Origin of the sequence: Lysinibacillus sp. NPDC093197 (genome assembly GCF_044754025.1) — a bacterium.
Lineage (GTDB): Bacteria > Bacillota > Bacilli > Bacillales_A > Planococcaceae > Lysinibacillus.
Genome location: NZ_JBIVOH010000005.1, coordinates 65,779 through 296,464 on the forward strand (window position 1 = coordinate 65,779; position 230,686 = coordinate 296,464).

Annotated in this window: 215 protein-coding genes and 1 other annotated feature (1 of these 216 cut by a window edge); of the genes, 14 read left to right on the top strand and 201 right to left on the bottom strand. The window is 38.0% G+C overall.

Annotated features, from left to right (window positions below; all coding sequences use genetic code 11):
- Nucleotides 1–585 precede the first annotated feature (585 nt).
- The 33 genes from ACIP9G_RS14360 to ACIP9G_RS14520 form a co-directional block, all read right to left on the bottom strand.
- Nucleotides 586–852: a stage V sporulation protein S gene (locus ACIP9G_RS14360; RefSeq protein ID WP_010858535.1), complete on the bottom strand. Its 267-nt coding sequence runs from the start codon at nt 850–852 to the stop codon at nt 586–588.
- A gap of 277 nt (nt 853–1,129) precedes the next feature.
- Nucleotides 1,130–1,927 carry a TIGR00282 family metallophosphoesterase gene (locus tag ACIP9G_RS14365; protein WP_340825743.1) on the bottom strand — a complete coding sequence of 266 codons (798 nt, stop codon included), beginning with the start codon at nt 1,925–1,927 and terminating at the stop codon, nt 1,130–1,132.
- A gap of 160 nt (nt 1,928–2,087) precedes the next feature.
- Complete coding sequence (locus ACIP9G_RS14370; RefSeq protein ID WP_401020292.1) at nt 2,088–3,209, bottom strand: acyltransferase family protein; 1,122 nt, start codon at nt 3,207–3,209, stop codon at nt 2,088–2,090.
- 89 nt (nt 3,210–3,298) lie between these two features.
- Nucleotides 3,299–4,807 carry a lipopolysaccharide biosynthesis protein gene (locus tag ACIP9G_RS14375; RefSeq protein ID WP_401020295.1) on the bottom strand — a complete coding sequence of 503 codons (1,509 nt, stop codon included), beginning with the start codon at nt 4,805–4,807 and terminating at the stop codon, nt 3,299–3,301.
- Complete coding sequence (locus ACIP9G_RS14380) at nt 4,804–5,841, bottom strand: glycosyltransferase family 2 protein (RefSeq protein ID WP_401020298.1); 1,038 nt, start codon at nt 5,839–5,841, stop codon at nt 4,804–4,806. Before ACIP9G_RS14380 ends, ACIP9G_RS14375 begins: the two co-directional genes overlap by 4 nt.
- A 4-nt stretch (nt 5,842–5,845) precedes the next feature.
- Complete coding sequence (locus ACIP9G_RS14385) at nt 5,846–7,192, bottom strand: hypothetical protein (RefSeq protein ID WP_401020299.1); 1,347 nt, start codon at nt 7,190–7,192, stop codon at nt 5,846–5,848.
- Nucleotides 7,189–8,370 (bottom strand): glycosyltransferase, encoded by a 1,182-nt coding sequence (locus ACIP9G_RS14390; protein ID WP_401020301.1) that lies wholly within the window; start codon nt 8,368–8,370, stop codon nt 7,189–7,191. The genes ACIP9G_RS14385 and ACIP9G_RS14390 overlap by 4 nt, the downstream gene beginning before the upstream one ends.
- Before the next feature lie 61 nt (nt 8,371–8,431).
- Nucleotides 8,432–9,550 carry a glycosyltransferase family 4 protein gene (locus tag ACIP9G_RS14395; protein WP_401020303.1) on the bottom strand — a complete coding sequence of 373 codons (1,119 nt, stop codon included), beginning with the start codon at nt 9,548–9,550 and terminating at the stop codon, nt 8,432–8,434.
- A gap of 92 nt (nt 9,551–9,642) precedes the next feature.
- The gene (locus tag ACIP9G_RS14400; protein WP_401020553.1) at nt 9,643–10,398 is read right to left on the bottom strand and encodes a tyrosine-protein phosphatase; all 756 of its coding nucleotides are present in this window, start codon (nt 10,396–10,398) and stop codon (nt 9,643–9,645) included.
- 40 nt (nt 10,399–10,438) lie between these two features.
- Nucleotides 10,439–11,101 carry a CpsD/CapB family tyrosine-protein kinase gene (locus tag ACIP9G_RS14405; protein ID WP_340826521.1) on the bottom strand — a complete coding sequence of 221 codons (663 nt, stop codon included), beginning with the start codon at nt 11,099–11,101 and terminating at the stop codon, nt 10,439–10,441.
- Nucleotides 11,102–11,174: 73 nt separating this feature from the next.
- Entirely contained in the window at nt 11,175–11,870 is a 696-nt protein-coding gene (locus ACIP9G_RS14410) for a YveK family protein (protein WP_401009419.1), read from the bottom strand.
- A gap of 386 nt (nt 11,871–12,256) precedes the next feature.
- Nucleotides 12,257–13,816 carry a ribonuclease Y gene (rny, locus tag ACIP9G_RS14415; RefSeq protein WP_340825755.1) on the bottom strand — a complete coding sequence of 520 codons (1,560 nt, stop codon included), beginning with the start codon at nt 13,814–13,816 and terminating at the stop codon, nt 12,257–12,259.
- Between the two features lie 735 nt (nt 13,817–14,551).
- Nucleotides 14,552–15,619: a recombinase RecA gene (gene recA, locus ACIP9G_RS14420; RefSeq protein WP_340825757.1), complete on the bottom strand. Its 1,068-nt coding sequence runs from the start codon at nt 15,617–15,619 to the stop codon at nt 14,552–14,554.
- A 251-nt stretch (nt 15,620–15,870) separates the two neighbouring features.
- Nucleotides 15,871–17,130 (bottom strand): competence/damage-inducible protein A, encoded by a 1,260-nt coding sequence (locus tag ACIP9G_RS14425; protein ID WP_401020306.1) that lies wholly within the window; start codon nt 17,128–17,130, stop codon nt 15,871–15,873.
- A gap of 17 nt (nt 17,131–17,147) precedes the next feature.
- Nucleotides 17,148–17,726, bottom strand: a complete 579-nt coding sequence (pgsA, locus tag ACIP9G_RS14430; RefSeq protein ID WP_401020308.1) for a CDP-diacylglycerol--glycerol-3-phosphate 3-phosphatidyltransferase — start codon at nt 17,724–17,726, stop codon at nt 17,148–17,150.
- A gap of 48 nt (nt 17,727–17,774) precedes the next feature.
- On the bottom strand, nt 17,775–18,698 hold the full coding sequence (locus ACIP9G_RS14435; RefSeq protein WP_340825761.1) for a helix-turn-helix domain-containing protein: 924 nt from the start codon (nt 18,696–18,698) through the stop codon (nt 17,775–17,777).
- A gap of 16 nt (nt 18,699–18,714) precedes the next feature.
- Entirely contained in the window at nt 18,715–19,503 is a 789-nt protein-coding gene (locus tag ACIP9G_RS14440; RefSeq protein ID WP_173477694.1) for a DUF3388 domain-containing protein, read from the bottom strand.
- Nucleotides 19,504–19,729: 226 nt separating this feature from the next.
- Complete coding sequence (locus ACIP9G_RS14445; RefSeq protein ID WP_173477695.1) at nt 19,730–19,987, bottom strand: DUF3243 domain-containing protein; 258 nt, start codon at nt 19,985–19,987, stop codon at nt 19,730–19,732.
- Nucleotides 19,988–20,032: 45 nt separating this feature from the next.
- Nucleotides 20,033–20,761, bottom strand: a complete 729-nt coding sequence (ymfI, locus tag ACIP9G_RS14450) for an elongation factor P 5-aminopentanone reductase (protein ID WP_401020312.1) — start codon at nt 20,759–20,761, stop codon at nt 20,033–20,035.
- A complete protein-coding gene (gene yfmH, locus ACIP9G_RS14455) occupies nt 20,761–22,059 on the bottom strand; it encodes an EF-P 5-aminopentanol modification-associated protein YfmH (RefSeq protein ID WP_401020314.1) in 1,299 nt (432 codons plus the stop codon). The genes ymfI and yfmH overlap by 1 nt, the downstream gene beginning before the upstream one ends.
- Entirely contained in the window at nt 22,056–23,327 is a 1,272-nt protein-coding gene (gene yfmF, locus ACIP9G_RS14460) for an EF-P 5-aminopentanol modification-associated protein YfmF (protein WP_340825765.1), read from the bottom strand. Before yfmF ends, yfmH begins: the two co-directional genes overlap by 4 nt.
- 233 nt (nt 23,328–23,560) lie before the next feature.
- Nucleotides 23,561–24,520 carry an ABC transporter permease gene (locus ACIP9G_RS14465; RefSeq protein WP_340825767.1) on the bottom strand — a complete coding sequence of 320 codons (960 nt, stop codon included), beginning with the start codon at nt 24,518–24,520 and terminating at the stop codon, nt 23,561–23,563.
- A 1-nt stretch (nt 24,521) separates the two neighbouring features.
- The gene (locus ACIP9G_RS14470; RefSeq protein WP_340825769.1) at nt 24,522–25,568 is read right to left on the bottom strand and encodes an ABC transporter permease; all 1,047 of its coding nucleotides are present in this window, start codon (nt 25,566–25,568) and stop codon (nt 24,522–24,524) included.
- Nucleotides 25,568–27,115 carry an ABC transporter ATP-binding protein gene (locus ACIP9G_RS14475; protein WP_340825771.1) on the bottom strand — a complete coding sequence of 516 codons (1,548 nt, stop codon included), beginning with the start codon at nt 27,113–27,115 and terminating at the stop codon, nt 25,568–25,570. The genes ACIP9G_RS14470 and ACIP9G_RS14475 overlap by 1 nt, the downstream gene beginning before the upstream one ends.
- A gap of 410 nt (nt 27,116–27,525) precedes the next feature.
- A complete protein-coding gene (locus ACIP9G_RS14480; RefSeq protein WP_401020319.1) occupies nt 27,526–28,605 on the bottom strand; it encodes a BMP family lipoprotein in 1,080 nt (359 codons plus the stop codon).
- 53 nt (nt 28,606–28,658) lie between these two features.
- A complete protein-coding gene (locus tag ACIP9G_RS14485) occupies nt 28,659–29,387 on the bottom strand; it encodes a GntR family transcriptional regulator (RefSeq protein WP_139860220.1) in 729 nt (242 codons plus the stop codon).
- Between the two features lie 198 nt (nt 29,388–29,585).
- Nucleotides 29,586–31,880 (bottom strand): FtsK/SpoIIIE family DNA translocase, encoded by a 2,295-nt coding sequence (locus ACIP9G_RS14490; RefSeq protein ID WP_401020321.1) that lies wholly within the window; start codon nt 31,878–31,880, stop codon nt 29,586–29,588.
- 318 nt (nt 31,881–32,198) lie between these two features.
- Nucleotides 32,199–33,866, bottom strand: coding sequence for a ribonuclease J (locus tag ACIP9G_RS14495; RefSeq protein ID WP_340825774.1), 1,668 nt, complete (start codon nt 33,864–33,866; stop codon nt 32,199–32,201).
- A gap of 370 nt (nt 33,867–34,236) precedes the next feature.
- On the bottom strand, nt 34,237–35,136 hold the full coding sequence (gene dapA, locus ACIP9G_RS14500) for a 4-hydroxy-tetrahydrodipicolinate synthase (RefSeq protein WP_340825775.1): 900 nt from the start codon (nt 35,134–35,136) through the stop codon (nt 34,237–34,239).
- A gap of 13 nt (nt 35,137–35,149) precedes the next feature.
- Nucleotides 35,150–36,187 carry an aspartate-semialdehyde dehydrogenase gene (locus ACIP9G_RS14505; protein WP_401020324.1) on the bottom strand — a complete coding sequence of 346 codons (1,038 nt, stop codon included), beginning with the start codon at nt 36,185–36,187 and terminating at the stop codon, nt 35,150–35,152.
- 82 nt (nt 36,188–36,269) lie between these two features.
- Nucleotides 36,270–36,860 (bottom strand): dipicolinate synthase subunit B, encoded by a 591-nt coding sequence (locus ACIP9G_RS14510; protein ID WP_340825777.1) that lies wholly within the window; start codon nt 36,858–36,860, stop codon nt 36,270–36,272.
- On the bottom strand, nt 36,854–37,633 hold the full coding sequence (locus ACIP9G_RS14515) for a dipicolinate synthase (RefSeq protein WP_401009434.1): 780 nt from the start codon (nt 37,631–37,633) through the stop codon (nt 36,854–36,856). The genes ACIP9G_RS14510 and ACIP9G_RS14515 overlap by 7 nt, the downstream gene beginning before the upstream one ends.
- 9 nt (nt 37,634–37,642) lie before the next feature.
- Nucleotides 37,643–37,906, bottom strand: coding sequence for a YlmC/YmxH family sporulation protein (locus ACIP9G_RS14520; RefSeq protein ID WP_173477709.1), 264 nt, complete (start codon nt 37,904–37,906; stop codon nt 37,643–37,645).
- 150 nt (nt 37,907–38,056) lie between these two features.
- On the opposite strand from ACIP9G_RS14520, the gene ACIP9G_RS14525 reads away from it, so the two are divergent.
- From ACIP9G_RS14525 to ACIP9G_RS14540, 4 genes are read left to right on the top strand one after another with little or no spacing between them, the layout of a single operon-like run.
- Nucleotides 38,057–38,434, top strand: coding sequence for a GntR family transcriptional regulator (locus ACIP9G_RS14525; RefSeq protein WP_401020326.1), 378 nt, complete (start codon nt 38,057–38,059; stop codon nt 38,432–38,434).
- Entirely contained in the window at nt 38,435–39,283 is an 849-nt protein-coding gene (locus ACIP9G_RS14530) for an ABC transporter ATP-binding protein (protein ID WP_401020328.1), read from the top strand. It abuts the gene before it with no gap.
- A complete protein-coding gene (locus ACIP9G_RS14535) occupies nt 39,280–39,906 on the top strand; it encodes an ABC-2 transporter permease (RefSeq protein WP_401020331.1) in 627 nt (208 codons plus the stop codon). Before ACIP9G_RS14530 ends, ACIP9G_RS14535 begins: the two co-directional genes overlap by 4 nt.
- Before the next feature lie 19 nt (nt 39,907–39,925).
- Nucleotides 39,926–40,540: an ABC-2 transporter permease gene (locus ACIP9G_RS14540; RefSeq protein WP_401020333.1), complete on the top strand. Its 615-nt coding sequence runs from the start codon at nt 39,926–39,928 to the stop codon at nt 40,538–40,540.
- Nucleotides 40,541–40,721: 181 nt separating this feature from the next.
- On the opposite strand, the gene ACIP9G_RS14545 is transcribed toward ACIP9G_RS14540, so the two are convergent.
- The 99 genes from ACIP9G_RS14545 to ACIP9G_RS15035 form a co-directional block, all read right to left on the bottom strand.
- Nucleotides 40,722–41,216, bottom strand: a complete 495-nt coding sequence (locus tag ACIP9G_RS14545) for a HugZ family pyridoxamine 5'-phosphate oxidase (RefSeq protein ID WP_340825784.1) — start codon at nt 41,214–41,216, stop codon at nt 40,722–40,724.
- 11 nt (nt 41,217–41,227) lie between these two features.
- The gene (locus ACIP9G_RS14550; protein WP_401020336.1) at nt 41,228–42,010 is read right to left on the bottom strand and encodes an ABC transporter ATP-binding protein; all 783 of its coding nucleotides are present in this window, start codon (nt 42,008–42,010) and stop codon (nt 41,228–41,230) included.
- Complete coding sequence (locus ACIP9G_RS14555) at nt 42,011–43,003, bottom strand: FecCD family ABC transporter permease (protein ID WP_340825787.1); 993 nt, start codon at nt 43,001–43,003, stop codon at nt 42,011–42,013.
- A 15-nt stretch (nt 43,004–43,018) separates the two neighbouring features.
- Nucleotides 43,019–44,011 carry an ABC transporter substrate-binding protein gene (locus ACIP9G_RS14560; RefSeq protein WP_401020339.1) on the bottom strand — a complete coding sequence of 331 codons (993 nt, stop codon included), beginning with the start codon at nt 44,009–44,011 and terminating at the stop codon, nt 43,019–43,021.
- Nucleotides 44,012–44,680: 669 nt separating this feature from the next.
- Nucleotides 44,681–45,904, bottom strand: a complete 1,224-nt coding sequence (locus tag ACIP9G_RS14565) for a M16 family metallopeptidase (protein WP_401020341.1) — start codon at nt 45,902–45,904, stop codon at nt 44,681–44,683.
- Nucleotides 45,905–45,975: 71 nt separating this feature from the next.
- Nucleotides 45,976–48,090 (bottom strand): polyribonucleotide nucleotidyltransferase, encoded by a 2,115-nt coding sequence (gene pnp / locus ACIP9G_RS14570; protein ID WP_340825791.1) that lies wholly within the window; start codon nt 48,088–48,090, stop codon nt 45,976–45,978.
- Nucleotides 48,091–48,475: 385 nt separating this feature from the next.
- On the bottom strand, nt 48,476–48,745 hold the full coding sequence (rpsO, locus tag ACIP9G_RS14575) for a 30S ribosomal protein S15 (protein WP_008178982.1): 270 nt from the start codon (nt 48,743–48,745) through the stop codon (nt 48,476–48,478).
- Nucleotides 48,746–49,012: 267 nt separating this feature from the next.
- A complete protein-coding gene (ribF, locus tag ACIP9G_RS14580) occupies nt 49,013–49,963 on the bottom strand; it encodes a riboflavin biosynthesis protein RibF (RefSeq protein ID WP_340825793.1) in 951 nt (316 codons plus the stop codon).
- Nucleotides 49,964–49,976: 13 nt separating this feature from the next.
- Nucleotides 49,977–50,888, bottom strand: coding sequence for a tRNA pseudouridine(55) synthase TruB (truB, locus tag ACIP9G_RS14585; RefSeq protein ID WP_401020345.1), 912 nt, complete (start codon nt 50,886–50,888; stop codon nt 49,977–49,979).
- Between the two features lie 79 nt (nt 50,889–50,967).
- The gene (rbfA, locus tag ACIP9G_RS14590) at nt 50,968–51,309 is read right to left on the bottom strand and encodes a 30S ribosome-binding factor RbfA (RefSeq protein ID WP_024361990.1); all 342 of its coding nucleotides are present in this window, start codon (nt 51,307–51,309) and stop codon (nt 50,968–50,970) included.
- A 113-nt stretch (nt 51,310–51,422) separates the two neighbouring features.
- Entirely contained in the window at nt 51,423–51,701 is a 279-nt protein-coding gene (locus tag ACIP9G_RS14595) for a DUF503 domain-containing protein (RefSeq protein ID WP_340825798.1), read from the bottom strand.
- Nucleotides 51,701–53,992 (bottom strand): translation initiation factor IF-2, encoded by a 2,292-nt coding sequence (gene infB, locus ACIP9G_RS14600; protein WP_401020348.1) that lies wholly within the window; start codon nt 53,990–53,992, stop codon nt 51,701–51,703. The genes ACIP9G_RS14595 and infB overlap by 1 nt, the downstream gene beginning before the upstream one ends.
- Nucleotides 53,993–54,006: 14 nt before the next feature.
- Nucleotides 54,007–54,315, bottom strand: coding sequence for a YlxQ family RNA-binding protein (locus ACIP9G_RS14605; RefSeq protein WP_173477724.1), 309 nt, complete (start codon nt 54,313–54,315; stop codon nt 54,007–54,009).
- A complete protein-coding gene (gene rnpM, locus ACIP9G_RS14610; RefSeq protein ID WP_340825801.1) occupies nt 54,312–54,590 on the bottom strand; it encodes an RNase P modulator RnpM in 279 nt (92 codons plus the stop codon). The genes ACIP9G_RS14605 and rnpM overlap by 4 nt, the downstream gene beginning before the upstream one ends.
- Before the next feature lie 207 nt (nt 54,591–54,797).
- The gene (gene nusA, locus ACIP9G_RS14615; RefSeq protein WP_340825803.1) at nt 54,798–55,931 is read right to left on the bottom strand and encodes a transcription termination factor NusA; all 1,134 of its coding nucleotides are present in this window, start codon (nt 55,929–55,931) and stop codon (nt 54,798–54,800) included.
- 24 nt (nt 55,932–55,955) lie between these two features.
- The gene (rimP, locus tag ACIP9G_RS14620; protein ID WP_340825805.1) at nt 55,956–56,432 is read right to left on the bottom strand and encodes a ribosome maturation factor RimP; all 477 of its coding nucleotides are present in this window, start codon (nt 56,430–56,432) and stop codon (nt 55,956–55,958) included.
- A 241-nt stretch (nt 56,433–56,673) separates the two neighbouring features.
- Complete coding sequence (locus ACIP9G_RS14625; protein ID WP_340825807.1) at nt 56,674–61,005, bottom strand: PolC-type DNA polymerase III; 4,332 nt, start codon at nt 61,003–61,005, stop codon at nt 56,674–56,676.
- Nucleotides 61,006–61,280: 275 nt separating this feature from the next.
- On the bottom strand, nt 61,281–62,987 hold the full coding sequence (locus ACIP9G_RS14630) for a proline--tRNA ligase (RefSeq protein WP_401020352.1): 1,707 nt from the start codon (nt 62,985–62,987) through the stop codon (nt 61,281–61,283).
- A gap of 198 nt (nt 62,988–63,185) precedes the next feature.
- Complete coding sequence (gene rseP / locus ACIP9G_RS14635) at nt 63,186–64,448, bottom strand: RIP metalloprotease RseP (RefSeq protein WP_340825811.1); 1,263 nt, start codon at nt 64,446–64,448, stop codon at nt 63,186–63,188.
- Nucleotides 64,449–64,496: 48 nt separating this feature from the next.
- On the bottom strand, nt 64,497–65,642 hold the full coding sequence (gene dxr / locus ACIP9G_RS14640) for a 1-deoxy-D-xylulose-5-phosphate reductoisomerase (protein WP_401020355.1): 1,146 nt from the start codon (nt 65,640–65,642) through the stop codon (nt 64,497–64,499).
- Between the two features lie 145 nt (nt 65,643–65,787).
- Nucleotides 65,788–66,588, bottom strand: coding sequence for a phosphatidate cytidylyltransferase (locus ACIP9G_RS14645; RefSeq protein WP_401020357.1), 801 nt, complete (start codon nt 66,586–66,588; stop codon nt 65,788–65,790).
- Nucleotides 66,585–67,379: an undecaprenyl pyrophosphate synthase gene (locus tag ACIP9G_RS14650; protein ID WP_340825816.1), complete on the bottom strand. Its 795-nt coding sequence runs from the start codon at nt 67,377–67,379 to the stop codon at nt 66,585–66,587. Before ACIP9G_RS14650 ends, ACIP9G_RS14645 begins: the two co-directional genes overlap by 4 nt.
- A gap of 357 nt (nt 67,380–67,736) precedes the next feature.
- Entirely contained in the window at nt 67,737–68,294 is a 558-nt protein-coding gene (gene frr / locus ACIP9G_RS14655) for a ribosome recycling factor (RefSeq protein WP_340825817.1), read from the bottom strand.
- Nucleotides 68,294–69,019 (bottom strand): UMP kinase, encoded by a 726-nt coding sequence (gene pyrH / locus ACIP9G_RS14660; protein ID WP_340825818.1) that lies wholly within the window; start codon nt 69,017–69,019, stop codon nt 68,294–68,296. Before pyrH ends, frr begins: the two co-directional genes overlap by 1 nt.
- A gap of 237 nt (nt 69,020–69,256) precedes the next feature.
- Nucleotides 69,257–70,144: a translation elongation factor Ts gene (tsf, locus tag ACIP9G_RS14665; protein WP_340825819.1), complete on the bottom strand. Its 888-nt coding sequence runs from the start codon at nt 70,142–70,144 to the stop codon at nt 69,257–69,259.
- A gap of 100 nt (nt 70,145–70,244) precedes the next feature.
- A complete protein-coding gene (rpsB, locus tag ACIP9G_RS14670; RefSeq protein ID WP_024362006.1) occupies nt 70,245–70,964 on the bottom strand; it encodes a 30S ribosomal protein S2 in 720 nt (239 codons plus the stop codon).
- A gap of 157 nt (nt 70,965–71,121) precedes the next feature.
- Nucleotides 71,122–71,697 carry a DUF6115 domain-containing protein gene (locus ACIP9G_RS14675; protein ID WP_340825820.1) on the bottom strand — a complete coding sequence of 192 codons (576 nt, stop codon included), beginning with the start codon at nt 71,695–71,697 and terminating at the stop codon, nt 71,122–71,124.
- Between the two features lie 9 nt (nt 71,698–71,706).
- Nucleotides 71,707–72,015: an RNA polymerase subunit sigma gene (locus ACIP9G_RS14680; RefSeq protein WP_340825821.1), complete on the bottom strand. Its 309-nt coding sequence runs from the start codon at nt 72,013–72,015 to the stop codon at nt 71,707–71,709.
- Between the two features lie 35 nt (nt 72,016–72,050).
- Nucleotides 72,051–72,821, bottom strand: coding sequence for a FliA/WhiG family RNA polymerase sigma factor (locus ACIP9G_RS14685; RefSeq protein WP_340825823.1), 771 nt, complete (start codon nt 72,819–72,821; stop codon nt 72,051–72,053).
- Between the two features lie 359 nt (nt 72,822–73,180).
- Nucleotides 73,181–73,552, bottom strand: a complete 372-nt coding sequence (locus ACIP9G_RS14690) for a hypothetical protein (RefSeq protein ID WP_340825824.1) — start codon at nt 73,550–73,552, stop codon at nt 73,181–73,183.
- Nucleotides 73,552–74,058: a chemotaxis protein CheD gene (locus ACIP9G_RS14695; RefSeq protein WP_340825826.1), complete on the bottom strand. Its 507-nt coding sequence runs from the start codon at nt 74,056–74,058 to the stop codon at nt 73,552–73,554. Before ACIP9G_RS14695 ends, ACIP9G_RS14690 begins: the two co-directional genes overlap by 1 nt.
- A gap of 3 nt (nt 74,059–74,061) precedes the next feature.
- The gene (locus ACIP9G_RS14700; protein WP_340825827.1) at nt 74,062–74,694 is read right to left on the bottom strand and encodes a chemotaxis protein CheC; all 633 of its coding nucleotides are present in this window, start codon (nt 74,692–74,694) and stop codon (nt 74,062–74,064) included.
- Nucleotides 74,695–74,704: 10 nt separating this feature from the next.
- Nucleotides 74,705–75,151 carry a chemotaxis protein CheW gene (locus tag ACIP9G_RS14705; RefSeq protein WP_340825828.1) on the bottom strand — a complete coding sequence of 149 codons (447 nt, stop codon included), beginning with the start codon at nt 75,149–75,151 and terminating at the stop codon, nt 74,705–74,707.
- Nucleotides 75,152–75,178: 27 nt separating this feature from the next.
- On the bottom strand, nt 75,179–77,239 hold the full coding sequence (locus ACIP9G_RS14710; RefSeq protein ID WP_401020361.1) for a chemotaxis protein CheW: 2,061 nt from the start codon (nt 77,237–77,239) through the stop codon (nt 75,179–75,181).
- Nucleotides 77,240–77,255: 16 nt separating this feature from the next.
- On the bottom strand, nt 77,256–78,410 hold the full coding sequence (locus ACIP9G_RS14715; protein ID WP_401020363.1) for a protein-glutamate methylesterase/protein-glutamine glutaminase: 1,155 nt from the start codon (nt 78,408–78,410) through the stop codon (nt 77,256–77,258).
- The gene (locus tag ACIP9G_RS14720) at nt 78,411–79,286 is read right to left on the bottom strand and encodes a MinD/ParA family protein (RefSeq protein ID WP_340825832.1); all 876 of its coding nucleotides are present in this window, start codon (nt 79,284–79,286) and stop codon (nt 78,411–78,413) included.
- Nucleotides 79,283–80,479: a flagellar biosynthesis GTPase FlhF gene (gene flhF / locus ACIP9G_RS14725; protein WP_401020365.1), complete on the bottom strand. Its 1,197-nt coding sequence runs from the start codon at nt 80,477–80,479 to the stop codon at nt 79,283–79,285. Before flhF ends, ACIP9G_RS14720 begins: the two co-directional genes overlap by 4 nt.
- A complete protein-coding gene (gene flhA, locus ACIP9G_RS14730) occupies nt 80,476–82,509 on the bottom strand; it encodes a flagellar biosynthesis protein FlhA (RefSeq protein WP_340825834.1) in 2,034 nt (677 codons plus the stop codon). The genes flhF and flhA overlap by 4 nt, the downstream gene beginning before the upstream one ends.
- Before the next feature lie 24 nt (nt 82,510–82,533).
- Nucleotides 82,534–83,622: a flagellar biosynthesis protein FlhB gene (flhB, locus tag ACIP9G_RS14735; protein ID WP_340825835.1), complete on the bottom strand. Its 1,089-nt coding sequence runs from the start codon at nt 83,620–83,622 to the stop codon at nt 82,534–82,536.
- Nucleotide 83,623: 1 nt separating this feature from the next.
- Complete coding sequence (fliR, locus tag ACIP9G_RS14740; RefSeq protein WP_401009467.1) at nt 83,624–84,400, bottom strand: flagellar biosynthetic protein FliR; 777 nt, start codon at nt 84,398–84,400, stop codon at nt 83,624–83,626.
- 4 nt (nt 84,401–84,404) lie between these two features.
- The gene (fliQ, locus tag ACIP9G_RS14745) at nt 84,405–84,674 is read right to left on the bottom strand and encodes a flagellar biosynthesis protein FliQ (protein WP_173477750.1); all 270 of its coding nucleotides are present in this window, start codon (nt 84,672–84,674) and stop codon (nt 84,405–84,407) included.
- Nucleotides 84,675–84,687: 13 nt separating this feature from the next.
- Nucleotides 84,688–85,353 (bottom strand): flagellar type III secretion system pore protein FliP, encoded by a 666-nt coding sequence (gene fliP / locus ACIP9G_RS14750; protein WP_340825838.1) that lies wholly within the window; start codon nt 85,351–85,353, stop codon nt 84,688–84,690.
- Entirely contained in the window at nt 85,350–86,021 is a 672-nt protein-coding gene (locus tag ACIP9G_RS14755; RefSeq protein WP_401020370.1) for a flagellar biosynthetic protein FliO, read from the bottom strand. The genes fliP and ACIP9G_RS14755 overlap by 4 nt, the downstream gene beginning before the upstream one ends.
- Nucleotides 86,022–86,031: 10 nt before the next feature.
- Nucleotides 86,032–86,394 carry a response regulator gene (locus ACIP9G_RS14760; RefSeq protein ID WP_340825841.1) on the bottom strand — a complete coding sequence of 121 codons (363 nt, stop codon included), beginning with the start codon at nt 86,392–86,394 and terminating at the stop codon, nt 86,032–86,034.
- 21 nt (nt 86,395–86,415) lie between these two features.
- Nucleotides 86,416–87,648 carry a flagellar motor switch phosphatase FliY gene (gene fliY / locus ACIP9G_RS14765; RefSeq protein WP_401020372.1) on the bottom strand — a complete coding sequence of 411 codons (1,233 nt, stop codon included), beginning with the start codon at nt 87,646–87,648 and terminating at the stop codon, nt 86,416–86,418.
- On the bottom strand, nt 87,641–88,636 hold the full coding sequence (fliM, locus tag ACIP9G_RS14770; RefSeq protein ID WP_340825843.1) for a flagellar motor switch protein FliM: 996 nt from the start codon (nt 88,634–88,636) through the stop codon (nt 87,641–87,643). Before fliM ends, fliY begins: the two co-directional genes overlap by 8 nt.
- A gap of 33 nt (nt 88,637–88,669) precedes the next feature.
- Entirely contained in the window at nt 88,670–89,098 is a 429-nt protein-coding gene (fliL, locus tag ACIP9G_RS14775; RefSeq protein WP_340825845.1) for a flagellar basal body-associated protein FliL, read from the bottom strand.
- Entirely contained in the window at nt 89,088–89,309 is a 222-nt protein-coding gene (locus ACIP9G_RS14780; protein WP_173477756.1) for a flagellar FlbD family protein, read from the bottom strand. Before ACIP9G_RS14780 ends, fliL begins: the two co-directional genes overlap by 11 nt.
- A gap of 194 nt (nt 89,310–89,503) precedes the next feature.
- A complete protein-coding gene (gene flgG, locus ACIP9G_RS14785) occupies nt 89,504–90,451 on the bottom strand; it encodes a flagellar basal body rod protein FlgG (protein WP_401020375.1) in 948 nt (315 codons plus the stop codon).
- Nucleotides 90,452–90,537: 86 nt separating this feature from the next.
- Nucleotides 90,538–90,909: a TIGR02530 family flagellar biosynthesis protein gene (locus ACIP9G_RS14790; protein WP_340825848.1), complete on the bottom strand. Its 372-nt coding sequence runs from the start codon at nt 90,907–90,909 to the stop codon at nt 90,538–90,540.
- 15 nt (nt 90,910–90,924) lie between these two features.
- Nucleotides 90,925–91,590: a flagellar hook assembly protein FlgD gene (flgD, locus tag ACIP9G_RS14795; protein ID WP_340825849.1), complete on the bottom strand. Its 666-nt coding sequence runs from the start codon at nt 91,588–91,590 to the stop codon at nt 90,925–90,927.
- A 2-nt stretch (nt 91,591–91,592) separates the two neighbouring features.
- A complete protein-coding gene (locus ACIP9G_RS14800; RefSeq protein ID WP_401020377.1) occupies nt 91,593–92,885 on the bottom strand; it encodes a flagellar hook-length control protein FliK in 1,293 nt (430 codons plus the stop codon).
- A gap of 28 nt (nt 92,886–92,913) precedes the next feature.
- Nucleotides 92,914–93,522 (bottom strand): MotE family protein, encoded by a 609-nt coding sequence (locus ACIP9G_RS14805; RefSeq protein WP_340826523.1) that lies wholly within the window; start codon nt 93,520–93,522, stop codon nt 92,914–92,916.
- Nucleotides 93,523–93,526: 4 nt separating this feature from the next.
- On the bottom strand, nt 93,527–93,976 hold the full coding sequence (fliJ, locus tag ACIP9G_RS14810) for a flagellar export protein FliJ (protein ID WP_340825852.1): 450 nt from the start codon (nt 93,974–93,976) through the stop codon (nt 93,527–93,529).
- A gap of 1 nt (nt 93,977) precedes the next feature.
- A complete protein-coding gene (gene fliI, locus ACIP9G_RS14815) occupies nt 93,978–95,303 on the bottom strand; it encodes a flagellar protein export ATPase FliI (protein WP_340825853.1) in 1,326 nt (441 codons plus the stop codon).
- Between the two features lie 5 nt (nt 95,304–95,308).
- Nucleotides 95,309–96,094, bottom strand: coding sequence for a flagellar assembly protein FliH (gene fliH / locus ACIP9G_RS14820; RefSeq protein WP_401020381.1), 786 nt, complete (start codon nt 96,092–96,094; stop codon nt 95,309–95,311).
- A complete protein-coding gene (fliG, locus tag ACIP9G_RS14825; RefSeq protein ID WP_173477764.1) occupies nt 96,087–97,100 on the bottom strand; it encodes a flagellar motor switch protein FliG in 1,014 nt (337 codons plus the stop codon). Before fliG ends, fliH begins: the two co-directional genes overlap by 8 nt.
- A gap of 15 nt (nt 97,101–97,115) precedes the next feature.
- On the bottom strand, nt 97,116–98,708 hold the full coding sequence (gene fliF, locus ACIP9G_RS14830; RefSeq protein ID WP_340825855.1) for a flagellar basal-body MS-ring/collar protein FliF: 1,593 nt from the start codon (nt 98,706–98,708) through the stop codon (nt 97,116–97,118).
- Nucleotides 98,709–98,856: 148 nt separating this feature from the next.
- Nucleotides 98,857–99,162, bottom strand: coding sequence for a flagellar hook-basal body complex protein FliE (gene fliE, locus ACIP9G_RS14835; protein WP_340825856.1), 306 nt, complete (start codon nt 99,160–99,162; stop codon nt 98,857–98,859).
- Between the two features lie 24 nt (nt 99,163–99,186).
- Nucleotides 99,187–99,648, bottom strand: a complete 462-nt coding sequence (flgC, locus tag ACIP9G_RS14840) for a flagellar basal body rod protein FlgC (protein ID WP_340825857.1) — start codon at nt 99,646–99,648, stop codon at nt 99,187–99,189.
- A 3-nt stretch (nt 99,649–99,651) separates the two neighbouring features.
- Nucleotides 99,652–100,044 carry a flagellar basal body rod protein FlgB gene (flgB, locus tag ACIP9G_RS14845; RefSeq protein WP_401020385.1) on the bottom strand — a complete coding sequence of 131 codons (393 nt, stop codon included), beginning with the start codon at nt 100,042–100,044 and terminating at the stop codon, nt 99,652–99,654.
- 840 nt (nt 100,045–100,884) lie between these two features.
- Entirely contained in the window at nt 100,885–101,664 is a 780-nt protein-coding gene (gene codY / locus ACIP9G_RS14850; protein WP_024362040.1) for a GTP-sensing pleiotropic transcriptional regulator CodY, read from the bottom strand.
- Between the two features lie 86 nt (nt 101,665–101,750).
- Nucleotides 101,751–103,151 carry an ATP-dependent protease ATPase subunit HslU gene (gene hslU, locus ACIP9G_RS14855; RefSeq protein WP_340825859.1) on the bottom strand — a complete coding sequence of 467 codons (1,401 nt, stop codon included), beginning with the start codon at nt 103,149–103,151 and terminating at the stop codon, nt 101,751–101,753.
- Nucleotides 103,151–103,696, bottom strand: a complete 546-nt coding sequence (hslV, locus tag ACIP9G_RS14860) for an ATP-dependent protease subunit HslV (RefSeq protein ID WP_024362042.1) — start codon at nt 103,694–103,696, stop codon at nt 103,151–103,153. The genes hslU and hslV overlap by 1 nt, the downstream gene beginning before the upstream one ends.
- Before the next feature lie 22 nt (nt 103,697–103,718).
- Nucleotides 103,719–104,618 (bottom strand): tyrosine recombinase XerC, encoded by a 900-nt coding sequence (gene xerC, locus ACIP9G_RS14865; protein WP_340825860.1) that lies wholly within the window; start codon nt 104,616–104,618, stop codon nt 103,719–103,721.
- A gap of 285 nt (nt 104,619–104,903) precedes the next feature.
- On the bottom strand, nt 104,904–106,217 hold the full coding sequence (gene trmFO, locus ACIP9G_RS14870) for an FADH(2)-oxidizing methylenetetrahydrofolate--tRNA-(uracil(54)-C(5))-methyltransferase TrmFO (protein ID WP_337981913.1): 1,314 nt from the start codon (nt 106,215–106,217) through the stop codon (nt 104,904–104,906).
- Between the two features lie 18 nt (nt 106,218–106,235).
- Entirely contained in the window at nt 106,236–108,314 is a 2,079-nt protein-coding gene (gene topA / locus ACIP9G_RS14875) for a type I DNA topoisomerase (RefSeq protein ID WP_340825862.1), read from the bottom strand.
- 91 nt (nt 108,315–108,405) lie between these two features.
- Nucleotides 108,406–109,302 carry a DNA-processing protein DprA gene (dprA, locus tag ACIP9G_RS14880; protein WP_401020389.1) on the bottom strand — a complete coding sequence of 299 codons (897 nt, stop codon included), beginning with the start codon at nt 109,300–109,302 and terminating at the stop codon, nt 108,406–108,408.
- A 253-nt stretch (nt 109,303–109,555) separates the two neighbouring features.
- On the bottom strand, nt 109,556–110,458 hold the full coding sequence (gene sucD / locus ACIP9G_RS14885; protein WP_173477774.1) for a succinate--CoA ligase subunit alpha: 903 nt from the start codon (nt 110,456–110,458) through the stop codon (nt 109,556–109,558).
- 17 nt (nt 110,459–110,475) lie between these two features.
- A complete protein-coding gene (gene sucC / locus ACIP9G_RS14890; RefSeq protein ID WP_401009485.1) occupies nt 110,476–111,636 on the bottom strand; it encodes an ADP-forming succinate--CoA ligase subunit beta in 1,161 nt (386 codons plus the stop codon).
- Nucleotides 111,637–111,791: 155 nt separating this feature from the next.
- Nucleotides 111,792–112,100 carry an EscU/YscU/HrcU family type III secretion system export apparatus switch protein gene (locus tag ACIP9G_RS14895; RefSeq protein ID WP_340825865.1) on the bottom strand — a complete coding sequence of 103 codons (309 nt, stop codon included), beginning with the start codon at nt 112,098–112,100 and terminating at the stop codon, nt 111,792–111,794.
- Nucleotides 112,097–113,992, bottom strand: coding sequence for a hypothetical protein (locus tag ACIP9G_RS14900; protein WP_401020391.1), 1,896 nt, complete (start codon nt 113,990–113,992; stop codon nt 112,097–112,099). Before ACIP9G_RS14900 ends, ACIP9G_RS14895 begins: the two co-directional genes overlap by 4 nt.
- A 15-nt stretch (nt 113,993–114,007) precedes the next feature.
- Entirely contained in the window at nt 114,008–114,763 is a 756-nt protein-coding gene (locus tag ACIP9G_RS14905; RefSeq protein WP_401020393.1) for a ribonuclease HII, read from the bottom strand.
- Nucleotides 114,764–114,878: 115 nt separating this feature from the next.
- Nucleotides 114,879–115,754 (bottom strand): ribosome biogenesis GTPase YlqF, encoded by an 876-nt coding sequence (gene ylqF / locus ACIP9G_RS14910; protein ID WP_401020395.1) that lies wholly within the window; start codon nt 115,752–115,754, stop codon nt 114,879–114,881.
- Between the two features lie 139 nt (nt 115,755–115,893).
- Entirely contained in the window at nt 115,894–116,460 is a 567-nt protein-coding gene (gene lepB / locus ACIP9G_RS14915) for a signal peptidase I (protein WP_173477780.1), read from the bottom strand.
- Nucleotides 116,461–116,572: 112 nt separating this feature from the next.
- Nucleotides 116,573–116,917, bottom strand: a complete 345-nt coding sequence (rplS, locus tag ACIP9G_RS14920; protein ID WP_139860434.1) for a 50S ribosomal protein L19 — start codon at nt 116,915–116,917, stop codon at nt 116,573–116,575.
- 126 nt (nt 116,918–117,043) lie between these two features.
- Entirely contained in the window at nt 117,044–117,772 is a 729-nt protein-coding gene (gene trmD / locus ACIP9G_RS14925) for a tRNA (guanosine(37)-N1)-methyltransferase TrmD (RefSeq protein WP_340826527.1), read from the bottom strand.
- Nucleotides 117,772–118,287, bottom strand: coding sequence for a ribosome maturation factor RimM (gene rimM / locus ACIP9G_RS14930; RefSeq protein ID WP_401020397.1), 516 nt, complete (start codon nt 118,285–118,287; stop codon nt 117,772–117,774). The genes trmD and rimM overlap by 1 nt, the downstream gene beginning before the upstream one ends.
- A 229-nt stretch (nt 118,288–118,516) precedes the next feature.
- A complete protein-coding gene (locus tag ACIP9G_RS14935) occupies nt 118,517–118,750 on the bottom strand; it encodes a KH domain-containing protein (RefSeq protein WP_004269410.1) in 234 nt (77 codons plus the stop codon).
- A gap of 15 nt (nt 118,751–118,765) precedes the next feature.
- The gene (gene rpsP, locus ACIP9G_RS14940; RefSeq protein WP_024362057.1) at nt 118,766–119,038 is read right to left on the bottom strand and encodes a 30S ribosomal protein S16; all 273 of its coding nucleotides are present in this window, start codon (nt 119,036–119,038) and stop codon (nt 118,766–118,768) included.
- Nucleotides 119,039–119,132: 94 nt separating this feature from the next.
- A complete protein-coding gene (gene ffh / locus ACIP9G_RS14945) occupies nt 119,133–120,491 on the bottom strand; it encodes a signal recognition particle protein (RefSeq protein WP_340825871.1) in 1,359 nt (452 codons plus the stop codon).
- A 12-nt stretch (nt 120,492–120,503) separates the two neighbouring features.
- A complete protein-coding gene (locus ACIP9G_RS14950; protein ID WP_340825872.1) occupies nt 120,504–120,839 on the bottom strand; it encodes a putative DNA-binding protein in 336 nt (111 codons plus the stop codon).
- A 199-nt stretch (nt 120,840–121,038) separates the two neighbouring features.
- Nucleotides 121,039–122,298: a signal recognition particle-docking protein FtsY gene (gene ftsY / locus ACIP9G_RS14955; protein WP_401020401.1), complete on the bottom strand. Its 1,260-nt coding sequence runs from the start codon at nt 122,296–122,298 to the stop codon at nt 121,039–121,041.
- Nucleotides 122,295–125,876 carry a chromosome segregation protein SMC gene (smc, locus tag ACIP9G_RS14960; protein WP_401020403.1) on the bottom strand — a complete coding sequence of 1,194 codons (3,582 nt, stop codon included), beginning with the start codon at nt 125,874–125,876 and terminating at the stop codon, nt 122,295–122,297. Before smc ends, ftsY begins: the two co-directional genes overlap by 4 nt.
- Nucleotides 125,877–125,879: 3 nt before the next feature.
- A complete protein-coding gene (gene rnc, locus ACIP9G_RS14965; protein WP_401009494.1) occupies nt 125,880–126,644 on the bottom strand; it encodes a ribonuclease III in 765 nt (254 codons plus the stop codon).
- A 299-nt stretch (nt 126,645–126,943) separates the two neighbouring features.
- The gene (acpP, locus tag ACIP9G_RS14970; RefSeq protein ID WP_340825875.1) at nt 126,944–127,180 is read right to left on the bottom strand and encodes an acyl carrier protein; all 237 of its coding nucleotides are present in this window, start codon (nt 127,178–127,180) and stop codon (nt 126,944–126,946) included.
- Between the two features lie 60 nt (nt 127,181–127,240).
- Nucleotides 127,241–127,987 carry a 3-oxoacyl-[acyl-carrier-protein] reductase gene (gene fabG / locus ACIP9G_RS14975; protein WP_401020407.1) on the bottom strand — a complete coding sequence of 249 codons (747 nt, stop codon included), beginning with the start codon at nt 127,985–127,987 and terminating at the stop codon, nt 127,241–127,243.
- Nucleotides 127,980–128,933 carry an ACP S-malonyltransferase gene (fabD, locus tag ACIP9G_RS14980; RefSeq protein ID WP_401020409.1) on the bottom strand — a complete coding sequence of 318 codons (954 nt, stop codon included), beginning with the start codon at nt 128,931–128,933 and terminating at the stop codon, nt 127,980–127,982. Before fabD ends, fabG begins: the two co-directional genes overlap by 8 nt.
- Nucleotides 128,934–128,952: 19 nt before the next feature.
- Nucleotides 128,953–129,945, bottom strand: a complete 993-nt coding sequence (gene plsX, locus ACIP9G_RS14985) for a phosphate acyltransferase PlsX (RefSeq protein WP_401020411.1) — start codon at nt 129,943–129,945, stop codon at nt 128,953–128,955.
- Between the two features lie 2 nt (nt 129,946–129,947).
- On the bottom strand, nt 129,948–130,520 hold the full coding sequence (gene fapR / locus ACIP9G_RS14990; RefSeq protein ID WP_340825879.1) for a transcription factor FapR: 573 nt from the start codon (nt 130,518–130,520) through the stop codon (nt 129,948–129,950).
- 132 nt (nt 130,521–130,652) lie between these two features.
- Nucleotides 130,653–132,698 carry an ATP-dependent DNA helicase RecG gene (gene recG, locus ACIP9G_RS14995; RefSeq protein ID WP_401020414.1) on the bottom strand — a complete coding sequence of 682 codons (2,046 nt, stop codon included), beginning with the start codon at nt 132,696–132,698 and terminating at the stop codon, nt 130,653–130,655.
- Nucleotides 132,699–133,176: 478 nt separating this feature from the next.
- On the bottom strand, nt 133,177–134,097 hold the full coding sequence (sdaAA, locus tag ACIP9G_RS15000; protein ID WP_340825882.1) for an L-serine ammonia-lyase, iron-sulfur-dependent, subunit alpha: 921 nt from the start codon (nt 134,095–134,097) through the stop codon (nt 133,177–133,179).
- Between the two features lie 11 nt (nt 134,098–134,108).
- On the bottom strand, nt 134,109–134,771 hold the full coding sequence (gene sdaAB / locus ACIP9G_RS15005; RefSeq protein ID WP_340825884.1) for an L-serine ammonia-lyase, iron-sulfur-dependent subunit beta: 663 nt from the start codon (nt 134,769–134,771) through the stop codon (nt 134,109–134,111).
- A 350-nt stretch (nt 134,772–135,121) separates the two neighbouring features.
- The gene (locus ACIP9G_RS15010; RefSeq protein WP_401020418.1) at nt 135,122–136,771 is read right to left on the bottom strand and encodes a DAK2 domain-containing protein; all 1,650 of its coding nucleotides are present in this window, start codon (nt 136,769–136,771) and stop codon (nt 135,122–135,124) included.
- Between the two features lie 18 nt (nt 136,772–136,789).
- Complete coding sequence (locus ACIP9G_RS15015; protein WP_024362072.1) at nt 136,790–137,152, bottom strand: Asp23/Gls24 family envelope stress response protein; 363 nt, start codon at nt 137,150–137,152, stop codon at nt 136,790–136,792.
- A gap of 514 nt (nt 137,153–137,666) precedes the next feature.
- Nucleotides 137,667–139,271: a M20/M25/M40 family metallo-hydrolase gene (locus ACIP9G_RS15020; protein WP_401020419.1), complete on the bottom strand. Its 1,605-nt coding sequence runs from the start codon at nt 139,269–139,271 to the stop codon at nt 137,667–137,669.
- A 53-nt stretch (nt 139,272–139,324) separates the two neighbouring features.
- Nucleotides 139,325–140,701 (bottom strand): amino acid permease, encoded by a 1,377-nt coding sequence (locus tag ACIP9G_RS15025; RefSeq protein WP_340826529.1) that lies wholly within the window; start codon nt 140,699–140,701, stop codon nt 139,325–139,327.
- A 158-nt stretch (nt 140,702–140,859) separates the two neighbouring features.
- Complete coding sequence (locus tag ACIP9G_RS15030) at nt 140,860–141,621, bottom strand: dimethylarginine dimethylaminohydrolase family protein (protein ID WP_401020421.1); 762 nt, start codon at nt 141,619–141,621, stop codon at nt 140,860–140,862.
- An 18-nt stretch (nt 141,622–141,639) separates the two neighbouring features.
- The gene (locus ACIP9G_RS15035) at nt 141,640–142,512 is read right to left on the bottom strand and encodes a dimethylarginine dimethylaminohydrolase family protein (protein WP_401020422.1); all 873 of its coding nucleotides are present in this window, start codon (nt 142,510–142,512) and stop codon (nt 141,640–141,642) included.
- Between the two features lie 204 nt (nt 142,513–142,716).
- On the opposite strand from ACIP9G_RS15035, the gene ACIP9G_RS15040 reads away from it, so the two are divergent.
- Nucleotides 142,717–143,457: an IclR family transcriptional regulator gene (locus ACIP9G_RS15040; RefSeq protein ID WP_340825891.1), complete on the top strand. Its 741-nt coding sequence runs from the start codon at nt 142,717–142,719 to the stop codon at nt 143,455–143,457.
- 206 nt (nt 143,458–143,663) lie between these two features.
- A complete protein-coding gene (rpmB, locus tag ACIP9G_RS15045) occupies nt 143,664–143,852 on the top strand; it encodes a 50S ribosomal protein L28 (RefSeq protein WP_340825892.1) in 189 nt (62 codons plus the stop codon).
- Nucleotides 143,853–143,967: 115 nt separating this feature from the next.
- Here rpmB and spoVM read toward each other — a convergent pair whose 3' ends face one another.
- The 15 genes from spoVM to ACIP9G_RS15120 all read right to left on the bottom strand — a co-directional run bounded on the left by spoVM (nt 143,968) and on the right by ACIP9G_RS15120 (nt 158,386).
- Nucleotides 143,968–144,072, bottom strand: coding sequence for a stage V sporulation protein SpoVM (gene spoVM, locus ACIP9G_RS15050; protein ID WP_401020558.1), 105 nt, complete (start codon nt 144,070–144,072; stop codon nt 143,968–143,970).
- Between the two features lie 18 nt (nt 144,073–144,090).
- Nucleotides 144,091–144,744: a thiamine diphosphokinase gene (locus ACIP9G_RS15055; RefSeq protein WP_340825893.1), complete on the bottom strand. Its 654-nt coding sequence runs from the start codon at nt 144,742–144,744 to the stop codon at nt 144,091–144,093.
- Nucleotides 144,741–145,409 carry a ribulose-phosphate 3-epimerase gene (rpe, locus tag ACIP9G_RS15060; RefSeq protein WP_401020425.1) on the bottom strand — a complete coding sequence of 223 codons (669 nt, stop codon included), beginning with the start codon at nt 145,407–145,409 and terminating at the stop codon, nt 144,741–144,743. Before rpe ends, ACIP9G_RS15055 begins: the two co-directional genes overlap by 4 nt.
- Nucleotides 145,410–145,411: 2 nt before the next feature.
- Nucleotides 145,412–146,296, bottom strand: a complete 885-nt coding sequence (gene rsgA / locus ACIP9G_RS15065) for a ribosome small subunit-dependent GTPase A (protein ID WP_340825896.1) — start codon at nt 146,294–146,296, stop codon at nt 145,412–145,414.
- Nucleotides 146,297–146,307: 11 nt separating this feature from the next.
- Nucleotides 146,308–148,284, bottom strand: coding sequence for a Stk1 family PASTA domain-containing Ser/Thr kinase (pknB, locus tag ACIP9G_RS15070; protein WP_340825897.1), 1,977 nt, complete (start codon nt 148,282–148,284; stop codon nt 146,308–146,310).
- Nucleotides 148,285–148,286: 2 nt separating this feature from the next.
- A complete protein-coding gene (locus tag ACIP9G_RS15075; protein WP_340825900.1) occupies nt 148,287–149,036 on the bottom strand; it encodes a Stp1/IreP family PP2C-type Ser/Thr phosphatase in 750 nt (249 codons plus the stop codon).
- Nucleotides 149,037–149,042: 6 nt separating this feature from the next.
- A complete protein-coding gene (gene rlmN / locus ACIP9G_RS15080) occupies nt 149,043–150,185 on the bottom strand; it encodes a dual-specificity RNA methyltransferase RlmN (RefSeq protein ID WP_340825901.1) in 1,143 nt (380 codons plus the stop codon).
- Nucleotides 150,185–151,546, bottom strand: coding sequence for a 16S rRNA (cytosine(967)-C(5))-methyltransferase RsmB (rsmB, locus tag ACIP9G_RS15085; protein ID WP_401020428.1), 1,362 nt, complete (start codon nt 151,544–151,546; stop codon nt 150,185–150,187). The genes rlmN and rsmB overlap by 1 nt, the downstream gene beginning before the upstream one ends.
- Nucleotides 151,543–152,484, bottom strand: a complete 942-nt coding sequence (gene fmt / locus ACIP9G_RS15090; protein ID WP_340825904.1) for a methionyl-tRNA formyltransferase — start codon at nt 152,482–152,484, stop codon at nt 151,543–151,545. The genes rsmB and fmt overlap by 4 nt, the downstream gene beginning before the upstream one ends.
- 1 nt (nt 152,485) lies before the next feature.
- The gene (gene def, locus ACIP9G_RS15095; RefSeq protein ID WP_340825905.1) at nt 152,486–152,980 is read right to left on the bottom strand and encodes a peptide deformylase; all 495 of its coding nucleotides are present in this window, start codon (nt 152,978–152,980) and stop codon (nt 152,486–152,488) included.
- A gap of 88 nt (nt 152,981–153,068) precedes the next feature.
- A complete protein-coding gene (priA, locus tag ACIP9G_RS15100; protein WP_401020431.1) occupies nt 153,069–155,480 on the bottom strand; it encodes a primosomal protein N' in 2,412 nt (803 codons plus the stop codon).
- A complete protein-coding gene (coaBC, locus tag ACIP9G_RS15105; protein WP_401020433.1) occupies nt 155,477–156,487 on the bottom strand; it encodes a bifunctional phosphopantothenoylcysteine decarboxylase/phosphopantothenate--cysteine ligase CoaBC in 1,011 nt (336 codons plus the stop codon). The genes priA and coaBC overlap by 4 nt, the downstream gene beginning before the upstream one ends.
- 130 nt (nt 156,488–156,617) lie before the next feature.
- Nucleotides 156,618–156,845, bottom strand: a complete 228-nt coding sequence (gene rpoZ / locus ACIP9G_RS15110) for a DNA-directed RNA polymerase subunit omega (protein ID WP_173477811.1) — start codon at nt 156,843–156,845, stop codon at nt 156,618–156,620.
- Nucleotides 156,846–156,849: 4 nt separating this feature from the next.
- Nucleotides 156,850–157,467 carry a guanylate kinase gene (gene gmk, locus ACIP9G_RS15115; protein ID WP_340825911.1) on the bottom strand — a complete coding sequence of 206 codons (618 nt, stop codon included), beginning with the start codon at nt 157,465–157,467 and terminating at the stop codon, nt 156,850–156,852.
- A 43-nt stretch (nt 157,468–157,510) separates the two neighbouring features.
- Nucleotides 157,511–158,386, bottom strand: a complete 876-nt coding sequence (locus ACIP9G_RS15120) for a YicC/YloC family endoribonuclease (protein WP_340825913.1) — start codon at nt 158,384–158,386, stop codon at nt 157,511–157,513.
- A gap of 317 nt (nt 158,387–158,703) precedes the next feature.
- On the opposite strand from ACIP9G_RS15120, the gene ACIP9G_RS15125 reads away from it, so the two are divergent.
- From ACIP9G_RS15125 to ACIP9G_RS15155, 7 genes are all read left to right on the top strand, one after another.
- The gene (locus ACIP9G_RS15125) at nt 158,704–160,398 is read left to right on the top strand and encodes an Rqc2 family fibronectin-binding protein (RefSeq protein ID WP_340825914.1); all 1,695 of its coding nucleotides are present in this window, start codon (nt 158,704–158,706) and stop codon (nt 160,396–160,398) included.
- Between the two features lie 251 nt (nt 160,399–160,649).
- On the top strand, nt 160,650–162,335 hold the full coding sequence (locus ACIP9G_RS15130; protein ID WP_340825917.1) for a methyl-accepting chemotaxis protein: 1,686 nt from the start codon (nt 160,650–160,652) through the stop codon (nt 162,333–162,335).
- Between the two features lie 841 nt (nt 162,336–163,176).
- Nucleotides 163,177–164,832, top strand: a complete 1,656-nt coding sequence (locus ACIP9G_RS15135; protein WP_401020438.1) for a peptide ABC transporter substrate-binding protein — start codon at nt 163,177–163,179, stop codon at nt 164,830–164,832.
- Between the two features lie 139 nt (nt 164,833–164,971).
- Nucleotides 164,972–165,901 carry an ABC transporter permease gene (locus ACIP9G_RS15140; protein WP_337981927.1) on the top strand — a complete coding sequence of 310 codons (930 nt, stop codon included), beginning with the start codon at nt 164,972–164,974 and terminating at the stop codon, nt 165,899–165,901.
- Nucleotides 165,901–166,821 carry an ABC transporter permease gene (locus ACIP9G_RS15145; RefSeq protein ID WP_340825922.1) on the top strand — a complete coding sequence of 307 codons (921 nt, stop codon included), beginning with the start codon at nt 165,901–165,903 and terminating at the stop codon, nt 166,819–166,821. The genes ACIP9G_RS15140 and ACIP9G_RS15145 overlap by 1 nt, the downstream gene beginning before the upstream one ends.
- A 13-nt stretch (nt 166,822–166,834) precedes the next feature.
- A complete protein-coding gene (locus tag ACIP9G_RS15150; protein WP_401020441.1) occupies nt 166,835–167,890 on the top strand; it encodes an ABC transporter ATP-binding protein in 1,056 nt (351 codons plus the stop codon).
- Nucleotides 167,883–168,809 carry an ABC transporter ATP-binding protein gene (locus tag ACIP9G_RS15155; RefSeq protein ID WP_340825926.1) on the top strand — a complete coding sequence of 309 codons (927 nt, stop codon included), beginning with the start codon at nt 167,883–167,885 and terminating at the stop codon, nt 168,807–168,809. The genes ACIP9G_RS15150 and ACIP9G_RS15155 overlap by 8 nt, the downstream gene beginning before the upstream one ends.
- Nucleotides 168,810–168,919: 110 nt before the next feature.
- Here the strand turns inward: ACIP9G_RS15155 and ACIP9G_RS15160 are convergent, their stop codons facing one another.
- The 25 genes from ACIP9G_RS15160 to ACIP9G_RS15280 all read right to left on the bottom strand — a co-directional run bounded on the left by ACIP9G_RS15160 (nt 168,920) and on the right by ACIP9G_RS15280 (nt 199,863).
- Nucleotides 168,920–170,725, bottom strand: coding sequence for an oligopeptide ABC transporter substrate-binding protein (locus tag ACIP9G_RS15160; RefSeq protein WP_401020444.1), 1,806 nt, complete (start codon nt 170,723–170,725; stop codon nt 168,920–168,922).
- A gap of 70 nt (nt 170,726–170,795) precedes the next feature.
- Entirely contained in the window at nt 170,796–172,604 is a 1,809-nt protein-coding gene (locus tag ACIP9G_RS15165; RefSeq protein ID WP_401020447.1) for an oligopeptide ABC transporter substrate-binding protein, read from the bottom strand.
- 17 nt (nt 172,605–172,621) lie between these two features.
- Nucleotides 172,622–173,524 carry an ABC transporter permease gene (locus tag ACIP9G_RS15170; protein ID WP_401020449.1) on the bottom strand — a complete coding sequence of 301 codons (903 nt, stop codon included), beginning with the start codon at nt 173,522–173,524 and terminating at the stop codon, nt 172,622–172,624.
- 35 nt (nt 173,525–173,559) lie between these two features.
- Nucleotides 173,560–174,522 carry an oligopeptide ABC transporter permease gene (gene opp4B / locus ACIP9G_RS15175; protein ID WP_401020451.1) on the bottom strand — a complete coding sequence of 321 codons (963 nt, stop codon included), beginning with the start codon at nt 174,520–174,522 and terminating at the stop codon, nt 173,560–173,562.
- A 1-nt stretch (nt 174,523) separates the two neighbouring features.
- Nucleotides 174,524–175,471: an ATP-binding cassette domain-containing protein gene (locus tag ACIP9G_RS15180; protein ID WP_340825938.1), complete on the bottom strand. Its 948-nt coding sequence runs from the start codon at nt 175,469–175,471 to the stop codon at nt 174,524–174,526.
- On the bottom strand, nt 175,452–176,474 hold the full coding sequence (locus tag ACIP9G_RS15185; protein ID WP_401020454.1) for an ABC transporter ATP-binding protein: 1,023 nt from the start codon (nt 176,472–176,474) through the stop codon (nt 175,452–175,454). Before ACIP9G_RS15185 ends, ACIP9G_RS15180 begins: the two co-directional genes overlap by 20 nt.
- 1,062 nt (nt 176,475–177,536) lie before the next feature.
- Nucleotides 177,537–178,445 carry an oligopeptide ABC transporter permease gene (gene opp4C / locus ACIP9G_RS15190; RefSeq protein WP_401020457.1) on the bottom strand — a complete coding sequence of 303 codons (909 nt, stop codon included), beginning with the start codon at nt 178,443–178,445 and terminating at the stop codon, nt 177,537–177,539.
- Between the two features lie 13 nt (nt 178,446–178,458).
- A complete protein-coding gene (gene opp4B, locus ACIP9G_RS15195; RefSeq protein WP_401009531.1) occupies nt 178,459–179,424 on the bottom strand; it encodes an oligopeptide ABC transporter permease in 966 nt (321 codons plus the stop codon).
- A 93-nt stretch (nt 179,425–179,517) separates the two neighbouring features.
- Nucleotides 179,518–181,251 carry an oligopeptide ABC transporter substrate-binding protein gene (opp4A, locus tag ACIP9G_RS15200; RefSeq protein ID WP_340825948.1) on the bottom strand — a complete coding sequence of 578 codons (1,734 nt, stop codon included), beginning with the start codon at nt 181,249–181,251 and terminating at the stop codon, nt 179,518–179,520.
- Nucleotides 181,252–181,313: 62 nt separating this feature from the next.
- Entirely contained in the window at nt 181,314–182,303 is a 990-nt protein-coding gene (locus ACIP9G_RS15205; protein ID WP_401020461.1) for an ABC transporter ATP-binding protein, read from the bottom strand.
- Between the two features lie 9 nt (nt 182,304–182,312).
- Nucleotides 182,313–183,311 (bottom strand): ABC transporter ATP-binding protein, encoded by a 999-nt coding sequence (locus ACIP9G_RS15210; RefSeq protein ID WP_340825952.1) that lies wholly within the window; start codon nt 183,309–183,311, stop codon nt 182,313–182,315.
- A gap of 718 nt (nt 183,312–184,029) precedes the next feature.
- Nucleotides 184,030–184,659 (bottom strand): orotate phosphoribosyltransferase, encoded by a 630-nt coding sequence (pyrE, locus tag ACIP9G_RS15215; RefSeq protein WP_401020464.1) that lies wholly within the window; start codon nt 184,657–184,659, stop codon nt 184,030–184,032.
- Complete coding sequence (gene pyrF / locus ACIP9G_RS15220) at nt 184,656–185,366, bottom strand: orotidine-5'-phosphate decarboxylase (RefSeq protein WP_340825954.1); 711 nt, start codon at nt 185,364–185,366, stop codon at nt 184,656–184,658. Before pyrF ends, pyrE begins: the two co-directional genes overlap by 4 nt.
- Nucleotides 185,366–186,277 carry a dihydroorotate dehydrogenase gene (locus ACIP9G_RS15225; protein WP_340825956.1) on the bottom strand — a complete coding sequence of 304 codons (912 nt, stop codon included), beginning with the start codon at nt 186,275–186,277 and terminating at the stop codon, nt 185,366–185,368. Before ACIP9G_RS15225 ends, pyrF begins: the two co-directional genes overlap by 1 nt.
- The gene (locus ACIP9G_RS15230) at nt 186,274–187,047 is read right to left on the bottom strand and encodes a dihydroorotate dehydrogenase electron transfer subunit (protein ID WP_340825958.1); all 774 of its coding nucleotides are present in this window, start codon (nt 187,045–187,047) and stop codon (nt 186,274–186,276) included. Before ACIP9G_RS15230 ends, ACIP9G_RS15225 begins: the two co-directional genes overlap by 4 nt.
- 1 nt (nt 187,048) lies before the next feature.
- A complete protein-coding gene (gene carB, locus ACIP9G_RS15235) occupies nt 187,049–190,246 on the bottom strand; it encodes a carbamoyl-phosphate synthase large subunit (RefSeq protein ID WP_401020467.1) in 3,198 nt (1,065 codons plus the stop codon).
- A complete protein-coding gene (gene carA / locus ACIP9G_RS15240; protein ID WP_340825961.1) occupies nt 190,239–191,339 on the bottom strand; it encodes a glutamine-hydrolyzing carbamoyl-phosphate synthase small subunit in 1,101 nt (366 codons plus the stop codon). The genes carB and carA overlap by 8 nt, the downstream gene beginning before the upstream one ends.
- The gene (locus ACIP9G_RS15245; RefSeq protein WP_401020471.1) at nt 191,339–192,616 is read right to left on the bottom strand and encodes a dihydroorotase; all 1,278 of its coding nucleotides are present in this window, start codon (nt 192,614–192,616) and stop codon (nt 191,339–191,341) included. Before ACIP9G_RS15245 ends, carA begins: the two co-directional genes overlap by 1 nt.
- A gap of 1 nt (nt 192,617) precedes the next feature.
- Nucleotides 192,618–193,496: an aspartate carbamoyltransferase catalytic subunit gene (locus ACIP9G_RS15250; RefSeq protein WP_340825963.1), complete on the bottom strand. Its 879-nt coding sequence runs from the start codon at nt 193,494–193,496 to the stop codon at nt 192,618–192,620.
- A gap of 206 nt (nt 193,497–193,702) precedes the next feature.
- Nucleotides 193,703–195,013: a solute carrier family 23 protein gene (locus ACIP9G_RS15255; protein ID WP_340825965.1), complete on the bottom strand. Its 1,311-nt coding sequence runs from the start codon at nt 195,011–195,013 to the stop codon at nt 193,703–193,705.
- A 20-nt stretch (nt 195,014–195,033) separates the two neighbouring features.
- Nucleotides 195,034–195,576, bottom strand: a complete 543-nt coding sequence (gene pyrR / locus ACIP9G_RS15260; protein ID WP_340825966.1) for a bifunctional pyr operon transcriptional regulator/uracil phosphoribosyltransferase PyrR — start codon at nt 195,574–195,576, stop codon at nt 195,034–195,036.
- Nucleotides 195,577–195,916: 340 nt separating this feature from the next.
- Nucleotides 195,917–196,828, bottom strand: coding sequence for an RluA family pseudouridine synthase (locus ACIP9G_RS15265; RefSeq protein WP_340825967.1), 912 nt, complete (start codon nt 196,826–196,828; stop codon nt 195,917–195,919).
- Complete coding sequence (lspA, locus tag ACIP9G_RS15270; protein ID WP_340825968.1) at nt 196,825–197,304, bottom strand: signal peptidase II; 480 nt, start codon at nt 197,302–197,304, stop codon at nt 196,825–196,827. The genes ACIP9G_RS15265 and lspA overlap by 4 nt, the downstream gene beginning before the upstream one ends.
- A 638-nt stretch (nt 197,305–197,942) precedes the next feature.
- Complete coding sequence (locus ACIP9G_RS15275; protein WP_340825969.1) at nt 197,943–199,511, bottom strand: sodium/solute symporter; 1,569 nt, start codon at nt 199,509–199,511, stop codon at nt 197,943–197,945.
- 22 nt (nt 199,512–199,533) lie between these two features.
- Nucleotides 199,534–199,863: a DUF485 domain-containing protein gene (locus ACIP9G_RS15280; protein ID WP_401020475.1), complete on the bottom strand. Its 330-nt coding sequence runs from the start codon at nt 199,861–199,863 to the stop codon at nt 199,534–199,536.
- Nucleotides 199,864–200,108: 245 nt separating this feature from the next.
- On the opposite strand from ACIP9G_RS15280, the gene ACIP9G_RS15285 reads away from it, so the two are divergent.
- Entirely contained in the window at nt 200,109–201,287 is a 1,179-nt protein-coding gene (locus ACIP9G_RS15285; protein WP_401020477.1) for an AraC family transcriptional regulator, read from the top strand.
- A gap of 179 nt (nt 201,288–201,466) precedes the next feature.
- Here ACIP9G_RS15285 and ileS read toward each other — a convergent pair whose 3' ends face one another.
- The 29 genes from ileS to ACIP9G_RS15430 form a co-directional block, all read right to left on the bottom strand.
- Nucleotides 201,467–204,235: an isoleucine--tRNA ligase gene (gene ileS, locus ACIP9G_RS15290; RefSeq protein WP_340825974.1), complete on the bottom strand. Its 2,769-nt coding sequence runs from the start codon at nt 204,233–204,235 to the stop codon at nt 201,467–201,469.
- Nucleotides 204,236–204,436: 201 nt separating this feature from the next.
- Nucleotides 204,437–204,659: a binding site (T-box leader), on the bottom strand.
- A 105-nt stretch (nt 204,660–204,764) separates the two neighbouring features.
- Nucleotides 204,765–205,289, bottom strand: a complete 525-nt coding sequence (locus ACIP9G_RS15295) for a DivIVA domain-containing protein (protein ID WP_340825975.1) — start codon at nt 205,287–205,289, stop codon at nt 204,765–204,767.
- A gap of 95 nt (nt 205,290–205,384) precedes the next feature.
- Nucleotides 205,385–206,173, bottom strand: a complete 789-nt coding sequence (locus ACIP9G_RS15300) for a YlmH family RNA-binding protein (protein ID WP_401020481.1) — start codon at nt 206,171–206,173, stop codon at nt 205,385–205,387.
- Between the two features lie 104 nt (nt 206,174–206,277).
- Nucleotides 206,278–206,556, bottom strand: a complete 279-nt coding sequence (locus ACIP9G_RS15305) for a YggT family protein (RefSeq protein WP_340825977.1) — start codon at nt 206,554–206,556, stop codon at nt 206,278–206,280.
- A 20-nt stretch (nt 206,557–206,576) separates the two neighbouring features.
- Complete coding sequence (locus tag ACIP9G_RS15310) at nt 206,577–207,071, bottom strand: cell division protein SepF (protein WP_340825978.1); 495 nt, start codon at nt 207,069–207,071, stop codon at nt 206,577–206,579.
- Nucleotides 207,055–207,759 carry a YggS family pyridoxal phosphate-dependent enzyme gene (locus ACIP9G_RS15315; RefSeq protein WP_401020484.1) on the bottom strand — a complete coding sequence of 235 codons (705 nt, stop codon included), beginning with the start codon at nt 207,757–207,759 and terminating at the stop codon, nt 207,055–207,057. The genes ACIP9G_RS15310 and ACIP9G_RS15315 overlap by 17 nt, the downstream gene beginning before the upstream one ends.
- A 173-nt stretch (nt 207,760–207,932) precedes the next feature.
- Nucleotides 207,933–208,169: a YlmC/YmxH family sporulation protein gene (locus ACIP9G_RS15320; RefSeq protein WP_173477847.1), complete on the bottom strand. Its 237-nt coding sequence runs from the start codon at nt 208,167–208,169 to the stop codon at nt 207,933–207,935.
- Nucleotides 208,170–208,342: 173 nt separating this feature from the next.
- Entirely contained in the window at nt 208,343–209,116 is a 774-nt protein-coding gene (gene sigG / locus ACIP9G_RS15325) for an RNA polymerase sporulation sigma factor SigG (RefSeq protein WP_024362132.1), read from the bottom strand.
- 114 nt (nt 209,117–209,230) lie between these two features.
- On the bottom strand, nt 209,231–209,938 hold the full coding sequence (gene sigE / locus ACIP9G_RS15330; protein WP_024362133.1) for an RNA polymerase sporulation sigma factor SigE: 708 nt from the start codon (nt 209,936–209,938) through the stop codon (nt 209,231–209,233).
- A gap of 13 nt (nt 209,939–209,951) precedes the next feature.
- The gene (locus tag ACIP9G_RS15335) at nt 209,952–210,785 is read right to left on the bottom strand and encodes a sigma-E processing peptidase SpoIIGA (RefSeq protein WP_401020486.1); all 834 of its coding nucleotides are present in this window, start codon (nt 210,783–210,785) and stop codon (nt 209,952–209,954) included.
- A gap of 200 nt (nt 210,786–210,985) precedes the next feature.
- Complete coding sequence (gene ftsZ / locus ACIP9G_RS15340) at nt 210,986–212,155, bottom strand: cell division protein FtsZ (RefSeq protein ID WP_340825983.1); 1,170 nt, start codon at nt 212,153–212,155, stop codon at nt 210,986–210,988.
- A gap of 53 nt (nt 212,156–212,208) precedes the next feature.
- On the bottom strand, nt 212,209–213,492 hold the full coding sequence (ftsA, locus tag ACIP9G_RS15345; RefSeq protein ID WP_173477851.1) for a cell division protein FtsA: 1,284 nt from the start codon (nt 213,490–213,492) through the stop codon (nt 212,209–212,211).
- Nucleotides 213,493–213,587: 95 nt separating this feature from the next.
- Entirely contained in the window at nt 213,588–213,959 is a 372-nt protein-coding gene (locus tag ACIP9G_RS15350) for a small basic family protein (RefSeq protein WP_173477852.1), read from the bottom strand.
- 3 nt (nt 213,960–213,962) lie between these two features.
- Entirely contained in the window at nt 213,963–214,682 is a 720-nt protein-coding gene (locus tag ACIP9G_RS15355) for a DUF881 domain-containing protein (RefSeq protein WP_340825984.1), read from the bottom strand.
- A 150-nt stretch (nt 214,683–214,832) separates the two neighbouring features.
- Nucleotides 214,833–215,561: a DUF881 domain-containing protein gene (locus ACIP9G_RS15360; RefSeq protein ID WP_340825985.1), complete on the bottom strand. Its 729-nt coding sequence runs from the start codon at nt 215,559–215,561 to the stop codon at nt 214,833–214,835.
- On the bottom strand, nt 215,539–216,393 hold the full coding sequence (locus ACIP9G_RS15365; RefSeq protein WP_401020491.1) for a cell division protein FtsQ/DivIB: 855 nt from the start codon (nt 216,391–216,393) through the stop codon (nt 215,539–215,541). The genes ACIP9G_RS15360 and ACIP9G_RS15365 overlap by 23 nt, the downstream gene beginning before the upstream one ends.
- A 22-nt stretch (nt 216,394–216,415) precedes the next feature.
- A complete protein-coding gene (ftsW, locus tag ACIP9G_RS15370; RefSeq protein WP_340825988.1) occupies nt 216,416–217,495 on the bottom strand; it encodes a putative lipid II flippase FtsW in 1,080 nt (359 codons plus the stop codon).
- Between the two features lie 40 nt (nt 217,496–217,535).
- A complete protein-coding gene (gene murD / locus ACIP9G_RS15375) occupies nt 217,536–218,885 on the bottom strand; it encodes a UDP-N-acetylmuramoyl-L-alanine--D-glutamate ligase (RefSeq protein ID WP_401020495.1) in 1,350 nt (449 codons plus the stop codon).
- Nucleotides 218,882–219,856: a phospho-N-acetylmuramoyl-pentapeptide-transferase gene (gene mraY, locus ACIP9G_RS15380; protein WP_340825991.1), complete on the bottom strand. Its 975-nt coding sequence runs from the start codon at nt 219,854–219,856 to the stop codon at nt 218,882–218,884. The genes murD and mraY overlap by 4 nt, the downstream gene beginning before the upstream one ends.
- A gap of 125 nt (nt 219,857–219,981) precedes the next feature.
- Entirely contained in the window at nt 219,982–221,898 is a 1,917-nt protein-coding gene (locus ACIP9G_RS15385) for a stage V sporulation protein D (RefSeq protein WP_340825992.1), read from the bottom strand.
- 58 nt (nt 221,899–221,956) lie between these two features.
- The gene (locus ACIP9G_RS15390) at nt 221,957–224,167 is read right to left on the bottom strand and encodes a penicillin-binding protein (RefSeq protein ID WP_401020497.1); all 2,211 of its coding nucleotides are present in this window, start codon (nt 224,165–224,167) and stop codon (nt 221,957–221,959) included.
- Nucleotides 224,164–224,532, bottom strand: a complete 369-nt coding sequence (gene ftsL, locus ACIP9G_RS15395) for a cell division protein FtsL (RefSeq protein ID WP_340825994.1) — start codon at nt 224,530–224,532, stop codon at nt 224,164–224,166. The genes ACIP9G_RS15390 and ftsL overlap by 4 nt, the downstream gene beginning before the upstream one ends.
- Nucleotides 224,533–225,483 (bottom strand): 16S rRNA (cytosine(1402)-N(4))-methyltransferase RsmH, encoded by a 951-nt coding sequence (rsmH, locus tag ACIP9G_RS15400; RefSeq protein ID WP_340825997.1) that lies wholly within the window; start codon nt 225,481–225,483, stop codon nt 224,533–224,535.
- 60 nt (nt 225,484–225,543) lie between these two features.
- Entirely contained in the window at nt 225,544–225,975 is a 432-nt protein-coding gene (gene mraZ / locus ACIP9G_RS15405; protein ID WP_139860193.1) for a division/cell wall cluster transcriptional repressor MraZ, read from the bottom strand.
- A gap of 253 nt (nt 225,976–226,228) precedes the next feature.
- The gene (bshC, locus tag ACIP9G_RS15410; RefSeq protein ID WP_340825998.1) at nt 226,229–227,845 is read right to left on the bottom strand and encodes a bacillithiol biosynthesis cysteine-adding enzyme BshC; all 1,617 of its coding nucleotides are present in this window, start codon (nt 227,843–227,845) and stop codon (nt 226,229–226,231) included.
- Nucleotides 227,846–227,944: 99 nt separating this feature from the next.
- A complete protein-coding gene (locus tag ACIP9G_RS15415) occupies nt 227,945–228,340 on the bottom strand; it encodes a DUF3397 domain-containing protein (RefSeq protein WP_340826000.1) in 396 nt (131 codons plus the stop codon).
- The gene (locus tag ACIP9G_RS15420) at nt 228,337–229,239 is read right to left on the bottom strand and encodes a ketopantoate reductase family protein (RefSeq protein WP_401020502.1); all 903 of its coding nucleotides are present in this window, start codon (nt 229,237–229,239) and stop codon (nt 228,337–228,339) included. The genes ACIP9G_RS15415 and ACIP9G_RS15420 overlap by 4 nt, the downstream gene beginning before the upstream one ends.
- Before the next feature lie 389 nt (nt 229,240–229,628).
- Nucleotides 229,629–230,006: a transcriptional regulator gene (locus tag ACIP9G_RS15425; RefSeq protein WP_340826002.1), complete on the bottom strand. Its 378-nt coding sequence runs from the start codon at nt 230,004–230,006 to the stop codon at nt 229,629–229,631.
- Between the two features lie 110 nt (nt 230,007–230,116).
- Nucleotides 230,117–230,686, bottom strand: the 3' portion of a protein-coding gene (locus ACIP9G_RS15430; RefSeq protein WP_337981945.1) for an enoyl-CoA hydratase/isomerase family protein. 198 nt of this gene lie beyond the right edge of the window; the window shows 570 of its 768 coding nt (coding positions 199–768); the start codon falls outside the window, past its right edge; it ends in the stop codon at nt 230,117–230,119.

Sequence of the window (230,686 nt, forward strand, 5' to 3'; positions counted from 1 at the left end):
GCACGATGTAAGCCGCAACCGTCGCTATCGCGTCGTTTGTTCCGTCTTACATTGCGTGCGTTCCCGCAGGAGTCTGCGTGGATTTTTACTTAGTTAACATTACTGGCTTTGACATGAAAATTCAAAATTGTTTCGGTGCCTGACACTCCACTTAAACACCTTGCATAATAACGGCTTCTTATAGCGTAAAAATCCTCTCCGCTTTCCGCGGGCACGATGTAAGCCGCAACCGTCGCTATCGCGTCGTTTGTTCCGTCTTACATTGCGTGCGTTCCCGCAGGAGTCTGCGTGGATTTTTACTTAGTTAACACTACTGGCTTTCACATGAAATTTCAGAATTGTTTCGGTGACTGGCACTCATCTAGAAAATTCAGAATTGTTTTGGTGCCTGACACTAGATAGGACACTAAGATAGGCACAAAGAAGCCCTATCACATTGACTTCTAGAGGAACGAGCACTAGACGCTCGTCCATAAAAGAAGTTTTGTGATAGGGCTTGTACATCTTTATAGTGGAATGAATTTCTCCACTGTTTAACTAATAATCGGTGGGGTCACCCCCCCACCGATTAAAGTTCTACTTTAATTATCGAACACGTTTTTCTACTAGCAGCTTTAAGGCTGTACGTTCTTCACCAGCAATTAAAATATCGGCAAACGCCGGTGCGCAAATTAAATCTGTGCCACTTGGCGCTACAAATCCGCGTGCGATGGCCACTGCTTTCACGGCTTGGTTAAGTGCACCTGCCCCAACTGCCTGCATTTCTGCTTGCCCTTTTTCTCTGATTACCGCGACTAATGCACCTGCAACTGAATTTGGATTAGAGCGTGATGATACTTTTAATGAATCCACAATTATTCCTCCCCGTTTCGCGAATAGTGTTTACGCTCAATAACTCATGTCCCCCTTTTTGGACCTCAAGTTATTGTCCGTAGGTCATTTTATGCTCAGTAAAATGAAAATAGACTATTTTCATTTCTGATATATTGTAAACTGATTAATTCCTTGATGTTTTTATTGGTATATATTCATTTTTAATACTAATAAACCTACTATTTACAACGGTTTATCCACCAAAGCAGCAGGTAAAAAAAAACTACTGTGCATGATTTATGCACAGTAGTTTTCATTAAGCTTGAAACGGATAGTCCTCATTAATATATATTCTTTCACAATTAACAGCTTTCCCTGTCTTATCATCAATATCAACATAAAAGCCACTTAACACATCGCGTCCCTTTTTTGGTACTTCAAATCGTGACGGCATATTAGTTTGGAATTTGTAAATAACACTTTCCTTTGTCATCCCTAAAATTTCATCATACGGTCCTGTCATGCCGACGTCCGTAATATAAGCAGTACCATTAGGATAAATACGGGCATCAGCTGTTTGCACATGCGTATGTGTTCCTACAACTGCCGATGCCTTGCCATCCAAGTGCCAACCAAGCGCAATTTTTTCACTTGTCGCTTCGGCATGGAAATCCACGAATACTAGTGGCGACGTTTTACGCGCTTCTTCGATTAAATTCTCTGCCATTGCAAACGGATCTTCATGCGGTGGCAAAAATACACGACCGTGTAAATTGATAACAGATAACGTAACACCCTTTTTCGAAATTTGCACCATACCCTTACCTGGTGCATCAGTCGAAAAGTTCGCTGGTCGAATTAAATAATCAGCATCATCAATAAAATCAAAAATATCTTTATTATCCCAAGTGTGGTTACCCATTGTAATAACATCTACACCCATTTGTAATAAATCATTATAAATATTACGTGTAATCCCACGACCCGCTGCAGCATTTTCACCATTTGCAATAACTACATCTGGACTATATTTCTTTTTTAATCGTGGTAAATATTTTTCAACCGCATCTCGGCCAATTGAACCGACGATATCTCCAATAAATAGTACTTTCATTTTACAAAACCACTCTTTCTATCAATAACACTCATTAGAGTTTACCATTTTTTCTTCGTCAATCGCAAAAATAAAAGGAAAAATTCGCGTCAGATTTATGTTACTTACTTGCATCTAAATTTTATATTTAATCGTTTTCACCAAAAGAGCAATCATATTATTAACGATGATTGATTAATTGCTTTGTCTTGCTCGCTCTAATTTTGTTACTAGTTGCTTTTTCCTTAGCATGCACTTGACCTACTAAATAAGGTCCGAACTTCCATTTGTTCAGTAAATATGTAACGCAAATGGAGCATACCGTACTGATGAAAAACGTGCTGACGATAACTGTAGAAGCGCTTAATACATCTATATATTTCGTAAAAAAACTTTTTAGCATAATATTAAAAAGTGGGTGTAGCAAATAAATGCCAAAAGAGTAACGACTAATGAAAATAATTAATTTAGGCATGTTTCTTATTTTGCTGGCGATAAAAAACAATAAAAAAGCTACACTCAATGTGTAAAAAATAACATCAATTCTTTTTGAGTGAACTTCAGTAATCAATCCAGACCATTGACTAGCGAGTAAAATACCTAGCATGAGTAAACAAATACTTGGTAATACATAGCGAAAGCGATGGAGCAACGAAATAAACTGCTCATAATTTTTACCACAATAATAGGCCACTACGAAATAGGCAATCCAAGCAGGAAATGGCATCTTATTTAATACTGTCCACTCCACTTCTATATAAGGAAGAAAATATAAATACTTAAATGGGTCAAAAAAATTGAATAAGGCTAGGTAAGCAAAATTAATGATACATGCTGTGATGATGACTTGGTAGGCTGGATATTTTGAAACGATAAATTTCACAAATAATGGATGCAAAAAGTAAAACTGAAAAATGATGATAATGAAATAGCCGTGAAAATCACCTTCGAAAAAATTTAATAAAACCTTTTTTTCAAAATCAATACTATTTATGTTAATGGAATGAAGGGCTGCATCTACAATCCCTATAAAAATAAAAGGTAGAAAAATATAAGAAAAACGTTTTTTATAAAATGTTTTTGGCAATTCATCTGAATAGGAGTAGGCAATCACAAATTCCGAAATAAAAATAAAGACAGGTGTCCCGAACATTAATGCTAATTGAAGAGATGTCAGTACAAAAAACACAGTATTTTCTTCTATATCGTATATGTCTAACACTAAAGTGACACTATGAATTAAAACAATTCCCAAACAGGCTACAAACCTTAGTAAAAATATTTCCTTAACAACTGGCTTCATCTTCCCACCTGCCATTTCTAAGCAATTAAACTTATTTTTAATTAGTAATCTAGGTTATCTAACTTACTTAAAAACGTAGGGAAAGCTTTTTAGTCGTTGGAAATGACACGCTTTAAGTGCAGCAAAATGTCTCGCATCGTTGTAGGTTGGAAAATAAAATTCCCAACAAAAACAACAGTCATTGTCCATACAGAAATACATATAGCTGCAACAAACCAAGTCATGACACTTACAATATGTAATTCGATAAAAAATAGAAATGGTAATGCTGCGATGAATGCCAAAATACTATTTAGTAAAATTTTTTTAACGGTAACGTAGACTGAAGTGTTTAATATCACTTTAGACGTATAAAGTATTAAATCACATGTACGATATGCATAAGAACAAAGTGCTCCAATCAAAATGCCTTCAACACCTAAAAATTGTACTAAAACAAAGGAGACACAAAAGTTTATGACCGCTTCAATAATGGCACGAATTTTTGTCTCTTTAAAATGCCCAGCCGAATTGACTAATGTATTCGCAGGAATTCGAATAGCATTGGCAATGCCTACAACTACAAAGAGTGCCGCTAACCACGGTCTTATATAGTTTGCATCCTCAATACCCGCTGTATAAATAGTTATAAAAGGCAAAATTAAAATGGCTGTACATGTATAGCCAAAAGCTACGACTGCGAAAAAAATGTATTCGAAATGATGAAAATGTTTTTGAAGTGTATCTCGATCTTCTTTTACAAGTATGTCTCCAAAGGCTGCTAACATCGCACCAGAAAAAGCTGAAATAAACAATGTAACAGCATTAAATACCATATTGTACACCGTAAATACACTAACTTCTGCAAGACCAAGAAAAATAGTAATTAAAATAAACGGCGTATTAAATACAACTAATGAGGCAATTTGATGGATTAAAGCGTCCCACTTTTTTTTAATTGCTGATGTATTTGGCTTTACTTTACTATTGAAATACGGATATTTTTTTTGGACATATACTTTTAAAAAAAGAATATCTAGTAATAACAGCATGCTAGAACTACCAACAACAACAACGATTGAAAAACCAAGTGTTAATAAAAATAAGGATAAAATGGTACTAGCGATCAATAAACATGTTTGTATTCGAAAAAGAATGTAGCTTTTTTGATCTGCAGTTAGGAGCACTAAATATTTTCCAATTAAAAAATACTCCCATACACCACTAATTCCTAAAATAAGCACCATATAAAAAGCTGTAAGTGGACTCACTTCTTTTGCTACTATTAGCGGATAGAAGATAGCTAATAGGGCTACTAATACAACAAATATAGTACCCGAACGTCTGTAAAAATAATGTGTTGCTGAAAGAATGCCATTTATTTGTTCTTTATCATTTATGGCCAACGGTTTATACAGTGCTGCAATGGATGCACTGCCAACTCCCGCTTCTACAATTTTTAAATAACTTAAAAATTGCTTAATCGACGTAACTAGTCCATTTGTAGCGGAGCCATAAGTCGTCATAAATAAACGAGGCAAAATAAAATTAATGACCGCCGAAACAATTTGCAACATAACATTGGAAAATAAATTTAATATAATTTTCTTTGTTCTCATGAGCCACTTCTACTTCGTTTCATCTCAATCAATGCATATAATAATAAAATTTGTTGTTTCTTCAATAACCAAATGTACATTTTTGTTTTATACGGTAAATCATTTGTACAAATAGCCTGTAACACCTCATTGACATCTTTCTGTTTCATCATTTTTTTGATAAAGGCCCTTTTCTCACGCAAGCTCTTATCATTTTGTCGATTAAATTCATTATTAACCCCTGCAATAATTAAATAGATAAAATAATACTGAAGTTGATTTGTAAAATTAGGTGCTGTTTTTTCATTACTACGTGTAAAATATTTTAAATGCCCATATAAAATGAGGATTTTCTCAAAAAATGTTTGATCATAGCTAGCTGTCATAGAAGAGGAACTTTGACGATAATGATATAAATATTGTTTGTCTAATATATAAATACTGTCCGCATCAAGTAAGCTAGGATATGTACAGGCCACATCTTCCCCCATGCGGATTGTATCATCAACATTCAATTGAAATTTTTTGATAAGCGTTTTTTTGAAGATTTTATTGGACACAGAAGGAAATAATCCGAACTTATAATATTCACCTGCATATAGCATAATCGGATAAACGTCTTGTTCCATCCTTTCTTTCTTGTACAATCCAGGTGCAACCATTTGTGTTCGTCTTACTTCTTGGTTTGGATAATTTTCTACGATATCGCAAATGACAATGTCAACATCGTGTACCTTTGCTGCACCACATAATGATTGGTACATGTCTGCTTCAATCCAATCATCACTATCTACATAGCCAATATACTTGCCATGAGCAGCAAGTATACCTGCTTTTCGCGCACTGACAAGCCCACCATTTTCTTTGTGAATAACAACAATTCTTGGATCGTGCTCGGCATAGTCATCACATATTTTGGAACTATTATCCGTTGATCCATCATTCACCAATATTAGCTCAAAATCCTCAAATTTTTGATTCAAGATGCTATCTATACATTCTTTTAAATAGTGCCCAACATTATAGATTGGCACAATAATGCTTAAAAATGGCATAGCCTCACCTCCCATCCATACTTATCTCCTGATTTTTCCGAAGCGTTAACGCAAACATAATTAACATAATATGAAAAGGGAAATAATCCATTACGAAAGAATCAAGTACAGCATTAGCAATTAACATAATATAGAGAGGTATAGCGTTGACCGCTAATATTTGAAAGTTTGTTTTTCCGCTGTTACCAATATTTTGACGAAGAACTTTATTTAAGCTAACAATATATAGTAGTGCAAGAACGATGCCCACTAACCCAAGATAATAAGGAGTTGATAAGTACATCGTATGGGCCATTTTTGCATTGGAGAAACTCGTACCAAAACCAGCCCCAATAACGAATATTTTCGTACTTTGTAAAATTTCCGCTGCAAACATATTCCAGCTACTTAATCGCCCAGTTGTAATAGCATCTGTTGATGTTCCTGCTCCAAAAAATCGAATCCAATAAATTTCGAATAACTTCTCGTAAAAAAAAAATAGTAGAACACCACAAATCGCTAGCATAAACGAAGCGAACTGGAATGCTGTTTTTACATTGTTTTTAACGAACATGATGAATGTCAATAAAATGAATGCTATAAAAGTGATGATAAACATTTTGGAATAAGTAAATATTCCGAATATCGCTAATACAATGATGAACACAATCGGCTTAATTTCCATTTTTCTATCGTAATAAAAAAGAACTAATAAACAAGCAATCGCTATAAGAATTTGCAAACTAAAATAATTCGGATCTAAATCTAAACCCGTAAACCTTGTATTAATGGCACTTGTCGTCTTAACTGTATTGACAATTGTCATTGACTCAATGAAGCTGTCAATCGATTGAACAGAAAAACTTATCCAGCGAACGATTGCAGCAATTAGTAAGCCTATTGCATACACATACGTATATCTTCTAAAATAAGTATTTGAATCGATGAACAGAACAGCAAAAAAGATCACACTATAATTTAATACAAAGCCCAACACTTCGATAACATTACCGCTATTAAACACCGTTGCCAGGACAGCAAAACATACAAAAAGAACATAGGTGATGACAAGCTGTGTTGAAATCCCTTTGTTTTGCATAAACAGTGTCATGACACTTAAAACAATATAAACAAAACTAAGTACAACAAACAGTGAATAGCTCGTTAAATCGAACTTAATAACATACACCCATGAAATAAAAAACAGTAAATAATCAATTCGATGTTGTTGTTTATCCAACAACATTGCCGTAATTACTAAACTAATAAAGATAAAAAGAAATAGATTACTACCTGTATACATTTTTAACACGACAAATATACTGGAAATAACACAGATCCAAATACTGAAATTTTTATTTTTTAATTTCATTTTCGATCAAACTCCAATACTAATTGCTCTTGTGCTTTTCGATTTGTATAGCGATTTTCTTCAATATATTTTTTCATCTTCTGGAGACGATCGCCATTGTTGATTACATTGGCAATGACGGCATACAGATCTTCTACATGTCCATTTGTTATCAAACCGTTGCAACCATCGTGTATTTGCTCACCTGCTGCTGCAAAATTTGTGGTAATAACTGGTGTTGCTAATATTAATGCCTCCCCTACTACCATCGGATACCCTTCATACGCTGAAGTTAATATTAAAACATCGCTCTGTTTAATAAACGGATACGGATTATGACATTCACCGACAAATTCAACTACATCTTCTACACCTAATTCAAGCGCTAATTGTTTATTAAAAAGTAAATCAGGCCCATCACCTATAATTCGCCAATGAAAATGATTGTTAGAAGATTCCTTTAAAAGCTTACATATGTGTGGAATGAGATCGAACCTTTTAGTAGCATTATCCATTCGCCCAACAGATAATAAATCCAATGTTCCTTTTTCAAATGGTGGATATTGCATTGCTAGTTCTTTTATTTCTGCTATTGGGAAAAAATTATAGACTACTTGTATTTTATGTTGATATTGGGGGAGAAAATTAACCAAGTTTTGCTTACATGCTTCAGAAACACATATTAATCTATCGAAATTCTGATAGGTTTTAACACATATTTCGTAATTAAAGTTCGCCCTTAATGGATCTGTATGTATCCACGCAAACTTTTTATCCGCTCTTACAAATTTATCTACAAACAAATTCGTGCCTTGGTTAAAGTAACTATTTGGTGCATCATTAAAATAAGAAATAGCAATATGATATTGTTTTTGATGGCGATGCATTTTAAAAAGTAATGTATAAAAATTGTTTGAACCAATCACGCGTACGATCAACATACATAGTATTCGTAAGAGGATATGCCACAAGTTCTTTCTCTGTTTCACTATATAAAACGGGGTAGCAATTAGCTGTAATAGTAAACCTCCAATATTGACCTGCACATTAGAGGGGATGTCCTTTATGAGTTCGCCTTTACCGAATGTAAACACATCTATTTCATATTGCTTATCGACACACACTTCTTTCAATGTATTAATTAAAGCTTTTTGTATACCGCCCATCTGAAAATTTTGCGCAACAAATAATATCTTCATCTCTTCCCAAGACCCCCTAGAAACCCAATATTACTGTAAAATTTTCAAATAGCTTCTACTGCTATAAATTGCTGTATAATGTAATAATGCGTTTCTCCATCTCATTCCAGCTATACTGTTCCTCATATAACAGCTTCATTTTACGTGAAATTTCTGGCCATTCTTTTTTACGCTCTATTAGCTTTTCAATACCTTTTTGTAGACTTTCTTGATTAAAATCAATTAGCTCACCTAGGTCATTTTCTGCCACTACTTCAGACATGCCTGTGTTTTTTACCATAATTAATGGCTTGCCAAGCATCAGTGCCTCATAAAATTTATTTGGGGCTGCGTAATAATGGTTGGAAACTTCAGGATCATAAATGGCGGTCATAATATCACAACTTTTTTCTAATGCTAATGTTTTTTCATATGGGATTTTTCCGTAAAAAAGTATGTTGTCATATTGCAGTGCCATTTGTGCCAATTCGTCTGCATACTCGCCAAATCCACCAATATGCAATTCGTAGTGTGGATTATTTTTTACGATTTCAACTAGTTCCTTAATGAGCCTTTCATTTGCCAGTATGCCGACATAGACAATTTTTACTTTATCGTGATTCAAATTTAAATCATATTTTAAATCCACATGCAGTGGAGTATTATAAATAACCTCAATTTTTTTCGGTGATGCTTTAGCTATTTGCCCTCTTCGCTTTTCTGTACAAATAATGACAGCATCCACACTATTTAATAGTGCTCTATCAATTTTTTCAACTATTTTCCCTATTATTGCAGGTCCATGGAAAGGGGCAGTAACGGAATCAAACATATCATAAATGACTTTTTTACGGAGTATTTTCGCACATACTGTACCTACAAATGCTGTATCAAAATCACAAGCATGAATAATATCATACGTATTTTTATTTTGAAGTAGCCATTGGAATAGCTTTAGCTGAAAGCGCAATAGTGGAAAGAAATTTTTTTTAAATCCTCCACCAAATGTAGCAGGGATGCCAAACCTTGTAATTTTAATTGTATGAGCTCGCTTCAAAAATTCTACTTTTGCGTTATATTTACTATCTCTATCCCATGCTAAAATTTGAACATGCCAGTCATTTTTTCTAAGGCTGTCCACTTCTTTTTCAACTCTCGGATCTGGAGAAATTGGATTACTTCTCATAAAAACGACTCTCATCCCAAACTGTCCCCTTATATGTTTAATATCTACTATCGTGCCAGCATCTTTACGTACTACTTGCTCTCTTTAGCTTTTATAAGCAGCTCCATTCAAAATAACTTCCACCGTCTTTTTGTGAAGTTATTTTCTGGCTCATATACGATAAAAGGCTGATTATTGATGATTCGTATATTATTTTCTAAAAAGGCATCCACCGCATCCAATTCTTTTTGCTTTTCCAAAAATCTCAGACCTTTTTCAAATAAGAATGGGCGTGTTTTTAAATTATGCACATCCGAACCATATGTATGGACAAGGTTCGATCGAACTAATTTCAAAGAAAGCTGTTGAATGGACTTGCCAAACAAACCAGCTAAACTTCCTGCAGTCATTTGTGCAAGTGCACCGTCACGTATGAGGTTTTCTAAGCGACTTGGATTTTCTGCTATCGCTTTATTTCGTTCTGGATGAGCAATGATTGGCGTTATACCTGCTGTCAACAAGTTGTAAATGATTGTTCGTGTATATGTGGGAATGAAACCCGATGGAAGCTCAAGTAACAAATAATTTGAATGTGCTAATGTGAGAAGCTGATCTTTCTTATAAAGCTCCAAAATATTCCCTGCCAATCTCACCTCATGTCCTGGATAAAGTGTTAGTGGCATGTTACGTCTGTCAATTTCCTGTTGTAATTGTGCAATTTGTTCATGTACTACATGAACATGGACATTATGTTTAGGGTGTAGCGCATGTGAAGTAGAAATAATTGCTGTAATACCTTCCATAATAGCCTGTTCAAATAATCTGAATGTCTCTTCTACTGTTTCGGGACCGTCATCGACATTTACTAAAATATGACTGTGCATATCTATCACTACGTTTCACTTCCCTATCTACGCCCAATCACTATCGGTAATATTGATCATAATATTCGCCGAGAGGTAATTTGTAATTGTTTAAAACTACGCCTAAAATATTCGCCTTTGATGCTTCAAGACTTAATTTCGCTTTAAGTACACTTGCATTTTCCACTACACCACTATTCACAATTAGTAGTGTTCCTTGGCATTTATTAGATAAAACTTGTGCATCGGTTACAGATAACAGTGGTGGTGCATCAAAAATAATGATGTCAAAGTCTCCTATTAGTTGCGTCATAATACTATCCATTGTTTTTGAAGAAAGTAACTCAGCGGGATTAGGTGGAATTGGTCCACTCGTCATAACAAAAAGATTAGGAATATCTGTACTATTTAAAACTTCTGACATTTCATATTGTCTTGTCAGTAAATTTGAAAGACCTCTTATATTTTGTAATCGAAACGTATAATGCATTGTGGGCTTCCGTAAATCAGCATCTACAATTAATATTTTTTTCCCTTCTTGTGCAAATACAACGCCTAAATTGGCTACATTTGTTGATTTCCCTTCACCTGGCGTCGCTGAAGTTACTAAAATTGTTTTGATGTCTTGATCTGGCATTGCGAATGTAATGTTTGTTCGTATTGTACGAAATTGCTCAGAAACGATGGAATTACTATTGCCGACTGTCACAAGCTTCCTGCCCATTTTTCCTAGTTTTTTTTTATTGGCTCTTTTTTGAAGAAACACAGTTACTCCCTCCTTATGTAACGGGATTCAATCATATGTTTTTATAGCTCGCACTAGTTATTTTACTTATTATCCCAATAATTGGTAACCCAATGGTTTCTTCAATATCTTGCTCTGTCTTAACTGTTGTATCCAAGCACTCTATCAATAACGCAATGCCAGCGCTTATAATAAATCCAATCATTGCAGCCGCCACAATATATAAATTTTTGTTTGGTGCTACAGGCTCAGGTTTGTCATCCAATTTCGCTACGGACAAAATATTAATATTGTCGATTGTCATTAACACTTGAATTTCCTCTTGAAATACACCTGCTACAGTATTGGCAATATCGACTGCCATTTCGGGCTTTTTATCGCGGACAGCAATATTGACAACTTGAGAATTACTGGCGTTGGATACAGTAATCTGTTCCTTTAATTTTTCAGGTGTACTATTTAAATTAAGTTGGCTAATCACTTTTGATAAAATAGCGGGACTTTGAATAATAACATTGTACGTATTAATTAAGCGTAGATTTGTTTCTACTTGCTGTACCCCTAACAGAGCTTGATCGGTATTTTTTTGATTTACTAAAAGCTGGGTCTGCGCCTCATACGTTGGCTTTATGATAAAGTAACTAAGAAACGCAGTGACTAATGCTAAGAAAAGCGCAAAACTGATAATATAGAGCAATTGCTTTCGCACTATTTTCAATACATCTTGTAATGTGATAGTTTCTTGCAACGACCTTCACCCCTTGACATAACATATGCTAGCTAATCTATATCCACTAGTTACATTAAAAAGTTTTATTCAAAAAGTTTTATGGCCTATTATATTATTGATATCTCCCTTTTATTCATGGTCGATAAAGAGACATAGATGTTACATAAGCTTATATCTTCTATTATTAATATGAGGCTTTTCAAAAACAAAAAGCGAATCCAATTTTCAGGAAACGCTTCTTACTAAAACCGATATATTCATTTCACATCTAACAATTTGCATAAGGTTATAATCATCTAATCTAAGTGTTTTTCATTCAAATACGTGCTAAATACAATCTTGTATTCCTAACCAAATAAAAAGAGGCTCCTCTTGATCAAAATCAAGAGGAGCCTCTTATTTTATTATTTTGCATACTCCACTGCACGAGTTTCGCGAATAACGGTTACTTTAATATGACCTGGATAATCTAGTTCTTCTTCAATACGCTTACGAATATCACGTGCAAGACGATGAGATGCTAAATCGTCAATTTTTTCTGGTTGAACAATAATTCGGATTTCACGACCTGCTTGGATAGCATATGATTTTTCAACACCATCATAGCTTTCAGAAATCTCTTCTAATTTTTCTAGTCTGCGAATATAGTTTTCCAGTGTCTCACTACGAGCACCTGGACGTGCTGCTGATAATGCGTCTGCTGCAGCTACTAATACTGCAATAACAGATGTCGCTTCTGTATCACCATGGTGAGAAGCAATACTATTAATAACAACAGGATGTTCTTTATATTTCGTAGCTAATTCCACGCCAATTTCAACATGGCTTCCTTCAACTTCATGGTCGATTGCTTTACCTATATCATGCAATAGGCCTGCACGACGAGCTAACGCTACATCTTCACCAAGCTCAGCAGCTAGTAAACCTGCCAAATGTGCAACCTCCACTGAATGTTTTAGGACGTTTTGCCCGTAGCTTGTACGGTATTTCATGCGGCCCAAAATCTTCATTAAGTCTGGATGTAGATTGTGAATGCCGATTTCAAATGTCGTTTGTTCCCCTGTTTCACGAATTTGTTCATCCACCTCTCGACGAGATTTCTCAACCATTTCTTCGATGCGAGCAGGGTGAATACGACCATCCTGTACCAGCTTTTCAAGTGCAAGTCGAGCCGTTTCACGACGAATTGGATCAAACCCAGATAAAATTACTGCTTCTGGAGTATCATCAATAATTAAATCGATTCCTGTTAAAGTTTCGAGTGTACGGATATTACGACCCTCTCTACCAATAATACGACCTTTCATTTCATCATTTGGCAAGTTCACAACAGAGACTGTTGTTTCTGCAACGTGGTCTGCAGCAAAGCGTTGCAGTGCCAATGATAAAATTTCACGTGCCTTTTTATCAGATTCCTCTTTCACACGCATTTCAGATTCCTTCGTCATTACAGCAATATCAGTCGCTAGCTCTTTCTCTACTTCACTTAAGATAATAGTCTTAGCTTCATCTCTTGTTAATGCAGAAATGCGCTCTAGTTCTGTTTTTTGCGCTGCAACAAGCTCGTCCACTTTGCTTTCCATCTGTTCAATATGCTGTTGTCTTTCAGCTAGAGCTTGTTCCTTACGCTCTAAGCTGGCTTCTCTCTTATTCAGAGCATCATCCTTGCGATCAAGATTCTCTTCTCTTTGCAATAAACGGTTCTCTTGTTTTTGAAGTTCTAAACGACGGTCACGAATGTCATTTTCTGCTTCAGTACGAAATTTGTGAGTTTCATCTTTGGCTTCAAGTAGTGCTTCTTTCTTTAATGCCTCCGCCTCTCGTTTTCCTTCTTCAACGATTGTTTCAGCGACATGTTTAGCACCAGTGATTTTTGAGTCATTCACTTTTTTCATGTAGATATAGCTAACAGCGGCACCAACGATGAGTCCAAGCAAAGCGGAGATGATAGTAATTCCATCCATATGAACACCTCCTCTTGCTATTTGGGTAATACAGTTTCAGTCGGCGCATACAAAAAATGTACTGCCTATTTTAAAGTCATAATTCAGAAATTATACATATTTAATTGTATAGCTAGCCTCAGGCTCTGTCAAGGATAGACGGGCATCTGTTCGCCTATCAGTAACAAAAAAAGTAAGTCATATCCATTAGATGGATATATTAACTGTTACTTTTGAGCTAGATAAAATGCCTTCTTCGATGAATAATCTTTTTATCAGGATGATGGTTACAATACAATTATTACCACAATTACCGTCATCTTAATACAATTATTTTAACTTTCTTTGACAAATGAACATATCGTCTCTTTGTCAGCTGTCCAATCAAAAATTTTATACCCTATTGCACTCATAACTATATCTATAATTTACGTTAGCTATCTATCAATTCCAGTATCGCTACATTCTATTAAACTAACAAAAAAATCGTTCTTACTTCTTATGAGTAAGAACGATTTAGAGTGAAGCGAATTGCTATGTTGATTGATTTCCTTTGTAGGCGCACGCTTTCTGCACAGCACTTCTGTAAGCCTCAACCCTCACTAGCGTAGATTGTTCGTCTTACGTACTATGCGTTACAGCAGAAGTCGCCGACGTGTGCTCTAACCAACTTATTAAAATGTAACTAGAGTGAACTTCTTGATGCATTTTGTCGCATCTTAAGCATTCTCATTCCTTTAGAAGTGAGAACAATATTTATTTTTTTTCATCTTCAAGAAGAAGCATTAGCTCTTCATCCATTTCCTCGTCATCATGTGCAGCAATTGTATACTGTGTTGCGGCAATTCCGTAAGAAGAACGAATTTTATTTGCAATTTCTTCTAAAACAGCAGGATTTTCTTTTAAATATTGTTTTGCATTTTCACGTCCTTGGCCTAGACGCTCATCACCATAAGCGTACCAAGATCCACTTTTTTGAACGATGTCTAATTCTACACCTAAATCGACTGTTTCGCCCTCTTTTGAGATCCCTTCACCGTACATAATATCAACCTCAGCTGTACGGAATGGTGGTGCCACTTTGTTTTTAACAATTTTAATTTTCGTACGGTTACCCATAATATCATTACCTTGTTTGATTGCTTCTGCACGACGAACTTCTAAACGTACTGAGCTGTAGAATTTAAGCGCACGACCACCAGGTGTCGTTTCTGGATTACCGAACATAACACCAATTTTTTCACGAATTTGGTTAATGAAAATAGCGATAGTTTTTGATTTATTGATAGCGCCTGAAAGCTTACGTAATGCTTGAGACATTAAACGAGCTTGTAAACCAACGTGAGAGTCACCCATATCGCCTTCAATTTCAGCTTTCGGTACTAGCGCTGCAACAGAGTCAATAACGATAATATCAATAGCGCCACTACGCACTAACGCTTCTGCAATTTCAAGCGCTTGCTCACCAGTATCTGGTTGTGATAATAAAAGTTCATCGATATTTACGCCTAATTTTTGAGCATAAATCGGATCTAACGCATGCTCAGCGTCAATAAATGCTGCTTGTCCACCCTTTGCTTGTACTTCCGCAATGGCATGTAGTGCAACTGTTGTTTTACCTGATGATTCTGGACCATATACTTCAATAATACGTCCACGTGGGTATCCACCTATGCCTAATGCGGCATCAAGTGCTAGTGAACCACTAGAAGATGTAGCAATTTCTAAATCTGTTTTTTCGCCTAGCTTCATGATAGAGCCTTTACCGAAATTCTTCTCAATTTGTTTTAACGCCTGTTCTAAGGCTGCTTTACGATCACTCATTATTTTTCCTCCTTCAAAACTGTTCACTGTTATTGTCTATCTCTACTATACTTGTTTTTTTGAGAACACGCAAGAAAAAAGCGAACATTTATTCGATTTTAATCCAAAATAAAAATTTGGATAAGTTTTTCCTATCCAAATTCCCATTTTCAACTATTAGCAATTACACTCCAGTCGTAATTGCGCCCAATTTTTTTCGAGCCTATGCATTGCTTTAGCTAGGGTTCTACCTTACTAAACCAATTAGCAAATTAAAATCGTTTCATATATCCTCGTTCTTCTAATTGTTGCATTAAATAATGAAATGTAAATTTAACCGCACGTAAACGATTTGTATTGCGCATACCTGATAAATGCAGTAAATATGTTATTGGCTCTTCGTCGCCTATAGCAATTCCAATCCATACCGTTCCAACTGGCTGATGGTCATGTGCAGTAGGACCAGCCGCTCCCGTTAACCCAATACCAATATTCGTACCAAATTTTTCACGCACTGCACTAGCCATTGCTGCAGCACATTCACTGCTGACGATACCATAAGTATCTAATAATTGTTGGTCAATACCTAGCTGCTTTACCTTGGCATCTTCTGTATAGGTCACTACGCCTCCTATAAGAATATTGCCTACGCCTGGAATCTCTGCTAGCTCTGATTGAAATAAACCTGCTGTTAAGCTTTCTGCTGCAGAAATCGTTAATTTATTATCTTGCAATATTTCTACCGTTTTCGAGGCAAGTGAATCATCATTTATGCCATATTGGAAGTCTCCTACAATAGCACGAATCTCCGCCACTTTATCAGCAATAAGCTGTTGGGCTTCCTGCTCTGATTGCGCCTTTGCTGTTACACGTAAAGTTACTTCTCCATCAGCAGCTAGTGGTGCAACTGTCGGATTTGTTTGTGTATCTAAAATATCTTGTACACGCACTTCTAACTCAGCTTCTCCAATGCCATAAAAGCGCATTACATGAGACACTATGACTCCGCCATCATTTAGCATTGTACCAAGCTTTGGCTTCGCTTCAAATTGGAACATCGGCTCCAGTTCTTTTGGAGGTCCAGGAAGTAAAATGTAGGTACGCTTATCCTTTGTCAAAATCATCCCTGGTGCCATACCATGATGATTAGCTAGCACCTCGCTACCTGCTAATACAAGCGCCTGCTTGCGGTTATTTTCCGTCATTGAGATGCCTCGTTTAGCAAAAAATTGCTCAATGTATGACAATGCAACTTGATCGATTACAAGATCTAGCCCAAGATGACGAGCAATTGTTTCCTTCGTTAAATCATCCTTTGTAGGGCCTAAACCACCTGAAAAAATGATAAGATCAGCGCGCGATTCCGCTATGCTTATTGCTTCCTCTAACCGTTTTGAATTATCGCCAACAACGGTATGATAAAACACATTAATTCCTAACTCAGAAAGCTGATTAGAAATAAACTTTGCATTTGTGTTTGAAATCTGTCCAAGTAATAACTCTGAGCCAACTGCAAGGATTTCAGCATTCATGATTCACAAGACCTTTCTTATTTAGACTCAAGTAATACACGTCGATTTAGATAGAAATAATCCCATCCAGACCATAGTGTAAAGAACAATGCTATATATAGCATTATTGTATCAAATGGGATACCGAAAATCACAAAAATTGTATTGTGTAAAAGAGCAGCTGCAATAGCTACAATTTGTGCCCATGTTTTAATCTTACCAAGCTGATTCGCCGCTACGACTTCTCCACCACCTGCAAGAATTAAACGTAAACCAGTTACCGCAAATTCACGGCTAATAATAACAATAATCACCCAAGCCGGTGCCATACCAAGCTCTACCATTAAAATAAACGCTGCAGAGACAAGTAATTTATCCGCTAAAGGATCTAAAAATTTACCAAACGTCGTTACAAGATCATACTTTCTCGCATAGTAACCATCTACCCAATCCGTCGTTGATGCAATAATAAAAATAAGAGCTCCTACAAAATGATGGACTGGCATTTCTGCACTAAATAAGTTCATTGTTCCCCAGCCGAAATCAAACATCATAACAATTACAAAGAACGGAATAAGTAAGATACGTGAAATGGTAATTTTATTTGGAATGTTCATTTTTCTAACACCTTTCATGATGAAAGAAAGTAGTCATCATTAGGATGACTACTGTTCTTTATTGAAATTGACGACAATATTTTGCGTTACGATTTGCTGTGCGTACGTTAAAAGTTCGTCATTAATATAAACCTTAGCTTGAGTTGAATTGCCTAAACGAATACGAGCATAGTTTTGCGCTGTTGCATCAAACTCAACAACTTCACCTGCGTTATAAACACGCGTATCTGCTAGTAATTCCTGTTGCTGTTGGTCGCGAATACCAATAAATGTAGGACCTGATACTTCAATGCGTATTTTAAATGTTTCAGCACCTGTTAACGTGTAAGAAGTTGTAGCGCCATCTGCTTCGATTGTGCCTGCTGAAATCGCTTGCTTAACATCTTCTTCAGTTTTACTTTCATCTGGTGTTTCATCTTTTGTTTCATCTGTCGAATCTTTATCTTTATTAGCTTGAGCCTTTTTATCTTCTTCCGCTTTGTCTTTTTCACTATCAATTGGTTTTGGTTTTTTATCGTACTCCACCACTGGCGTCGTATCATCATATTCATTTGTTCCAGTTTTACTTTTTGATTGTAAAAGAACCCAAATTGCAACAATAATAACGATAATAAATAAAGCAACAATGACTTTTGGCATAGCCTCCATCATTTTATTTGAAGGGCTTTTTGAAACTTTTCTTCTAGTTGAAGTTTGAGTCATCGATTGGCTAACTTGGTCGTTCTTTGTGCCTGGCAATTCGTTTTTATACGTTTCTAAAATTTCCTCTGGATTTAACCCAACAGCCTCAGCATATTGTTTAATGAATGCTCGTACATAAAACGAACCTGGCATAATTGAATAATTGCCTTCTTCAATCCCTACTAAATAACGTTTTTGAATTTTCGTTATTTCTTGTAAATCGTCTAAGCTGTAGCCTTTAGACAGTCTCGCCTCTTTCAGTCGAGTACCTAATTCTGCCACTAATAACACCTACTTTAATATCAAATTAAAAATTAAATCCTCCAAATGAATCGGATTCGGACATCATATGATTTTTTTCCATTATTTCATAAGTAATTTCTTCATCAGGGTGATGACGTAGTTCAATGATATAATCAAAATCCTCAATCTTATATTCAGAATGCTGAACAAACATATCAGGATGCTCTACTACTTTAATAGAAGGCATATTCATCATTTCACGTACTAATTGCAAATGTCGCTCGTCCTCGGAACGCCTTGTAACAATACCGTCCAATATAAAAATATTATTGTCACTGAATTCATCGCCGGCGAGCTTATTACGAATAGTTTGCTTAATCATTGTAGACGATAAGAAAATCCATTTTTTATTGGCACAAACACTTGCCGCAACAATAGATTCTGTTTTACCAACCCGAGGCATCCCACGTATTCCAATGAGCTTATGACCTTCTTTTTTAAAGAGTTCTGCCATAAAGTCCACTAAAATACCTAGTTCATCTCGTACAAAGCGGAAGGTATTTTTTTCGTCTGCATCTCGTGGAATATAATGACCATGCCTGATAGCTAAACGATCACGGAGTTTAGGTTGTCGAAATTTAGTAACGTGGATATGTTCCATTGTCGAAACAATTGTACGAAAACGCTCAATTGCTTCATCATTGTCTGTATGCACTAACATACCACGTCGATCTTCATCGACACCATTAATTGATATAATATTGACTCGAAGCATCCCTAAAAGTGAAGCAATATCTCCTAATAATCCAGGGCGATTCACCTGAATTTCATATTCAAAGTACCAATCGCTCAAACACACTCGTTCCCTTCCTATTAGTTAACGTAAAAAATCTTTTATAAGTTCCATCATAGCTGATTTTTTATGTAATGGAAAGTTAGAATACATGGAATTATAGCGTTATTTTTAATTTCTTACTAATTTTTTTTGGTAGTATTGGAAATAGACTTACATACGTTCCCTTTTCCGCAATATTATCGATTTTTAATAGAAAAAAGAGGAGATTAGCTCTCCTCTTTTTTTATTGCACATGTTTATTTTGCACAAGTTTTACGACACAATTCGCCAATGCATGTTTTTCATCATCAGAGGCAACGCCCCATAAATCCGACAGCACTCGCTCTTGTTCATTTTTAGGATCGACATTAGTCGCTAAATACTCACCAATTTGGACAGCAGCCTGTTGAATCATTTTCTTTGGCATACCGCTTGATTCAGCTTGCATTACGTTTTGTCCTAAAAAAGATGTCCATTTTTGCCAGTTTTCTAAAATGGTCATATGTTTCCTCCTCCTTTACACATGTAGTATGTGCAAAAAGAAATATTATATGTACCAGCCACCATTTAATCGAATTATTTGTCCTGTCACATAGTCTGCTTTGCCGGATAAGTAGAAACGAACCATTTCCGCTACATCCGTTGTTTGACCGACCGCTCCTAAAGGAATATCGTCCAAAATATATTGCAATTCCTCTTCACTTAAATGGCTATTCATCGAAGTATTAATAAAGCCTGGCGCAATAGCATTCACACGAATGCGAGACAATGCAGCTTCTTTGGCGTAGGACTTCACAAAAGCATGCTGCGCGCCTTTCACCGTTGCATAAAGTGCCTCACCTGCGGAACCTGCCTCGCCCCAAATAGAGCCGATAAAAAGCACATAGCTCACATCATGGGTACGGAGTTTTGAGGATAATAAAGCCGTTAAATGCATTGGATTTTGCACATGAACACGCCATAATGCATCCATATCTTCTACCGTAGTGTCTTCTAGCAATGAATAATGCGCTTGACCATTAGCAAAAACAATTGCCTGTACACTAAATATTTGGGAAGCTAACGCTTGCGCCGCTGTTATTTTTGTAAAATCACCTTGTACAAGCATAAATTCCTGAGCAGGAAAACGACTTACAAGCGTTTCACATAATGTTTGAGCCATTTGCTCATTGTTTGAATAATGCACATAGAGAGACCAGCCGTCCTCTGCCAAACTGTGGCAAATAGCACGACCGATCTCACCTGATGCACCTAATATAAGGGCAAACTTTTTCACTAGGCGCCCTTCTCTGTTGGTAAAACTTTAAACACAGTTTGTTGAGACTCTCCTTGAATAGAAGCAAACGCTTGCGTTAAATCTTCAATTGTTAATTCTTCTAAGACAGGCACTACATCAAACAAATTCATATCATTAAACGAGTAACGCGTAAATTGGTTTGCAATAAATTCAATTGAATTTAATGCACGTAAGAAAAAGCCTATTTTTTTACGCTTAATGCGCTCTAAATCTTCACTTGCAAATTGCGCGTTTTTTTCGTATTTTTCCAATTCAGCTTTAATCGCTTTTTCCAATGCATCTGGTTCTGTTGAATCTGAACCAATTAACGCAAAGCCAAACCCATTTTCTAAAGTAAAGTCAAATGCGTACGATTCATCAATCAAACCTTCATCATACACACGTTCATAAAAATTAGAAGTGCGACCAAAAATAAGTTCTAAAGCAATTTGTACTGATAGCTCATGTTTTAACATTTCCCGACCAGACAAATCCGTTTCTCGAGCTTTTAAACCTATATAGACCTTAGGCTTTTGAACATCCATGTGTAATGTACGGTCTTTAATGGCAACATCTGTTGGCTCTTCATCAAAGAAGCGTTGTATTGGTGTAGGCTCTGGAAACTCTTTTTTACCTTGGTTTTCGCGAATGAACGCCATCATTTCTTCTGGCTCGACAGCACCTATAGCAAATAACAACATATTAGACGGATGATAAAACGTATTGTAGCACGTGTATAAATGGTCAGCCGTAATGCCGTCAATTGATTCGATTGTTCCCGCAATATCAATTTTCACAGGGTGATTATGATACATATTTTCAATCGTACCAAAGTATAGACGCCAATCTGGTTGGTCATCATACATTGTAATTTCCTGGCCAATAATGCCCTTTTCCTTGTTAACAGTAGCTTCTGTAAAGTAAGGTTCTTGGACAAAATTTAATAATGTTTCTGTGCTTTTATATATATTATCTGTTGATGAAAATAAATATGCAGTTCGAGTGAAGGAAGTAAATGCATTGGCTGAAGCACCATATTCACTAAATTTCTGGAATACATCTCCATCTTCTTTTTCAAACATTTTATGCTCTAAAAAGTGTGCGATTCCATCTGGCACTGTAATACTTTCCGATTCACCAAGCGGTACAAATGTACGATCTACTGAGCCGTACTTCGTTGTGAACGTGACAAAAGTTTTTGAAAAGCCTTTTTTCGGCAAGATATATACATCTAAGCCGTTTTCTAATTTTTCATAGTAAAGTGTTTCATCTAATTGTTTGAATTCAATTGTTTTCATTGTGCAGCTTGCTCCTTTCCTGATAAGAAATAGACCGCTTCTAACTGCACTTGCTTCGCCATTTCAATTACATCTTCTTTCGTTACAGCTCGCCATTTATTTGCCCATGCTTCTACAGAGAACTCCTCAGGCAAATCTTTATATTGGTCAAAAATTTCGATTTGACCACGCGCTGAATCAAGGGATTCTTTTAACTGATTTGTTAACATCGCCTTTGTTTGTTCTAATTCTAAATCAGTGATTTCCCCTGCTTGCATAACAGCAAGTTGCTCTTTAATGAGATTGAGAGCCTTTTCTTCATTTTTCGCCTCAATACCTGACACAACGAATAATAAGCCATAGTGCGATGCATAGGAGCTAGAAGCATAGTAAGCCAGGCTTTCTTTTTCTCGCACATTCATAAATAACTTGGCATGTGGATAACCACCAAAAATACCGTTAAAAATCTGCATTTTTGCAAAATCAGCATCACCAAATCGAACAGGAGTACTAAAACCTATATGCAGCTTACCTTGCTTCATTTCTTGCTGTTCACGGACATAATCATTTTGTGGGTGTTTTTGTGGCGATACAGTTGGAATTTCCTCAGGAATACGGTCCTTAAATGGTAGAGCCTCTTTTAATTTTGCAACAAGCTCATCTTCATTAATATCACCCGCAACATAAATATCAATTTTGTCCGTCGTTAGCATTGATTCGTACGCTGCCAACAGAGATGACGGTGTGATATTTTTAATGTCTTCTACTGTACCATTTGCCGAAATAGAGGCAGGTTCATTTGGACGTAATATTTCTTGCAGACGCATTTGTGCAAAACGAGATTTATCGTCAAAAATGGATTCAATACGTTGGATGACCATTTTCTTTTCACGTTCTACAATTGATTCTTTAAATACACCATTTTCTAAATTCGGCTCAAAAATTGCCGCATGCATTACACCTAACACTTCATTTAAGACACTGGTATTAGCCAAATATTGATCGTTTACGGTTTCCATATTCATCAATACCGTATGTTCGTTACCACGCTTCGATGTATCAAAATACAATACTGTCCCGTATAGGTCATCTAAAAAACTACGAAATGCGGCAGTTGTTGTATATTTTGCATTGCTGTGTTGCAATACATTTGTTAACACCGTACGTTCAGACGCACATTTGGCCGTTAATGCTCTTCTCCATTTAATCGAGAAATTTACTGTTTTAAATTGGGTCGTTTGTCGGATATGCAAATTGACACCTTTTGCAAAAGGTATTGTTTTAAACATATGAAACCCTCCTATCTTTCTTAATATAACAATGTACTACAAATACTATACATGTCTATTGTCTATAATTGCAAAAAGAATCCAAAGTATGTATACGGAAAGTGAAAATAAGCTTGTAAATTATTATTTGTATAAGGCAAAAGACTGGGCTTGATTGCCCAGTCTTTTGTTTACTCGCTTCATTTCTTTCGACTCGGTCTAGTAGTTCAACGAATAAACATGCTGTCTTAGACTTATCGTTTGCCTTTAATATATGGTTGACCACTTGCTTTTGGTGCATTTGCTTTACCAATAAATCCTGCTAACGCAAAAATCGTTAACACGTAAGGTAATATTTGTAAATACACTGCTGGGATTTCTTGCACATATGGAATTTGGTTCCCTGCAATACTTAATGTTTGCGCTAAACCAAAGAACAATGCTGCTCCAAGTGCACCGATTGGATGCCATTTCCCAAAGATCATTGCTGCAAGTGACATGAAACCTTGACCAGCAATCGTTGCGTGTGAAAAGTCATGTGTAATTGTTTGCGCATAAACCGCACCACCAAGACCACCAAGTGCTCCTGAAATAACTACGGCTATATAACGCATTTTATTAACTTTTACACCCATTGTATCTGCAGCCATTGGATGTTCCCCTACTGCACGTAAGCGTAATCCAAATGGTGTTTTATAAATAATAAACCAAGCACCTATTGCCACTGCAAAGGCTAAAATCGATGTGCTATATACATCATGGAATAATAAACGTCCAAAGAACGGAATATCCTGTAAGTATGGAATAGCAAAACGACGAATTGGTTGGTCAATCATATCTGTTTGACCTTTATCATAAATCAATTTTACTAAGAATACAGTGACCGCTAAACCAAGTAAGTTAATAGCTACCCCTGATACCGTTTGATCGGCACGGAATGTGATAGATGCTACCGCGTGTAGTAAGGAGAAAATCCCCCCTATAATAACAGCTGCAAGCATTGCCACCCAGACTGTTGCGGATCCCAATTGTGTTGCAAACTCTAAATTGACAAAAATACCAACAAATGCGCCGACAATCATTAAACCTTCTAGCCCGATGTTAACAACACCTGAACGCTCAGAGAATACACCACCGATTGCAGTGAAAATTAATGGTGTCGCATATAGGATTGCAGAAGGGATGATGAAATATAACATTTCTAAAAAGGTCATGTTATTGTCCCTCCTTTTTCTTACTTAACTTTTGTAAACCTACTCGAATAACGTAACCTGATGCTACAAAGAAGATAATTAAGGCAATAATGATAGACACGATTTCCTCAGGAATCCCTGCAGCATTTGGCATGTTAAGAGCACCGTATTTTAACGAGCCGAATAACGAAGCCCCGAATACTACGCCAAGTGGTGTATTGGCACCAAGTAAAGCAACGGCAATACCGTCAAAACCAATACCTGTGAAGCCAGCTTTAATCGATGCGTTTTGGAATGTACCAAGCGCCTCCATCGCACCACCAAGACCTGCAAACATACCTGAAATCGTCATTGCTAAAATGACATTTTTATTGACACTCATACCAGCATATTCTGCTGCATTATGATTAAAGCCAACTGCTTTTAGCTCATAACCACGTGTTGTTTTTTCTAAAATGAACCACATTACAACTACCATAAGAAGTGCAATTAGGATCCCATAGTGAAGACTTGAATTGTCTGTAAGCTCTCTTAAAAACGGAGAACGTAATGAAGCCGATTCAAGAACACGTTCTGTTTTAAAGCTACCATCTGACAATTTTTTAATAACAGCGTTCGCAATATAAAGTGCTGTATAGTTTAACATAATTGTCGCAATTACTTCATGGACTTTAAATTTCGCTTTTAAGAAACCTGCAATAAAGGCCCAAAATGCACCAGCTACTGCTGCTGCTAGCAATGCTAACGGTAAGTGAATGATTTTTGGTAGTTCAAAAGCATAACCTACCCATGCTGCTGCAAGCCAACCTAAAATTAACTGACCTTCAACACCGATGTTAAATAAACCTGTACGGAAGGCAAATGCTACCGCTAGACCCGCCAAAATATATGGTGTGATTTGACGAATTGTGTTCCCTATTGAATATGAATCTCCAAAAATACCTGTCCAAAGAGCACTATAACCTTGTATTGGATCATAGCCACTGACTACCATTACGATAGCACCTACAATTAAACCGATAATAATAGAGATGATAGGAACGAGTATATTAATGACACGATTTGACATTAGTCGTTCCCCTCCTTCGCTATATTTGTGCTATTTTTTTTACTTTGCCCCGCCATTAATAGACCAAGCTCTTGCTCTGTTGTTTCTTTTGGATTTAACTCATCCACTATCTGACCATCATAAATAACAGCGATACGGTCTGAAACATTCATTACTTCATCTAGTTCAAAAGAAATTAATAATACGGCTTTTCCTTTATCACGTTGCTCTATAAGTCGAGAGTGAATAAATTCAATTGCCCCTACGTCAAGTCCACGTGTCGGTAGTGCCGCAATTAATAAGTCCGGATTTCGGTCAATTTCACGACCAATAATCGCCTTTTGCTGGTTACCACCTGATAAAGCGCGGGCAGGCGTCATTTCGCCATTACCTGTACGTACATCGTATTCTTTAATAATTTGCTTCGCTTTTTCTGATACTTTTTTATAATCCATTACAATGCCTTTTGCAATTGGCGGTTGGTAATATGTTTGGAGTGCAATATTATGACCGATTGGGAAGTCGAGTACTAAACCATGCTTATGACGATCTTGCGGGATATGTCCAACACCCTCCTCAGTAATTTTACGAGGTTTCATGTTCGTAACATCTTTACCGTTAAACTTCACTATTCCGCCTTTTACTTTACGCAAGCCTGTAATTGCCTCGATTAACTCAGATTGTCCATTGCCATCGATACCAGCGATACCAACAATTTCACCCTTACGTACAGTGAGGTTAAGGCCTTTTACTTTATTGATATTACGATAGTCAGTTACGACTAAATTCTCAATTGAAAGTACTTCATCAGTTGGATTTCCATCAATTTTTTCTGTTTTAAACTCTACTTGACGACCAACCATTAATTCAGCTAAATGATTAGGGTTTGTCTCAGTCGTAACAACCGTCCCAATCCCTTCACCTTTACGAATAATTGTTACTCGGTCGGAAACATCCATAATTTCTTTCAGCTTATGCGTAATTAATATAATTGATTTACCTTCAGCGATTAATCGACGCATAATTTGAATCAGTTCAGTGATTTCTTGTGGCGTTAAAGAAGCAGTCGGTTCATCGAAAATTAGTATTTCTGCACCGCGATAAAGTGTTTTTAAAATCTCGACACGTTGCTGCATACCAACTGTAATGTCTTCGATTTTTGCATTAGGATCTACATCTAGACCATATTTCTCAGAAAGCGCTTGCACCTTTTTCGCTGCGTCTTTAATATTGACTACGCCCATCTTAGTAGGTTCAGAACCTAATATAATGTTTTCTGTCACTGTAAAGTTTTCCACCAACATAAAATGTTGATGCACCATGCCAATCCCCAAATCATTGGCAACGTTTGGGTTTGTAATTTTAACAGCTTTCCCACGAACACGAATTTCTCCACCCTCTGGCTGATACAGACCAAAAAGGACGTTCATTAAAGTCGATTTACCAGCACCATTTTCTCCTAGTAGTGCATGGATTTCGCCTTTTTTTAGTTGGAGGGTGATGTTGTTATTCGCTACGAAATCACCAAATTCTTTGCGGATTCCAAGCATTTCAATCACGTATTCCAATATTGTCACTCCCTTATTAGGCAATTTTCTCTAAAATAATTGTACTCTAGTGTATTTCTACCTGCCTCTATTGCAATACAGCCCAGCATAAGGTTTAACTTTATTCAAAAGCGTTGCAATTTCTTTAAATAAAAAAACACCTGTATTGAACCTCACCTAAAGGTAAGGCATTTTCTAACAGAAAAATAAATTAATACAGGAAAGGTCATCGTTAGAAACCTTTCTTCTATTAACTTGGTACCATCATTATCTTAAGTTACGATAATATAATAATCTTATTTCAATATGGAAAAATAATATAAAAATAAAATATATCCAAACAGAGTATTACAAATAGTCAAAATATAACGATAGATTGAAAAATCATCATAAGGGCAGTTGTAAAGCCCTTATGATGATTAAGAGATGAATTATTTTTCCACTTTTTCTGGAACTACGATTTCACCGCTAGAAATTTTTTCTTTATATTCGTCAATAACAGCTTGTACGTCTGCTGGAATTGCACCACGAGAGTCAGCAAGTTTAACGCCGTCTTCAGCTAGACCGTAGACAACTGTTGTACCACCTGGGAATTCACCATTTTTTGCTTTGTTTGAAATATCTACTACTGCTTCGTTAACACCTTTTAACATAGAAGTTAAAGTAATGTTTGTTTTATCATCAACTTTACCTTCATCGTATTGGTCAGCATCTACACCGATTACCCATACGTTTGCATCAGGATCTTTTGCTTTACGTTCTTTAGCTTCAGAGAATACACCGTTACCAGTTGCACCAGCAGCGTGGAAGATAATATCTACGCCTGAAGAGTACATGCTGTTTGCAGCGATTTTACCAAGATCCGCTTTGTCAAATGCACCTGTATAGTTGCGTTGAATTTCGATATCAGGGTTAACAGCTTTAGCACCTTCAACGAAACCAGCTTCAAAACGATTGATAACTGGAATATCTACGCCACCTACAAATCCGATTTTACCTGATTTAGACATTTTAGCAGCAGCTACACCCGCTAAGAATGCACCTTCTTGCTCTTTGAAAAGAACATTTACAACGTTATCAGATTTTACTTCAGCATCGATTAATGCAAAGTGGTTATCTGGATTGTCAGTTGCAATCGCTTCAACAGCATCAGCCATCATGAAACCAATACCGAATACTAAGTTAAAGTCACGACGGATTAAGCTGTTTAAGTTTGTTTCATAGTCAGCGTCAGATGCCGATTGTAAATAGTCGAAACCACCAGTACCTTTTGATAGGTTGTGTTCTTTACCATAAGCTTGAACACCTTCCCATGCAGATTGGTTAAATGATTTGTCGTCAACGCCACCTACGTCAGTAACCATCGCTACTGAGAAAGTTTCCTCAGTGTTTTTGTCTCCTGATGCATTGTCTTTTGCAGGTTTTTCTTCGTCCTTCGCACCACATGCACCTAGAATTGCACTTGCAGCTAAAACTGAAGATAATACTAAACCAAATTTACGTTTTTTCATTTTGTTAACCCCCCGAGGTATTGTAATTAGCAGGAAAATAATTTAGAAATGTTCTACACCCGTTTACGTACTACATGGAAGCTGAATTTATCAGCTCGGAAATAATTTTTTGAATACAGCACTACTTGATCATTATCATCATAATGGAGCTGTTTCAATACTAAAAGAGCAGTTTCACGACCACAATTTAGTATCGGTGATGCTTGTTCATGATACCCTACTGGATCAATATAAGTTACAGCATAGGCAACATGAATTTTACCCGATTGTTCAAGTGCAGAGAAAAGTGAAACTTCTTTTTTGTCAACAAAGTCAGTAGGCAGGAAGCTTGCTGGTAATTTATCTATACAATAAACTACTGGCTCACCGTCCGCTGTTCTGACGCGTTCAATCGTGAGTATTTTATCTTCGCCATCACATTGGAAGCGTTTTAAATCTTCATCAGAAGGGATATTCTCCGTTGCCTTTAAAAAACGAGACCCTGGTTCCATACCTGCTGTTTCGATCATAGAAGAAATACTGGATAAATGCTCGATGCCTGAAGTAAACAACGGCTTAGGATTAACAAAAGTGCCAACCCCATGTCGACGCACAATCACATTTTCCTCTTCCAACAGTCGAAGCGCTTCCCTAAGTGTTGCTCGACTTACCCCTAGTGATTTCGATAATTCAAACTCTGAAGGAAGTTTTTCATTTTCTTTAAAAACGCCCGTCTCAATGTCAGACTTTAAACGATCAATTACTTGAAGATAGAGATGACGATGATCTGCTTTTATAGTCACATAAATCACCACCAAAATCAGAGATCAGACATCTGATGTACAACATTCCTACTAATCGTTCATAAATATAACATTTTTGCAGAATGAAATAAACTATTTTAAGCAAAATCAATTATAGAAATCATTTTTTCCTTCTTTTTGTCGCAAACATTTGGACATAAATACTGAAAAAAATGATTGTTTTTCCTTTTTAAGGAATCAATTATCATACTGATGAATAAGCACTTGTCGAGGCTTACTGCCCTCTGGAGGCCCTACAATACCGCGTTGTTCCATCTGATCGATTATGCGAGCAGCACGAGAATAGCCAATACGGAAACGACGTTGTAACATGGACACCGAAGCTGTCTGCATATTAACAACTAATTGGACTGCCTCGTCAAATAATTCATCCGTTTCTTCTAAAACTGTCTCTTCTTCACTCGGAATCATCTCTTCTTGGTACTGTGCTTTTTGTTGTTCTATAACAAAATTCACAACCGCTTCAACTTCCTGATCAGATAAAAAAGCACCTTGCACTCGTTTAGGTTTAGAAGCACCAGCAGGTAAAAATAACATATCGCCACGGCCAAGCAAACGCTCTGCCCCGCCCATATCTAAAATCGTTCTCGAATCAATAGCTGATGATACTGCAAATGCAATTCGTGAAGGGATATTTGCCTTAATAACACCCGTTAAAACGTCTACACTTGGTCTTTGAGTCGCTAATATTAAATGGATACCCGCCGCACGAGCCATCTGCGCCAAACGCGTAATGGAATCCTCGACGTCATTGGAGGCTACCATCATTAAATCTGCTAACTCATCGACAATCACTACAATATACGGCAACTTCGGATGCTTTTCCTCTGTTTGCTCATTTACTTTTTGTACATGACCATTGTAGCCTTCAATATTTCGAGTGCCCGTATGTGAAAATAAATCATAGCGTCGTTCCATTTCCGATACTACCTTTTTAAGTGCTTGTGACGCTTTTCGAGCATCGGTTACAACTGGTGCTAAAAGATGAGGAATTCCATTATAGACATTCAATTCCACCATTTTCGGGTCAATCATCATGAGCTTAACTTCATGTGGCTTTGTTCGCATTAGTATGGATACCACAATGCCATTTATACACACACTTTTCCCGCTGCCTGTTGAACCCGCTACAAGTAAGTGCGGCATTTTATTAAGCTCTGCTAACACGGCTTGTCCAGTAATATCACGGCCTAGTGCTACTTGTAACAACGAATCTGGCTTCGCTCCATCTTTTGATTCTAGCACTTCTCGCAATGTCACGATTGCTACCTCGCTATTAGGAACTTCAATACCAATTGCCGATTTACCAGGAATCGGTGCCTCCATACGAATATCCTTCGCTGCAAGTGCTAAAGCTAGGTCATCCTGAAGGTTAACAATTTTACTTACTTTTACGCCGATATCTGGCAGTATTTCATATTTCGTAACAGCAGGCCCTAAATGGACTTGCGTCACTTTAGCCTTTACCCCGAAACTTTGCAAAGTTTGCTCTAACTTTTTCGCATTTGCCTGAATTACGGAATATTCACCACTTTGGTCGTGCTGTGGAGGCATTTGCAAAAGATTGAATGAGGGAAGTTGATAATCTGCATTTTCTACAGCATCTGCACTTCCAATGTGGACGTCATCAATAAGCTCTCCTTCTTCAATTTCTACGTGCTCAGCGATTGGCAGTGGTTCTTCACGTTCATGTGATACATTTTGTGTAAAGGCTGAGATAATTGGCTCATGAGAAACTTCCTCTTCCTCATGTACTTCATGGGCGTGATCAACAGCTGCAACTTCGTCCGCAGTACTTTCTGCTCTTGAACGACGACTTTTTGCTTTCTTTGGCGCATTTTTTTTCTTTTCTCGCTGTTTTTTTTGCCATTTCCCAAAAAGCACAGGCATTTTTTCAGCTAAATACGGAACGAGTGCCTTGCCCGTCACTAAAATTAAACCGATAAAGAAAATAACCCAAGCAACCACTTTCGCACCTGTCGCTTCAAATAATACGTGAAGGCCACTAAATAACAAAGCACCTACCATCCCACCGCCAAGTGCATCACTGCGATGAACCACACCTTCCGAATTAATTAAGATTCGCCACGACTCTCTAAGAACCGATTCAGATAATAAGCCACCTGATTTTGATAATTGCTCAAATAAAATCCCATGACTAAAAATAGTCAAGCTCATCACAATTAAAAGCATTCCTAAAATAAGTCGGTCTTTCATGCTTACTTTTTTCTGCCCAATCATTAATAGCAATGCAACAAATATCAGCATAAATGGCACTGCAAAATGTAAATTTCCTAAAAGAAACATGGCAATTGTTTGTAAAATACGTCCAATCATGCCATATTCAAAAATCATAATGACCGCAATTGCGATTAAGATGAGCCCTAAAATTTCGTACATGAGTGGATGCATTTCTTTTTTGTCAGATGTTGGTTTTGCTTTTGTTGTTTTTCTTCTTTTACTACTTGCCATCTTTTTCACCTTCTTTTGCAATCCATTCTATATATGTAGCGAATAATATCATGTAGAACCCGATTATTTCAAAAAAAGGATTTTCCACCGTTTTTTATCGGCTAGAAAATCCTTTCTTCTTTCGCTACTTTCCCTTACCTTGCTCTAAAATACAACTCTCGCTTATAGGGCAAGTCCATTTTTCAAAGGTTGCTTGCTTAAGCAATGTCGCATTTTTTTATAAGACATTCAGCAAACCTTTTGAAAATTCAATCGGCAACGCTACGCGCTACGTAAATGTCACTAGTAGCAACGTGCGTAAAATAGTCGTTTAAAATTTTAATATTCCATAATGATTGGGATAATCATTGGGCGGCGCTTCGTTTTTTGGAATAAATAAGTATTCAATGTATCTCGAATCTCTTGTTTAATGTTTGTCCATTCAAATGTATCTTTTCCAACGTATTTTTCAATGACGGTTTTCGCAATTTCAGATGCTTCCACCATCAGTTGCTCTGATTCACGTACATAGACAAAACCACGCGATAAGATTTCGGGACCTGATGCGATTTTCTTTTGTGCTCGGTTTAATGTGACAACAACAATGAATATACCATCCTGAGATAGTAATTTACGATCACGTAAAACAATGTTTCCAACATCGCCTACACCAATACCGTCAATTAATACATTGCCGGCTTGTACTCGACCGCTCATACGCATTTTACCGTTTTTATATTCTACTATATCACCTTTATCGGCGATGAAAATTTGTGATTTTTGCATACCCAACTGTTGAGCTAGTTTAGAGTGAGCAATAAGCATACGATATTCACCTTGAACAGGGATAAAGTATTTCGGCTGCATTAAATTCAGCATTAGCTTTAAATCCTCTTGGCTGCCGTGCCCTGAAACATGGACATTTTTGCTCGATGTCAAAATTTCAGCTCCTGCTTTTGCAATGGAGTTCATTGTGTTAGCCATTTGTACTTCCATACCTGGAGACGGAGTAAACGTAATGAGTACTGTATCATTTTGTTTAATCTTAATATCTCGGTGATGTTTACGAACGATTTTTTCCAGCGCGTCTAGCGGTTCGCCTCTATTACCTGTTGCGATAATAATAATTTCTTCTTCTTGATATTTTTGCATATCAGAGATAGGAATAATAGTATCTTCTTCAACCGTTAAATAACCTAACTGTACACCTAGATCAACAGCTTTTTCTAGAGGTTTCCCTACAATCGCCACTTTACGGAATGATTTTTGAGCTTGTGTTAATACTTGTTGAATACGAATGAAGTTAGATGCGTATACAGCTACTAAAATACGACCTGGTGCTGAATGGAAAGTTTTTGATAGTTGTTCCTCAATCACAATTTCAGATGTCGTATAACCTGGTCGCTCTGCTTCACAAGACTCAGAAAGTAAAATAAATACGCCTTCTTCACCTAATTGCGCCATTTTTGCTAAATCTGGCTTGAACTTACCTGTCGCAGACTGATCGAATTTAAACTCCCCTGTATGAACAATCGCCCCTTCAGAAGTATGGAACACAACTCCTAATGAATCGGGAATACTATGTGTTGTATGGAAGAATGTCACATACGTAGAGTTGAAATTCATACGGCTCCGATTTGTTACTTCAAAGAATTTCACCTGATGTGGTGCAGGTAATTCTTTTAAATGTTCTTTTGCGAGCGCAATAGTTAATTTTGATCCGTACACTGGTGCCTTCACTTTTTGTAAAATATAAGCGATTGAACCAATAGCATCCTCGTGACCATGTGTTAAGAAAATCCCCTTAACACGCTCTTTGTTTTCTTCTAAATACGTAATATCAGGAATTACGATGTCAATGCCCAGCATCTCGTCTTCTGGGAACATTAAACCGCTATCTACTACAAATAGCTCTTCGTCAATTTCTACTACGCACATTGCTTTTCCGATTTCGCCCACGCCACCTAGTGGAATGATGCGAATTAGTTCATTTTTCTTTTTTGTCAATTTGTTTCCTCCTAAAAAATATCCCGAACAGCAACCACTTATTTTCATTATACGGTTTGCAAAGCTTTTGCACAAATTAAAAATATAGGTAATGCGATTATTTTAACCCCTATGGCGTAAAAATCCACTCCGCTTTCCGCGGGCACAGTGTAAGCCGCTACCCTCGCGTGCGCGCGGTTTGTTGCGACTTACGTTGTGGGCTAGTCCCGCCGGAGTCTTCGTGGATTTTTACTTAGCTTATCATTAAATTGTTTGAGTGCCTGACACCTCAGCAAATCGCAGAGAAATTGTTTGAGTGCCTGGCACCACAATGTTAAAAAAACTATAGACAAACTCGTATTGCTGAGTTTGTCTATAGTATCATCTATCACTATCTAAAGCTTTTCGCTTTTTCTTGGTATGTTTCCCATACTAAATCAAAGTTTGCTTTCTCTTCATCCGTCATTTCTACCATTGGTAGACGAACATTTAATGTATCAAATCCTAATTTAGTCATTGCGTATTTTACTGGTGAAGGATTCGGTTGGGCAAACAATGCACGTACTAATGGTAATAATGCTCTGTGAATTTTCGCAGCTTGCTTGTGATTTCCTTCTTCAAACATTCGGATCATTAACTGCATATCATTTCCAACGACATGCGACGCAACTGAAATTACTCCCGCGCCCCCTATTGCAAGCAACGGTAATGTTAAGCCGTCATCTCCACTATATACAAAGAAATTATCAACAGCTTCAACGTTTTCAATAATATCGCCCATTTGATCTAAATTCCCGCTCGCCTCTTTAATCCAAGAGATATTAGGAATTTTACTTAAATCAACAGACGTCTCATATGCCACGTTCACACCTGTACGTCCAGGTACATTATAAAGCATTACAGGCAGCCTAGTTTCTTTTGCAATAGTTTCAAAGTGCGCGTAAATACCTCGTTGGTTTGGCTTATTATAATAAGGTGCTACTAACATAATACCATCTGCACCATTTTCTTCAGCCTTATGCGTCATGGCGATAGAATAAGCCGTTTCGTTATCCCCTGTACCCGCAATAACTGGTACACGGCCTGCCACTTTCTCTACTGTAAATCTTACTACTTCAATTTTTTCTTCTGTGGTCATAGTTGGGTTTTCAGAGGTTGTGCCACATGCAACAATGCAATCAGTGCCATTATCTATTAAGTAATTAATAATACGTTCTAATTCCGGATAATTAATCGTACCATCTTCCTTAAACGGCGTTATCATTGCCGTTCCAATTCGACCTAAATTCATCCTTACACCCCTCTTATAGTAAGTTATCCTCAAGCATTGCTTCTGCAATTTGGATAGAGTTCAATGCAGCGCCTTTTAATAAATTATCTGATACGATCCAGAGATGGAATCCCTTTTTATTGTCTAAGTCTTGACGGATACGTCCTACAAAAGTAGCATCTTCCCCTTCTGCGTAAATTGGCATTGGGTAAGTTTGTGTTGCGATATCATCTTGTAATACAATTCCAGGTGCATGACGTAATACTTCGAAAATCCCCTCAACTGTCGTATCTTTTTCTACTTCTATATAAACAGATTCAGAATGTCCTGAAACGACAGGTACACGTACGCAAGTAGCAGCTACTTTTAGCTCTGGTGCATGCATAATTTTCTTCGTTTCATTAATCATTTTCATTTCTTCGTATGTAAAGCCATTGTCTGTAAATTTATCGATTTGTGGAATGACATTACGAGCAATTGGGAAATGACGTTTGTCGCCACCACTTGGTAAAATATTCGCTTCTACATCTTTACCTGCATCCCAGTTTGCGCTTTGTGCTTTTAATTCTTCAATTGCTGAAATACCTGCACCAGAAACTGCTTGGTATGTTGATACTAATACCTTCGTTAAGCCAAATGTTGCACGGATTGGTTCAAGTGCTGCAACCATTTGAATTGTAGAGCAGTTTGGATTTGCGATAATCCCTTTATGTTTAGCAAGATCGCCGCGATTCACTTCAGGTACAACTAACGGTACCTCTGGATCCATACGGAAATGGCTCGTATTGTCAATAACTACCGCCCCGCGTTTTGCCGCTTCAGGCGCAAGCACTGCCGATACAGAACCACCCGCAGAGAATAAAGCGACATTGACGCCTTCAAAAGCTTCTGGTGTCGCTTCTTCAATTGTATATGTCTTACCATTAAATTCGATTGGTTTTCCTGCAGAACGTGCAGAAGCTAAAAATTTAATATGTCCGATTGGAAATTTTCGTTTAATTAGTTGCTCCATCATTTTTGAACCTACTGCTCCTGTTGCCCCTACAACTGCAACTGTTAACTGCTTAGTCATCTGTCATCTCTCCTTGAATACAAGTTCCATAATGTGTGCTATTGTATCATAAAAATACTGAAAATTGTGTGCAATTAATGATTTATTTGAAATATTGTATCAACAGTGGTTGTAATTGCGTTTTCTGCGTAATTGCTGCATCAACCGTCTCGACCATTTGATTAAAATCAGCAATTAATGAATTCGGTTTTCCGTGGGGTGAATCTTGACCGAATGGAATAAAGTAGATGTTTTTTGAATTGAGCAGTTTCATAATATTCATGCCGTTTAGGCCAAGTGCATCATTTGTGGAAATGCCTAGCACGACAGGTGAACCGTTTCGCAATGTTGCCTTTGCCGCCATCAGCACAGGGCTATCTGTCGCTGCATTGGCAAATTTACTAATACTATTACCGGTCATTGGAGCTATAACCATTGCATCCAATGGATTGGAAGGTCCAAATGGTTCTGCTTCTTTTATAGAAGAAATCACTTTTTGTCCTGTCAATTCCTCTATTTTTGCAATCCATTCTTCTCCTGTACCGAAACGTGTAGCAGCGTGTAATACAGAGTGGGTAATAATCGGGATAACTGTAGCCCCTGCATTAATAAAGTTTTGAATTTTGGGTACAACATCCTCATACGTGCAATGTGAAGCCGTAATGCCTAAACCAATTCGTTTACCCGTCAGCAATTTTCTTCCTCCTCTATTGCCTTGCACAAAATTTCTGCCGCATCATGTGCAAAGTATTTCCCAGGTAATGATGGCAATAGTACATATGTCTGTAACTGGTCAGCATCAATATCTAAACAGCCTGGCTCTGAAGCTAAATCATATAGCACAGCAGGCACATGGTCCTGAAACGATTCTGTAATCCATTTGGCAGGAATCGTATTGATGAAAATCCCATCATGTATCGACCATTTTCGATCATCTAAATCAGACGCTTTATAGCCATATGCTTTCGCTTCACTCACTTGTACCACTGAACGCGCAACAATATGCACGTTAGCACCCATCTTTACGAGTAAAGAAGCGAGCATTTTGGCGATGCGTCCAAAGCCTGCGATTGTAAAGTTTTGTCCGTAAATACATTTCTGCTCGAGTCCGTAGAACGTGGCGATAAATCCCTCCGCTGTCAACCTCGCATTTTGCCAAATAAAAGACTCTTGCTGTAAATAGCAATTAGTTTCATTTTTTTCTAGCAACTGCTTCCAATGCATTGTCAATCGCCCAGTATAAAACTTAACTTGTGATATGCCATATAATTGTTCTACTTCTATCTTCAATGGAAGTATAGGTAGAATAATTTTATTGGGCTGGAACTCTAAAACAAGTTTATTTAACTCCTCATTCCAAACTGAAGTTCTTTTATAGAATACTGTACGTGAAGGGCTTCGCAGCATCGTTGCTAATTCTTTTAACCTTGAGTCCTCGCCGATCACCAGCCATTTTTCGTTTTCCAAAAGCTCACCTCACTGTAAAAATTCGGACTGTACCGTCGTTGTTTTGTTAAATAAAATACGATCTTCCCCAATTAATATAATTTCATGCCATGGAATCATTTCACTAACTTTCACTTTCTTCTTTTGGAATGGTAATTTTTCTTTAATAATCTCAAATCCATGTATCTTACCTGTCTGCACATCTAATAGGCATTCTGTGTGTGCCAGTATGCCAAAATGTACACCACCTTCAACCTGAATTAACTCTTTATCCACCATTTCAGATAATAGCATGCCTCATCTCCCTCCTTGAGCCGTTAACCCAATATATGCCGAGTTTTTGCAAATCGTGCCCCATATTGAAAGTACTTCAATGTTGCAACTTTAGGCTGAACTGTGTATAGTGTGTATATACAGTTTATTAAACATGAGAGGTGAAAATTTGTGCATATCCATTTAAGCAATGCGAGTGATAAACCAATTTACGAGCAAATTACTGTACAGCTAAAAGAGGCAATTTTAGCAAATAAATTACAGGCTGGCGATGCACTCCCCTCTATTCGTGCACTCGCAAAGGATCTCAAAATTAGCGTAATGACAACAAAACGAGCTTATGCAGATTTAGAGCGAGATGGCTTTATTGAAACCGTAGCTGGCAAGGGTAGCTTTGTCACTGAACGCAACCAAGACTTTCTCCGTGAGGAATTATTGCGTCAAGTAGAGGAGCATCTGCAAAAAGCCGTAAGGACAGCCAAAACTGCAGGTCTTTCAAAAGAGGAATTAGGAGACTTACTTTCGTTAATTGTAGAGGAGGACAACTAAATGAATTCCATAGAAATTCATGATTTACACAAAATCTTTGAAGGCTTTTCATTAAAAGATATTAGTTTTTCAGTACCACAAGGAACTGTTATGGGCTTTGTTGGTGAGAACGGTGCAGGCAAATCAACTACTATTAAATGCATGCTCAATTTATTGAAAAAAGAATATGGCGAAATATTGCTATTCGGCAAAGATATTGTCGAACATGAGCTTGCGATAAAAAACGACATCGGTGTCGTTTTCGACGAGCTGCATGTACCCGAAACGCTTAATGCGACGCAGCTCGACAAATTTATGAAAAAGGTATTTAAAACATGGGATTCTACCTATTATTTTGAGCGATTGGCACAATTTAAAGTACCTGAGCGAAAAAAGGTAAAAGAATTATCTCGAGGAATGAGGATGAAGCTATCAATTGCATTAGCGTTATCGCATCATCCAAAATTATTGATTTTAGATGAACCGACAAGTGGACTAGATCCAATTATACGTGATGAAATTCTCGACTTGTTTTTAGATTTTATGCAGGATGAGACACATAGCATTTTATTTTCATCACATATAACGAGTGATTTAGAAAAGATAGCTGACTATATTACATTTATTCATAATGGTGAAATTTTATTTAGTGAAAGCAAGGATGTCTTACTGTATGACTACGGTATTTTCAAAGGGAATAAAGAGGAAGTAAGCGATTTACCAGAGCAAGCCATTATCCGCAAACGTAATGGCGCTTTCGGGCTTGAGGTACTTGTTCTAAAGAATGAAATAAGTGAAGCATTTATCGTTGAAAGGCCTACGATTGAGGATATCATGCTATTTTACGTGAAAGGTAGTGTTCAATTATGACTGCTCTTCTAGTAAAAGATTTAATGACCATTCAACGGCAATTAAAGACAAAAGTGCTTTTTCTTTTTCCCATTCTTTTTATATCCATTGAGTTTGGGCAAGGATATTTTATTTTTCCCTTTATTTTATTTATCCTAATTATTCAAGCAGTCACTGCTCTTACTTATGATGAACTATGTGATTTTGATAAATATGCCAATACTTTACCCATTTCAAAGAGCGAAATTGTCCTTAGCAAATACATGCTCAGCCTTTTTCTAATGTTTATCGCATTGATTATTGCGTTACCTATTGTTTTTATAATTAATCACTTCACCAACAATTGGGAAACAGCTAATTATTTCCTTACATTTAACCTTATTATTGCGGTAGCATTATGTATGCTTGCTTTAATATTACCAATCTATATAAAATTCGGCTCTATAAAAGGGAGATTCGTTCTTATTTTCCTATGCTTTATTCCAGGCTTGATTATCGGTTTGTTAGATGAGTACTTTGCGAATATTTTGCTAGTTATTTCTAAACTACAACATTTGAGCTATCTCGCACCTTTTATCGGACTTTTTATTTTATGGTTATCTTCTCTTATTTCAACAGCAATCTATAAACGTAAGGAATTTTAGGAGGGAGGTTGCATGCACTATGAAAGCTTTATTATGGCATAGATTGTCCATGCAAAAATGGTATATACTTTTGTTGCTTATAATTAGTTTGTCCATTACTTTCATGAACTTACATTTTTTCAGTGCCTCTTCTATCGTCATATTTGCGTTAATTTTTTCTGCGACGATAGTCGAAAGCATGTATACGCAAGATCATAAAGCGAAGTGGGAACTGTTTGTTAATAGTCTTCCTTTAACGAAAAAGATGCAGTTACAAGCGGATTATCTTTATTGTTACGGCTTAATTGCACTACTGTTTATCACATCTGCCCCTATTTATTTTTCACCGTTTTACGAACATAGCAATAGCTTCGAGCATTTCGCTATTTATTTCGCAAATATTAGCTGTGCTATTTTGCTTGTTTGTACGCAATTTTATACACATCATATAGAGGAGACTAAAGGGATGCGTTCCTTTAGAATGATCGTTTATGTATTACTTATTTTTTCCGTTAATTTTCCAATCCACTATTATTTATCAATGGTAGCTGTCAATTTGTCAGTCATTTTAATACCAACAGTAATTAGCGTAATCATCAGTATTTTCGTTTTTCGAAAATGCCATGTGCTGTATAGAGCTAAAGAGATCTATTAATGCTAACAACAATCCGACTGACCAATAATATTCATAAATAGGACAAGCCCCACCGTGAAATAAACCACGGTGGGGCTTGCTTTGTAAAGGTGAAGGCTAATTTCCGTAGCGGGTTGCTCGCTTTCCGCGGGGCGTTGCTTAAGCGCCCAGTCGGAGCGAAAATCAAACGCTCACGTTTATTCTATTTTTTATCAATTACTACATGTTTTAAAGTGTCAGTAGTTACATCAATATCAAACGCTTTACCGAAACCGACAACGTAACGACCTTCTAAAGGTGTTAGCTCAAATAGTGAAAAATCAAGTGTGCGCAATAATTGCATCATTTTCGCATTATGCACTTCATCGAATAATGCAAACACTTCCTCATAGCCTTCATTACCTAATAAAGTTGGTGTACATTGCCAACGTGCACGCTCTGTCGCAAACGGGTTAGCTGTTACTGCCTCGTCTGCTACACATATTAAATCTACAAATTGAGACTGCTCCATTAGTTTAAAATGCTCAGCAATCCGACTAATATAAACATAAAATTTCCCGTTTAGTCGCACAAATGGTGTAGTACTGCTGAACGGCTTACCTTCTGCATCTACAAGACTAAGAACACAACTTTTTTTACCTTGTATAAACGCTTCATAATCCTGTTTAATTTGGTCCATGTTAATTTCTTTTTGCATCCTAATTCCTCCTATGCCTTCACAGTACTTTTTAATTGAATTCGTGGAGCGGAATCCCATGATACATATTGAATTTCCGCTTCCATCCGATAAATTTGCTGAATCATTTCTTCTGTCATCACATCTTCAGGCGTACCAATTTGTGCTCGGTATCCATCCTTTACAACGACAATTTGGTCGCTATAACTAGATGCTTGATTTAGATCATGGAGTACCATAACAACGGTCATCCCCATTTCACGATTAAGCTCTCGTACTAATTCCAGTACTTCATGTTGATGGGCAATATCTAAATAAGTCGTAGGCTCATCCAATAATAAAATTTGTGGTCGTTGTGTCAATGCCATCGCAATCCATGCGCGTTGCGATTCTCCACCAGATAACGCCGCAATTGGTTGATCTCGATAATGCATTAACTGCGTTCTCTCTAATGCCCAATCAATGATTTCTTCATCTTCTGCATTTAAACGTTCAAACCATTTTTTATGTGGATAGCGACCATAAGCGACTAAATTTCGAACTGAAATATCTGCTGGTGCTTGATTTCGCTGACTAAGTATACACATTTTCTGTGCAATTTCTTTAGACGAAAGTCGACGTATATTTTCGCCATCGAAGGTAATTGTCCCACCACTGTAAGGCTGCATACGTGCAATGGCCTTTAGTATAGTAGACTTTCCAGAGCCATTCGGCCCGATAATGGATAGTACCTCTCCTTTGTTGACATCAAATGAAAAATTATGGACAACTTCTTTTTGCTCATAACGGACAGATAGCTGTTCAATTTTTAACAATTAAAACGCCTTCTTTCGCATTAAATATAAGAAATAGGGTCCACCAATAACAGCCATAATAATCCCTGCTGGAATATCTAGTGGCGCAAATAATGTCCGACCACCTGTATCTGCTATAAGTAATACTATAGCGCCCATCGCCATACTCATCGGAAGCATGTACTTATAGTCTGAGCCTACAAGCATGCGCGCCATATGTGGAACGATTAAGCCGACAAAACCAATCATACCAATTGCCGCTACTGAGATAGCCGCTAAAAATACAGCTAAAATTGATAACATAATACGAATACGTGTTACATTTTCGCCGAGGTTCACTGCAACTTGGTCTCCTAAGCGGATAATATTCGCCTTTCGGATAGCAAAGATTGATACAATCCAACCGATAATCGCGTACGGATAAATCATATGTAGCGAAGCATTTCCCTTCGCAGCAAGGCTACCATTTAACCATTGCACGGCAGACGGCAGACGATCACTATACATGATGGATAGGAAACCAATGATGCCCCCACCTAATGCATTGACAGCAACACCTGACAAAATAATGGTAATTGGTGAAATACCTGAACGGCGCCAAGCTAATGCGTAAACAATTGTTGCCGCAAGCAAGCCCCCAACAAATGCTGCTATCGGAATGTAGCTTGTGAATTCCGGATTCGCTAACATAATAATTAACACAAAGGCAGCAGCACCACTTGTTACACCTGTCAATCCTGGGTCAGCTAATGGATTTCCCATCACCGCCTGCAATAGCGCACCTGAAATTGCAATATTTGCGCCAATAATCAATGCTAGTAACACACGTGGCAGTCGAATATCCCAAATTATCGTTGTATACACACCTTCATTTGTCCGGCCATTTAATATCGTTGATAGTATTTCTGGAATTGTAATATGGACACTTCCAAGTCCAATGGCAACAATCGCTGCTATTAATGTCAGCACAAAGGTAACGATTACGATTATGCGACTTCTCGTTGTACTAATCATAGTTAAACCTCATTCTTACTTGTAGAAATAATCTGCAATTGTTGTAAGTGCTGTTTCTACATTGGCAATGGAAGTCACACCAAATGTACTATAATCAAGCATATAGATTTTGTCATTTTTATAAGCTGACAATTGCGTCCATGCACTGTTTTTCTCAATTTCTTGCTTAAATTTATCTTCATTCGCTCCATGATCACCTGAAGCTAATACGAAAATCATATCAGGATCAGCTACTACAATATCTTCTAAGTTCATTGGTGAATATGTTGATTCTGCTTTTAACACGGATTGTGCAATATTATCTGCACCTAAACGTTCAACTAAACTACCTAAATATGATTTTTCGTTCATAACCATGAATGAATCAGATGTACCAATCACTAGCATTACAGATGGAAGTTCCTTGCCTTTCCCCTGTGTTTCTAGTTCATTTTCTTTCGCTACAATACTTTGTAGCACTTCATTCATTTTATCTTCTTTTCCAAAGTATGTACCAAGTACTTTGAAACTTAATTTTAAATCATCATATGACTCTGTTGGTAAATATGCTGTTGGAATATTCATCCCTGTTAGTGCTTGATCCAACGAGCTTTGAAGAGCTGATGCCCCAATAATTAAACCTGTTTGTAAACTTGAAATGACTTCTAAATCCGGTGCCATCGGTGAGCCAATTTTCGTAATTGCCTCAAAATCTTTAGGAAGTGGATTTGTCGATGTTGGAACTCCCACTGGTGTAATTCCTAATAGGTTAAGCATCTCTGTTAACGGGACAGATGTAGTGACGATTTTGTCAGGCACCTCTGTCGGGAAACTTGCTAAAGCTTTTTGAAATGCTTCTTCATCTACGCCGTCTTCTAATGCTTCTGATGCATCTTCTTTTTCATCTGTTGCTACTTCTTGTTGTTCTGGTTTATCTGCTTCATTTTCTACACCTTTTTCTTCTTGCTTTGCACATCCTGCTAATGCACATACTATTACTAAAAGACTAACCCAAACCCACTTTTTCATATTTTCTATCTCCCTACTAACTGATAATGATATTCAATGTCATTCATAATATCAGAGTTCATTGATAATAGCAACGTCTAATTGATAATATCTTTTCCAATTGAAAAATATGCATAGCTTATATTGCTTCTTCAAGTTGTAGCATGTGAACCAATAACTAAATAAAAAAGCGAGGCATTTAACGATTGAATCGTTGAATACCTCGCTCGAAACTGGAAACAAAGAATTAAATAAAGGTGATTCGCTCCGAGTAGACGCTTTTCCGCAGAAAGTCTGTCTAGCAAAAAAATTGTTTGGGTGCCTAATTGTTTGGGTGCCTGGCACTCAGCATACTATCGTTTCCTAAATCAGGGAAATCCACTTCGCTTTCCGCTGGCACCGTGTAAGCCCCAACCCTCGCTGTCCCACGGTCTGTTGTGTCTTTTATTGCGTTCGTTCTGAGCAGAAGTCTACGTGGATTTTTTCTTAATAAATCATACAAATTGTTTGAGTGCCTGGCACTAGCAGTAGGAGATACGATACTCCTGCAAAACAGCCCGAGCGGAAATCGACTGCAGTAGTGTAAATCTATAACTTTGTCTACACACTAAAGCGAGGCATCCAACAATCGAACCGTTGGATGCCTCGCAATAAAATATGAAATTTTTGTGACCTCGTTTTAGGCTCTTTTTATGCTTCAGGTCCGATAATTGAAATCGCAGGCTCTGCTTTTAATATTTTAGCAATGAGTCGGTCAACTGATTCCATTGTTACAGCATCAATTGACGCTAATACTTCATCTACTGAACGATGTCTTCGATGAACTAATTCACTTGTACCATTACGATTCATACGTGCACCCGTACTTTCAAGACCAAGTACAAAGCTTCCTTTTAGCTGTTCCTTAGCATTATCTAGCTCTTCCTCCGTTACGCCTCCCGCTACAATATCAAGTAATGTAGCATCGATCGTATGTTGCAATTGCGAAAGTTGCTGGCGACTTGCACTGCCGTAAATCGTAAATGCTCCAACATCTGCATAGCATGATTGATAGGAGAAAATTGAATATGCTAAGCCGCGCTCTTCTCGTACCTCTTGGAATAGACGGGAGCTCATGTTTCCACCAATAATATTATTTAAAGCAATAAAGCTATACATATCTGGATCTTTGACACCGATTGCCGGATAAGAAAGTGCTAAATGCGCCTGTTCCGTATCACGCGTTTTCGTAATTTCTCCTGGATGGAACTGTGGGTTTGTCAGGACAGGTACAACAGCAAGTGGTGAAGCCTCGTAATGTCCGAACAAATTTTCAATCGTTGTTAATAGTGAGGAAGAAATATTTCCTGCCACAGAAATTACAATTGATTCTGGTCCATAATGTTTTGCCATATATTGTCGAATCACATCTGCAGTAAATGTTTTTAATGTAGCAGCAGTCCCTAAAATTGGGCGTCCTAGTGCATCATTTGGATACATTACTTCCCAAAGCTTTTCATGAACATCGTCATCATGAGCATCTTCACTCATTAATATTTCCTCTAGTACTACTTGACGTTCCTTTTCTAATTCTTCTTCCGAAAATGTCGAATTAAAGAACATATCTGCAAGGATTGTTATGGCAAGCTCTGCATGATGATCTAAAACTTTCGCATAATAGCATGTGTTTTCCTTTGAAGTAAAAGCATTTAGTTCTCCGCCAATTCGGTCGAACTCCTCTGCTATTTGGCGAGCAGTTCGCGTTTTTGTCCCTTTAAAAAGCATATGTTCGATAAAGTGCGTAATCCCATTCTCCTCTGGAAGTTCATAGCGAGAACCAGCATTGACAAAAATGCCAAGAGCAACGGATCTTACATGATCAATTTGCTCAGACACAATACGCACACCGTTTTGACATGTATGTACTTGTACCAAATAATTTCCTCCTTTTACAACCGTTTTATTTGAAAAAGGCTGCGCATCATACGCAGCCTTTTTTTATAAAATTATTTATCTTGTTCTGCGCGTTCTTTTTCCTCTTGAATAACTACTTTACGAGATAAGTTTACACGACCTTGCTTGTCGATTTCAATAACTTTCACAAGTAATTGATCGCCTAGTTTTAACACATCTTCTACTTGCTTTGTACGTTCTTCTTGAATTTCAGAGATGTGTAATAAGCCATCTTTGCCTGGGAAGATCTCACAGAAAGCACCGAATTTTTCGATACGTTTTACAGTTGATAAGTAGTATTCGCCAACTTTTGCTTCACGTACGATATCTTCAATAATTTGTTTTGCACGTGCGTTCATTTCTTCATCTGCTGAAGAGATGTAAATTGTACCGTCTTGCTCTGTATCAATTTTTACGCCTGTTTCTTCAATAATTTTGTTGATTTGTTTACCACCTGGTCCAATTACATCGCGGATTTTATCTGGATTGATACGCACGATAACAATTTTCGGTGCATAAGTAGATAATTTCTCACGTGGCTGTGCAAGTGTTGCAAGCATTGATTCTAAAATATGCATACGGCCAATTTTAGCTTGTGTTAATGCTTCTTCTAAAATATTGCGTGATAAACCGTCAATTTTAATATCCATTTGAAGCGCTGTTACACCTTTAGCTGTACCAGCTACTTTAAAGTCCATATCACCAAGATGATCTTCCATACCTTGGATATCCGTTAAAATTGAGTAATGCTCACCTTTTTTAATAAGTCCCATCGCAATACCAGCAACAGGTGCTTTTAACGGAACACCAGCATCCATCATAGCTAAAGTAGAAGCACAGATTGAAGCTTGTGATGTTGAGCCGTTTGATTCAAGTACTTCTGATACACAACGGATTGTGTATGGGAATACAGATTCATCAGGAATTACTGCTTCGAGTGCACGCTCACCTAAAGCACCGTGACCGATTTCACGACGACCTGGACCACGAATTGGACCAGTTTCCCCTACAGAGAATTGAGGGAAATTGTAGTGATGCATAAAGCGTTTTGATTCTTCTACACCTAAGCCGTCGATAATTTGTACATCGCCAAGTGCACCTAAAGTACAAATTGAAAGTGCTTGAGTTTGTCCACGTGTAAATAATGCCGAACCATGCGTACGTTGTAATAGCCCTGTTTCTGAAGAAAGTGGGCGAATTTCATCAAGTTTACGACCATCTGGACGGATTTTATCTTCTGTAATTTGGCGACGAACTTCGTCTTTCACCATTTTATCTAAAATTGTATGAACTTGTTTCATTGTTGTGTCATCAGCTTCTTGTTCTTCATAAGAAGCGACAATACGGTCTTTCACAGCTTTAATAGCTTCATCACGTGCATGTTTTTCAGCAGTTTGAATCGCATCATGCATTTCCGTTTCACATGCTGCTTTAATATCAGCTTGAATAGCTTCATCAATTTCAAACAATGTTACAGGTAATTTCTCTTTCCCTACTTCAGCAATAATTTGCTCTTGGAAAGCAATTATTTTTTTAATTTCTTCATGACCGAACATAATTGCTTCTAGCATTATCTCTTCAGGTACTTCTAAAGCACCTGCTTCAACCATGTTAATAGCATCTTTGTTACCAGCGACAGATAAATGTACTGTTGAGATATTTGATTGCTCCACTGTTGGGTTCACGATGAATTCACCGTCAATATAACCAACCTGTACACCAGCAATAGGACCGTCGAATGGAATATCAGAAATTGCTAATGCTAATGATGAACCTACCATTGCTGCCATTTCAGACGTGCAATCAGGATCATTAGACATAACCATTGAAATTACTTGTACTTCATTACGGAAACCATCTGGGAACATTGGACGAATTGGACGGTCAATTAAGCGGCTTGCTAAAATCGCTTTTTCAGATGGACGCCCTTCACGTTTAATAAAGCCTCCAGGAATTTTACCCGCTGCATATAAACGTTCTTCGTAGTTTACTGTTAATGGGAAGAAATCTAGTGGTTTTGGTGATTTTGACATTGTTGCTGTTGCAAGTACAGAAGTATCACCATAGCGTACTAATGCTGCTCCATTTGCTTGTTTAGCTAACTGTCCTACTTCAATTACAAGTGGACGGCCAGCCCATTCGTAGGAATAGACTTTCTTTTCGTTCATTCAATGAACCCCTCTCTATTATAAAAACACTTACTCGTCTGTATGTACTAATAGTAAGTGTACCAAAAATGCTTGTTCTATGCTAAATATTTCATGAAATAATCATACATTTAAATTCAGTTATTGCCAATTTATTTAGGATTTATTTCTTAATTTGGTATTAATGGCGTTTTTACTTGCTTTTGTGCTTATATTTTGATTTTATTTGGCTATTTTTTGCTATTCATGTTTATAGTAGCCTACGTATAAAGATTATTTTGTTAAATTGCACTTAGTCATTCGCTTTCCATTTGCAAGTATCAATCTTGGTAAATACTTAAGAATAGCTAGAAAGTTTTATAAACATAAAGAAAAAGCGGGAATAATCCCGCTTTTCGATTGTCAATTAGCGACGTAAGCCTAAACGATTGATTAGTTCACGGTAACGTTGAACGTCAGTTTCACGAAGATATTTAAGTAAGTGACGACGACGACCTACCATTTTTAGAAGACCACGCTCAGAGTGGAAATCTTTTTTGTGTGTACGTAAGTGAGTGTTTAAAGCGTTGATTTCAGCTGTTAAAACTGCAACTTGTACTTCTGGAGAACCAGTGTCACTTTCGTGAGTACGGTACTCAGCGATAATTTCGTTTTTACGTTCTTTTGTAATAGCCATTTGTATTGACCTCCTAAATAATTGTTTAATCCCCATTAGCACAGTAAACGTTGGAGTCATCGGTATACCGAGCTAAGGTTAAGCACTTTATGCACTTATGAATGTTACCATAAAATAATGGGTCAAGCAAGTAATAACGTTGTTGTGGCAAACGTCCAAGCATTACAGACCTCAAGCAAATAGTGCTGAGTAAGCGAAACAGTACTGTAAGAGGGAGTAATTCTATCCTATTTAATACCATTTACCCTGCATGCATTTTGACAACGTCTACTCGATTACGTTAAAAAAGTGAATAGCCTCTTGCTTATCTTTTTCTATTTGTGTTTTTAACGCTTCGATTCCGTCGAATTTACGCTCGCTTCGAATACGTTTATACCAAGCAACATGCACTTCCTCGCCATAGATGTTTTTCTCGAAGTTTAAAATATGAACCTCGATAGACAGTTGCTTGTCATTGGGATCTTTAAATGTTGGTTTATAGCCTACATTACATACGCCATCATACCAATTATTTTGCACAAGTAGACGAACAGCATACACACCACTTGCTGGGATGTATGTGCCCTCTAATGCTTGAACATTGGCAGTAGGGAAGCCTATCGTACGTCCGCGCTTATCGCCATGCACAACAATACCTTTTATGTCAAAAGGTCGCCCTAGAAGCATTCTTGCTGCCTCCATATCCCCCTCCTGCAATAACTTACGAATACGCGTTGAGCTAATTTTCTCAAGCGCATCGGTTTTCTTATCGACAACTGTTACACCATATTCCCCATTACTTAATGCACGCATATCTTCCATTGTGCCTTTACCAAATGCACCAAACGAAAAATCAAAGCCTGCTGTGACGTGTTGAATGTTTAATCCTCGAATAAATGTATCAATAAAAGCAGCAGGTGACAGCTTTGCAAAGTCCGATGTAAAATGTACAACAAATACAGTATCTACACCTTGTTCTTCAAACAGCTGCAATTTCTGCTGTAATAATGTAATATAAAATACTTTTTCATTTCGTCCGCCTAGCACTAAAGATGGATGCGGATCAAATGTCATTACGGCAGTTGAAATTTGTCGCTTGTCCGCCTCTTGCTTAGCAGCAGCAATAACCGCCTGATGTCCAATATGTACACCATCAAAAAAGCCAATTGCCAATGAGTAAGGCTGTATGCTTTCTCGTTGCTGTAATTGGTGTGGGTATTTTAAATGAATGACCTCCATACAAAAAATCCTCCTACTCTATCGTCGGAAACATTTTATGTGGTTTCATGTACCCTTCCTTAGTCGGATGGGCTTGATAAACCGCAAATGCTTTTCCTTTGATTCCAAACACAATTTTATCATGCACCTTTAATAATGCATCTGCTGGAAGCACTTGTCCATTGAAAATTTCTTTTTCATTAGCGGCAGTTATTTCAATATATGGATAGTCTGATAATGCATATTCTACAGGAAGTATGCATGTATTGATTTGTTCATTTTCCATTAATTCTGCAACTTGTGCCAGTGTAAAGCAATTATCTTGCGTAAATGTACCTGATGCAGTTCGCACAAGCTCATGCATATGTGCAGGATATCCAAGTGCTTCGCCTATTTGTACAGCAAGTGTACGAATATACGTACCTTTGCTACATGAGATCCTTACAGGGAATGTAATTTCATGCCCTTCGTAAGTTTCCTTCTCATCAAGTAACTCTAATGCATAAATTGTAACCTGTCTTGTTGGTCTTTCAACAGTCTCACCTTTACGAGCATATTCATATAAACGTTTGCCATTTACTTTTACAGCTGAAAACATCGGTGGCGTTTGATTAATGATACCAGTTAAGGAAGCTAATACATCGAGCAGCTCCGCACGTGTAAACGACTTATTTGTGTTATCTTCTGCTACTGTTTCTCCTTCGGCATCTTCAGTTGTCGTTGTTCGCCCAATTGAAATCACTGCCTCATAAGTCTTACCTGCATCTGTTAAATATTCTGCAATGCGGGTTGCCTGTCCGATACAAATTGGAAGAACACCTTCCACTCCTGGATCTAATGTGCCCGTATGGCCTACTTTTTTTGTACGCAATATTTTTCGTAATTTAAAGACGCAATCATGACTTGTCATGCCACGTTCTTTCCACAGCGGTAAAATACCATTCATAAAAATCCCCCTTAAACAAAATTGCATAAAAAAAGTCTGCCTGCATGAAGATGCATGTGGCAGACTTTTACTGTTGTGCTTATTCTTTGTGTAAACCACGTAGCAATGAATCAATACGGTTCCCATATTCAATCGATGAATCGAATTCAAAGATTAACTCTGGTGTTCGACGTAAACGGATACGAGAACCGATTTCTGAACGGATAAAGCCAGCTGCTTTTACTAAAGCTTTTAGCGTTTCTTCACGTTCCCGTTCATTGCCTAAAGATGTAATATAAATTGTTGCTTGTTGTAAATCACCTGTTACATCTACACCAGTAACAGTAACGAAGCCAACACGCGGATCTTTAATTTTACGGCCAATAATATCACCAAGCTCTTTTTTCATTTGCTCAGCAACACGGTTTGAGCGTAGAGACATAATTAGTCACCTCAATTTCGATGTTCAAATATTTACGCTACAGGCGAATGATGATGGCGCATGTTCATACGCCACATCAGCCTTCCTGCAACTATCGCAAATATCCTTACTACTTATAAATAGTCTCGCCACACATTAAGCTGTTCCCAAGACGGATTTGACTCTAAATAATGTAGAGCATGATTGATTTCACGCTCTGCTGCTTCTTTCGAGGAAGAAACAGCAACAAGCGCTAATTTCGTACGTTGCCATACATCTTGATGGTCAATTTCTGCAATGGATACATTAAACTTCTGTTTTGTGCGAGTAATCATACGCTGTAAAACAGCGCGCTTTTCCTTTAACGAATGGGCAGTTTGAACGATAAATTCTACCTCAACGTATACAATCATTATGCACGTTTAATTTCTTCCATAATGTAGGCTTCAATGATGTCGCCTTCTTTAATGTCATTGAAGTTTGTAATCGTTATACCACATTCGTATCCTCTTGCAACTTCTTTTACTTCGTCTTTGAAACGTTTTAATGTATCTAATTCGCCTTCGAAAATCACGACGTTGTCACGGATGACACGTACGCCTGAATCGCGTGTTACTTTACCTTCTGTAACGTAAGAACCAGCAATCGTACCTACTTTTGATACTTTAATTGTTTGACGAACTTCCGCTTGACCAATAATTTTTTCTTCAAATTCTGGATCTAGCATACCTTTCATCGCTTGCTCGATTTCTTCGATTACTTTATAAATAACACGGTGTAGACGAATATCTACGCCTTCTTCTTCCGCTGCACGTTTTGCATTAATATCAGGTCGTACGTTGAAACCGATAACGATTGCATTCGATGCTGCTGCAAGAGAAATATCTGATTCTGTAATTGCGCCAGCGCCTGTGTGGATAATTTTCACATTTACGCCTTCGACATCAATCTTCATTAGTGAAGCAGCCATAGCTTCTACAGTACCTTGAACGTCAGCTTTAACGATTAAGTTTAACTCTTTCATTTCGCCTTGGCTCATTTGTTCGAATAAGTTATCAAGCGTTACACGTTGTTTTTCAGAACGTTGTGCTTGAATAGCTGTCATTGCACGAGTTTCCCCAACTTGACGAGCTGTTTTTTCGTCTTCGAATACAACGAAGCGGTCACCAGCTTGTGGCACATCGTTTAATCCTGTAATTTCTACTGGCGTTGATGGGCCTGCTTCTTTCACACGACGACCTTTATCGTTGACCATAGCACGTACACGGCCATAAGCGTGACCAACTACGATAGGATCTCCGACCTTTAATGTACCGTCTTGTACTAATAGTGTTGCAACAGAACCACGACCTTTATCAAGTTGTGCTTCAATTACAGTACCAAGTGCTAAACGATCTGAATTTGCTTTTAACTCTCCAACTTCGGCAACAAGTAAGACCATTTCTAACAATGTGTCAATACCTTCACCTTTTAATGCTGAAATAGGAACGAAAATCGTTTCGCCACCCCAAGCTTCAGGTACAAGACCATGCTCAGTTAATTCTTGCATCACACGATCAGGGTTTGCTGATGGTTTATCCATTTTGTTAACAGCAACAATAATTGGCACTTCTGCAGCTTTGGCATGGTTAATCGCTTCAACTGTTTGAGGCATTACACCATCGTCTGCCGCTACTACTAAAATTGTTAAGTCTGTTACTTTCGCACCACGCGCACGCATTGTTGTGAATGCCGCGTGTCCAGGTGTATCAAGGAACGTAATTTTTTTGTCGCCTTCAGTTACTTGGTATGCACCAATATGTTGTGTAATACCACCAGCTTCTCCAGCAGTTACTTTAGTATGACGAATTGAGTCTAGTAACGTTGTTTTACCATGGTCAACGTGACCCATAATTGTTACTACAGGAGGTCGTTCTGATAATTCAGCTTCATTAACTTCCTCTGTTTCGAAGTGCGTTTCTAAATCCGTAATATCCACACGGATTTCTTCTTCAACTTCTACACCGTAGTCTGCACAAATTAACTCGATTGCATCCTTATCTAATTCTTGGTTAATTGTAGCCATAACACCAAGCATAAATAATTTTTTAATGATTTCAGATGGCTCACGGTATAATTTTTTAGCTAATTCAGCTACAGAAAGTGATTCAACAAATGTAATTTTTTCTGGTAATTCTTTTTGTTTCATTGGTATTGTTGGTTGATGCGTTTTTGGATGACGGCGTTTACCGCCGTGAATTCCTGGTTTTGGACGTTGGTTGTATCCACCGCCGCCTCTACGATTATTATTATTATTATTGTTATTATTATTATTTTGTGTCATATTTCGATTTTGATTACCTTTAGTATTCTTAGATTTTTCGTTAGACGAATTTGAGTTTTGTTGCGTTTGTTGATTGTAATTATTCGCTTTCGGCTTAGAAGTAGCAGACTGCTGCTTTTGTCCATCTTGCTTTTTCACCGATTGCTGTGGTTTTTGTTGTCCATTCGCTTGAGATCGTTGTGTTACATTTTGAGTAGGCTGTTTTGCGTCTCTTTTATCTGTTGGTGCTTTAAATGATTGGTTTAACTTTACCACTGTGTCGTTCTCCAACATTGACATATGGTTTGTTACACTCACATTTAGTTTACTTAGCGCTTCAATAACCTCTTTACTCGATTTATTCACTTGTTTGGCATATTCATGAACTCTGATTTTGGTCATCTGCTCACCCCCGATTATTTTTCGTTGAGTAGACTAGACAATTTACTTGCAAAACCTTTATCGGTAATAGCTAAAGCCACTCGGGCTTCCTTACCTGTAGCATGTCCTAGATCATAACGATCGCCAATTACATGATACTCAACGTTGTAATAAGTGCATTTATCTTGAATTTTTTTATTAGAGTTTTTAGAAGCATCGTTTGCTAACAATACAAGCTTAGCATTACCATTGCGGACTTCCTTTACTACTAACTCTTCACCTGAAATAACTTTTCGGGCTCTAGCCGCTATACCAAGCAAATTAAACACTGCTTGATTGGTCATAAAATAGCCTCCCGACGAATGAGCAATAGTAGCTCTTCATAAATCTCTTCAGGAATTTTCGCTTCAAGTTGGTGCCCTAATACATTTTTCTTACGCGCGATGTCAACCGCCTGTTCAGACTTTGAAACATAGGCGCCCCGTCCAGGTTTTTTCCCTGAAACATCAACGCTTACCTCGCCCTCTTTTGAGCGAACAACACGAATCATTTCTTTTTTTGGTAGCATTTCTCCAGTAGCTACACATTTTCGAAGTGGTACTTTTTTATTAATCGCCATAAGAATCACCTTTCCTCTCTGAAGCTTCGTAAGAGGTGGACTAGCCATAACCAATACGGCAAGGTGGAATTTTGTGATTTGAACATTGTGGAGTACAATCACGCCTCTCAAAATCCAGGACCTTTGCCACAGTTTCTGGCTTTATTCAGTCGGCCTGGGAACGCCCACTGAATAAAGCCAGGTGACCAGTCACACGGGCTTTCTTACTTATTCTTCGTCGTCTTGATATAAGTCAACTGCAGCTGCTTCGAAGTCGCTATCTTCAGCAGGTACGAACGTGCTTGTTGCAGATGGATAAATACCTAACTCACGTGCATCTGTTTCACTTTTAATATCAATTTTCCAGCCAGTTAATTTCGCAGCTAAACGCGCATTTTGACCACGTTTACCGATTGCTAAAGATAATTGGTAATCTGGAACTACAACCGTTGTTGATTTTTCTTCTTCATTTACTTGCACATCTAATACTTTTGATGGGCTTAGTGCATTTGCTACGAATACAACAGGGTCTTCTGACCATTCAACGATATCAATTTTCTCACCGTTTAATTCATTAACAATTGTTTGTACACGAGCCCCTTTTGCACCTACACATGAGCCAACAGGATCAACTTCTTCATTATGTGCATGAACAGAAATTTTAGAACGGTCCCCTGCTTCACGAGCAATTGATTTGATTTCTACAATGCCCTCATAAATTTCTGGCACTTCCATTTCAAACAAACGACGTAATAAGCCTGGGTGTGTGCGTGATACGATTACTTGTGGACCACGTGTCGTACGTTCAACTTTAGTAATATAGACTTTAATACGATCATGTGGATTGTATGTTTCGCCTTGGATTTGTTCGTTTTGTGGTAATGCTGCTTCTACTTTCCCAAGACCTACGTAAATGTTACGTGCATCCAAACGCTCAACAACACCAGTTACAATATCATCTTCTCGATCTACGTATTGTTCATAAATTAAACCGCGTTCTGCTTCACGTACACGTTGTGTAACGACTTGCTTCGCTGTTTGTGCAGCAATACGGCCAAAATTACGAGGTGTTACTTCTTGCTCAACAATATCTTCTAATTGATAAGCAGGATTGATAGCCTTTGCATCTTCTATTGCAATTTGTAAACGATCATCGTCAACTTCTTCAACAACATCTTTACGTGAAAACACACGAATTGAGCCTTTGTCTAAATTTAAGTCTACTCGAACATTCTGAGCTTGGTTAAAGTTGCGCTTGTAAGCTGTTACTAATGCAGCCTCAATCGCTTCGATTAACACATCTCTTGAAATTCCTTTTTGTTCTTCCAGCGCCGTTAGCGCATCTAACAAATCACTACTCATTTTATTTTCACTCCTAAATATGCATTATGCTGAAAAATCGATGGCAAGACGTGCCAAGGCGATTTTTTCTTGTTCAATTGTTACTGTAATTTTCCGTGTTTTAACGGGTACTTCCATCACTAATGTATGTTCATCATAAGATGTTAAGTAGCCTTGGAATTCCTTCATGTCCTTAATAGGCTCATAAGTCTTCACATAGATAAACTTGCCAACGGCTTTTTTAAAATCAGTATCTTTTTTTAATGGACGTTCTGCACCTGGTGAAGATACCTCTAAATAATAATTTTGTGTAATAGGATCTTTTTCATCCAACAGTAAACATAGTCGTTCACTAACTTGAGCACATTGGCCAATGTCAATCCCACCCTCGGGTGTATCTACATAAACACGTAAAAACCAGTTACGTCCTTCTTTCACAAACTCAACATCCACCAACTCAAGATTTAACTCTTCGACAATCGGTGTAGCAAGTTCTTCAATTAAAGATGGTACTTTGCTCATTGTTTCCTCCTGCGTTTTTCAATTTCAGGCGTAATAAAACAGAAATTCCACCAGTGATGTTGGTGAAATTTGACGGTCTTACCTGCTGTTAGTCTAAAAAATTTGCTTTGCTTCGGTATAACAACAGAAAAGAGCGGGAATGCCCCACTCTTTTGCTGGAAAACTATCAACAAATTATTACCATAAGAATAGCACAATTTACGCTACAATGCAAACGACCTTATTTTAGGTCTAGCGCTTACTAGAAAAGCGATAACTGATTGGCATCAGGCATGCCTTCCAAACAACCTAATTGATCCATGTACTCAATTAATGTTTTCGACACACGACCTCGTTGCTGTAAATCTTCTTTCGATAAAAATTCACCATTCTCACGTGCAGCTACGATTGTTTTAGCAACGTTCGTTCCGAGTCCTGGAATGGCATCAAAAGGTGGGATTAAGGAATTGCCATCAATAATAAACTCGCTAGCTTGTGAACGATATAAATCAACCTTTTGGAAGCTCATACCACGTTCACACATTTCAAGTGCAAGTTCCATTACAGTTAGTAAGTTTTTCTCTTTTGTAGAAGCATCTAGTCCCTTAATATTGATTTCATCTATTTTTGCACGAATCATTTGAGAACCTTGCGTCATCGAAATTAAATCAAAATCATCTGCTCTTACTGTGAAGTAGGCAGCGTAATATAAGATTGGAAAATGCACTTTAAACCAAGCAATACGTACTGCCATTAAAACGTAGGCAGCAGCATGGGCTTTAGGGAACATATATTTTATCTTTTTACATGATTCGATATACCAACCAGGTACTTTATTTGCTAGCATTTCTGCTTCAAATTCTTCTGATAAGCCTTTCCCTTTACGAACAGACTCCATAATTTTAAAGGCTAAAGACGGTTCAAGTCCTTGGTATATTAAATACACCATAATGTCATCACGACAGCCGATTACTTCTTTTAATACGCATGTACCATTTTGAATAAGTTCCTGCGCATTACCTAGCCATACATCCGTTCCATGTGAAAGTCCTGAAATTTGGACAAGCTCTGAGAATGTAGATGGTTTTGTATCTTCTAGCATTTGACGGACAAATCGTGTACCAAATTCCGGAATACCTAATGTTCCCGTCTTACAACCAATTTGCTTTTCTGTCACGCCTAGAGATTCAGGTGAACTAAAAATTTTCATAACGAACGGATCATCTGTTGGAATTGTTTTCGGATCGATTCCAGATAAATCCTGTAACATCCGAATTACGGTCGGATCATCGTGTCCAAGTATATCGAGCTTCAAAATATTGTCATGAATAGAGTGGAAATCAAAGTGTGTTGTTTTCCATTCGGAATCCTGTGCATCCGCTGGGAACTGCACTGGTGAGAAATCATAAATGTCCATATAATCCGGTACAACAATAATCCCACCTGGATGTTGACCTGTTGTCCGTTTAACGCCTGTACAGCCCTGTACTAAACGGTCTACTTCAGCGCCTCGGAAATGAAGATTGTTGTCGCTCGCATAACCTTTAACGTAGCCATATGCTGTTTTTTCCGCAACAGTACCTATTGTTCCAGCACGGAATACATATTCTTCACCAAACAGTACTTTAGTATAGTTGTGGGCCTGCGGTTGATATTCACCAGAGAAGTTCAAATCGATATCAGGTACTTTATCCCCTTTAAAGCCAAGGAACGTTTCAAACGGAATATCTTGCCCATCTTTTTTATATGGTGTGCCACACTCAGTACAATCTTTGTTTGGTAAGTCGTAACCTGAGCTAACCGAACCGTCATTGAAAAACTCGGAATGCTTACAATTTGGACAAATATAATGAGGTGGTAATGGGTTTACCTCCGTAATCTCCATAAAGGTTGCAACTAATGAAGAACCTACCGAACCACGAGAACCTACTAAGTAACCGTCAGCAAGTGATTTTTTTACGAGCTTCGCGGAAATTAAGTAAATAACGCCAAATCCATGGCCTAAAATCGACTTTAATTCTTTTTCAATACGCGCTTTTACGATTTCAGGTAATTCTTCACCATATATACGATGTGCCATTTCATACGTTAAATTTGTTACTTCATCATCGGAGCCTTCAATTTTTGGCGTATATAAATCATCTTTAATTGGCTTCACATCGCCAATCATATCAGCGACTTTTTGCGTATTTGTGACAACTATTTCTTTCGCAAGATCAGGACCTAAAAAGTCAAAGTCCTTCAGCATCTCATCAGTCGTTCTAAAATGTACTTCTGGAAGCTTAGATTTATTTAAAATATTGGCGCCTCCTTGGGAACCAATCAATATTTGTCTAAACATTCCATCGTTTGGATCTAAATAATGAACATTGCCAGTAGCGACTACAGGCTTATTCATCTTTTTCCCGAGCTTTACAAGCTTGCGTATAATATCTTCAATTGTCCATTCATCACGGACGACATTACGTTCAATTAAAGGTGCATAAACAGCCTTTGGTTGCACTTCGATATAATCGTAAAATCTTGCAACCTGTTCCGCTTCTTCTGGGGATTTATTCATCATTGTTTCAAACACTTCACCGTTACTACAGCCTGAACCAATTAATAGCCCCTCTCTATACTGTTCCAGTGTAGAGCGTGTTACACGAGGCACACGGTAGAACGTTTTTGTGTGAGAATGAGACACAATTTTAAATAAATTTTTCAAACCATCATTATTGACTGCTAGAATCGTACAATGCATCGGTCGCGCTTTTTTATATGCATCTCCACCACCAACATGCTTATTGAAATCATCGTGATATTTAATGCCTAGTTCATCGGCTTCTTTTAACAGATGCAACAATAAATAGCCTGTTGCTTCTGTATCATAAATCGCACGGTGATGCTGCGTTAATTCAATACCGAATTTTTTACAAAGAGTATTTAAACGATGATTTTTCATTGTTGGATGGAGCAACCGGGCAAGTTCTAGTGTATCGATAACTGGATGAATTGTTTCTTCAAGTCCGTATTTTTTATAGCCAGTATATAAGAAGCCCATATCGAAAGATGCATTGTGTGCCACTACGATAGCTTCCCCTATAAAGGCATGGAACTCATGGATAACTTGTTCCACTTCAGGCGCATTGCGAACCATATCATCAGTAATGCCAGTCAGTTCGATAGTCGTAGCTGACAGTGCATGATGTGGGTTTGCAAAACTTTCGTATTTATCGATGACATGTCCACCTTTAATTTTCACTGCTGCGAGCTCAATAATTGTATCGTAGGCAGTAGAAAGACCTGTTGTTTCGACGTCAAAGACAACATATGTTGCTTCGTCTAATGCACGATGCTCGGAAGCATAAGCGATAGGTACACCGTCATCCACTAAATTTGCTTCTAAACCGTAAATAACTTTAATACCATGTTTTTTCCCTGCTCCGTATGCATCCGGGAAAGATTGCACAACAGCATGGTCTGTAATCGCAATGGCTGGATGGCCCCATTTAGCAGCCTGTGCCACTAATCTATCTACTGGCGTTACCGCATCCATTTGACTCATCGGTGTATGCAAATGCAACTCTACTCGTTTTTCACCCTCTGGTGCCTTGTCCTGACGTGTTTCTTTTTTAATTTCATTGATATCATTTGCCATCACAATTAAATCACGAATAAAGGTATCGGTTTGAACTGAGCCACGTACTTTTACCCACATACCTTTTTTCAAATGTTGCATCAGTTCTGCATCGTCATTATCACGCGAGAACATTTTAACAACGATTGAATCTGTATAGTCGGTAATTTTAATTTGTAGAAGTGAGCGTCCACTTTTTAACTCTCTAATTTCTGTATCAAAAACAAAGCCTTCAATAATGACGCGTCGTTCTTCTTCCACTATGCGCTTAATTTCCATAATTTCATCGTCTTTAATTTGCATGCCAAGCTGGAATGGACGATCGCCAAGCGCTGCCAATGCTGGGTTGTCCTTTTTATCCTGCTCACGTTTTTGGAAGTCTTGCATCGCTTGCTGTGCCATCGCTGCTTCCTCTAAACGTTTTTGCTCGATAAAGGCTTGTTGCGCCTCACGCATCTCATCTGTTTCCTCTTGGAGCATAAAATCAAACGCAATTTGCGGGAAACCAAATTGACTGTAACTCATTGCAAGCTTATCTGCATATTTTGTTTTTAGCATCATTAGTTCCATGTTCTGCACGCAGGACACCGTAATTTTTTGCCCATTCCACATCGGGATTTGCGATACAAGGCAGTTTTTTAACGGTGGCGCCATATCATCGATTTGCTCAATAATCGTTAACCAATACGATTGTATAAGTTCTTCCGTTACATCTTTTTCAACTGTTTCAAAGGTTGTTTCAATTTGCGCAATAGCAGCGAATTTTTCAGCTAGATGTGTACGAAATAGTTGATATAACGGAAATGGAAGTATGCCACGTAATTTAATATTAAAATGCCAGAGTCTATTCTTTTTATGCACTGTTAGACGTGATAACTCGCCTTCTTCAAAAAAAGACATGTATACATCATCTGTTAACTCTAGTTGTTGCAAGAGCATTCGAAATCTCTGTCTTGCTTCTTGTTGCTGTTCCAATCGGTCGACACCTACTTTCATTTAAAGAGAAGGAGGCAGTCTTAATAGCCTCTTGTTCTATTTTTATCTAGCGAATACTATTCAAATTTGAAGCAAAAAAATTCGCTCCCTTTCCACGGGCAAATCCGCAAACCTCACATTGTTTTTGCACTGTGAGATCTGCTTGGCTTCCCGTAGGAGTGTCGCGAATTCGTTTGCTTAATCCTCATTCTTCATTAAAAGATGCTTTTAGTATGAGCATCTAAATCTATTGAGCTTAATCTTCCCAAAGGATATTAATTTTTACGGAAAAATTCGTTTAAGCGATCAATGACCTCTTCTTTTTTCCACTCAAAAGTTTCGCCAGTTTGACGGAATTTCACTTCGACAACGCCTTCAGTTGCCTTTTTACCAACTGTTACACGAACAGGTAAGCCAATTAAGTCTGCATCTGCAAACTTCACGCCTGCACGTTCAGCACGATCATCTAAAAGTACATCATAGCGATATGATTTTAATAAGCCATATAATTCATTTGCTAACGAAACTTGTGTTTCATCTTTCGTATTAACAGGCACTACATGAATATCATAAGGAGCTAATTGTGTAGGCCAAGTGAAACCATTTTCATCTTGGAAATGTTCAGCTACAGCAGCTAATATACGTGATACGCCAATACCATAGCAACCCATAATAAACGGCTGTGCCTTACCTTGCTCATCTAAAAATGTACCATTCATTTTTTCAGAATACGTTGTACCTAATTTGAAAATATGGCCAACTTCGATACCTTCCGCAAATTTAATGATACCTTGTCCATCAGGAGATGGATCTCCCTCTTGGATGAAGCGGATATCTAAATATTCATTAATGGCGAAATCTCGCTCTGGGTTCACATTAACTAAGTGGAAGCCGTCCTCATTTGCGCCAGCTACACCGTTACGAATTGATTTAATGGCATGGTCAGCAACCACTTTCACGTCTACTGGTAATTTTACAGGTCCGATTGAACCAACACCACAGCCTAATAACTGACGAATCGCCGCTTCATCAGCAAGTTCTACAGAACCAGCATTTAGCGCATTTTTTAATTTAATATCATTTATTTCGTGATCACCACGAGCAAGTACAACAACTAATTCATCATCTATATTAAATACTAATGACTTGATGACATTAGATGGCGCGACTTGTAAAAATGCAGATACTTCTTCAATTGTTTTTTGATCTGGCGTTGCTACTTTTTCAAGATCTTTTAATTCTTCGTTGGCTGGTTGATACTCTACAGTCACTTCTGCCATCTCGATATTTGCAGCATAATCTGAAGTATCAGAGTATGCGATTGTATCTTCGCCAATTTCAGAAAGCACCATAAATTCATGCGTCCCTTTACCACCGATTGAGCCCGCATCTGCAATAACTGCACGATAGTTTAAGCCTAAACGTGAGAAAATATTAGAGTAAGCACGATACATATCTTCATATGTTTCATCTAAGCTTTCACGTGAAGCGTGGAAAGAATAAGCATCCTTCATAATAAACTCTCTTCCTCGTAATAAGCCGAAACGAGGACGTTTTTCATCACGGAATTTTGTTTGAATTTGATAGAGTGTTAATGGCAACTTTTTATATGATTTAATTTCATCACGCACTAATGTAGTAATTACTTCTTCATGGGTTGGTCCTAAGGCAAAGTCACGATTATGACGATCTTTCAATCGCATAAGTTCTGGACCGTATTTTTCCCAACGGCCTGATTCCTGCCACAGCTCAGCAGATTGCAATGAAGGCATTAATAATTCGATTGAGTTGATAGCTTCCATCTCTTCACGAATAATATTTTCAATTTTTGTTAACACACGTTTTGCAAGCGGTAAATACGAATATACCCCACTTGTATTTTGACGAATAAACCCTGCACGTAATAATTGCTTATGTGATTTTACATCTGCATCAGCAGGTACTTCACGTAGCGTTGGGATAAATGTTTTACTTTGCTTCATTCAGTGTTCCACCTTTTTAATAAATAAATTTATACTCTAATTAGCATAAACAAATTTAGCTTTGAACGCAATGTTTCAAAATAATTGCGCTCAAAGCTATTTTACAATTTAATTTCACTTAGGCATAACCTTATCTAAAGTTTACTTTGTATAAGTTTCAGACGTTGGAAATACGAAAGTATACTGTCGTTAAACTTGTTAGAAGAAGAATCGTTGTATATCATTCCACGTAACAACGACCATTAATATCATAAGCAATACGATACCTACGAAGTGAACCATACCTTCTTTTTGACGATCAATCGGTTTACCTCTTACAGCTTCAAAGCCAAAGAACAATAATCGTCCACCATCTAACGCTGGAAGTGGCAATAGGTTCATAATACCAAGGTTGATACTTAGCATAGCAGCAAAATTCATTAATGCGAAAATTCCCCATGCTGCAACTTCCTCAGTTGTTTTATAAATACCTACAGGTCCTGATAGTGCATCAATTGTAAACTTCCCTGTAATAAGCATTCCTAATAATTCAAAGATACGAACCGTCATATTATATGTTTCCTGTGCTCCGTAAACTACAGCCTTTATAGGATTAAAAACACGAGGACTTTCATACTTGACACCTATTTGCCCTAATGTTTCGCCATTACTTTCAACGGCCTTTACTGTCATGTTAAGGTTTTCTACTTGTCCACCACGCTCAACAGTTACATTAATATTTTGATCAGGGCGATTTTGTACTATGGCAGCTAAATCTTGCCACTTTTCAACAGCTTGTCCATCGATAGATGTAACCTTATCCCCTGCAAGCATACCTGCCTGTGCTGCTGGATCGTTTGCAACTACTTCAGTAATAATAGGCTCATATGTTGGTACACCATTTAACAAGCCGATTAACATATAGATGAAAAAGGCTAAAATAAAGTTAAATAATGGTCCTGCAAAAATTGTCATTGCACGTTGACCAACCGTTTTTGCGTTAAATTGACGATCGTATGGCGCAATAACGGTTTCTTTGCCGTTTTCTACAACAACACAATCTCTTGCAACACTATAACGAACTAATTTTTCTTCTTCATCATAGCCTTCAATAAATAAGTCTCGTTCTAAGTCAGCACGTTCCACTTCTAAAAATAATAAATCTGGTAATTGCTTATTATTTTGATTAAAAATGATTTTTTTTACGATATTATCTTCATTGACAATAATCCCTACACGGTAACCTGGCTGTAATTCAACACCATCCATGTCCTCCCCTGCCATACGGACATATCCACCGATTGGCAATAAACGGACTGTATAAATTGTTTCACCATGCATCTTACCATAGATTTTCGGACCCATACCGATTGCGAATTCACGAACCATAATTCCTGCACGTTTCGCAAAAAGGAAGTGACCAAGTTCATGGAAGAACACGAGCAAGCCAAATATTAAAATAAATGCAACGGCTGTTTGCATAATACCCCACCTCTTTAAAAGCGAATAGTTAACGATAGCTTCCTGTCGTTATTTTACCATGTCTAACACTATTTTTCTTGTTTCTCTGTCCACATGTAAAATTGTTTGTAAATCTGGTACTAAAATATTATTGTGTCCCTGCATTACACGTTCAATTGTTTCATCAATTTCAAGGAAAGTTATTTTCCCTTGTAAAAATGCTGCGACTGCTGCTTCATTTGCTGCATTCATTGCAGTTAAAATTGTACCGCCTGTACGTCCTGCCTCAAATGCTAATCGCAATGCTGGATAGCGATCAAAATCCATTTCTTTAAAATGTAGCTGACCTATTTGCGCTAAATTAAGTCGTTGACCATTATGAAGCGGTATACGGTCTGGATAGCTTAAAGCGTACTGGATAGGGACACGCATATCTGGAGTACCAAGCTGAGCAATAACACTAGTATCATGATACTCAACTAGAGAGTGAATAATACTTTCTCTGTGTAAAAGAACATCAATTTTATCATAAGGCATATCAAATAAGACATGTGCTTCTATGACTTCAAGCCCTTTATTCATCATCGTAGCGGAATCTATCGTAATTTTTGCGCCCATCGACCAGTTTGGATGATTGAGTGCATCTGCAACCGTAACATGTTTTAACTCTTCACGTGTTTTGTCGCGGAAACTACCACCAGAAGCTGTAATAATTAAACGCTCAATATTTTTTGGGTTTTCACCATTCATTGATTGGAATATAGCAGAATGCTCACTATCAACCGGTAATATTGGAGCATTGTATTTTTTCGCTTCAGCCATCACTAAGTGCCCAGCTGTTACTAGCGTTTCCTTATTGGCAATAGCAATTGTTTTGCCCATGCGAATTGCAGCTAGGGTGGATTCAAGACCAACGCTACCGAGCACTGCATTTACAAGTACCGTCGAATCAGGATGTGTAGCAACCTCTACAAGCCCCTTAGCACCAAATGTAAAGTGTACTTGCGGGTAGTCTTTTGCAAGCATACGTGCATCTTCCTCAAGCTGAACAGATACAAGTTCAGGCTGTAAGGTTTCAATCATTTCACGTGTTTTTTCTATGTTTTTTCCTGAAGAAAACGCTACAAGATGAAATGCATCACGTTGTTCTTTTAAAATATCATAGGTTTGCCAACCGATAGAACCAGTTGCACCCAATAAACTAATTTTTTTCACGACAAAACGTCCCCTTTTTCTATCTAAGTGAATCAATGGCATCATTCACATATTCATCAATCACATTGAAATCATTTTCATGAAAATAACTCAACCAAATAAACATTTCGCATTCAACTACTAAAAGATAATTTTTTTTGCTTATTTAGCTACCGAAGAGATGTAAAAAATGGAGTAAAGGCACTACGAATAATAAACTATCAAAGCGGTCTAAAATCCCGCCATGACCTGGTAAAATATTGCCCGAATCTTTCACGTCAAAATGGCGCTTTATCGCTGACTCCACTAAATCACCCATCTGTCCAATGATGGAAGCGAAAATCGTAATAAAGATTAGTGAAACATAACCATTCGCAAATGGATAAATTGCTTGCATAGCAATAGCAAAAATGACTGCAATGACAATCCCACCAATAAAGCCTTCAATCGTTTTCTTCGGTGAAATTTCTGGCCATAGCTTATTTTTACCTAATTTTCTACCTACAAAATATGCGCCAGAATCTGTTGTCCACACAACAAGTAAACAATATACAACAAACTCAAGACCGTAACTTCTAGTTTCAATTAAATAATGGAAGCCTAATCCTACATAAAACGCACCAAGCAAAATAAAGCCGATTTCGTCAAATGTGATTTTATTTTTCACTAGAACAACATATATAAGCAAGAGCATTACGAGTCCATAAATAACCATTAATACAGATGAGTAGCCAATTGCATGCACTACCTCATTTGCCCAGTTTTTTGGTATTACGAGCATAATAAGAGTTAATAAGCCTACCAACCCTGGTACTGAAAAAATTGAAATACTTTTCATCTTTAGTATTTCATAAAAGCCTACAACAGCCATTGCAAGCACAAGTAGTGTAAATGGCACTTTTCCGTAAATGACAAATGGAATAAACAGTGCCGCTGCAATGATTGCTGTAATAATTCGCTGTTTCAAGATGTTTCTTCTCCCTTCAACCCACCGTAACGGCGATTACGTTTTTGATAGTTTTCCACCGCTTCCAGAAAGTTTTCCTCGTTAAAATCTGGCCACAATGTATCTGTAAACCAAAATTCCGTATAGGCGAGTTGCCATAACATAAAGTTACTTAATCGTACTTCACCACTTGTACGAATGAGTAAGTCAGGCTCTGGTAGATGAGCTGTCATTAAATGCGATGTCATACATTCCTCATTTAAGTCTTGTATTGTTAATTGACCGTCCTGCACTTTTTGAAGCATCGCTTTCATGGCGCTAACCATTTCTGAACGACTGCCATAATTCAAAGCAAAATTTAAAATTAACCCTGTATTATGCTTCGTCTCCTCCATTGCATCATACAATGCTTTTTGTGTATGTGCTGGCAAGAGCGTCGGATCCCCAATCATTTCAACACGCACATTGCGCTCCATCATTTCCGGTAAAAAAGAACCCAAAAATTCAACAGGTAAACGCATCAGAAAATCGACTTCTGGTTTTGGTCGTTTCCAATTTTCAGTAGAGAACGCATACACTGTTAATACTTTTATTCCAAGATCAGATGCAAATCTAGTTACCTTCCGTACCGTCTTCATACCTTCATGGTGCCCAGCAACACGTGGCATGGCACGTTTTTTAGCCCAACGTCCATTTCCGTCCATAATAATCGCTACATGGGCAGGAATCGGCTCGCTTTTCGAAAGGGCAACACGTTCCTCCAATGATAGTATATCCATATTTACTTGTTTACCTAATAGCTTCTTAAACATGCTAACTCCCCCACTACAACTAATCGGACGTATACTAACCTATCATAACAAACAAAAGTGCCTTTTGTCTTTTTTTTCCCTCTAATTGACTATGTATGAACTACCTTATTTTAGAACAACATATATCTCAAAGAAATCTTGTCTTTCTACATTCAGCAGCTGCTAGTAAGTCTAAACAAAACCGTAACTAGTTTACTAGTTTTACTTCAGTAAACCTTACTGCTCATACATTACATGTGAGAATTGTAGCATCGATAAGAATGAATACTTTTCAATAAAAGAGAAAAGACGTCCTGTTATGTATAGGACGCCTTCATCTCATCAAAAAGTTCCATCTTAGAAATGTAAAGCGCCTGCTTACACTTCTAGAATTTCTTTTTCTTTGTCTTTCGCTACTTGATCTACTTTCACGATGAACTCATCTGTTAATTTTTGGATATCATCACCGTATCCACGTAAATCGTCTTCTGTGATTTCGCCAGCTTTTTCAAGTTTTTTAAGATCATCATTAGCATCGCGACGAACGTTACGTACTGCGATTTTTGCATCTTCAGCTTCTTTTTTCACTTGTTTTACAAGATCTTTACGACGTTCTTCAGTTAATGCAGGAATCATTAAACGAATAACAGAACCATCATTAGTTGGTGTAATACCAATATCCGATTTCATAATTGCTTTTTCGATTTCACCTAAAATTGTTTTATCGTAAGGTGTAATAACTAGCAAACGAGCTTCAGGTACAGCAACACCCGCAAGTTGGTTAATCGGTGTTGGTGCTCCATAATACTCTACAGAAATACGATCTAGTAGAGATGCGTTTGCACGACCTGCTCGGATTGATGCTAATTCACGTGAAAAAGCAGCAATTGATTTATTCATTTTTTCTTTAGCTTGTTCTAAGACTTGTTTAGTCATTATGCATTCCTCCTAACAACTGTTCCAATTTTCTCGCCTAGTACGGCACGTTTAATATTACCCTGCTCCGTAATCGAGAAGACAATTAACGGAATATCGTTATCCATACATAGTGTCGAAGCTGTTGAATCCATTACTTGTAACCCTTGCTGAATAACGTCTAAGTATGTGAGTGTATCATATTTGATGGCAGTAGTATCGACTTTAGGATCTGCAGAATAGACACCATCTACATTATTTTTCGCCATTAAAATAGCATCTGCGTCAATTTCAGCTGCTCTTAATGCAGCTGTTGTATCTGTAGAGAAGAACGGGTTACCTGTACCTGCAGCAAAAATAACTACACGTTTTTTCTCTAAATGACGAACTGCTTTACGACGAATATATGGCTCTGCTACTTGTGTCATCACAATAGAAGATTGCACGCGTGTTTCGATACCTAATTTTTCAAGAGCATCTTGTAATGCTAATGAGTTCATAACCGTTGCTAGCATCCCCATATAGTCAGCTGCCGCACGATCCATTCCCATTTCACTACCAATTTTCCCACGCCATATATTACCGCCACCTACAACAACAGCAACTTCTACATCAAGATCTACTACTTCTTTCACTTCTTCTGCAACAGACTTGATAATTTTTGGTGATAATCCGAAGCCAGCCTCTCCTGCTAACGCTTCACCACTTAGTTTAATAACTACTCGTTTATATTGTGGCACACTCATTGTAAACCTCCGTCAGACATTTATTTAAAACATTTCTATTCCTTTTCCATTATAGTATATCTAACAATAATTGCTAGTTGTGAAAAATGGTAATAGAAAATTCTATCGTTTTTTCCGCTCTTTTCGGAAAAATAGGGAACACGTTATGTTGTGTTCCCCATTTTTGTCTAGAAAATCTAGTTATTATTTGATTAGGATCAAATGTAAGCCAATCCATCAAGTGAACTAGTCTACGAATTAGTTACCTTTAACTTGGTTCATTACTTCTTCTGCGAAGTTATCTTCACGTTTTTCGATACCTTCACCAACAGCATAACGTACGAAGCCAGTTACAGTACCACCAGTTGTAGCAACGAAGTCACGAACTTTTTGGTCTGAGTTTTTAACGAATGATTGGTCAAGTAAGCAAACGTCTTCGAAGTATTTACCAAGACGACCTTCAACCATTTTTGCAACGATGTTTTCTGGTTTACCTTCGTTAAGTGCTTGTTCTGTTAACACTTTACGTTCACGGTCAACTTCTTCTGCAGAAACTTCATCACGAGAAACGTAAGTTGGGTTAATAGCTGCGATATGCATAGCAATATCTTTTGCAGCTGAAGCATCTGTAGAACCTTCTAAAGATACTAATACACCAATACGTCCACCCATGTGTAGGTAAGAACCAAATGAATCTGCATCAGTTTTAGTTTTCACTTCGAAACGACGAAGAGTAATTTTTTCACCGATAGTTGCAACTGCTGTTGAAATTTGGTCAGAAATTTTTACACCTTCTGCATTTTCAAGCTCTAATGCTACTTCTACTGATGCTGGTTTAGCAGTAAGTAATTGCTCAGCTAAAGAAGAAACTAACACTTGGAATTTATCGTTTTTCGCAACGAAGTCAGTTTCAGCGTTTACTTCAAGAATAATTGCTTCGTTACCTTTTTCTAGAATATAAGTAGTACCTTCTGCAGCGATACGGTCAGCTTTTTTAGCAGCTGAAGAAAGACCTTTTTCACGTAGGAAATCGATTGCAGCTTCTAGGTCACCGTCAGTTTGTACTAACGCTTTTTTACAGTCCATCATACCAGCGCCAGTTTTTTCGCGTAATTCTTTTACTAATTGTGCAGTAATGTTTGCCATTTAGTGTTGCCTCCTCAAATTGGTTAAACTATTTTAGTGATAGGTTCTAAAAAAGGTGATAAGGGTTCTGAGCCACTTATCACCTTTTTGTAAACGTGAATTACTCAGCAGCAGCTTCTGTAGCTGGAGCTTCTTCTTCACCTTGTTTTGACTCGATTAAAGCGTCAGCCATTTTAGCAGTTAAAAGTTTAACAGCGCGAATAGCATCGTCATTAGCAGGGATAACATAGTCGATTTCATCTGGGTCACAGTTTGTATCAACAATACCTACTAGAGGGATGTTTAATTTACGAGCTTCTGCAACAGCGATACGTTCTTTGCGTGGGTCAACCACGAACATAACGTCTGGAAGATCGTGCATATCACGGATACCGCCTAAGAATTTAACTAGACGTTCGTGTTCTTTTTTAAGTTGGATTACTTCTTTTTTAGGAAGAACTTCGAAAGTTCCTTCTTCTTCCATTTTTTCGATAGCTTTCATACGTGCAACACGTTTTTGGATTGTACCGAAGTTAGTAAGAGTACCACCTAACCAACGTTGGTTGATGTAGTAGTTGCCTGAACGTTCAGCTTCGTCTTTGATCGCTTCTTGTGCTTGTTTTTTCGTACCAACGAAAAGAACTTTACCACCGTCTTGACCAACTTGACGCATGAAGTCATAAGCTTCCTCTAATTTTTTAACCGTTTTTTGTAAGTCGATGATGTAGATCCCGTTACGTTCAACGAAGATAAATTTCTTCATTTTTGGGTTCCAACGACGAGTTTGGTGACCGAAATGTACACCAGCTTCAAGTAATTGTTTCATAGAAATTACTGACATGTGAATTTCCTCCTAGAATGTTTGGTTTTTTTCCTCCGCATTTATCGTTTGCAACAAGCTACCCTAATCTTAGAGCACCACTTACTGCATCAAAATGCGTGTGTAGTAATAACACCATTTGCAACTATATCACAGCTTCATAGCCTTCGCAACTGTTTTAGCTATGAAATTTCAATAAAAGCTCGATTTCTGTCTTCCCTTTTTGAAGTTGTTTCGCAATTTCTTCCGCTGTTTTTCCTTGCTTCGCCATTTGAACAATTTGTTGTTCCACTGTTAACGGTTTTTGTTCTTCCTTTTGTATCGCAATTGGCTTCGAGACAGTAGCTTGCACTGGAGACGCTACTACTTGTTGTTGACGTGAATAAGCATTTGCTACCATATTTTTCGGCATTAAAATACGCGGCTCGCTATCTCGGCTCACATCCTTTTGATCACTTTCAGCCTGTGACAAAGGCTGTCCCTGATCTTTTTGCACGTTAAATTGCTTTGGTTGTTGTCCTATACCAGTTGTCTTTTCAGGCTTTGGTACGACTTGTAACGCTTGAATGAGACGATTATTTTCATCCTTCATTTCAGCTAAATACAGACTGATAGAGTCATCCATTTCCCGCATTAAACGTTCCTGCTTTTTTTCTAAATCTTTGAATTTCGCTAATTTCGTATTTAATATAATAATGAAATAAAATGATAGTAGCTGTAATACAAAGAGAACGGCTATTAGTATGGTTGTCATAGTAAACTCCTATCCACTAAAGTCTACGAAATTACCTTTGAAAGGATGCTGAGCCTGTTTTTCTGGTTTTTCGTTAGGCTGTTTTTTCTTTTTAAGCGTGCCTTTTATATATTCGCCACCCGCTTCTTCCTCTTCACTAATCTCAGTCATACCTTCCGAAGTATTCACAGCTTTTTGCTTGCGCTCTATTTCCTTTTTCAGCGCTTCATTTGCGTGTGCTTGTTGAGCTAAAGTTTGTTGTTGTGCCTGATCTGCCATTTTACCTGCTTCAAACGTTTTTGGAAGAGCTATTTGTAATTCGACACCTTTTAAACTCATAATATTTCCTCCCTCAACAATACTTTCTAGAATACTTACGCATTAATAATTTCACTAGACAATAGCTTACGTAACTTAAATAATGCCTTTGAGTGAATTTGCGAAATACGCGATGTTGACAATTCGAGCATTTCTCCAATTTCAGTTAAGGTCAATTCCTCTGTATAAAATAAACTCAGTACGAGCTGCTCTTTTTCGTTTAGCTTTTGTATATTTACTGCTAAATCATCAAGTAATTCTGATTTTATTACGACCTGCTCAGGGGTCTTTGTCGTATCGTCACGGATTACAAACGACTTTCCCTCAGCCTCCTCTTGATCTTGTTGCTCATTTATGGATAGTACATTAGAGAAGAAGTGCTCCTGTACAGTTTGGTAAATATCCTCTACAGGTAACTCCATCTGTTCTGCAAGCTCCTCAGGTGTCACATGACGCATAAACTGTTGTTCTAATTGTTCAATTTTGGCATCCAACTTTTTTGCCTTTTCTCGCGCAGAGCGTGGTAACCAATCTTCTTTACGCAAGCCATCAATGATTGCGCCCCTTACTCTAAAAGAAGCATATGTATCAAATTTTAAGTCTCGATTTATATCAAATTTATTTAACGCATCAAATAGACCTAACATGCCTAAGCTTGTTAAATCGTCACGAGATACACTCTTAGGTACACCTGCACCGATTCGTTGTACATGATAAGTCACAAGAGATGTATATTTTTTTATTAGTAAATCACCCGCATCTGGATCACGTTCATTAATCCATCGATTCCACAGCTTTTGTTCATCGTTTAGAATTGGTTGTGTCATAAAATCCACCTCTCTTTTAAAAGCTCTTTTGCACCTGTTAGCCTGGACTGTTGTTGCCTCTTGAATGCTCCAAGGCGTATTTGTACCAGTCGCTGTAATTAACGCTTTTTAAAAAAACTGCATGTATATAAAAGAATCATACTTATCACATCTTGAGTATCCTGCTTACAATGACTGACAAACTTAGATACAAACCTATACCATTCTTTCCTTTTATTATAACAAGATTCGACTATAATTTCATATGATTCTCTAACACTATTCTATTACTAACAGCTTTTACATTTTGGGCATAAGAAAACTGCCTCCCAATCATTAGTCGATAGCTAACATTAGAGGCAGTTCAAAGTGTTATGGCTTTATGCATTTACTTGTTGTTCATCTTCACGATTCATCATCGTTCGGACTACTTGTGCAATATCTTCCGTGCTTTCATCTTGAAACTCAACCGTCGAGCTCGTAGAAGACGTTTCTTCACTTTCCTCGCCAATGTGAGTAGAACTGTTTTCTTCAAGACCGCTATCAGCAAGTGATTGATCAGCATTTGGCGTAAATAGCACATACGCAATTATAAACCTAACAATATACATAACAAAAAATACGATAATTGCTACTACAAATGAACCGATAATGATACGTAATGGCGTTAATGGCTGTTGCAGCGTCATAAAGAAATAAATAGAAAAGGCAATTAAAGCCCCCCACAGGTTATAAAAAATAGAACCAAACATTATATTTCACTCACTCCTTGGTTTACCGTTCGAATATGTAATATCGACGTAGCAGGATTAAATTCAATAGTTCGACCGCTATTACCGCCTGTATTTTCGGCAATTAAAGGAATTCCATGACGCTTTAATTCAAACTTTACAGCCTCTACATTCCGAGGGCCGATGCGCATTGAATCTTTATCTGATGTAAATTGAAACATCTGCGCACCCCCAGCAATTTTAGCCTTTAGTTTAAATTTTTGAACACCCTCTAGTTTTAATAAATCTATCATAGCTGAAATGCCTGTATCCGCAAATTTCGCTACATTTATTGACTCTGATCTACCAAGACTAGAGTCAGGTAGCATCACATGAATTAAACCAGCTATTTTCTTTGACTCATCGTATAAAATAACGCCGACACAAGAACCAAGCCCTGAAGTTCTAATCGTGTTTGGCAATTTCGCTACATCCATTTGAGCAATTCCAACTTTTATAACTTGACCATTCGTGTTAGTGTTTAGCATAGGCTATGAAACTCCTAATGCTTTAAAAATAGCATCAAAAGAATCAGGATCAGGTAGTAAGAAGAAATGTCCCCTTACTGTTTCATGATCCTCCACACCGTCTTCAAAAATGGATGTATTTATTACGATAACATTATCACTAACATGTGATAATTCAATTAAGCCAATACTGATAATAGCCCCAAACATATCTACACTTAAACCTGGCACAGTGGGATAAATTTTTAAATTTGTAAAGTCTGATAACGCTGATAAATAAGAACCAGATAAAATATTCCCCATTTCCTGCATAGCAGATAAACCTAATTCAGAAACAGGTGGTTTTTTAAAGTCGAATGATTCATCCTGTATTAGACGACGGATAAAGCGATTAGCTTGTTCGATAGGAAGAATGAAGAACATGCTCCCTTCAGCATCACCTTCGATGCGTAAAAAAATCCCAACAACGACGTTTTCAGAGCCACCAGCCAGTTCCATCATGTCATTAAATGACACCATTTCAACTTTCGGTACACGCATATCGATTTTTTTACCAAGCAAATTGGAAAGTGCCGTCGCAGCATGTGCGGCACCAATATTTCCAATTTCCTTTAATACGTCTAAATGTAGTGATGTAATCTTTTGATTAAATGTCATAATCGTATCCCTACTTTAGTGGATTTAATACTTTCTCTAAATGCAATAAAATTAATAATCGTTTATCGATTTTCGCGACGCCAGAAATAAACTCTTCTTCAAGAGACCCTACTACTTCTGGTTGTGGTTCAATTGAGCTTGCTGGAATATCCAACACATCATTAGCTGAATCTACAACAAAGCCCACTTCCATGTCTTCTAATGAAATAATAATAATACGAGTAGTTTCTTCATGTTCAGAAATTGGCAACTCAAAACGTTCCCGTAAATCAATAATCGGTGTTACGACTCCTCGTAAATTAATAACGCCTTTTACATATTTCTCTGTTTTAGGTACCCGTGTAATATGCATGAGTTTCTCGATACCTTGAACATGTGATACAGGAATGGCATATTCCTTATCTGCTAATTGGAAAACAATCACTTTTATATTTTCTTGTTCAACTGCATTTGTCATGGTTAACACCTCTCTTATTCATTCACCTTATTTAATAAGTGCATTGCAATCGACAATTAAGGCTACTTTACCGTTACCTAAAATTGTTGCACCTGAAATTGCAAAGATATTCGTTAAGTAGTTTCCTAATGATTTCAGAACAATTTCTTGTTGGCCAATGAATGAATCTACAACTAAACCAGCAAGTTTCTCGCCTTTACGAACAATTACTACTGAATGGAATTCATCATCTTGTAGCTCTTTACGAGGAACCTCAAAAATTTCCTCTAAGAATACAAGTGGAACCACTTTTCCACGGAAGTCGATTACCTTCTGGTTATGAGCATTCATAATATCTGATGAACGGATAATCGAAGTTTCAATAATTGATGAAAGTGGTATCGCATAAATTTCTTTTTCTATTTCCACAAGCATTACAGAAATAATCGATAATGTTAGCGGCAATTGAATAGAGAAAATAGAGCCTACATCTTGTGTAGATTCAATCGAAATGTTTCCACCTAAAGATTCAATCGTTGTTTTTACAACGTCCAATCCTACACCACGACCAGATACGTCAGAAATAACATCTGCTGTTGAGAAACCAGAGGCTAAAATTAGCTCATTGATTTGATTATCTGTCATTGCAAGTGATTGTTCATGCGTAACGATTCCTTTTGAAATCGCTTTTGACAGCACTTTATCACGATTAATGCCAGCACCGTCATCTTCAATTTCGATAAAGACATAGTTACCGCTATGATAAGCACGTAATACTACTGTGCCTTCTTCTGGTTTCCCTTTCGCACGGCGTGCAGTAGGGTTTTCAATACCGTGATCGACAGAGTTACGGATTAAGTGAACAAGTGGATCTCCGATTTCATCGATTACTGTGCGATCAAGCTCTGTTTCCGCACCAATAATTTCAAGGTTAATTTTCTTATTAAGGTCACGTGATAGCTGACGAATCATTTTAGGGAAGCGATTGAATACCGTTTCAACAGGTACCATGCGCATAGTTAAAATGATTGTTTGTAAATCACCCATTATTCGACTCATTCGTTCTACTGTTTCGTTTAGCTCACCGTGATTGACTTCTGTCGAGATTGATTGTAGGCGTCCACGATCAATTACGAGTTCTTCAAATAAATTCATTAAAATATCCAGACGTTCGATATTTACACGGATTGTTTTGTTTCCTACAGGCGCATGACTTTTATCAGCTTTTGCAGGCGCTGTAGATTTTGCTGGTGCAGGTTTAGTCGTTGTTGTTTCTACCGCTTCAACTGCCGCAATTGCAGTAGCTGCAGCTTCCTGGCTTGCCTCGTATTGTTGTTTTTCACTAAATTGTTTTTGGTTAATTGAAGCAACTTTTACTTCCTCAACCTCAGAAACCTTCATTAACTTCTTCTGCATATCTTCTGCTGATTCTTTCGTTACGAATGCTACGTAAAATTGCTGATCGAATTGTTCATCTTCAAGCTTCTCAACAGATGGTGTTGATTTAATAACATCTCCATCTTTTTCAAGAATCTCAAACACCATGAATACACGCGCTGCTTTTAATAGACAATCTTCACGAAGACTTACTGAAATTTCAAATGCATTAAAGCCTTGTTCAGCAGATTGTGTAATAACCGTTTGCTCAAAGCTGTCGTATTCTAACACACTAGATACTTGTGGTTTTTCTTCAGCTGCTACAGTTGCTACAACTTCACGAGCTGCTTCCTCACCAGATTCAATACGCTTTAATTGCGCTACTGTAGAGGACACATCGCGTTTACCATCTCCACCATTCGCAATATCCATCACCATTTCTTCTAAATGATCAACAGATTCAAATACGATATCTAAAATTTCTGGTGAAACATGAATTTTTTCATTTCGAATTGCATCTAGCACATTTTCCATCTTATGTGTTAAATCCGCTAAGTCTTCGAAGCCCATAGTCGCTGACATACCTTTTAATGTATGCGCTGAACGGAAAATTTCTCCAACGATTGCCAAATCATCAGGGTTTTTTTCTAGTTCTAATAAATGCTCACTACATGCTTGTAAATGCTCTTTACTTTCTTCGATAAACATCTCTAAATATTGATTGACTTCCATTAAGAGGACACCCCTTTTAAGGCAAATATTTCATAATTGTTTGTGCAATATCATCTACATCAGCGACTTCATCGACAAGCTGCGTTTCCACCGCAGCTTTCGGCATACCATACACTATGCAAGTTTCAGCTGACTCTGCAATAGCAATCACATTACCGGTATTTTTTAATGCTTTTAGCCCGTTTGAACCATCATAGCCCATACCCGTCATAATGACTGCTACCTTATCAAAATCTTTAAATTGACTTACATCTTCAAACATCACATCTACAGATGGGCGATGGCCAGAACGTGGTGGTTCTTGATTATCTAGAACGATGCCATATGAGATTCCTACTTTTCTTAACCTTAAATGGTATCCTCCAGGTGCAATATATGCCACGCCATTTTGTAAAATATCGCCTTGCTCTGCTTCCTTCACTGTTATCTCGCTCAATTGATCGAGGCGAGAAGCTAATGACTTTGTAAACCCAGCCGGCATATGTTGGACAATTAGAATCGGCGCTTGAATTGATTTTGGAATTTTTGTAATAACTTCTTGTAGCGCACGTGGTCCACCTGTAGATGTACCAATTAACACTATTTTTTTGCTTACTTTACTCCATTCACTATGTGGCTTCGCAACATTTGCTACAGTCGAAGGCACATTGAATGATGGTGACACTTTTCGTTCATTCGTTAATTCTTTTCTTATAGTAGACGGTGATACATTTGGTTCTTGTTGTCTTTTGCTACTCGAATGTTTTTTTAGTTTAGTAATAGGTACCAACGAGGCTTGTTCCACTTTATGGACAAGTTCAGATTGGATTTTATGTAAATCAAGTGAAATTGTTCCGCTAGGTTTCGCAACAAAATCAACTGCTCCATACTCGATTGCAGTTAGTGCATTTTCAGCACCTCTTTGGGTTGTACTTGAAAGCATGACGACAGGCACTGGACAAATTGTCATAATTTCATTTAATGCATCGAGTCCATTCATTTCAGGCATTTCAATATCCATTGTCACGACTGTTGGTTTTAATGTTTGGATTTTCTTTATCGCATCTTTTCCGTTTCGTGCTGTTCCAACTACTTCAACCTTCGAGCTACCAACAAAAAAGTCACTAATTAGCTTTCTCATAAAAGCAGAATCATCGACAACTAAAAGCTTGCTTTTATGTAAAAAGTCCAATTAATCACGCCCTTTCGAAAAAATATTTCTAAGTTTAGATAAGAATTTACTTGCTGACTGTTCATGTGCATGCACTTCCTCCATACGTTGTTCCATAAAACGAGCCACTATCAGTTGAAGTGTCTTAGAAATAAGTGCTTCTGGATATGCGATTGAAAAAGGCACTTGCTCGCGCACAGCTTTACGCACAACCGGATCCTCAGGTAATGAGCCCAATACTGTAACCTCTTTGTCTAGAAAACGTTTCATCGTAAGCCTTAAACGTTCAATCGTCTCGACACCTTCTTCTTTAGAAAAAGCACGATTACAAAGTATATAGAATTGCTTATCCATATCTCGTACGTGAATATATTTCATCATCGAATAGGCGTCTGTAATAGAGGTTGGCTCCGCTGTGGTAATTACAATAATTTCATCAATGGATGTTAGTAATTCTAATGACCAATTAGTCGCACCCGCGCCCATATCAAATAAAATATAGTCGAAGTTTTTTTGGAGTTGTTCAAAAGCATGAATTAACCTTTCAAACATCGCTTCTGACCACTCGAGCACGCTCGACATGCCAGAGCCTCCTGAAATACATTGTAAACCATGTGGACCTTCAAAAATTACCTCATCTAGTAATTTTTTTCCTTCTAAGTAATCTTTCAAACTATAAGAAACATTTTTTCCAATTAAAATATTAATATTTCCCATACCAATATCCATATCTACAATTGCTACTTTTTTGTCCTTACTCGCTAAATTAATTGCAAAGTTCATTGAAAAGTTACTTTTACCAACTCCACCCTTACCGCTCACTACAGCAATGGTTTTGCCTAATTCACCTTGCCGCTTAAGCATTTTCAAGCGTAATGTTTCTGCTTGATCCCTCATTTTTCTTCACCTTGGAAAAACAAATTAAGCACTGCTTCTAAATCAGCTTCTTCAATATCTTCTGGTACTTCTTGACCATTCGTATAGTAAGCAAGTCCTTTATTATATTTAATCATTAAATTAATCATTGTGCCAATAGAATTTGTTTCATCGATCTTCGTAAAAATGAATTTTTCAATTGGTACGCCTTTAAATTGGTCAATAATATTAGTCATATCCTTTTCTTTTGCCGTCATAGCAAGCACTAGGAAGGATTCAGCCTGATCATCAAACTTAATAAGACGCTGTAAATCATCTACATATTTTACTTCTTTATAATTTCGTCCAGCTGTATCGATAAAGACTAAATCTAAATGGGACAATCGTTGCACAGCTTGTTCAAAATCTGTCGTGTTATAGGCAATTTCGACAGGTGCTTGCAAAAGTCCAGCATACGTTTTTAACTGCTCAATGGCAGCTATTCTGTAAGTATCTGTTGTAATAAAGCCTATTTTTTTCTTTTTCTCTAAAACCGCTCTTGCTGCCATTTTAGCAATTGTCGTTGTCTTGCCGACACCAGTTGGACCAAGAACATTAATAAATTTACGTTCATACGATAGGCCACCCATCGGCAATCCCTCTAGTTGTTTCCGCAACAAGTTTTTTGTAATTAACTTGCATTGTGAAAAATTAATATCTGAAGCTTCTTTAAAATGCGTAAAAAGCTCATCACCAATCGTTGTGATGAGCTCCTCATTTAGCTCTTGCTGTCTTAAGTATTCAATGAAGGGTAAGAGTTCATCCGGATATTGAGCTTGGCTAGCCTTCTTGTGCATAGATTGCATTATCGATTTTAAATCTGCAATTTCCTTTCGCAGTTCTTCAGACATACCTGTCCCATCTTGGGAAGATGGTTCATACTTAGGCTGAGCATGCTGAATTTTAGCTTGCACAGCATTTGTAATCTCTTGTAAACTAGCATTTTCTTTTTTAACGGGTATTGAAGGCACATTAACAGGTGCGGGAGCCGTATAACTCGGCTCCATTGAGTCAATCCCTGCAACAACCTCAAAATTTTTCTTTTTTACAAGCCCAAAAAGTTTCTTTGTTACTACTACTTTTGAATTCAAAATGACAGCGTCCTCGCCTAAATCAGCACGTACTAGCTTCATTGCCTCTGGTATGGAAGATGCATAATATTTTTTCATTTTCACTCAACGTTCACCACCCCAACACTTTGAATTTCAATAGAAGCATCTAGTTCATTATAAGATAGTACTGGAATCTGCGGGAAATAACGTTCTGTCAGCTGACGTAAATACATACGAACTGCTGGAGAGCATAAAATAATAGCAGATTGTTCCATAAAGGACACGCGCTCTACCTCAGATGCAATGGTCTCTAAAACCGTTTGAGAATCTTGTGGATCCATCGCTAAATAATTACCGTGATCCGTTTGCTGAATGCTATCAGCAATCATTTTCTCTACTTTACCCGATACAGTAATGACTTTCAATGACGAGCTGCCACCTACATATTGTGATGTAATTTGACGAGCTAATGATTGACGCACATACTCTGTTAATATATCGGTATCACTTGTTAATTTTGCATAGTCAGCCAATGTTTCGAAAATAATTGGTAAATTACGTACCGAAACATTTTCTCGAAGAAGCTTGCCCAAAACTTTTTGGATTTCGCCTGTAGACAATGGAGCAGGAGTCAACTCTTCGACTAATATTGGATGTGTTTCTCGTAAATGATCGATTAATTGTTTCGTTTCTTGACGTCCTAAAAGCTCATGCGCATTCGCTCGAATAATTTCGGTTAAATGAGTTGATACAACACTCGGTGGATCAACAACCGTATAGCCAGACATTTCAGCGTCCTCTTTTACTTGCTCAGTAATCCATTTTGCAGGTAGACCAAATGATGGTTCAACGGTATCAATACCCTCTATTGAATCATCATCTCCAGGGCTCATTGCTAAATAATGATCGAGTAAAAGCTCTCCCCGAGCCATTTCATTACCTTTAATTTTAATTCGGTATTCATTTGGCTGTAATTGAATATTATCGCGAATACGAACAACCGGAATGACAATCCCTAGTTCCAATGCTAGCTGACGACGAATCATGATGACACGATCCAATAAGTCTCCACCTTGAGCAGCGTCCACTAAAGGAATTAAGCCGTAGCCAAATTCAAATTCAATTGGGTCCACATTTAATAAATTCACAACATTTTCAGGGCTCTTCATGCCGTCTGTTGCCACTTCTTCCTCAATTTCAAGTAACTCTTCCTCATCCTCTGGCTTTTTACGATCCATCATGTATGCACCGACAATTAGTGAAACACCGATCGGTAACGTTACCCAGTTAGGAATTGGCGTGAATAAACCTAGTAAAACAATAGTACCCCCAGCAACATATAGAAGCTTTGCTTGCGCGAATAATTGTCCTGTAATATCTTCTCCTAAACTTCCTTTAGAAGATGCGCGCGTTACAACAATCCCTGTTGCTGTTGAAATAAGAAGTGCAGGGATTTGCGATACAATACCATCACCAACTGTTAGCTTTGAGAAATGGGTTGCTGCTTCGGCAAACGGTAAGCCCATTTGTACAACACCAATAATAATACCAAATAATAAGTTGATGATAACCATCACCATTGAGGCGATTGCATCCCCTTTAACGAATTTCGTAGCACCATCCATCGCTCCATAGAAATCCGCTTCACCCGCAACTTTATCACGTCGTTCACGTGCTTCTCGTTCAGAAATAACACCTGCATTTAAATCCGCATCAATACTCATTTGTTTACCTGGCATCGCATCAAGAGTGAATCGAGCAGCTACCTCTGCAACACGTTCCGCCCCTTTTGTAATAACGATAAACTGAATTAATACAAGAATTAAAAACACGACTAAACCTACGAGAATATTCCCGCCAACTACGAAATCCCCGAAAGTTTCAACAACTGAACCAGCGTCTCCATTTGCTAATATTGCACGCGTTGTGGAAACACTCAATCCAAGTCGAAACAGGGTCAACAGTAAAATAACGGAAGGGAATATAGAGAAATCCAATGCTTCCTTCATACTCATTGCTGTTAAAAGTACTATTAATCCTAACGTAATATTAATGACGATTAAGAAACTTAGCATCCACGGAGGAAGAGGGATGATGAGCATCGCAACGATTAAAATAACCGCACCTAAAACCCCTATATCGCGAACCTTCATTTGTGTCCCTCCTACAAAAAAGCTTTAAATTTTCCGCTTAATACGATATACATAAGCGAGTACTTCTGCTATTGCTTTGAAAAACTCTTCTGGTACTTGATCGCCTATTTCTACCTGATCATACATAGCGCGTGCTAATGGTCTATTTTCTACCATGATGACATCATGTTCTTTAGCGATCAGTTTAATTTTTTGAGCCACAAAGTCAGTTCCCTTTGCCACTATACGTGGGGCTTCCATACTATCCTCATCATACTTCAGAGCGATCGCATAGTGAGTTGGGTTGGTGATAACCACATCTGCGTTCGGAACCTCTGACATCATTCGACGCATCGCCATTTCGCGCTGACGTTGTTTGATTTTTGATTTAATGAGCGGATCACCCTCACTATTTTTATATTCATCTTTTATGTCTTGCTTAGACATTTTAAGATTTTTTTCATACTCATGTTTTTGATACATCCAGTCCAATAAGGATACACATAGTAACACAAGAGAAGCCGCGATACCCATAATGCCAACTAGTTTGCCAACAGTAATAAGGGTCACCCACGGACTTTTAAAAGATAGAGCTAATACTTCATGTAAATTTGACCATACGATAATTGTTGTTACCCCACCGATAAAGGTGATTTTTAATACTGATTTTAAAAGCTCTACAATGGCTTTTACTGAAAAAATTTTCTTTAATCCTTTAATAGGATCCATCTTTTTTAAATCGAATTTCATCGGCTCTAATGTGAATAAAAAGCCAAATTGTAGAAAATTGCCCGCTAATGCTCCTACTAAAGCAATCGCCATTATCGGTACGATAACATAAGCCATTTCTACTAATGTTTCGATAAATAGATGCATTACACTATCTATCGTAAGTGTTTCTACACGTATGTTATGGATAAATGTTTGCCTAAAAAAAGATAAAAGCTCATCTCGCAATGATCCCGCAAAGAAAAAAAGAAAGATAAACACCATGAGCATAACAATCGCACTCGATATGTCCTGACTCTTTACGACCTGCCCTTTTTTTCTTGCATCTTGTCTTTTTTTAGGTGTCGCTTTTTCCGTTTTTTCACCTGCAAAAAACTGTAAATCTAAGTCCAGTAGTAGCAACATGTTATCCACCACCTAAAATTGCCATTAAATCGCGCATACCGTAAATCATAATTGTAATCAACTTTTGTATGACTTGTACCATAACCGCCATCATCGTGAATAGCACTAAAAAACTGACACCAATTTTAATGGGAAAACCGACAACAAAGATATTTAATTGCGGGACAGTTTTTGCCGTGATTCCTAGCGCTAAATCCACTAAAAACAACGTTGCTACAACAGGTGCTGCCATTTGAAAAGCGATGGCGAAGACTGCAGTAAATGTTGTCATAACAAACTGGATATAGTCATCTTTCGCGAAATCTGGAAATCCCTGATCTATAGGTAAAAACTGATAACTATAGTAAATTCCATCTAGAATCATATGATGGCCATCTATTGCTAATAAAAATAGTAACGCCAATGTATTAAAAAATTGACCAATTAGTGGGCTTTGTGCACCAGTTTGTGGATCAATAATATTGGCGATGGCAAATCCCATTTGGAAATCTATAAAGCTTCCGGCAATTTGTATCGCCGACATGATGATATAGCCTACTAGACCTAGTAACAATCCAATAAGGGCTTCTTTCATCACTAAAAGTATGTAATCACCATTAAAAAGAAATGGCTCTACGTCGATTGTATAATACATCATCCAAGCTAAAACGAATGCGAGGGCAATACGTACTTGCTGCGGAATCGTTTTATATGAAAAGAAAGGTACTGTAACAAAAAAAGCCGTTACACGCACAAGCACTAATAAGAATACCGTTATTTGGGGGACTAGTTCATTCATGCACTCACCCTATATAACGCGTTAAATTCTCAAAAATATCTCTCGCATAGCTTGTTACTTGAGATAACATCCATGGACCAAAGAAAACGATGCCCACTAATACTGCGACGATTTTTGGAACGAATGCTAATGTTTGCTCTTGAATTGATGTTGTTGCTTGAAATATACTTACCGCTAAACCTGAGATTAAAGCAATTAATAATAGCGGTCCGCTTGTTAGAAGGATAATCATAATGGCACGCTCTGCAATTGAAATAACCATTTCACCTGTCATACTGTATCATCCCCTAAAAACTTTGTAGTAATGATTTCATTACGAGGTACCAGCCATCGACGAGTACAAATAATAAAATCTTAAACGGTAATGAAATCATAACCGGTGGTAACATCATCATCCCCATCGACATTAATGTACTTGCTACAATCATATCGATTACTAGGAATGGGATAAAAATCATAAAACCAATTTGGAATGCTGTTTTAATTTCGCTTAATGCGAAGGCAGGTACAAGCATAGTCAGAGGTATATCCTCTACCGATGCTGGTTTTTCTGCTTGATTGTATTGTAAAAACAAATCTAAATCTTTTTGCCTCGTTTGTTTACTCATAAATTCTTTAAAAGGCACACTAGCTTTCTCATATGCTTCTTCCAGCCCTATTTCTTCAGCAAATAATGGCTGTAATGCTTCTTTATTGACCTCTTGAAAAGTAGGAGCCATGATAAAAAATGTTAAAAACAAGGCAAGACCAACAATAACCTGATTTGGTGGCATTTGTTGTGTCGCTAAAGCTGTACGTACAAACGAGAGCACAATGACAATTCGCGCAAAGGAAGTCATCAAAATTAAAATACTCGGTGCAAGTGACAGTACAGTTAATAATAATAGGAGCTTAACAGAGGTTGAGACATTTGTCGGATCGCTGTTGGAAAAATAATTGACTATATCATTCATTTATCATCATTCTCCTTTTGCTTCCATCTCTCTATTTCTTCACTACGCTCCTGTTTAATTTCAGAAATCTTCTTTTCAAAAAGTTCACCAAACGAATCTTGCTTTTGAAGTGTTGATGAATTTTGTTTATTTTTTCTCTTAAGCTTTGAAAATACTTCTGCTATATAAGGTGATGTTGCCGCATATTCCTGTTTTTCGTTATATAGTGAAAGCAGTGCTTCAACTTCCTGCGGATCGGTAATCTCACGTAAAAGTTGGACATCATCACCGACACCAACTAAATAAAGTGATTTTCCTATTTGCAAAAGTTGAACAGACTTTTGTGCACCTAACGATAAACCGCCTAAATTTTGTACCATTTGATTTCGTTGAAAAGTTAAATTTCTTTTATTTAGAAACTTCATCAACCCATAAAATAAAGCTACAACAAAAATAAGCGCCAAAACCATTTTTATGTATTCCCATGCAGAAACATCTCCAGCTGCTGAAACAACCGTATCTTCCTTCGCAGCTGGATCTGTATTATCCTTACATTCCTCTGGTTTTTTCATACAATACTCAATACTATTTGTATCAGAGTCAGCATAAACAGAAACTGTTGGTGGGTACACAAATAGGAAGGTTAATAGAAATGCGAAAATCATCGTTACACGAAATGATTTTAACATTTGCATGAAATCATCCTAGTGCTTTTTGAATCGCTTCAATTACACGATCTGCTTGGAAAGGCTTAACAATAAAGTCTTTCGCACCAGCTTGAATTGCATCGATTACCATCGCTTGTTGTCCCATTGCTGAACACATGATTACAGTTGCACTCGGATGTGTACTTTTAATAGCTTTAAGAGCTGCAATACCATCCATTTCAGGCATTGTAATATCCATTGTTACTAAATCTGGCTTTAATTCGTTGTATTTTTCAACAGCCTGTAGACCATCGGCAGCTTCCCCTACAACTTCAAATCCGTTTTTCGACAAAATATCCTTGATCATCATGCGCATAAATGCAGCATCGTCTACAATCAAAATTCTTTTAGACATGGTTAACTCCTCCAATTGAAACTATCTTAAATTATTTAAACGCTCTGCTTGACTTAAAACATCTGTAATGCGTACGCCGAAGTTTTCATCAATAACAACAACTTCGCCCTTTGCAATTAAACGACTATTTACTAGAATATCAACTGGTTCCCCTGCTAATTTATCTAATTCAATAATCGATCCACTAGCTAGTTCTAAAATCTCTTTAACAGAACGTTTCGTACGTCCTAACTCTACAGTAACTTGCAATGGAATATCAAGTAGCATATTTAAATTTCTAGCCTCAGATTGAGAGATTACATTTGGATCAAAGCTAGCAAACTGTGCCTGTTGAACATTTACAGGTTGTACTGGTCTTTGTTGCGTATGAATTTGTTGCTGCTCTTGATACATTGGTTGCTGCTCTTGATACATCGGCTGTTGCACTGGCGTTGCTGGTTGTTGATATACAGGTTGCTGTGCTGGTGGCGCTGTATGTTGAACAGGTGGTGGTGCGATAGGCGCTTCTGGAGCAATTGTGGCTGCAACTGGCTCTTCAATCGCCTCTGTTTCTCCTAATAATGACTTTACAATGTTTTGACTAAACTTAAGCGGTAATAATTGCATTAAGTTTGAATCAATTAAATTACCAATTCGAAGTCGGAATGAAACTTTTACAAGTAAATCATCTTCAGGAATATTATCTCGACCTTCATTTTGTGAAATATTCATTAAGTCGATTGTCGGTGGCGAAATATCCACTTTTTTGTTGAATACCGTCGACATCGATGTAGCAGCTGAACCCATCATTTGATTCATTGCTTCTTGCACTGCGCTTAGCTGAATTTCACCTAAGTCAGGTTTAGGATTTAAGCCGTCCCCACCTAACATTAAATCTGCAATAATCGCAGCATCTGATTGTTTAATAACAAGTAAGTTCATACCTGTTAAACCGATTGTATATTCAACTTGTACCGCTACATACGGATGAGGAAATTCCTCTTCTAATTTATTGCGGTTAATCATGGAAATACTAGGTGTAGTAATATCTACTTTTTGACCTAATAACGCTGAAAGAGCAGTAGCTGAACTACCAAAAGATATATTTCCTACTTCACCTAGTGCATCTTGAGCAAACGAATCAAGGTAATCCTCTACTCGTATTTCATTTGTTTCTTCTTTTGTAGAAGCTTCGCTGTCGTTTATTCTATCCTCCAACGTTTCGCCCCTTAATAACGCTTCAATTTCTTCTTGGGAGAGCATTTCATCACTCATCTTCGTCTCCTCCTTTCAAAGGGTCGATAATCTGGATTGCTAATTTTTTACCCTGTTTTCCGGGTTGTACTGTGAATTTAGGCAATGTACCTACTTTCAGCAGTAAAGGATCATCAATTTTTTGTTCTAATTGAATAACATCACCGATTTGCATCATCAGGAAGTCTTCAATTGTGATATCCGTAACACCTAACTCTACAGAAAGAGGTAATCTAGCTTGTTTAACACGTGTTTCAAGCATTTTTGTTTGCTCAGGTGACATCTCTTTTGTATTTGTTTGCATCCAATAACGTACAGATAGATTCGGTACGATTGGCTCCAATACAACATGCGGGATACAAATATTAATCATACCGCTTGTCTCACCAATAATTGTATTCAAAGAAATGACGACTACCGTTTCATTTGGTGAAATCATTTGTAAAAATTGAGGATTTACCTCAAGTTCTACTAGAATCGGGTCGATTTCAGCAACATTTTCCCATGCTTCGCGTAAATTGTCGAATGAACGTTCGAAGAGATTTGTCATAATTTTAGTTTCAATTTCAGTTAAGTTATCAACATTACTATGACTCGCTCCACTACCCCCCATTAAACGATCCAACATCGAATAGGCAATGTTTGGGTTTATTTCCATCAATATATTACCATCAAGCGGTGGCACTTCAAACACATTAATGAGCGTCATATTCGGAATTGATCGAACAAACTCTTCAAAGGGTATTTGGTCTACTGATGCTACTGTAATTTGCACGTAGCTTCTTAACTGTGCAGAAAAGAAGGTAGTTAGTAATCGTGCAAAATTCTCATGTATTCGGGTCAAACTTCGGATTTGATCTTTAGAGAAGCGCAACGCTCGCTTAAAGTCATAAACTTTAACCTTTCGTACCTCGTCCTCTTTTTTCATGTCATCCGCTGACATTTCTCCGGTCGAGATTGCGGAAAGTAGCGCATCTATCTCCGATTGGGATAACACATCTCCTGCCATTTGCCCACCTCCATTTCAAGCAGTTTCTAATTTTTATTGAAAGATGTAGGAGGTAATATATACTTGTTGAATTTCTCCCTCTTGCATCAATTCATTTAACTGTGTTTTTAATGCCTTTTCAAACATTATTTTTCCTGCCTTGCCATCCAAATCTTTTTGCTCCATTTCTGAAAGCTCTTGAATAATTAAATTATTCGTTTGGAAATCACGCTTCTTTAACTCTTCAGCAGCGTCCTTGCTAGAAGTTTGGATTTTTAGCGTCATGCGCACTACCCTTTTATCAGCAAGATTTGTCATAATTTCAGGAACATCAACAGATGCTTCTACAATATCGTCTATTGATGGTTCAAGAGATGCTGCAGGCTTATTGAATTGAGTAAATAATACAAACGCAATAACTCCAATAAGTATAATCGCCACTAGTACGATGATGATCATCGTTAATACTTTATTATTCTTCATCTTCTTCACCTCGTAGATGCGGGTTTGATAGTACTTGTATATTGTTATAAAAGGCTGTTACCTTTTGTCGCACCTCATCTTCACTCTGTAACACAATAATTTTTGTTCCAGTTGTTAAAGTAATAGTCGTATCTGGAAAAGATTCGACAGTTTCTATGTATAAAGCATTCAGTGTAAATGCTTTGCCATTTAGTCTTGTTAGTTCAATCATTGAAATAGGGCCGGTCTAGCATGAGAGCCGGCCCGACCCTCCCTCATATTGAAAATTATGTTTTAGAGCTCAAACGCATCTACAACTAACCCTTTACGGATTCGCTAAAATTACACTAGCATACATTTAGTAGTTTAATATCTTAACGCGTAACCTTATAGATTCTTGCGTTCAAGACTAGAAATAACTAATTACTATCGTTTTAAGTTTACTAATTCTTGTAGAACTTCATCTGATGTAGTGATAATACGTGTATTTGCTTGGAATCCACGCTGTGCTACAATCATCTCTGTAAATTCTTCTGAAAGATCGACATTGGACATTTCAAGCGCCCCTGCCGTAATTGAACCCATACCAGCTACTGTTGCTACTTGGCCATAAGGTTGACCTGAGTTGGCTGTTACTTGGAAATAGTTACTTCCTACTTTCTCAAGGCCACCAGCATTTGGGAACTTAACCATAACAATTTGACCCGCGTATTGTAAATATCCATTTGCATCTACATATTGAACTGTTCCGTCTTGACCGATACTTACAGATTTAGCTGTTGTCGGGATTTTGATTGGGTTGTTATCTTCAAAAGTAAATGTATCATTTTCCCCTAATAAATCCTCAGTTTCACCGTTCAGCGGGCTTGCTTCTTTATCTGCCTCGGCATTACTTTCAGTAGAGTCAGTTTCATACAATGTATCATTTGCATGACCAACTAAATATTTCCCTTCAGCATTGACTAAATAACCTTCGTTATCCATGTAGAAATTACCTGCACGTGTATAAACAACATTTGTATAGCCTTCTGCAACGCCATCAGTATTTGAAACGGAGTCAGCTACCATAAAGAAGCCTTCACCTTGAATAGCTAAATCCAATGGTCGATCTGTCGTTTGGCGTGAGCCAGAACCGTGAACTGTATCAATTGCCGCAAGTGTTGAACCAAGACCTACTTGTAAAGGGTTTGTACCACCACGAGTAGTAGTTGCAGCTGAAGCACCTGCGCTTGTTTGAGATAGGATGTCTTTGAAAATAACGCGTCCTTTTTTAAATCCATACGTGTTAACATTGGCAATATTATTCCCGATAACATCTAGCTTTGTTTGGAAGTTTTTAAGACCTGAAATACCTGAATACATAGAACGTAACATAAGTTGTCGTTCTCCCTTCATTTTTTGAATTGCGTGCCTCTATCAGTCAGCACACATAGGCTTCCTTACATTAAGAAGGTCCAGCCTTAAAGCACGATTGTGCCATCAATATTAGTAAACAGTTGTTGCTTTGCTTCCGTGCGATCCATTGCTGTAATGACAGTAGCATTTTTAGCACTGACAATTAGAGCCGCTTGATCCATCAAGACTAATGGTTGTTTGACACCTTTTGAATGTGCCTCAAATACCTTGTCAGATACAACCCGCCATTCCTGTTCAGTAATCGCAATATTACGCTCTTTAATGCGTTCATTTGCATGCTTACTTACTTTTAGCTCCTGTTGATTCGTTGCCTCTTGTAAATGAGCACTAAACGATTGCTGGGTATTGATAGGTGTAGTTTGCGTTTGACGAATAGTTGGATGCAATGGGACACGATGAATTGAAAATTTATCCATCTTTCTCCACCACCTTTATTCGCTTATTACTGTAAATTCTTTCCCTGCTAGTTTTTTACCATTATCTAATTCGTAATAAATAATACCATCTTTGTTTGATACAGAGACGATACGCCCTTGTACATCTTGCTCTCCGTCATTGTAAGTGACATTTTTGCCAATTAGCTTACTCGCTTGTACAAGTGGTGATTCAGTTGATGTATTGCTCTCACCTGTACTTGTATCTTTATTACCTAAAATCGCTGAAATGTTTCCAGGATAGATTTCCTTGCCATCATCTAAAATAAATACTGCTTCTCCATCAACAAATTTTAATGATTGGATAACGCCCGTACCTTCATTTATAACTGGCTTATTATCTTTATCTACTTCTTCTGTAAGTTCATGCCATTTTACTTCTTTTCCAACAAATGATGTATAGTTCATAAGCTGCGTTTGTTGTTGCGACATCAGTAATGACTCCATTGCCTTTGTCATATTTTGCATTTGCTCCAAAGATGAGAACTGCGCCATTTGTGCAATGAAATCACGGTCATCCATAGGGTTTGTTGGATCCTGATGCTGTAATTGTGTAATCAATAGTTTTAAAAATGCATCTTTACCAAGTTCACTATTACCAGTTTGTTTTGTTGGTGCAGTATAGTTGGAATAGTAAAGGTCATTTGTAATTTTATCTGCCACGTTTACACCTCCTCGTTTTCTAAATAATCATTAAAGGACATACCATCTTCGCTGTCCTCTTTTTGCTGCTCTTGTTCTTCTTGCTGCTGTTGCCTAAAGAAGTTATTAAAGAAATTTTGATCACGTTGTTGTCTATCAGCATCCTGCAACGATTGCGCAATATCGAGTCGATCAACTTGGATGTTTTGCTGGACAAAGGCTTGCTTTAATTGGTGCGCTTGACTGTCAAGAAGCTCACGCCCATGTGCAGTTGAAGCTAGTAATCGAGCTGTTAAAACACCGTCATTTTGTACAAGTTCGATTCGAATGGTACCTAGATTTTCAGGATACAATTTTAACGTTAAACGCGTAATCCCTTGTGCATTCGAAATTTGAGCCTTATTGATGATTGCCTGCATTTCTTTCAGTAAAGCTTCCGACTGCGCTGGTTTAGCTGCTGGTAAAGTAACTTGGAATGTATCAGCTTTGGTTTGTACTGTATTAGCCGTCACCATTTCATTAGCACTTGTATCAGATTGTTTTGTCACTTGCACTTGTTGAATAACTTGCTGGAAACCTTGCAACGGTAATGTAACGGTTGTTTTTGTTGTAACTTGCTGCGCAGTTTGAATAGTTTCAACTTGTGTTTGTAACGCTGTTAAAAAATTATTAACGTTTGACAGTACATTTTCTTGAGACATCGTCAAATCCGATTTTTGACCAACTAACTGTGCTAATTTTAATACTTGTAGTAGCTTCGTAGCATCTTCTGAAGGTACTTGCCCTTCACCTTGCAACGCAGATACAATTTGCGTCTGTAACAATGGAGCTTGAGCGTCTACTAAAGCTAAAAGCTCCCATACATCGCTCGCTTGCTGATCTTCATTTAGTAATTGTTGAACCAATTTTTCTATTTGCTCTTTATCAACATTCAATGCAGCCATTAAATTTTCTAAATTTAACATTTCATCCATAGCTACTGCTTTGCCATCTTCCCCAACTTGAAGCATTAACAAGCCTTCATCATGTGGAATTTCTAGTAAATCTAGTAATTCTTCGATAGATTGACTATTTAACACCTTATCTAGCTCCGCTAACTTATCGTCACCTTGAGTATTATTACTTTGAGATGTTTTATTTTGTTGATTTGTTGAAGCAACAGCTTGTCCAAATACAGAACCAAATTTAGATATTTTATCTTTATCTGCTCCAGCATTTGTTTTCATCTCAGAACTGTTTGTTGACACAGCTTTCGAAGTAGCAGTACTTGGCTTCGTAGTATTTGGAGCACTCATGTTCATCAATGCAATATTCATGTTTTCACCTCCTTTACAAAAATGTTTTTTATTGTTTAGCCATCATTTCTGTATACTTTGCAGCATCTTGCGGATCCATTTTTTCTAGAATCGCTGCTAACTTATCCGGTTTCAAGCTCGATAAAATACGAAGTGCCTGTGCATCACTCATTTTTATAAGAACAGGTGCTGCCGCTTTAGGAGACATCTTATCAAAAGTAGACAAAATATCATTAAAGTCACGTTTCACATCATCTTGCTCTCTTTTTAATTTTTCAATTTCAAAGAGTAATCGCTCTTGCTCCGTCAGTAACTTTTCTTTTTCATTTGTAGTTGTATCTAATTTACTTTGCAATTGTGCAATTTCTGCTTCTTTTTCTTGTATTTCTGCCTGTAAGCCTACTACCTTGGAATCATCAATAACAAGGGCATCTTTTGCTTGTTGTTCTTCCGATTCAACAAAAGGTAGGTTACTTACTGCCTTTTTTCCTAAATCAAAGACGTTCGTATCCATTAACGTTGCCACAACGAGTAACACCGCTACCACGAACATAACAGGTATTAATATCCAGATGAAAAACTTTTGGAAACCTCCTGATTTACGTGTTGGCTGTTGTACTTCTAATTCAGTTTTAATACGGCTATCTCTTTTTGCCATGAAATCACCTGATTTCTTTCTTGAAATACGTAAGTGAAGATATTTCATCTAAAAATATGCTCTCAATGCGATCTTGTTCTTGTTGAAAAGACTTAAAATCTTTTTCGCGCATTTTTTCAAATTTACGTACTTCCAAGTTTTTTTCTAATAGTTTTTCTTCGTGCCAATTCATTTTTGAACGCGCCTGCACAACTTTTTGTTGCACATCCGCAATTGTCTTTTCAAGGCTATCAATAAAACGAGCATAGTGATGAATTTCCTCTATTGATGACCCTACAACTAAACGTTTCTGCTGAAATTCTATTAAATCCTCTTTCTTTTTCAGCAAGTCATAGAGCTTTGTTGCAACCTCTTCAAAAGAACGAACAGATTCCTTGTAGGCAATTTCAGTCTCGTTTTTTTCTTGCTCTCGAATGGTTAATACTTTTTCAAAACGATACATATAACTGACCATCCTACCTGCCACCACCGTTCGATAATGTAATTAACTCATTCTTACTTTCCTCAAGTGTCACCTTATCTAAATACCCTTGCTTTAAATAAGCTGTAATGAGTGGTTCATAATAAATTGCTTCATCAATTTCTTTTGAAGTCCCACGTTTATATGCACCGATATTTATTAAATCCTCTGATTTGTCATATGTATAATAGAGTTCCCGTAAACGCTCTGCTGCCTTTTTATGCTCCGGCTCTGCCACATGATTCATCAAACGACTGACACTTTTTAGCACATTAATAGCTGGATATTGACCTTTATTTGCAAGGTTTCGATCAAGTACAATATGACCATCTAAAATACCACGAACAGTATCAGCAATTGGCTCGTTCATATCGTCGCCATCTACTAATACCGTATAAAAGGCTGTAATAGAGCCTTTTTCATTTGTTCCAGTCCGTTCTAATAACTTTGGTAAAATCGCAAATACAGAAGGTGTATAACCCTTCTGAGCAGGTGGTTCTCCGGTCGCAAGTCCGATCTCACGTTGAGCCATTGCAACCCGCGTTACGGAGTCCATCATTAACATCACATTTAAGCCACGATTTCTAAAGTATTCTGCAATCGCTGTCGCTGTAAATGCTCCTTTAATACGCATAAGTGCGGGTTGGTCTGAGGTGGCTGCGACCACTATGGAACGGCTTAAACCTTCAGGTCCTAGATCTCGTTCAATAAATTCACGCACCTCACGACCACGCTCACCAACCAATGCAATAACATTTAAGTCAGCTTGCGTATTACGCGCAATCATACCTAAAAGTGTACTTTTACCGACACCAGAGCCAGCGAAAATACCTACACGTTGTCCATTACCGACAGTTAGCATACCATCAATCGCTTTTACACCCACCTCAAGTCGTTCATTTATTGGTGGACGAGTAAGTGGATTAGGCGGATCTTGCTCAGTAGGTACTGACATTAAACCCTTCGGTAACAATGTACCATCTATCGGATTTCCCATTGAATCTAGTACTTTACCAATTAGCTCTGGTCCAACTTTAATTTCAAGAGGTGCTCCTGTTCCTTCTACTAAGCAACCAATTGATATTTCACGGAGCGAGGTGAAGGGCATTAAAACTACTATTTCATCTTTAAACCCAACGACCTCTGCTAAAATGATTTGATGTCCGTTTTTCGACGTTTCAACATGAATTTTACATACATCACCGATGGAACTATCAGGACCTTGCGACTCAATCATTAAGCCGACAACTCTCGTTACTCTACCAAACTTCTTAAAAGTCGGTATATTAGGAATTTGTTCGATTAATTGAGCCGTTTTCATCTAGATCATTCCTTACTTTCTAATATTTCATGTAGCTTTAATCTTAATTCATTTAATTGCTCGTCAATACTAACAACAATTCGACCGTGATTTGTTTCTATATAACAATCTGTTTCTTTTTCGAAATCTTCATCTACAAAAATCATAAATGGTACATCTGTTGGGAACATTTCTGCCAATTCATCGCGATTCGATGTAATTAAACCATAGTATGTAGGAGAAACGTAGATTTTTATTTCCTTCATCTCTCTCGCTTCTTTAAGCCCTCTTTGAACGATTGATAGAAACAGTTCATCGTTTTGCTCTAACGAAGTCCCAATAATACGTTGCGCAGCAGTTAAACCTAGTTCCAAAATAATTGCTTCTTGGTCATCGATATATTTTTTTGCATTTTCCCCTGCTTGAGCGATGATTTCATTCGCTGTTTGAAGGGATTGTGCCATTGCTTCAGTGGCTCTATTTGTACCATCCTCATAACCTTGACCATACCCTTCATCATACGCTTCTTGTACGCGATTTGGGCGTTCTTCTTCCCAGCTTTGTTTCATATGCTCAATTTCTTGGAAGTGCATTTGCTTCTCTTGTTCAAAAGCTTCTCGTTCTACTTGAATTTTAGCTCTAGCCTCTTCAAGTAATCGATCACGTTCTGCAAATACATCTTCCATTGTCATATGATAATGGGATGTTTCATCTGTATCCATTTCGGGTAATTCAAACATATCACGAATTTGTATCTTCTTTACATTATCGCCATTGGACTGTGTATATACAGAACGGATGATTCTAGACAATGACGTCATCTCCTCCACCACGTGCAATAATAATCTCACCAGCATCCTCTAAGCGGCGAATAACAGCGACAATTCGTGATTGAGCTTCTTCTACGTCACGCAAGCGAACAGGTCCCATAATTTCCATTTCTTCTTTGAAAGTATCGGCCATACGTTGCGACATATTTCGGAAGATAATATCTTTTACTTCTTCGCTTGAAACTTTCATTGAAAGAAGTAAATCTTCGTTTTCACAATCACGAATAACACGCTGAATTGAACGATTGTCGAGCGTCACGATATCTTCGAATACAAACATGCGTTTCTTGATTTCTTCTGCAAGCTCTGGATCTTGAATTTCGAGTGCATCGAGAATCGTCTTCTCTGTTTGTCTGTCAACACCATTTAATACTTCAACGACTGCATCAATACCACCAGTTTCTGTGTAATCTTGCGTAACAGTGGATGATAGTTTTCGTTCCAATACAGATTCAATTTCACTAATTACTTCTGGTGAAGTTGATTCCATCATTGCAATACGTTTAGCAATATCTGCTTGTACTTCTTGCGGTAATGAAGATAAAATAACACCCGCTTGCCCTGCTTCTAAATAAGATAGAATAAGAGCAATTGTTTGTGGATGTTCATTTTGAATAAAGTTAAATATTTGAGCAGGATCTGCTCGACGTGCAAAGTCGAACGGTCGCACTTGTAAAGAGGAAGTCAAACGATTAATAATCGTTTGTGCTTGCTCCATACCTAATGCTTTTTCTAATACCGTCTTCGCGTAACCAATACCACCTTGTGTAATATAATCTTGCGCAAGGGCTATATTGTGAAATTCTTCAATAATTTCTTCTTTGACATTTGCTTCTACTTTTTTAACACTTGATATTTCTAACGTTAAACGTTCGATTTCTTCCTCAGTTAAATGTTTATAGACAGAAGCTGAAACCTCAGGCCCTAGTGAAATTAACAAGAGTGCGGCCTTTTGTTTTCCGGTTAATTCCTTATCTTTCTTGGACACAGCAGAACCTCCTAGTTAGTCTTCCGCAATCCAACTACGCAGTAACTTTGCAAAATCATCAGGCTTATCTTTCGCCATTTTTTCAAGTTGCTTACGACGCATTGTAGCTTCCGTTTCAATTTCTTCATTAATATCATCAATTATCAATTCTTCTTGTTCTTCTAGGATACTAAGCTCTTCTTCTTCTTTCGCACGTTTACGTGAACGGATGATGAAGAATGCCAGTAATAGAATAACAGCCAGTAAAATGCCTCCAACTACCCAAACCCACCATGGAATAACAGGTGTCTCAGGAGCAGTATCTGCCACTTTACCATTTAAAGGTTGGACTGAAACAGCCACTTTTTCATCTATTTGATCTTGTGTAAGTTCAGCAGCTACATCTTTTGAGATTGTTGTACGAACAATAGTACTTAAAATTTTCTCAATGTCTTGTCGAACACCATCTGGTAGAGATGCTGCGTCAGCAGCTGTTGGTGGCTCAACAATTACTTGGATACCGATATCTTGAATTTTATAAGGTGCCTCTTGAATATCTTTACGAATACGGTTGACGTCATTATTGATTGTTTCTTCCGTACGTTCGTAATCTCCATCTCCCGATGTACCTTCATTGTAAGTAGTGAAATTATCTGTTGTTGTTTCAGCTTCAGGTGTACCTGTTGCTGGGTTGCCAGTACCAGAATACTGCTCTGTAATACGTTGGGCGCTAATCGCAATCCCTTCCATATTCTCTTCATCAACTGGTGTCACTAAATTTTCTTCACGATTTTCCTTTTTAAAGTCAATATCTGTCGTAACAGAAACGATGACTTTATCTTGTCCCATTAAAGTACCTAGCATATTTTGCACTTGACGTTGCAAGTCACGTTCTACCAATTTCTTCATTTGCAATTGGCCTTCAGCTGTTGTTGTAGAAGTACCATCTGTCGATGTAGCATTCAAATCAAAGTACTCTGAATATTGGTTAGAGATAACAATATTATCCGTATTTAAGTTTGGGATACTTTTTGCTACTAAGTTGTACATAGTGGCAATTTGTTGCTCTGTAAATTTATAGCCAGGATCTGTGTTCAATACAATGGATGCAGTTGCATCTTCTTTTACATCTTTTATGAAGACTCCTTCTTCAGGAAGAGTAATCATAACTTTTGCATCTTTCACGCCTTCTAGATTTTTTATTAGTTTAGCAATTTCTGTTTCAGTCGCAGCTTTTTTCAATAAATTAAATTCGTTGTCTGTCATACCGAAACCAGAGCTATTAGCAAATGAGTAATCGATCGTTCCAGTTTGAGGATAACCATCGGATGCTAGTTGCACCAATAATGAATCGACTTGTTCTTCGGGTACTAATATGGACGTTCCACCTGGAGCAATCTCATATTTTACGCCTTGAGAATCCAAAGCTTCTTTTACTTGGCCGATTTCTCTTGTCGATAAATCTTTATAAAGCGGAACATATGTAGTTTTTGTTGCAAAAAATGTAATGATAGCTGCAAGTAATATTACACCTACTAAAGAACTAATCATTACTATTTTTTGTGTTTTACTCCGACTTGTCCAAAATTGGCTGGTGTCGTTTTTTATTTTCGTCAATCGTTCATTCATTATGAATCCTCCGGTTATAGTGAATAACCTAGCAATCAATAATTCGCGATAATAGTGGAATCCCATGAAAACTAATACTCTAAAAACTTTGTTTCCACGGGAAGCCTAACGAAATGAATTGGTGGCTTACTTCACCAATTCATTCTAATTAGACACTCATTCGCATTATTTCTTGGTAAGCTTCAATCACCTTATTGCGAACTTCAATTGTTGCGTTTAATGTAATGCTCGCCTTTTGAGATGCAATCATTACTTCGTGCAACTCCACATCTCCACCAGTAATTAGCTTTTGTGTAAGATTATCAGAAGTAATTTGCTGATCATTCACTTTCGCTATTGCCTCTTTTAACGAATTCGCAAAGCTTTGCTGGGCTTCGTAAGGTGTTGTATTTAATTTGTTTGTTTGATTTACAACCTGGGTAGGTGTCATTAGTGAAACGGACGAAATTGCCATTATGTATCCATCCTTTCTTTTTTATTATTTACCGATTTCTAACGCTTTTGTTAGCATAGACTTATTTGCATTTAAAACAGTTATGTTTGCCTCATATGAACGAGTAGCAGACATTAAATCTACCATTTCTTTTAATGGGTCAACATTCGGCATGCTGACATAGCCATCTGCATCTGCATCTGGATGTGTCGGATCATACACTAATTTGAAAGGTGTTTCAGTATCTTCTTTAATTTGCGAAACTTTCACACCATTCCCAACACCGCTTTTTGCATTTTTACCAATTGCCACATTTAAAAAATTCGAAAATCGTCCTTCTTGCGCAGAAAAAGTAACAGATTTCCGTCGGTATGGCTCCCACTCCCCGTTTACTTGTTTAGCGCGAGTAGTGTCTACGTTTGCCATATTCGAAGAAATAACATCCATTCGTAAACGCTGTGCCGTTAAGGCAGAGGCAGTAGTATTCATTCCATGAAAAATAGACATTTATTACTTACCTCCTTTAATAACAGTATTAAGCGTATTTAACTTTCCATTTACACGGTCAATCAAAGCATTGTAGTAGATTTGATTTTCCGCTAATTTCGTTTGTTCCGCATCCATATCTACAGCATTACCGTTATTTCGATATCGTAAGTTAGTAACATTATTGACACCTGGTGTCGATTGTTTAATTTCGAAATCATAATGTCTACTATCTGTTCGATATGCCGATATAGAAATTTGCTTCTCATTCTCCAACATATCTTTAAAACTTACATTTTTCGCCTTATAATTTGGTGTATCGACATTCGCAATATTATTTGCGATTGTTTTATGATTCAAAGTTGCATAGGAAAGTCCGTTTTCCAGGCTACTAATAGTTCCTCCAAATAAGTTCAAAACCATTCACCTCATTTAATTTCAATCTATGTACTTCTTAATTTATCCAATAATACAATTGTAATTAAGATGATACGTAGTGTCTATTGTCTTTTGTCATTTTTTAATAGTATATACGCCCTATTTTTTAAGTTTGTTAACCAGGACAAATATGCCCCATCCCTACTGGCACTAGGCCTCAAAGCGTGTCGACTTTTTTCTAGTTATTTTACACTATTTCGACAGTGTTTACTGTATTAGTATCAAATATATCCCTTTTTATTACTACAGAGGGTTGGATTTAAATGACAAAAAGGGATTTTTCGGTAAAAAAAAGTTCCTTTTTACTATTTTAGACGTGACAATATAAAATACTCCTTCTAATTCCGTTGAGAACGTCTATACTTTTCGACAAAAAGGGCTAAAGGTCAGGATATGTCCATATATGGCAGTGATTTTCACTCCAAGTGGACGCTTTTAGGCAGGTTTAGTTTCAATCTTCTCACAACAAATGCCTTTTACCGTTAGCGTTTGCTCATCATGTTAGAGTAATGCGTATTAAACGAGTCTAATAAATGCTTGTCTCGCATCGTTAGCCACCCTTTTTAAAGTTAAAAGACTACAAGAAATAGGAAGTACTTTTTAAAGATTAATTATGTATCATTTTTGTTACAAAGCAAGCCCTACCACCTAGTATTTTGCAGAAACAATACACCGGATATTCACAAAAATGACACATGTACCATTTATGAACAACCGACGCTCGCTCACACAAAGCAGAGTGGTAGGGCTTGCTTTATTAACTATTTGTATAGCTTACGCAAACAGAAAAAGCTCCCTCAACTGGGGAGCTTTTGTTCATTATTTCATTTTAATTTCAGCTAGTGCGTTTAGGAATTTATCGTTTAATACTTTAATGTAAGTTCCTTTCATCCCTAGTGAACGTGATTCAATTACACCTGCAGATTCAAGTTTACGTAATGCATTTACAATCACTGAACGTGTAATTCCTACGCGGTCTGCAATTTTCGAAGCAACTAATAAGCCTTCGTTACCATCTAGCTCTTCAAAGATATGTTCAATCGCTTCTAATTCACTATATGAAAGTGAGTTAATTGCCATTTGTACTACAGCTTTGCTACGTGCTTCTTCTTCAATTTCTTCAGATTTCTCACGTAAAATTTCCATACCAACTACTGTAGCACCATATTCAGCTAAAATTAAATCATCATCTTCAAATTGAGCTGATAAACGAGCTAAAATTAATGTACCTAAACGTTCACCACCACCAACGATTGGTACGATAGTTGTTAGAGCGCTTTGGAATAAATCTTTATTTTCAACTGGGAACGCAGTATGTTCATTGTTAATATCTAAATTTGAAGATGTTTCAGAAATTGTAAACAAGCTATGTGTATATTCTTCTGGGAATTGACGCTCTTCGAACATTTTTTTCATACGTTCGTTTTCAATTTGTTGGTGAATTGAAATACCTAAAAGCTTCCCTTTACGGCTTACAATATATACGTTGCTATCAATAATGTCCCCTAAAGTGTCAGCCATCTCTTTAAAGTTTACTGGTTTACCCGCAGATGCCTGGAGCATTGAGTTAATTTTTCTTGTTTTTTCTAATAAATTCATTATATGTTCCTCCTATAAATTATCCATACCGTATTTAGTTAATATTCTAAAGTTTTTTGCAATTGAATGGTACTAACAAGCCTCGCCTACAATATAAACTGTGACAAATCTTTGTTTTTTACAATACCAGCCAATTTTTGGTCAACATAAGCAGCTGTAATTTCAATTTGAGCTGGAGCAATTTCAGACGCTTCAAACGATAATTCTTCTAGCAAACGCTCTAAAATTGTGTGTAATCGACGTGCCCCGATATTATCTGTTTCTTGATTGACCTCTGTTGCGATTTCTGCAATTCGTTCAATTGCATCTTCTGCAAAATTGATTGCTACACCTTCTGTTTCTAATAACGCTTTATATTGCAAAATAAGCGATTGATCTGGTTCTTTTAAAATACGAACAAAATCTTGCTTCGTTAATTTTTCAAGTTCTACACGAATTGGGAATCGTCCTTGTAATTCTGGAATCAAATCTGACGGTTTAGACATGTGGAAAGCTCCTGCAGCAACAAAAAGCATATAGTCTGTTTTAACCGCACCATATTTCGTAGTGACAGTTGAACCTTCAACAATTGGTAAAATATCGCGCTGGACACCCTCACGTGAAACACTAGCAGAAGAGTTCGTATCTTTGCTTGCGATTTTATCAATTTCATCAATGAAAATAATCCCAGATTGTTCTGCTCTAGTAATAGCCTCTTGCGACACCTCATCTGCGTCAATAAGCTTATTTGCTTCCTCAATTATTAAAATACGACGCGCATCTTTTACTTGCACACGGCGCTTTTTCTGTTTTTTAGGCATTAAGCTTGATAACATATCTTGCATACCGCTATTGGCAGACATATCCATCCCTGTACCTTGTAATGCGTCAAAAATCGAAGGATTTTGTTCAGTAACTTCAACAGTAACCCATTCATTTTCTAATTTGCCATTGCGTAAATCAATAGCGATTTGCGCACGTTTTGAGCGTACTTCCGTTTCATCAGAAGATGTATCATCATGCGTTTGTTGTTCTTTGCCACCAAATAACATTTCAAACGGATTTTGCATAGCTTGTTTTTTACGTAAAGAAGGGACAAGTAATTTTACAATGGCTTCATTTGCTAACTCTTCCGCTTGCTCCTTCACAGACTCCATCATTTCTTCCTTCACGAGACGATGGGAAGCCTCCACAACATCGCGGACCATTGACTCAACATCACGTCCAACATAGCCCACTTCTGTAAATTTCGTTGCTTCAACCTTTACGAACGGCGCATTCGTTAGTTTTGCAATTCTCCTTGCAATTTCAGTTTTCCCAACTCCCGTTGGTCCAATCATTAAAATATTTTTAGGAATAACTTCAGCCTTCATATCATCCGCTAGTAGAGAACGACGATAGCGATTTCGTAGCGCAATAGCTACCGCTCTTTTCGCCTCATTTTGCCCTACGATATAACGATCCAAATGCTCAGTAATTTGTCTTGGGGTTAAGTTTTGTGGTGTCATTAGTTAAGTGCCTCCACGATAATATTATGGTTTGTAAATACACAAATTTCAGCGGCAGTTTCTAATGCTGCCTCAGCAATCTCACGGGCAGTCATTGTCTCACCTGCATATTTTTTTAGAGCACGACCTGCTGATAATGCATAATTCCCACCAGAACCAATCGCTAATATACCGTCATCAGGTTCTATAACTTCTCCCGTACCAGACACAAGGAGTAGTGTACTTTTATCCATCACAAGTAACATCGCCTCTAATTGACGTAGCATTTTATCACCACGCCATTGTTTTGCTACTTCTACAGCAGCTCGCTGTAAATTCCCATTATATTCGTTTAATTTCGCTTCGAACATTTCAAAAAGTGTAAAAGCATCGGCTACAGAGCCTGCAAAGCCAGCTAGCACCTGCCCATTAAACAGACGTCTGACCTTCCTAGCAGTACCTTTCATAACAACCGCATTCCCAAGTGTCACTTGACCATCGCCAGCCATAGCGCACCCGCCATTATGATGTACCGCAAATATCGTAGTCGCATGGATTTGTCCCATTTGCCTTCCTCCTTAGCCTCTATTATGCCCTTGGATGGGCATTCATATATGTTTGACGAAGATGCTCATTTGTTACATGCGTATAAACCTGTGTTGAAGTTAAATGCGCGTGGCCCAGTAACTCCTGTACAGTCCGTAAATCTGCGCCATGATTCAGTAAGTGTGTAGCAAAAGTATGGCGAAGCATATGTGGGTATATTTTCGTATGGAGTGAGGTCTTATCAATCATTTCATTTAAAATATGACGTACCCCACGTGGCGTAAGTTCCCCTCCGCGCATATTGACAAATAGTTGCTGATGATTTGTTTGTTTCATCAAACGTGGACGAGCCTGCTCTATGTAGTGCTGTATAGCCACACTCGCAAATTGACCAAATGGTATAATGCGTTCTTTTCTTCCTTTACCCATTACTCGAACAATAGAATAACGGAAATCGATATCCGCTACCATAATGGATGTAAGCTCACTCACCCGAATGCCCGTTGCATATAATAACTCTAAAATAGCCATATTACGCAACGATTTCAAATCATCTCCTACATTCGCATCAAAAAGCTTCATCAATTCTTCTTCATAGAAAAAACTTGGTAAACGTGATTCTTTTTTTGGATGATATAGAGATCGAAAAGCACTATCATCCATGCCGTGCTGTTTATTTAGAAAGCGAAAAAAGGAGCGGATTGATGAAATTTTTCTTGATACAGAAGTTCTTGCTTTCTTTTCATCATACAACTTCGTTACATATAGTCGTGCATGTATATACTCAACACTGGCTAAATCATTAACGCCTTCTGCCTGTAAAAACGCTAAAAAATCTAGTAGGTCTGATTCATATTCTCGCACAGTATGAACAGAGAAGTTTTTTTCTACCTGGATGTAAAGCATAAACTGTTCAAGTGCTTCTTGGGACGAAACTAACATGAAAGATTCACCACCAATGAATTATTCGTAACCTTCTCTCATTACTATTACCAACAAATTCAAATGGTAAAACAAACGTTGCCATTTAAATAAATTTGTCGTTAAAGTAATCCTTAAAAAACATACATATTGACACTATACCTATCTTCGTAATATAGCAAGTGAAAATGGTTATATTATGAGAAAATCATTATACAAAATAATAAAATACGTGTAATTAAGCATTTTGTCTACACAAAAGAAAAAGCCTCTAAGAGTATATCAACTTTTAGAGGCTTTTGGCAATTAAATTGTTTGTGAATTCACAAAATTTCGAATTGTGCTCATTGCGCGATTCGCATGCATTTCCGCACGCTCGGGTTTTGAACGACGTCCAGGTGGTAATTCAGGGAATATACCAAAGTTAACGTTCATCGGTTGGAAATTTTTTGATTGTGCTTCTGTTATATAACGCGCCATACTACCTAATGCAGTTTCGAATGGGAAAATAATTGGCTCTTGTCCTAATGCCAAACGTGCCGCATTAATTCCCGCAATTAACCCACTACCTGCAGATTCAACATAACCTTCTACACCTGTCATTTGACCAGCAAAGAAAACATTTTTTTGTTCACGTAACTGATATGTTTTCTCTAGCACTTTCGGTGAATTAATGAAAGTATTTCGATGCATTACACCATATCGTACGATTTCAACATTTTCTAGGCCCGGTATTAGTTGCAGCACTTCTTTTTGTGGACCCCACTTTAAATGTGTTTGGAAACCGACAATATTATAAAGTGTACCAGCAGCGTCATCTTGGCGCAGTTGTACAACAGCATAAGGTCGTTTACCTGTTTTCGGATCTTCAAGTCCTACTGGCTTCATCGGTCCAAACAACATCGTTTTTTCACCGCGCGCTGCCATTACTTCAATCGGCATACAGCCTTCGAAATAAATTTCTTTTTCAAATTCTTTTAATGGGACAACTTCTGCCTCGATTAACGCTTGGCGGAAACGATCAAATTCTTCCTTTGTCATAGGACAGTTTAGATAAGCCGCTTCACCTTTGTCATAACGAGATTTTAAATAAACTTTATCCATATCAATGCTATCTTTTTCAATAATTGGTGCTGCTGCATCATAGAAATACAGATAGTCTAGACCCGTTAAACCTTGAATTTTTTCAGCTAATGCTTTTGAAGTTAGTGGACCAGTTGCAATAACCGTAATACCTTCTGGAATTTCAGTTACTTCTTCATGAATGACTTCCACTAACGGATGATTTTTCACCGCTTCTGTTACATAGCCTGCAAACTCATGGCGATCTACTGCAAGTGCTCCACCTGCTGGTACGGAGCATGCATCGGCAGCTTTTAGAATAACAGAATCTAATAAACGCATTTCTTCTTTAATAACACCAACAGCATTTGTTAGCGTATTTGCACGTAGCGAGTTTGAGCAAACAAGCTCTGCAAATTTATCAGTATGGTGGGCAGGTGTTTGCTTTACTGGACGCATTTCATAAAGTTTAACTTTTACACCACGCTTAGCAATTTGCCAAGCCGCCTCACTACCTGCAAGGCCTGCTCCAATTACATTTACAACTTGTTCAGTCATTTTCTTACCATCTTCCTATCATTGAGTTGGTGTCTCTTCATAGTCACATTTCGTACACTGAATTTGCACACCTTTTTTTAATTTTTTCTCTACTAATAATGCACTACATTTCGGACACGGTCTACTAATTGGCTTGTCCCATGAAACAAATTCGCACTCTGGATATTGATTACATCCATAAAATAAGCGCTTTGTTTTACTTTTGCGTTCCACAATTTCGCCAGTTTCGCAAGAAGGACATTTAACCCCAATTGGCTTCATAATAGCTTTTGTGTTACGGCAATCTGGGAAGTTCGAGCAAGCCATAAATTTCCCATAGCGACCAAGCTTAAATACCATTGGTGAACCACACTTCTCGCAATCCTCACCAGCTGGTTCATCTTTAATGACTACTTTCTCCATTTCAGCATCTGCATGCTTTACATGAACCTCGAAGTCTTTATAAAAATCATCGATAACTTCAACCCACTTACGAATACCTTCTTCAACTTCATCGAGATCTTGTTCCATTTTTGCTGTAAATTCGATATTTATTATATCAGGGAAAAATTCCAGCATTTGTTGGTGAACGATTTCACCAAGCTCTGTCGGCATAAATCTCTTTGTATCTAGCACAACATAGCCACGGCGTTGAATTGTATCAAGGGTCGGTGCATATGTCGATGGTCGCCCTATTCCTAGCTCTTCCATTGTTTTCACAAGACGAGCCTCTGAGTAACGTGGTGGTGGTTGTGTAAAATGTTGCTTCGGCTCGATTTCAAGTGATTTCACCTGATCGCCAATTTCCATTTCAGGTAGAAGTTTCGTCGTTTCTTCTGTTTGATCATCCGTACCTTCTATATATAGTTTCATAAATCCAGCAAATTTGACTTGTGAGCCATTTGCTCGGAATAAAACATCACCATGTTGAAGGTCTACAGCAACTGTATCTAATACAGCAGGCGCCATTTGGCTTGCAATAAAGCGCTCCCAAATTAAACGGTATAAGCGTAGTTGATCGCGACTAAGTACTGTTTTTAACTCATCTGGTGTTCTCATCGTACTTGTCGGACGAATTGCTTCATGGGCATCTTGTGCATTCGACGCCTTTTTAACCTGCTTCGTTTCTGTCGAGATATATTCTTTTCCGTACTTTGTTTCAATATAAGAAACCGCTTCAGTCTTTGCAGTTTCAGATATACGTGTTGAATCTGTACGCATATATGTGATTAAACCGACTGTACCTTCTTTTTTACCAATATCAATACCTTCATACAATTGCTGTGCAAGCATCATCGTTTTCTTCGCACGGAAATTTAGCTTCCGCGCTGCCTCTTGTTGTAAAGAAGATGTAGTAAAAGCAGGTGCAGCATTTCGTTTACGTTCTTTTTTTGTCACATTTACGACTTCAAATGCAGTACCTTTTACATTTTTTAAAATGGACTTTACTTGCTCTTCATTTGTTAATTTTATTTTATCTTTGCCGTTACCATAGTACAGTGCATCAAATGTCTTTTTACCTTTTTCAAAGGAACCTTCAATCGTCCAATACTCTTCCGGCTGGAAGTTTTTAATTTCGTTTTCACGATCAATGATCATACGTAGTGCTACAGATTGCACACGACCTGCTGATAAACCTTTTTTAACTTTTTTCCAAAGAATTGGGCTTATATTATAGCCTACAAGTCGATCTAGCATACGACGTGTTTGCTGTGCATCCACTAAGTCCATATTTATAGCACGAGGATTTTTAAAGGAATCTAAAATTGCATCCTTTGTAATTTCATTGAAAACAACTCGACAGTCTGAGTGAATATCAATATTTAATGCAGTCGCAAGGTGCCAAGCAATCGCTTCTCCCTCGCGGTCTGGATCGGCCGCTAGATAGACTTTCTTCACTTTTTTTGCCGCAGACTTAAGTTCCTGTAAAACAGGTCCTTTACCGCGAATTGTAATATATTTAGGTTCGTAATTATTTTCAGTATCAACGCCCATCTGGCTACGTGGTAAGTCACGCACATGCCCAACCGATGCTTTTACTTTGTATTTTTTTCCTAAATAACGTTCAATTGTTTTTGCTTTTGCTGGTGATTCTACAATCACTAAATAATCCGCCATCTATGTCTCCCCCTTAGCGAGGTCTATTGCTAATTTTTTAAGTTACCTGTTGCAAAATGTATAACAGATTTTAAGATAATGCAACTTTTTTTCAATTTTTGCTAGAAAAGAGCGAAAGTGTTTCAACGATTTGGTGACCATCGCATACGGGAATAGCTCCTTCTAATAGTAATTTATTCGTCCCTTTTGACTGCTCTACATTAATCGGCCCAGGTACAACAAATACATCTTTTCCTTGCTCTAATGCACATTCTGTAGTAATTAATGTCCCGCTCTTTAGTGCCGCTTCCGTTACAACTAAAGCTTGAGACAAACCACTTATTAATCGGTTACGCATAGGAAATTGCCATTTTGCCGGTTTAATATAGGGTGGGTACTCTGTAATAAGTAAATGGTTCTCAGCCATTTTACAAGCGAGCGCTCGGTTTTCTTTTGGGTATAGAAAATTAAAGCCATGTCCAAGCACTGCAATTGTGTGGCCCCCAAACTTAATAGTTGCCTCATGAGCCATTGTATCTGCACCTCGCGCAAGCCCACTCACGACCGTGTATCCGTGTTCAATGAGCGGTGGGAAGATTAAGTCTATTGCAACTCTAGTATATGCTGTAGCCTTTCTAGAGCCTATTATAGCTATCCGTTTATCTCTTTCCAGCAGGTCGCGCTGACCTTTCACATACAATACAGTAGGTGGGCTAGGTATTTCAAATAATTGCGCCGGGAAATATGGGTGATTAAAAGGTATGGGGAAAATATTTGCTTGTGCGTAAACCTCTTGAATTGGCAAGTTCATAACGCGCTGGAAATTTTGAGAAATTTGCATAGCTTTTTGCCTCGTTATTTGCAATGTGCTTGCAATCTCATTAGGGTGTGCTTCTTCAAAACAACTTAATACATCCACCGGGGACAATAACTGTTGAAGTTTTTGGAGTGGTAATGGATATACATAATGCATAGCTAGCAGTCTCTGAGTATCTACTGAGAAAATCATTTAAAAACCTCCTTTATAATAGAAGAAATTAAATGACCGCAATTTTCATTTCATCACAAAAAAGTAGAAGACGATGTGTGATACACTCATATACACACTAGAGAGTACGTCCTGTCTTGCCGCTTCACCTACTCGACTTTTATTATCGAGTTTCTAGTGTTGAACATTCCAAAAGGGAAGGAATAGACAAACACTATCATTTAAACAGAGAAAAAGAGAAAAGATGTAGCCACAATGTGCTACATCTTCCATTTTAATGGGTTTTACATTTTTCGTATAGCCCTTTTTCTTTAATTACTTTAATTAATGTTTCACCGATAACAGATGGTGTTTCAGCTACTTCAATACCTGCTTCGTTCATAGCCTTAATTTTTTCAGCAGCTGTTCCTTTACCACCAGAAATAATGGCACCTGCGTGTCCCATACGTTTTCCTGGAGGTGCAGTTTGTCCACCGATAAAGCCAACGACTGGTTTTGTCATATTTGCTTTAATCCATTCTGCTGCTTCTTCTTCAGCAGTACCGCCAATTTCCCCAATCATTACAACTGCATATGTGTCAGGGTCATTGTTGAATGCTTCAAGTGCGTCGATAAAGTTAGTCCCATTTACAGGGTCTCCTCCGATACCTACAGCTGTTGTTTGACCGATACCGGCTTGTGTCAATTGGTGAACTGCTTCATACGTTAATGTTCCAGAACGAGAAACAACTCCAACGTGACCTTTCGTATGAATATAACCAGGCATAATACCAATCTTACATTCATCTGCTGTAATAACACCTGGACAGTTTGGTCCAACTAGACGTGTTTTTTTGCCTTCCATAAAGCGTTTAACCTTTACCATATCAAGGACAGGAATATGCTCTGTAATACAAATTGTTAATTCTAGTTCAGCATCAACAGCTTCTAATATTGCATCTGCTGCAAAAGGTGCAGGTACATAAATAACTGATGTCGTCGCACCTGTTGCTGCAACTGCTTCAGCTACAGTATTGAATACAGGTACGCCTTCAATTTCAAGTCCTCCCTTTCCAGGTGTTACGCCTGCTACGATTTTTGTACCATAATCAAGCATTTGCTTTGTATGAAATAGCGCTGTTTCGCCTGTAATCCCTTGTACAATTACCTTTGTATCTTTATTAATAAATACAGCCATTGTTCTCCCTGCCTTCCTTAGCCTACTAGTTCCACAATTTTTTGTGCGCCGTCAGCCATTGAATCTGCTGCTACGATGTTTAAACCAGATGCATTTAAAATTTCTTTACCAAGCTCGACGTTCGTACCTTCTAAGCGTACTACTAACGGTACAGATAAACCGATTTCTTTGGCTGCAGTTACTACACCATCAGCGATAATGTTACATTTCATAATTCCACCGAAAATATTAACGAATATACCTTTTACATGTGGATCTGAAAGAATAATTTTGAATGCTTCTGTTACTTTTTCAGCTGTTGCGCCGCCCCCAACATCAAGGAAGTTAGCGGGACTGCCGCCGTAGTAACTAATTGTATCCATAGTTGCCATCGCTAGACCTGCACCATTTACCATACAGCCAATGTTGCCATCTAGAGAAATATAGCTAAGGTCATATTTTGACGCTTCGATTTCTTTTGGATCTTCTTCATCGAAGTCGCGTAATTCGACAATATCTTTATGGCGATACAATGCATTTGCGTCAAAATTGAATTTAGCATCTAGTGCTACTACGTCCCCTTGTCCAGTAACAACAAGTGGATTAATTTCTACGATAGAAGCATCTTTGTCGATAAATGCTTGATATAAACCTAACATTAATTTAACAGCTTTCCCTACTAGGTTTGCTGGAATATTCATATTAAACGCCATACGACGTGCTTGGAAGCTTGTAAGTCCGATTACTGGATCAACAACTTCTTTGAAGATTTTTTCAGGATTTGTTTCTGCAACTTCCTCAATATCCATGCCGCCCTCTTCTGATCCCATTACAGTTACACGAGATGTAGCGCGGTCTAATACTAAACTTAAATAATATTCTTTTTGAATATCAGAGCCCTCTTCAATATACAAGCGCTTTACTTCTTTTCCTTCTGGACCTGTTTGATGAGTTACTAAAATTTTTCCTAATAACTCTTTTGCGTACGTACGCACCTCATCAAGGTTTTTTGCGATTTTGACACCACCAGCTTTACCGCGTCCACCTGCATGAATTTGCGCCTTGACTACAGTAACATTTGAGCCAAGTTCCTTCGCTACCTTCACTGCTTCATCAGGGGAAAAAGCAACTTTTCCGTTAGGTACTGCAACACCATATTTTCTCAGAATTTCTTTCCCTTGATATTCATGGATATTCATAATACATCCTCCCATCAAACATTTGCATAAAATTGTTTTACTAACATAATCTATTCTAACGAAACATTCTGATAAAGTCTACACTTTGTCTTTTGTTCAAAAATTCTCTAAAATTATGTCGTTTTCTTCTACTTTGTGTACTAAAACAGAGAATTCTAAAAATCAGAATACTTTATTTTTTCTATATTTTTGCTATGTTCTTGGTCTAAATGATATATAAATGCAAATACTTCTGCTACAGCTTGATATAATTCTTCAGGTATTGACTCATTTAAATCTAATTGTCCAAGTAATTGGACAAGGTTCGGATCCTCATAAATAGGCACGTTATGCTCATTTGCCCGTGCCAATATGTTTTCTGCCACCTTCCCTTTACCTTTTGCGACGACAGAGGGGCTATCAAATTGTCCTAGCTTATAAGTAAGGGCAATTGCTTCTTTACGAGTCTTTTTTTCTTCACTCATATACGGAAATCCACCCCACTATTTTCCTCCTGCTGTTGTACTACAGGGGGTGTTTTTTCTAGTTGGGCTTTTTCAAATTGTTTAATAAAGACTCCCGAAAGCTGATAATTTTTTTTTGCTAGACCTATTTTTAATGCTTCCTTTAGTGAATCTGCAGGCGGAATAATATTGGATTGCTCATTAAATACAGTAACTGTTACGACACGATTTTGAACTTGCATATCAATAACAGTTTCCTTCATTGATTCCATCTGTAAATAAAATAATATGCGCGCATAGTTAGCATCAATTTTTCCATCATCCTTCATACGCCCGTTCCACTGTAGTGTCGCGTCCATTTTCTTACCGAAAAATTCGAGTGGTACTTGCATTACAAGCTGGTGTTGATGACCATTTTCTCCTGACACGAGTTGCATACCATTCATACGTGTCATTAACATTTCTGCCGCTTCCTTTAACTGCGGTGTAATCTGCGCTTCTTGAAGCAACGTATGGAGCTGAGGCTTTAGTTGATGGGCAATCGTTTGTAAATCAGATGATTTACTACTAAGGGCTGCCTCATAGCTAATACCTAGACTTTTTAATACTGTTTTAAGCGCATGTTCCATTGCCTTACTATCCATTGAATTTCTTACATGTGCATCAGCTTCTGTCAGCATTCGCTGAATCCCTGGATGTGGTGCTTCAATACTAGTCTTCACAAGATTACGCATTAGCGCTTCATTTTGTGCAGGCAAAGTTGGTTGTTGCTTAAACAACGATAATAAATGTTCTTTTACAGAAAGCCCATTAGCATCTTGCGTAAATAATCGCTCAGGTGTATTTTGAGCAAAAGCTTTGATTAGTTGCTCCTGCATTTGCTTTGCAAAAATCTCTAATGTTTGTTTATTAGTTGGTAATTGGTTAAATCTATCAATCATTTGGTTCAGTTGTAGTTTTTGCTCATTCGTCAATAAACTTTGACTTGCTGTCCAAGACTTTAGCTGGTCAATAAGCTGAGCTTTATTTTCTGGTTTTGTTGCTAAAATAGTTTGGATTACTTGGCCCGCCTGCTGCAGTTGACCTTGTTGCACAGACTTTGCATCATTTAAAGACGTCCAATTTTGTAAAGTTGCCTGTTGCGGCAAAATGCCTGCTTCCTTTAATAAATTTAAAGCTTGTAAACGCTCGCTCACAGAAGCAGCATTATTCGTTAAAAGTTGAATAGATTTCGCGAGCACTAATGCCCCCGTTTCTGCTTCGAATGGCTTTGCAATCGCTGTCACTTGCTGCATTAAATTTTGCTTCATATTTTCTTGCAGTACGGTATCCTTTGCTAATAGCTGTGTAAAGGTATCCATAATAGCCGTCATACCTGATGTTTTTTGCCCACTAACAAGCGCTTGGAATACATCTTGAAGCATCGGCATTTTCAGTTCGACCATTTTTTGTAGGGCTTGCAAGGCATCCATCTTTGTCACACCTTCGGGTAATGCCTTCATCCACATCTCCGCCTGAAGAAGCTGCTCCTTAGAAATCGGTATTTGTGCCTTTATAAAATGCGCTAACACCTGCTGCATTTCCGTCGATTTTGGCAAGTTCATCGAATCTAGTAGCTGATTTATTTGCTGGCTCGAGGAAACCCCTTGTCCCATTGGCCCTGTAACAACCTTTAACTCTGTTTGCGGACTTGTACCAGTTACTTGAAAGAAATGTGCATCCCCTGCTTTAAGCGGTACTTCAAGTTTAGCAATGAGTTTTTGATTACCAACCTGAATTTCTGCCGTTTGATCTGGATATAGTTGTTTAATCGTGCCATGAAATACTTGTCCTTGCTTTAATGCAAGCGGTTGATTGGCTTGCATTAGAGCAGTTGGTTGTGTTTGTATCGGATTAAACGATGTAGCTGTCATCTAAATACTCCTTTCTTACATGGATTTTATAGGTTCAAATGACTTTCGATGATGTATTGTTGGTCCGAATGTTTCAAGTGCCTCTAAATGTTGTTTCGTACCGTAGCCAGCATGTTGTGCAAAGCCATACATAGGGAACTCTTTATCCAATTGTTCCATATAATCATCCCTAGCAGTTTTTGCTAAAATAGAAGCCGCTGCAATCGCTAAGCTTTTAGCATCTCCTTTAATAATAGATTCCTGAGGAATAGCGATTGGTAGTGTCATTGCATCAACTAATACGAAATTAGGCTTAATAGACAATGATTCTACACTTGTTTTCATCGATTGCTTTGTCGCTTCGTAGATGTTCAATTCATCAATATTTTTTGCTGATTGAAAATGAATAAAATAACTAATAGCATGCTCTTTCACCAATGATGCAAAAGCGTTACGTTTTTCCTTTGTTAATTGCTTCGAATCATTTAATCCAACAAGAGCTTCACAGTTTTTTGGCAAAATAACAGCCGCCGTTACAACTGGTCCAGCTAATGGCCCACGTCCAGCTTCATCCACACCTGCAATCAATGCTTCTTTCCCACCATAGAGATGATCGAAGTCAATTTTTGCTTGATGTTCGTCAATTAGTTGTTGTTTTCTATCTTGGCGTTTTTTCCAACTAAGCCATGCTTTCTGCACACCTGCACGTTCATCGACTGCAACTGCTGTCATCCATTCTTGCCAATCCTCAGCCATTTTTAATGCTGCTGTAATCTCTTTAATCGTTTTCATCATTTTACTCCCTTTTTCTCACTCTATATCATTTATCGGCAACAACTACTATTCCTAAAAGAAAAACTGCCATGCTCACGTTTTATTGCGTGAGCATGGCAGTTTTTTTTGCACATTATTGCTGTGTAGCTTCTTTTTCAAGCTGTTCATCAACAAAGTCAAATGTTAGCTTTCCTAAAAGTAATCCACGAATATCACGAACGATAAGCTGTGCCACTTGATCATAATCGATTTCTCCACCTGCGCCAAAAACACGACGAAGCTTGCCAATATGGTCAAATGTTTCTACTAAATCCTCATGCATAAGTTGGAAACCATATCTTTCCTCCATGCGTGTTGGATAATGCGTCGATAAAAATCGCAACCCGTAAACAGCTAGATCTTCCATATTTGTAATGGTATCTTTAATAGCGCCTGTTAATGCCAGCTTATAGCCGACTTCTTGATCTTCAAACTTTGGCCATAAAATCCCTGGTGTATCAAGCAATTCAAGTTCCTTACCGACCTTGATCCACTGTTGAGCCTTTGTCACACCTGGCATATTGCCTGTTTTCGCAATATTTTTCTTTGCTAATCGATTAATAAGTGTTGATTTCCCAACGTTCGGAATACCAACTATCATTGCACGGATTGCTCTTGGCTTCATTCCACGAGACTTCATTCGATCAAATTTTTCTTTTAAAATTTCCTGAGCTGCCTTCGTAACGAGTTGCAACCCTTTTCCTTCAAGAGAATTGATCGCCACCGCTTTATGACCATGCTTCGCAAAATACTCTACCCATTTGCGTGTTTCATGTTCATCTGCCATATCTGATTTATTTAAAATGAGAAGACGTGGCTTTTGATTAATAACCTCATCGATCATTGGATTTCTAGAAGATAGCGGCAAACGTGCATCAATTAATTCAAAAATAATATCTACTAGCTTTAATTTTTCCGTTACTTCACGGCGGGCCTTCGCCATATGCCCTGGAAACCATTGTATAGTCATTTCTATACCTCCTAAATAAGAAAAGCGCATTCGCCCAATTAACACGTACTAAACGTGCAGTGCAAATGCTTTAAAATCGAATAAGAAAACTTATGCTCTTAGACGTTAAGAAAGGGAGGGTTCGCCTCCCTTTCAAACATTACTTCACAATTTTAATATCGCTATACGGCCAGAAAATAAGGCTCGTATTACCTATGATTTCTTTTTGATCGACAATTCCAATATGACGGCTATCCTTACTATAACGACGATTATCCCCCATGACAAAAACATAGCCCTCTGGAATTACATCATTCAGTGATACATCAATGTCATTTAACGTAAAATCTTCCGTTAATGTACCCTCTGTAATTTTAGCTTTGTAGGCATCTAAATAAGGCTCGTCTATCGGTTCACCGTTAATGTATAGCTGATCGTCTTTATATTCTAACGTTTCACCTGGTAACCCAATTACACGTTTAATGTAGTTTTTTTGTTCTGGTGCATGGAACACAACAATATCAAAGCGCTTTGGTTCGCCAATTTTATAACCGATTTTATTCACAATCATTCGGTCGCCATCTTCAAGGGTTGGCATCATGGACTCACCATCAACTGCAATTGGTGTAAATAAAAAATAACGAATAACTGCTGCAATCGCAAATGCAATTAAAAGCGCCTTTGTCCATTCCCATAATTCATTCTTTTCTTTCACTTGTTTTTCCATTATGAATTGCCCCCTTGTCTATCCTCATCCTCATTTTAGATGATTATTATTTAAGATGACAAGCAAAAAGAAAAGGAGCTTGCAATACAAGCCCCTCACTTTTAAGTCATAATTATCGAATTTCTTTAATACGAGCAGCTTTACCACGTAGGTTACGTAGGTAGTAAAGTTTAGCACGACGTACTTTACCACGACGTACAACTTCTAAGTTAGCGATTTTTGGTGTGTGTACAGGGAATGTACGCTCAACACCTACACCGTAAGAAATTTTACGAACTGTGAAAGTTTCGCTAATACCGCCACCACGACGTTTGATAACTACACCTTCGTATACTTGGACACGTTCACGTGTACCCTCTACTACTTTCACGTGTACCTTAACAGTATCACCAGGACGGAAAGCAGGTAGATCAGTACGAAGCTGAGCTTTAGTAATTTCTGTAATAATGTTTGACATTGTTTTCTCTCCTTAGACAGATGCTCTTGCACGCAATCTATGCCACAGCGGAACACCGTAATTCAGCACTTCACATAGAAGTACAGAATAGATGTTATCACATATACTGCATGCAAGCAAGTATCTTTATAGTTCTTTTTTAAGTTTTTCTAAATACAATTTTTGCTTGTCTGTTAATGGATAATGCTCGAGTAGATCTGGGCGACGCTCGAATGTTCTTTTTAACGATTGTTCTTCGCGCCATTGCTCGATTTTCGCATGATTGCCCGATAATAATACTTCAGGTACTTGCATGCCTCGAAATTCAGCAGGTCGCGTATAATGCGGGTGTTCTAGCAGACCCGTTGAAAAGGAATCTTGAATATGGGAATCCTCTTGTCCTAAAACACCAGGTAAAAGCCGTACTACACTATCAATAACCGTCATTGCGCCTAACTCTCCACCCGTTAACACAAAATCTCCAATTGAAATTTCGTCGGTTACTAGGTGTTGACGAATGCGTTCATCATAGCCTTCATAGTGTCCACATAAAAACACTAATTCGCTTTCTTGCGCTAGCTCCTCAGCTTTTTTTTGGGTGAATCGTTCACCTTGCGGACACATTAAAATGATGCGTGGCTTTCTACCTGCTGTAATTGCCTCTACAGCGCTAAACATCGGTTCCGGCTTCAATACCATCCCTGCACCGCCACCATAAGGATAATCATCTACTTGATTATGCTTGTTGCCTGAAAATGCACGAATATCGGAAACTTCTAGCTTTACAGCACCTTTTTCCTGCGCTTTTTTTAGTATCGATGCTCCAAACACGCCAGAGAACATATCAGGAAACAGGCTTAACACATGAATATTTATCATAGCAAGCCTTCCATCACATGAATGACAATTTTCTTTTCTTCCACATCAATATTTTTTACGATGTCTTCAATATATGGAATGTAGTGTTCTTTTTTTGCACCTTTCACTACCCATACATCATTGGCACCTGTTTGCAGAATATCTTTCACTTCACCAATTGTTTCGCCTTCTTCAGATACAACTGTACAGCCAATAATGTCATGGAAGAAAAATTCATTTTCTTGTAATAAATCATCGGTCATTTGATCTTTCGTGATTTTCAGCATTCCTTCTTTGAACGGTTCGACAAAGTTGATATTATCCATGCCTTCAAATGTTAATAAAATAAAGTTTTTATGGCGGCGTACCGATTGAATTGTTACCCACGTTGGCTTTTTATCGTCTTTTTTAAACGCTGCAATCTTATTTCCCACCGCAAAGCGTTCTCCTTCAAAATCTGTAGTCGATAATATACGTACTTCACCACGGATACCGTGCGTGTTGACAATACGACCTACATTAAACCATTCCATCCATTTCACCTCTATAACGTTATATATCCGTACTATATAAAAAAAGGAAGGAACCAGCAAGCTCCCCCCTCTTCTATCCAGATTTTACGCTACACATTTACTGTCCCGTCGAATTCTAGCAACGTATGTAAGCATACTTGTTAGAATTCTTCAGTGCAAAATGGTGACATGTTGCATAGTTGCTACATTGTTACCTTCTCGCGTGTAAACGAACGTGAAAATCTTTTTATCAATCCAATATATCGACGTAAGTCTTTTTTTGATGGTGACTACCTGCCGCTGAATAAACAATTGTACGAATCGCTTTCGCCACTCGCCCTTGTTTGCCTATGACTTTCCCTCGATCCTCTGGATGAACAAAAAGTTTATAAACAATTCGATTTGCATTTTCGTCCGTCTCAATACGAACTTCTTCTGGATAATCGACTAACGGTAAAACGATTGCTTCAATCAGCTGCTTCAAAGACGTCTCCCCCGATTATTTACTGAATTTTTGGTTATGGAATTTTTCCATGATACCTTGTTCTGAGAACAAGTTACGTACTGTATCTGATGGTTTTGCACCGTCAGCTAACCATTTAAGAGCTTTCTCTTCATCAATGTTTACAGTAGCTGGTTGAGTTAGTGGGTTGTAAGTACCAACTGTTTCGATTGAACGACCGTCACGTGGTGAACGAGCGTCTGCAACTACGATACGATAGAAAGGAGATTTTTTAGCTCCCATACGTTTTAAGCGAATTTTAACTGCCATTTTAATAGCACCTCCGAATAAGTTTCACACAAGATAGTATATTATCAATGTTTATGTTGTTTGTAAAGTGTTTTTTCTTAACACCTATAAAATATTATTTAAACAATGAATCAAAGCCAGGTAATTTCATCTTTTTCTTGCCTTTACCAGTAGCCATACCTGTCATTTGTTTCATCATTTTTTTCATTTCGTCAAATTGTTTTAACAAACGATTTACCTCTTGAATAGACGTACCTGAACCTTTTGCAATGCGTTTTTTACGGTTGCCGTTAATAATTTCAGGATTTGTCTTTTCAGCCTTTGTCATAGAGTAAATAATGGCTTCTACGCGGCCCATTTGCTTATCGTCTACTTTGACATTATCTAACCCTTTAATTTTGCCTGCGCCTGGTAGCATTTTTAATATTTCATCGAGCGGGCCCATTTTCTTCACTTGTTGTAATTGCTCAACAAAATCATCGAGTGTAAAGCTTTGCGTTTTGAACTTTTCTTCTAGTTCTTTCGCTTTTGCTTCATCGACGTTTGCCTGTGCCTTCTCAATTAGTGATAAAACGTCACCCATACCTAAAATACGAGATGCCATACGCTCTGGATGGAACGGTTCAAGAGCGTCCATTTTTTCACCCATACCGACAAATTTAATCGGTTTCTGTGTTACAGAACGGATTGATAATGCCGCACCACCACGTGTATCCCCATCGAGCTTAGTTAATACAACACCTGTAATGCCGACAGCCTCATTAAAGCTGTCCGCAACGTTTACAGCGTCCTGACCTGTCATAGCATCTACTACTAGGAATACTTCATCCGGCTCTTTAAGCGCACGAATATCCTTTAATTCTTGCATTAAATCCTCATCTATATGCAAGCGACCTGCAGTATCAATAATGACTACATCATGATGCTCTTCTTTTGCTAGTTCAATTGCCTGGCGCGCGATTTCAACTGGTGATACGTCTGTGCCTAAAGCAAAAACAGGTAAAGATAATTGCTTTCCTAATGTTTGTAATTGTTGAACCGCAGCAGGTCGATAAACGTCAGCAGCAACTAATAATGGTTTACGATTATATTTTTTACGTAAAACATTTGCTAATTTCCCAGAAGTTGTTGTTTTACCAGCACCTTGCAAACCGACCATCATAATGACAGTAGGTGGCTTCGTATTAAATTTAATCGGGCTTTGTTCGCCGCCCATCAGCTCCGTTAATTCGTCTTGAACGATTTTAATTACTTGTTGACCTGGTGTTAAGCTTTGCATAACGTCTACGCCAACAGCACGTTCACTTACCTTTTTAACGAATTCTTTGACTACTTTTAAGTTAACATCCGCCTCGATTAAAGCAAATCGGACTTCACGCATCATTTCTTTTACGTCTTGTTCCGATACTTTCCCTTTACCTTTAATCTTTTGGATCGTTCCTTGGAGTCGTTCCGCTAATCCTTCAAAAGCCACTGCTTTCGCCTCCTAATCCCATTCTTTCAACTGCTCAATAAGCGCCAATTGCTCCTCAACCGGCATACTTTTTTCCGTAATCCCAGCTGTAAGTCGCGCAAGCATTTGCGTGCGTTGTTGAAATTTTTCCAGTAAACATAGTTTTTCTTCATATTCTTCAAGCATCGCTTCAGTTCGACGAATATTATCATAAACAGCTTGACGTGAAATCCCATACGATTCAGCGATTTCTCCAAGTGAGTTATCGTCTAAATAATAGAGTTCCATATAACTTCTTTGCTTATCTGTTAATAATGCTTGATAAAAGTCGAAGAGAAAGTTCATGCGTGTTGTTTTTTCAAGTAGCATCGAGTTTCTCCCCCCGTTGTTTGTCATTTGTATCATAACGAAAAGCGCCCGTCTGTGTCAAGGTAATCTCCTTGTCTAAAAGCCTTCTATTAGCTGATTTAAGTAATCTTCCATCATTAGCTAGTATTTCTCTTTTAAACAACACATTTCACCTTTTTACAGTCGAGCGCCCATTCTATCCACTACAAAATAGCTATCGTTAATCTTCGCTATTTTGTAGCTCTTTATCTAAACCTTCTGCAAACAAGCCATATACATAACGTTCTGCATCAAATGGCTGTAAATCGTCCATCTTTTCACCAAGACCTACGAATTTCACAGGAATGTGCAATTTATTTCGAATGGCTAGCACAATACCACCCTTTGCAGTACCATCAAGTTTCGTCAAGACAATACCTGTTACGTTTGTTACTTCTTTAAACGTTTGAGCCTGCACAAGCGCATTTTGACCAGTAGTCGCATCTAGTGCTAACAAAACCTCATGAGGTGCATTTGGTATTTCCCGCGAAATAACACGATGTACTTTTTCAAGCTCATTCATTAAGTTCACTTTGTTTTGTAGGCGACCCGCAGTATCACAAATTAATACGTCCGCTTTACGGTTTTTTGCAGCACGTATCGCATCATACATGACCGCTGCTGGATCCGAGCCTTCAGACTGCTTAATAACTTCACAGCCAACACGGTCTCCCCAAACTTGTAATTGATCAATCGCACCTGCACGGAACGTATCACCAGCTGCTAATACAACCGTTTTACCTTCTGATTTTAGACGATGTGCCAATTTACCAATTGTTGTTGTTTTCCCAACACCGTTTACGCCAACAAATAAAATAACAGTTAGCTCACCATTAGGTTGCATATTTAGGTCAATTAAATCTTCTTCACCTTGCTCATAAATTTCTACAAGCTTTTCAGAAATAATTGCTTGGATACCGTTTGTATCTTTAATATTTTTACGCTGAACCTCGTAGCGTAATTTATCCATAAGCTCCATCACTGTTTCAAAGCCAACGTCTGCTTGTAATAATAAATCTTCTAGTTCTTCAAAGAAATCTTCGTCTACTTTGCGGTAACGTGCAACTAAATCATTGACCTTTGAAGTAAATGAATTTCGTGTTTTTTCAAGACCAGCTTTAAACTTTTGTGTAATGGACCAAGCAGAAGGTTTTTTTTCTGGTACTTCTTGCTCTACAACGGCGATCTCCAATACTTCTTCCTGTTTTTCTTCCGCTGCTATATCGGAAGCCTCTAAAACAGGTATGTCCTCACTTGGTGATTCCTCTAGCTTTTCTTCTACTTCTACTTCTACTTCTATGTTAGTTGTTTCAAGCAAGGCAGGCTCAGCCTTGTCTTCAAGCTGTAAATAGGCTGACTGCTCGTCACCTGTAGTTTCTACTTTTTCTTCTTCTGTCGGATTTCCAATTAACTTATCTTTTAAACGTTTAAAAAAACTCATGCTTGTTCGCTCCTTTGCTCCGCAAGTACGGGTTCATCTTCTAATTTTACTGATACAAGTTTTGATACACCTGATTCCTGCATCGTAATACCATACAGTACGTCAGCTCCCTCCATTGTACCTTTACGATGTGTAATGACAATAAATTGGGTATTGCGACTAAACTTCTTCAAGTATTCGCTGTATCGAACAACATTTGCCTCATCTAATGCCGCTTCTACTTCATCGAGAATACAAAACGGCACAGGTCTAATATTTAAAATGGAGAATAGTAAAGCAATCGCAGTAAGTGCACGTTCACCACCAGAAAGCAAACTTAAATTTTGTAGCTTTTTACCAGGTGGTTGTGCAACAATTTCAATGCCTGTTTCAAGCATATTGTTTGGATCTAGTAATACTAAATCCGCTTGACCCCCACCAAATAATTCGCGGAATACAAGTTTGAATTGCTCACGAATGGCAAAAAACGTCTCACTAAAGCGCAATGTCATTTCTTCATCCATTTCTTTAATTGCTTCGTGTAAAGTATCTTGCGCTGCAAGTAAATCCTCACGCTGCTCTGTTAAAAAAGAATGACGCTCTTGGACACGCTCAAATTCATCAATTGCACTTAAATTCACAGGACCTAATTCTTCAATGGACTTTTTCAATAGCTTGACACGACGTCTCATGTGCTCTTCATCTTCAATTGATAAGGCTACTTCCATTGCTTCTTCTAACGTTAGTTGATAGTTTTCTTCGAGCTGATTATTATAATTATTCATCTCAAATTCTACGCGGCTTCGCTTTAATTCATTCGCACGTATTGCTTCAATGAAGCCTTTATGTATACGTTGCAATTCCTTTAGCTGCTCTTCTAACGTTGTTAGCTCTTGTTGTTGGGCTGCTTTTTTATCTTTTTTCTGTGAAATTGTAACTTGTAACGTTTCTCTTCTTGCTTTCCAAGTTGTGACTTGCTCCTCAACTTCTTCATCACTCAACAGTTTTGTCGATTCATCGGATTGAAGCCATATTATTTCCTGAGAAATATTGTCGACTTTTTGTCGAGCTTTGTTTAATTGGAGAGCAAGGTCTGCCGTTGCAATTTGTACTTGGGACATTTGCTCCTGCATAACCGCTAATTGTGAACGTTTTTCTGCAGTCTGCTCACGAAGAACATCCTTTTCCGTTTCACTTTGTAATTTAACTTTACCTAGCTGCTCTACAGTTTCATTAATCGCCACTAACTCTATTGCAAGAGCTGCTAAACGCGTCGTTGCTGCCTCTTTTTGAGCAAGCAGTGCTTCTTCACGGGTCTTCACATCCTGCGTTTCATTGGAAGCATATGACACTCGGGCTGACAAGCTTTTTTCAACAACTTCTAATTCCCGAATACGACTTGCCTGTTGCATCTCTTCTTTACGTAGCTGTTCGCCTTCTAGTTTTAATTGTTCCACTGCGTCACGCAATGTTGCCAATGTTTCCTTTTCAGTCGCTACAGCCTGTTCTGCACTATAAATGGTTGTTTCTAGCGCTTCTAGTTTAGCAATTAGACCATCTAGCTCCGCTTTTCTCGTAAATAGTGAAGATTGTTGTTTGGCAGCACCACCCGTTAAAGAACCCCCAGCATTAACAATATCTCCTTCGAGCGTTACTACACGATAGCGGAAACCACATAAGCGTGCAATTTGGCTAGCACCTTCTAAATTGGCTGCCACGATGACATTGCCAAGTAAATTTTCTACAATGGAGCGATTATCTTCATCGAACGTCACCAGTGCATCTGCCATTTGCACGAATGCTGGATGCTCAGTCGCAAGCTGTATCGATGATAAGTTAATTTTGCGCGATTTCATGACCGTTTTCGGTAAAAATGTCGCTCGACCTGCTCTTTTTTGTTTTAACCATTTGATTGCCTGTTGAGCATTCTGTTCATTCGACGTCACGATATGCTGTGATGCAGCACCTAAAGCTGTTTCAATCGCTTGTGAATATTTACCGTTAACCTGAATTAATTCTGCAACCGCGCCTTCAATACCAAATAATTCACCTTTGTCACGGGCCAGTAATACTTCCTTAACTCCGTGGAAGAAGCCTGAGAAGTCTGCTTCTAATTCTGCTAATGTGTCTTTTCTAGCTTTTAATTGTTGCTGATGCTGATAAGCCTTGTATAGCATTTCTTGCTTATCGCTAAAGGAACTATTCACTTTTTTAAACTGAATTTGCAATGCTTCATATTGCTCTAGCTTTTGTTGCAGTTCAGTCGTTGTTGCAGTATATGTGCCAACAAGCGATTCTTTCTCAGTCACAACTTCAATAAGCTCTTGCCCAATTTCATCCGTTTGGTCAGTCATTCGCGCAGCCATCGCTTTTTGTTGCGATAGTTGTTGATCGATATTTTTCAATTCATTTTTTACTGTTGCTTCTTCATTTAACGAATCGATATAACGGTTTTTATGCTCTTCAATTTCTTGTTCTATCTCTGTAACAGAACGATTTAATGATTGCTCTAATTGTTTAATAATTTGCTTTAAAGTTAAAACTTCTTGTTGCTTTTCAGTAAACAACTGTTTCTTCTCAAGCTCTTGAGCGGTTAGGTCCTCTACTTCATTTTTCGCTTCTTGTAATGATGCATTTAACTGCTGTAATTGGTTCGTTGCATTTTGACGCTTTTCAGCCATTAAAGCTTTACGACCATCCCAACGCTCCATTTCCATTGTTGCATCAACAAGCTCCGATTGAGCAGCATCCAGCTCCACATCAAGCTCTTTTAAATGTTTACGAATTGCTGTAGATTGTGTTTCTAAAGCTTGAATATTACTAGCATGTTTTTGCTCTGTTTCAGATAGTTGCGTATATTCTTCTTTCAATGCATGCAAAGATTGTGCACAATTTTTTAAATCGTGCACAAGAATCGCAATATCAAAATCCTTAAGCTCCGTGGACATTTGCACATAATCTCTTGCGCTAGAAGCTTGTATTTGCAAAGGCTCCAAACGGCTATCTAACTCGTGCAAAATATCTAAAACACGGTATAAGTTTTCATCTGTTTCTACTAATTTATGCTCAGCTTTTTTCTTTCGAAGCTTGTATTTTAATACACCAGCCGCCTCTTCAAATATTGAGCGGCGGTCGTCAGGGCGGCTATTTAAAATTTCATCGACACGGCCTTGCGAAATAATTGAAAAAGCCTCTTTCCCAAGTCCTGAGTCCATAAACAAGTCCGTAATATCCTTCAGGCGACACTGCTGGTTATTTAATAAATATTCACTATCACCTGAACGGTATACGCGTCTTGTTACGCTTACCTCTGTATACGAAAAAGCAAGCTGCTCATCAGTATTATCTAAAATTAATGTTACCTCTGCAAAGTTTAGTGGCTTTCGAGAGTCACTCCCAGCAAAAATAACATCTTCCATTTTTGCCCCACGCAACGACTTTGCCGATTGCTCCCCGAGTACCCAACGAATAGCATCAGTTACATTACTTTTCCCACTGCCGTTAGGTCCAACAACAGCTGTAACTCCTGGTACAAAATCAATACCAATGCGCTCCGCAAAAGATTTAAAGCCAATCACTTCGAGTCGTTTTAGGAACATCTATTAAGCCTCCTCTTTAGCAGAATGCTCACGCATCATACGCATAGCGCATTGTGCTGCTTGTTGTTCAGCTTCTTTTTTCGATTTTCCTCTACCGATTCCAAGCTCTTGTCCATTTAATAGCACGCTCGATACAAAGGTACGGTTATGTGCTGGGCCCTTTTCATCGATAATCTCATAATGAAGAAGACCGTTGTTTGTTTGCTGTACCATTTCTTGTAACTGGCTTTTGAAATCCATCACATGCGAAAAAGCACCGACTTCTACTTTTGGGAACACGATTCGTTCTAAAAACGTCACGACCGTTTGCAAATCCTGATCTAAATAAAGAGCACCCACAAATGATTCAAAAACATCTGCAAGTAGCGCTGGGCGTTCCCGTCCTCCTGTTAATTCTTCACCTTTTCCAAGCAATACAAAGCGACCAAAGCCTAATTCATTTGCAAAAATAACAAGTGATGGCTCACAAACAATTGATGCGCGCAGTTTTGTTAATTCGCCCTCGCTCATATGCGGGTATTTCTCAAAAAGGTATTTAGAAACAGATAGTTCAAGTACTGCGTCGCCTAAAAATTCGAGACGCTCATTATCCGTAAACAATTTACGGCGATGCTCATTCACATAAGATGAATGCGTGAATGCTTGATACAATAAATTTTTATTAATAAATGTGATATTTAATTCATGCTGTAACAGCTCGAATTGATTGCGTACCTTTTCAGGAAGTACGCCTGATTTCTGCATAGTTCCTTTTCTTCTCATAGCCATTGAACAATCTGCCTTCCTAATAGTTTCTACCGTCTTAGTGTACCTTTTTCAAGGCATTTATGCAAAAGTATTTCGGCTGAAATACAATGTTTTGGAAGTTTTAACGTAATTTTTTAACAAAAATAAAAAAAGGCACGCAAATCGTTCGAAAAACGAACCATTTCGTACCTTTAAAATACATCAAAGCATAAAATGCTTTTGCGATTATGCTTTGATGTAAGTATTACAATGTAATCAGATTTTTAATATGCAACCTCAAAAGGCTGCGTTCGAAATCTATAACATCTGCCAAGAGGCGATTAGTTAATTTTACCTTCGATGTATGAAATAGCAGAACCTACTGTTGTGATTTTTTCAGCATCTTCATCAGAAATTTCCATATCGAATTCGTCTTCAAGCTCCATAACAAGCTCAACAACGTCTAATGAGTCAGCACCTAAATCATCACGGAAAGAAGCTTCTAATGTTACTTCACTTTCTTCAACACCTAAACGGTCCACGATTACTTTTGTTACGCGTTCTAATACTGTAGTCAAAACTTTCACCTCCCCTCAAATGATTATACAAAAAATTTATATTTATGCTATAGCATAATATTACATTACCATGCCACCGTCAATATGTAGCGTTTGGCCTGTCATATAGTTTGCATCATCAGAAGCTAAAAACACAACAGCTTTCGCAATATCCTCTGGCTGCCCTAGTTTAGCAAGCGGAATTTGCGTAAGCATACCTTGTTTTAAATCTTCTGGAAGCTGTTCAGTCATTTCTGTTTCAATAAAGCCTGGTGCAATCGCATTAACTAAAATATTACGTGATGCAAGTTCCTTAGCAGTTGTTTTTGTTAAGCCAATTACACCTGCTTTTGCCGCTACATAGTTAGCTTGCCCAGCATTGCCTGCTACTCCAACGATAGAAGAAATATTGATAATACGTCCTGCACGTTGCTTCATCATTTGACGAGTTACAGCTTTTGTACAAAGGAATACACCTTTTAAGTTTGTATTAAGAACATCGTCCCATTCGTCTTCCTTCATTCGCATTAATAAATTATCGCGTGTAATACCTGCATTATTAACTAAAATATCAAGTGAACCAAATGTTTTAACTGCTGCATCCATTAAAGCAGTTACTTCTTCTGTTTTTGAAACACTTGCCTGTACAGCAAGCGCTTCGCCACCATTTGCTTGAATTGCCGCAACAACTTCTTCTGCTTTTGCTTGTGAGCCACTATAGTTTACGATAACCTTTGCACCTTCATCAGCAAGCTTTAACGCAATCGCACGTCCGATTCCTCGTGAAGCACCTGTTACAACTGCAACTTTACCTTCTAATTTACGCATTGATTGACCACTCCTTCGACGCTTCTAATACTGCTTCTAATGAAGCTTCATCATATACACAATACGTTGCCACTGAACGATCTATTTTCTTTACTAAGCCACTTAAAACTTTACCAGGTCCACACTCGATGAAAACATCGACGCCTTGAGCGATCATTTCACGAACTGATGCTTCCCATTGTACAGCGCTATAAACCTGTTCCACTAATTCCTGTTGAATAGCCGGTACATCTAGCAATTCTTTCGCTTTAACGTTGCCAATTACAGGAATTTGCGGTGTTGATAAAGTAATATCTGCTAATGTTGCTTGTAATTGATTAGACGATGGTCGCATTAATTCTGAATGGAAAGGTCCACTTACTACTAATGGAATTGCGCGTTTAGCACCCGCTTCTTTAGCTGCGACTGAAGCCTTGTCAACACCTTCTTTTGTTCCAGAAATAACGATTTGTCCTGGACAGTTAACGTTTGCAACTTGTACTACATCGCCATTAGCAGTTACTTTTCCAGTCACTTCATGCAATGCATCAAGCTCCATCCCAAGAATAGCAGCCATTGCACCTTGCCCTGCTGGCACCGCTTCGTTCATAAATAAACCACGTTTATGAACAATAGCAACAGCATCTTCAAACGATAAAACGCCTGCGATAACTAATGCACCATATTCTCCAAGTGAGTGCCCAGCTGCATAATTCGGTGTAATGCCTGCAGCACGTAATTTTTCAGCGACCATAACACCTGTCGTTAATAACGCTGGCTGTGCATGATATGTTAGCGTTAACTCTTCAGCAGGTCCCTCTAACATTAATTTAGACAAGTCAAACCCAAGTGTCTTGTCAGCATTTTCGTAAAAGGCTTTACTTTCTTGCGAGTTGCTTACAAATTCTTGGCCCATACCAACCGCTTGAGAGCCTTGGCCTGGAAATATAAATGCGATTTTCGTCATTTCTTATTAATCCCCTTTGTTAGTCAATTTCTAAGTGACGTACTGTATCTGTTATCGTTGAAATAACTGTATGCTCTACCATTGTATTTGCCTGACGTATTGCACTGAAGATTGCCTTTGCATTCGATGATCCATGTGCTTTAATAACAGGCGCTTGTAAACCAAACAAACCTGCACCTCCATACTCTGTGTAGTCCATTTTATTTTTTAAGTCACGTAAATTACTTTTCATAAGTACTGCTGAAATTTTTGTTTTTGTAGAAGACATAAAGGCCTCTTTTAACATCGTAAACAATGCCCCTGCTGTTCCCTCTATCGACTTCAACACCATATTGCCTGTAAATCCATCTGTTACAACAACATCAGCAACACCATCGAGTAAATCACGCGCCTCGACATTGCCGACAAAATTCAAGTCCGCTTGTTTTAGTAAATCAAAAGTTGCTTTTGTTAAGTCATTTCCTTTTTTATCTTCTGTTCCGATATTTAACAGTCCAATACGTGGCTTTTGTAGACCGCCTACTTTTTTAGCGTAAATATCACCCATAATCGCATATTGCAGTAAATGCTCTGGTCGTGCATCCGCATTTGCCCCAAGGTCTAGCATTAAAAAACCTTTACCATCAAGCGTTGGCAATGTCGTTGCTAAAGCTGGTCGTGCAATTCCTTCTATACGGCCTACCTTAAACAAACCACCTGCCATTAGTGCACCTGTATTGCCTGCTGAAAGACATGCATCAGCTGTGCCTTCTTCAACCGCATCCATCATCTTTGCCATCGATGAATCCTTTTTACGTCTTACAGCACGTGCAGGATCATCCGTCCCTTCGACCACTTCTTCACAGTGGATAACTGTTAAGCGATCGTGCATTTTTAAAAATGGGTCGAGCTTTTCTTGCTGTCCATATAATTGAATTTCCAAATTTGGAATTTGTTCTAATGCTAATAATGCACCTTCCACTACTGATTTCGGTGCATTGTCGCCACCCATTCCATCAAGTGCTAATTTCATTATTATTCACCTTTACCTTTCGTGCGGTACATATCAAATTCACCAACAAAAACAGTTTCACCATTCACAGTAGATATAATCTCTACTTTCGTACGATGGCGTTCATCATCTCTTCCGACAACGACCGCCTTAGTTATAACACGATTTCCGGCTCTTACAGGTTTCACAAAAGTAATATTGGAGTGCACTGTTAAGGCCAGCTCATCATCAATAACCGCTACAGCTAATGAGTTTGCTTGTGCAAATAAATGATGTCCACGCGCGATGCCATTGCGCTGAAAAACATGCTCTTCTTTTACATCAAATATAGATAATGCACGATTATCTAGTTCTATATCAATAATTTCACCGATTACTTCATCAATCGGTAATGATTTCACTTCATTTTCATATGTTTTCGAAGCCACATCTTTAATTCGTTCACGTAATTCTGGAATTGCTAATTCCATACGATCTAAACGAATTGTTTGAACACTTACCTGAAACTCCGACGCTAGTTGTTCATCTGTGACGAATGGATTTTCCGCAATCGTTTCAGATAATAATCGCTGTCGCTCTTTTTTCGTTCGTCTCAACGTCATTCGCCACCTTTTGAGTTGTTATTAGCACTTGGTACTAATATCAGTATATAGAGTATAAAAAAAGAATGCAAGACTTGTTTTCAAAAACAAGCTCTCGCATTCCTTGTAGTACAACATTAAATTTCACTAATCAAATCGATCACCTTGTAGAACACCAGCCTTTTCAAGCATCTCACGTAAATATTGATACGTTTCATCATGCCAAAACGCCTCTGTTTCAATCATTTCAGTAGCATCTTTTCGCGCTGTCTCAAGCGTTCTATAGTCATGTACTAAATCGGCAACTTTAAAGTCAGGCAAGCCACTTTGCTTACGTCCAAAGAAATCACCTGGTCCTCGTAGCTCCAAATCTTTTTCTGCAAGTCGGAAACCGTCATTTGTTTCAGTCATAGACTGCATTCGCTCTTTGCCTTCATCAGATTTTGGATCAGCGATTAATACACAGTAGGATTGATGCTCACCACGCCCTACACGACCGCGAAGCTGATGTAGCTGCGCTAAACCAAAACGTTCTGCATCGTATACTACCATAAACGTTGCATTCGGCACATTTACCCCGACTTCAACAACTGTCGTAGATACTAATACTTGTATGTCACCTTCACTAAAATCACGCATCACAGCATCTTTTTCATCCGCTGGTAGGCGGCCATGCATTAAGCCAACTTTATAGCGACCATTAAAATACGATGCGAGCTGCTCATAAATTTCTACTGCGTTTTGGACATCCAATTTATCCGATTCTTCAATTAGCGGACAAATAGCATATGCCTGTCTACCTGCTTGAAGCTCTAGCTCTAGTTTGGACAGTACAGAACCAAGCTGTTCTTTTTTCATCCAATGCGTTTCAATTTCTTTACGCCCCGCTGGCATTTCATCAATCAACGAAACGTCCATTTCGCCAAAGGCTGTAATCGAAAGTGTTCGCGGAATGGGCGTTGCAGTCATAAAGAGCACATCAGGGTTTTCACCTTTATCACGTAAAATTCTTCGTTGTTCTACACCAAATCGATGCTGTTCGTCCGTTATTACAAAGCCTAGTCTATTAAATATTACATCTGGCTGTATGAGTGCATGCGTTCCTATCACAATATCTATTTCACCATCCGCAAGTGCAGCTAATAATAGACGTCGCTCCTTTGTTTTCGTTGAGCCCGACAATAACGCTACACGTACACCAAATGGCTCAAACCACTCTAATAAGTTTTCAGCATGTTGCTCAGCTAAAATTTCTGTTGGTGCCATTAGCGCTCCTTGAAATCCAGCCGTCACAGCGGCATATAAACAAATCGCGGCAACTACCGTTTTTCCCGAACCAACATCCCCTTGTAGTAAACGATTCATACGATGTGGTTCTTTTAAATCCTTGCAAATTTCATTAACTACTCGCTTTTGTGCTCCAGTTAATTCGTATGGTAATGAAGCGATAAATGCGCGTACTTTTTGCAAGTCAAATTGTATAATCGTACCACGTTCATTATCCTTACGAATTTTTCGTAACGCTTGAATACGAAGCTGAAAGTTTAATAATTCCTCATAAGCAAATCGCCTTCTTGCTTGTTTAGCGTGTTCAGCATCTAGCGGAAAATGAATACCTTCAAGACCATCACGGATTGAGACAAGCTTGTAGGCCTCCTGCAAATGTTGTGGAATCGCATCTGGTAGCTCTCCACCAAAATCATCTAACACTTGCCGCATATATTTGCGAAAACGTTTTTGCGGTATCAAACCTTTGAGGCTATAAACAGGTTCAAAGTCTACTTGGTCTATTTTCGGACCAAATGTGACTGTTGTACCGTTAATCACTTGTCTGCCTCTATCCCATTTCCCCGTTACCGTCACAATAGTACCTGGTACAAGCTTCTGTTTTAAATAGTTTTGATTAAAAAATACTACCTTTACTAAATGTCGGCCAGCGAGCACTGTCACCTGCAAGCGAGATTTATTGCGCCCTAAAAACAACACAGTCGGCTCACGCTCTACTTTACATTCAACAGTCACACGTTCATTATGGGGTGTTTGCGCTAAATCCTTTAAGCGAAAATCCTCATGTCGATGCGGGAATGTCCACAACAAATCATTTATCGTTTCAATACCTAATGTTTCTAAGTGTGCTGCGGTTTCTTTCCCAACTCCTTTTAATTCGGAGACAGGACTGGTTAATTCAGTCACCTTTCACTTCAGCCCCTTTGAGTAGTTCCAATACGAATACCATACCTGTTAGCGTGCACGTATTTAAACTGTCGTGAATCAAAAGAGCCTACCTCCCTTCTGTTCAAATCATCGTTAGCTCCTATAGATTGTTAGCATTTTATATTCTATTTACAGCACTTTTCTTCTTAACTGTATCACAAAATTTTTCATTCGTGTCGTCACAGTATCTACGAAATGCGTATGTACATTTGCTACGGCTAGACTTCTATCGGCGATTCCCTCGGGTTTACCGGCGATTCATGGACTTCTATCGGCGATTTCCTCGGGTTTACCGGCGATTCATGGACTTCTATCGGCGATTTCTTCGGGTTTACCGGCGATTCATGGACCCTCAGTAAGTCCCCTCTGCTAAATTTTATCTATCACAAAAAAGTGTTAGATTGATTGTAGTCAATCTAACACTTTTTCTTTTTTGGTCCAGCCACTTTTCCATACTTTACTCTACTGCTAAACCTGCTTTTAGTATACTTTGTAAATCACCATTATTAAGAATAGCATTGCTGATTGCTTTTCCTGTTGGCGTCGCAGCTAAGCCACCACGTGCTGTTTCTTTCAAGTTCGGGCTCATAGACTGACCAATGCGATACATCGCACCAATGACTTCATCGCACGGAATACGACTCGTTACACCTGCTAACGCCATATCTGCTGCAACAAGAGAATTCGCTGCACCCATTGCATTACGTTTAACACAAGGCACCTCAACTAATCCAGCTACTGGATCACAAACAAGGCCAAGCATATTTTTTAATGTAATTGCGAATGCTTCTGAACATTGCTGTGGCGTTCCACCCGCCATCTCCACGATTGCTGCCGCAGCCATACCAGCAGCTGAACCAACTTCAGCCTGACAGCCGCCAGCAGCACCTGAAATGGAAGCATTATTTGCTACAACAAAGCCAAATGCACCAGAAGTAAATAAGTAGCGAAGCATTTGTTCACGTGTTGGATTTAGCTTATTTTTCACAGCAAATAAAGTACCTGGCACAACTCCCGCTGAACCCGCTGTAGGTGTTGCACAAATGGTACCCATTGCAGCGTTCACTTCATTTGTCGCAACTGCTTTACTAACAGCGTCTAATAATAAATCCCCTGATAGCGATTTTCCTTGTGCAATATAATTTTGAATTAGTACGGCGTCTCCACCCGTTAAGCCTGTTACAGACTGTACTCCTTGCAAGCCTCGTTCTACCGCTTCTTCCATCACTGTTAAGTTCTGGTCCATCTGTTGCATAATTTCTTCTCGCGTGCGTCCGCTAATTAACATTTCCTGCTCAATCATTAGCTCAGAAATTAGCTTTTCTTCCTGTTCTGCTCGTTCTACAAGCTCACGTACATTATGAAATAACACTTCCATAGAGACACCCCCTAGTTATTAATTCTCGACACTTTCGTAATATGTGGTATTAATGAAATTTGTTGAAGTACTTTTTCCTCAATATTTTGATCAATTTCAATGACCATTAGCGCCGTTAAACCACGTTCAATTCGTGAAACTTCCATATGCCCAATGTTGACATTGTGCATCGCTAAGCAATTCGCAACATTAGCAATACAGCCAGCGCGATCATCGTGAACAACAAGGATGGCGGGCATCCCACCTGTTAAACGAAGTTTGAAGCCATTGACCTCACTCACTTCAATTTTTCCGCCACCAATCGAAATGCCGACAATAGACATTTCTCCATCATCATCACCGAACACTAGTCTAGCTGTGTTCGGATGCTCTGTATTCGCAGTTTCCGGTATAAACTCGTATTCCAATCCGGCTTTTTCCGCATGTTCAAAAGCCGTTTTAATACGTTCATCAAATGTATCAAAATCTAATAAACCACCAATTATTGCTACATCTGTCCCATGCCCTCTATACGTTTCAGCAAATGATCCATAGAGATGAATTTTCACCCATTTCGGTTGTCTACCAAATAAATCTCTTGCTACACGTCCAATACGCGCTGCACCTGCTGTATGAGAAGAAGAAGGACCAATCATAACGGGTCCAATAATATCAAAAACTGATGTAAACTTCATACAAGCACCCCTCTATTCTATTCGTATAATAATTTTACATTTAGTTATATCATGCTTGATAGTTACTATAAAAGTAAAGCACTACATTTATCAACTTTCAGAAAATTAACACGACTATAATTTATAACTTAATTATATTATTCCTTTTCTGTCCACTCTATAAATACACACTTTCCAACAAGTTGATATCCCAGTATTTTCAAAATAAGTGTCCTCTGTAGAAATACATAAAACTATCTATTTTGTTCATTTCGTGTTGTTCCCTACATGTTGTATTCCTTTTACCATAAACAAAAGCAGTACACAACTTGTGCACTGCTTCGCCTACTCGTTTACTCAGTAACCATAGATTATTCTACCGAAATAATATATGGATATAATCCTTGTTTACCGTTAAATAACTCCACTTCTACATCTGGATAGTTCTCTTCGATAAATTGGATTAATTCAGAGGCATTTTCTTCAGAAGTATCTTCTCCGTAAATAACCGTAACGATTTCAGTATTCACATCTACTAAATCTGTAATGACTTTCTCAGCAGCATCTTTTAATGCTGGTGTAGATAGTACAATTTTCCCTTCAGCAAGTGCCATAAAATCGTCTTTATGAATTTCTACGCCATCAATAGACGTATCACGCACTGCATAAGTTACTTGACCTGTTTTTACATGAGCAAATGCTTCTGTCATCGTTGATTGGTTTGTTTTAACCGTTGCTTCTGGATTGAACGAAAGAATAGCAGCCATCCCTTGAGGAATCGTTTTTGTCGCTACAACTGCCGCTTCAATATCCAATAGCTCTACAGCTTGTTCAGCTGCCATTACGATATTTTTGTTGTTCGGTAAAATAAGTACTTTTTCTGCTCCAATTTCCTGAACAGCTTTAACAATGTCTTCTGTTGAAGGATTCATCGTTTGTCCGCCTTCAATAACATAAGAAGCACCGATTGAACGTAATAAGTCAGCTACACCTTCTCCCATCGCAATCGTTACAATGGCATATGGGTGCTTTTCAGCTTTTTTCGCTGGAGCTGATGCTTTGTAATCTTCACCAACAATAGCCGAATGTTGCTCACGCATATTATCGACTTTAATTTTAATAAGGCTACCGTATTTTTGACCCATCGCTAAAACTGCGCCCGGTTGCTCTGAATGAATATGCACTTTAGCAATTTCTTCATCTGAAATAACAAGTAAAGAATCACCTAATGGATTTAATTCATTGCGGAATTGCTCCTCGCTAAATGGCTCTTTTCCTTCTTCCAAACGAACCATAATTTCCGTACAATAACCAAATTCAATATCCGCGGTATTCATAAAATCTTGTGCTCTATGATGTTCTGCATTAATTAAATCGTCTAATGTTGCATCATTTTTTTCCGGTAAAGGCTCACCCTTTAAAGAAGCTAAAAAACCTTCATAGACAAATAGCAATCCTTGACCGCCACTATCCACAACACCTACTTCTTTTAATACAGGTAAAAGGTCAGGTGTACGCTGTAGCGAAGCCTTTGCTTCTTCAGTAAATGCTTCCATCACAGCGATGATATCGTTTTCACTTTCGGCAACTTCAACACCTTTTTTTGCCGCTTCACGCGCAACAGTTAAAATTGTTCCTTCAACTGGCTTCATCACCGCTTTATAAGCAGTATCTACACCAGCTTGGAATGCACCAGCAAAAGCTTTTGCATCAATCGCTGCATCTTTTTCTACAAATTTTCCAAACCCACGGAAAAGTTGTGATAAGATAACACCCGAATTCCCACGAGCGCCCATTAGTAACCCTTTTGATAACGCTTGCGCCGTTTTCCCAATATGTTCTGATGCTTGTAATTCTGTTTCTTTGGCACCAGATGTCATCGATAAATTCATATTTGTCCCTGTATCCCCATCTGGTACTGGAAATACATTTAAAGAATCTACATAATTTGCATTTTGATATAGGTGATGGGCACCCATTTGTACCATTTCAGCAAATTTTAATCCGTCTATAGACCGCATTCGATTTTGTTCCTCCTCTTACTCATTCGCTACACGAACGCCCTGCACAAAGATATTGACAGATTTTACGCTCATACCTAATGTTTTATCTACTGTATATTTCACTTTCGATTGTACTTGATAAGCAACTTCCGAAATTTTAGTCCCGTAACTAACAATAATGTACATATCAATATGTAAATCTTCTTCTTGTTGTCGAATTACAACACCTTTTGCAAAGTTCTCTTTACGTAAAATATCAGTTAGACCATCACGAATCTGATGTTTTGATGCCATGCCAACAATACCGTAGCATTCTATAGCAGCGCCACCAGCAATCTGTGCAAGTACATCAGTTGAAATATCAATTTGGCCGAATTCGTTATTTAATTCAATTGACATAGAAATGCCCCCTTGGCTCTTTTTGACTAAATTATATTGTACCACTTTGGGTATACATTAAGCAACCTAAGTTCCCTTGAAAGCGCCTTGTGTCAACGTTTTTAGCGTTTCATTCCAATCATCACAGTCTACGCTATTTATTGCGAACTAGTCTTTATTGAACTAGTACTAGCTTTGCCTGAAGTTATACTAACAAAACCTATTTTCATTTTTATTAATCAAACTTTCTTTCCACGCATAAAAAAGCTGATGTATTTAAACATCAGCTTCACGTATTAAGTATTTAAGTACCTGGTACTTCGTATAGGTACCTAGCATATTATCGGCTCCTAAATCGTAAAAATCCACTTCACTTTCCGCGGGCACGACGTAAGCCGCAACTTACTTGCGCGCGGTTTATTGCGTCTTACATTGCGCGCGTTCCCACAGTGTAAGTGGATTTTCACTTGGCCAGTCATAAAACACATGATTAGCATGAAAATTGTTTGAGTGCCTGGCACCTTCTATAAAATTATCAATATAATCTTTTAATAAGTGTTTCAATCATAACAGGCATTTCTTTAAATGCGCTATCAACATGTAACCGTTCTGTCTTCTGATGTGCGTCTTTGCCGAAAGGTCCAACATTTAGCACTGGGCCTTTCAAATCAGCCATCGCTTCAAATGGAATACTATACGTATCACCATAAACAGGCGTGTTTCGCTCAAATGCAGTCCAGCCATTTGAGTCATCTGTATAATTGACATAACTTAAATCACAAATGCCATTGAAATAGTGAATTTGCTCTATTTCGATATCAAATGTTTTAGCTGTTTTCTTCATTAATTCAATTGATTGCTTCACTAACGGATGCTCTGATGAATTGATTGCAGGATAATATGGTGGTGCATACAACAGCACAGTTGCTGGTGTTAGCTCCTGACAACGAATCATTAATTGATCTACAATACGAATCGATTTTTCACGGTCATCCCACGATGTATTTTCTAGAACCTGCTTTTTAATGTACTTCACTTCTTCAGCGCCAAGTTTATTTATAGCATGCTCTAAAACTGTTTCGTAACGAAGTACTCTTACTTCCCCAACACCTTGTACTTTTTCACGCTCACAAATTTTATTGTATTGCATATTACAAGCAGCCATTGCCTCCAATGCGACTTGTTCAAAAATTTCCATTACCTCTGTTGCTGTTCGCTTCAACAAAAATACATTGTAGAGCGCAGCAGCACGATATGGCGTTTGTGTCGAATACTCCATTTTTAAATCTTTTAATTGTAATGATACTGGCAATGGTGTACTTTCACCTAAATCCGTTTCACTGAACACCGGATTCCACTCCATATGCTGCGTCATATAAGATGCAATATAGTTTGCTGTCATGCCTTTTAACGGTTCACCTACATGTGTCTCTTTCCCATAAAATAAAGCAGCAGGCATAATTTTTCCTATCGTGCCCGAATAAATATATTCATTTATATCAGAAGGTCCTTGTGAGAACGATGGCTCACTATTTAAAAACAACTTATATGTTAAACCATATTGTTCACGTAGTCTTACTAGCTCGACTACTGCTGCACGCATACCAGCCGAGTTCACTTCTTCATCTGGTACCGCTGTTAAAATAAGATTGATTGGCCATTGTTCGATACTAGCTTTCTCAATTAATTGCATATGCAAAGCAAGACCCATTTTCATATCCATTGTTCCACGACCAAACAAATAATTGCCTGATTCTAAATCAATTCTTGCCGCTTCTGGTAAATCTTTTTTATATTTTGGCTCCATCAGCTTGCTCGTTAATTCTTCTGGGCGACAGGAAAAAGGTTCAAGCTCTCCATATTCCTCAGTGTGAACGGTATCAAAATGACTAATCAGCACTACTGTTTCCGTTGCAGTTGGATGCTTGTACAACGCTGTTACCGCATGGCGACCTAGTCCTGCGTCATGTAATTCGATATAGTTAGGGTTGTCTTGAAAATAAGTAAGCGTTTGCAGTGTATCTCTTAATTTATAGGCAAATTCATTTTCACCTGGTGTTAATGTTCTGCTTTCCCAACTTACAATTTCACATAATAATGCCCGAAGGTCTTCCGATGTATTCCATAAATATTTGCTCATAGTTAAAATCTCCTTTATTCGATAAATGCTTTTCCTATATCAGGAGCATTCCATTATGAATTTATTTTCGCTGTCTCATCAGTATCTGAAGAAACTGTACTTACTTTACTCAATTTCAGCTTATAAAATAGCATACAAGCAATAAAGAACCCTATACCGTATAATAAGCCGATTCGTTGTGTTGGATCGAATGCTAAAAATACGAGAATGACTATACAAAAAACAATACAAAATAGTGGAATTAAAGGATATAGCGGCGTTTTAAATTTCAAATCAGCCACGTTACCTCCCCCTTTAACATAACGGTAACGGAACATTAATTGGGACATTGCAATACCCATCCAAGAAATTGTCACCGCAATGCCCGCAATGGACATAAGCAATACAAATACCGCGTCGGCTTCCATCACACTCGTTAGCAAAGATAAAAGCGAAAATAGCATAGTGAAAATAAGCGCATTCAATGGCACTTTATTTTTTGTTAAACGTCCAAAATACTTTGGAGCCATTCCCTCTTTTGACATCGACCATAGTAATCGTGTTGAAGCATAAAGGCATGAGTTACCTACAGATAATATCGCTGTTAAAATAACGAAATTCATAATGCCAGCTGCATAAGGTACACCAGCAATTTTCATCAATGTTACGAAAGGACTTTCAAGAAGCCCAAGTTCAGATGACGGGAAAATCGCAGACAATACAATAATCGAAGCAATATAAAATACAATAATTCTAAAAAGGATTGTACGTATTGCCCTTGGAATGTTCTTTTCTGGATTTTCTGTTTCACCAGCAGCAATACCTACTAGCTCGGAGCCTTGATAAGAGAATATAACATTCATCATTGTTACAAAAATAATTGTAATACCCGCAGGGAATAATCCTGTCGGTGCTAAATTCGTTAAATGCGGTGCTGGACGATCCGCCAGAGGAAGCCAGCCAAATATCGCAGCCGCACCAATAATAATAAAGGCAATAACGGCAACTACTTTAATGCTCGCAAACCAGAACTCTGCCTCTGCAAAACCTTTCGTTGTTAAGGCATTTAATGTAAACAAAAGCACCATGAAGACCGCACACCAAATCCAAATAGGTACATTCGGGAACCAATGTTGCATTAATATCCCCGCTGCGGTAAACTCCACCCCTGCGGTGGCGGCAGATCCGACAAAGTACATCCACCCTAAAGAAAAACCTGCTGATGGGCTTATAAAACGTGTTGCATATGTTTGGAAAGAGCCTGTTACTGGCATGTATACTGCCAATTCTCCAAGACAGTTCATGACCATATATAAAATAAAACCCCCAAACAAATAGCCAATTAATGCTCCACCAGGGCCTGCTTGATTAATTGTATAACCTACATTTAAAAATAACCCTGTCCCAATCACTCCACCAAGTGATAGCATCAATAAATGTCGACTCTTCATAGAGCGTTTCAATACATTATTATGCTGTTGTTCCCCTTTGCTCAAAGTGTTTCCCCATTTCCATATGTTGTCAAATTATTAAATATTCAGTTATTTAGAGGACTAAAACACCCAATCAATTTTTCCCCTACAAATTGATTGGGCATATATACATTTAATTAAAAACGAAGGGATAAGCAGCTTAAGCCGCCGTCATGTTTTCTAAACTCAGACATATCAAGTTCAATTGTTTTATAGCCTAAGTCATTTAATTTACGATTTGTATCAGGGTAGCCAGCTGGAATAATGACATAGTCATTTACTTGAATGCAGTTCGCTGAATACTCATCTTCTTGTGGAATAACAATTTTTTCATATGATGCAAAGGCAGGGTGATCGATAAACTCTCCAGCAACGACCATACGATTTTGTCCAACGTAAGCAATTCCCGTTTTTAAATGGAAGAATTCTTTTAATGGAATAATCGTAGCTTCATAGCCTTCTTTTTCAACAATTTCTTTAAATTGTCGTGCACCTTCTTCGTTTGTACGATCAGAAATACCTACATAAAATTTCTTTTCTGCTTGTAAAACATCTCCACCATCAAGTGTACCTGGCGCTTCGATGTAATATAGTTTGTCATAGAATTTTTTAACTGCTGGTTCAATATCTTCAATTTCGCGATTACGCGCTTCCGCTCCTGGATTTGAAATAATAGCAAACTCAGAAGTTAGTACTGCTGTATCTTCTACAAAAGTAGCATCAGGGAAAGCTTCATCTGCCGCTAGTTGTGTAACCTCTACACCACATTTTTTTAAAGCTTCTACATATTGTACGTGCTGCTCAAATAACTTTTCTAAAATAGGTTTTCCTAGATCACTCGTTGTTAAACCGTTTACAAAGCTATTACCTGGATTTTTTACAATGACATTTTTAAACATTTTTATTCGTCTCCTTTTTTACCCTCTGATTACAGGACAAGTTAGACATGTTGGTCCACCTGTTCCTTTTACTGTGATTTCTTCACCTTTATATTCATAAACTGTAGCGCCTGCATCCAATAACTGCTGTTTTGTAGATGGGTTACCTTCAGGAATAACACATACTCTTGGTGCAAGTGCCAAGACATTACAGCCGAGCGTGTCATATTCATCTTTAGGTACTTCAACTAACTGAATCCCTCGTTCAATAAGAAGCTGACGGAAAAATACTGGCATTAAACGAGAATGTACTACTGCCAAATCCTTGTCCACCATACTAATAAAGGACATTAGATGTAAGCATTCCGCTTCACCTAAATCATGAGGAAGCTGTACAACGATAAATTCATCGACAACATCCGCTGTCATTTCCTTAATTTGACGAATGGCTTCATCATTCGTGCGATATCCTCGGCCAACAACAAGTGTACGGTCATCAAGCCAAACAATATCCCCACCATCTGAAACAGCATCGCCTGACAGTTCCCCTATGATAGAAATGCCTTTGCTTTGTAAAAATTCCTTGTATACAGTTGCTTCAGGTTGTCTCAATTTCTTTCCAGATTTCAAAATAATCGCACCGTGTGGCGTGAATTTAACAGGATCATGCGCATAAAGCGAATCTAACCCTACATCATCTGAAGCTGGTAAATAATCAATTTGTTCAACATACTTCTCTAAAATTGCTATAAATTCAGCATATTCTGTAATGGCCTCATTATAGTTTGGTTCTGATAAATAGTTGAAAGTTTTCCATTCATCCGTTAGATGCTCTTGGCTTTTAAAAGCTTCTTTTGGATGTTTGACAATTACGTGTTTTAAAGGTGCATACATGGATGAACAATAATGCATACCTTTCACCCCTTTTCCGTGTAGTGGAAAACGTTTCCGTTAAGAGGAAAGTTTATATAAAAAATATATGCGTTTTATGTTATACTGTCAATATATTTAGAAAAATTTTAATATTAAACAATTTTAAAAGTGCTTACTCATTTGGAATGAACTAGACGTAAACAGAGAATAAAAATACAATATGATTAGAGGAGGTGGGACAAAATGCAGTTATTAGAACGAGCAATGACAATTGCTAAAGTGTTAGCTTCAGAAGCAGCAGAAGGCAGTTTGTCTATTTCAGAGCTATCCACCAAATGCGATTTACCACTAAGTACATTACATAGAATTTTAAAAGCGATGATTGCACAAGGAATGATTGAACAAGACGAGCAAACGAAACACTACCGCCTTGGAACGATATGGATGGAATTAGGCTTACAAGTGTATGATACGATGGACTATATTAGCAAAATTAGACCCGAATTAGAGCGCCTAGCAAGAGAAGTTGAGGAAAGTGTTTATTTAAGCAAGCCTGCGGGGTTAGATACTATTATTATCGAAAGAATTGATAGTGCAGCAAATCCGATTCGAATTTATGATCAACTCGGTATTCGCATCCCAATGCATATAGGAGCAGCCAATAAAGCATTGTTAGCCTCTATACCTACTGTACAAGCTAAGGAAATTATGAATCAACTAGTCCCTATCGAAGAAATGGCTGATTTAGAAGAACAATTAGAACAAATAAGGGAACAAGGCTATGCTATAAGCCACGGTGAACGAACGGCTGGTACTTCCTCAGTCGCTGTAGCTGTTTTTAATGGGTTCGGAGAAATTATAGGTGCTGTTAGTATAGGCTTTGTTAGCTTTAACGTTAGCGACGAACATATCAACTTCCTTATAGAAAGCCTAAAAGAAACAGGAAAACGTGTTTCAACAAAGCTTGGCTACCGCGGGAAGTAATTTAAAATATACACTGTACAATGAATCTAGTGACCATTGTACAGTGTTTTTTTCATAGCAGATTTTTGTCTGTAAAGGTTTTTTTCTTGAAAGGTTATGTGAAAACTGTTGCACTGAATGACTTCGTATGTTAAATTATTATGGTATGTGAAATACCGAACTGAAATAATAATCTTTCAGCATCAACTGTAAGGAGGGAATACAACATGCCAAAACAATGTGTAATCACTGGACGTAAAGCTCGTACTGGTAACAACCGTTCCCACGCTATGAACGCTAGTAAACGTACTTGGGGCGCTAACCTTCAAAAAGTTCGTATCCTAGTTAACGGTACACCAAAACGTGTATGGGTTTCTACTCGTGCTTTAAAATCAGGTAAAATCGAGCGCGTTTAATAACCGCTTCTAAAAAATCGATTTCGCATATAGCGTAAATCGATTTTTTTCTTTCATTATTTAAGGCAGACTACCAACCGCCTTTATATAGCTATGAAAAAAAATCCGACTGGCATCAGTCGGATTTTTTAGCTTCTTTCTTATCTTTTTTAAATAGGTTAATACACGTACGCGTAATGCTACTCACAACTTTCGGCAATTGGAACGTATATACTTTCAGGACTCTCTCCCCCTTACGCTAATCTATGCTTCTTATCATTAAACATATGCCTTGCGTAAAGGATATAGACCCTAAAGTGCCTATTATTTCATTACTTGTAAATCGACTTGAACCTAATGAAATTTCTTCATTCGTCGTTTCATATTTAACATGTCTTAATGTAACCCCTAGAATAGGTTGCTCATGCGCAAAAAAAGACAAATAGCGATAGCGATCATCCGCTTGAATTGTGTGCGTGCCTGGCACCAAAAACTGCAACATATTAGCATGATTAATAATTTTCAACACAAGTAGGGGATGTTCTATCTGTAAACGATAGATCGAACGAACAGCTGCCTCATAGTGATCCAAACGTCCACCTGTAACACCTGTCAACACAATATCGCTAGGGGCATAGGTTAATGCCTTTAATAGCGCTAAATCCGTATCCGTTTCATTCTTTTCTTCTCGGAAACGCTGAGCATCATTTGCATGCTCCATAACATATTGATATTCCTCTTGTGATAATGAGTCAAAATCACCAACAATGGCATGTGGTCTAATTCCTTGCTCAATTAAATACAGCGATCCTCGGTCCGCACCGATAAATATGACATCATTTCGCTTATTATACGGCTCAAAGGAACAAAGCTCCTCTTTCGGACCGCCCGCACAAACGACAACAGTGGTCATCCTTTAATCGCAGCCTCACCAGCAGTTAGAATCTCTTGCAGTGCCGCTGTTCGGTCTTCTTTGCTGTATATCGCTGAGCCTGCTACAAAAATTGTTGCCCCTGCTTTTGCACAAGGAACAATTGTTTCCGCATTAATACCACCATCGATTTCAATCGCAACGTCTAAGTTACGCTCTTTAATAATTGTTGATAACGCTTCAATTTTTGGCACAACAGAATGAATGAACTTTTGACCGCCAAATCCAGGATTCACTGTCATAAATAACACCATATCAATATCCTCTAAAATGTGTTGAATAGATTCAATTGGTGTATGTGGATTTAAAACTACACCTGGCTTTACTCCATAAGAACGAATCAATTGAATTGTACGATGTAAATGGCGACAAGCTTCTACATGTACTGTAATATAGTCTGCTCCCGCTTTAGCAAATTGTTCAATATATTGATCTGGGTTTTCAATCATTAGATGAACATCTAACGGTAAATCCGTTAAAGGACGAATGGCATCCAACACAATTGAGCCAAATGAAATATTCGGAACAAAATGACCGTCCATCACGTCGATATGAATAAGCTTTGCACCTGCTCGTTCTACGTCTTTCACTTCTTCTCCTAGTTTTGCAAAGTTTGCTGCTAAAATTGATGGTGCTATTTGTATCATGATTAATACCTCGGCTTTCGATCCATAATTTCTTGCATAAATTGTTCGTAATGCTTGTAGCGGTACTCACGAATTTCTCCAGTTTCGACTGCTGCCTTAACCGCGCACTTAGGTTCCTTCAAATGCAAGCAGGCTCTGAATTTACAATCCTCAGCAATTCGTGTTATCTCTGGAAAACATGCACCTAACTCTTCTTTTTCAATTTCATCAAAATCAAATGAGCTAAATCCTGGTGTATCCGCCAATAAACCGTCACAAACTTCTATTAACTCAACATGACGAGTCGTATGTTTGCCTCGTCCTAAACTTTGCGAAATAATGCCTGTTTTTAAATTTAAATCAGGGATTAACGTGTTCAGTAATGTTGATTTCCCAACACCAGATTGTCCAGCAAGCACCGAAGTTTTCCCCTTTAAAATTGGCTGAAGTCGATCAACTAGTTCTTCCTCATCTTTATAGGTTTGAAGCACTGTATATCCCATGTTTTCATAATCTTCTATATAGCTCTGTAATTCCTTACGCTCATCGTCTTCTATTAAGTCCATCTTTGTAAGGCAGATGATTGGGTGTACATGAAATGACTCTAAAACGACTAGGAAACGATCGAGTAAAATTGTATTGAAGTTTGGCTCTTTTACAGAAAACACTAAAATGCCTTGATCGATATTGGCAATCGGTGGACGTACAAGTTCATTTTGACGATCAAGTATTTTTTGAATTGTACCATCTGATCCTTCTGTTTCAAGTGTATACTCAACAAAGTCACCGACTAGCGGGGATTCTCCGCGATTGCGAAATACCCCACGTCCTCGACATTGTAAGAGCTCTTCACCATTATAAACATAATAATAGCCACTTAATGCTTTACGAATTTGGCCTTGCGCCATCCAATTCCCCCTTATTTAACGTCATCATAATTAAAGCTTTCTGACTCGATAATTTCCGAGTCACGGATTATTTTATAAGCCGCTTCTTCACCTTCTACGATGACGAGTTGTATTTTGTATTGTCGGTCACTAGTAATAGTAAATTCATCAAAGGTTTTCACCATTGTATGGGTTTTATCTTGAATTTCAATGCGTATAACTTGTTCAGCGCCTTCTTCAGACGGCTCATATGGAATTAAAACATTTTTAATAAATGTCTTCACAGGTTTCTCAGCCGGTCCTTTACTTAAAACAACTGCAATTGTATCGCCTTCCATTAAGCTAGTACCCGGTTTCGGCGTTTGTGAAATGACACTGCCCGCTGCGACGGTATCATTGTAATCCTCTCGAACGGTACGCCATTTCAACCCTACTCGATTTACGTAATCATCCATTTGAGCTTTCGTGTAATTTGCAACACTATCTACTGTAATCATCTTTACGCCTTGGCTTATCGTAAATGTAATCGTTGCATCTTTAGCGATTATCTCAGCACCCTCTGCCGGATCTTGTTCAATAATTTGTCCTTCAGGCTGTTTGGAATGCACATAATTTTTTTGGATTGAAAGTTTATCTTTTAACAATGACTCAACTTGACTAATTTGTTGCCCCGTGTAGTCATCAATTTTAATCGTTTCTACACCTAAACTGACAATTAACCCTACTTCAGTTCCCTTAACTCGCTTTGCACCTTCTGCAGGGTCTGTTTCAATGACTTTGTCTTTTTCAACTTCCTCAGAATTACGCTCTTGTTTTTGTTCTGCTACAACAAAGCCTTCATCTTGTAATTTTTTTGTAGCTTCTTCTACCGTTAAATTAGCAACACTAGGCACCTCAATTTTTTTCGGGCTAAATAAATCTGTTGCAAATAAAAAGAATAGGAACATAGCAATAACGACTACTAATAGCCCCGTCACATATATTGGCCATTTTTTCTTTTGTTTAACAGGCGCCACTTTTTCAACAGGTTTCTTAGTCTTTGCTTCAACTTTCGACTGTGTGATAGGCGCCATCGCTCTTGTTTGCGTTAAATCCTCATCTTTGCGTATTGGCTGTTCCTTTATAATTGGAATGGCTCTTGTAGCGTCATTATCGATAGGAATCGTAAACTTTGGTTCATTAATACGTGTTGATGATAATACCGTATCCAAGTCCTCTTGCATTTCTTCTACGGTCGCATAACGATGGGAAGCATCTTTGGCAGTAGCCTTTAACACCACATTTTCTAGACTTTGCGGAATTGTACCATCAAATGCTCGAACCGATGGTGTCTCTGATTGCAAATGCTTAAGTGCAATGGAAACAGCAGATTCACCCGAAAAAGGCAATTCCCCTGTTAGTAATTCATACAACACAATGCCAAGCGCATAAATATCTGATTTATTTGTTGCTGTTCCACCACGCGCTTGTTCTGGTGATAAATAATGCACAGTCCCTAGCACAGAATTTGTTTGGGTAAATGATGTCGCACTCAGCGTCATAGCTATTCCAAAATCCGTAATTTTCACATTACCATCCGCATCCATTAAAATATTTTGTGGCTTAATGTCACGGTGAATAATATGATTTTCATGGGCATTGGCAATCGCTGACGTTAATTGCTTCATAATATGCACACTTCTGGCAGGAGAAATTGGTGCAAATTCCTGTATGTACTGCTTTAACGTCTTTCCTTGAACATATTCCATCACTATATAATGCAGATCTCCATCATCACCTACATCATAAATACTTACAATATTTGGATGTGTAAGGCTTGTAACTGAAAGTGCCTCACGTTGAAAACGTCGATGTAATTCATCCTCATTGGTAAAATCATAGCGTAATATTTTTATTGCTACATCCCTATTTAATATCATATCATGCGCCAAGTATACATTGGACATGCCTCCGCCACCAATGAGATCTATAATTTTATAACGGTCACTAATTCGTTTTCCTACAAGCATACTTACACCTCCTCATCTTGCCTTGTGAGTAACACGAGGGAGATGTTATCTTCTCCCCCGCTTGCATTGGCTAATTCCACAAGTTTTCGTCCTTTTTCTTCAATTAAATCTGGATAGGTAATGATAGATGCCATTTCATACACTGACAGTTTATTGCTTAAACCGTCAGAGCAAATTAGTAAATACGATTCTGGCGCTAGCTCTACTTCATAAAAGTCTGGCTCAATAGTTTCCTCTGTTCCAACAGCTTTTAAAATGAAATTTTTCTTCGGATGCGTCAACGCTTCCTCTTCGCTAATTTCACCATTTTCAAGTAGAACATTAACGTAAGAATGATCTTTTGTTATTTGTTGTGCGCCATCATCAAAGAAATAATACACGCGACTATCGCCAACATGCGCAATGAAGCAATAATGTCCTTCAATTAACGCGGCAATAAACGTCGTACCCATTCCTTTACAGTCTTCGTGTGATAAAGAATAGTCGAATATATTTTTATTCAATTGCTTAACTGATTGTAGTAACCATTCTTTTTTTGATGTCATAGTTGCAAAATGATGTGTCTCTGCTTGTAAAAAAACGTTCTCCATTTGTTTCATTGCCATATCACTCGCCACATCGCCAGCATTATGTCCACCCATGCCATCCGCTACAAGTGCTAGTGCAAGTCCATCTGGTCGTTTAAAAAATGCAGCTCGATCTTCATTAATTGCTCGTTTTAAACCAATATCACTTTCGACTGTGTATTCCATCACTGGTCACCTCGTTTCTTCAGATCTCTCTTTCGCACGTAATTGTCCGCATGCCGCATCGATATCAGACCCTTGCTCTCTACGGATTGTTACGTTTATACCATTTTTCTTTAAAGTTTTTTCAAAAGCAAAAATTTTACTACGAGATGTACGGATATAATCACGTTCTGGTACGTAGTTTACAGGAATTAAGTTTACGTGGCATTTAATTCCTTTTATTAATGCAGAAAGTTCTTCTGCAACTTCAACTGAATCATTTTCACCTGACATTAAACCATACTCAAAACTTACACGTCGGCCCGTTTTTTTCGTATAGTAACGAACAGCTTCCATTAATTCATCTAATTTGTACGCACGTGCAATCGGCATAAGTTTTTGACGTGCCTCCTGATTTGGTGCGTGCAATGATACAGCAAAGTTAATTTGAAGCTGTTCATCAGCAAATTGATAAATTTTAGGTACAATGCCAGATGTTGATACAGTAATGTGACGTGCCCCAATATTTAAACCTTTTTCATGATTAATAACTTTTAAGAAGCTCATCATGGCATCATAGTTATCGAAAGGCTCACCAATGCCCATAATAACGATATGTGACACACGTTCATTTACCTCATCTAAAGCTTGCTGTACTTTTACAACTTGCTCTACAATTTCACCTGCTAATAAATGGCGCTTCAAGCCACCTAAAGTTGATGCACAAAACGTACAACCAATTCGACAGCCTACCTGTGTAGTTACACATACTGAGTTGCCATATTCATGACGCATTAAAACTGTTTCAATAGAATATCCATCTTGTAGCTGGAATAAAAATTTAATCGTACCATCTTTTGATTCCTGTTTAATGATCGTTGACAATGTTGTTAACGCAAAGCTTGCCTCTAACTTGTCACGTAATGTTTTTGATAGGTTAGACATTTCTTCAAATGTTTTAACACGTTTATTGTATAACCAGTCAAAAATTTGTGCAGCTCGGAATGGTTTTTCCCCATTTTCTTTTAGCCATTCTTCTAATTGATGTGGTTGTAATGAATAAATTGATTCTTTTAAATTCGGTTTTTCTTTTTTCGCTCGTCGAACTGGCTTTTCTTCAGCTTCATCGACTAAGTCGTTAATGCGTTCATTAAATTGCTCTTGATCCACCATTAGTTGGATTCTCCTTTTTTACGAAAGGCTGCGACGAAGAAACCATCACTGCCGAAGTCTTGTGGGAAGACTTGAAGCATGCCATTTGCTTGCTTTTCCGCTAATTTTGTTGGTAAAGATTCTAGTTGTATAGCTTCCATTTCTGGATGCTCTCTTAAAAAGGCATCAACAGTGCCTTCGTTTTCTTGTTTATCGACTGTACATGTACTGTACACAAGCTTGCCTTCATTTTTTAGTACTTTAGTTGCTGCATCGAGTAGTGCCAACTGGATTTTTTGAAGGTTTTCTAAATCTTCTTCACGCTTCGTATATTTAATATCCGGCTTACGACGCATAACACCTAAACCACTACACGGAGCATCGACTAACACCGCGTCGAACGATTCTAGTTGTAAAAACTCTGGAGCCTTACGTCCATCAATCGGAGCTGTTTCTACAATATCAAGTCCTAGACGTTCTGTATTATGGTCGATTAAATCTAATTTATGTGGGTGCAAATCCGTTGCCAAAATGGAACCTTTATTGTCCATTTTTTCTGCCAAATGTGTCGTTTTACCACCTGGTGCTGCACACATATCTAAGACGCGCATTCCTGGAGAAGGATTCAAAACATTTGCAGGAATCATCGAGCTTTCATCCTGAATAGTGATAAGTCCTTCCTGAAATGCCTTTGTACGAGCAGGTTGGCCATTTGTCACATGTAGACATTCGGGCATTAAATCACTTAGCTGTGCAGTTAAACCTTCAGCTTGTAAGCTTTCAATCGCTTGTTCTGTAGTCGCCACCGTCGTATTGACACGAACCGTTTGCACGGGCGGTACGTTATTTTCATGAAGCATTGCTGTAGCTACTTCTACACCATAATTGTTTACAAAGCGTTCTACCAACCATTGTGGATGACTTGTTTCGATAGCAAGACGTTCTATAGGATTTTTTATATCCTCTAAAGATCGTACACCTTGACGCAATATAGAACGTAAAATACCATTGACCGTAGATGCAATTCCTTGGTGTCCACGGCGTTTTGCAATTTCTACCGCTTCGTTCACTGCTGCGTGAGGCGGAATACGCGTTAAATAATGCATTTGATAGAGCGACAAACGCAATAGCCAGCGCACCCAATGATCTAGTTTACCACGAACAAATGGCTCTAAATAATAGTCGAGGGTCATTTTATATTGAAGCGTACCATACGTAATTTCTGTTAAAAGCGCACGATCCTTTGATTCAATCTTATGGCGTTTAATCGTTTCGTGTAAAAGTAAATTACTATACGCTTGGTTTTTATCTACTGCTAATAGGATAGAAAGTGCGGCATCCCGTACATTGCCATCCCAAATTACTACGCTTTTTTTACTCATTTAAACTGGTCCCCGATCTGTAATTTTGAACCTGTACCTCGTAAATAATCCTCTGCCGTCATACGTTTTTTACCCGCTGGCTGAATGTCATATAATGCAAGTGCTGTGCCATTTCCAGCCGCAACCTCAAAATGGTCCTTTGCAATTGCTACGACTGTACCAGGCGTAGCATTATGTTTTGCTTGTCCTACTTGCGCCCACCAAATTTTAAAGTTTCCTTCTTCAAAAGTAGTATAAGCTACTGGCCAAGGATGAAGTCCTCGCACTTGATTGTATAAAGTCGTTGCATCCTTTGTCCAATCAATTCGTTCTTGTTCACGAGATATATTGCTCGCAAATGTCACTTGTGTTTCATCTTGTACAGTACGGCTATTTGTTCTATTTATAATAGAAGGAAGTGTTTCTTTTAATAGGTCACAGCCTACAACACTTAGTTTATCAAATAGGCGACCTGTATGGTCATCTTCTTCGATAGCTATTGCCTTTTGAGATATAATATCGCCTGCATCTAACTTTTCCGCCATATACATAATTGTTACACCCGTCTCTTTTTCACCATCAATAATTGCTTGGTGAATAGGAGCTCCTCCGCGGTATTTCGGTAAAAGTGATGCATGCACATTAATACAGCCTAGTGGTGGCGCATCGAGCAATTCTTTCGGTAAAATTTGTCCAAATGCAGCTGTAATGACGATATCTGGCTGTAATTCAAGTATTTGCTGTAATTCTTCAGAGCCACGTAGCTTTTCAGGTTGAATAACAGGCAAGCCTAATTCCAATGCCGCTGCCTTTACAGGTGGCGGTGTTAGCACTCGCTTACGCCCTACTGGTCGATCTGGTTGTGTAACAACTGCTTTAATATCATAGCCTTCTTTGTGTAGCATACGCAAAATTGGCGCTGAGAAATCAGGTGTTCCCATAAAAATAATCGACGTCATGTTATTCCTCCTCTTCTGCGTACATTTCTTCTAGCTCTTCTTCTGTAAGAATACGTTTAATTTTAGAATCAAATAATATACCATCTAAATGATCAATTTCATGTAAAATTGCTCGCGCTTCAAAGCCTCCCGCCTCAAGCTCATACACACGCCCTTCCCGGTCACACGCTTCAATTTTTACATAGTCAGGACGTTCAACTTCTCCATAAAGACCAGGAAAACTTAAGCAACCTTCGATATCCACTTCTGCACCGTCTGTTTTTATAACAGTAGGATTAATCATTTCTAAAATATCTCTTTCCTCGCCAAGCTCGACAATTGCCACACGTAAACCTACATCTATTTGTGGTGCTGCAATACCAACACCATCATATTCCACCATCGTGTCATATAAATCATCTAGTAATGCTATAATATCTTCATTAATTTCTGTTACTTCAGCACATGGTGTTGATAAAATTTTTGCTGGATGTTCGATCACTTTTTTAATCGCCATTTCTCGTTCCTCATTTCTAATATTTAAGACTTCTCCGCCTTTATTTTTATCTCAGGCAAATAAACTGAACTTGTATCTTATAGCATCCCTATATAGTAGACGGGTCTAAATCTACCGTCATTAATATGCCCTGTTTTATCCATTCTGCTCGATACATTGCAAGTAATCGTTGCAATACAGGTATCAGATTTGGTTCAATTTTATATTTTATCAAACATTGATAGCGATATCTATTTTGGAGACGGCTAATACTTGCAACTGTTGGGCCTATAATAGACACTTGATTTGATAAATTTCCCCGAAGCCAATCCGCGGCTCGCCCGGCATACTCCGCTGCCATCATGACATCTTCATGAGATACTTGTATAAGCGCAACGAAATAGTAAGGTGGATAGCCTGAACGACGGCGTAAAAACATTTCTCGTTCATAAAATGGCTCGTAATCTTGTACTTTAGCTAATTCAATTGCATAATGCTCAGGAGTATAAGTTTGAATGACGACCTCACCTGGTTTATCATGTCGTCCTGCCCTACCACTTACCTGTGTGAGTAACTGGAAAGTCCGTTCCGCTGCACGGTAATCTGGTAGATGCAATGATGTATCGGCACTAAGCACACCAACAAGTGTAATATTAGGAAAATCAAGTCCCTTTGCAATCATTTGCGTACCGAGTAAAATATCGGCTTGCCCCTCACCAAATGCTTGCAAAATCTCTTCATGCGCCCCCTTGTGCTTTGTTGTGTCAACATCCATTCTTAGTACCCTAGCCTCTGGGAATAGCTTATAAATTTCTTCTTCCACTTTTTGCGTTCCTGTCCCAAAATACCGTATATGCTCACTTTGACATTGCGGACAAATTTGTGGTACATGTTCTTCATAACCGCAGTAATGACACTTCAGTTTTTCAGTTGTGCGGTGATAGGTTAGCGAAATATCGCAGTTCGGACATTGTACGACAGTACCACAATCACGACATAGCACAAATGACGAATACCCTCTTCGATTTAAAAATAGCACCATCTGTTCTTGTCGTTCGAGTCGAGTACGTATCCCTTCAATGAGCAGTTCAGAAAACATAGAGCGATTTCCTTTTTGCAGTTCCTCGCGCATATCTGCAACAAATACAGTTGGCATCGCCTGATGCAGTGCACGTTGTTTTAAAGTAAGTAGTGTATAGACACCTTTTTTTGCACGAGCAAACGACTCAAGGGCAGGTGTCGCACTACCTAAAATGACAGGACATTGGTAATATTGGCTACGCCAAATTGCCACATCTCTCGCATGATAGCGTGGGGAATCCTCCTGCTTGTAAGTAGATTCATGTTCCTCATCTAAAATAATGAGCCCTAAATTTGTAAAAGGTGCGAAAATTGCTGACCGCGCACCAACTACTACCCTTACTTTGCCTTGTTGAATTTTCCGCCATTCATCATACTTCTCACCTACAGATAACCCACTATGCATGACCGCAACCATTTCACCAAAGCGACTACGGAAACGTTCTGTCATTTGCGGTGTTAAGGAAATTTCAGGCACTAGCATAATCGCTTCCTTGCCCTCATGTAAAACCTTTTGAATCGCCTGTAAGTAGACTTCTGTTTTACCACTACCTGTTACACCTTGCAATAAAAAGGTTGAAGCGGAATGTGTATCAAGTGAGTGTGCAATGGCGTTTAATGCAACATCCTGCTCGTCCGTTAATTGTAAAGATTGGGTGCGCGCAACTTCGTTTGTAAAAGGATCTCGATACACTTCTTCCTGTATAAAACGCGCAGCTCCTTTGTCAATGACCGCTTGTAATACTGCAGCAGATACATCTTTTTCATCATAAATTTGCTGAGGCGTAAAAATTTCTCCTAGATGCGTAGACATCCATTCAATTAAAGATCGTTGCTTCGCAGCTCTCGATGCCTCTAACATTGCATTTCTTAGCGCTTGTTCGTCTTCTGCTATTTTGACCATACGTACTTCTTTAACATTCCCTTGTTGCTTCACAACATTTTCTATCTTTACAATTTTATCTGCAATCAGTTGTTTTAATAACGGCAATAAGCCTACACGTTCAAACTCCTTAAAGTTTGCCTTTTGACGTTTTCCAAAAATCTGCTGAATTTCTATCGGCAATGTATCTTGCTCAACTTGTAATTTAACAATCTTTTCATACTTTGCCCGAAGTGCTGAAGGTAGCATTACTTGCAAAGCATCAATTTCATAACAAATCGTTTCGTTTTTTAACCACTTTGCCATCAACAGCATTTCTTCTGTGAAAACGGGCTCTATATCTAAAATTTGTGCAATTGGCTTTATTTTGTTTTCAGGGACATCTGTGTCACTTTTTAAACCTACAACAAATCCTAGTACATTTCTTGGTCCAAAAGGTACTTTCACACGACAACCTTTTTCTATAACAGCTATCCATTCTGTAGGAACAGCATAGTCAAATGTGCGATCTACATGGTATGTCGAAACATCCACTATAATCTCAGCATATAAACTCATTGCGCCTCACCTTGTAATACATGCTGCCATAAAACTTTCGCAAACTGTGTCGCGTCCGATACATCCAATACTTCACCATTTACTTTCGCAGTATGACTAAAATCAATCCACTCGTCAGATAAAACTTGTAACATCGGTTCACCATAAACTTTTTGTCCAAATGTCACTGCAGTCGTACCTTCGACAGACAGAATAGGCGCTCTTTCAATAGTTGGTATATGGGCCGCGTGAAGTAAAAATGCATGTGGATATTGTTTTTTTAAGCGCTCAACTTCCGCAATAAGATCATTGGCATTTGAAGCTTCTCCACCAATTAAAATCGCATGTGCTCCAAGTGCTTGTGCTTCATTCACTAACGCCTGTCCAATCCGACCATTCGCCTTTGTACTAATTACATGTTGATCATCCAAAGGGACATACCATGCACCCGCTGTCACAAGCACCTTTTTACCTGCTAATAGCTTAACCTTTGATGAAAAATAATCTTGCACAAGAGCTGTAATATTTTCTGGTTCCTCTAAACGACCTTTGCCAACATAGCCACACGCTAAAAAGCCTTCTGACGGTTCAATAAATTGATAGCCATCTGCCGCTAGCTGTGCCAAGTTGCGTTTTACTGCTGGATGATCATACATATGAACATTCATTGCTGGCGCAAGCCAGACGGGAGCAGTTGTGGCAAGTAAAGTCGTCGTGACCATATCATCAGCAATACCGTTTGCGAGTTTACCAATGACATTTGCAGTTGCAGGCGCAACTAATATTAAATCTGCCCAATCTGCTAAATCTATATGGGCAATCACATTTGAATCCTTTTCATCAAATGTATCGAAATAGACATCATTTTTTGACATGACTTGAAAGCTTAACGGATTGACAAACTGTCGCGCCGATGCTGTCATAATGACCTTTACGTTGGCACCTGCCTGAGATAGCTTACTCACTAGTGCTACAGCTTTATAAACAGCAATACCACCTGATACACAAAGTAAAATATTTTTGTTCATCTACAATGTCGTCCTTTCAAACGATAAGCTCCCAAAGGACAATTCCTCGGGAGCTCTCGGCATTCTTGTATAATCAAAAAATCACTGCAGATTTTAACATTAACTTGGCAAAAGCTTTGTTACATCAATGTTAGATTTCGTCTTCGTACACAGCTGACTCATCTTGAGATACTTTCGTAAGTACACCTGCTGCTACCTCTTCAAGTGCTTTCCCTACATATTTATAGGAAACATATTTGTGCAAGCGCTCAGTACCTTCAATCTCTTGCATTTGACGAGCACGTTTTGACGCTAAGCTTACTAAAGAATATTTTGAATCGATCTCTTTTTTTAAGGCATCTACTGATGGGTATAACATTGGTTTATTCTCCTCTCAACATTGACAAATATCTTTTTTCAACACGTTCTCTTCGACAATGCTCGGCTTTAATAATCGCATTTATACGATCACAGGCATTTGTCACTTCATCATTTTCAACTACATAATCATATAAGCTCATCATTTCAAGCTCTTCACTTGCAGTTGCGATGCGCTTCGCAATAACATCCGCTGTCTCTGTCCCACGCCCAACTAAACGATCTTTTAATTCCGTTAAACTTGGAGGGGCTAAGAAAATAAATAAGGCATCCGGTGCTTTTTTACGAATTTGCGCTGCTCCTTGTACTTCAATCTCCAAAAACACATCACGACCAGCATCAAGTGTTTCATTTACATACGTTAACGGAGTGCCGTAGTAATTCCCTACAAATTCAGCGTGTTCTAATAAGCCACCTTGTTCAATTAACGTTTCAAACTCTTCACGCGACTTAAAAAAATAGTCTACACCATCTACTTCACCTTCGCGAGGATTTCGTGTTGTCATTGAGATGGAATACTCATAATTCGTATTCGGTTGAGAAAATAATTCTTTTCGCACTGTCCCTTTTCCTACACCAGATGGGCCAGACAGAACAATTAATAATCCACGTTCTTTTATCATTTATTCTCTATATCTCCCTTAATTTATAACAGATGCAAGCATATTATTCGATATTTTGAACTTGTTCTCGCATCTTTTCTAAAATTGTTTTCGCCTGAACTACTGCAACGGCTGCTTCTGTCGATTGATTTTTTGAACCTATTGTATTAATTTCGCGATGAATCTCCTGCATTAAAAAGTCTAATTTACGTCCGATTGAAACTGTTTCTAGTAACGTTTCTTCCAGTTGGTTAAAATGACTATCTAAACGATCTAACTCTTCTGTTATGTCCACTCGTTCAGCAAATATCGCTACTTCTGCGAGCAAACGGTCTTCTAAGAGCGCTCCATCTGCTATTTCAGCAATTCGTTCTAATAATCGCGTACGATATTTTTCAACAGCAAGTGATGAATACGAGCGAATTTGATTCACTTGTTCCATTAACTGTTCCTTATATTGTACAACAACATCTTGCAATTCTTGCCCTTCACGCTCACGCATTTGGATCAACTGTCTAGTAGCTTCTGTCACCGCATGCTCAACTGCCCCCAATAAATCCTCTGGCGTTAGTTGCGGTTTTTTCTGTACTAACGCTTGCTCTAGCGCTAATAGCTCCTGCATTGTCCATTTTTCTTCTAGGGGTACTTTACTTGCTAATTGCTCTTTTGCCTTACGATACGCTTCAATTAATGACCAATTAATTTCAATAGATTGCTCGACGTTTTCTAAATCCTTCACATCTACCATCACATCAATTTTTCCACGTGATAAAGCTTGTGAAATCAATTTCTTAGCAAAAATTTCTGCTTCAAGCCATTCTTTTGGGAACTTTGCATGAATTTCTAAAAAACGATGGTTGACCGAGCGTATTTCTACGGTTAACTGAAAGTCTCTTGTTGTTGTGACACCTCTGCCAAAACCAGTCATACTACGCACCAAGGTTCGTCACACCTTTCTTTGCATACTGGGATTATTATAACATAAGCTCTGTCATTTATGACGTCTCTCCACAAAAAATTCGCTAGTGCAAAAATTAATTCTACCACATCTGAAGCTATATTTTAATATTCACCTAAAAAATGCTATGATAAACATACAAAAAAATGCATTCATACATGAGATGGCTGTTTGAACACAATTTATAATAGGAAGAATCCCATCCTATATGTTCATATACACAGACAAATATGGCGCAAAAATTACTATTATATACGAATACACAATGATGCAATATATCGTTGGAAAGAGGAATTAAAATGGCATTCGATGGCTTATTTACTTATTCAATGACAACAGACCTGCAACAATTAGTAACAGGTCGCATTACTAAAATACATCAACCTAATGCTCAAGAAGTTGTTTTACAAGTTCGCGCAAATGGTGGCAACCACAAATTATTGTTTTCTATCCACCCTTCCTATGCACGTGTACATCTTACTGAGCAAACAATAGAAAACCCCGCGGAACCTCCTATGTTTTGTATGTTATTACGTAAACATTTAGAAGGTGGTTTTATTTCATCTATTAAACAGCACGACCTAGATCGCATTATTATAGTAGAAATCCATAGTAAAAATGAAATTGGCGATCCAATTGTACGGGAATTACACGCAGAAATTATGGGTCGCCATAGTAACCTGCTATTAATTGATAAGGAACAAAATAAAATTATCGATAGTTTAAAACATTTATCACCATCGATGAATAGTTTCCGCACAATATTACCTGGACAGCCTTATATTGCACCACCTGCCCAAAATAAATGGCAACCCCTATCGGTCTCAGATGAGCAGTTAACAGCATTTTTTACTGAGCCGAAAACAGCAAAAGAAGTTGTTTCGCAATTTGTCGGCTTTTCTCCATTACATGCCGAGGAATTATTATTCCGCTTAACAACTGCAACTAATAAAGTAGTATGCTTCAGAGACTTTATGGCAGCCTTTCGTGATGGCGGCACAGAACCAATGTATGTATTTTCCAATAACAAAACCTATTTCTCTCCTATCGCTTTAACCCATTTACAAGGAGAAAAAACTGTTTATCCAAATGTACATGAACTGCTTGACCGCGTATTTTTTGCACGTGCTGAGCGAGATCGTGTGAAACAACAAGCTGGAGATTTAGAACGCTGGCTACAAAACGAAATCGATAAATTGTCATTAAAGATAAAAAAATTGACGAAAGACTATGAGCGTGCTTCCAAACTAGATCAATTCCAATTATTTGGGGAACTGCTTATGGCCAATATATACGCTTTCGAAAAAGGTGTGAAGGAAGTAACAGTAACTAACTATTATAGTGAGTCCGCTGAAGAAATTACGATTCCTGTAAGCGAACGTAAAACACCTATTGAAAATGCGCAAAGTTATTACACAAAATACACAAAGGCTAAAAATGCCCTTATTATGGTACAAGAGCAACTTGAAAAAACAAAAGAAGAAATTACTTATTTTGAGATGCTAGCTCAACAGGTTCAACAAGCAGCTCCGGGTGATATAGAAGAAATACGTGAAGAATTAGCGGAACAAGGTTATTTAAAACTACGTCACGCTAAGAAAAAGAAAAAACAACTAAAACCTGAACCAGAACATTATATATCATCTACAGGGACACCTATTTCTGTAGGCAAAAACAATAAACAAAATGATATGCTAACATTTAAAATTGCTAAACGTACTGATATATGGCTACATACAAAGGACATACCGGGTTCACATGTAGTCATTCATGCTACTGAGCCAGATGATACGACATTGCGAGAAGCTGCGACACTTGCCGCTTACTTCTCAAAAGCGCGCGACTCTTCCTCTGTTCCAGTAGATTATACAGAAATACGTCAAGTCAAAAAGCCAAATGGAGCTAAACCTGGATTTGTTATCTATTTCGAACAAAAAACATTGTTTATCGATCCAGATGAAACTGTCATTTTACAGTTAAAAAAACAGTCTTAAAGATAGGAATACGATGCTAATTGCATCGTATTTTTCTTTCACAAAGTTCTTTCTCCGCAATGTGTACTATATATAGATAAAAATCAATGCCTTTTGTGTTTTTTACAGGCTATGTTCCCTATTACGATATTTTAAGATTTCCACAATGATTATTCTGAACTGTTTCTACCTTCTGTTATTGACTTCTAGCTTCCACGATGTCTTAATTTAACTATAAAAATTTTTATCATTTCAGAAAGGGCGTATTCACTATGTCTGTTGGCAAAAAGTTAAGCTTCGGTTTTTTCTCGATCATCTTTACCTTATTCATTTCTTTGCTTATTTTGTTTATACAATTTTCTAAAATTGAGAGTAAAGTTGAAGATGCATTAGAAAATCGCGTCTCCTTAGTTGAACTATCGGATAATATTAAAATTGAATTAGCGACGCAAGGTCTTTTTATTCGCGCAATGTTTATTGAAGATACTCCATATAATAAGGAGAGTTTCGAAAAATATTCATTAATGCTTGATAAGCATGTTGAGGAAATTACAGAAAAAGCAGATTCACCCGAAATGATTGAATACACTAAAGAGCTTAATACATATAACAATGCTTTTAACAAAGCAGCTGATACTGTTTTAGCTTTACATGATGAAGGTAATATAGAAGAAGCTTTAAAAAAAGTAAATGGTGAAGCCCAACAAGCTAACATAGGGTTATCAGAAGTCTCTGATAAAATTGTAGATTACCAAAAGAATCAACTAGAAATTATTACGAAGGAATCTAAACAGGCAGTAAAAAACTCTCAAATTATTTCGGTTATTGCGCTTACTATTGGTGTAACACTCGGCTTATTCCTTATGTTCTATGTACAACGTAAAATTACTCGCCCTTTAAAATCAGTAGTAGTTGCTGCTAACAATATTGCAAATGGTGAATTATATCATCAAGATATTGCAAATCAATCTAAAGATGAAATTGGCCAGCTAGCAGTAGCCTTTAACACGATGAAAAGTAACGTTCGTAGTTTAATGACACATATACAAGAAAACTCCGAACATTTAACAGGCGCAGCCGAAGAGTTAACTGCCTCTACTGAAGAAGTTTCTGCTACAACAGACGAGGTTACATCACGTATTAATGACACCGCTGCGTCAGCAGTAGCCGCAACAGTTGCTGCAAAGGAAAGTGCTGCGGCTATGGATGAAACTGCAACAGGGGTACAACGTATTGCAGAAGCAACACAACAGCTTCACCATAGTGCTATTGCTACATCTGAAACAGCCAACAGTGGTAACAGCATTATAGAAGAAGCACAGCAACAAATGAACGTCATCAATGATTCAACTCAACTGATTAACACGCTCGTTCAAAAACTTAGTAAACAATCAGTAGAAATTAGCAATATTACAGAAGTTATAACAACAATTACGGATCAAACAAATTTACTTGCACTTAATGCCGCTATCGAAGCCGCACGTGCTGGTGAACACGGTAAAGGCTTCGCTGTAGTAGCAGACGAGGTACGCAAGCTAGCGGAAGAATCAAAACAATCTGCCAATCAAATTGTTGCTTTAACACAAGACATACAACAAGATACAAAAAATGTAGAAAAGGCAGTATTTGATGGCCTTCATTCTGTAACAGATGGTGTTAAAATGATAGGAAATGCAGGCATTGCTTTTGAATCTATCGTTACAGCAATTAATACAATGTCAGATCAAATTGAAGATATTTCTGCAACTTCTGAAGAAATATCTGCCAGTGCTGAACAAGTAGCAGCTTCTGTTGCTGAAATTGCTTATGGGGCTTCAGCAAGTGCTGACAATACGAAAATTATCGCTGAGGCAATGAAAGAACAAGCCGCAACAATCCAACAAGTAAACTTAGTAGCGACAGATTTAAGTGAGAAGTCTTTAGATTTACAAAATCAGATACATCAATTTAAGTTATAAACCTCAAAAAATACTCTAGGTAAACGACACATTGCGTTTGCCTAGAGTATTTTTCTATGCAATACATTTATTAAAAATCGAATGAATTGACGAACTTCAGATAAATTTTTAATAAGAAATCATTTTTATACAAAATACATATCACCATGTAGATATATGCCGAAAAAGAGAAAAACAAACTTCGAATTTTTATCTAAAAGTTAATAAATAGCGCTTTTTCATATATTCAACCGCTTTCCAAAGCGTCATAGTATTATTTTAAAAAAATATTAGACTACTCTTTTGTGCTTAAATGGAGCTATTCTATCTATTAAACCGCATGCTATTTAATACAAATTTCTCTCCTTTTCCCTTTTTTTCTCTCTTAAAGCTAAATACTAGATAAATACAAAACAAAATTTTTATATATCATTTATAGATAGTATTATTCATATTTTTAGATTAGAAATTACAAGAAATTACCTTATTAAAAATCATATTCACTTAGTTTTACGATGATTTTCTACAAAACTATATAAATTTCTTAAGGTATAACAACCGTGACTTTTGAATCATTTTTTATTGCGTCATAATATTATCGAAAAAATAGGAATTTTCGGTATAGTAAGTCATTTTTTTGATTTTGTTTTATTTTTGATATTTTTAGCTGTTTTAAATCAAATTCTCATTATTTAAACACTTTCGTGCACTGAAGTAATAGACCGAAGAAAATTATTATTCTTGTAAATGTCAGATAATACTATATAAATTTGAATCTTTTTTATTTTGTGCACAATGACTTTTTTGGTATATTAAATAGGAGCTTCACAAAAGGCTTAAAAATTGTATAAGGGGGATTCACATGAATAAGAACAAAAAGTTTTTATTACTTACAGTCCTTGCAGTATTTTCACTAGTACTTGCTGCATGTGGCTTCGGTGGAGATTCGTCTGATAAAGCAAAAGACGATAAAAAAGATTCTGGTTCATCAGAAACAGCTTCTTCTAAAGAGTTGAACGTAGTTGTAGCTTCTGAGCCGCCATCTTTACATCCACAACTTGCAACAGATACTACTTCTGGGGCAATTCTTCAAAACGTATTTGAAGGTTTAATGGTTTTAGACCTTGATGGAAAACCAGCTCCTGGTATGGCTGAAAGCTATACAGAGAGTGAAGATTTATTAACTTACACTTTCAAATTACGTGATGCAAAATGGACAAACGGAGATCCAGTAGTTGCTGGCGACTTCGAATATGCTTGGAAATGGGCTTTAAATCCTGAAAACTTATCTGAGTACGCATCTTTACTTTACCCAATTAAAGGCGCTGAAGCTTATAACTTAGGCGAAGGTTCTGCTGATGATGTTGGTGTTAAAGCTGAAGATGACAAAACTTTAGTTGTAACTTTACAACAACCAACAGCTTACTTCTTAGAGTTAGTTGCATTTAAAACATATGCTCCTTTAAATCAAAAAGTAGTTGAAGGCAATGATAACTGGTACACTGATGCTGGTGAAAACTTCGTAACGAACGGACCATTCACATTAGATACTTGGAAACACAATGATTCAGTAGTATTAAAGAAAAACCCTGAGTATTGGGATGCTTCTAGTGTAGCTCTAGATACTGTAAACATTGGTATGGTTGAAAATGAAGCAACTGCTTCAACAATGTTCAAAACTGGAGAAATCGATTATTTAGGTTCTCCTTATCAAACAGTTTCACTTGATGAAATTGATGGCTTTAAAGCAGACGGTTCATTACAAATCGCTGACTATGCTGGTGTATACTGGTACAAATTCAATACAACAGACAAAATTACTGGAAACGCTAACATCCGTAAAGCGTTAACATTAGCAATCGATCGTCAAGGCTTAATTGACAACATTACTAAAGGTGAACAAAAACCTGCTTTAGGTATGGTTCCATCTGCAATTAACGGTTTTGAAGAAGACCGTGGTTACTTCAAAGATAACGATATCGAAGGTGCTAAAGCAGCACTTGAAGCTGGTATGAAAGAACTTGGTATTAAAGATCCAAAAGATCTTAAAATTAATGTTTCATTCAATACAAGTGAAGGACATGCTTCTATTGCTCAATTCATCCAAGAAGGCTGGAGCAAAAACCTTGGTATTACTGTAGGTCTTGATAACTCTGAATGGCAAGTGTATTTAGAAAAACTTAACGTTCTTGACTACCAAGTAGGACGTATGGGTTGGATCGCTGACTACAACGATGCTTATTCATTCCTTGAAATGTATGATACAGCAGCAAATGGTAACAACGATACAGGCTGGGAAAACCCTAAATACAAAGAATTGTTAAAACAATCTATTGCTGAAGGTGATTCTGCTAAACGTTTAGACCTATTAAAACAAGCTGAATCTATCGCAGTTTCAGAATTCCCTGTTGCGCCAATCTACTACTACACTAACCTTTCAGTAGTTGATAAAAAAGTTAAAAACATGGTTCCAGATATTTTAGGTAACATTAAACTTAAATATGTTGATGTGGAATAATTTTCACTACTGAATCTTTTATCTTTTAAGCTCTACAGCGAAGAGCTGCCTCGTGGCCACTTCGGCGCGAGTCAGCTCTTTTTAAAATACGAAGGCATTTATTTGTCAGAAAATTGACAAATAGAAGGAGGAGTTTTATGTGATTAAATATATTTTGAAAAGGCTGATGTATATACTTCTCGCGCTTTTCGTCATCGTAACGGCTACGTTTTTCTTAATGCGTCTTGCTCCAGGTAGTCCTTTTGCAAGTGAACGTAATTTCCCTCCTCAAATTGAGGAAAAGTTAAACGAAACGTATGGATTAAATAACCCTTGGTATATTCAATATAAAGATTATTTAATCGATACGGCCTCATTTAATTTCGGTGAGTCTATGAAGTATAAAGCGCGTTCTACAAATGATATGATTAATGAGAGCTTCCCAGTTTCGTTAACACTTGGGATTGAAGCTATGCTACTGGCGATTGGATTCGGTGTATTAATAGGCGTAGTTTCAGCGCTTTATCATAATAAATGGCCGGATTATTTGGCAACGACCTTTGCGGTGCTCGGTATTTCAGTACCATCATTTATTTTGGCAGGCTTAATGCAGTATTTCTTAGCCTTTAAATTAGGCTGGTTCCCTGTTAGTGGATGGAAGGGTTTCATCTATAGTGTTTTACCTGCCCTTGCTATCGCATTCTCACACATGGGTTTTATCGCAAAATTAACACGTTCAAGTATGCTTGAGCAAAATAGCAGTGATTATGTAAAAATGGCACGTGCTAAAGGAATTGGCAAATGGACAATCGTTTTCCGCCATACTTTACGAAATTCCTTACTGCCAGTTCTTACTTACCTTGGCCCATTAACAGCTGGTGTTGTAACAGGTAGTTTCATCGTTGAACAAATATTCGCAATCCCTGGTCTAGGTAAACACTTTGTACAAAGTATTACAAACCGTGATTACACAGTTATCATGGGAACGACAGTGTTCTATTCAATCATCCTTTTATTTGCGGTATTAATTGTCGATATTCTATATAGCATTGTTGATCCGCGAATTAAGTTGAAGGGAGCGAAAAAGTAATGACACAGCAACCGATTAACAAAGATATGTTTAAAATTGTCGGTGGAAATCATGAAGCAACAGATAAATTAGCTGATAAATCCGTTTCCTTCTGGAAGGAAGTATTTATTCGCTTTTCACATAATAAAATGGCAATTTTCGGTTTAATTACACTGATTATCGTTATTATAATGGCGATTACTGTTCCAATGCTTTCACAATATAAATATAGCGATCAACTTGGTGTCTACAACAGTCCCCCATCTGCTGATTTTTGGTTTGGGACAGATGATTTAGGTCGTGATATTTTCGTACGTATTTGGGCAGGTGCTCGTATTTCCCTATTTATCGGGATTACAGCGGCTGTTATTGACTTAGTGATTGGTGTTCTTTGGGGAAGTATTTCAGGTTTAGCAGGTGGTCGTGTTGATAATATTATGATGCGTATTGCCGACGTATTAACAGCTGTGCCTTACCTTTTAGTTGTAATCGTTTTATTAGTAGTTTTACAACCAGGTTTATTCCCTATGATTATCGCCCTTTCGATTACAGGCTGGATTAGCATGGCTCGTATCGTTCGTGGTGAAGTATTATCCATTAAAAATCAAGAATATGTACTTGCTGCACGTACTTTAGGTGCGAGCACAATGCATTTAATCTTAAAACATTTAATTCCAAATGCACTTGGTGCGATTTTAGTAACAATGACTCTAACAATTCCGTCTGCTATTTTCACCGAGTCATTCTTAAGTTATTTAGGACTTGGTGTTCCTGCTCCGCACGCTTCATGGGGTACAATGGCATCTGAAGGGAATAAAGCAATTACAAATGCCCCTTGGCGTTTAATTTTCCCAGCGGTATTTATCTCACTAACAATCTTTGCGTTTAACGCAGTTGGTGACGGCTTACGTGATGCATTAGATCCAAAACTACGTAAATAAGGAGGTGGCCGAAATGAGTAAAACAATTTTAGAAGTAAAAGATTTAAAAATTAACTTTAAAACATATGCAGGGCTTGTCCATGCTGTTCGTGGTGTAAACTTTGATTTAAAAGAAGGTGAAACACTAGCGATCGTTGGTGAATCTGGTTCTGGTAAGAGTGTTACGAGTAACGCCTTAATGAAATTAATTCCACAGCCACCTGGTATTTATGAGTCAGGACAAATTTTATTTAACGGCCGTGATTTAATTCCACTTTCTGATAAAGAAATGTCGAAAGTACGCGGAAATGAAATTGCTATGATCTTCCAGGATCCGATGACAAGTTTGAATCCAACTATGAAGGTCGGACGTCAAATAACTGAAGTAATTTTGCAACATAAGAAAGTTTCTAAGGCTGATGCTAAAAAACGCGCAATCGAACTTTTAACGCAAGTAGGTATCCCCTTCCCTGAAAAACGTTACAATCAATATCCACATGAATTTTCAGGCGGGATGCGTCAACGTGTTGTTATCGCTATTGCACTTGCGGCTGATCCTAAGCTGTTAATCGCCGATGAGCCAACAACTGCATTGGACGTAACAATCCAAGCACAAATTTTAGAATTAATGAAAGAAATCCAAAAAAGTTCTAAAACTTCTATCATTTTCATTACGCATGACTTAGGCGTTGTAGCTAACGTTGCTGACCGCGTAGCCGTTATGTATGCTGGTCAAATCGTCGAGTATGGTACAGTAAATGATATTTTCTATAATCCAAAACATCCTTATACATGGGGATTACTTGGTTCTATGCCTGATTTAGATAGTAATGAGGACGAGCTATTACGTACGATTCCTGGTTCACCTCCAGATCTTACGAACCCTCCAAAGGGAGATGCTTTTGCTGCTCGTAATGAATTTGCAATGGCGATTGACTATGAGCAAGAGCCGCCAATGTTCCAAGTAAGCGATACTCACTTTGCAAAAACTTGGTTGTTACATCCTGATGCGCCAAAAATTCCACTTCCAGATGCGGTTGCTAAACGTATTGAGGGCTTTTTAGCGAAGGAGGCAGAATTCAATGACTAAAACAGGTGCAAAAAAAATTCTTGAAATTAAAAACGTAAAGCAATACTTTGGTTCACCAAGCAACCCTATTAAAGCTGTTGATGGTATTAGCTTTGATGTTTATGAAGGTGAAACACTTGGACTTGTTGGAGAATCAGGCTGTGGTAAATCGACGACTGGTCGCTCAATCATTCGCCTATATGATATTACAGATGGCGAAATTATTTTCGATGGTCAAAACGTGCATGGTAAAAAATCAAAAAGCGATTTAAAGACTTTTAATCGTCAAATGCAAATGATTTTCCAAGATCCATATGCTTCGTTAAACCCTCGTATGACAGCTGGGGAAATCATTGCAGAAGCTTTCGATATTCATGGCTTATACAAGGATAAGAAAGAACGTCGCGAAAAAATCAACCAATTGCTTGAAGCTGTAGGTTTAAACAAAGAGCACGCCAATCGTTACGCACATGAATTCTCAGGTGGTCAACGTCAGCGTATCGGTATCGCTCGTGCCCTTAGCTTAGATCCAAAGTTCATCATTGCCGATGAACCAATCTCTGCACTTGACGTATCGATTCAAGCGCAAGTTGTTAACTTATTAAAACAACTACAAAAAGAACGTGGCTTAACATACCTGTTCATTGCCCATGACCTTTCAATGGTTAAATACATCAGTGATCGTATCGCCGTTATGTATCGTGGTAAAATTATGGAAATTGGTAAAGCCGATGATATTTATAATCATCCTGTTCATCCTTATACAAAATCATTATTATCAGCAATCCCGCTTCCAGACCCAATGTCAGAAAAGCGTCGTCAACGTATTCCTTACAAACATACAGAAGTTGACGAAAGCGCAACATACCATGAAGTTGGCGAACAACATTATGTATATGGTACTGCTGACCTTGTGAAAACATGGGTTGCCACTAAATAATATATGATCCATCCATTGAACTTATGCAATGGATGGATCTTTTTTTTTGAGGATTCGATTATTCATCTCTTCTATAAATTGTAAGAAATACTATATTTACCATTATACACTTATTTTATCGGTGCATCAGCTATTAGTTCAAGATCTTGTATCTCTGTACCCGTTTCCCGATCAATATTATAGCTTTTTATGCGTTTATTGATTGCTATCGTTGACGTGCGGAAATACATTGGTATTATCATTGCCTTGTCACTCATATATTCTTGCCATGAACGGAATGCCTTTGCTCGATATGTTGCATCCAATGCCTCTTCTGAGTCAATATCATTTAATAGCTTTGTTAAGTCATCAGAAACGTAGCGACTAAAGTTAAATGCGGCTCCTTTGCTGTACAACCCTGCTGGTGACGGGTTCGTGCCAGTACTCCAAGCAGCCATATACATATCAATTTCAGGATCATCTGCTTGTACTTTATCGTAGAAGTTGTTGAATTCAATTAAACGCCCTGTCGTTAATTGCACATCTAAGCCTACCTCTTTCCAGTTTTGGCGATAGTACTCGACGATCGCTTCATCCGTATCAGAACCTGACATCGCCGCTAAACGAATGGTAAACTTGTTGCCCTCTTTATCTTCACGAATACCGTCACCATCTATATCTTTATAGCCCGCTGCATCTAATAATTCTTTCGCTTTCTCAGTATCATAATGATAGCCCTCAAGCGCTCCATCATAGTATGTTTTAAATGCTGGTGGAATTAATGAATTCGCACGCACTCGCAGACCTTGATAAAATCTATCTGTTACGGTTTCGATATCCATTGCATAGGCAATCGCTTGTCGTAATTGGATATCATTCATTTTGGCGTTTTCGTCATAAATATTTTCACCTTTTTCTTGATCGTATTTTCCTAATTTAAAGCCGAGATAGCTGTATGATAATTCAGGGCGCCCTAAAATCGAAATATTCGATAAATTTTTTATAGTATCATATTGTGTAGCAGGGACTGAAGCGATATCAAATCGCCCTGCTTTCAACGCTTCACCAACAGTTGAAGTGGAAACGACTTGTACAATAAGCTTTTCAATTTTCGGTTTTCCTTTAAAATAGTGTTCATTTGCTACAAACTGCACGGACTCTCCATTCACAATTTGCTCAAACTTAAATGGTCCAAGTGTGATTGGATTTTTTCTTACAGCATCAGATGAAATTAAATCTTTTATCGCAATGGATTTTAGTTGATGCTTAGGCGCTGCATAGCCCCATAAACCATCGCCACCTGAATAAATAGCAGGTGACACTTTCTTTAAAGAAATTTCAATCGTTTTATCATCAATCTTTTTAATACCAGAAATTGTAGTAGCTTTGCCATCATGATATTCTTCTGCGCCTACAATATTTTTGAAATTGTCATCATAACGTACGCCTTCATAATCGGGATGGCCGATTATTTCATATGGATAGATTAAATCCTCTGCCGTTAATGGCGTTCCATCCGACCATTTTACATCACTTTGAATAGTGATTGTCGCTTTTTTATTGTCAGTATCAACTTCTAACTTGGCTATTCCTTCATCTGTTATTAGAAAGTCTCCATCGACTTCGAATAGACCATTTGAAGCATAGCCTGTAATAGAACTATCTGTGGCGTCCGCAGAAAGTTCAGCTAAGAAAATGCCTTTGAATGGTGAATCTGAAACAAGCCCTACATGTAATGTGCCTCCTTGAATGGCTTCACCCTCATTTATTACTTCAGTCGGTAGTAAACTTGTATCTATTTTGTTATCCTCTGTTTGTGCTGGTTTATCATTACTGCCTTCAGGCTCGTTTGCCTGCTCTTTATCGGTACGATTGCAGGCAGCTAATAGCAATAGGAATGCTAACATTACGGATAGTATTGACCATTCTTTTCTCATCGGTATTTCCTCCCCATTTCTTCCAATGAATCTCACTTCTCTTTATATTAGTTACATCATAAACATTGCCCTATTTAATTGCTGTGTCTGCTATGAATTCAACATTTTGTAGCTCTGTAACATTTCCGTATTTAATAGTGTAGTTTTTTATGCGTTTATTGACAGGAATAATTTCAGTACGGAAATACATTGGTATAATCGTTGCCTTTTCATGCATATATTCTTGCCATGCACGGAAAGCCTGTGCACGATAATCTGTATCTAGCGCTTCCTCAGAATCGATATTATTTAATAAATTCGTCAGCTCTTCCGAAACATAGCGACTGAAGTTAAACGCTGCGCCTTTACTATATAATCCTGCTGGAGATGGATTTGTTCCAGTTCCCCAAGCCCCCATATACATATCAATTTCAGGATCATCTGCTTCTACTTTATCGTAGAAGTTGTTGAATTCAAGAAGACGCCCTGTCGTTAATTGCACATCTAAACCAACATCCTTCCAATTTTGACGATAGTACTCAACGATCGCTTCATCCGTATCAGAGCCAGCTATCGCCGCTAAACGAATAGCAAACTTATTACCGTTTTTATCTTCACGAATACCATCACCATCTGTATCTTTATAGCCTGCTGCATCTAGTATTTCTTTCGCTTTTTCAGGATTGTAGTGATATCCCTCTAGCGTTTCATCGTAGTATGATTTAAAAGCTGGTGGGATTAGAGAATTGGCACGCTCTCGTAACCCTTGATAAAATTTATCTGTTACAGTTTCAATATCCATTGCATAGGCAATCGCTTTACGTAAATCAATATCATTCATTTTTGCCTTTTCATCATAAATATTTTCGCCTTTTTCTTTGTCATATTTCCCTAACTTAAAGCCGAGATAGCTGTATGATAATTCAGGACGCCCTAATATCGAAATATTCGATAAATTTTTAATACTATCATATTGATTAGCTCTAAATTCTGATGTTATATCAAATTTCCCTGTTTTCAGCGCTTCCCCAACGGAAGTTGCTGGTACAACTTGCACAACCACTTTATCAATTTTTGGTTTACCTTTATAGTAGTGTTCATTTGCTACAAACTGTACGGACTCACCATTGACTATATTGTCAAATTTAAATGGCCCTAGTGTAATTGGATTTTTGCGAACGACATCAGATGAAATTAAATCTTTTACGGCAATGGATGCAAGTTGATGTTTCGGTGCTGCATAGCCCCATAAACCATCACCACCTGAATAAATTGCAGGTGATATTTTCTTAAAAGTAATTTCAATCGTTTTATTATCTATTTTTTTAATACCAGAAATCGTTTCTGTTTTGCCATCATGATATTCTTCTGCCCCTACAATATTTTTGAAGTCATCATCGTAGCGTACACCTTCATAATCGGGATGACCAATTATTTCATAAGGATAGATTAGGTCTTCCGCGGTTAATGGCGTTCCATCCGACCACTTTACATCTCCTTGAATCGAAATCATTACTTTTTTATTATCTGCATCGACGTCTAACTTGGCGATGCCTTTATCAGTTATTAAAAAGTCTTCATCTACGACAAATAAATTATTTGTTGCGTAGCCCATAATTTCTGCATCATAGACATCTGCATAAAGCTCCCAGGAGAAAACTCCTTTGAAAGGCGAATCTGTCACAAGCCCTACATGTAATGTGCCCCCTTGAATAGTGTCCCCTTCGTTTGTTACTTCAACTGGAAGAGTACTTGTATCTACTTTGTTATCTTCCGTTTGTGCTGGCTTATCGTTGCTGCCTTCAGCTTCGTTTGCTTGCTTTTTATCGTTGCGATTGCAGGCAGCTAATAGCAATAAGATTGCCAACGTAACGATAGTCATCAACCACTTTTTCCTCATTGTTATAGCCTCCTCTGTTATCCCAATCTTTGTTTTGCATCAGCGGCGCGACGAAGTGCTTGTCCTATATAATTAATACCGAGCATTAAAACTAAAATTAATAAAGATGCTGGTAGCCAAACCCACCATTTGTCTGCTAAGACGAGCGGATTTCTTGCATAGCTTACTAAAGTTCCTAAACTTGGTGTCGAAGGTGGTAGCCCAAATCCTAAAAATGATAGCCCTGTTTCAATCCCAATATTACCCGCAAGACTTAATGTAAACTCTACTATTAAAATCGAACTTAAATTTGGTAATACCCCTTTAAACATAATAGCGATATCACTTGTCCCCATCGTTTTGGATGCACTTACATAATCCCGTCGCCCTTCTGATAAAGCTTTACTTCGAATTAACCGAGCAATCCCTATCCATTGAAATGCACTAATAATAATAACGAGCTCAAGAACGCCATATTCTGGAATGATAGAAACAAGGACAATAAAAATCATAAGTGTCGGTAATGTAATAATAAAATCAATTATTCGCATCATCACATTATCCACAATACCGCTGTAATAGCCCATAATAATTCCCATAGCTATGCCTATAATATTGGCTATCACCGTTACCCATATAGCAATTAAAAGCGAATTTTTCGCCCCAATAATTAACTGACCTAGCACATCACGCCCTGCTTCATCTGCTCCAAGAATGTAACCATTAACACCTGGTTCTGTATAGCGTTCTAGCAAATTAATTTTCAATACTTCTTCTTGGTTGAGCATCCATGCTGCAATAAAAATCGTTAACATAATAATCGTGACACCAAAAAAGGAAAACATCGCTACTTTATCTTTTTTAAACTCTCGTAAAACGACTTGTATACCTGTCGGCGGAGAGTTTTCCATCATATTCGTCTCGTAAGTTTGTTGCGTCATTCATATTCACCTCTTCTTACACATTATGTTAGTCGTTAGTCTATACGGATACGAGGATCCACAATGCTCATAATAATGTCCGACAGCAGACTACCTAATAATGCTAAGAAACCATAGAGCATGATGAGTGCAGTAATGACACTATAGTCGCGACTCGTTATTGAACTAATAAACAATTCCCCCATACCTGGGTAGCCATAAATAGTTTCTATGAAAATCGAGCCACCTAATAAACCTGTTATTGTAAACCCTAAAAACGCTGCAATAGGAAGAACTGAATTGCGGAAAATATGTCGCGCATATATTCTACGGATTGGAATGCCTTTACTTCGAGCTGTTTTTACATAATCTTGTGTTTTAGCATCAATAATTTCCGAGCGTAAATATTGGATAATCCCTGTAGTACCTAAAATAGCTGCCGTCATAGCAGGCAATAGCAAGTGATATATTTTATTCCAAAAATAGGCCATCGTTCCTGATTCAAGTCCAACATCAACGGTTCCACTCGTTGGGAACCACATTAAGCGATAACCAAAAACGAACAAGAAAACGAGAGATAATACAAAAGTGGGAATTGCGAAGCTAATAAAACTGTATAGGATAATCGATTTATCTAAAAATGTATCTTGCTTACGTCCTGCAAGCATTCCCAATGGTATGGCGAGCAAGTAGACTAGTATGACACTAAGTAATGAAAGCCAAAATGTATTAAGTGCACGCTCACCAATAAGAGTGGACACCGCAATTTTATATGTATAGCTTTGTCCAAAATCACCTTGAAAGGCATTCGTAATCCAGCGATAATATTGAACATACCAAGGATCATAGAAGCCCGCTTGTATGCGTAGTTCCTCAATCCTCGAAGGATCTGTCTCTGGTGTAATTAATCCTGTAAAAGGATCGCCAGGCATTTGTTTTGCCAAAATAAATATAATTAAACTTAATATAAACATTTGGGGAATCATTACAATAATGCGTCTCACAACAGTTTTCCACATTTTACAATCCCTCCTGCTCAATTTCAGACATCGCTACTTTATGGGTCTCTGAAATGGATTTTAAAGGGTATACTTTACCATTCTCATCATAATAGTGATGATGATCTTTGCGATACTTCTCTTCGACTTTTTGCCGAGCTGCTTTACGCGCCATCCTCGTTTCAGGCTCAATATGTGGGATAGCTGACAACAGGCGATTTGTGTAAATATGCTGTGGATTGATGTAAATATCCTGACGGGTACCCGTTTCAACAAAGCGCCCCTTGTACATGATTGCAATGTAATCACACATATGTTTTACGACTCCGAGGTCATGAGATATAAATAAGTAACTTAGCCCATATTCTTGCTGAATATCTTTCATAAAATTTAGTACTTGTGCTTGAACCGATAAATCAAGTGAGGATACAGGCTCGTCCGCAATAATCAATTTTGGATTAGTAGCAACTGCCCGCGCGATACCAAGACGTTGCTTTTGTCCTCCTGAAAATTCATGCGGATACTTTAACAAAACGTCCTCTGACATACCAACAATGGCAAGTAGCGCTTTAATACGCTTGCGTTCCTCCTGATCGCTGAGCTTCAAAAAATTGCGCATTGGCTCTGCTAGAATATCCAGTACACGCTTTCTTGGATTCATACTCGAGTGTGCGTCTTGGAAAATCATTTGAATATCTCTGTTATACGCAGAATTACGCTTACGTCGTTTATTAGTAACATCGTGCCCTTCATAAATGATTTGGCCAGACGTTACCTTTTCGAGACCAATGATTGCTTTACCTGTAGTTGATTTACCAGAACCTGATTCACCGACTAAACCATATGTTTTTCCTTTTTCAAACGCCATCGTCACACCATCAACCGCATACACTTTATCAATGACAGTATTAAAAAAGCCACCTCGTATTGAATAATGGACGTTTAAATCTTTAATTAGCATAAATGTCATACTGTCCACCTCCTAGCTCCCCTTCAAAGCAAAAGTGTTTCCAGCAGGTGCAACGAACAAAATGCCCCGGTGCAATTTCATGTAATTGTGGATCACTTTCATGTGCTGATGCATCAATCCACGGTATGCGTGCAGAGAAACGACAGCCTTCACGTGGCAAATTCATGAGCGAAGGCACCATACCCCGTATTACCTCTAGCCGTTCATTTTCCTCATGTGTTTGTGGAATTGAATTTAATAAGGAACGTGTATATGGATGTTTAGCATTATTAAACAGTTCTTGAACGGGTGCCTCTTCAATAACTTGCCCTGCATACATGACGGCTACACGGTCTGCAATTTCTGCCACAACACCTAAGTCATGGGTAATTAAAATAATGCCTGCTTGTGTCTCATCTTGAAGCGACTTTAAAAGGTCTAGAATCTGTGCTTGAATCGTTACATCTAAAGCTGTAGTCGGTTCATCAGCAATAATGATGGCCGGTTTACTGGATAGCGCTATCGCAATCATGACACGTTGGCGCATACCACCTGATAATTGATGCGGGAATTGTCTAGCAACCCGTTTAGGATGAGCAATCCCTACTTGCTCAAGCAATTCTAAAACACGTGCTTCACGTTGCTTTTTAGTTAGTGTTGTGTGATAAATAAGACCTTCCGCAATTTGTTCATGAATGCGCATTAATGGGTTTAAAGCTGAAAGAGGATCTTGAAATATAAAGCCAATATCATTGCCTCTTAATTGGTTGAATTGTACTTCACTTAACTTTGTTAAATTTTGTTGATTGTAAAGTATTTCCCCAGTCACTTTTGTATTCCCATCATTATGTAAGCCAACAATAGTTGTGGCTAACGTACTCTTCCCACAGCCCGACTCTCCTACTATCGCTAAAATCTCATTTTTTCTTAGTGAGAGCGAGACATCTTCTACTGCTGCGTGGTATGTGTCTTTAATACGAAAACTCGTTGTTAAATTGTTAATTGTTAATAAGTTTGTACACAAACAATCTCCCTCCAACATTCAGTTTTCTGACAAATACATTTATCTTTATTTCAAAATTATAATTTCCCTAAACTAACGCCTCCTATTTTTTTATTTTTGCTAAAGACAAGCACTTTTAGCTTGTTAATTACAAGTAAAGCAACCTGTCTTCACATAGATAGAATTATCTGATAATTGATTATAACGCTATTTTATTTAGTATTTATATGCAAAATCAAGCGTTTTTTTCAAATTATTATCATAAAAAAGAGTATTCTCACCTACTATTTATCTAGATGAATTTCATTTTCCACCTACCAATTTTACTTATTTGTTATATAAATAAAACAAATAAGTAAACGCTCATGAAATATTTTAAAATAATAAAATAGAGTGAAGTTTAACTTCATAAATCAACCTTTTTCAATAATTAATAAAAAAATTTGCTAATAAATAAATTTTATTTGAATGCTTTTATTCAAGTGCGTTTTGTTTTAAAACGCTTTGTTTTATTAATTCCTTATTACATTAAAAAAATTTTATTTTTACCATAAACTTATAATTATTTTTTTATTTTCCACACAAAAATCAAATTTTAATTTAGCAACCTTTTACATAAAAATAGTTAGTTTCTACGCTTCATATAAGGCTTCCATGTACAATTTTGATATTCCTTCCTACATATTGCTAATAGAGCGGGATTAGGTCCCTGCTTCGAGGGATTACCTCTCTGGCTTCGCGGAATTACTCCCTCGCTCCGCGGAATTACTACCTCGCTCCGCGGAATTACTACCTCGCTCCGCGGAATTCTCTCCTTGCTCCGCGGAATTCTCTCCTTGCTCCGCGGAATCACCTCCTCGTTCCGCGGAATTACACCCTTGCTCCGCGGAATTACACCCTCACTCCGCGGAATTACACCCTCACTCCGCGGAATTCTCTCCTTGCTCCGCGGAATCAACTCCTCGCTCCGCGGAATTACCCCCACACTCCGCTAGCAGATTCACCCCCCTCGCTCCACGCCAACAGCAAATGGCACCTATCAAAGTGAAGTTCACTTTGATAGGTGCCATTTATTTACCAACATTATCTTCTTGATTTTGGATTCATCGCATCTTTTAGTCCTTCACCGATAAAATTAATCGATAAAATTACTAATGTAATTGCTGTTGCTGGTGGAATCCATATCCAAATTTTATCTCTTAACACATCTGAGTTTCTAGCCTCTGCAAGCATATTTCCCCAACTTGGCGTATCTGCTGGCACACCGAAGTTTAAGAAGCTTAACGCCGACTCTATTACAATGGTTACCGCCATTAATAATGTAGCTTGTACAATGATTGTAGAAGCGACGTTCGGTAATAAATGTTTAATAATGATTTTCGATGATTTACAGCCGATTGACTGTGCAGCTAAAATGTACTCATTTTCTTTTTCTGCAAGAATTCGACTTCGTACAACGCGGGCAACACTACCCCAGCTTAAAACGGAAATGACAATGATTAACGTCCATAGCCCCGAAACTTTACCAACTAAAATCGTATTTAATACGATAACAAAAACTAATAAAGGGAACATTAATACAAAGTCAGTGAAACGCATTAAAATTTGATCAATCTTGCCACCAAAATAACCTGAAATAGACCCTATAGTTGTCCCAATTAAAACAATGAAAAACATACAACCTATACCAACCGTTAAAGACGATTTACCAGCATAAAGCATTCGTGTAAATACATCACGGCCATTTGTATCGGTTCCAAGCCAATTCTCACTTGAAGGTGGTTGGCTAATTTTCATAAAGTCTACACGCACAATATCTTTTGTCGTAATATATGGCGCTAAAAACGATAGAATAATAACGATTAGTAAAAAAATAAGGCTTATCATAGCTAATTTATTTTTAACGAACTTTCTTCTCGCTATCACCCATGGAGAGGGGCTTTTATTCAGTGTTTTTGATGCAGACGCTTCTTGTTTTGTAATAATCTCCACATATTTCCCCTCCCTAATCTAGTCTAATTCGCGGATCTACTATACCATACAATAAATCGGCTACTAAATTCCCAAAAAGTGTTAAGAACGAAAGTAACATAGTTATCGACATCATGACCGCATAATCTCTTCTACCAACGGAATCTAAGAACAGTGCGCCTATTCCGGGATAAGTAAAGATGGTTTCTGTTATTACTGCACCACTAATTAATGTAGCGATGTCAAAACCAAGAAAAGTAATAATCGGAATAATCGAATTTCTTAAAATATGCTTGTTGTAAATTTTTGATTCCTTTGTTCCTTTTGCTCTCGCTGTACGGACGAAATCTTTTCTGCTGTTTTCAATAATATCGTTTCGTAAAAATTGCGTATAGGAAGCCGTTCCCATTAATCCTAATACAAGTGAAGGCAATAACACATGATGAACCCTACTTAGGTAATAAGCAAACGTTCCTTCTTGAAGCCCTACGCCAACTGAGCCGTTGAATGGGAACCACCCTAGTTGGAAAGAGAACACATAAATGGCTACAATACCAGCGACAAATGATGGAATCGCTAAAGCCAAATAATTGTACGAAGCTATTAAATTATCGCCTAATGTATATGGTTTTCGCCCAGCATACATACCCATGAAAAAAGCAAAAATATACGTCAAAATTAAAGATGTTACTGCTAAAAATAATGTATTCGGAATTCGTTGTGCAATTACTTCTACTGCAGGTTTTTTATAAACTGTTGATTTACCAAAATCCCCTTGTACAAAATTAGACATCCATCTTCCATATTGCACGATAATTGGATCATTATAGCCTAACTTCTCTCTCATTTCCTCGATGTATTGTGGGTTTGTATTTGATGGATCAATTTCTCCCGCAAATGGATCTCCTGGCATCATTTTTGCTAAGAAGAACACAACTAACGAAATAAGGAGTAACAATGGAATCATGCCGAGTAATCTTCGAAGTGTGTATTGAAGCATGTGACGTCCCCTTATCAATTATAATTTACTACTACCAGGCTCCTAAAAGAGCCCGATAGTAGTAGGTTTCTCAGCCTTTTTTAGGCATTAAACTTACTCGACAATATGCCATTTATAAACGTCTGTTTGGAAACCAACAGCGTTAATATGAACACCTTGTAGTCGGTTGTTAATACCATATAGATCTAGGTTTTCCCATAAAGGAAGTGCTGGTAATTGTTCGTTGAAGTATTTTTGCCAATCAACATAAACTTTTTTACGGTAGTCTTTATCAAATGCAGCTTCACTTAACGCTTCTTTTAATAATTTGTCGTTTTCCTCATCTACATAACGACCGTAGTTCCATTCTGCATCATTTGCCCATAGGCCAGATGGATCTGGATCAGAGCCCATACTCCAAGAACCGAAGAATGCCTCTAATGCAGCGTCATCATTATCTTTCATCTCGTTGTACAAGTTAAACTCAACTAAGCTACCTGTTGCTAATTCAGTTTTTACGCCAATATCATTCCAAGATTGGATGATTGCTTGTGAACGACCTTCAAATGCCGCTGGTCCTGCATAGTGTCCAAATGAAATTTTAAATGGTTGGCCTTGTGGATCTTCAACAAATCCATCGCCATCTTTATCAACATAGCCTGCTGTTTTTAACAGTTCTTTCGCTTTATCTACATTAAAGTCATATGCATTTAAATCTGAAGCATCTGCAGCAGTCCAGAAAGTAACTGGAATAACTGTATTCGCAACTTCAGCTTTTCCTTCTAAGAAAGCATCGATCATTGCTGGACGGTTAAGAGCATATAATAGTGCCTGACGTAATTCTTTTGAATTGAATTTATCAAAATCTGCTACATTTTTAAGTGTAGCTTTATCACGATGACCAAAACGAAGCCCGATATAAGAATAGCCTACACCAGTCGTTTCTTCGATACGTACATTGCTTAATGCTGAAAGCTCTTTCACAGATTGTGGTCTAATATCCATGATGTCGATTTCTCCGTTTTGGAACGCACCCGCAGCTAATGATGGGTCAATTACTTTTACAATTACACCATCAAGCGTTGGTTTCCCTTTCCAGTAATCATCAAAACGCTCTAATTCAGAATATTCGCCGTCAACAACTTTTTTCACCTTAAACGGTCCATTGCCTACTGGCGTTTCACGCACTTGCTTCGATTCACTTAAATCTTTTACTGCAATGCCTTCATAATGTTTCTTCGGCATTGGGAATTGCCAAATACTTTCTAGATTATTAATTTTTACTTCTTTAAATGTAACTTTAATCGTGTAAGGGTCAACAACTTCAATTCCTGAAATTTTATCTGCTTTACCTGCTTTTTTATCTTCTGCCCCTTTTACACCTTCAACATAATTAAAACGAGGGCCATCATAATCAGGATCTGCTAAAGTTTCTAAAGCGAATACCCAGTCTTCACCTGTTAATTCCTCACCATTATGCCATTTCACACCTTTTTCAAAGTTGAATGTATACGTTAATTTATCTTCACTAATATCCCATTTTGCAAGGTTTGGTATATATTCTAACTCATCATTTACATCATAAATACCATCCATCATGAAGCCTTGGATATAGCTATCTACAATACTTCCTGCAAAGGCAGGGTCAAATACGCCCTCTGGCGCTTGGTCTGTACCGAATGTTACAACGCCACCTGCTTTAGCATCAGTAGTTGTCGTTACTGGTTTTTCTGTATCCTTTCCTGTATCTTTGTCGTCAGTTTTCGATGAATCATTATTACATGCTGCTAGGAACAATGCCATGACGAGCATTAGTAAAAGTGACCATAATGTTTTAGTCTTTTTCATTTTTTTCCCCCCGTTAATTTTTTATTTTGAAAAGCATTTTTTCCTTTTTTTTCTTGCCATATTTAATATAAGTGGCAAGCAACTTTATGATCTGGCTTCACCTCCTTTAATACTGGTTTAGTTAAGGAACATTCCATCATAGCCTTCGGGCACCTTGGATGGAATGGGCATCCTTGCGGAGGATTAGCTGGGCTCGGTACATCGCCTTGTAAAACAATGCGATTGCTTTTTTTTCGAGGATCCGGCACAGGTATTGCTGAAATGAGTGCTTGTGTATATGGATGCAATGGCTCATCATATATGCTTACCTTGTTTGCAATTTCAACAATATTGCCTAAATACATAACGCCAATGCGGTCACTCATATGTTTTACAACACTTAAGTCGTGCGCAATAAATAAAAAGGTTAAATCAAACTCATCTTGCAATTCTTTTAGTAGATTTAAAACTTGTGATTGCACGGAAACATCTAAGGCAGAAACTGGTTCATCGGCAATTATTAGCTTCGGTTTAAGGGCTAGTGCTCTTGCAATACCAATTCGTTGACGTTGACCACCTGAAAATTCATGCGCATATTTATAATATGCGTCCTTAGGTAACCCTACTTTTCTTAATAATTCAATGACTTCTTCTTTTAAAGAATTCAGTGTTTTATTATGAAAATTCATAATAGGCTCAGCTACGATACTCCCTACCATCTGCATTGGATTTAATGATGCATAAGGATCTTGGAATACCATCTGGATATCTTTTCTTATTTCTCTTAATGATTTGCCTTGTATTTTCGTAATATCCTTTCCATCAAACACGATTTGTCCTTCTGTAGAATCTAACAATCTAATAATCGTACGGCCTGTTGTTGATTTTCCGCATCCTGACTCACCAACTAAGCCCAATGTTTCACCATTTTTGATAGAAAATGAAATATTGTCTACAGCCTTCACTTGTCCGACTGTTTTTTTAAGAAATCCACCTTTAATAGGGTAATAGGTTTTTAAGTTGTTCACTTCGAGCAAAGTTTCTTTTTGTTGTTTGATTGTCGTATCAGTCATGTTGTTACCTCACACCTTCTCTAGGATAGAACCTTCATATAGTAAGCACGAAACCTCATGGCCATCGCCGATTTGGACAAGCTGAGGAGTTACCGTACTACACTCGGGTTTCACCGACGGGCATCTATCTGCAAATCGACAGCCGACTGTCGGCATATTTTTTAAAGATGGCACAATGCCTTGAATTGTCGTTAGCTCACTAACTTCGATATCAATGCGTGGAATGGATGCCATTAATAGCTTCGTATAAGGATGCTTTGGATTATAGAATAGATTGTCCACATTCGTGCGCTCTACAATTTTCCCAGCATACATAATGATGACTTCATCACACATTTCTGCCACTACACCTAAATCATGCGTAATCAATATAATGGACATATCATTTTCCGCTTGAATTTTTTTCAGCAATTCAAGTATTTGTGCTTGTACAGTTACATCCAGTGCAGTAGTAGGTTCATCAGCAATTAAAAGCTTTGGATGACAAGCGATGGCAATCGCAATCATGACCCTTTGTCGCATCCCCCCTGATAGTTGATGTGGATATTCGTCGACAATTTTATCTGGTCTTGGTATGCCTACACTCTTTAATAATTCAATTGACTGCTGTCTTGCATCAGTTTTCGAGATTGGTAGATGGTTTAATAAAATTTCTTCAATCTGATTGCCAATTGTAAATACAGGGTTTAAAGATGTCATAGGCTCTTGAAAGATCATACTAATATCTTTTCCTCGTATTTTATTCATCTCATCACTTTTGTAGCCCTCAATACTTTTGCCTTGGAACTTTATTTCTCCGCCAGTAACTTTGCCAATCCCTTGAGGAAGTAGCTGCATGATCGACAGTGACATAACACTTTTTCCACAACCAGATTCCCCTACAATACCTACAATTTGGCCGGGCTTAACGGAAAACGAAACGTTATCCACCGCATGATATATATCTCCGTCTATATCAAAACCAGTTTTAAGGTTTTTCACTTCAAGCATTAAATTCATTGCAATCATCACACCTTTTTGTATTTTTTCTAAATAGAAATATGTAGTAAAAACTTACGATGACAATCTTTTCTGATTCAATATTCAGAAAAAAGGATTCAAAATTGATTAAACTTATTTCAATATCATTTCTACTCAAATATTTATTAGTTTTTATATAATTCTAATTAAAAACAAATTAATTAATTTTTTACAGTAGAAACAAAAAAATCATCTAACTATATACTTATGGAATTATCTGAAAATTATTCATATTGCTATTTTATATAGAAATAACGCATTTAATCAAGAGTTTTTTTCCAACTCTCATAATGTTATATACATAATAAACCATACAACTATTACAAAAAATTATATAATTTTTCTATTCTTTTTAAACATCTATTTGCTTCCCTTCTTATTTTTTCTATTATCCATCAATTATTTATTATTTAAATATACTAATATTCTAAACTGTATTTCATGCTCTTCTCTCTTAATTCATTCTTTTATTTGGTAAACTTGAAGATTATAGGAACAATTCGATATTTCTGTTTATTTTAAATATTCAATAATTATTTTTATATAATTTTTCGGTTTAAAGTATTAACAACAAAAAGCACTTTTTGCTACAGTAAAAAACTATTTTTTTATAAATTTTTCTAAACGTACATCTTTATAAAAAAAAAACGATCACTGGCTAATTTACCCGTGATCGTTTTTTATTCGTTTTTCTGATTTATTAAACTTATAATGTTCCAGCTTTAAGTTTTGCATGCCAGTCTTTTAAAAATGGAATATCTTCTTCTTTAATCGCACCTGATTCGTTTGCTGCTTCAATTAGAAAATCAAAGTTAGTTAAAGATACATATTGAATGCCCGCTTCTTCAAACGCTTGCTCAGCGCGTGGCAAATTATAAGTGTAGACACAAACAACACCTAGTACTTCACACCCCGCTGCACGCAAAGCTTCTACTGCTGTAACGGAAGAACCACCTGTTGACACAATATCTTCTACTACAACAACTTTTTGGCCTGCTGTGTATTTTCCTTCAATTTGATTTCCACGACCATGCTCTTTTGCTTTTGAACGCACGTACACCATTGGTAAGTCTAAAATATCGCTTACCCATGCAGCATGTGGAATACCTGCTGTAGCAGTACCAGCTACAATTTCTGTACCTTCGAAATTTTCCTTAATAATTTTCGCTAAGCCGTTTGCCAATTGCTTACGGATCACTGGATCTGAAATAGTTAAGCGTGTATCACAGTATATCGGTGATTGAATGCCCGATGCCCATGTGAAAAGATCTGTTGGATTTAATTCGACTGCGCCAACCTTTAGCATAGCGTGTGCGATTTCGTTTTGTAATGTCATTTTGTTGCCTCCCATAATTCACTTACGATTTTATATGCTGCTACTGGATCTTGGGCACCTGTTACGGCACGCCCTACTACGATTAATGAAGATCCATCACGTTTTGCACCATCTGGCGTAGCGATGCGTTTTTGGTCGTGTGCATCACCACCAGCTAAACGGATACCTGGTGTGACACGTAAGAAGTTCTCACCGCACACTTCGGCGATTGCCTGTGCTTCATGAACTGAGCAGACAACACCATTTAAGCCCGCTTGTTTTGTTAAGCTAGCATAATGTAGTACAGATTCTTGTAATGTTAACGCAATTTTTTGCTCTGCTTGCATTTGCGCTTCCGTAGTAGATGTTAGTTGTGTCACAGCAATCAATGCTGCACGTTCTCGACCTGCTGGTGTACCCGCTTCTAGTCCTTCGAGTGCAGCTTCCATCATTGGACGCCCACCTGCAGCATGTACATTGACTAAATCTACTCCTAATTTTGCTAAGCCCTTCATCGCAGAGCCAACAGTATTTGGAATATCATGTAGCTTTAAATCTAGGAAAATATCGTGCCCTAAATCCTTCACTTTACGTACAATATCAGGACCTTCCTGCATATAAAGCTCCATACCAATTTTTACGAAAAGAGGCTCTTGAAAATGTGCTAAAAACTTGAAAACTTCCGCTTCACCTGGGAAATCAAGTGCTAGTATTGGTTTTGTATTCATTAACGATGGCTCCTTCCGATTATGTCCGTAATATGCTCTACGCCTAATGCGTCAAGCTTTGCTGGTAACTCCTCAATGATGTTTGGACAAACGAAATGGTCAACAAAATTGGCTGTCCCAACTGCGACTGCTGATGCACCTGCTGACATAAAGTCAATGACATCTTGCGCTTCGCTCACTCCGCCCATTCCAATAATCGGAATATTGACGGCTTTATATACCTCATATACCATACGAATGGCAACTGGTTTTACTGCAGGGCCAGATAAGCCCCCTGTACCATTTGCAATTACTGGTTTACCTGTACGTTCATGCAAACGCATGCCAATTAATGTGTTAATCATCGTAATTCCATCCGCTCCACCAGCTTCAACTGCTTGAGCGATTTCTACGATATTCGTTACATTTGGTGATAATTTCACGTAAACAGGGACTTCAGAAACAGCTTTTACTGCTGCAACGAGCTCTCGTGCTGTTGCTGGGTCAGTACCGAATTGAATGCCCCCACATTTGACGTTCGGGCAAGAAATATTCAGTTCTAGCGCTTTTACATTTGGCGCTGCAGAGATGCGACGTGCAACTTCCACGTAATCTGCAGTTTCAGTACCAGCTACATTGGCGATAATTGGCACATCATAGCGTTCTAAAAACTTTAATTCTTCATTCATTACTTTTTCAATACCAGGATTTTGTAAGCCAATGGCATTTAGCATCCCTGCTGCTGTTTCCGCTACACGTGGTGTTGGATTGCCGGGTCTTGTTTCCACTGTTGTTGCTTTAATCATAATAGCGCCAAGCTTCGATAAATCGTACAGCTGAGCATATTCACGACCAAAGCCAAAGCAGCCTGAAGCTGGCATAATTGGATTTTTTAAATTTAAGCCAGGTATTTGGATATTTAAACGACTCATAATGCCACCGTACCTTTCGGGAATACTGGACCGTCAGAGCATACTTTGACATAGTCTTTTTCAATTTGATCGGTTGTCTTGCACACACATGCAAAGCACGCTCCAATGCCACAGCCCATGCGCTCTTCAAACGATAAATAGCCTTCTTTTTCCGGGTAGAAGCCTTCTAACGCTTTGAGCATCGGTAGAGGGCCACAAGAATAGAACACATCAAACTCCGGCGCACGCGTTTCTAACACGTTTGTTACAAAGCCCTTCGTTCCTTTCGATCCATCTACAGTTACGTAATGTGTTTCACCAAGTGCATTAAATTCTTCCTCATAGAAGCAAACATCTTCTGTTTGGAAGCCTAATACATGGATTGTTTTCACACCACGAGCATTAAGCTGTTTTGATAGTTCATGTAAAGGTGGTACACCGATGCCGCCACCAACTAACAATGCCGTCCCGCCCGTCTTTACAGCATCGACTGGGAAGCCATTACCAATTGGGCCAAGGACATTGACTAACTGTCCTTCACGATTTGTCGCTAACACTTGCGTTCCTCGACCTTCCGCACGATAGATCATTGTAAATTCACTATTGTCTTTATCTATGTTTGCAATACTAATAGGTCGACGTAAAAGCGGCTCCAATGAATCTGACACCTTTACATGGACAAACTGGCCAGGAGTCATATCCTGAACCAGTTCACCATGAAGTGTCAATTCGAAAATGTTTGTCGCAATTTGCTTTTGAGAGACGACCGTCATTTTCTCTTGACGAATCATATTAATGTACTACCTCCGCTTTCGGCATTTGCTCTGCTGTAAATGTCATTGATTCAATTACACGAAGCATTGCTTCTGCTGTATCTAATGACGTTAAGCAAGGTACACCATTTTCTACAGACTCACGACGAATTCGGAATCCATCACGAGCTGGTTGCTTGCCTTTTGTTAATGTGTTGACTACTAACTGAGCTTCACCATTTTGAATTAAGTCTAGTAACGTTTGTCCTTTTGCACCGATTTTACCTACTACATCTGTACGAACGCCAGCTGCTTCAAATGCTTGTGCTGTACCTTCTGTCGCTACAATGCGGTAGCCAACTGTTGAAAAACGTTTTGCAAGTGCAATTGCTTCTTCTTTATCCTTGTCAGATACAGTGAATAATACTGTGCCTTCTGTACGAATTTCCATGCCAGCTGCAACTAAGCCTTTGTAAAGGGCTTTTTCTAATGTTGCATCTTTACCCATTACTTCCCCTGTTGATTTCATTTCAGGTCCTAATGTGATGTCCACACGGCGTAATTTTGCGAATGAGAATACTGGCACTTTAACAAACACACCTTTTTGCTCTGCCGCTAAGCCAGTTGGATAGCCTTGCTCTACGATTGATTTACCAAGAATCGCTTTCGTTGCAATGTTAGCCATTGGAATGTTCGTAATTTTACTTAAGAACGGTACTGTACGAGATGAGCGAGGGTTTACCTCAATCACATACACTTCACCTTGTGAAATTACATATTGGATGTTCATTAAGCCGATGATGCCAAGTCCTTTTGCTAGACGAGTCGTGTAATCGACTAAAGTATCTTTTTGCGCTTGTGTTAATTTTTGTGGTGGGTATACAGAAATCGAGTCACCAGAGTGTACCCCTGCACGTTCGATATGTTCCATAATACCTGGGATTAATACATTTTCACCGTCACAAATCGCATCTACCTCAATTTCTTGACCCGTTAAGTAACGGTCAACTAAAACTGGGTGGTCAGGTGAAGCCTCAACAGCATTCTCCATATAATGTTGTAATTCTTCTTCGTTATAAACAATTTCCATTGCACGTCCACCAAGTACATATGAAGGGCGTACTAGCACTGGGAAGCCTAAGCGTTTACCAATCACAAGCGCTTCTTCTGTTGATACTGCTGTTTCACCTGGAGGCTGTGGAATGTCTAATGCATGTAACGCTTGTTCAAATTTATCACGATTTTCAGCACGATCGATGTCTTCTAGCGATGTACCTAAAATTTTCACACCATTTGCAGCTATTTTATCAGCTAAGTTAATAGCTGTTTGACCGCCAAATTGTACAACTACGCCAATTGGTTGTTCTAAATCGATAATGTGCATTACGTCTTCAATCGTTAATGGCTCGAAGTATAACTTATCTGAAATCGAGAAGTCTGTTGATACTGTTTCTGGGTTTGAGTTAATAATAATTGCTTCATAGCCTGCTTCTTGGATAGCCCAAACTGAGTGCACTGTAGCGTAATCGAACTCTACCCCTTGACCGATACGGATTGGACCTGAGCCTAATACGATAACAGATGGTTTTTCAGACTTGATTGATTCATTTTCTTCCTCATATGTGCCGTAGAAATAAGGTGTTTCTGATTCGAACTCTGCCGCACATGTGTCCACCATTTTATAGACAGGGATAATACCGTTTTCTTTACGGTATGCATAGATTGCTTCTGGCGTTGTATCCCAAAGCTCAGCAATTTTTTTATCTGCAAAGCCTAGACGTTTTGCAGTACGCAATACTTCTTTATCGTTTTTATGGTCAGCAAGTGTTTGCTCCATATCTACAATGTTTTTGAATTTATTTAAGAAGAATAAGTCGATTGCAGACCATTCATGAATTTGTTCGATTGTTACACCACGACGCAATGCTTCTCCGATGAAGAATAAGCGTTCATCGCCTGCTTTACGGATGCGTTTTTCAATCCAAGAATCAGAGTTATCTTCAGCATGTTTCAGCTCAAGATGAACTTGACCTGTTTCAAGAGAACGGACAGCTTTTAGCATCGCTTCCTCGAACGTACGACCAAGCGCCATAACTTCCCCAGTAGCCTTCATTTGTGTGCCTAGGTTACGTTTTGCAGATTCGAATTTATCGAATGGCCAGCGTGGAATTTTTGCTACGATATAGTCTAGTGCTGGCTCGAAGCAAGCATACGTTGAACCTGTCACTGGATTTTTAATTTCATCTAACGTTAAGCCTACTGCAATTTTTGCTGCCAATTTCGCGATTGGGTAACCCGTTGCTTTTGATGCTAATGCAGATGAACGAGATACACGTGGGTTTACTTCGATTACATAGTAGTTGAAGCTATATGGATCAAGGGCTAACTGTACGTTACAGCCACCTTCAATTTTTAGTGCGCGAATAATATCTAATGAGATATTACGTAACATTTGGTTTTCACGGTCAGAAAGTGTTTGTGTTGGTGCTACTACGATTGAGTCACCTGTATGAATACCTACTGGATCGACATTTTCCATGTTACAAACAACGATCGCATTGTCAGCTGCATCACGCATTACTTCATATTCAATCTCTTTCAAGCCAGCGATTGATTTTTCAAGTAAACATTGTGTAACTGGCGAATATTTTAAACCTGATGTGACGATTTCTTCTAGGTCTTGGTCGTTATAACAAATACCGCCGCCTGTACCACCAAGTGTGAATGCAGGACGTACGATTACTGGGTAACCGATTTTTGCGACAAAGTTTTTCGCTTCATCTAAGTTATGAATAATGTCTGATTCCGGTACTGGTGCACCTAGTTCGTACATTAAGTTACGGAATAAATCACGGTCTTCTGCTTTATGGATAGCATCTAGTTTTGTACCAAGAATTTCGATATTTAGTTCATTTAAAATACCTGAGTTGTCTAACTCGATTGCCATATTTAAACCTGTTTGACCACCTAGTGTTGGTAGGATTGCATCTGGACGTTCTTTACGTAAAATGCGTGATACAAATTCAAGTGTGATTGGCTCAATGTAAACTTTGTCTGCAATTTCAGTATCTGTCATAATTGTTGCAGGGTTTGAGTTTATTAAAATAACGCGGTAGCCTTCTTCTTTTAATGAAAGACAAGCTTGTGTTCCTGCATAGTCAAATTCTGCTGCTTGTCCGATGACGATTGGGCCAGACCCGATTACTAAAATAGTTTCTATATCTGTACGTTTAGGCATGTTGTTTCCCCTTCCCTGCTTCTACTTCCATCATTTCAATGAATTCATCAAATAAGTGGTTTGAATCTTCTGGTCCTGGTGATGCTTCTGGGTGATATTGTACTGTGAAAATCGGATATTTCTTATGACGTACACCTTCACAAGTACCATCATTTAATGCGACATGTGTTAATTCTAAATCTGTATCTTTTAATGACTCAATATCGATTGCATAGCCATGGTTTTGAGATGTTATGTCTGTACGACCTGTGCGTAAATCTTTTACCGGGTGGTTACCTCCGCGGTGACCGAATGGTAATTTAAATGACTTCGCGCCACTCGCTAATGAGAAGATTTGATGGCCTAAGCAAATACCGAACATTGGCACTTTTCCGATTAAATTGCGTACCGTTTCGATACCTTCTGCAACGTCTTCAGGATTCCCTGGACCGTTTGACAGCATAATACCATCTGGATGCCATGCTAAAATTTCTGCTGCTGGTGTGTTGTAAGGTACGACTAGTACATCACAATCACGTTTATTTAATTCACGAAGAATACCATGCTTCATACCGTAGTCAATTAATACTACTCGTTTACCACGACCTGGTGATGGATAAGCAGCCTTTGGCGTTACTTCGCGAACATGATGAGTAATCGCTGGTGTCGCTTGTAGTTTTGCGACGATTTCTTCTACATTCACTTCTTCGTCAGCCGCAGTTAAAATCGCTTTAACAGATCCTTTGCTACGAATAATGCGTGTTAATTTACGTGTATCAATCCCTTCAATCCCTGGGATATCCTTTGATGTTAAATATTCATCAACTGTTAAATCACATCTGAAGTTTGACGGCGTTTTTGCTAGTTCGCGGACTACAAATCCACGAATTGCTGGTGTGATTGATTCAAAATCATCACGGTTAATACCGTAGTTACCGATAAGTGGGTATGTTAACGTTACGATTTGTCCGTAGAATGAAGGGTCTGAAATCGTTTCTTGATATCCTGTCATCCCTGTTGTGAATACGACCTCACCTTGTGAAGCTCGCTCGCTACCGAACGCTGTGCCTGTAAATACTGTGCCATCTTCTAAAATAAGTAAACGTTTTTTCATTACTCTGCCTCCTGGTATACGATATTGCCTTCAAAAATTGTTATTACTGGCCAACCTTTTGCGACCCAACCATTGAAAGGTGTATTGCGACCTTTTGATACAAAACCTTCTGCATCAATAGTTTGTTCTTTCTTTACATCAATTAAAACCATGTCCGCTGATGCACCAACTTGTAACGTTCCATATGGTAAGTCGAAAATTTGTGCTGCTTTCACAGTCATCCAATCTATCAATTGCTTTAAAGTCCATTTCCCTGTCTCAACAAATTGTGTATACAACAGTGGGAATGCTGTTTCAAAGCCGACGATGCCGAACGGTGCGCCAACCATACCACAACATTTTTCTTCTATTGTATGTGGTGCATGATCTGTTGCGATGCAGTCGATTGTGCCATCAAGTAGTGCTGCGTGTAGAGAATCTTTATCGTCTGCACCGCGTAATGGTGGGTTCATTTTCCAGTTAGCATCATCGGATGGAATATCCATCTCTTCAAGTAATAAGTGGTGTGGACAAACTTCAGCAGTGACACGAATACCTGCAGCTTTTGCGTCACGTACTGCACGCACAGATTCTTTTGTTGATACGTGGCACACATGGTAGCGTGCGCCCGCAGCTTCTGCAAGAAGAACATCGCGCGCAATTTGAACAGATTCACAAATGGATGGAATACCCGGTAGTCCTAGTTCTTTATTGCGCTTGCCTTCATGCATGACACCATCATAAATTAATGAATTATCTTCACAGTGTGCTACAACAACCACGTTATGCTTTGCCGCATCCTGCATTTGTTCATACATCGTCGATGCTAATTGGATTCCTACACCATCGTCTGAAAATGCTACTGCACCATGTGCTTTTAATTCCGCGATATCCGTACGAACTTCACCTGAAATGTCTTGTGTTAATGAGCCATATGGCAAAACGCGAATCACTGCGCTTTCTTGAATAAGACCGTTAATTAGTTGCATGTTTTCTACAGTGTCAGGCACTGGTTTCGTATTTGGCATTGCACAAATCGTTGTAAAACCACCTTTTGCTGCAGATGCAGAGCCTGTGGCAATTGTTTCTTTATGTTCAAAGCCTGGCTCACGCAAATGTGTATGCACATCTACAAAGCCTGGAGCAACAACTAAACCGTTTCCTTCGATAATTTCCGCACCAGCTACATTGACATCTTGTCCAATGGCAGTAATTTTGCCATCTACCATGGCGATATTCACTGTATGCAGTTCACCTTGTTCATTTAACATTTGCACATTTTGAAGTACTTTTGTCATGTTATTCTCTCCCTTGTAAAATCGTTTCAATAATTGCCATGCGCGTATATACACCATTGCGAACTTGATCAAAAATTCTAGAACGTTCGCTTTCGACTAGCTCTGATGCAATTTCTACATCACGGTTAACTGGCGCTGGATGCATAATAATTGCCTTTTCCTTCATTTTCTTCTCACGTTCCACTGTCAATCCGTACTCTTCATGATAGCTTTCTTTTGAGAAGCTTTTATTTACTTTATGACGTTCATGTTGTACACGAAGTAACATAATGACATCGCTTATTTCGATTAAATCGTCCCAAGAATGATGTGCTTTAAAATCCCCTGCCCAATCTTCCGGGCAAAGAAAATGCACATTTGCTCCTAGTCGTTGTAACGCCGAAGCATTTGATTTCGCAACGCGACTATGAGATATATCCCCAGCGATTGTGATATTTAACCCTTCAAAAGAACCAAACTCTTTTTTTATCGTGTACAAATCCAGCAATGATTGTGATGGATGTTGACCAGCGCCATCTCCTGCGTTTATAACTGCAACATTAATGCCTTCTAGTAGCTCGTTATAATATTCATCTTCTTGTGCTCGGATAACGACCGCATCTATGCCAATCATTTCTAATGTTTTGACTGTATCGTACATTGTTTCGCCCTTTGTCACACTTGAAAAGCTTGCGTCAAATGGGATTACAGTACAGCCAACTTTCCGCTCTGCCATCTCAAAACTTGTTTTCGTTCGAGTACTCGGTTCAAAAAATAAGTTTGCAACGTTGTAAGCACGAGATAACGATGATGTTTCGCCATTTTCAAAAGCCTGCGCACGATGTAAAATGCTGCTAATCTCTTCAGTTGTTAAATGTTCCATTGATAATAAGTTCTTCATCATGTACCTCCATTAGATTGTGTGTCATGAACGTCTATGTATGACGTTCTTCATTATTTAAGTGTCTAAATAATGTAAAAGCCCCGCTGATGTCATCAGCGAGGCATAAGGAGGCGTGACAAACTATAGTAAGCTCTATGCCTACTTACCGCTTGTCCACTACTTCCCTTTTTTTGCCTCTCTGGACAATTCATTAAAAGGTACTACTATGAATTATTATTTTGATTGTAAGGTACTGGTAGATCGGCTTCTTTTTTACCTGGTAAAACCGCATTTAGCACAACTCCGATAATCGCTGCTAATGCCATACCTTCTAAACTCAGTGATTCTGTGACGATAAATTTCGCACCGCCGATACCTATTACTAGAATAACAGAGGCAATCACTAGGTTGCGGCTGTTGCCAAAGTCGACATGATTGTCTACTAACATACGAAGACCGCTTGAAGCGATGATACCGAACAGCAGAATGGAAACTCCGCCAAGAACAGCTGTTGGAATTGTTGCAATCACTGCCATTGCTTTCCCGAAGAATGACAGGAAAATCGCTACTACTGCCGCTCCTGCTATTACATACACACTGTAAACTCGTGTGATAGCAAGAACACCGATGTTTTCACCGTACGTTGTTTTTGGTGGACCACCAATGAATGCACTAACTAATGTCCCAAAGCCATCACCTAGTAATGAACGATGTAAGCCTGGTTCTTTAATATAATCGCGATTCACTACTTTTCCTAGCACGAGCTGGTGACCGATATGCTCTGAAATTGTTACAATGACAATCGGTACCATCGCTAGTAAAATCGTTGATGTAATCGTAAAGTCATAATCTACACCAGGAATGATGAAATGTGGTACTGCAAACATCTTTGCCTCTTTAATCGGTTCGAAGTTGACGATACCGATTAAAATGGAGTAAACATAGCCAACGATCAGGCCGATTAATATCGGCATTGTACTTAAAATCCCCTTAAAGAAGATTGTAAAAATAATGGCTGTAAATAGTGTGACAAGTGCTGCTGAGAAATGCAGTAAGTTATATTCTCCATCAACATTCATTGCCATGCCCACCGCTGTTCCTGATAAGCCAAGGCCGATAACCATAATAACAGGGCCTACTACGATTGGAGGAAGGATTTTCATAATCCATTTATAGCCGCTCTTCCAAATGATGAGTGACACAATGCCGTAGGTTACACCGACGGCCATTGCCCCTATCATGGCGTTACCTGGGTTGACACTTAAGCCATTGTCATCTAAACCGCCTGCGGCAAGTAAAATTGGTGCGATAAAGGCAAACGATGAGCCTAAATATGCTGGTACTTGAAACTTCGTTATTAATAGGAAGAACAATGTTGCAATTCCGCTTGTTAAAAGGGCAATTGCAGGGCTAAGGCCTACAAGCTGTGGTACTAAAATCGTTGACCCAAACATGGCAAACATATGTTGGAAACTTAATGTCACCAATTGGACTGGGGTCGGTTTGTCATTTACATCTAATACTGCCTTTGACATAACATTTCCTCACTTTATAGTTAGTCTTCTTTATAAATAATGACGCAATCTTCACCATCGACTTCAGTTAAATTGACAACGATGCGCTCTGTGCCAGATGTCGGAACATTTTTTCCAACATAGTCAGCTCGAATTGGTAGCTCTCGGTGTCCTCGATCAATCAACACTGCCAGTTGAATTTGTGCTGGTCGTCCTAAGTCCATTATGGCATCTAATGCAGCACGGACTGTTCGGCCTGTATATAGTACATCATCGACTAAAATAATTTTTTGGTTGGCAACTACATAATTGATATCCACTTGCTCGACATGAGCTTGCTCATTTTCATGCTTTGTCGATAAATCATCTCGGTAAAGAGTAATGTCAAGCTCCCCTGTACGAATGGCTTTACCTTCTATTTTTTCGATACGCTCCGCTAAGCGTCTCGCTAGAAAGGCACCGCGCGTTTTTATACCAACTAAAATACATTCATCAATGCCTTTATTACGTTCAATAATTTCATGTGCAATACGTGTTAATGCTCTTGTCATAGATGGCCCATCTAATAGCTCATTTTTTGACATCTTTTGTCCTCCTCTCTTGTATCTATTTTCAGTGTTGTCCATTATGCGCAACTTTTATTAGAGTATTACCTCTGGAAAGCTGTTTAGCACAATCGAATTGTTACGGGATGCTTCCTAAGTGGTAAAGCATCATTACAACGGCATAAAAAAACCTCTCAAGGCGAATAGCCTGAGAGGGTTGAGTACGTGTTTAAATAGCATGTTGGAAAAATTTGCAGCACAAATTTTAGCAACACGTTCACATGTACCTTCTCAGCCTCTCTGGACTGCCATTAAAGGTGAATATTAAGTTAAAGTCATTCATTCACTTTCGTTAGTATAGACCTTCTTTAAATATTCGTCAATCCTTATTTCGTAATTCATCTAATAATTGTACATAATCAACAGGAAGTGGTGCTTCAAACTCCATATATTCGCCTGTTGTAGGATGATTGAATCCTAAAACTCCTGCATGTAATACTTGTCCACCAAAATCAATTGTCTTTCTCGGTCCATATTTTGGATCACCAACAAGAGGGAACCCAATATAATTCATATGCACACGAATTTGGTGTGTACGGCCCGTTTCAAGACGACATTCTACTAGTGTGTATTCACCGAGACGTTCAATAACTTGGAAGTGTGTTACTGCATGTTTACCTTTATCAACAACTGCTTGTTTTTGACGATCCTTTTGGTCACGACCAATCGGTGCGTCAATTGTCCCTTTATCATGTGCAATATGTCCATGAACAAGAGCTGTATATTTACGCGTTACTGTTTTTTTAACAAGTTGATCGACTAATGATTCATGCGCAACATCATTTTTTGCTACCATCAGTAAACCGGATGTATCTTTATCAATACGGTGTACAATACCAGGGCGTAAAATACCATTAATGCCCGATAAATCTTTACAGTGATACATTAAACCATTTACAAGTGTACCTGCCATATGACCAGGTGCTGGATGGACAACCATACCCTTTGGTTTGTTAACAACGAGCACATCCGCGTCCTCATAAACAATTTCAAGTGCTAGGTTTTCAGCAATTACATCTAATGGCTCTGCTTCTGGCACGATGATTTCTACAACATCGCCTGCTTTTACCTTATATTTCGCTTTAACTGTCTCACTATTTACTTTGACAATTCCTTCTGTAATCCAATTGCTAATTTGTGTACGAGACCACTCTGTCTGTATACTTGAAATCGCTTTGTCAATGCGCTCTCCTTGCTGTTGTTCTTCGATTGTATATAATACTTGCGTCATTGTTTCACCTGTTTCTTTTCTTTTTTATCTTCGGCGATTAAACCAATCATTAATACGACAACGGCAATTGTTAATGCTGCATCCGCAATATTAAAAATTGGGAAATCGTAATTCATAATAGGGATTAATACGTCGACAAAATCTACTACTTCTCCTCTAAATAAACGGTCAATAAAATTACCAATGGCGCCGCCCAATAAAAGCATTAAACCCACTTGAAAAAGAGGCTTGCCCTTTGCTTCTTTGTGATAAAAGTAAATGATGGCACAAATAACGCCTATTGTTACAATAGAAAACAACCACATTTGCCCCTCAAGCATTCCCCATGCTGCCCCTCTATTACGATGAGATAAAATGCCAAACCATGGATCCCATACGGAAATGCGCTCACCAAACTCCATATTTTTCACAATTAGCCATTTTGTCCATTGATCTAAAATAATCACAAAAGCGGCCAATCCATAATATTTATACACAGCTATTCCTCCGATCACTCAACATCTAACCTATTCTACCATAAGAGCTTATATAGCAATAACTAATATAACATGAAAATATGACGGAAACACAAGGCTGCGGTCCAAAAGTAAAAATCGGAGTGCTTAATCAATCGTTCAGTCAATAAAATCACATAAACGCCATGCCTTGTCCAAAAAAAGTTCAATAAGTTGTCCCCTATTTTAGAGGTCTTCTATGCAAAATAGGAAGCCGTTGATTTCCGTTCTAGACGCTCCCTTTTCGCAGGCACGGCTCCAACTATTTTTTGCGGCTTCTGCCGCAAAAATGGATTTTCCGCTCGTGCTGTTCCTGCAGGAGTGTCGAGCCTTCCAGTCTAGTATCGCCTGCTAAAAAAATATACTGCTCCTAAAAAATACATGGGTGATGATAACTCTTTTTGCGTTTCCTCACAAAAGTATCCGTGGTGGGACTTGCCTCGTGAAAAATATCCAACTTTGCATAGTCCAATAGACGATTGCGGACACATTACTTTAAAAGAAGCATTAATTGATTGACTCAAAATAAAAAGACAGTAGACCAACTCAAACTTCTTTGAGTTAATCTACCGTCTAAGTTGTTACAATCTATTACTAAATAGTGAAAGTTGTATCAGGACTTATGCAGTTTCAGATTCTTTCGAGTGTACGCGCTTCATAAAATCATTTACATCAGCAGGTACTTTACGATCTAACAATGACACAATAATGACAGAAAGGAAACCTACTGGTACTGTTACAATACCCGGGATTTTAAATTGTAGGAAACTCGGCAGTGTTCCTGGTAAGAAAATCATCCACATGGACACAACAAGGCCAATCACCAATCCAGCAATAGCTCCTTTTTCTGTCATACCTCTCCACCAAATACCTAATATAAAAATCGGTGTAAATGTACTCGCAGCAACCGTAAATGCTAAAGCGACTAAATGACCGATCGATGCATCCTTAACGAGTAAACCTAGTCCACCATAAAGAATACCTAAAATAACAATGGCAACTTTTCCGGCAACTACTCGCTGTTTTTGCGTAATATCTTTTTTCATAAAGCTAGCGTATAAATCATGTGCTAATGCGCCCGAGCTTGTAATGAATAGTCCTGATAAATTAGAGAAGATTGCAGCGAATGCCCCTGCAATAACAAGACCGAGAAGCCAATCGCCTCCTAAGGCAAGCGCAGTTGTTGGAATAACCATGTTATTGCCACCAAGTACTAAATCTCTCATCACTTCTTCACTTGCACTACCTGAAATGAAAATAGCACGACCAACAACGCCTAAAAATACTGCTAACAAGAAGAACGTACTGGCAATTCCGATGGCCATCAAAGCGGATTTACGGGCAGCCTTAGCACTTGGATTCGTATAAAAACGCAATAAAATATGCGGTAATCCAATAGTACCTAGCGCTAAACCGATTGTCATACTTATCGTTTGCCAAAACGTCGGGAAATAAAAGCCTGTCCCTGTCCATGCCGCACCATCAAAATTGATATCACTACCATCCAGTGCATAAGGTGATGTACCTGTAATCGGACCATTAAAGGAATTGATGGCTGCTAAAATTTTATCGTAATGCAAGCCCCCATACATTGCTGCAACTAGCATTACAATGAATGCTCCTAGACGAATCCAAAGCTCTAATGCTTGGTTAATTGTCGTCCCTTTCATTCCGCCTATTCCTACGTAGAAAATCATCACTACACATGTAAAGATAATACCGAATTCATAGGATGTACCAAAAAACATACTTAATATTTGTGCTGCTCCTAACAGCTGTGGTGCCGCATAGAAGCCTGAAATCGCTAAAACAACAATTACTGCAGCTAAACGAGCTCGTCTACTATGGAAGCGATAGGCTAAAAAGTCTGCCACAGTAAATGCTCCAAAACGTCTTAATGGCCCAGCAACAAAAATGGCTAATAGCGTCAAGCCAATTGAGAAGCAAAATGCATAATAGGCACCATCATAGCCTAGCTGAAATGTTAAACCAGCAATCCCTAAAAATGTAGCTGCACTTAAGTAGTCTCCCCCAATAGCTGATCCATTCGTAAACCATCCAAAGCTCCGTCCCCCAACGAAGAAATCAGATGCCGTTGTATTTTTTTTCGTTAAATACGTAATGTACACAATGGTTCCCATTAGTGCAATTGTCAGCAACATTTTAGGTTCTAAAATCGTCTCAATCATTCAACCTACCCCCTTTAGTGAACTACTTATTTGACATTTCATATTTTTTCAAGCGCTTTTCATACAAAGTCGTATGGACAAATGCAATAACAAATGCCATCACCATCATGACAATTGTCGTGACAAACCATGTTACAGTCATGCCTCCCCATACTTTCTTAAATGCAATTTCAGGAGCAAACCAATTCATTACTGGGATACTAAAAATTAAAATAAAATAAAATACCGTTAAGCTAAAGCCTGTAGTAAACTCATCCTTCATAATTTTATGCGTCGTCGGATCTAACGGTGGCAACTCTCTGACATCCACAGTTCCAGCTTCCACATACTCATAATCATGACTCCCCGCCATATTACTAACCCCCTTTAGTCTAGGTGAATAATTATCTGAAATTTAAAATTATTATTCACTACAACTATTCTATTCTATTTTTCCAATAATATAGGTACAATATTTTGCTGTATTAGTACAAAATATTGCTATTTTAAGTTAAAATACTTTTATTAATCTTCTTTTTATTTTTTGATTTTAGAAAGGGGCTGTTTAGCATTTTAAGCGTCGTATGGTACGTTGAGAATTCAATTGAAAAACAGCAAATGATAGGATGGCTAGAAGAGTTTCTCCCAAATACATTTACTGAATGTACACAACCGAGTACACAAGAGGTGGCAATTTTCGTCTATGAAATTAACCATTTATTTGATTGGGTTAAGGTCAAACGATTAAAGAAAAATTATCCTAATAGTATTATTGTCCCTATTGTTGCAGTACACTTAACCTATTCAGCAGGTATTGCCATTGAATTAAATTTACTAGCACTTCTTATTAAACCTTTGCAAAAACAAAAATTTTTACGAATTGTAAAAAAGCTTTATACATCCTATAAAGATCAGCAAGCAAGTACCGTTACGATGCTTGAGCTATCACAACAAATCCCACACAATCATACGTCACCATTTCGCGAAGCTTTTTTGAGACGACTCATACGGGGTGAGATTAATAACGAACAGGAAATTGTCCAAGCTTCTTCATTTTTATCAACTGACTGTATTCCAAATATCATATTTTTAATCCAAGGCTATGTAGATGCTCAGCAAAACCGACCGATACTGTATGATGCAAGTAGTGTAATTACCAAAGTCTTTCGACAGCATTTTTCGGACAAAGCACCTCTGTCCTTTTTAAATTTCGAGCGTTACTTATTATTGCTGATGCGAATTCCTCATACGTATACATCATTTAAACATTGGTCAGATGGTGTCACCACTTTATTGACCGTTATCGAGCTTTTAAAAAGAGATTATAATATCCACCTTTTTATAGGAATTGGTGGTGTGTTTTTGCAATCTTTGCAAGTTAAAGAATCCTACAGTCAGGCTAGAAAAGCACGTAGAAAGCCACCTGTAGATAATATTCATATACGATTTTATGAGGACTTAACGAAGCATGAACAGCTTCAAAAGGCTATTCAATATATTGAGGACCATTATGATGAGCAACTAATTATTAGTGATGTCGCCAAATCAATTAATTTTAGTCCTACTCACTTTAGTCGCTTATTTAAAAAAGAGACTGGTCGTAATTTTGTTGATTATGTAGCGTATACTCGCATAATTAAAACACTCCCTTATTTACGGAAATTTGACTACACTATTGAAAAAATTTCAGCAAGTTCTGGCTTTAATACACCCAATTATTACAGTCTTACATTTAAAAAATATGTAGGGATTTCTCCAACTGACTACCGCAATACAATCGAAATATTGTTTAAGTAAATATACTGAATGCTCGGTTTTCAAAACAGCTTCGTGCAGACACCCTCGCTTACTTCCTATTCAACGTTACTTTCCACTATCGTACTTAACTTTAGATCGGTATGTTCACAGCTATCCATTCATATAAAAAATGAGCAGTCGATTTCATCATCGACTACTCATTTTTATTTCATGAAATTTTATACGTAATACTTTTCAACAACTTCTGCACAACGAGCACATACTGTTGGTTGCGCTTCATTTGTTCCAACTGTTGCAGAAATTGACCAACAACGCTCACATTTCTCACCTGTTGCTTTTTCAACAACAATTGATACATGTTCTAAAGCTAGCGCTTCAGCAGGAGCTGATTCAATTGGTGCTACCTCAAAAGCAGAAACGATTGAAAGCTGAGCAAAATCAATGTTTGCATCATTCAATAATGCTAATACTTCTGGTTTTGCATAAACTGTTACTTTCGCTTCAAGAGACTTACCGATTGTTTTAGCATTTCGAGCTTCTTCTAATGCTTTTAAAATATCATCACGTACATCGATAATTGTTTCCCATTTTTCACGTAACTCATCAAAGTTTGCTTGCTCAACTACAGATGGGAAATCCGTTAATTGAACTGATACCTCTTCGACAACACCTTGTGCGTGTAAATAAGACCAAACTTCATCTGTTGTATGTGGAATGATTGGTGTCATGATTTTTACTAATGTCATTAATGTATCGTAAATAACCGTTTGCATTGCACGACGATCGTGATTGTCATGACCTTCAATATAAACAACGTCTTTTGCGATGTCTAAGTAGAATGAAGATAGTTCTACAGCAACAAAGTTATTAACTGCATGGTAGACAGCAGCAAAATCATAACGATCATAAGCGCTACGAACTGTTTTTAATACATCTTGTAGACGCATGTAAATGTATTGATCCATTTCACGTAAATCCGCATATGGTACACGGTCTTTCAATGGATTGAAATCAGCTACATTGCCGTGTAAGAAACGGAATGTATTACGGATTTTACGGTAAACTTCAGATACTTGCTTTAACATATCCATTGAAATACGAACATCGGCAGTATAATCTACAGAAGCTACCCATAGGCGTAAAATATCAGCACCGTATTGATCCATTACCTTTTGTGGAATAATTACATTTCCTAGTGATTTACTCATTTTGCGACCATCGCCATCTAGAACGAAACCATGCGTTAATAGACCTTTATATGGTGCATAGCCATTAATCGCCACAGACGTAATTAACGACGAGTTAAACCAACCACGATGTTGGTCAGATCCTTCTAAGTAAAGATCAGCTGGATATTTCATACCACGTTCAACTAACACACCTTGGTGAGATGATCCTGAGTCAAACCATACGTCCATAATATCGTTTTCTTTCGTGAATTCACCATTTGGACTACCTGGATGTGTAAAGCCTTCTGGTAATAATTCTTTAGCCGTCATTTGGAACCAAATATTTGATCCATGCTCACGGAATAGTGTAGAAATACGTGCAATTGTTTCTGGCGTAATAATCGGCTCACCATTTTCAGCATAGAAAATTGGAATTGGTACACCCCATGCACGTTGACGAGAAATAACCCAGTCTCCACGATCACGAATCATATTATAAAGACGTGTTTCGCCCCAAGAAGGTGTAAATGTTGTCGATTTTACCGCTTCTAATAATTCATCACGGAAAGCATCGATTGACGCAAACCATTGTGGTGTAGCACGATAAATTACTGGTTTTTTTGTACGCCAGTCATGTGGATAAGAGTGCGTAAAGAAGTTTAGTTTTTCTAATGCGCCAACTTCTTCTAATTTAGCAGTAACCATTTTGTTTGCATCATTGTAGAAGACACCTTCAAAGCCTGGTGCTTCGTCAGTATAACAACCACTGTTATCCACTGGACTTAGAATTGGTAAACCGTATAACTTACCAATTTGATAGTCATCTTCACCGTGTCCTGGAGCAGTATGAACACAGCCAGTACCCGCCTCAGCAGTAACGTGTTCACCGACCATTACAAGGGACTCACGGTCGTAGAATGGATGTTGTGCTACGATGCGATCTAATGCTTCTCCCTTTACTTCTTGGATAACTTCATAAGTTTCCCAATCAAGCTCTTTTGCAACTGTTTCAAGCAATTCTTTCGCAATAATGAATTTTTTATCCGCTACTGCAACAACAACATAAATGAATTCTGGATTTAAAGAAATCCCTAAGTTCGCTGGTAATGTCCAAGGTGTAGTAGTCCAAATAATAAATTTCGCATCAGCTGGGACAACACCTTTTGCATCTTTAATCGCAAAGCTTACATAAATAGAAGCTGATTTTACATCTTTATATTCAATTTCAGCCTCTGCTAATGCAGATTCTGAAGATGGTGACCAATACACTGGTTTTAAGCCTTTATAAATATAGCCTTTTTCAGCCATTTTACCGAACACTTCAATTTGTCGTGCTTCAAATTCTGGTTTTAACGTAATATATGGGTTTTCCCAATCACCACGAATACCTAAACGACGGAATTGCTCACGCTGATTATCGATTTGTTCATATGCATATTTTTCGCAAAGCTCGCGGAATTCAGCAATAGACATTTCTTTACGTTTTACACCTTTGTTCGTTAAAGCTTGCTCGATTGGTAAACCATGTGTATCCCATCCAGGAATATAGTTGACATGGAAACCTGTCATTGAGCGATGACGTGTGATCATATCTTTCAGCACTTTATTTAAGGCGTGACCAATATGGATATCACCATTTGCATATGGAGGGCCATCATGTAGAACATATTCAGGGCGACCTGCTGTACGCTCCATTTGTAGTTTATTGATGTCCATCTCATTCCATTTTTCTTGCATTTTTGGTTCATTCGCTGGTAAATTTCCGCGCATTGGAAAATCTGTTTTCGGCATTAGTAACGTTTCTTTATATTCAACCATTTGTTAATTCCTCCTTTATTTTTTTGCAAACAGAGAACAATTGCTAAGCATTTGATTACATTCGACAGATTTTTGTAAAGTCCCAAGCAAAGGTAAACAGAACACAACTTGTGCCAATCATTTAAATTACGCCTTTTTGCTATACTTTCCTAGTGACACGCAAAACAATCCATTAACAACAAAAAAAGCCCCTCAATCCCTGTAAGGGACGAGAAGCTTGAACTCGCGGTACCACCCTAGTTGTAGTACATAATTGTACTACCGCTTGAAAGCACGTTAACGTTGTGCGCTCCGAAATAACTTACTAAACGTTCAGTTATTTAGCTCAGAAGTGATTTTCTTTGTTATTTGCTTGTCTGGGCTCACACTATCCCCAAATCGCTTTACTACACCTAACAAATACTGTCTTCGTCTCTGCCTATATGCATATCTGTTCTTATTTAATTACTATTACAATAGTATATGGAAATCCATGTATGGCGTCAAGTCATATTCATTACATGACTACGTCACTTTTTCAATGGACTATTTAGATTTCTTCTGATTCTTGGGCTTCCTCTACAGAAGACTGAATTTCTGTTAAATCAATATCATATTGCAATAAATGATCCCAATCGTCTGCATTAAGTAAATCCAATTGTGCTTCTACAAGCATTTTAAATCGATTGCGGAAAACTTTTGACTGCTTTTTCAGCTCATCTATTTCTATAGTTACTTTACGTGCTTTCGTTAATGCCTCATTAACAATGCGATCAGCATTTTTTTCGGCTTCTTTCACAATAAGCTTTGCTTCTTTTTGTGAGTTTCTTCGTACCTCATCTGCTGCCTCTTGAGCGACAACAATTGATTTTTGTAATGTTTCCTCTAAAGAATTAAAATGTCTCGCTTGCTCTAAAGCCATTTCCAGTTGCTTATCGACATCTTTTTTTTCACGGAGTAATTTTTCATAATCTTTAATAATTTGATCTAAAAATTCATTTACTTCATCTTCAGCATATCCCCTGAAAGATTTTGTAAACTCCTTATTATGTATATCAATAGGTGATAATGGCATACGATCCTTCTCTCCTTTACATGTACATTCGTAATTCCTATTATACAATTGTTCTAACAACTTAGCAGTAAAAATAAATAGAAATTACATGTTTTTTACCCTTTTTGGGTCAAACGACCGATTTGCAAACGAATTTTATCTTTCTTTGTTCGGCCTTCTGTCATTATTATTTTCACGCGACCACTACCTCGTACTGATAAAATATCACCTTCTTGACATTCAAAAGCAACACTATCTCGTTCAGTCCAGTTTACACGCACTTTTTTTCCGCTAATAAGTGCTTGTGCTTTTTGACGAGACACTTTTAATACCGTTGCAATAATGACATCCAAACGCATAGACGTAACGGTATGAGATTCTTCCTGCCAGTCATCTTCATTTTCAATAAGCGCTTGTGACTCTTTAATAGATTCTACATGCACTTTAACCTTCCCAATCCCTGTTAAATGAAGGCGTACATAATCTGCGACCTCTTCAGCGACTACAAACTGCACTTGCTGCTCATTCACCCGAATGTCTCCGAATTTAGCTCTGTCTAAGCCTAATGATAATAGGGCACCGAGCACATCTGGGTGGCGCAATTGGACAAATCTTGCAGGATAGTGAATTGTAAATACTGTAAGCTGATAATCGTCCTCTTGCGGTTCGAAATACGTTGGAAAAATAAGCATACGTTGACGTTCTGCCTCATGAAACAAGCCATCGCTTGTCGTTTGAAGCATATTATTTTGCGCAATGATAGACATCACAATAAAACGCTGCCTTGGATCTAAAAAATCTGTAAGTTTCGGAGCATAGCGGTCTTCCACCTCACTTTGCCAACTTACTACCTGCTCAATAAAAGGCTGCTCGTCCTTCCTAAAATGTTGTATTAAATGCTCCATCTATCGTTCACCCCATCTACCTCATCCATTTGAAACTACTAGTTTATGTATGTCTAGTATTCCCTTTTTACACAAAAAATCCCCACTAATTGTGAGGATTCTGACTAAAACATAAAGAATATTTTTTGAATCACAATAAAAAGCCCATTTTTAATAAAATTCAACATGAATATTGCCACAATCGGAGAAATATCAATCATGCCAATAGGAGGAATGATTTTTCTAAAAAGCCCTAAGTATGGATCACACATTCTTTCAAGAAAACGGCCAATTGCTGAACTTTGAGCAGCTGGTACCCAAGACATTAAAACATATGCTACTAGCATAAATGAGTACACAGTAAACGCTAAATCCAAATAATGCAAAATTATATAAAAAGTCATATAAACTACAATCCTCGCTATTAATTATCGTCTAAAATAAAATTTGAAATTTCGCCAGACACTTCTACATTATCTGGTGTGCATAAGAATATATCTTTGCCTATACGTTGAATATCTCCACCTAGCGCATAGACTGTACCGCTTAAAAAATCGATAATTCGTATACCTTGCTCTCTTTCAATACGTTGCAGATTAACAATTGTTGCTCTTTTGTTTTTCAAGTTTTCTGCGATATCCTGAGCCTCTGCATAAACTCTCGGTTCTACCAATACAACCTTTGCACCTTTTGTATTCATAGCTGCTTGTAAACTAACAATATTATTATTAGCATTTGTACTTTGCGGTACAATTTCATGAATTTGTGCCTTACGTTCTTTGATAACCTTTTTAGATGGTTTAGCTGCATGAATCGGTTGTTGTTGCACGGGTTGTTGCTGAATAGGAGCTTGCGTGATTTCTTCTTCTAGGTCTTCTTCAAGATAAAAGAAGTTTTTAATTTTATTTTTCATGCTCATCCTGTTCCCCTCTTTCATTTCCAACAAGAGCCGTTCCGACTCGAACGAATGTAGCTCCTTCCTCTACCGCTATTTCAAAGTCATTAGACATGCCCATTGATAACTCGGTACAAGGTGCGTGTGCGAATCCTCGTTCGGCTATTTGCTGTTGACATTGTTTTAATTGCTTAAAAACAGAGCGAATAATTGTTTCGTCCTCTGTATTTGGTGCCATTGTCATTAAACCTACAACTTGAATTTTCGTGAAGTCTTGTAAAGATTCAATAAAAGTTACTGCGTCTTCTGCTGTTAAACCATGTTTTGATTCTTCACCTGACACATTAACTTGTACAAAACATTTTACCGTTTTTGTTGCTCTTTTTTCAATTTCTTCAGCTAAGCTTAGACGATCCAAGGAATGTAAGTAATCAATTTCGTTAATAACTTGTTTTACTTTTCGAGTTTGTAATGATCCAATATAATGCCAGTGTACATTTGCTTGAATGGCTTCAATTTTTTGTTTTAAGCCTTCAGGACGATTTTCACCTAAATGTATAAGCCCTGCATCAATTGCCTCTTGTGTTCTCTCAACGGAAACCTCTTTCGTAACAGCAATAATTTGAACATTAGTTGCCTCACGATTTGAACGCTGTTGTGCTGCTTGTATTTGATTATTAATTTTGTCTAAATTTGTTAAGATTTTCGTCACTGTTTTTCCCAACTTTACAACTTAGTTTCCTTTATTGTAACAAGCAACTGTTCATTTATCAATGAATAGCCTGACCTATAAAAATGCTGATACATTTACGCTGCTCACGCGGAATGAGGGGCTACAGTCTTACTGTTCGAAAAATATGAGCGAGCAGCACAAATGCTATGATTCTACGATAATGCCTTTACTAGAATGACATCCTTTCCGACTACAAGAACATCTTTCATATACACTTTTCTTATTGATTCTTCTCCTCTAAAAAACCCTAGATATTTTCGTGGCTCTGCAATCATAAATGCCGTTACATAGCCCGTTTCTTTTGATACTTCTGCATCTACAACAAAGCCTAAAAAACGTCCATTCCCTGCTTCTATTACTTCTTTTTGCTGTAACATCGAGAAACGCATCTGTATCCCTCCTACTAAATCAATTACCATTGTGTTTTATGTTGAGCTAAAACAATTACAATGCTTATTGATTAATTGCTGTATAGCTAAAAATCTATGACCGCTATCTTCATGTTCGCACTAACGCAATGAAGATAAAATGCGCACCGAAGTTTCGGGTGCGCATTGTCTACTTACTTATAATCTTTCTGCATTGTTTCAATGGCATTTTTTTCTAGACGTGAAATTTGCGCTTGGGAAATCCCTAATTCTTTTGCAATTTCAGTTTGTGTCTCACCATAATAAAAACGCTTCGCTACAATCATCTGCTGACGTACATCTAACTTTTGTAAGCTTTCCTTCACTGACACGTAGGCAACCCATTGATCTTCTGATACATCATCATCACGTAATTGGTCCATCATATAAACAGCGTCTCCACCGTCTGCATAAATGGGTTCTTGTAATGAAACTGGGTCTTGAATGGCATCTAAAGCAAATAATACATCTTCCTTTTTCATGTCAATCATTTCTGCGATTTCTTCAATCGTTGGTTCTCGCAAATTATCGGTTATCCATTGTTCTTTTGCCTGCATCGCCTTATACGCAATATCTCTAAGAGAACGAGAAACACGTAGTGCATGATGATCACGCAGATGGCGACGAATTTCACCAATGATCATTGGTACAGCATATGTTGAAAATCGTACATTATGCTTCAAATCGAAATGATCAATGGCTTTCATGAGGCCAATACAGCCTACTTGAAATAAATCATCTGCCTGTTCACCCCTGTAGGCAAATCGTCCGACAATACTTAGCACTAACCTTAAATTACACATTACAAGCTCTTCCCGAATCTCTGTTTCTCCTGCTTGTAATCGAATGAAGAGTTCCTTCATTTCTTCGTGCTTTAAAATTGGCAAAGTCGATGTATCTAAGCCGCAAAGATCTACTTTTGTTCGCATATTCGATTCCTCCGGATGTTATTCTCTGACTAAACCGTTACATCAGTTTGTCCGACAGAATCGAGAATATGCAGAAAAAATGTGACCAATTTTAGGTAGGATAAATTTCCCTATCTAAGATATTGGCTGATTCAAATTTTCTCGTAAATCTTGTATAATTTTCTTTTCTAACCTTGAAATATATGATTGCGAAATTCCTAAATGATCTGCTACTTCTTTTTGCGTCATTTCAATTTTACCGTTTAATCCGAAACGACATTCCATAATGTATCGTTCACGTGCACCTAATAAATTAATGGCATGGAACATATGCTGACGTTCGATTTTCTTTTCAACATTATCTAGAATAATATGTTCCTCTGTCCCTAAAATATCAGACAATAGTAACTCATTTCCATCTGCATCAGAATTTAGTGGTTCATCTAGTGAAACTTCACCCTTCATGCGACTTGTTTTACGTAAATGCATCAAAATTTCATTTTCAATACAACGTGATGCATACGTTGCAAGTTTAATATTTTTATCGGTATTGAACGTTTCAATCGCCTTTATTAAGCCAATTGAACCAATACTAATTAAATCTTCAATCGGCGTACCCGTATTATCAAAACGTCTAGCAATATAAACAACAAGACGTAAATTACGTTCAATAAGTGTATCTCTAGCTCGTAAATCTCCGTTCATAAAGGATGCAATGACTGTGACTTCTTCTTCTCGACTTAGTGGCACTGGCAATGAATCATTTCCCCCTATATAGTACGTTTCACGACTCCGAAACTTACCCCATAATTTTTTCAAGCTAGCAAGTAGCCTAAGAAGCAATAGTTCTCCCCCTCTATGAGTTATTTGAAAGCGCTGAAAAATGTAAAATTGCTGCTGTGCTATGCGGAAAATTTTTAGCTTTTTTTGTTAAAACGATATATTCATTTGTTTTTACTTGTGATGACTCTCCTTTAATATGCAATTCATCAAAGCGAAAGCCTAAGACAATAGTTTGTTGTTGCACAGTATTGACATGAATAAATCGAATAAGACGCTGATAATCTACTGAAAACATTGATACATCGTAAGGATCTGTTTCTTGCCATTGCGATAGTGCATCTCGAATTGTTGCTGGTAAATAAGGTCGAAGCGCTGAATACGAAACGAAATGAACAGGTTTCCCCGACAGTGGCTCAATACATTGATTTCCTGTATCAACAAATGCCGAAAGTGGGATAACTTCATCAAAAACCTTTAAGGTCGTTTGAAATACAAACTGTCCACTTACACGCTCCAGCTTTACAAATCCCCATTGCTTATAAAATATAAGGAGATTACCAAATGCCAGCAATAAGCAAAGTACAATAAAGTGAATGACAGAAAGATTCTTTAAATACGGTTGTAATGCTGTTAACAGTCCGCCAATAACAATCGTTGCGGTCAGTACAATAGGACCTTGCTTTTGAAAGCTTCGAAGTTTAAAGCGAAAAGCTAGACCAATTAGTACAATAAAGCTTAGCACAATCGTAAGCAGCATTTGACCACCGATTACAGCTATTAAACTACTAATAATTGAACTCATTAATAATCTCGTATTCTTTACATAAACGCCTGTAACTTTTGCTGTAAACGTCAATATTGCTAGATTATAAAGCGTATTAATGAGCACCAGCCATTCTCCATACATAACAGCCGCCTCCTACTTACAAAGTTAGCACGCCAGCGGCACAAATATTGTCAAACAATCGCATGATTTCCTTAAAATGTTTTGACAAAAAACTTCGTTTCCTTACACAAAAAGTGCCTGACACGCAAACAATTCAGAATTGTTTGCGTGTCAGGCAATTAAAAAACTCGTATTTTACATATGTAAAATACGAGTTTTTATTATCCGCGATTTTTACGGTTACGTAAAAATGCAGGTACTTCTAACATGTCATCTTGTCCATAATTTTGCTGACTTTGGCGCTGTGGTTGTTCTTGCTGAACATGTACCTCTTGACGCTGCTCACGAATAGGTGCTTGTTGTTGAGGAGCAGCTTGTCGATTATTATTAATGCTGTTAATGCCTGGACGCGTATTTCCTCGGTGTTGTTGTAACGACTCTTCTGTGAAACCAGTCGCAATAACAGTTACAATGATCTCATCTTTTAAATTTTCGTTAATAACCGAACCGAAAATCATGTTAACTTCTTCATCCGAAGCCGATGCAACGATATCTGCCGCTTCTTGTACTTCAAATAAACTTAGGTTAGAGCCACCTGTAATGTTCATCAAGACACCTTTAGCACCATCAATTGATGATTCAAGTAATGGGCTTGAAATTGCTTTTTTAGCAGCTTCTGCTGCACGATTTTCGCCTGTCGCAATACCGATACCCATTAATGCAGAACCTTTGTTAGACATAATTGTTTTTACGTCAGCAAAGTCTAGGTTAATCAGACCTGGTGTTGCGATTAAATCCGAAATACCTTGAACACCTTGACGTAAAACGTTATCCGCTTCACGGAAAGCTTCTAGCATCGGAGTCGATTTGTCGACAATTTGTAATAGCTTGTCGTTCGGAATAACGATTAATGTATCGACAGCTTCTTTCATGCCACCAATACCACCAATTGCCTGTGTTTGTCGCTTTCGCCCTTCAAAAGTAAAAGGTCGTGTTACAACACCAACTGTTAGTGAGCCTAAATCACGTGCAATTTGGGCGATAACTGGTGCAGCACCAGTACCTGTGCCTCCACCCATTCCAGCTGTTACGAATACCATATCCGCACCGCGTAATACTTCTTCTAATTGTTCACGACTTTCTTCAGCCGCTTTTTTCCCTACTTCTGGATTAGCTCCTGCTCCTAAACCACGCGTAAGTTTTGTACCGATTTGTAGTTTAATTTCTGCTTTCGATAAATTCAAAGCCTGTGAATCTGTGTTTACTGCGATAAAATCAACACCTTGTACACCATGCTCTATCATTCGGTTAACAGCGTTGTTACCGCCACCACCCACACCAATGACTTTTATAACTGCAAGTTGATCAACACTTGTATCAAATTCTAACATTCTTTTTTCCTCCCACGGTAACTCGACTCTGTATCATTCATTACGCATTCAAGTTAATCAAAAAATTTATCAAATAATTTTTTTGCTCTACCGATTACGCTTCCTTTTGATTCTGAAGGTGTAGCATATTCTTGCTTTTTAGATGCTGGTGCTTGAGCACCGACAACCGCATACTCAATAGGCTGCGTATTCGTACCTTTTCCATAAAAATCATCTTCTAGATAGGCGTAACGAATCAGTCCAACTGCCGTCGTAAATGAAGGCTCTCTAACGCCAATATAATCTGGAGTATATATTCTAACACGCGTTTGCAGTATCTGGCGTGCTAATTGAGCTATACCATCTAGCTTTGCAACACCACCTGTTAAAACAACACCACCTGGCAAATCTCGAACGCCTAGACGTGCTAACTCATCAATTACTAGTTCAAATAATTCTTCTAATCTAGCACCAATAATTTCTGAAATAAAGCGTTGGCTGTACTGATCCCTTGAATCTGTACCTACAACTGGCACTTCAAAAAGTTCCTCGTCTGAAGCATCATCGTAAAAGGCATGTCCAAATTGGTGTTTAATTTGCTCCGCTTGATCTGTCGGTGTTTTTAAAACAATTGAAATGTCTTTTGTAATATGATCCCCACCTACTGGAATGACACCAGTATGTGTAAGTAGCCCCTCTTCAAATACCGCAATAGTTGTTGAGCCGCCACCTAATTCAATAAAGGCTGTACCTTGGTTTTTTTCATCTTCCGTTAATGCAAAATAACCAGCCGCCAGTGGTTGTAAATAAATCTCTCTAATGCTTAATCCCGCTTTCTCTACGCAACGTAGTACATTGTGTAACAACGTTTTAGAGGTCGTAATCATTGTCGCATCCATTTCGAGACGAATACCAATCATACCGCGTGGGTCTTTAATTTCGTCTAAATTATCTACTATAAACTGTCTTGGAATGATGTTGACTAATTCACGTTCAGGAGGTATTGACATGACTTGTGCAGATTCTACCACTCTGTCTAAATCATCATCTGTAATTTCTCTATTTTCACTATTTACAGCGACAACACCTTTAACTAGTTGTAACATCGTCTGATTAGCTGGAACGCCTAAAACGACTTCATCGATTTGATAACCTGTCATTCGTTCTGCTTGTTCTACTGCTTTTCGAATAGATTGAACTGTTGCATCAATATCAACAATTGCACCTTTTCGAACCCCATTCGATTTTACATTACCGACCCCAATTACATGTAATTGTCCGTCGCTCATTTCACCTATTAATACTTTGATAGAGGAAGATCCTATATCGAGTGATATATATAATTCTTGATGATTCAAATTCGCTGCACCTCCTTGAAAATGCTCTTAATTTCATTCTATTGTAAATCTTGCCTAATGTCTAAGCAAATCGAGTATTTTGGTCAATTTTTCTCTCATTCTATGGAAGTTTTTTTCTTATTGTGACGTTTTTCATCTAAACGAGTTAGTAAAATACGCCTAATTATTGCTATATTTTGGAACAAGCGTACTCCAAAGGCGAAAATGGCAGCTAAATACAAGTCCACCCCTAAATTCACACCTATGAACGCCAATCCCGCCGCAAGAACTATATTAAAAAAGAAACCTGATACAAATACTTTATCGTCATATACTTGTTGTAATTGAGCTCGAATACCTCCAAATAACGTATCTAATGCAGCCAGCACTGCTATTGACAAATAATTTTCATAGATAGAGGGAATTTGGATATTTGTTAACAAGCCAAGCGCTAGTCCAAATACCAAACCTAAAAATGGTAGCCACATATATTAATCTCCTTTTTTGACCTCTGTTAAATAATCATTCGTCAATGGTTGATCGAATGCCGGTATGGTTAACTGTGCAGTAGGCTCCTCTATCACTAATTTAAAATTATCTAAATAAAATGAATCGATAAATGTTGAAGCTTGAATAGAATTATACATTTTTTGTGCTGCTTTATATGTGCTTGTCCCAACATAGATTTCGAAAGGTGGTGATGAAAGTGCTACACTATTCACCGTCGTTTTCCCATTTATGTCTCTGATGGCTGATGTATGAACAATACGATTCCCATCAATGGCAACACTAGCAGCATCATATTTAAATAATTCATTCAGTAATTGGGTAAGTAAATCCGGAGAGATCTCTTTCATTTCATACCCCATTGCAACTAATTCCGGAGCTGGCTCTACTCGGAGTACTACCCCTGGACCTGTAGTATCCGTTAAGCCTGCCTGTTGTTTTAATTGATTGACTGTGTCATTTAAAACAGCTTGTAAATTAGCTTTTTCAGATTGCTCATAGCGACCCATTACCTCATTAAGTGAGCGAATATCTGCTAATAATGTGGAATGCCTTTGCTTTTCTTCTGCTAATTCCTCTCGTATGGCCCAAATATCTCGTGTATCTCGCTCAGCTGGTTTTTGAATGGTATTGTATTGTACCGCTATCATCAAACCGATAATAAATAGCACGATCGTTATTCGGGTGTACATATTTTTTTTCAAAATAGCCCCTCCTAGACGTATCGCAAACAATTACTCCTTGATATCGTTAAATTTAGATGTTGAATTGTAATATGAACAATTTTTATCTAGGACATCCGTGGGAGGCTTTACCTAATTTTTACCCCATGTTTATTCATGGAATAATAGTCGTTAACTTTCTACTTTTACATTTGGCATTGTTAACTTTTGATTTTCTTCTAATGACACTACAATATTGTCATTTAACAACTGATCTACTACACCACCACTTAAGTTCAGTGAAGCACGAAGTGTTGTAGAATCCCCTATCGCCTCAATTACAAAGGGGGCAGGGTGTTGCTTGCCGTCAATTGTAATAACAGGTCCATTACATCTTATATAAGAATTAGCCAAGACCCGTTGCCCATTAATGGCAATTGCCTGTGCTCCAGAAATTTTTAATTCATTCAATAATTTAAACACATGGCTTTCGTGGACGATATAATCATTAGGGTTTACAGATTTAGGATCGTAATCGCCATCTTGAAGCGTTATACGTATACCCTTTCCTTCCGAACTTAAATCACCTAATAGTAAACGTAAGTCTTCTGCTTCTTGAACTAATTGTTTAGAATCCTTTTCATTCGAAGCGAATTCTTTTTCATAGTTCCGAATCTTTTCTTGTAACTTGTTCGCTTCTTCTGTGAGTTCTTTATTGCGCTCCTGCTGTTCAATCAACTCCTCACGATACGTATCTTCTTGTTCAAATAGCTCAGATTTAATCGAGCTTGTTTGCCGATTGTCCTTTGCTTGGTTGTAAGAATAGCCGATGATAAACCCAGTAGTTATACAAACGATGAGGAGCTCAAATTGTTTCCTCGTAAAGAAATTCCCTTTGCTATTCTGTTTCTTGTTGTTCATCTTCATTCACTTCCTGGTTGGCGGCATTTTCATCAGGGTTGTCCGCTTTTTCATCAGGGTTGTCTGTCATATCAATGCTGACTTTATTGTACTCATCATTAAAGGGACGGTAATATGAGCCAACCTCGATGTCAATAACACCCTTTTCTAAATTTGCTATTTGCGCAACAATTGAAGGATAATAATTTAGCTTGTCAGCTAATGTTGGAATAACTGCACGTACTTCATAGCCATCATTCATATAAAGTTTGACCGCATTAGGATTAGCCTCATTACTGTTAGTATTGACTTGGGAGATTAAAGCTAATACTTCTGGTTTTAAACGTGCTAATTGCTCTACAAGCTTGTTAATTGTTTTTTCCCCTGTAATGCCAATAAAAACAGGTGCATCAATAGGGATATTGTCGCCCGCTTGTTCAAACTTCTTACCGTTCTCTAACAATGGGTAGTAAGTTCCGTCACCATCTAAGTACGCAACTTTTTTCCATTCCTTAATATCAATCGTTACGCCCCGCAGCCATTTGCGTTGGACATGTGCCTCTTGTACCCATTTGTCCTTTAGCAATGCCTGCTCTACATCTTTCACCGTAAAACCCCACATCGACTTTCCTGGTGCAAGTGTACTAGCCTCTAAATAATATTGTTCGTCAGCTAGTTGGGCACCATTAACCGTAATGCTTTTAATATCACTGTAAGGAGATTGAAAATAAAGGAGTACAGCTAGCACTAAAAAGAAAAGTAATATTAGGACAATGAATTTACGATTTGTACGCTTTTTTCGTCGCTGCTTAAGCGTAGGGATGCGATCTTCTATATCAATTACTTTCTCCATAAAAAGTACTCCTCCTTTATATTTATTTCGCTAATTGATAAATAATACCTATTATCAACCACATTGTTACTAAAGATGTTCCACCATAGCTTATAAATGGTAATGTGACACCGGTTACAGGAACCAAACCGATAACTACAGCTATATTTAAAAACGCCTGTACAGTTAACATTGTCACAAGACCAATAATCGCATAATAGGATGTTCGTGTTTTAGCCTGTACTGCAAATTTATAACCAGCGTATATTGTCAGTATAAATAGTGCTAAAATAACGAGCCCACCCACCAAACCAATTTCTTCTAAAATAATCGCGTAAATAAAATCATTTTGCGGTTCGGGTAAATATAGGAATTTTTGTCTACTTTGTCCAAATCCATGTCCGAAAATCCCTGCTGGGCCAATTGCCATTAAAGATTGAACCGCTTGGAATCCACTTACCAATGGATCTGCCCAAGGGTCAAGAAACGCTTCAATACGTTTAAGTCGATATGGTGCAGTGGCAATCAAGCCTACTAATCCAGCAACTCCTGCTACCATTATCATCGCGTAAAGCTTTAACGGATACCCTGCCACAAATAACAATAAAAAAACAGATACTACAAGTATAAATACAGATCCAAAATCAGGCTGAAGCATAATTAACACAACGGGTAACACCACGATAACAGCATGTCGCCAATTAACGATTGGCGTACCAGTTTTGTGCTGCGCTAATATATGACTGATATACACTAGCACTGTAATTTTCGTTATCTCAGCAGGTTGTATCGTTAATGGTCCTACACCAATCCAGCTTTGAGACCCATTTCGTTCAAGTCCAATACCTGGTATCAGTACAAGGACTAGTAAAACCAACGAAAATATATAAGCCATCTTCCAAAAGGATTGCTCTTTTAATATGTTTAATCGAATGGTAATTAAAAACACTACAATGCCTACCACAAAATACAAACTTTGTTTCATATAAAACGGCATTTTTCCACTATAATGAACGGCACTCCAATAGGTGCCTGCAGAATAGACGAAAATAATGCCGATTATTGATAGCATCAAAGTTGTGACGAGCAATAAATAGCTTTCTTTCCCTCTCAGTAATGCCATCCTTCCACATCAAGTATATTCTAAAATAGTTACAGGCTCATTACAGCTTCATTACAGCATCAATAAAAACGTCACCACGAATTTCAAAGCTGTCATATTGATCCCAACTTGCACAAGCTGGTGATAGTAGAATAATATCTCCTTCTGCAGACATCGGCGCGGCATAATGAACAGCATCCTCTACATTTTGAGCAATAACCGTTTGCGATACACCACAAGACTTAGCAAATTCTACAAAACGTAAGCCCGTTTCACCGAACGCCACAACGCCTTTCACATGCCCCATACAAGGTCTTAACTCTTCAAAAGAATGCCCGCGGTCTAAACCACCCGCAAGCAAAATAATAGGTGCTTGGAATGCATCTAATGCACTTTTTGTTGCTAAGCAATTGGTTGCTTTAGAGTCATTGTAAATTTTTCGACCATTCCACTCACGGACAAATTGTGTACGGTGACGGACGCCTCCAAATTCAGCTAATACCTCTTCCATTTTAGCTTTGTCACAGCCAATCAATATACAAGCTGCTACAGCGGCTAGAATATTTTCTAGATTATGTTTACCAGGCAGAGCAATATTCTCTCGGTCCATAAACGGCTCACCTTGCCAATAAATTGTCGTATCATCAGCACTAATTCCTTGTTCAGTACGTCCTTTAGAAGAAAAAGGTACTTTTTTTGCATTTGATTTTGCAGCATAGCCAACAACAATTGGTTGATCCGCATTGTAAATGAAATAATCATTTTCATCCTGATTGCGTGTTACACCAAACTTTGCCTCAGCATAGTTATCAAACGTACCATGATAATCAAGATGGGCATCATAAAGATTTGTTAAAATAGAAATTTTTGGTTTAAATGTTTTGATACCCATAAGCTGGAACGATGAAAGCTCCGTAACGATGACGTTATCCTCTTGTGCTTCTCTTGCTACACCGCATGCAACTGTGCCGATATTCCCTGCAATTAACGGTTTTTTCGCACCATTTTCCAACATCTCAAAAATTAATGTCGTCGTTGTCGTTTTACCATTAGAACCTGTAATACCAATAAATGGTGCATCACTAATTAAATAAGCTAGCTCTATTTCTGTCCATACAGGTATATCACGACTAATTGCATCTGCTACAATTTTATTGCTATACGGGATACCAGGGTTTTTTACAACGAGCTCAAATCCTTCGTCAAGTAAATCCTCTGGATGACGACCACAAATAACTGTGATGCCTTTTTGCAGTAGACCTTGCGCATCTGGGCTTTCATCAAACGGCTTTGAATCATTGACTGTTACAAAGGCGCCAAGCTCATGTAAAATCTCCGCTGCTGCCACACCACTTTTAGCTAGGCCTAAAACAAGGACTTTTTTATGTTGTAAATCTGTATATTCTCTCATAAGAACGCCTCCGATAAGACTGCAATCAATGCTACTGCTAAAGCAGTTGACCAAAATACAAGTACAACTTTCCATTCTGACCAACCTGATAATTCAAAATGATGGTGGATAGGACTCATTTTAAATATTCGTTTTTTACGAATTTTAAAGCTACCCACCTGTAAAATAACAGATAGTGTTTCAATAACAAACACTAATCCAACTAATAAAAGTAAAAACTCTTCTTTCACTAGTACCGATACCATAGCTAGTGCTCCACCTAGAGCAAGTGAGCCAGTATCGCCCATAAATACTTTTGCAGGGTTTGCATTGAATAGTAAAAATCCTAATAATGCTCCTGTTACCGCAAATGTAAATAACGCGATATCTGCTTGGCTTTGGAATAGTGCAATAACACCAAATGCCGCAAATGCAATCGATGCTGTACCTGCCACAAGACCGTCAAGACCATCTGTTAGGTTGACAGCATTAGAAAACCCAACTAACCAGAAAATCATAAAGGCTACATAAAACACACCAAAATCAATTGTCCAGTCTGTAAATGGAATGGCTAATGATGTATCAAAAGAACTAACGTGCAATAGGAAGTATGCAAGAATCGCAATAACGATTTGCCCTATTAACTTTTGAATCGATGTTAACCCTAAATTACGTTTGAAAATGACCTTTAAGCCATCATCTAAAAAGCCAATTAATCCGAAACCTGCTAGTACAAGTAAAAGGACCACAGTTTGTGTTGTTAATAAATCTAAAAAGCTGCCAATTGCTACCGTTGTAATGATGATGGCCATTAAAAAGATAATGCCTCCCATTGTCGGTGTGCCTGCTTTTTTCATGTGTGATTTCGGTCCTTCTTCTCGAATACTTTGCCCAAACTTCAATCGACGAAGAAGTGGAATACTAATTGGTGCCAAGATAACTGTTACTATAAAAGCAATAGCTAAAATGGTAAGCGTTGTTGCGAGTTTCATTGAAAAATCTCCTTTAAATCTTGTTTCACTTTCTTCTTCACGAAAAAAGCACAAACTCTCATATATTTATTACTACCCTTCATAATAATAGTGGTTCTTTCCCTTTTTTTAAAGGTAAAGTTACGTTAGTTCACTAAATATAAATGAATGGTGCCATCTTGTTTGATAACACTATCCACTTCAGGTAATTGACTACCAATTTTAGTACCTTCTCCATGCCATTCAATGCGGAATGGATAATGTTGCTTGGCAATATCATCCTTCGTTTGCCCTATGAAACTTGGTACTTTCACCGTAAGTGGGTCACCCCAACGATAATCTTTTTCAAGCTGTTCTTTCGATTTTTCAATGCCAACAAATGGTGCTGCATCTTCAATAATTTGGCCGACAATCGGCGCTGCTACAACACCACCAAATTGTGTTGTTTTCTTTGGATTATCCACTGCTACATACACGACGATTTGTGGATTGTCAGCAGGTGCAAATCCTATAAAAGATACGATATATTCGCCATCTTTATACCGTCCATTTTCAACTTTTTGTGCTGTACCTGTTTTGCCTCCAATACGTAGACCATCTCGATATGCTTGTCGACCTGAACCTTTCGCAACAACCGACTCTAATGCCTCACGTACTTTTGCAGACGTTTCCTCACGAATTACTTGCCTTTTAATAACTGGTTCTGTTTCATTAATGGTTTCGCCAGTATCTGGATTAAAAATCTTTTTCACAACATATGGCGTATAGAGCTTGCCCCCATTGACGGCAGCAGCTACTGCTTGCACTTGTTGGATCGGTGTAACTGCAACACCTTGACCAAATGAGGTTGTCGCTTGCTCTACAGGACCAAATGCTTCTTTAGAAAATAATATCCCTGAAGCTTCACCAGCAATATTGGATCCTGTTTTTTCTCCAAAACCAAAGTCTTTAATATACTGTAATAACTTTTCACCGCCCAAGCGTTGACCTAATTCAATAAAGCCTGGGTTACAAGAATTTTGTACTACTTCTAAAAACGTTTCGTGTCCATGACCTTCACGCTTCCAACAGCGCAATCTAGCACCTGCAACCATTGTAAATCCTTGATCGTAAAAAGTATCATTTTCTAAATCTACCAAGTTCTCTTCTAAAGCGGCACTGAGCGTAATAATTTTGAAAGTTGAACCTGGCTCATATGTCATCCAAACCGGTAAATTTCGATTATAAATAACTGGCTCGACTAATTGATATTCGGCTGGATGAAAGGTTGGATATGAGGCTAAAGCTAGTATTTCTCCGGTATTTGGATTCATAGCAATCGCCATTGCTTGGTCAGCTTCATAGCGTTCCATTGCCTGCGATAGCTCTCGCTCAACGACTTGCTGTACATCTACATCAATTGTTAGCTCTATCGTTGCGCCATCTTCTCCAGCTTTCCATGCACTAGCGACATTCGGTAAGTTATTACCTTTCGCATCTGTAAAAAGCCTTATAGCAGAAGAATTAGCTTGTAACAGCTTGTCGTATTCATATTCTATTCCCGCTAGCCCTTGCGCATCATACCCTGTAAAACCTAAAAAGCGAGATAGTAGCGTACCATAAGGATATTCCCTTGAATAATCTACACCACTATATAGTCCTTCAATTTGCATTCCTTGCAACTCAACAGCCTTCTCATAGGAAATATTTTTCGCTTCAGGTGCTAGCTTTACTAAGTACGCTTTTTTTTGCATCTTTTCTAACAGTTTTTGTTCATCTACTTCAAGCACCTGTGCAATTTTCGCTGCTGCTCCTGGAATATCTTTGCTTTGTGACGGCATGAAATATAATGTAGGAGCTAGCTTGTTCGTCACAATACTGTTACCATCTCGGTCCGTAATATGCCCGCGTTCATTTGCAAATGGAATTTCACGATCCCAGTTCTCTTCTGCTTTTTGCGTCAATTCTTTCTGATCAAACACTTGCAAAACAAATAACCGAATGACAATTGCAACTGCTACACACATAAACAAAACATATAAAATACGTAAACGCTTTTTGGAATGGATAGAAATCCACTTCATTCGACATCACACCTTGTTTTTTACAACGTATGAAATAAAGTGGACTTCTATTCAGTGACTATTCATCATCTACTTGTTCAACTTCTCCTTCAGATGGCGCTTCCACGTCTTGCACAAAGCTTTCAGCAGGTGTTTTCAATTTCACGACAATTGGTGCATTATCTGAAATCACTGTACCTGCAGATACACTTTGGCTCACTACAAAGCCCTCTCCAACAACTTCAATCTGAAGACCTGACATTGATTTGAAAACTAATAGATTACGCAACGACCAATCAGTAAAGTTTGGCAGTGCAATATCACCTTCTGTTTTTAAAAATACAAAATTGCCTTTTACAAGCGTTTGTCCACCTTTTGGATATTGCTCTATAATTTTTCCACCAGCTCCAACAATAATTGGATTCAAACCATCATTTGCTAGCTCTACCTGTATAGCTTCTGCATTTTGACCAGTATAATCATTTAAATCTACATGATCTACATGCTGAACATCGTCTGGACTAATATTTAAATGTTTTAAACTATTGAGCATGACAGGCTTAAATATTTTTGACACTGGTACCGAGCCCAGTTCACCTTTAAGCTTTGGCTTTTCAACTGAAACATACATAATGAGTTGCGGATCATCATACGGCGCCATTCCTAGGAATGAATACAGGTACTCGTTACTAAGATACCCACCATTTACTTTAGGAATTTGTGCAGTACCCGTTTTACCAGCTACTTGATATTCATCGAGTACAAAGTCCTTCGCTGTCCCGTATTCTGACGTTAATGTTGAAGCAAGTAATTCACGTACTTGTTTCGCTGTATCCGCCGAAACAGGCTGACCCTTTTCAACAGGCTCATGCTGTTGAATCGTTTTTTCAGTTGTTGAATCTACAATCTTATCAATAACATATGGCTGCATCATCTTACCGTCGTTGGCAATCGCAGTCATCGCTTGTATAAGCTGTATTGGTGTCACTGTTGAACCTTGACCATACGTCGTTGTTACTCGTTGAATTGGATACTTCGATAAAATCGTACCCGTTGCTTCATTCGGTAAATCAATGCCCGTTTTCTTACCAAAACCAAATTTATCTAAATAATCTAGAAATACTTCATCACCAATGCTCTTTAATAAATTGGCCATTGCTGTATTAGATGAGCGTTGAAAACCTTGTAGATACGAAATTTGGCCCCACCCTACTTTATTATGATCTCGGATTGTACGATCATGGACTGTATATTGCCCAGACATATACGTATCATATGGTGCCCATTTATCTGTATCGATAGCAGAAGCAAGTGTAAACGTCTTCATCGTTGACCCTGGTTCCATCGTTTCTTCTGTTACGGCATTGAGCCATTTCATATTCGTACTATCTCGCGTATCGGGGTTAAAAGTCGGACGCTGTGACATTGCTAATATTTTCCCAGTTTTCGGTTCAGCTACTACTACTATCATAGATTCAGGATTATACTCCTTCTCTACTTGCGTCATCGCATCCTCTACGAAACTTTGAATTGTTTTATCAATCGTTAAATAAATATTATCGCCGTCTTTAGCAGGTGTAACCATTTTTTCACTGTTCGGTAATAAATAACTAAAAGCGTCCGTTTGGTATTTAACTTTGCCGTTGACACCCGTTAGCTCTTTGTCATACGTAAGCTCTAATCCCATTTTCCCTTTCGTTGTTACGGTTCCATCCTCATTGTCCTCTTTCAATGCAAAACCAATTAAATGAGAAGCAAATATACCATTTGGATAATAGCGTTTTAAATCGCTGACAAACAAAATCCCAGGTAATTTTAAGTCCTTAATTTTGCTCATTACTTCATGGTTAATGCCTCTGCCCGCAACGCCAAACTCCACCTGGTACGGCAATGTCCCATCACTGCGCAGCTTTGTTAGCCGCTTATAAATATCTTCTTTTTTCATCGGTATATATTCTGCTAAAACTTCCGCAGTTTTTTCAGGGTCTACAACGTGATGTGGATTCTTTTCATCTGTAGTAGCCTTATCGCTAACTACAGCAATTAATCGATAGCTTAGTGTATCTTCTGCAATGACTTGCCCATTTCTATCTAATATTTTCCCTCGATTTGCTGTTATTGCACTTTCCTTGTTATATTTAGCTGCTGCCTTTGCAGCGAGCGCTTGTCCTTCTGCTTCACCTGTCGCCTGCAACGTAACCATTCTCGTGAATAATAGGAAAAAGAGCCCTCCATAAAAAACTAGTAATAGAAAGGCTCCCCATTGGAATCGAAATCTCTTTTTTTTCATTCTCCCGGCACTACCTTTACATTTTTCTCATTTTGAGTTAAACCGAGTTCTTTTGCTTTTTTCCATATATTTTCGTATGTAGAAAGTTCACTTACACGAACTGTCAAGTCAACATTCTGTTTCGCAATCTCATCTGCTTCTGCTTGGATTTTTTGAATGTCCATGCTTGTCGTTTGAATTGCTGCTTGGTTGTTCAATACTAATACTGACAATACAGCAATAATGCTTACTAGAGTTAGTAGCATCGCCTTTTCAAACTTCTGGTTCGTTTTTTTACGACGTATGATAGTGGGTTGTGGACTAGGTGGTGTTAACGGTTGTTGCACATGTTGCTGTTGGTGCTGCCTTACACGAACTGCTGCCATTTACTCACGCCCTTTGTCGTTAATTTTCTCCACCACTCTAAGCTTTGCTGAACGAGCTCGATTGTTAACTGCTAATTCTTCCTCAGAAGGTAGAATCGGCTTTCTAGATACAAGCTTTAAAGTCGGCTTCATGTCATCTGGAATTACCGGTAGATTAGGTGGTAATTCAGGTAAGGATGACGCTTCCTTAAAAATTGTCTTGCATAGGCGGTCTTCCAATGAATGGAACGTAATAACACTAATGCGTCCACCTACGTTAATCATATCAATCGCATCGACCAATGAATCCTCTGCCGCGCCTAGCTCATCATTGACAGCAATACGAATTGCTTGGAAGATGCGCTTTGCAGGATGTCCACCTTTACGGCGAGCCGCTGCTGGTATACCCTCTTTAATTAGTTCCACAAGTTGTCCCGTTGTTTCAATCGGTGCCGTTTTACGAGCCTCTTCGATTTTTCGAGCAACTTGCTTAGAAAATTTTTCTTCTCCATAACGGAAGAAAATACGGACTAAATCTCCGTATGCCCATTCATTAACGACATGATACGCCGTAAGCGCTGCCGTCTGGTCCATACGCATATCAAGTGGAGCATCATGATGATAGCTAAAACCACGTTCTGGTGTATCTAATTGTGGCGAAGAAACGCCTAAATCATATAAAATGCCATCTACCTCTTGGATACCAATAGCTAATAGCTCTTCTTTTAAATAGCGGAAATTCGAATGCACAAATGTTACTCGCTCTATATAAGGAGCTAATCGAACTTTCGCATTTTCAATAGCCGTTGTGTCTTGATCAAAACAAATTAGACGGCCTTTATCTGATAATTGTTGTACTAAATATTCACTGTGTCCTGCTCCACCAAGCGTACAGTCCACATATACACCATCAGGATCGATGTTCAATCCGTCAACAGTTTCTTTTAATAACACGGTTGTATGATCGAACATACCAATCGCTCCCCTCAGGCCTTTACTTTTTCAACTGACGTTTTTACGTCTACTACAAAGTTAAAAATCAAAGCCAATCATATTTTCTGCAATTTCATTAAAAGATTGTTCAGACTCTGTGAAATAAGTTTCCCAAGCATCTTTTGCCCATATTTCAATTCGATTCGAGACACCTAGTACAACACATTCTTTTACTAAATGTGCATGTTGCACTAAAGTCGAAGGAATATTAATACGACCCTGCTTGTCTATTTCTACTTCCGTCGCACCTGAAAAGAAAAACCTTGCAAAAGCACGTGTATCTTTCTTTGTCATCGGTAAACCTTTTAATTTTTCTTCGAGTTTTCGCCATTCATCCATAGGATAGCCAAATAAACAATTATCAAGTCCGCGTGTCACAACAAAGGTTTCACCTAAGGCTTCACGAAATTTTGCGGGCACGATTAATCGTCCTTTCGCGTCAACAGAGTGTTGGTATTCTCCCATGAACATGCTAGTCACCCCACTTTATTAAATAATGTACCACATCGCCCCACTTTCCTCCACTTTTTTTAAAAAAAACTTGACATTTTAACCTTTTATGTGTGTTTAGACCTTCAAGCCAAATTTCATTTTGTGCTAAAGGGCATAAAAAAAGAACTACCCATAGTAGGATAGCTCTCTATTTTCCTGTTAAACCGACAAATTTCTTCAAATCTATATTTACATCATACCTTTAATAGTTCTAAAGATATATTTTTAATTCTTATAAATAAAGTAAATAGTGGTGATTTCCAACGCTATATGTTTTCTTGAGCATTTCATCAATTAACGTAGGTCCAAACTCATTGATATATTGATATGGATTATAAGAACGTTCTTGGAACCCATCATTTGGATATAGCTCATTTTGCAACGTCATAAATTTACGGATAGTAGTCTCATGCTTACTTAGCACCGTTTGCTCTACCTTTTGTTGCAAATACTCAAACTGCCTCACATGATTTTCTTTATTTTTTTCAAGTATTTTATCTAGCGACATATGTTGTTGTGCAAAATATTGTTCAAGAGTAGCATATTTATCTAAAACGAGTTGTTGCATCTCAAGAATTTGACGTTTTGCCTCATCATCTTGAACTTCGGCAATAAATTGCTCCTTCAATGCCATCGCTTTGCCATCCAATACATCCGTCACTGTTAAATGATATTCACGCAGTAGTTGTTCTACATGTCGTGTAACAATCGTAATATTGAGACGTGGTGCAAAAATCGGCATTTGTAAACCTAACACAGAAAAGGCATCCTTTAATGTTGCCCAATAAGCAAGCTCACCAGGTCCACCAACAAACGCTAATACCGGTATTGTCATTTCCTGCATTAACGGACGTGTTACAACATTATTACTTAAATCTTCAGGATTTTTTTCTGCAATTGTTAATAGCTCTTCATGTGAAAGTTTGATATTTGCTGCTAAATTGACAAATTGATCGTGTCGTCTTTCTAGTAAAAAGCGTTCTCCATCTTTTACATAGAACAGGTTAGCTGCATCGTCGGTTGCTAAAATCGGCTTCCCGTAGCCAGCACTTTCCAACGCCGCTTCCTTTTCCGTTACTAATTTTGCAATTTCCTCACTATGGTTTATTAGACGCGCAAAATTGTTACGTTCGTATTGACGGAAGTTCATATCTGCCGCATCAATCATTAGCAGCCCTTCTTCTTTAAACAACTCGTTCATTAGTCGCGCAAAGAAATCTGTAAATGTTTCACTATTGTTCAACGCATCTAAAAGTTGGTTGAACAACCTTTCAGTATGGGCTGTTTCTCCAAAATCCTTAATGATAGTGTTAACTAATTGAACCATCGCTTCTTTGTTTAAGCTTGTTGTCGATGCCATTGTTTTTCTTCGCGAACGTTCACCATACGCACGTTTTTTTATATCCATATCATGCATTGTAAATGTATGGTTAATTTCCTCTAAGTCATGATCTTCTCCAGCAATCCAAAAAATAGGTACAACTGGTCGTTGAAGCTTTTCACTTTGTTCTTTCGCTAATGATATTACCGAAATGGCTTTATGAACCGAGTAAAGAGGGCCAGTTAATACACCCGCTTGTTGCCCACCGACAACCGCAACAGCTCCTTGCTCTAGTTGTTGCAAATGCTCATTCGCTTTTTCAGATAAGCCAAGCGGCTCCATAAACTGACGAATTATTGCTGTTAATTCTTTTTGGTCACACGCTCGTTGCTCCAAATATTTTGCTCGCTTTTCAAATGATTCATCATTATATTCATATTCAAAAAACTCATGAATGGCAGTATTTGGCGACCAATAATCTGCTAGCACACGATTTTTCACGGGTACTTGGATTGACTCCAGTTTCATTTAACACAAACTCCTCTACTCACTAAATCATCGTATTCCTTGTAAACATTTTAATGCTATTATTTTAACGCTTCTGTCTCCAACATGAAAAGAAAATGCTTATACAGAGTGTAAATATTCTACAACAGATTGAATCATGCCGACTATACAAATTAAAATATACGCTGCACTAAGTACTAAAAATAAAAAACGCCAAATTTTCCGTAATAGCGGCTTTACTTCAATTTCTCTTTTTGTACGCCAGTCTATATATGTAAAAATGATTGCCAGTATTATTGCTAGCATTACTAAAAAGGCCCCTACATTTATTCCCCACAGCACACTAATTGCCAATGGTACCGAGAAAAACAAACAAAACGTCGTCACATCAGATGCGGCTCCAAATGCATGCGTACCACGAATATTAACCTTTCGACTAATAGCATAGACAATGATGAATAAAAGAATTGGACAAAAAATAATGACGCTGATAACTATATGTAAAAAATCTTTCAAGATTGCCCACCGCTCTCTTCAATCGCTAGAACTTGGTGATATAAAGTTCGCAAAGTAGGTAATGGATAACCGTTCGCTGAAGCCTTTTGTAAAATTACCCCAACAATCGTTTCAACCTCACTTTTTCTACCTTGCATGCGATCAGCTAGCATAGATGATGTATTCGCCGCTGTTTTTTTACACAAAGCTATTACTGCTGAAAACGGAATGGTATTTTCAATATCTTTAAAAGCCTCTGTTAACTCCTGATATATGGTATGCATTAACAAGTATGCTTGCTTATTTGTTAATAAATCACCATTTTTAATTTGCAAAATTGCCGTTAAAGGATTAATCATGCAATTGAATACAGCTTTTTCAAAAAGCATTTGTTCGGCGTTTTCAACGAACTCTATTGGGAACAAAGGATTTTCTAAGTGTAACAACTTTTCAAATACAATACTGTCTCCACGCCCTATTCCTATTTTGCATAGACCAACACCTCTATGTTGAACAGTTGTAAAATCAATTGTTTGAGCACCGAACGAAACTGAGCAAAAAGCAATCGTATTTTGTGGTAAACGTAAAGCCTCATCAAAATGTGCTAAACCATTTTGCACAAACAACAATGGTATTTCCTTAGGTAAATCTAATAATTGTTTATAAATATTTTGCAAATGACCATATTTCACAGCAACTACAATCAAATCCGGCCGAGGCAACATCTCTAACTCAACGCTAGAAGCAATTTGATGCAATGTTTTTGTACCATCTATATGGACCCTCGTTAAATGCTTCAAATTAAGTTCATCGGCTTGTTCTTGTCTTCTTACAACTAATGTAACATCCATACAAGCCTCCGCTAAGAAACTAGCCATTAGCTGACCGACTGCACCAGCTCCAATTACTACTACATTCACAACGTTCGCCACCTCCACTTAATGTAAAGAGGCTATCTAAACAGTAAAAAACAAACCTTTTAAACAGCCTAAACTGAAGTTATAAACGCTTCTCCAGCATTTACTTTTCTCGCACTGCAGTAACATAAACAACACTTTTCCTTACGCCATAGAAGGAGGTGCCTCAGAAATTCATCTGAGACACCTCCTTTGCAGGTGTTTCTATTATACAAGATTAGCTGGTGTTTACGATACAATAATGGTTGTTTTCATTCAGTGTAGGTAAAATGTTTAGTCGACGTTAGCGTTTACATCCTATGGTTTCTTTTGCATCATTTTCTTAAAAGACCTTACTCTTTTTTTGAAAAAGAACGTAACTATCTACTTACAATCATTTTCCCTTTGACAAGTTAATCTTTCATTAAAGAATAGCCTTGCTGTAACCATTTCACTAGCTTTTCATGTTCATTTTGTAATTCACGGTGTTTAACCTCAAGACTTTGATAGGCTTCTGTCAATTCATCAAAACTCGTTAACGCTAATTTTAAATGACTTCGCATAGATTGTTGAGGTTGATTGCGAACAGCTAAAAGCGATTGACTATATTGCCCACGTAACGTTTTATTCCAACGAAAGCCACATGCTTGTTTTGTACGCCCAAGTTCATCAGCAGCCATTTCAAATGCCTCTAACTGCGTTTTACCATTTTGCACATTATGCAAGACAATTTCTGCTAATCTTTCATCGTCTTCCTTCGTCCATTGATCTTTTCTTTTTTTCAGTTCCATAATCTATCACCCTCACATTTTTTACTACTATATGCGTTATCAGGCAAAATAGAATCACGGGACGAAAAAAGACAGTGATTATGTTTTCATGTAATCACTGCCACTATACGCTACTTATTATTCTTTTTAGTTAGAAAATTATTAACTGCCTCGTGATGCGCTTCACTTTCCCACAGTTTTGCACAAGTACGAACTTCCTCCATTACACGCTCATACATATTACGCTCACGCCATTTACGAAGTTCAATTTCTTTATAGGCCTTGTGTACAGAAGGATGTATTTTACGCATATGTTCAATAAAATCATTTAAAGCAAGTTGCTTCGATCCCTCAAATACGCGCATAGCCCAACCAATGTCATATAGTAATTCAGCTGGATATGGCTTTGCATCCACTAGCATCTTCATTGCACGATCATGACGTAAACCTCGTTCAAACAAGTATGTACCGCCACCCCAGCCACTTGTAATTGCTAATGTCCCTTGAATAAATCCACATTTAGCATGACTCGCCACTAAGCGAAAATCACAAGCAGTCGCTATTTCACATCCACCACCGACAGCCGTTCCATTTATTAACGCAATCGTTGGTACTGGTAATGTAGCAAGATCATATAAAATCTCCCCCATCTTACTTAACATACCAAATGCTTCATCTTCCGTTTCAAGAGAATGAAACTC

Excerpts from the sequence above, each read along its gene's own strand:
- ACIP9G_RS14365 (WP_340825743.1), bottom strand. The coding sequence starts at position 1,927 with ATGAAAGTACTATTTATTGGAGATATCGTCGGTTCAATTGGCCGAGAT.
- ACIP9G_RS14370 (WP_401020292.1), bottom strand. The coding sequence starts at position 3,209 with ATGAAGCCAGTTGTTAAGGAAATATTTTTACTAAGGTTTGTAGCCTGT.
- ACIP9G_RS14375 (WP_401020295.1), bottom strand. The coding sequence starts at position 4,807 with ATGAGAACAAAGAAAATTATATTAAATTTATTTTCCAATGTTATGTTG.
- ACIP9G_RS14380 (WP_401020298.1), bottom strand. The coding sequence starts at position 5,841 with ATGCCATTTTTAAGCATTATTGTGCCAATCTATAATGTTGGGCACTAT.
- ACIP9G_RS14385 (WP_401020299.1), bottom strand. The coding sequence starts at position 7,192 with ATGAAATTAAAAAATAAAAATTTCAGTATTTGGATCTGTGTTATTTCC.
- ACIP9G_RS14390 (WP_401020301.1), bottom strand. The coding sequence starts at position 8,370 with ATGAAGATATTATTTGTTGCGCAAAATTTTCAGATGGGCGGTATACAA.
- ACIP9G_RS14395 (WP_401020303.1), bottom strand. The coding sequence starts at position 9,550 with ATGAGAGTCGTTTTTATGAGAAGTAATCCAATTTCTCCAGATCCGAGA.
- ACIP9G_RS14400 (WP_401020553.1), bottom strand. The coding sequence starts at position 10,398 with ATGCACAGTCATATTTTAGTAAATGTCGATGACGGTCCCGAAACAGTA.
- ACIP9G_RS14405 (WP_340826521.1), bottom strand. The coding sequence starts at position 11,101 with ATGGGCAGGAAGCTTGTGACAGTCGGCAATAGTAATTCCATCGTTTCT.
- rny (WP_340825755.1), bottom strand. The coding sequence starts at position 13,816 with ATGGATGGAATTACTATCATCTCCGCTTTGCTTGGACTCATCGTTGGT.
- recA (WP_340825757.1), bottom strand. The coding sequence starts at position 15,619 with ATGAGTGATCGTAAAGCAGCCTTAGAACAGGCGTTAAAACAAATTGAG.
- ACIP9G_RS14425 (WP_401020306.1), bottom strand. The coding sequence starts at position 17,130 with ATGAATGCTGAAATCCTTGCAGTTGGCTCAGAGTTATTACTTGGACAG.
- pgsA (WP_401020308.1), bottom strand. The coding sequence starts at position 17,726 with ATGAACATTCCAAATAAAATTACCATTTCACGTATCTTACTTATTCCG.
- ACIP9G_RS14445 (WP_173477695.1), bottom strand. The coding sequence starts at position 19,987 with ATGACCATTTTAGAAAACTGGCAAAAATGGACATCTTTTTTAGGACAA.
- yfmH (WP_401020314.1), bottom strand. The coding sequence starts at position 22,059 with ATGAAAACAATTGAATTCAAACAATTAGATGAAACACTTTACTATGAA.
- yfmF (WP_340825765.1), bottom strand. The coding sequence starts at position 23,327 with ATGTTTAAAACAATACCTTTTGCAAAAGGTGTCAATTTGCATATCCGA.
- ACIP9G_RS14465 (WP_340825767.1), bottom strand. The coding sequence starts at position 24,520 with ATGACCTTTTTAGAAATGTTATATTTCATCATCCCTTCTGCAATCCTA.
- ACIP9G_RS14470 (WP_340825769.1), bottom strand. The coding sequence starts at position 25,568 with ATGTCAAATCGTGTCATTAATATACTCGTTCCTATCATCTCTATTATT.
- ACIP9G_RS14480 (WP_401020319.1), bottom strand. The coding sequence starts at position 28,605 with ATGAAAAAACGTAAATTTGGTTTAGTATTATCTTCAGTTTTAGCTGCA.
- ACIP9G_RS14490 (WP_401020321.1), bottom strand. The coding sequence starts at position 31,880 with ATGGCAAGTAGTAAAAGAAGAAAAACAACAAAAGCAAAACCAACATCT.
- dapA (WP_340825775.1), bottom strand. The coding sequence starts at position 35,136 with ATGAATTTAGGTCGAATTGGAACGGCAATGATAACGCCGTTTAAGGAA.
- ACIP9G_RS14505 (WP_401020324.1), bottom strand. The coding sequence starts at position 36,187 with ATGACTAAGCAGTTAACAGTTGCAGTTGTAGGGGCAACAGGAGCAGTA.
- ACIP9G_RS14520 (WP_173477709.1), bottom strand. The coding sequence starts at position 37,906 with ATGCTATTATCTGAAATGGTGGATAAAGAGTTAATTCAGGTTGAAGGT.
- ACIP9G_RS14530 (WP_401020328.1), top strand. The coding sequence starts at position 38,435 with ATGAATTCCATAGAAATTCATGATTTACACAAAATCTTTGAAGGCTTT.
- ACIP9G_RS14535 (WP_401020331.1), top strand. The coding sequence starts at position 39,280 with ATGACTGCTCTTCTAGTAAAAGATTTAATGACCATTCAACGGCAATTA.
- ACIP9G_RS14540 (WP_401020333.1), top strand. The coding sequence starts at position 39,926 with ATGAAAGCTTTATTATGGCATAGATTGTCCATGCAAAAATGGTATATA.
- ACIP9G_RS14545 (WP_340825784.1), bottom strand. The coding sequence starts at position 41,216 with ATGCAAAAAGAAATTAACATGGACCAAATTAAACAGGATTATGAAGCG.
- ACIP9G_RS14555 (WP_340825787.1), bottom strand. The coding sequence starts at position 43,003 with ATGATTAGTACAACGAGAAGTCGCATAATCGTAATCGTTACCTTTGTG.
- ACIP9G_RS14560 (WP_401020339.1), bottom strand. The coding sequence starts at position 44,011 with ATGAAAAAGTGGGTTTGGGTTAGTCTTTTAGTAATAGTATGTGCATTA.
- pnp (WP_340825791.1), bottom strand. The coding sequence starts at position 48,090 with ATGAACGAAAAGAAAGTCTATTCCTACGAATGGGCTGGCCGTCCACTT.
- rpsO (WP_008178982.1), bottom strand. The coding sequence starts at position 48,745 with ATGGCTATTACAAAAGAACGTAAAAACGAAATTATCGCTGAGTACCGT.
- ribF (WP_340825793.1), bottom strand. The coding sequence starts at position 49,963 with ATGGAGGTCATTCATTTAAAATACCCACACCAATTACAGCAACGAGAA.
- truB (WP_401020345.1), bottom strand. The coding sequence starts at position 50,888 with ATGAATGGTATTTTACCGCTGTGGAAAGAACGTGGCATGACAAGTCAT.
- rbfA (WP_024361990.1), bottom strand. The coding sequence starts at position 51,309 with ATGTCTCTACGCTCAAACCGTGTTGCTGAGCAAATGAAAAAAGAGCTT.
- ACIP9G_RS14595 (WP_340825798.1), bottom strand. The coding sequence starts at position 51,701 with ATGATTGTATACGTTGAGGTAGAATTTATCGTTCAAACTGCCCATTCG.
- infB (WP_401020348.1), bottom strand. The coding sequence starts at position 53,992 with ATGACCAAAATCAGAGTTCATGAATATGCCAAACAAGTGAATAAATCG.
- ACIP9G_RS14605 (WP_173477724.1), bottom strand. The coding sequence starts at position 54,315 with ATGACCAATCAAGCAGTGTTTAATTTGCTTGGTATAGCGGCTAGAGCC.
- rnpM (WP_340825801.1), bottom strand. The coding sequence starts at position 54,590 with ATGGCGATTAATAAAAAAGTACCACTTCGAAAATGTGTAGCTACTGGA.
- nusA (WP_340825803.1), bottom strand. The coding sequence starts at position 55,931 with ATGAGTAGTGATTTGTTAGATGCGCTAACGGCGCTGGAAGAACAAAAA.
- rimP (WP_340825805.1), bottom strand. The coding sequence starts at position 56,432 with ATGAGCAAAGTACCATCTTTAATTGAAGAACTTGCTACACCGATTGTC.
- ACIP9G_RS14630 (WP_401020352.1), bottom strand. The coding sequence starts at position 62,987 with ATGAAGCAAAGTAAAACATTTATCCCAACGCTACGTGAAGTACCTGCT.
- rseP (WP_340825811.1), bottom strand. The coding sequence starts at position 64,448 with ATGCAAACAGCCGTTGCATTTATTTTAATATTTGGCTTGCTCGTGTTC.
- ACIP9G_RS14650 (WP_340825816.1), bottom strand. The coding sequence starts at position 67,379 with ATGTTTAAGAAGCTATTAGGTAAACAAGTAAATATGGATATACTATCA.
- frr (WP_340825817.1), bottom strand. The coding sequence starts at position 68,294 with ATGACTAAACAAGTCTTAGAACAAGCTAAAGAAAAAATGAATAAATCA.
- pyrH (WP_340825818.1), bottom strand. The coding sequence starts at position 69,019 with ATGAGTGTGCCACAATATAAACGAGTAGTTATTAAACTAAGTGGTGAA.
- tsf (WP_340825819.1), bottom strand. The coding sequence starts at position 70,144 with ATGGCAAACATTACTGCACAATTAGTAAAAGAATTACGCGAAAAAACT.
- rpsB (WP_024362006.1), bottom strand. The coding sequence starts at position 70,964 with ATGTCAGTAATTTCTATGAAACAATTACTTGAAGCTGGTGTACATTTC.
- ACIP9G_RS14675 (WP_340825820.1), bottom strand. The coding sequence starts at position 71,697 with ATGACAACCATACTAATAGCCGTTCTCTTTGTATTACAGCTACTATCA.
- ACIP9G_RS14680 (WP_340825821.1), bottom strand. The coding sequence starts at position 72,015 with ATGAGTTTAAAAGGTGTCGAATTACAAATAGCTCTTCCAAAAACGTTT.
- ACIP9G_RS14685 (WP_340825823.1), bottom strand. The coding sequence starts at position 72,821 with ATGACACAACCAATTCTAAACGATGAACAAAAGCTGTGGAATCGATGG.
- ACIP9G_RS14690 (WP_340825824.1), bottom strand. The coding sequence starts at position 73,552 with ATGTTTGGTTCTATTTTTTATAACCTGTGGGGGGCTTTAATTGCCTTT.
- ACIP9G_RS14695 (WP_340825826.1), bottom strand. The coding sequence starts at position 74,058 with ATGCTAAACACTAACACGAATGGTCAAGTTATAAAAGTTGGAATTGCT.
- ACIP9G_RS14700 (WP_340825827.1), bottom strand. The coding sequence starts at position 74,694 with ATGACATTTAATCAAAAGATTACATCACTACATTTAGACGTATTAAAG.
- ACIP9G_RS14705 (WP_340825828.1), bottom strand. The coding sequence starts at position 75,151 with ATGACAAATGCAGTTGAACAAGAAAATATAAAAGTGATTGTTTTCCAA.
- ACIP9G_RS14710 (WP_401020361.1), bottom strand. The coding sequence starts at position 77,239 with ATGGAAGTCAATCAATATTTAGAGATGTTTATCGAAGAAAGTAAAGAG.
- ACIP9G_RS14720 (WP_340825832.1), bottom strand. The coding sequence starts at position 79,286 with ATGAGGGATCAAGCAGAAACATTACGCTTGAAAATGCTTAAGCGGCAA.
- flhA (WP_340825834.1), bottom strand. The coding sequence starts at position 82,509 with ATGAAGGTTCGCGATATAGGGGTTTTAGGTGCGGTTATTTTAATCGTT.
- flhB (WP_340825835.1), bottom strand. The coding sequence starts at position 83,622 with ATGTTGCTACTACTGGACTTAGATTTACAGTTTTTTGCAGGTGAAAAA.
- fliR (WP_401009467.1), bottom strand. The coding sequence starts at position 84,400 with ATGAATGAACTAGTCCCCCAAATAACGGTATTCTTATTAGTGCTTGTG.
- fliQ (WP_173477750.1), bottom strand. The coding sequence starts at position 84,674 with ATGACAGGTGAAATGGTTATTTCAATTGCAGAGCGTGCCATTATGATT.
- fliP (WP_340825838.1), bottom strand. The coding sequence starts at position 85,353 with ATGAATGATATAGTCAATTATTTTTCCAACAGCGATCCGACAAATGTC.
- ACIP9G_RS14755 (WP_401020370.1), bottom strand. The coding sequence starts at position 86,021 with ATGTTAAAATCATTTCGTGTAACGATGATTTTCGCATTTCTATTAACC.
- ACIP9G_RS14760 (WP_340825841.1), bottom strand. The coding sequence starts at position 86,394 with ATGTCTAAAAGAATTTTGATTGTAGACGATGCTGCATTTATGCGCATG.
- fliY (WP_401020372.1), bottom strand. The coding sequence starts at position 87,648 with ATGAGTGATGAAATGCTCTCCCAAGAAGAAATTGAAGCGTTATTAAGG.
- fliM (WP_340825843.1), bottom strand. The coding sequence starts at position 88,636 with ATGGCAGGAGATGTGTTATCCCAATCGGAGATAGATGCGCTACTTTCC.
- fliL (WP_340825845.1), bottom strand. The coding sequence starts at position 89,098 with ATGAAGAATAATAAAGTATTAACGATGATCATCATCGTACTAGTGGCG.
- ACIP9G_RS14780 (WP_173477756.1), bottom strand. The coding sequence starts at position 89,309 with ATGATTGAACTAACAAGACTAAATGGCAAAGCATTTACACTGAATGCT.
- flgG (WP_401020375.1), bottom strand. The coding sequence starts at position 90,451 with ATGTTACGTTCTATGTATTCAGGTATTTCAGGTCTTAAAAACTTCCAA.
- ACIP9G_RS14790 (WP_340825848.1), bottom strand. The coding sequence starts at position 90,909 with ATGGATAAATTTTCAATTCATCGTGTCCCATTGCATCCAACTATTCGT.
- ACIP9G_RS14800 (WP_401020377.1), bottom strand. The coding sequence starts at position 92,885 with ATGAATATTGCATTGATGAACATGAGTGCTCCAAATACTACGAAGCCA.
- ACIP9G_RS14805 (WP_340826523.1), bottom strand. The coding sequence starts at position 93,522 with ATGGCAAAAAGAGATAGCCGTATTAAAACTGAATTAGAAGTACAACAG.
- fliJ (WP_340825852.1), bottom strand. The coding sequence starts at position 93,976 with ATGGTCAGTTATATGTATCGTTTTGAAAAAGTATTAACCATTCGAGAG.
- fliI (WP_340825853.1), bottom strand. The coding sequence starts at position 95,303 with ATGAAAACGGCTCAATTAATCGAACAAATTCCTAATATACCGACTTTT.
- fliF (WP_340825855.1), bottom strand. The coding sequence starts at position 98,708 with ATGAATGAACGATTGACGAAAATAAAAAACGACACCAGCCAATTTTGG.
- fliE (WP_340825856.1), bottom strand. The coding sequence starts at position 99,162 with ATGGCAATTTCGTCCGTTTCACTAATGACACCTACCCAGGTTGTAAAT.
- flgC (WP_340825857.1), bottom strand. The coding sequence starts at position 99,648 with ATGTCTATTTTTCATGGAATGAATACTACTGCCTCTGCCTTAACGGCA.
- codY (WP_024362040.1), bottom strand. The coding sequence starts at position 101,664 with ATGAATTTATTAGAAAAAACAAGAAAAATTAACTCAATGCTCCAGGCA.
- hslU (WP_340825859.1), bottom strand. The coding sequence starts at position 103,151 with ATGACACCACAAAACTTAACCCCAAGACAAATTACTGAGCATTTGGAT.
- hslV (WP_024362042.1), bottom strand. The coding sequence starts at position 103,696 with ATGGGACAAATCCATGCGACTACGATATTTGCGGTACATCATAATGGC.
- xerC (WP_340825860.1), bottom strand. The coding sequence starts at position 104,618 with ATGTTAGTTTCGTCCCAAGAAGCACTTGAACAGTTTATGCTTTACATC.
- trmFO (WP_337981913.1), bottom strand. The coding sequence starts at position 106,217 with ATGACTGAACAAGTTGTAAATGTAATTGGAGCAGGCCTTGCAGGTAGT.
- topA (WP_340825862.1), bottom strand. The coding sequence starts at position 108,314 with ATGGCGGATTATTTAGTGATTGTAGAATCACCAGCAAAAGCAAAAACA.
- dprA (WP_401020389.1), bottom strand. The coding sequence starts at position 109,302 with ATGATTTTCTCAGTAGATACTCAGAGACTGCTAGCTATGCATTATGTA.
- sucD (WP_173477774.1), bottom strand. The coding sequence starts at position 110,458 with ATGGCTGTATTTATTAATAAAGATACAAAGGTAATTGTACAAGGGATT.
- sucC (WP_401009485.1), bottom strand. The coding sequence starts at position 111,636 with ATGAATATCCATGAATATCAAGGGAAAGAAATTCTGAGAAAATATGGT.
- ACIP9G_RS14895 (WP_340825865.1), bottom strand. The coding sequence starts at position 112,100 with ATGAGTGAAGAAAAAAAGACTCGTAAAGAAGCAATTGCCCTTACTTAT.
- ACIP9G_RS14900 (WP_401020391.1), bottom strand. The coding sequence starts at position 113,992 with ATGACAGCTACATCGTTTAATCCGATACAAACACAACCAACTGCTCTA.
- ACIP9G_RS14905 (WP_401020393.1), bottom strand. The coding sequence starts at position 114,763 with ATGAAAACGATTAAAGAGATTACAGCAGCATTAAAAATGGCTGAGGAT.
- ylqF (WP_401020395.1), bottom strand. The coding sequence starts at position 115,754 with ATGACTATACAATGGTTTCCAGGGCATATGGCGAAGGCCCGCCGTGAA.
- lepB (WP_173477780.1), bottom strand. The coding sequence starts at position 116,460 with ATGGAAAAACAAGTGAAAGAAAAGAATGAATTATGGGAATGGACAAAG.
- rplS (WP_139860434.1), bottom strand. The coding sequence starts at position 116,917 with ATGTCAAACATTATTACAGAAATTACTAAAGCTCAGCTTCGTACTGAT.
- rimM (WP_401020397.1), bottom strand. The coding sequence starts at position 118,287 with ATGGAATGGTTTAATGTAGGTCGTATTGTCAACACGCACGGTATCCGT.
- rpsP (WP_024362057.1), bottom strand. The coding sequence starts at position 119,038 with ATGGCAGTTAAAATTCGCTTAAAACGTATGGGAGCTAAAAAATCTCCT.
- ACIP9G_RS14950 (WP_340825872.1), bottom strand. The coding sequence starts at position 120,839 with ATGCTACTTGAAAAAACAACACGCATGAACTTTCTCTTCGACTTTTAT.
- ftsY (WP_401020401.1), bottom strand. The coding sequence starts at position 122,298 with ATGAGTTTTTTTAAACGTTTAAAAGATAAGTTAATTGGAAATCCGACA.
- smc (WP_401020403.1), bottom strand. The coding sequence starts at position 125,876 with ATGTTCCTAAAACGACTCGAAGTGATTGGCTTTAAATCTTTTGCGGAG.
- rnc (WP_401009494.1), bottom strand. The coding sequence starts at position 126,644 with ATGGCTATGAGAAGAAAAGGAACTATGCAGAAATCAGGCGTACTTCCT.
- fabG (WP_401020407.1), bottom strand. The coding sequence starts at position 127,987 with ATGCGTAAATTAGAAGGTAAAGTTGCAGTTGTAACAGGTGCTTCACGA.
- fabD (WP_401020409.1), bottom strand. The coding sequence starts at position 128,933 with ATGACGAAAATCGCATTTATATTTCCAGGCCAAGGCTCTCAAGCGGTT.
- plsX (WP_401020411.1), bottom strand. The coding sequence starts at position 129,945 with ATGAAATTAGCACTTGATGGAATGGGTGGCGACAATGCACCGAAATCA.
- sdaAA (WP_340825882.1), bottom strand. The coding sequence starts at position 134,097 with ATGGAAGTGTTATTTCATAATGTACGTGAGCTTGTAGAACGAGCAGAA.
- sdaAB (WP_340825884.1), bottom strand. The coding sequence starts at position 134,771 with ATGAAGTTTACATCAGTTTTTGATATTATTGGACCCGTTATGATTGGT.
- ACIP9G_RS15010 (WP_401020418.1), bottom strand. The coding sequence starts at position 136,771 with ATGCGGTCTATAGACGGATTAAAATTTGCTGAAATGGTACAAATGGGT.
- ACIP9G_RS15015 (WP_024362072.1), bottom strand. The coding sequence starts at position 137,152 with ATGTCAATTGAATTAAATAACGAATTCGGCCAAATTGATATTTCAACT.
- ACIP9G_RS15020 (WP_401020419.1), bottom strand. The coding sequence starts at position 139,271 with ATGAGCAAATATTTATGGAATACATCGGAAGACCTTCGGGCATTATTA.
- ACIP9G_RS15025 (WP_340826529.1), bottom strand. The coding sequence starts at position 140,701 with ATGAAGAGTCGACATTTATTGATGCTATCACTTGGTGGAGTGATTGGG.
- ACIP9G_RS15030 (WP_401020421.1), bottom strand. The coding sequence starts at position 141,621 with ATGTTTAAAAATGTCATTGTAAAAAATCCAGGTAATAGCTTTGTAAAC.
- ACIP9G_RS15035 (WP_401020422.1), bottom strand. The coding sequence starts at position 142,512 with ATGCATTATTGTTCATCCATGTATGCACCTTTAAAACACGTAATTGTC.
- ACIP9G_RS15040 (WP_340825891.1), top strand. The coding sequence starts at position 142,717 with ATGCAGTTATTAGAACGAGCAATGACAATTGCTAAAGTGTTAGCTTCA.
- rpmB (WP_340825892.1), top strand. The coding sequence starts at position 143,664 with ATGCCAAAACAATGTGTAATCACTGGACGTAAAGCTCGTACTGGTAAC.
- ACIP9G_RS15055 (WP_340825893.1), bottom strand. The coding sequence starts at position 144,744 with ATGACCACTGTTGTCGTTTGTGCGGGCGGTCCGAAAGAGGAGCTTTGT.
- rpe (WP_401020425.1), bottom strand. The coding sequence starts at position 145,409 with ATGATACAAATAGCACCATCAATTTTAGCAGCAAACTTTGCAAAACTA.
- rsgA (WP_340825896.1), bottom strand. The coding sequence starts at position 146,296 with ATGGCGCAAGGCCAAATTCGTAAAGCATTAAGTGGCTATTATTATGTT.
- pknB (WP_340825897.1), bottom strand. The coding sequence starts at position 148,284 with ATGCTTGTAGGAAAACGAATTAGTGACCGTTATAAAATTATAGATCTC.
- ACIP9G_RS15075 (WP_340825900.1), bottom strand. The coding sequence starts at position 149,036 with ATGGAATACACAGTCGAAAGTGATATTGGTTTAAAACGAGCAATTAAT.
- rlmN (WP_340825901.1), bottom strand. The coding sequence starts at position 150,185 with ATGGTGGATCAAGAGCAATTTAATGAACGCATTAACGACTTAGTCGAT.
- rsmB (WP_401020428.1), bottom strand. The coding sequence starts at position 151,546 with ATGAGTAAAAAAAGCGTAGTAATTTGGGATGGCAATGTACGGGATGCC.
- fmt (WP_340825904.1), bottom strand. The coding sequence starts at position 152,484 with ATGACGTCGATTATTTTTATGGGAACACCTGATTTCTCAGCGCCAATT.
- def (WP_340825905.1), bottom strand. The coding sequence starts at position 152,980 with ATGGCGATTAAAAAAGTGATCGAACATCCAGCAAAAATTTTATCAACA.
- priA (WP_401020431.1), bottom strand. The coding sequence starts at position 155,480 with ATGAGTTTATATGCTGAGATTATAGTGGATGTTTCGACATACCATGTA.
- coaBC (WP_401020433.1), bottom strand. The coding sequence starts at position 156,487 with ATGAACAAAAATATTTTACTTTGTGTATCAGGTGGTATTGCTGTTTAT.
- rpoZ (WP_173477811.1), bottom strand. The coding sequence starts at position 156,845 with ATGTTATACCCATCAGTAGATGCCTTAAAAAAAGAGATCGATTCAAAA.
- gmk (WP_340825911.1), bottom strand. The coding sequence starts at position 157,467 with ATGATAAAAGAACGTGGATTATTAATTGTTCTGTCTGGCCCATCTGGT.
- ACIP9G_RS15125 (WP_340825914.1), top strand. The coding sequence starts at position 158,704 with ATGGCATTCGATGGCTTATTTACTTATTCAATGACAACAGACCTGCAA.
- ACIP9G_RS15130 (WP_340825917.1), top strand. The coding sequence starts at position 160,650 with ATGTCTGTTGGCAAAAAGTTAAGCTTCGGTTTTTTCTCGATCATCTTT.
- ACIP9G_RS15135 (WP_401020438.1), top strand. The coding sequence starts at position 163,177 with ATGAATAAGAACAAAAAGTTTTTATTACTTACAGTCCTTGCAGTATTT.
- ACIP9G_RS15145 (WP_340825922.1), top strand. The coding sequence starts at position 165,901 with ATGACACAGCAACCGATTAACAAAGATATGTTTAAAATTGTCGGTGGA.
- ACIP9G_RS15150 (WP_401020441.1), top strand. The coding sequence starts at position 166,835 with ATGAGTAAAACAATTTTAGAAGTAAAAGATTTAAAAATTAACTTTAAA.
- ACIP9G_RS15155 (WP_340825926.1), top strand. The coding sequence starts at position 167,883 with ATGACTAAAACAGGTGCAAAAAAAATTCTTGAAATTAAAAACGTAAAG.
- ACIP9G_RS15160 (WP_401020444.1), bottom strand. The coding sequence starts at position 170,725 with ATGAGAAAAGAATGGTCAATACTATCCGTAATGTTAGCATTCCTATTG.
- ACIP9G_RS15165 (WP_401020447.1), bottom strand. The coding sequence starts at position 172,604 with ATGAGGAAAAAGTGGTTGATGACTATCGTTACGTTGGCAATCTTATTG.
- ACIP9G_RS15170 (WP_401020449.1), bottom strand. The coding sequence starts at position 173,524 with ATGACGCAACAAACTTACGAGACGAATATGATGGAAAACTCTCCGCCG.
- opp4B (WP_401020451.1), bottom strand. The coding sequence starts at position 174,522 with ATGTGGAAAACTGTTGTGAGACGCATTATTGTAATGATTCCCCAAATG.
- ACIP9G_RS15180 (WP_340825938.1), bottom strand. The coding sequence starts at position 175,471 with ATGACATTTATGCTAATTAAAGATTTAAACGTCCATTATTCAATACGA.
- opp4B (WP_401009531.1), bottom strand. The coding sequence starts at position 179,424 with ATGCTTCAATACACACTTCGAAGATTACTCGGCATGATTCCATTGTTA.
- opp4A (WP_340825948.1), bottom strand. The coding sequence starts at position 181,251 with ATGAAAAAGACTAAAACATTATGGTCACTTTTACTAATGCTCGTCATG.
- ACIP9G_RS15205 (WP_401020461.1), bottom strand. The coding sequence starts at position 182,303 with ATGACTGATACGACAATCAAACAACAAAAAGAAACTTTGCTCGAAGTG.
- ACIP9G_RS15210 (WP_340825952.1), bottom strand. The coding sequence starts at position 183,311 with ATGATTGCAATGAATTTAATGCTTGAAGTGAAAAACCTTAAAACTGGT.
- pyrE (WP_401020464.1), bottom strand. The coding sequence starts at position 184,659 with ATGACATTACAAAACGAAATCGCACACGCTATGCTAAAGGTTGGCGCA.
- pyrF (WP_340825954.1), bottom strand. The coding sequence starts at position 185,366 with ATGAATACAAAACCAATACTAGCACTTGATTTCCCAGGTGAAGCGGAA.
- ACIP9G_RS15225 (WP_340825956.1), bottom strand. The coding sequence starts at position 186,277 with ATGAGTCGTTTAAATATCCAAATACCTGGCTTAAATTTAAAAAATCCA.
- ACIP9G_RS15230 (WP_340825958.1), bottom strand. The coding sequence starts at position 187,047 with ATGATTCGTCAAGAGAAAATGACGGTCGTCTCTCAAAAGCAAATTGCG.
- carB (WP_401020467.1), bottom strand. The coding sequence starts at position 190,246 with ATGCCTAAACGTACAGATATAGAAACTATTTTAGTAATCGGGTCTGGC.
- carA (WP_340825961.1), bottom strand. The coding sequence starts at position 191,339 with ATGAAAAAACGTTTACTTATTTTAGAAGATGGCACAGTATTTACAGGC.
- ACIP9G_RS15245 (WP_401020471.1), bottom strand. The coding sequence starts at position 192,616 with ATGACAAAAGTACTTCAAAATGTGCAAATGTTAAATGAACAAGGTGAA.
- ACIP9G_RS15250 (WP_340825963.1), bottom strand. The coding sequence starts at position 193,496 with ATGAAGAACTTATTATCAATGGAACATTTAACAACTGAAGAGATTAGC.
- ACIP9G_RS15255 (WP_340825965.1), bottom strand. The coding sequence starts at position 195,013 with ATGTCAAAGGCAGTATTAGATGTAAATGACAAACCGACCCCAGTCCAA.
- pyrR (WP_340825966.1), bottom strand. The coding sequence starts at position 195,576 with ATGTCAAAAAATGAGCTATTAGATGGGCCATCTATGACAAGAGCATTA.
- ACIP9G_RS15265 (WP_340825967.1), bottom strand. The coding sequence starts at position 196,828 with ATGACGCAAGTATTATATACAATCGAAGAACAACAGCAAGGAGAGCGC.
- ACIP9G_RS15275 (WP_340825969.1), bottom strand. The coding sequence starts at position 199,511 with ATGATTGAGACGATTTTAGAACCTAAAATGTTGCTGACAATTGCACTA.
- ACIP9G_RS15280 (WP_401020475.1), bottom strand. The coding sequence starts at position 199,863 with ATGGCGGGGAGTCATGATTATGAGTATGTGGAAGCTGGAACTGTGGAT.
- ACIP9G_RS15285 (WP_401020477.1), top strand. The coding sequence starts at position 200,109 with ATGATAGGATGGCTAGAAGAGTTTCTCCCAAATACATTTACTGAATGT.
- ileS (WP_340825974.1), bottom strand. The coding sequence starts at position 204,235 with ATGGTTGAATATAAAGAAACGTTACTAATGCCGAAAACAGATTTTCCA.
- ACIP9G_RS15295 (WP_340825975.1), bottom strand. The coding sequence starts at position 205,289 with ATGCCATTATCACCTATTGATATACATAATAAGGAGTTTACAAAATCT.
- ACIP9G_RS15300 (WP_401020481.1), bottom strand. The coding sequence starts at position 206,173 with ATGGAGCATTTAATACAACATTTTAGGAAGGACGAGCAGCCTTTTATT.
- ACIP9G_RS15305 (WP_340825977.1), bottom strand. The coding sequence starts at position 206,556 with ATGACTTTTTATATAATTTTGCATTATTTGGATTTAGCGTTTACTGTG.
- ACIP9G_RS15310 (WP_340825978.1), bottom strand. The coding sequence starts at position 207,071 with ATGAGCATGAAAAATAAAATTAAAAACTTCTTTTATCTTGAAGAAGAC.
- ACIP9G_RS15320 (WP_173477847.1), bottom strand. The coding sequence starts at position 208,169 with ATGCGTTTCTCGATGTTACAGCAAAAAGAAGTAATAGAAGCAGGGAAT.
- sigG (WP_024362132.1), bottom strand. The coding sequence starts at position 209,116 with ATGCGAACAAAAGTAGATCTTTGCGGCTTAGATACATCGACTTTGCCA.
- ACIP9G_RS15335 (WP_401020486.1), bottom strand. The coding sequence starts at position 210,785 with ATGTATGGAGAATGGCTGGTGCTCATTAATACGCTTTATAATCTAGCA.
- ftsZ (WP_340825983.1), bottom strand. The coding sequence starts at position 212,155 with ATGTTAGAATTTGATACAAGTGTTGATCAACTTGCAGTTATAAAAGTC.
- ACIP9G_RS15350 (WP_173477852.1), bottom strand. The coding sequence starts at position 213,959 with ATGTGGCTACCATTTTTAGGTTTGGTATTTGGACTAGCGCTTGGCTTG.
- ACIP9G_RS15360 (WP_340825985.1), bottom strand. The coding sequence starts at position 215,561 with ATGAACAACAAGAAACAGAATAGCAAAGGGAATTTCTTTACGAGGAAA.
- ACIP9G_RS15365 (WP_401020491.1), bottom strand. The coding sequence starts at position 216,393 with ATGGAGAAAGTAATTGATATAGAAGATCGCATCCCTACGCTTAAGCAG.
- ftsW (WP_340825988.1), bottom strand. The coding sequence starts at position 217,495 with ATGGCATTACTGAGAGGGAAAGAAAGCTATTTATTGCTCGTCACAACT.
- murD (WP_401020495.1), bottom strand. The coding sequence starts at position 218,885 with ATGAGAGAATATACAGATTTACAACATAAAAAAGTCCTTGTTTTAGGC.
- mraY (WP_340825991.1), bottom strand. The coding sequence starts at position 219,856 with ATGAAACTCGCAACAACGCTTACCATTTTAGCTATTGCTTTTATAGTA.
- ACIP9G_RS15385 (WP_340825992.1), bottom strand. The coding sequence starts at position 221,898 with ATGAAGTGGATTTCTATCCATTCCAAAAAGCGTTTACGTATTTTATAT.
- ACIP9G_RS15390 (WP_401020497.1), bottom strand. The coding sequence starts at position 224,167 with ATGAAAAAAAAGAGATTTCGATTCCAATGGGGAGCCTTTCTATTACTA.
- ftsL (WP_340825994.1), bottom strand. The coding sequence starts at position 224,532 with ATGGCAGCAGTTCGTGTAAGGCAGCACCAACAGCAACATGTGCAACAA.
- rsmH (WP_340825997.1), bottom strand. The coding sequence starts at position 225,483 with ATGTTCGATCATACAACCGTGTTATTAAAAGAAACTGTTGACGGATTG.
- mraZ (WP_139860193.1), bottom strand. The coding sequence starts at position 225,975 with ATGTTCATGGGAGAATACCAACACTCTGTTGACGCGAAAGGACGATTA.
- bshC (WP_340825998.1), bottom strand. The coding sequence starts at position 227,845 with ATGAAACTGGAGTCAATCCAAGTACCCGTGAAAAATCGTGTGCTAGCA.
- ACIP9G_RS15425 (WP_340826002.1), bottom strand. The coding sequence starts at position 230,006 with ATGGAACTGAAAAAAAGAAAAGATCAATGGACGAAGGAAGACGATGAA.